The sequence below is a fragment of the Duganella sp. GW821-FHT07G03 genome, assembly GCF_059418605.1.
Map to the genome: position 1 here is coordinate 54,967 of NZ_JBWKQE010000002.1, position 225,637 is coordinate 280,603.

The following is a 225,637-nucleotide window of genomic DNA, read 5'->3' on the forward strand; positions in this document are numbered from 1 at the left end:
GTAACCCTGCCGTGTTCGCTGCCCAGCAGGGCGCGGCCGCGTCCTACATCGGCGCCGGCTGGACCAGCGGCAAGGACGTGTCGGCCATCAGCAATTGGCTGATCATGCCAACCTCGACCTACCATAATGGCGACACCCTGTCGTTCTACACCCGCACCGTCGAACACTCGATCTTCCCCGACCGCCTGGAAGTGCGCTTCAGCAACGTCGGCGGCGCCAATGTCGGCGGCACGGCCGACAGCGTCGGCTCGTTCAGTTCGCTGCTGCTGTCCGTCAATCCCGGCCAGGACGCCAACGTCTATCCGGAAGCCTGGACCAAGTACAGCGTGACGCTGAACGGCCTGTCCGGCGCCACCAGCGGCGCCTTCGCGTTCCACTATTCGCTCGCTGACGGCGGCCCGAACGGCACCAGCTCCAACTATATCGGCCTCGACACTGTGTCGATCACCGCCGTGCCGGAACCGAGCACCTACCTGATGCTGGGCGCCGGCCTGGGCTTGGTCGGCCTGGCACGCAAGCGCAAGGCCAAGACGGCTTAAGCAGCAAGCCCCGGCAGGCTGGCGAGGCAGGCTGCCGCCGCCGCGCCGGCCTGTTCCGCTAGAATGGCGAGATGCCACCCGCCAAACTCCCCAAATTCCCCGGCCCGCTGACCGCGCGCGGCGCCGTGCTGGCCATCCTGATCTCCGACGCCGACCAGACCGGCGCGCCGCCGCTGCAAGGACGCACCTCGCTGGCCGCCATCGTCAAGACGCTCAAGCGCAAATACCACTGGCCGGTGGAGGTCAACAGCTTCCCGTCCAACACCGGCGACGGCCGCGCCAGCTGGGCCACGGTCTACAGCCTGCCGCCCGCCGTCATCGCCAAGGCGCTCGCCAGCGGCGGCCGCGAATGGCTGGAACGCCGCAGCGCCGCCCACGGCGCGCCGTAACATCTGCTTACTCTGGAAACACTTTCTGCGTCACCAGCTTTGCTCTCCAGCTCGTTATAGGTACAAGCGCCACTGTGGCGCAACCCAGGAGAACAAAAATGACGACCACCCCAACCACCCGCATCCACCCAATGATGGCCGTCGCCGCCGTGTCGCTGACGCTGGTCAGCCTGGTCGGCGCCGCGTCGATCGCCGGCCTGCTGCCAAGCTCGCACGCCACCCCCGACACCAGCCCGCCGGCCACCACGCCTGCACTCGCCAACTCGGCGCCGCCAACTGGCGCGCCACTGGCCGCCCAAGCTACGCAGCAATACCGCCAGCCGGTGGCGGAGCACCGCACCGTGCATCACGTGACGCCGCAGGTGCGCCACGTCAACAACGACGGCGACAGCGTCCAGGCGCCAGTGGCCCAGGCGCCGGCCCCGGCACCGGTGGCACAGAACAGCCCGCTCGGCATGGGCATCGGCGCGGTGGTCGGCGGCTTGATCGGCAACCAGGTCGGCGGCGGCAAGGGCAAGACCGCGGCCACCATCGCCGGCGCGGTCGGCGGCGCCTACGTCGGCAACGAGATCGCCAAGAAGAACTAAGCCCGCCCCGCGCAGCACCACGGCCCGGCCCCGCACAGGGGACCGGGCCGTGGTGTTTGCGGCGGCGCAAAGCCGGATTTAGTTTCTCATTGGAAAATATGACATAATACCTGCCGCCCTACCGCCACACTCACGATCGTCATGACCACCGCCACCGACCCACACGAAGACTTGCGACATTTCTGGAACCAGCGCGTCAAGGCCAGCCGTTGGCTGATCGTCAAGACCTCGGCGCTGGGCGTGCTGGCGGCGATCTGCGGCGTGCTGGGCCAGGGCTGGCTGGAGGACGCCAGTCCGCTGTTCCCCATCATCAGCCAGAACTACGGCGCCTGGCAGGCCGGCTATCTGCTGTCCTTGCTGGTGATCTTCCTGCTGTGGGCGGCCGCCATGCTGCAAAAGTTCAGCCTGCTGCAAAACAGCAAGCAGGGGCGCGCCATGCAGCAGCGCATCGACGAGCACAACGAGCGCATCGCCCAGCAAAAGCTGGAGGCGAAACAGCGCCGCGAACTGGAACAGAAGGAAAAGGAAACCGCCCCCTCCTTCTTCAAGACCTCCCCGCGCAGTAGCAAGTTCGACTACTAAGCTATTCGTAGCGCAGGCAGTCCACCGGCAGCAGCTTCGACGCCCGGCGCGCCGGGTAGAAGCCGAAGAACACCCCCACCAGGCTGGAGAAGCCGCACGCCACCACCACCGCCTGCAAGGTGATGAACACGTCGAACTTGCCGGTCGAGGTGATCGCGGTCGCCGCCCCGGTGGCCAGCAGGATGCCGAACACGCCGCCCACCAGGCAGATCACCACCGCCTCCGTCAGGAACTGCAACAGCACGTCGCGCGGCTTGGCGCCGATCGCCATGCGGATGCCGATCTCGCGGGTGCGCTCGGTCACCGACACCAGCATGATGTTCATGATGCCGATGCCGCCGACGATCAGCGAAATCGCGCCGATCAAACCCAGCAGGGCCGCCAGGCCGGCGCTGATCTTTTGCGCGGTCTCGGCGAACGAGGCCAGGTTGTCGATGCGGAAATCGTCCGGCTGCTCGAACTTGATGTGGTGGCGGTCGCGCAAGGTTTCATTGATGTCCTGGATGGCGTCCTGCAGATTGCCGCCGGACTTGCCCTGCGCCACCACGTAATGCACATTGCCGGGGAAGGGCAAGCGCACCAGGCTGGCCGCCGAGGCCGTGATCGGCACCAGCACGTAGTCGGCCAGGTCGCCGCCGTCGACTTGCTTGCCCTCGCCGTACAGCACGCCCACCACCTGGAACGAGACGTTCTCGATGCGGATGTACTTGCCCAGCGGGTCGACCTTGTAGAAGAACTGGTCGGCGATCTTCTTGCCGATCACCACCATGCGCGAGGCGGCGCGCACGTCGGCGTCGCTGAAGGCGCTGCCCTTGTCGATCTTCCAGCCGCGGATCTTGAACATGGCCGGCGTCACGCCGTGCACCGTCTTCGAGGCGTTCTCGTTGCCGACCGCCAGGTTGAAGCCGCCCTGCAGCACCGGCGCCGCGCCGGCCAGCGACGGCAGCGCGTTCAGCGCCGCCGCGTCGGCCATGGTCAGGGCCGGCGCCGCGCCGCTGCGCAGGCGCTGCTGCTGCGCGCGGTCGCCGCCGGGCGAGATGAACAGCATATTCGTGCCCAGCTGCTCGAGCTCCTTGGCGATGAAGCGCTTCATGCTGTCGCCCACCGCCAGCAGCAGCACCACCGAGGTGATGCCGATGATGATGCCCAGCATGGTCAGCAGCGTGCGCAGGCGGTTCGCCATCATCGAGCGAAACGCCTCGACCACTATCTGTAAAGGATTCATATCGTTTATACGGTTATGGATTCATGGCCCTGCGACATCAGCCGCAGGCCTTCGGCGGCCGGGCCGTCGTACAGCACATGGCCGTCCTTGAGCCGCATCAGCCGCTTGCTGTAGGCCGCGATGTCCGGCTCGTGCGTGACCAGCAGGATGGTGATGCCGCGCTCGTCGTTGAGCTGCTGGAAGGAGCGCATGATCTCCTCGCTGGTCTGGGTGTCGAGGTTGCCGGTCGGCTCGTCGGCCAGGATCAGCGGCGGATCGCCCACCAGCGCGCGGGCGATCGCCACCCGCTGCTGCTGGCCGCCGGACAGCTGGTTCGGCGTGCGCCTGGCGTAGTCCTTCAGGCCGACCCGCTCCAGCTCCACCAGCGCCTTGGCGTGCGCCTTGCCGCGCGAGACGCCGGCGTAGATCAGCGGCAGCGCCACGTTCTCCGCCACGCTCATGCGCTTGATCAGGTTGAAGCTCTGGAACACGAAGCCGATGGTGCGGTTGCGGATGGTCGCCAGCTCGGCGCGCGACAAGGTCAGCGTGTCGACGCCGTTGAGGTGGTAGCTGCCGCCGGTGGCCTGATCCAGGCAGCCGAAGATATTCATCAGGGTCGACTTGCCCGAGCCGGACTGGCCCATCACCGCCAGGAAGTCGCCGCGCGGCACGGCCAGGTCGATGCCGAACAGCACCTGGGTCTCGACGTTGCCGGAAAAGTAGCTCTTGGTGACCTGGCGGATATCGATCAGCGGTTGCGGCGCCGTCACAGCTCGCCCTGCTTCTCGTTGATGGCGCGGGTGATCACCTTGTCGCCCTTCTTCAGCCCGCCGCCGACCACCTCGGTGTAGCGGAAGTTCGACAGGCCGATCTTGATGTCCCTGGCCACCGGGTTGTTCTTGTCGTCCATGGTGTAGATCTTGAACGAGCGCGCCAGTTCGCTCTTGCTGCGGAAGGCGGCGTCGTCTTCCGGCGGCGGCGTGTCGGCCACGGCGCTGGCCGAGGCGCCGGCGCCGCCGGCCTTGGCCGCCTTGTCCTTCTTGGCCTGCTTCTCGATCTCCTCGTCGCTCAGGCGGAAGCGCAGCGCGGCGGTCGGGATGCGCAGCACCTGCTGGCGGTTGCCCACCAGCAGGCGCACCTGCGCCGTCATGCCCGGCTTGAGCAGCTCCTCGGTGTTGTCCACGTCCAGCACCACGTTGTAGGTGACCACGTTCTGCACCACGTTGGCGGCCAGCCGGAACTGGCGCATGCGGGCGTCGAACTCCTTGTCCGGATAGGCGTCGACCACGAAGCGGGCCGCCTGGCCATCCTTGAGCGCGCCGACGTCGGCCTCCGAGACGCTGGTGTCGATCTGCATCTTGGTCAGGTCGCGGGCGATCTGGAACAGGGTCGGCGTGGTGAACGAGGCCGCCACGGTCTGGCCCAGGTCCACCGTGCGCTTGATGATGACGCCGTCGATCGGCGAGCGGATCACGCTGTTGTCGAGGTCGGCCTGGGCGCGCGCCAGCTGCGCCTGCGCCAGCTGGATGTTGGCCGTCGCCACGTCGACCTCGCGCTTGGACTGGTCCAGCGCCAGCGGCGAGATGTAGCTCTGCGTCACCAGCGTCTGGTTGCGCTGGTGGGTGGCCTGCGCCAGCCGCAGGCTGGCCCGCGCCGACGCCAGCTGCGCCTCGACCTGGCGGATCTGGGCGTTGAAGATGGTCGGGTCCAGCTTGAGCAGCACCTGGCCTTTTTTCACATGGTCGTTGAAGTCCGCCTTCAGCTCGCTCACCGTGCCCGACACCTGCGAGCCGATGTTGATCAGCGCCACCGGGTTGATGGTGCCGGTGGCCGTCACCGTCTGCGTGATGTTGCCGGTGTCGGCGGCGGCCACGCGGAAGCGCGGCGCCTCGAGCACCGGGGTCTTGCTTTTGGAATACCAGGCGGCGCTGGCGCCACCGATCACGAGCAGGCCGATGGCCAGCGCTATCTTCTTCTTGGTCAGGAAAGCCATCGTTTCGTGAGTCCCATAGGTGAGATCCGGCGATATGCGGATCAGCCCGCCAAGTATATGGCGTTTTGCAAGGAATGCAACATGGCAAGGATTTTGTCTGCGGCTCCACCGTTGGACGGAGCGCCAGGCCACCCGATCGCGGTATGTGCAAAGTCGCAGTCCGGGATAGCCCGTCTGGGCGTTCCCGGCCCGGCCGTTCCTGCCTACCATGGGCCACATCATCACTCACCAAGGAAGCCCATCATGTCCAGCAACGCCAGCAATCCCTCCCGCCGCAACGCCCTGGTCGGCAGCGCCGTCGCCGCCGTGGCTGCCGCCCTGCCGCTGGCCGCCGTCAGCGGCGACAGCCAGGCCGCCGCGTTCGGCAAGGTTGCCAAGACCGCCAGCACCATCACCACCCGCGACGGCGTCGAGATCTACTACAAGGACTGGGGCCCGCGCGGCGGCCAGCCGGTGATCCTCAGCCACGGCTGGCCGCTCAACGCCGACAGCTGGGAGTCGGCCGCCTTCCACCTGGCCAGCAACGGCTTCCGCGTGGTCAGCCACGACCGCCGCGGCCACGGCCGTTCCAGCCAGCCGTGGGACGGCAACGACATGGACCACTACGCCGACGACCTGGCGCAGCTGATCGAAGCGCTGGATTTGAAGAACATCATCCTGGCCGGCTTCTCCACCGGCGGCGGCGAGGTGGCGCGCTACGTGGGCCGCCACGGCACCAGGCGCGTGGCCAAGCTGGCGCTGGTGTCGGCGGTGACGCCGCTGATGGCCAAGACCGCCACCAACCCCGGCGGCCTGCCGGTCGAGGTGTTCGACGGCATCCGCGCCGCCTCGATCGCCAACCGCGGCCAGTTGTACCTGGACTTCGCCTCGGGCCCGTTCTTCAACTACAACCGCCCGGGCGCCAAGCCGTCGCAGGCGCTGATCAACGCCTTCTACAACCAGGGCATGCAGGGCGGCCACAAGAACACCTACGACTCGATCAAGGCCTTCTCGGAAACCGACTTCCGCGACGACCTGAAAAAATTCGACAAGCCGACCCTGATCATCCATGGCGAGGACGACCAGGTGGTGCCGATCGATGCCGCCGGCCGCGCCGCCGCCAAGCTCGTGCCGCACGCCACACTGCTCACCTACCCCGGCGCGCCGCACGGCCTGACCGACACCCACAAGGACCGCTTCCACGCCGATTTCCTGGCCTTCGCAAAATCCTGATACAACCCGGTGCTTGTTATGTGATAAGGTTTCTGCTGTGCCAGTTCGCCCAGCGGAAACCTTATGAATATTGATACTCTCCTGCGGCTGTTTGCGCCCCCGACCGACCCGTCCCTGATCCAATACGGCACCTACACGCCGACGCTGGTGCTGCTCTCCATCTTGATAGCCATCTTCTCGTCCTGGATGGGCTTGCAGGTGGTGGCGCAGGCCCAGTCCAGCAAGAGCCGCAGCCTGCGCGCCATCATGCTCGGCACCGGCAGCCTGGCGCTGGGCTGCGGCGTCTGGGCCATGCACTTCATCGGCATGCTGGCCTTCAACCTGTGCACCGAGGTCGACTACGACCACGTCACCACCATGCTGTCGGTGCTGCCCAGCCTGGCCGCCTCGGCCATCGCCCTGTCCCTCATCAGCCGCCGCCAGATCGGCGCCGGCTCGCTGCTGCTGGGCGGCCTGCTGGTGGGCGCCGGCATCGGCGCCATGCACTACACCGGCATGGCGGCGATGCGCATGTCCTTCGAGCTGTACTACGATCCGCTGATGTTCGGCCTGTCGATCGTGGTGGCCGTGGTGCTGGCCACCTTGGCGCTGTGGGTGCGCTTCGGCCTGCGGCTGCACACCCGCCTGCCGTCGAGCGTGCTGGGCGCGATCAGCGCCACCGTCATGGGCTGCGCCATCGCCGGCATGCACTACACCGGCATGGCCGCCGCCCGCTTCGCCGGCCGCCCGCTGGCCGGCGCCGCGCCCGAACAGAGCAGCACCTTCCTGGCGCTGGCGATCTCGCTGATCACCATCGCCATCACCATCTTCATCATGTCGGCCAACGGCCTGCTGCGCTACCGCGAACTGTTCCGCCAGAAAAGCGAAAGCGAAGCCTGGATGCGCGCCCTGCTCACCACCACCATCGACGGCGTGGTGACCGTCGACCGCGACGGCCTGGTGCACGAATTCAACGCCTCGGCCGAACGCATCTTCGGCTGGCGCCGCGACGAAATCGTCGGCCAGAACATCCGCATCCTGATGGACGACACCCAGCGCTCCGAGCAGGACGGCCTGCTCAACTACCTGCGCACCGAAAACTCGGCCATCCCCGGCCAGGGCAGCGAAGTGATCGCGCTGCGCAAGGACCGCAGCCGCGTGCCGATCCGGCGCGCGCTGGGCCACGCGCGGCTGGCCGAGCGCGACCTGTTCGTGCTGTTCATCACCGACATCAGCGAGCGGCGCGCCATCATGCAGGCGCTGCGCGACAGCGAGCAGCAGTTCCGCTCGCTGATCGGCAACATCCCCGGCATCTCCTTCCGCAGCAGCATGCGCTTCGACGCGCCGCCGGTGTTCGTCAGCGACGGCATCGAGCGCCTGGCCGGCTACCCGGCCAGCGACTTCGTCGGCGAGCACCGCAGCCGCACGCTGGGCAGCCTGATCGTGCCGGAAGACCGCGCCGGCGTGGAGGCGGAAATCGACCGCGCGGTCGCCGACACCAGCGCCTACCAGGTCGAATACCGGCTGCGCCACGCCGACGGCCACACCAGCTGGATGTGGGAGCACGGCGCAGTGAGCCAGGATGAAAGCGATCCCGGGCAGCGCTGGATCGACGGCGTCATCCTCGACATCAGCGAACGGCGCCAGATGGAGCAGGAGCTGCGCAAGGCCAAGGAGACGGCCGAGCAGGCGGCCGCCGCGCGCGCCAGCTTCGTGGCCAATATGAGCCATGAAATCCGCACCCCGATGAACGCCATCCTCGGCTTCACCGACGTGCTGCTGGACACCGAACTGGACGACAACCAGCGGCGCCACCTGGACACGGTGCGCAAGGAAGGCCGCTCGCTGCTGCGCCTGCTCAACGAAATCCTCGACACCGCCAAGCTCGACAAGGGCGCGGTGGAGCTGGAGCCGGACGACTACAGCCTGCTGGGCCTGATCGACGAGCTGGCCTCCACCTTCGGCAGCAACGCCCGCAGCAAGGGCCTGGCCATCGACATCGCGTACGACCCGTCGCTGCCGGCCTGGCTGCACGGCGACGAGCTGCGCATGCGCCAGATCCTCGGCAACCTGCTCGACAACGCCATCAAGTTCACCGCCGCCGGCAGCGTCAGCCTGCGCGCCAGCGCGGCCCAGGGCCAGCTCGAGATCGCGGTGCAGGACACCGGCATCGGCATCGCGCCGGAGCGGCTGGAGGCGATCTTCGACCCCTTCACCCAGGCCGACCCGTCGATGACGCGGCGCTTCGGCGGCACCGGCCTGGGCACCACCATCAGCCGCCAGCTGGTGGCGCTGATGGGCGGCACGCTGTGGGCCGAGAGCACGCCCGGCCAGGGCACCACCTTCCACCTGCGCCTGCCGCTCGAGCCGGCCCGCCACGACAGCAGCCAGGCCGCCGAGCGCAGCCCCTATCCGTTGCCGCCGCTGCGGGTGCTGGCGGCCGACGACGTGCCGCAAAACCTGGAGCTGCTGACCTTGCTGATGCACAAGCGCGGCCACGCGCTGGAGCGGGCCGGCGACGGCGCCGCCGCGCTGCGGCTGTCGGCCGAGCGCACCTACGACCTGATCCTGATGGACATGCAGATGCCGCTGATGGACGGCCTGGCGGCGACCCGCGCCATCCGCGCGCGCGAGCGCACGGCCGGCGCGGCGGCCATCCCGATCGTCGCCATGACCGCCAGCGTGCTGGCGGCGCACCGCGAGGCCGCCGCCGCCGCCGGCATGAACGGCTTCGCCTCCAAGCCGGTGGACTGGTATGGGCTGTCGCATGAGATCGCCCGCGTGCTGGCGCTGCCGCCGCTGGAGCAGGCGCCGGCCGCGGCCGACGCGCCGGCGCGCGCGCGCGTGCTGAACCAGAAGACCGGCCTGCAGCGCTGGTCCGGCGACGAAGTCAAATACCACCAGGCGCTGCACCGCTTCGCCACCGACTACGGCGACGCCGCCACCGCGCTGGCGCGGCTGTTCGCCAGCGACAGCGAGACCCGGCTGACCGAGGCGCAGGCCTGCTGCCACAAGGTGCGCGGCGTGGCCGCCAACCTCGGGCTGGAGCAGCTGGCCGCCACCCTGGCGCAGGCCGAAAAGCTGTGCGGCTCGCCGCAGCGCGAGGCCGGCACGGCCACCCTGCCGACCGAACTGGCGCAGGTGCAGCGCATGCTGACCTCGCAGCTGGACGCGGCGCTGAGCGCGATCCACGCCATCGAAACCCCGCGCGCCGTGCAGCGCGAACGCGAACAGGCCGCCGCCGTGGCGGCCGCGGCGCCGTCCTTCGACGCGGCGCGCGCGCACGCGGCGGCGCAGGCGCTGCTGCCGCCGCTGCGGCGCGGCGCGCTGGACGACGCCGCGCTGGCCGCGCTGGCCGGCGCCATGAACGGCGCCGGCCTGCCGGCCGCGCTGGCGCAGCAGCTGGCGGCGCTGCACGCCGCGCTCAACGATTTCGACTTCCCACAAGCCCATGCCACGCTGCTGGAACTGGCCGCCGACCTGGCCAAGGAGACCCCATGATCAAAGACCCCACCAACGACCTGCCACTGATCCTGGCGGTCGACGACGAGGCCAGCAACCTGCAGCTGCTGCGCCACATCCTGCAGGACCAGTACCGCCTGCTGTTCGCCAAGGACGGCCCGCGCGCGCTGGAACTGGCGCGCCAGGAGCGGCCGCAGCTGATCCTGCTCGACGTCATGATGCCCGGCATGACCGGCTACGAAGTATGCAAGCAATTGAAGGACGACGAGGCCAGCGCCGCCATCCCGGTGATCTTCGTCACCGCGCTCAACGACGCCAGCGACGAAGTGGTCGGCTTCGAGGCCGGCGCGGTCGACTACATCACCAAGCCGGTCAGCCCGCCCATCGTGCGCGCCCGCGTGCGCACCCACCTGTCGCTGGTGCGCATGGACGAGCTGACCCGCACCCGGCTGGAGATCGTCCAGCGGCTGGGCCTGGCGGCCGAATACAAGGACAATGAAACCGGCCTGCACGTGATCCGCATGAGCCACTACTCGCGCATCCTGGGCCGCGCCGCCGGCATGAGCGAGGCCGAGGCGGACGACCTGCTGCACGCGGCGCCGATGCACGACGTCGGCAAGATCGGCATCCCGGACAAGATCCTGCAAAAGCCCGGCCCGCTGGAGACGGCGGAGTGGAAGGTGATGCAGACCCACGCCGCGATCGGCGGCGACATCATCGGCCAGCACCCGGGCGGCATGCTGGCGATGGCGCACCAGGTGGCGATCACGCATCACGAGAAATGGGACGGCAGCGGCTACCCGAACGGCCTGGCCGGCGAGCAGATCCCGCTGGTGGGGCGCATCGTCGCCATCGCCGACGTGTTCGACGCGCTGACCTCGGCCCGGCCCTACAAGCCGGAATGGCCGATTCCGCAGGCGGTGGAATACCTGGAACAGCAGCGCGGCAAGCACTTCGACGCCGAACTGGTCGACCTGTTCCTGACGCAGATGCCGGCGCTGCTGGAGATCAAGCGGCGCTGGGCGGAGCGCAGCGTCTAAGCCAGCCGCGCGGCGCGGCCGGCCAATTGCGCCATCACCCGCACCACCTGGTCGATCTGGGCGCGGGTGTGGCCGGCGTTCATCATGAAGCGCAGCCGCGCCTGGCCCACCGGCGCCGCCGGGAACTGCACCGCGTCGACCTGGATGCCCTCCTTGCGCAGCGCGATCGCGTAGCGCTGGCAGGTCTCGGCCTCGCCCACCAGCACCGGCAGGATCGGCGTCTGGGTCGACAAGATGGTGTAGCCCAAGGGCGCCATCTGCTCGATGAAATAACGCTGGTTGTCCCACAGGCGCTGGCGCCGCTGCGGCTCCTCTTGCAGCAGGTCGAGCGCCGCCAGCGACGCGGCCGCCTGGTCCGGCGGCGGCGCGCAGCTGTAGCCGTAGGCCGAGCTGGTCAAACGGATCACGTCCGCCACGTCGCGCTCGACGGCGACGAAGCCGCCGATCGAACCCAGCGCCTTGCTCAAGGTCCCCATCTGCATGATGCACGGGCTGTCGCAGCCCAGGTGCTCGGACGTGCCGCCGCCGTTGGTGCCCAGCACGCCGGTGGCGTGGGCGTCGTCGAGGTACAGCAGCGCGCCATAGCGCTCGGCCAGCGCCACCAGCTGCGGCAGCGGCGCGATCGTGCCTTCCATGGCGAACACGCCGTCGCTGGCGATGACCGGCGTGCTGCCCTCCGCCGCGCCCGCCTTGAGCAGCGATTCCAGGTGGTTCATGTCGCCGTGGCGGTAGGTGTAGCGCAGCGCGCCCGACATCTGGATGCCCTCGCGGATGCTGACGTGGTTGTACTCGTCCGAGTAGTAGGCGTACTTGTGGCGCTTGCGGGCGCGGTAGCCGTGCAGGCGCGCTAGCGCGGCGGCCTTGACGATGGACGACAGCACGCCGAGATTGGCCATGTAGCCGGTGACGAACAGCACCGCGTCGCTCTTGTGGTGGAGGGCGCCGAGGCGCGCCTCCAGCGTGCGGTAGAGCTCCAGGTCGCCGCCCAGCAGGCGCGACTCGCAGTTGCCCACGCCGTAGCGGTCCAGGCCGTCCTTGGCCGCCGCCACCAGGCGCGGATGCTTGGCCAGCGCCAGGTAGTTGTTGGTGCTGAACGACACCACCCGCTCGCCGCCGGCCACGAACACCGGGTCCGGCAGCGTGCCGTGGCCCTGGGCGGCGGGATGGACCGGATGGTGCTTGAGCCAGTCGGCGATGTCGCTTAAATCGTGCATGAAGAAGCCAGCCTGAGTAGGTAACCCTCCATGCTAGCGGCGGCCGGCTTACCGCAGGCTTGCGGTCACATTACCGATCGGATAGCAGCCAGTGTCTAGGACGACGGCGCCAGCGGCAGCAGGATGCGCGCCACCAGGCCCGGCGCGCCGTCCTCCAGCAGCAGCTCGCCGCCGTGCGCCAGCGCGGTGGCGCTGACGATGGCCAGCCCCAGGCCGTTGCCCGGCAGGTGGCGGCTGTCGTCGAGGCGGTAGAAACGCTGGGTCACCTTGCCGCGCTCCGTTGCCGGGATGCCGGGGCCGTTGTCGTGCACCGCGATCGTGGCCAGGCCGCCGTGGAACAGGCCGGCGCGCACATGGATCGCATGGCCGGGCCCGGCGTACTTGATGGCGTTGTCGAGCAGGCTGGCGACAGCGCTGGCGAGCAGGTTGCGGTCGCCGTCCACGTACAGGTGCTCGGGCGCGTCCACCGTCAGGCTCACGCCGCAGTCCTCGGCGCTGGCCTCGTACATCTCGCCGATGTCGGTGGCGATGTGGCCCAGGTCGAGCCGCTCGAACAGCCGGCTGCGCATGCCCGATTCGGCCTCGGCGATCTGCAGCAGGCGCTCGAACAGCCGGATCAGGTCGTCGATGTCCTCGATCGCGTCGTGCGCGGCGCCGGACAGGCGCGGCACCGTGGCCTCGTGCCGCAGCGCGTCGTCGAGCTTGCTGCGCACGCGGCCCAGCGGCGTGCGCAGGTCGTGCGCGATGGCGTTCGAGACGTGGCGGATGCCTTCCATCAGCAGCTCGATGCGGTCGAGCATGCGGTTGATGTCGCGCCCCAGCAGCGCGAACTCGTCGCGCCCGCTGACCGGGATGCGCGAACTGAGGTCGCCCGCCTCGATGTGGGCGGCGGTGCGGCGGATCGCGCCCAGGCGCCGCTCGACCACGCGCCGGAACAGCAGCGCGCCGGCCACCGTCAGCAGCAGCGACACGCCGGCGCCGGCCAGCAGCGCGCGCCAGATCACGCCGCGCACCGCTTCCTGCTCGCTGAGGTCGCGCCCGACGATGAGCACGCCGCCGCCCGCCAGCGGGCGCAGGTACAGCCGCGCCGGCGCCCGGTGGCCGTCGCGCTGGACCACGGCGCTGAGCAGGGTGGCGCCGTCGTCGAGGCCCGCGGCGGCCGCCGGCCACGAACCCAGGTTGCCGGCCAGCGGCTTGCCGTCGGCCGCCAGCAGCTGGAAGATTTCGCGGTCGCTGTCGATGCCGTCGGCCAGCTGGCGCCGCACCTCGGCCAGCAGCGCGCCGTCGGCCTGGCCGGCGGCATGGGCCAGCAGACGGTCCGACTGGGCGACGATGCGGCCGTCGATATCCCGGTCCAGCACGCCCACCGTGCCGTGGTAGAACACCGCCGACACCAGCACGATGGAGGCCGTGCCCAGCACGCCGTAGCCCAGCACCAGCCGGGCGGCGATCGAGGCGCGCAGCGTGATCATGTCAAGCCGGGCCGCCCGCGGCCAGCGCGCCGGCCTCGTCGGGCGACGTCGGCCCCATGCGGTAGCCGACGCCGCGCAAGGTGTGGATCAGCATGACGGGGAAATCCTTGTCGACCTTGGCGCGCAGGCGGCTGATCTGGACGTCGATGACATTGGTCTGCGGGTCGAAGTGGTAGTCCCACACCGATTCGAGCAGCATGGTGCGGGTCACCACCTGGTTGACGTTGCGCATCAGGTATTCCAGCAGCCGGTACTCGCGCGGCTGCAGCGTGATGACCTTGGCGCCGCGCGTGACGCGCAAGGTGCGCAGGTCCAGCTTCAGGTCCGCCACCTGCAGCTGCGAGCTGTCGGCGCCCGGCGCGCTGCGCCGCTGCAGCGCCTCGATGCGCGCCAGCAGTTCGGAAAAGGCGAACGGCTTGGACAGGTAGTCGTCGGCGCCGCCGCGCAGGCCGGTCACGCGGGCGTCGATCGAGGTCAGGGCGCTGACGATGATGACCGGGGTCTGCTTGCCCAGCGCGCGCAGCTTGTCGACGATGGACAGGCCGTCGATGCGGCCCGGCAGCATGCGGTCGAGGATGATGATGTCCCAGTCGTTGCCGACCGCGAGGTCGAGGCCGTCGGGGCCGTTGTCGCAGGCGCTGACCAGGTAGCCCGCTTCGCGCAGCCCCTTGCAGATGTAATTCGAGGTTTCGGCTTCGTCTTCAATAACCAGGCAGCGCACGCGGGTCTCCGGGATTCAGGGTGGTGGCGGGTATTCTACCCTGCGCTGCGGAGAGGAAGGTGAACTCCCGCCCGGACGACGTCGTTGCGTCGCACAGGGGGTGGCGCCGTCTTGGCAGCGTCATTGGTGAGGACCATCGGCAGGGCGCGGAGTTCGACCGCCATCATAGCCGCGCCCGCCAACGGCGCAGTTGCGCCAGATCAAGCGGCGCGCGGACGGCCGGCCAGTTCGCGGTACAGCGCATGGTAGTTGCGCGCCATGGTCTCGGCGGTGAACAGTTCCCAGTAGCGCGCCTCGGCGCGGCGGCCCATCTCGGCGGCCCGTTCCGGCTGCTCCCACAGCGTGCGCATGGCGGCGCCGAAGGCCGGCGCGTCGTCGGGCGGCACCACCAGCCCGGTCTCGTTGTCGAGGTTGATGTAGGTGGTGCCGGTGCCGATCTCGCTGGAGATCATCGGCTTGCCGTACATCGCCCCTTCCAGCAGCGAGATGCCGAACGCCTCCGAGCGCAGGTGCGACGGGAACACCATCGCGTAGCACAGCTCCAGCAGCGCCACCTTGTCGAGCTCCTCGACCGCGCCGACGAACAGCACATGCGTCAGGCCGAGGCGCTGCGCGTGCTCCTTGAGCTCCTGTTCGATCGGGCCGGCGCCGACGATCACCACCGGGTAGTCCAGGTTGGCCATGGCGTCGAGCAGGATGTGCAGGCCCTTGTAGTAGCGCAGCACGCCGACGAACAGGAAGAAGCGCTCGCCGCAGCGCGCGCGCCACTGGTCCTTGAGCGCGGCGGGCGGCTGCGGATAGATGGTCTTGTCCAGGCCGTAGGTGATGGTGCGGGTCTTGTGTTCGAAGCGCTTGAGCACCGGCGACGAGGCCAGGTAGTTGGGCGAAGTGGCGACGATGGTGTCGATGCTGCGCAGGAAGCGGCGCTTGAGCGGGCTGTACACGCGCAGCAGGTTTTTCTGGCGCACGATGTCGGAGTGGTAGGTCACCACGCTGGGCTTGTCGATGCGCGCCATGAAGTGGGCCAGGTCCATGAACGGCCACGGGAAGTGGTAGTGGATCACGTCGGCCTCGCGCGCCAGGCGCGCCAGCTGGCGGATCGCCGCGAACGAGAAGCCGGTGGAGGCGATCTCGAAATCGAGCGGCATGCGGTGCACGGTGTGGCCTTCGAACTCGATCCGGGTCGGGCCGCGGTCGCGCGTCAGGGTCAGCACTTCATTGCTGACGCCGAGGCGGCCGGTGCCCACGCACAGCTGGCGTATCACTTGCTCGATGCCGCCCCAGCTATCGGGGTAATAGGTCTTGTAAAAATGGAGGACGCGCATTGGCAGCTTCAGTGATGCTTCAATTGGAGAGGACCTGGCGGTACACGGCGACGGTGCGGCGCGCCGCGGCATCCCAGGTCAGTTCGAGCGCGCGGCGGTGGCCGGCGGCGATGCAGCGCTGGCGCAGCGCGTCGTCGCGCGCCAGCGTGGTCATCGCGGCGGTGATTTCCGGCACCGACAACGGATCGAATTCCAGCGCCGCGCCCTGCGCCACTTCCAGCAGCGAGGTGGCGTTGGAGGTGGCCACCGGCACGCCGCTGGCGAAGGCTTCCACCAGCGGCAGGCCGAAGCCCTCGTGCAGCGACGGGAAGATGAAGGCGCCGGCGCCGGCGTACAGGTGGTGCAGCTGGGCGTCGTCGGTCAGCTGGTTGAGCCAGATGACGTTTTCGCCGCGCTGGCCGGCGGCCTTGATCCGCGCCACCAGCTCGTCGCTGAGCCAGCCGGACGCGCCGACGATCACCAGCTGGCGCGCGGCGCGCAGCACCGGCGGCAGGGCCAGGTAGGCTTGCAGCAAGCGGCCGACGTTCTTGCGCGGCTGCAGCGTGCCGACGAACAGGAAGTAGCCGGCGGTGAGGCCGTAGCGCGCCAGCGTGGCGTCGCGCGCCTCGGGCGCCGGCGCCTCGAACCATTCGGGCCGCACGCCGTGGTGCACCACGCTGATCTTGCGCTCATCGACGCCGAAGCATTCGACCAGTTCGCGGATCGAGTAGTGGGAACCGGTGATCACGTGCTGGGCGCGGCGCGCGGCCTGGATTTGCAGCCAGTTCTTCAGGCCGCGCAGGCGCGGCTTGCACCACTCGGGATGGGCGATCGGCACGGCGTCGTGCAGGGTCGCCACCACCGGGCAATCCATGCGCACGATGCGGTAGTCGGTGGCGTGGAACAGGTCCAGCGGCGGCGCGTCCCGGCCCGCCAGGCGGCTGACGTTCATGTGCACCGACGACGGCAACAGCAGGTTGCCCAGCGTCGCCAGCGGGAACGACAGCGGCAGCGCGCGGCCCACCGTCAGGCGCTCGCTAGCGCCCGGCGACGGGAAGGAGAACGGCAGCACCTCGGCGCCGGCCTGCGGCAGGTGTTCGAGCAGCGCGCGGCTGTACACGCCCATGCCGTCGAGCCGGCCGCCGGTCAGCGCCGGTTCGGCGGTGGTGGTGGACAGGCCCACGCGCAGCATGCGCGCGGCCGTGCTTGGCGCGCCGCTCACGCCGTGTACATCCAGCGCAGCGTGTCGGCCAGCGGCAGCGTCGCCAGCGGGCCGATGACGGCCTGCAGGCGGGCGTTGTCGCCGACCAGCCGCACCACTTCATTGGCGCGCACGAAGGCCGGGTTGACGTGGACCTTGATCGGGTAGCCGGCGATGTCGGCCATCATGGCCAGCGCCTCGCCCAGCGACCAGGCCTGGCCGGAGCAGATGTTGAAGGTCTGGCCGGCGGCGGCGGGGCCGGCGGCCAGCAGGCGGCGGTAGCTCTGCGCCACCGTGCGCACGTCGGAAAAATCGCGCCACACGTGCAGGTTGCCCAGCTCGATGTCGGCGGCGCGGCGGCGGAAGTGGCCGACGATCTTCGGCAGCAGGAAGTTCTCGTGCTGGCCGACGCCGGTGTAGTTGAACGGCCGCACCACGATCAGCGGCAGCCTGTCGCGCCACAGGCGCGCCATGTATTCCATGGCCAGCTTGCTGACCGCGTAATCGTTGGCCGGCGCGGCCGGCACGTCTTCGCCGATCACGCCGACGTCGGTATTGCCGTAGATATTGGCGCTGGAGGCCAGCAGCACGGCCGACGGCTGGTGCTCGGCGGCGGCCAGCGCTTCCAGCAGGTTGCGGGTGCCGGCCAGGTTGACGCGGTAGATCTGTTCGACGTCGCCATGGCCGACGAAGGCGATGGCGGCCAGGTGGGCCACCACGTCCGGCCGCACCTGGGCCACCACGGCGGCCAGGCCGGCGCGGTCGTTCAGGTCGACGGCGAACTGGCGCTCGCCGGGCGCGTGGCCGGGCGTGATGGTGCCGTAGACTTCGTAGCCGGCGGCGCGCAGCTCCTGCTCGACATAGCGGCCGGTGAAACCGGTCAGCCCGGTGATCAGCGCGCGTTTGCCGACACCTTCGACGCCCTCCATGACTACAGCTGCCATCGTCGCTCCCTTAGAAGGAGAAGCCGGCTTTATTGCGGCGCAGGTCGGCCTCGACCATCATCTGGCACAACTGCTCCAGCGTGGTCTGCGGCTTCCAGCCCAGTTCCTTTTCAGCCTTGGTCGGGTCGCCGATCAGCAGCTCCACCTCGGCCGGACGGTAGAACTTCGGATTGACGCGCACCAGCACCTTGCCGGTTTTCTTGCAGGTGCCGATTTCGTGGTCGGCTGCGCCGCTCCATGCCAGCGCCACGTCGACCGCCTTGAACGCCATGCTGACGAAGTCGCGCACGGTTTCGGTGCGGTTGGTGGCCAGCACATAGGTGTCCGGCTCGTCGGCCTGCAGGATGCGCCACATGCCTTCGACGTATTCCTTGGCGTAGCCCCAGTCGCGCTTGGCGTCCAGGTTGCCCAGTTCCAGCACGTCGAGCTGGCCCAGGTGGATCTTGGCCACCGAGTCGGTGATCTTGCGGGTGACGAACTCACGGCCGCGCAGCGGCGATTCGTGGTTGAACAGGATGCCGGAGCAGCCGAAGATGCCATAGGATTCGCGGTAGTTCACGGTCATCCAGTGGGCATACAGCTTAGCCACGCCATACGGGCTGCGCGGGTAGAACGGGGTGTCTTCCTTCTGCGGCACGGCCTGCACCTTGCCGAACATTTCCGAGGTCGACGCCTGGTAGAAGCGGATCTTCGGATTGACGATGCGGATCGCCTCGAGCAGGTTGACCGGGCCGATGCCGGTGATTTCCGCGGTGGTGACCGGCTGCTCGAAGGACACGCCGACGAAGCTTTGCGCCGCCAGGTTGTAGACCTCGTCCGGCTGCGCGCTTTGCAGCAGGCGGATGTTGGAGCCCAGGTCGGTCAGGTCGTACTCGACCAGGTTCAGATTCGGATGGGACTGGATGCCCAGTTCCTCGATACGCCAGAAATTCACCGAGCTGGTGCGGCGATAGGTGCCGGTGACGTGATAGCCTTTTTCCAGCAGCAGCTCCGCCAGATAAGCGCCATCCTGGCCGGTAATGCCCGTAATCAGGGCTCTTTTTGTTTTATTCATGGTGATTGACCATCCAAATCATGGGTGACTTTACAACCCGCTATTGTAACAGAGCGCTAATGTCCCACTTCTCACCAATTATATCGATTACATCCCTTACATCTTGTTACCATCAGCGACAGTGATGACTTGAAATAATTGCCCCCAGGGCAATAAAAGGGCGGGGGGGGTCAAGTCTGACATTCGAACACGACCTCTACCGTAATGCAGGCTACGGCAGAGTTCGTGTCCGAATGTCAGACTTGACCCCCGGGGGTTACACCTTGCGCAGGGCTACCGCGTCGACCACGCACAGCGCGGTCATGTTGACGATGCGGCGCACCGTGGCCGACGGCGTCAGGATGTGCACCGGCTTGGCGCAGCCCAGCAGGATGGGGCCGACCGCGATGCCGTTGCCGGCCGCCGTCTTCACCAGGTTGTAGGCGATGTTGGCGGCGTCGATGTTCGGCATCACCAGCAGGTTGGCGTCGCCGGTCAGCGTGGTGCCCGGCATCATCGAGTTGCGCAGCTTGGCGTCGAGCGCGGTGTCGCCGTGCATTTCGCCGTCCACTTCCAGCGACGGGTCCATCTGCCTGACCAGCTCCAGCGCGGCGCGCATCTTCTGCGCCGATTCGCTGTTGGATGAGCCGAAGTTGGAGTGCGACAGCAGCGCCGCGCGCGGCGACAGGCCGAAACGACGCATCTCTTCGGCCGCCATCACGGTGATCGCCGCCAATTCCTTGGCGTTCGGGTTCTCGTTGACGTGGGTGTCGACCATCACCAGCTGGCGCTCGGGCATGATCAGCACGTTCATCGCGGCGTACACGCAGGCGCCGTCGCGCTTGCCCAGCACCTGGTCGATATAGTGCAGGTGCAGCTGGGTGGTGCCGAAGGTGCCGCAGATCATGCCGTCGGCGTCGCCCTTCTTGATCATCATGGCGCCGATCAGCGAGTGGCGGCGGCGCATTTCCAGCTTGGCGTATTCCTGCGTCACGCCTTTGCGCGCGGTCAGCTCGTAGTACGCCTGCCAGTATTCGCGGTAGCGCTCGTCGTGGTCGGGGTTGATGACGTCGAAGTCCACGCCCTGCTTCAGGCGCAGGCCGAACTTGGTGATGCGGGTTTCCAGCACCGCCGGACGGCCGACCAGAATAGGACGGGCCAGCTTTTCGTCGACGATCACCTGCACCGCGCGCAGCACGCGCTCTTCTTCGCCCTCGGCGTAGACGATGCGCTTGAGCTCGTTGGCGGTCTTCTTGGCCACCTGGAACAGCGGCTTCATGAAGGTGCCGCTGCGGTAGACGAACTGCTGCAGGCTGTCGGCGTAGGCTTGCAGGTCCTTGATCGGACGGGTGGCGACTCCCGACTCCTCGGCCGCCTTGGCCACGGCCGGGGCGATCTTGATCAGCAGGCGCGGGTCGAACGGCATCGGGATCAGGTACTCGGGACCGAACGACAGATTGCTGAAGCCGTAGGTGGTGGCGACGATGTCGGACTGCTCGGCGTGGGCCAGCTCGGCGATCGCGTGCACCACGGCGATTTCCATTTCGCGCGTGATGGTGGTGGCGCCGCAGTCGAGCGCGCCGCGGAAGATGTAGGGGAAGCACAACACGTTGTTGACCTGGTTCGGATAGTCCGAACGGCCGGTGCAGATGATGGCGTCGCCGCGCACCGCCTTGACGTCTTCCGGCAGGATTTCCGGGTTGGGATTGGCCAGCGCCAGGATCAGCGGATTGGGCGCCATGGCCTTGACCATGTCCTGCTTCAACACGCCGCCGGCCGACAGGCCGAGGAAGATGTCGGCGTCGCTGATCACTTCGGCCAGGGTGCGGGCCGAGGTTTCGCGGGCGAAGCGCTCCTTGTCCGGGTCCATCAATTCCTTGCGGCCCTTGTAGACCACGCCGGCCAGGTCGGTGACGTAGATGTTTTCCAGCGGGAAGCCGAGGTCGACGATCAGGTCCAGGCAGGCCAACGCGGCCGCGCCGGCGCCCGACACCACCAGCTTGCAGTGGGCGATGTCCTTGCCGACGTACTGGATGCCGTTCATGATGGCGGCGCCGACGATGATGGCGGTGCCGTGCTGGTCGTCGTGGAAGACCGGGATCTTCATCCGCTCGCGCAGCTGGCGCTCAATGTAGAAGCACTCGGGCGCCTTGATGTCTTCCAGGTTGACGCCGCCGAAGGTCGGCTCCAGCGAGGCGATGATGTCGACCAGCTTGTCCGGGTCCAGCTCGTTGATTTCGATGTCGAACACGTCGATGCCGGCGAATTTCTTGAACAGCACGCCCTTGCCTTCCATCACAGGCTTGGCCGCCAGCGGGCCGATATTGCCCAGGCCCAGCACGGCGGTGCCGTTGGTGATGACCGCCACCAGGTTGCCGCGCGCCGTGTATTTATAGGCGTTGGCCGGGTCGATGACGATTTCTTCGCACGGCGCGGCCACGCCCGGCGAGTAGGCCAGGGCCAGGTCGCGCTGGTTGGTCAGTTGCTTGGTCGGCGTGACGCTGATCTTGCCTGGCGTCGGGCACTCGTGGTATTCGAGCGCCGCGAGGCGCAATTGTTGACGAAGTTCTTCTTTTTTATCAGATGACGAATCCATGCTGTGCGGCCTTCCTGTTTGTACTGTCGGAAAGCTTCCGATTTTATCAGACCAATTCTTTCAATTAAGTAGGTATTTTCACCAACAGCTATGACTGATATCAGCATTATTTATGATTCAAGGCAACAAAAACCGAATTTCTGACGTTTTTAGCGGCATTAACCTATCAATAGCTCCAACATAATCAATTTTCCGCACCTATTACTATTTTGTATCGCGCGATGAAATTTGATTGAAATTGCCAATGAGATCACGACCGGGACGGCGCTAAGCTGAACAGGCACCCACTTTCAGGAGATCCGCCATGCCAGCCGTCATGAGCAAGCACACCGGCCTGCCGGCCGCCCGCGACGCCGCGCCCGCCGCCTCCGGCTGGACCCGCCTGCTGGACTGGCAGCGCGACGGCGCCCAGCTGGCCTTCGTCTACAGCCGCTCGCTGGGCGGGCTGATGCAGACCGGCCATGGCAAGCTCTCCCAGTTGAGCGAGCAGGCGCTGACCCTCGAGACGGCCGGCAGCCGGCTGCTGATCCTGCTGGCCGGCGCCAGCTACGAGGCCGGGCCGCAGCTGTTCTTCACGCCCAACCTGCTGGGCCGCTACCAGGTCGACGGCGTGGCGGTCCGGCTGGCCAACCACGACTGGCTGTTCCTGTCGGACCAGAGCATGCCGCCGCACGCCGCGCTGCCCGCCTGACGGCAGGTACAATATCGCATGCTCTCAGAATTCGACCTCATCCAGGAATACTTCCAGCGCCCGCAGCACGCGGCCCGAGCCACGCTCGGCATCGGCGACGATTGCGCCCTGCTCACCCCCACGCCCGGCATGCAGACGGCGATCTCATCCGACATGCTGGTCGAGGGCCGCCACTTCTTTGCCGGCGAAGACGCCACCCGCCTGGGCCACAAGGCGCTGGCGGTCAACCTGTCGGACCTGGCGGCGATGGGCGCGCGTCCGGTCGGCTTCACCCTCGCGCTGGCGCTGCCCTCAGCCGACCGCGACTGGCTGGCCGGCTTTTCCAAGGGCTTGTTCGCGCTGGCCGACGCCTATAACATCGAACTGATCGGCGGCGACACCACCAAGGGCCCGCTCAACATCTGCATCACCGTGTTCGGCGAAGTGCGGCCGGGCCAGGCGCTGCGGCGCGCCGCGGCCCAGCCGGACGACGACATCTGGATCTCCGGCACCTTGGGCGACGCCCGCCTGGCGCTGGCCGGCTACCGGCTGGAACAAACGCTGGACGCCGCCGGCCTGCTGGCGGCCGCCGCGCGCCTGCACACGCCGACGCCGCGCGTGGCGCTGGGCACGCTGCTGGCCGAACAGGGCATCGCCCGCGCGGCGATCGACATCTCCGACGGCCTGGTGGGCGACCTCGGACACATCCTCCAGCAATCGCGGGTGGGCGCCACGCTGGACGTCGACGCGCTGCCGGCCGGCGCCGTGCTGGCCACGCGCGCGACGGCGCTGCGGCGCGCCTACAGCGCCGCCGGCGGCGACGACTACGAACTGTGCTTCACCGCGCCGGCCTCGGCGCGCGCGGCGGTGCTGGCGGCGGCCGCCAGCGTGGCCACCCCGGTCACCCGCGTCGGCCGCATCGAGGCCGCGCCCGGCCTGCGCCTGGTGGACGCCGCCGGCGCCGCGCTCGAGCTGCAACTGCACAGCTTCGATCACTTCACGTCCTGAAGCGCGGTGACGTCCTCGCCCGGCTGCCCCACGCGCAGGCCGCTGCCGTGCATCAGCCAGTAATGGTGGAAGGCCAGGCGGATGTTGTCGCGCAGCTGGGTGTCGTCCCACGGCTTGGTGTAGAAGCGGTAGATGGCGCCGCGGTTGATCGAATCGAGCACCGCGTCCAGCCCGGTGTAGCCGGACAGGATGATGCGTATCGTCTCCGGATACATCTCCTTGACCTTGCTGAGGAACTCGGTGCCGCTCATGCCCGGCATGCGCTGGTCGCACACGATCACCTGCACCGCGTGCAGCGCCAGCAGCTCGAAGCCCTCGCCGGTCGTGGCCGCCGTCAGGATCTGGTAGCCGTCGCGGCGGAACAGCCGGTGCAGCGAGGACAGCACGTTGACGTCGTCGTCGACGATCAGCAGGGTCTGCGCCGGCTGGCCTTCCTGCGCCGGGTCCGGCGGCAGGCAGTGGCCCGACAGCACCAGCGCGCCCATCTCCAGCGGCGCCACCGGCCGGCTGAAGTAGTAACCCTGGATCTCGTCGCAGCGGCTGCGCCGCAGGTATTCCAGCTGGGCGCGCGTCTCCACCCCCTCGGCGATCACCCGCAGCTTCAGGCTGTGCGCCATGCTGATGATGGCCTGGGCGATGGCGGCGTCGTTGGGATTGGTGGTGATGTCGCGCACGAAGGCGATGTCGATCTTCAGCTTGTCGATCGGGAAGCGCTGCAGGTAGGCCAGCGATGAATAACCGGTGCCGAAATCGTCGATCGCCACCTTCACGCCCAGCGCCTTCAGGGCGCTCAACACGCTGATGGTGCGCTCGGTGTTGGTCATCAGCGCGGTCTCGGTCAGCTCCAGCTCCAGCAGCTCGGGCGGGACGTCGTGGCGCAGCAGCGCGCTGCGCACCATCAGCTCCAGGTCGCCCTCGGCGAACTGGCGGCTGGCGACGTTGACCGCCACCCGCACCGGCCCGACGTCGCTGCGCAGCCAGGCGCCGATCTGGCGGCAGGCGGCGTCGATGATCCAGGCGCCGACCCGCACGATCAGGCCGGTATCTTCCAGCACCGGCACGAACTCGGCCGGATACACCAGGCCGCAGCCGGGCCGCTGCCAGCGCAGCAGCGCCTCGGCGCCGGCGATCTCGCCGGTGTGCAGGTTGACCTTGGGCTGGTAGTGCAGCAGCAGTTCGTTGTGCTCGAGCGCGCGGCGCAGCGCCAGCTCCATGTCCAGCCGCGCCAGCACCTGCACGTTCATGCCGGCGGTGAAGAAGCGGTAGCCGTCGCGCCCGGCCTGCTTGGCGCGCTCCATCGCGGTGTCGGCGTACTTGACCAGGGTGTGCGGATCGGTGGCGTCGTCCGGGTACATGGCGATGCCGATGCTGGCGCTGAGCGCGGCCGGATGGCCGTCCAGGTCGAACGGCAGGCGCAGCGCCTCGCGCACTTCGTTGGCCATATGCACCGCGTCCTGCTGGTCGCGCGTCATGGTCAGGATCAGCGCGAACTCGTCGCCGCCCATGCGGCCGACGGTGTCGCGGATGCGCACGCACTGCACCAGCCGGTTGCTGAACTGGCGCAGCAGCTCGTCGCCCAGCGCCGCGCCCAGCGAATCGTTGATGTTCTTGAAGCGGTCCAGCGCGATGAACAGCACCACGATGCGCCACGCCTTTTCCTGCGCCAGCGCGATGGCGTCGGCCAGCGTCTGGAAGAACAGCGTGCGGTTGGGCAGGCCGGTCAGGCTGTCGTAGTGGGCCATGTGCTGCAACAGCTCCTCGGCCTGGCGGCGCTCGCTGATGTCGCGCGCCACGCCCAGCAGGATGGTCGGCTGGCCGGCACGCTGCAACAGCTGCCAGTACAGTTCCACCGGCACCGCGATCAGGTCACGCCGCATCAGATCCAGCTCCAGCAGCTCGGGCGCGCGCGCCGGGCCGAGGGCGGCGGCGAAAGCGATCAAGCGCTCGGCCTGCTCGCATAGCGCGGCCGGCGCGCCCAGGCCGATGCGGCTGGCGGTCTGGCCCAGCATCTCACTGCGCGGATAGCCCAGCATGCGGCAGGCGCCGTCGTTGACGTCGACCAGCTCGGCGCTGCCCGCGTCCAGCAGGAAGATGGCGTCGGTAGTGGCGTCCATGGCGCTGCGGAAGCGTTGCAGCTCGGCGGTGCGCTCGCGCACGGTCTGTTCCAGCAGCGTGTTGTAGCCGCGCGTTTCGCGGTGCAGCAGGCGCACTTCCAGCATGTTGCGGATGCGCGTCAGCACCTCGACCGGGTCGAAGGGCTTGCTGACGAAATCGCGCGCCCCCAGTTCCAGCGCCTTGATCTTGTGGTCGGGCTGGGCGGTGACCACCAGCACCGGCAGCCAGGCCTCGGTTTCCAGCGGGCGGATCGCCTCCATCACGTCGAAGCCGGTCATGCCCGGCATCTGCAGGTCGAGGATGATCAGGTCGTACTGGTGTTCGGCGTGCCGGCCGGCCACCACATACGGATCGGTGGTGGAGCTGACGGCGGTGTAGCCGGTGGACTTGAGCACGAACTCCAGCAATTCCACGTTCACCGGCTGATCGTCGACGATCAGGATGCTGGCGTTGAAGATGTCGGTCTGGCTGATCATGGGATGCGCCTCCGTGCGGTCCCCGATGAGCCGGCATCATGGCCGGTTCGGACCGCTTCCTGTACCTGAGCAAGCTTAACAGTTTGCCCTATGGGCGGCGCACGACTGCGGTGTCTGGGCAGCGGCGACCGGGCTATCCTCTGAGTGTACGCAAGTTCAAATCGGCGGTCTAATGTTTTCTGGCATGTTGCTGTTCAGGCAAAGCAGCGGCGCGGCACTGGCATCGATTGCGAGCTGCATGGTACAGTGGAAGCCAGCCCGCAGATTGCCGCAACAGAAGGAGAACTCCATGCATTCGAACAGCGACACCATCCTCGACCTGGCCGCGCAAGTCGGCAAGTCCCTGCAAGCGAAGGGCCTGATCCTGGCCACGGCCGAATCGTGCACCGGCGGCGGCGTGGCCCAGGCCATCACCGAGATCGCCGGCTCGACCGCCTGGTTCGATTGCGGCTTCGTCACCTATTCCAACGCCTCCAAGACCGAAATGCTGGACGTGTCGGCCGCGCTGATCGCGCAGATGGGCAGCGTGTCCGAAGAGGTGGCGGCGGCCATGGCGAGCGGCGCGCTCGGTGCCAGCAACGCCCATTTGGCGGTCTCGACCACCGGGATCGCCGGCCCCACCGGCGCCGTGCCGGGCAAGCCGGTCGGCACCGTGTGCTTCGGCTGGGCCAACGGCGACACCGTGCACACCGAGCGGCTGGTGTTTGCCGGCGACCGCAAGGCGGTGCGCGAGCAGACCGTCATCCATGCGTTGCAGGGTCTGCTACGGTTTATAGACTGAATGCGGGCTGGCGGTTGCCATCCCGCCACAAAACAATTACTCTCGACGCATTCGAGCGATTCTGGAGTAATTGATGCAAAATTCGGTACATTTTATTCTCCAAGGTAAAGGCGGCATCGGCAAGACCTTGGTGTCGACCATCCTGGCGCAGTGGATCACGGGCAAGGATGTGACGGAAGGGCAGCAGCCGCTGCGCTGCTACGACACCGACCAGGAGAACGCGACCTTCTCGCGCTACAAGGCGATGGACGTCAAGCATGTGCCAGTGATGACCGACAGCCGCACCATCGACCCCAAGCGCTTCGACGCGCTGATGATCGATATCCTGGAAGAGGACGGCAACTGCGTCATCGACAACGGCGCCAACACCTTCTCCCCTTTGATGGGCTACCTGATCGAGAACGACTGCTTCTCGCTGCTGGAAGAGTCTGGCCGCAAGGTCTACATCCACACCATCGTCGGCGGCGGCGACACGCTGCACGACACCGCCATGGGCTTCGTCTCCACCGCCAAATCGACCAAGGTGCCGCTGGTGCTGTGGGAGAACGAGCACTTCGGCCTGCTGCAATCGGCGTCCGGCAAACAGTTCACCGAATCGCAGACCTATGCCGACAACTCGTCGCGCGTGAAGGGCCGCATCGTACTGTCGGCGCGCAACGCCGACACCTTCGGCGCCGACATCAAGAAGATGAACACGGCCCGCCTGACCGCCCAGGAAGTCAAGGAAAGCGACAAGTTCAACCTGATGGAAAAGCAGCGCATCAAGGTGGTGTTCCGCGACCTGTTCGAGCAACTCGACAAAGTGGAGTGGTAAGCCGCCATGGATCAGCAGAAGCTGCGCAGTCTGGTCTTTGAAAAAACCGGCGTCAGGATCGACATCGACGATCCGGTGTTCGCGCTGGTGGCGCTGAACGAGGCGGTGCTGGCCGAGACGGTCGAACGCCACATCGCGCTGATCGACGCCGCCTCGCAGGAACTGGTGCAACATGCCAGGGCTGCCGGCGGCCTGGGCGCGCAGCACGACGCGCCCCGCAAGCCGCTGGTGCTGGACGCCACCAATGAGCCGGCGGCGGTTGCGGCGGTGGCCGGCGACCCGCCATCGGCCTACGCGCCGGCGCCCGCCGCCGGCCCGGTGCGGCTGATCGCCACCCAGGCGCCGGCCATCACGGCGCGCGAGCTGCGGCTGCTGGGCGCGGCCGCCGGCGTCGCCGTGCTCAGCGCGCTGCTGGTGCTCGGCGGCCAGGCGGCCTTCTCCAAGCCGGGGCTGACGGCCGAACAAAGCGCGGCGCTGGCCAGCGCCGACAAACTGAACAAGGCGATCCAGAAGCTGGACCCGAAAGTGCGGGAGCAGCTACAGGCCGAACTGCAAAAATAAGGAAGATGCATGCACTTTGAAGTCCCCAAAGCCAAGACCCTGAAGGAATTCGGTGGCGAATATTTGATGATCGTGATCAGTATCGCGACCGCGCTGGCGCTGGAGCATGGCGTGCAGACGCTGCACCACCGCCAACTGGCGCATGAAGCCGCCGTCAAGATCGACGCCGAAATCCAGACCAATGTCCATGAGCTGGACGAGGCGCTGAACCACAACAACGATCAGCTGAAAAAGATCATGGCGGCGCAAGAGCAGCTGCTGGCCGGCATCAAGGACAAGGTCGACGGCCAGCTCCTGATCAAGCAGGTGACGCAACAGCACAAGCTGGGACTCAGTATCATGTCGCCGTCATTGCGCCGCGAAGCGTGGGAAGTGGCCGTCGCCAGCCAGGCGGTCAGCTGGATGCCGCAGCAACAGCTGGAGCGCTACTCCGGCATCTACGCCAACATGCGCGACGTGCAATCGATCAGCAGCAGCGGCGGCAACAACTTCCTCAATGGCGCGGGCATGCTGAACACGATCAGCGACATACAGATGGGCGAAGGCGATCCCAAGGCCGTCTACCGCGTGCTGTCGCAGATGATCAGCGCCTACTCCAGCACCGACGGCAACCTGCAGGAACTGCGCAACAACCTGGCCAAGTCCGCCAAGGAAGCGCCGCATACCTGAGTCGCGATCAGCCGCCGGCCAGCACGGCCGTCGAGTACGGCGCCAGCACTTGCCAGCCCAGGCTGGCGTACAGCGCGCGGCCGGCCTCGGTCGCCACCAGCAGGCGTTCGGCGTCGCCGGCCTGTGTGTCCAGCGCGGCCATCACGGCGCTGGCCAATCCCTTGCGGCGGTGCCCTTCCATCGTTTCGATGCGGTCGAACACCGCACATCCAGCGTTGAGCACCACGCCGCCCTGCGCCGCCGTCCGGCCGTTGGCGTCGACGTAGCGCACCACATGCGCGCCATATTCCATCGATGTTTGCAGCGTGTAGCCGGCTGGCGCCGCTGCCCACCCGGCCATCGGGCCGGAGCGCTGCATCAGATAGCGGGCCTGCTCTATCGTCCAGCGGGCCGGCAGCGCGCGTCGCAGGGTATCCGTGTCGACCGCCGCCTTCAGGTAGATGCCGGCTTGTTCGATGCGCGCCGCGCAAGCTTGCAATGCCGACCCCGCATCGAGGAACACGTGGCGGCGCAGCTGCTGCGGCCAGCCGACCTCGACGACCAGCCCGCCGCCGTCGCGCCGCGGCAGCGGCAGGCCGCGCGCCAGGCTCCATCCGGCCAGCCAGCGTTCCAGCAGGTCCAGGTCCGGCGCGGGCTTAGGCACGATGGAGGAAGGGCGATTTGCCCAGCAGGGTCAAGGCGTCCTGCACGCGCCGCGCAAACGCGGACGGCTGCATGCGGTCGCCGGATTCCTGGCCGCCGATCAGGCACAAGTGCGCCAGGCGGCCCACCAGGTCCGCATCGACCGAGGCGTCGGTGCGGGTGCGGCAGGCGTTGATGGCGAACGTCAGCCGGGTTTGGTCGACGCGCTGCTGGTAGGCGGCCACCAGCGGGTCGTGGCGGGCCCACGCGCGGATCGCGGTTTCGCGGCCCGGTTGTTTTTCGGCGGCGATCGCCAGGTAGCGTTCCAGCACCTCTTCCAGGCTGCGGCCGGCGGCGGCGTGGGCCAGCATGCGGTCGGCGTAGTCCGCCTCCCACGCGGCCAGCAAGGCGTGGACGAAATCGTTGCGGCTGCGGAAATGGTGGTAGAACGAACCGCGCGTCACGTTCAGGCGGCGCGCCAGGCGCTCGGCCGAGATGCCGGCATCGCCGTCATGGTCCAGGGCGTCGAAGCCCGCTGCAATCCAATGGTCACGCGTCAACACTGGTCTCACTCCGAAAACATACAGACTGTGTATGGTAGCACCGGCGTGGCTAGACTGCGGCTTCCTACCTTCGCTCATGGAGCCGCAATGAAGACCATCGCCCTCGTCGCCTTCGACAACTTCACCGACATCGACCTGTTTTTGATGTGGGACATCCTCGGCCGCAATCGCCACGACTGGCGCGTGCGCATCGTCGGCAAGCAAGGCCGGCTGCGGTCGGCGCACGGCCTGCTGGTGGACACGCACGGCGCGCTGGCCGAGGCCAACCAGGCCGACGTGGTGCTGTTCGCCAGCGGCAAGGAAGGCGTGCCGGCGGCGCTGGCGGACCCGGACTTCATGGGCGCGTTTCAGCTGGACCCGGCGCGGCAGCTGATCGGCTCCATCTGCGGGGGTTCCTTCATCCTGGCGCAACTGGGCTTGCTGCCGGGCCGACGGGCCGCCACCCATCCCGAGGCGCGCGGCGCGTTGCGCGCGGCCGGCGTGGAGCCGGACGAGCGGCCGTTCATGAGCGTCGACAACGTGGCGACGGCCGGCGGCTGCCTGGCCGCCATGTATCTGGTCGGCTGGGTGGTCGAACGCTTGTTCGGCGCGGAGAAAAGCCTGGAAACGCTGCGGCCGGTGCTGCCGGGCGGCCAGTACCAGCTGTACGAAGAAATCATCGTGTCCAGCATCCGCCAAGGCCGGGACGGGAGCGGCGCCTAGGCCAGGCCGGCCAGCAGATGCTCCCACAGCCGCGTGGCGACCGGGCCGTGGGCGATGTCGCGGCGGCGGGCGATCACCAGCTCCAGCTCGCTTTCGCGGAAATGATGTCCGGCGATCGACAGCAGCCTCCCCTGCGCCAGGTCCTCGTCCACCAGGTAGCCTGGCATGTGGCCCCAGCCCATGCCCTGCAAGATCACTTCGCGCTTCATGAACTGGTCGGCGACGGTGCAGCGGCGCGCGCCGTCCACCACGAAGTAGTCGCGCGGCGGGCCGTCGCGCGCGCTGTCGCGGATCATGCATTGCACGTAGGGGCGCATCATCTCGGGCGTGATGGCGGCGTCCAGCGGGAACGCCAGGAAGCCGGGCGCGACCACCGGCACCAGCCTGACGCGCCGCCACGGCCGCGCCTCGAAGCGCATGTCGGCCTGCTCGAGGTGGTGGAAGATCAGGTCGGCCTCGCCGCTGTGCAGCCGCTCCCACGGCCCGGACAGGGCTTCGAAATGCAGGTCCAGGCGGGTCGCCGGACACTGGGCAAAAAACTGCCGCAGCAGGCGCAAGGTGGCCGGCAAGGGACACAGGTCGCCGATCACCACGGACAGCTTGACCTCCTCGCCCTGCGCGATCTGCCGGGCTTGCGTTTCCATCTGGCGGGCGCTGTCGAGCAGCTGCCGGGCCTGTTCGACGAAGGCCTGCCCGGCGGCGGACACGGCAACGCGATAGCCGCTGCGGTCCAGCAGCGCCAGCCCCAATTGCCGCTCCAGGCTGGCAATCGCGGCAAACACGCTGGGATGGGAACGGTGCAGGCGCACCGCCGCCTTTTGGAAGCTGCCCAGCTCGGCCACGGCCAGGAAACATGCCAACTCGTGCAGGGTAAAACCGACAGAGTTCATAAATCCTACAAAGATGGATGGAATTATTCAATTTTATCCGAATGTGTTCTTGCCTACAGTGGTGCTTCCCACATCAACAGGAGAAGCCTCATGCGCGCCATCCACATCGCCCAGTTCGGCGGTCCAGAACAATTGCAACTGATACAGCTGCCCACACCAGCGCCGGCCGACGGCCAGGTGCTGATCCGCGTCAGGGCGTTTGGCCTCAACCGCGCGGAGAGCTATATGCGGCGCGGCCTGTGGGGCGAGGTCGCCAGGGTGACGGGCATCGAGTGCGTCGGCGAGGTGGCCGGCGCGCCCGGCACCGATTTGCGGCCGGGCCAGAAGGTCGCCGCCATCATGGGCGGCATGGGCCGCAGCATCAATGGCAGCTATGCCGAGTATGTATGCGTCCCCGCCAGCAACGTTGTGCCGCTGCGCTCGTCGTTGCCGTGGGCCGAGCTGGCCGCCATCCCGGAATCGTATGCGACCGCCTGGGCCTGCCTGCACGACAACCTCGAACTGCGGCCCGGACAGACCTTGCTGATACGCGGCGCCAGCTCCGCGCTGGGCCAGGCGGCCAGCAATATCGCGGCTCACCTGGGGGCGCGGGTGATCGCCACCACGCGCCGCCCGGCACTGCTCGAAAGCGTGCTGAAGAAGAACGGCGCGCGCGACATCGTCGAAGAGCGGCCCAGCGTGGCGGACGCCGTGCGCGCGATTGCGCCCGGGGGCGTCGACGCGGTGCTCGACCTGATCGGCAACACCACCCTGCTCGATTCGCTGGCGCTGGCGGCGCGGCAGGGCCGCGTTTGCCAGGCGGGCTTCCTCGGCGGGCTGGAAGCGCTCGGCAATTTCCTGCCGCTGCAGCACCTGCCGCCGCGCGTACAGCTGAGCTTTTTCGGCAGCTTCGCGTTTGGCACGCCAGGGTTCGAGCTGGACCGGGTGCCCTTGCAGGACATCGTCGAGCGGGTGGAACTGGGCCAGTACCACGCCCGTCCCGCCGAGGTGTTTGCCTTTGACGACATCGCGCAAGCCCACCGCTACCTCGACGCCGGCGCCGGCCTGGGCAAGGCGGTGGTGCAACTCGGCCAGTAGCCTGGACCGCAGTTCCATGCTAACATGTGAACACCTATTCACTTGTTAGCATTATGAGTTGCCAACACGACTATTCCGTTTGCGATCCCGCGATTGCCCAGTTGGCCGATCTGTTCCATCTGCTGGGCGATCCGACGCGCCTGCGCATCGTGCTGGCCTGCGTGACGGCGCCGATCGCCGTCAGCGACATCGCCTCCTCGTTGGAGCTGAGCAGTTCGCTGGTCAGCCACCACTTGCGTTTGCTGCGCGCGGCGCGCATCGTCAAGTCTGAGCGCCAGGGCAAACAAGTGTTCTATTCCGCCGCCGACGCCCACATCAGCGGCGTACTCAACGATATGCTCGAACATATCGCCGAACCTTCCAACGGGAACGAAGCATGAGCAAGCACCACGACCATCACGACCACGACCACCATGACCACGACCACGGCCATGACCACGCGCCGGCCAAGGCCAAGGCGTGCAGCCACGACCACGATCACGGCCACGGCCACGGCGGCCACCATCACCACCACGGCGACCCGAACACCATGGGCCGCGCCTTCGCCATCGCCATCGTGCTCAACACGGTGTTCGTGGCGATCGAATTCTTCTACGGCTTCCTGGCCAACTCCACCGCGCTGATGGCCGACGCCGGCCACAACCTGTCCGACGTGCTGGGCCTGATGCTGGCCTGGGGCGCGGCCATCCTGGCCAAGCGCACGCCGAACGGCCGCTACACCTACGGCCTGCGCAGCACCTCGATGCTGGCGGCGTTGTTCAATTCCATGCTGCTGATGGCGGCCTGCGGCGGCATCGCCTGGGAAGCGGTGCAGCAACTGGTGCACCCGGAACCCGTGGCCGGCCTGACCGTCTCGGTGGTGGCTGGCGTGGGCATCCTGGTCAACGGCTTCTCGGCGTGGTTGTTCATGTCCGGCAGCAAGGACGACATCAACATCCGCGGCGCCTATCTGCATATGGCGGCCGATGCCGCCATCTCGCTGGGCGTGCTGGTGGCCGGCGTGATCGTGCGCTACTCCGGCTGGAACTGGCTGGACCCGCTGGTCAGCATGATCATCGTCGCCATCATCGTCTGGAGCACCTGGTCGCTGCTGAAGCAATCAATGCGCATGATGCTGGCCGCCGTGCCGGACAACCTGGACCACGCCGACGTCGAACAATTCCTGCGCGCCCAGCCCGGCGTGACGGACGTGCACGACCTGCACATCTGGTCGATGAGCACCACCGAGAACGCGCTGACGGCGCAGCTGGTGACGCCGGCCGGCCATCCGGGCGACGCCGCGATGGACGCCATCAGCGCGCAGCTGAAGGAGGAATTCTCCATCAACCACAGCACGCTGCAAGTGCGGCTGGGCACCACCGCGCACGAGTGCAGCCTGCAGGAGCAGCCGCACTAAGCGCGTCTAATCCGCCAGATTGGCGTACAGCGCCGTGCTCAGATAGCGCTCGCCAAAGGACGGGATGATCGTCACGATGATCTTGTCCGCATTCTCCGGCCGCCGCGCCACCTGCAACGCCGCCCACAGCGCGGCGCCGGAGGAGATCCCCACCAGCAGCCCCTCCTGGCTGGCCGCCAAGCGCGCGGTCGCGAACGCGTCGTCGTTCTTCACGCCGATGATCTCGTCGTACACCTTGGTATTGAGCACGGCCGGCACGAAGCCCGCGCCTATGCCCTGGATCGGGTGCGGTCCCTTGATGCCCTTGGCCAGCATCGGCGACGCTTCCGGCTCCACCGCGATGCAGCGGAACTCCGGCTTGCGCGCCTTGATCACCTCGCCCACCCCGGTGATCGTGCCGCCGGTGCCGACGCCGGCCACCAGGATGTCGACGCGGCCGTCGGTGTCGGCCCAGATTTCCTCGGCCGTGGTGCGGCGGTGCACATCGGGATTGGCGGGATTGTTGAACTGCTGCGGCATCAGGTAGCGCGGATCGCGCTCGGCCATCTCCTCAGCCGTGCGGATCGCGCCCAGCATGCCCTCGGCGCCGGGCGTGAGCACCAGCTCGGCGCCATAGGCGCGCAGCAGCATGCGGCGCTCGCGGCTCATGGTGTCGGGCATGACCAGCGTGCAGCGGTAGCCGCGCGCGGCGCACACCATCGCCAGCGCGATGCCGGTGTTGCCGCTGGTCGGTTCGAGGATGACGGTGTCGGGACGGATCTGGCCGGCCGCTTCGGCCGCTTCGATCATGGACAGGCCGATGCGGTCTTTCACGCTATGGGCCGGGTTGCAGTATTCGAGCTTGGCCAGTACCTGGGCGGTGCTGCCCTTGGCCAGGCGATTGAGCCGCACCAGCGGGGTGCGGCCTATCAGTTCGGTGACGTCGTTGGCTATCTTCATCTGGAACCTCCGGGGTGGGACGGAGGTTCCAGTCTACGCCTTTATTTCACGTCCATCAGTTCGACATCGAAGATCAGCGCGGAATTCGGCGGAATGCCGCTGCCTGCCGACGGCCGTGAGCCATAGGCCAGTTCCGACGGAATAATCAGCGTGCGCTTGCCGCCCACTTTCATGCCCTGGATGCCCTGGTCCCAGCCCTTGATGACGCGGCCGGCACCCAGCACGAACTCCAGCGGTTCGCCGCGCGGGATCGAGGAATCGAACAGCTTGCCATGCATGGCCTTGGCCAGCGGACGGTACAGCCAGCCCGAGTAGTGCATGTAGACGGTGGAGCCGGTGGTCGCTTCCTTGCCGGTGCCGATCTTGCTGTCGGTGACGATCAGCTGTTCGGCGGCCGGGCCGGGCGTGGCCGAACCCACCACCATCGGTGGCGGCGGCGGCACATCGGCAGGGGTGGCTGGAGCCGCCGGCGCGGTCGGGGTCTGCGCCTGGGCCACGGAGGCCGCCAGCGCGCACAACATGGCTACTAATACGGAACTACGCGTCATGGTTTTATTCTTTCGATGTGGTCTGTGGATAGCACGGTCCCCGTGCCAGCGCGCACCATGATAGCAAACCCGCATCGTCAGCTGGATAAAATCTAAATCGTTTCGGCCGGCGCCACCGCTGGTGGCACGCTGTCGGCCAGGCGGCGCAACACCTGGCTGGCGGCCACCATGCCGAAGGTGGCGGTGACCACCATGGCCGAACCGAAGCCGGCGCAATTGAGGCCGGTGACGCCGCCGGTGCGCTCGTCGCCGTCCACCGCGCACACGTCGGCCGGCTCCGGGAACTTCAGCGGCTCCATCGAGAACACCGCGTCGACCTGGAACTTGGTCTTTTCGCCGCGCGGGTAGCCGTACTGGGTGCGCAGCACCTTGCGCACTTTTTTCAGCAGCGGCTCCTGTTCGGTGCGGGCCAGGTCGCGCACGGCGATCTGGGTCGGGTCGGTCTGGCCGCCGGCGCTGCCGATCAGTATCATCGGCATGGCGTGCTGGCGGCACCAGGCGATCATCGCGGCCTTGGCCTTGACGTCGTCGATGGCGTCGACCACGAAATCGTAGTGGCCGGCGCCCAGCATCTGCTCCAGGTTGTCCGGCGTGACGAAGTCCTCGATCTGGTTGACCTTGCAGAACGGGTTGATGTCGGCGATGCGCTCGGCCAGCGCGCTGATCTTGGCCTGGCCGACGGTGCTGCCCAGGGCTTGGATCTGGCGGTTGATATTGGACTCGGCGACGTTGTCCAGATCAATCAGGGTCAGCTGGCCGATGGCGCTGCGGGCCAGCGCCTCGACGATCCAGGAGCCGACGCCGCCGGTGCCGACCACGCACACGTGGGCGCTGCGGAAGCGCGCCAGCGCGCGCTCGCCATAGAGGCGGGCGATGCCGCCGAAGCGGCGTTCGAAGTCGACATCGTCGAATTGGGTAGGTGCTATGGAGTTCATGCCGACATTTTAACGGACGCTGCGGCAAAAATTATTTTAGAATGACTTTCCCACCCAGCCAGAGCGCCCTCCCATGAGCATTTCCCTGCACGACACCGCCCCCGACTTCAGTCAACCGATAGCAGTCTTGAAACATTGCCACGACCGCATACGCAAGCAGCTGGAGACCCTGCAGAAACTGCTGGACCACCTGCCCGCCCACGGCGCCGACGCCGACGCGCAACAAGCCGCCCAGGCGGTGCAGAAATATTTCAACAAGGCGGCCCCGCTGCACCACGACGACGAGGAACAAAACCTGGTGCCGATGCTGCAGGCCACCGCGCGCGACGCCGACGCCCTGCTGCTGGCCGCACTGGTGCCCGGCATCCTGGCCGACCACCAGCAAATGGACCAAGACTGGCATATAATTAATTCGCAACTTGAACAAATCGCCAACGGACAAAATAACGCGCTGTCGGCCGAGCTGGTGCAGCGTTTCTGCGACAGCTACGCCGCCCACATGGTGACCGAGGAAACCAATATCGCGCCGATGGCCAAGCGTTTGTTCAGCCCGGAGCAGATGGCGCAGTTGGGCAGCGCGATGCAGGTGCGGCGCGGCATCACGCCCGACCTGCCGCAAAGCCAGGTGCCCGAGCAGCAGCAAGTGGCGGTGTCCGACGCGGTGGCCGACGGCGTGGTGCTGGCCGATCTGCGCCTCGATTACGGCCGCGCCAGTTTGACGGAACAGGACGTGCTGGACGATCCGATCGCCCAGTTCGGCAAATGGTTTGAAGAAGCCCTGCACGCCAAGGTCAACGAACCGAACGCGATGAGCGTGGCCACGGTGGACGCGCAAGGCAAGCCCAGTTCGCGCATCATGCTGATCAAGCAGTACGACGCGCGCGGCTTCACCTGGTACACCAACTACGGCAGCCAGAAGGGCCGCCAACTGGGCGACAACCCGCACGCCGCGCTGCTATTCTTTTGGAGCGAGTTGGAACGCCAGGTACGGATAGAAGGCAAGGTCGTCAAGACCTCCGCCGAGGACAGCGACAAGTACTTTTACAGCCGGCCGGTGAAGAGCCAGATCGCGGCGATCGCCTCGCAGCAAAGCGCGCGCATCGCCAGCCGGGAACAGATGGAAACCAATTACGATGCCGCCGCCGCGGTCGGCGGCGAGCATCCGGTGCGGCCGGAAAACTGGGGCGGCTATCGCCTCGATCCGGTGCGCATCGAGTTCTGGCAGGGACGCCGTTCGCGCTTCCATGACCGGATCGTGTATCTGAAACAGGCAGATGGAAGCTGGGTGAAGGAGCGCCTGCAGCCGTAAGCACAGCGCCCCCTCGCGGAACACCAGACCATCGCTTGCGGTGGTCTTTTCGTTTCTGGACTCGGAGGTGTGATCGTGTTCGTACAAAACCGTCTCAGTAGCTGGATCGCCGGCATCCGCCAGCAAATCGCGCTGCCGCTGCGCATCGAATTGTGGAACGGCCAGCACGTCGACTTTTCCACCGAGGCGCCGCGCGTGACGATACGCCTGCCCAATGTGTCGGCGGCGCGCTATCTGCTGACGCCGTCGCTGTCCAACCTGGGCGCGGCCTATGTCGAGGGCGCGATCGAGGTCAAGGGCCGCGCGCACGACATGATCGCCATCGTCAACGCGCTGGCGCGCACCACGCTCAAGGCCGAGGGCAAGTTCGCCCGCATCGTGCGCAGCATGGGCCACAGCAAGCAGCGGGACGCCGAGGCGATCCGCTACCACTACGATGTCTCCAACGAGTTCTACCAGCAATTCCTCGATCCGGCCATGGTGTATTCCTGCGCCTACTTCGAGGACGGCGACGAGGACCTGGCCAGCGCCCAGGCCAAGAAGATAGCCCACATCCTGCGCAAGATCGAGCTCAAGCCGAACCAGACGCTGCTCGACATCGGCTGCGGCTGGGGCGCGCTGGTGATACGGGCGGCGCAGCAGTACCAGGCCCGCTGCGTCGGCATCACGCTGTCGGAAAACCAGTATGAGCTGGCCAAGGAGCGCGTGCGGCGCGCCGGGCTGGAGCACCTGGTCGAGATCCGCCTGCAGGACTACCGCGACGTGCGCGGCCAGTTCGACCGCATCACCAGCGTCGGCATGTTCGAGCATGTGGGCGTCAAGCACCTGAGCGAGTATTTCGCCACCATCCACAAGCTGCTGGCGCCGGACGGCGTGGTGATGAACCACGGCATCACCACCACCGATCCGGACAACGGCGAGACGCCCTACGGCGGCGGCGCCTTCATCGACAAATACGTGTTCCCGCAAGGCGAGCTGGCGCACATCGGCCATGTGCTGAAGGCTATGCAGCAGGGCAAGCTGGAAGTGTCGGACGTGGAAAACCTGCGCCGCCACTACGCCCGCACCTGCGCCATCTGGACCGACAATTTCGAGGCCAACACGGAACGCGTGCAGGCGCTGGCGGGCGACAAGCGCTACCGCATCTGGCACGTCTACCTGGCCGGCTGCAGCTACGCCTTCGAGCAGGATTTGATCAGCCTGTACCAGATCGTCGGCCGCAAGGCGGGCCAACGCAGCGCGGCGCTGCCGTGGTCGCGCCGGCACATGTATCCGCAGCCGGCCGGCGCCGGCGCGCACTATGCGCTGACCGATGACGGCGTGCCGTCGTTCTCGCTGCTTCAGGAGGACGGTGGCGCGGCCATGGCGTCGATGCCGCCGGCTATCAAGTCCTTCAGCGCCACGTAGACTTGCTGCAAGGCCGGCTCCAGCCGCCCCGACGCCAGCTGCCACGACTGGCCGGCGTGCAGCGCGGCCGACAGCTGCTCGGCCAGCGCCACCGCGCGCGCCGCGCCGAAGTTGACCAGCACGCCCTTCAGGCTGTGCGCCGCGCGCATGCTGCGCTGCAGGTCGCCCGAGGCCAGCGCCGTGCACAGGTCCTGCCACAGCTGCGGGCCGTCGTGCAGGAACAGCGCTGCCAGTTCCAGCAGCAGTTCGGCGTCGCCGTCCAGCCTTTGCAGCGCGCCGCGCCAGTCCAGCAGCTGCTGGCCGCTGTCCGGCTGGTAGCGCAGCAGCATCTCGCGCAGCTGCTGGCTGTCGACCGGCTTGGCCAGGTAGTCGTCCATGCCGGCGTCCAGGCAGCGCTCGCGGTCGCCGGTCATGGCGCGTGCGGTCATCGCGATAATCGGCACGTGGCCGCCCTGCGCCGATTCGCGCAGGCGGATCTGGCGGGTGGCGGCCAGGCCGTCCAGGCCGGGCATCTGCACGTCCATCAGGATCAGGTCGTACTCGCCCTGGCCGGCGCGGTCCAGCACGGCCAAGCCGCTGTCGACCAGCGTGACGCGGTGGCCCAGCTTTTCCAGCAGCCGCATCGCCAGCCGCTGGTTGACCGGGTTGTCCTCGGCCAGCAGCACGCGCAGGCCGCCGCGCGCAGACGCCGGCACGGTTGGTGGAAGATCGCCGACGCCCACCAGCAGGCCTTCGTCGTGGGCACTGCGGTTCAGGTTTTGTCCCGGCGCCAGCACGGCCAGCGGCGGCAGGGGCGCGGCCTGCGCCACGCCTGTATGCAGCAGGGGCACGGTGAAGCTGAACACGCTGCCCTGCCCTGGCGCGCTGTGGACTTCGATGCGGCCCTGCATCAGGATCACCAGCCGGCGGCAGATCGCCAGCCCGAGGCCGGTGCCGCCGTACTCGCGCGTGGTCGAGCCGTCGACCTGGGCGAAGGCTTCGAAGATCATGTGCTGTTTTTCCGGCGGCACGCCGATGCCGGTGTCGCGCACGGCGAACACGATCTCGCTGCGGTCGTCGTGCTCGGCGGCGATCGACAGTTGCACCGTCACGCCGCCCTCGCCGGTGAACTTGATGGCGTTGCCCACCAGGTTGAGCAGCACCTGGCGCAGGCGGCCCGGATCGCCCTTCATGATGCGCGGCAGCTCCGGCGGAATCTCGGCCGCCAGCGCCAGCCCTTTCTGGCGGGCCCGCAGGCTCATGGCGCGCAGCGTGTCGCCGACCAGCTGGCGCAGGTCGAACGGCACTTCCTCGATGTCCAGCTTGCCCGCTTCGATCTTGGAGAAATCCAGGATGTCGTCGACGATGTGCAGCAGCGCGTCGGCCGAGGCTTTCACCAGCATCAGGTCGGCGCGCTGGTGGGCGTCGATGTCGGACTCCAGCACCAGCTCGGTCATGCCGAGGATGCCGTTCATCGGCGTGCGGATTTCGTGGCTCATATTGGCCAGGAATTCGCTCTTGGCGCGGCTGGCCGCCTCGGCCGATTCGACCGCGTGCTGCATGGCGGCGCGGGCGGCGCGCTGCTCGCTGATGTCGATGAAGTAGCCCAGCATGTAGGACAGCCCGCCGCTGTTGATGACCTTGCGGCTGACCAGCACGTCGAGCGGCGGATCGAAGGTGGCCATGCGGCGCTCGGTGGTGACCATGCGGCCGCTGGACCAGGCCAGCTCGTCTTCCTCGTGGGTGGCGGCGGCCCAGCGCGGCGTGGCGAATTCGTCGACCGTGCGGCCGAGGATCTCCGCCCGCGAGCGCTGGGTGAATTCCTCGAAGCGGCTGTTGAAGCGCAGGAAGCGGCCGTCGCGGTCCTTGAGGAAGATGGGGATGGGCAGCTGGTCGAGGATCTGCTCGGTCAGTTCCTGCTGGTCGCGGGCGGCCTGGTCTTCGGACGGCGCCCGCAGCTGCACCTGCAGGTCGGCGTGCAGGTCGCGCTGCAGGCCGGCCAGGCGCGCGGTGCGCTTGTCGCGCCAGGTGCCGACGTTGCCGCGCTGCTGGCGGTTCTCCTTGCGCAGCAGCGCGTTGGCCGAGCGCAGCTGGAGCACTTCCGCTTCCATCTCGGCCAGCGCGGCCAGTTGCGGTTCCAGCAGGCGCGCCAGTTCCTGGGCGTCGGAGGTGTGCAGCGCTTGCCGTATCAGGGCGACGTGGCGGTCCTGGTCCATGACCGCGTCAGGCCGTCAGCGCGGCGGCGCCGCCATGCTCGTCGCGGAAGCGGGCGCGGATGGCCTGCACGTCGTCCCAGCGCTGCAGCAGCGCCTCCACGCAGCGCGGATCGAAATGGGTGGCGCAGTTGTCCAGCAGGTGCTGGCGCGCGTCCTCCATGCTCCAGGCCTGTTTGTACGGCCGCACGCTGGTCAGCGCGTCGAACACGTCGGCCACGGCGACGATGCGGCCCACCAGCGGGATGGCCTCGCCGGCCAAGCCGCGCGGATAACCCTGGCCGTCGTAGCGCTCGTGGTGGGTCAGCGCGATCTCGGCCGCCAGCTTGAGCATGCGCGCCTGGCAGTCCTTGAGAATGTTGTAGCCGATCTCGGCGTGCTGGCGCATGACGACCATCTCCTCCGGGTTCAGGCGGCCGGGCTTGAGCAGGATGTGGTCGGGCGTGCCGACCTTGCCGATGTCGTGCATGGGGGCGGCGTTCAGCACGTCCTGCTGCTGTTCCTCGGACTGGCCCAGCTGTTCGGCGATCAGGCGCGAGTAGTGCGCCATGCGCTGGATGTGGGCGCCGGTTTCGGGGTCGCGGTATTCGGAGGCGCGGCACAGCAGCATGATGGTTTCCTGCTCGCGCGCGCGCAGCTCGGCCGTGGCCTTGGCCACTTCCTCGGCCAGCCAGCTGGCGCGGTGCTGCAGGCCCAGCGTGGCGCTGCGCAGCGCCAGCATGTTGCGGGTGCGGGCCAGGAACTCGACCTTGTCGATCGGCTTGATGAGGAAATCGCTGGCGCCGTTTTCCAGCGCGCGGTGGCGCACGTCGACGTCGACGCTGGCGGTGACCATCAGCACCGGCGGGCGCTGGTCGGGCGGCGCTTCCAGCCGGGCGATCAGTTCCAGGCCGTTCAGGTCCGGCATCATGTAGTCGACGATCAGCAGGTCGTAGGGATGGCTGTTGCACCAGGTCAGCGCCTCGCGCGCCGACTGGAAGCTGATGGTGCTCACGTCTTTCAGTTTGTCGACCAGGCGCGACATCAGCACCAGGTTGATATGGGTATCGTCGACCAGCACCACCTTCATGCGTATCCCCTAGTTGTTGTTTTATTTTAAGCGATGCGCGTAGGTGCTCTTGAACTTGGCGACCTTGGGCGCCACCACGAAGGCGCAATAGCTTTGCAGCGGATGCTGGCTGAAGTAGTCCTGATGATAGGCCTCGGCCGGATAGTAGGTCGAGGCCGGCGCCAGTTCGGTGACGATGGGCGCGTCCCAGACCCCGGCCATCTGCGCGATCACCTGGCGCGCCGTGGCTTCCTGCTGCGGCGACTGGTAGAAGATCACCGAGCGGTATTGGGTGCCGACGTCGTTGCCCTGGCGGTTCAAGGTGGTCGGGTCGTGGATGGTGAAGAAGATTTCCAGCAGGTCGCGAAAACCGATGACGGCGGGATCGAATTGCAATTTCACCACTTCGGCGTGGCCGGTGTCGCCGGCGCAGATTTGCTCGTAGGTGGGGTTGGGCTGATGGCCGCCGGTGTAGCCGGACTCGACATGGACGACGCCCTTGACGCGGGCGAACACCGCCTCGGTGCACCAGAAGCAGCCGCCGCCCAGATAGGCCGTTTCGAGCGCCGTGCCCGGCGCGGACTGACTAGTCATGACTCCCCCGCGTAGAAGAATGCCCACGGGTTCACTGTAACGCAAACGAGCAGCGCGTGCACCTGCATTTGGCTTCAGCGCAGAGACCATGACAACCCCGACTCACAATGAGGCGGAATCAAAGACAGGCTAAATCGTTATTTTTTCTCAAATCACAGTACTTGAGCTCGCTGTAATTTTTAGTTCTTTGCGCAACAACGGGAGCTTGAAAAATGGATCAGGAATTGGAACTAAGCGGAAAACAGTGGGCTAGGAAATTTCCCGGAAGTGCAGATACAAAAGACTTGTCCGGGAATTTTCGTCTTGCTGTGGAAGCCTTTATTTATGCAATGAAAGAGGCGGGAATTAAAGTAAAAATCAATGCTACTTTTAGACCGCCGAAGCGATCATATCTCATGCACTATTCCTATAGAATTGCAAAAAATGGATATGATCCGAAAAAAGTTCCTTCAATGCAGGGAGTGAACATAAACTGGGATCACGGTACAAAAGAAGAATCCGTAAAAGCTGCAAGGGACATGACTTCGGCTTTAGACATACAAACACTACAGACAAAACCGGCCCTCCGCTCTCAACACAATGCAGGGCTTGCCATCGATATGAATATCTCCTGGGGAAAAACAATCGAAATCAAGGGCGCGAGCGGCGCCATATTGAAAATCAATACGTTGCCGAGGACCGGCATGAATAAGCAATTGATAGAAGTTGCGCGGACTTATGGCGTGAAAAAATATAACGGGCCTGGGCGAGATTTCCCACATTGGTCAAACAATGGTCGTTAAATCAAGGAGATTAGTATGCGAATTCGATACTTGTTTTTGCCTCTCGCCCTCACTTCTTCGCTAGCTTTCCCTGTCGAAAACTCACCTCACGATGTAAAGAAGTTTATTTACAACGCTGGCGCATGTGAGCATTTAGGCGGCGAATACGACGGTGAGCTTCCCAAGGAAGAGAAAGAGCAGATACGGAAAGACATCGACAAATATTGCGGGGGAGCTAAAAGTCAATTTGGCATTCTAAAAGAGAAATACAAAAACAATCCGATACTACTTAAGCGAATAAAGAACAACTATAACGATAGTGTAGCGAGCTATAAAAAATCGCCTTAAGGAGCCGCCGGCCGGATGCGTGTCTGGCAAGGACTGGGTAGTCACGACGCCCTCTCGTGGATAAATATTCGGCGGCTCGCTGTCGTGCAAACCAAGGCAATACGCTATCGCACGGTAAACTTTGGCATAATGGCTGAAAAGTCACAGGTCCACCATGCACACTCGTTCCCCCCGCGCCGACCAGCGCCCCTTCGATACCAGCCATTTTCGCCAGGCGCTGGGCCAGTTCGCCACCGGCGTCACCGTCATCACCACCCGGCTGGCGGACGGCAGCTTCCGCGGCCTGACGGCCAGTTCCTTCAATTCGGTGTCGCTGGACCCGCCGCTGGTGCTGTGGAGCCTGGCGACCACGGCCAACAGCATGCCCATCTTCACCGGCAATTCGCACTACGTCATCAATGTGTTGTCGGCCGACCAGGCGCACCTGGCCAAGCAGTTCGCCACGCGCGGCATCGATCCGTGGGAAAACACCGAATACGAGCTGTCCCGCACCGGCCAGCCCATCCTCAAGGGCGCGTCGGCCTGGTTCGAATGCCACAACCGCAGCCGCTACCCGGAAGGCGACCACGTGATTTTCGTCGGCGAGGTCGAGCTGTGCGAGTTTTCCCCCTCCCCGCCGCTGATTTTCCACAGCGGCCAGTTCGGCAGCCTGGGCTAAAAACGGAAATTGGTGTCGCCATTTGAAAAGCCGTTCCGGTGGCCGCGGCATAGAATGCGGGCAGCCTTCACCAATTTTCATAATGAGAGACCACTATGAGCCAAGCCCGCGCCCAATTCCACTGGGATGATCCCCTGCTGCTGGACCAGCAACTGACCGACGACGAGCGCATGGTGCGCGACGCCGCCGCCGCCTATTGCAAGGACAAACTGGCCCCGCGCATTCTGGACGCCTTCCGCCACGAGAAGATGGACACCACGATCTTCCGCGAGATGGGCGAACTGGGCCTGCTGGGCCCGACCATCCCGGAACAGTACGGCGGTCCCGGCCTGAACTATGTGGCCTACGGCCTGATCGCGCGCGAAGTCGAGCGCATCGATTCCGGCTACCGTTCGATGATGAGCGTGCAGTCGTCGCTGGTGATGGTGCCGATCTACGAGTTCGGCACCGAAGAGCAGAAACAGAAATACCTGCCGAAACTGGCCACCGGCGAGTGGATCGGCTGCTTCGGCCTGACCGAGCCCAACCACGGTTCCGATCCCGGTTCGATGATCACCCGCGCCAAGAAGGTGCCGGGCGGCTACTCGCTGAGCGGCGCCAAGATGTGGATCACCAACTCGCCGGTGGCCGACGTGTTCGTGGTCTGGGCCAAGGACGATGAAGGCGCGATCCGCGGCTTCGTGCTGGAAAAAGGCATGGCCGGCCTGAGCGCCCCTGCGATCCACGGCAAGTTCGGCCTGCGCGCTTCGGTGACCGGCGAGATCGTGATGGACAATGTGTTCTGCCCGGAAGAGAACGCCTTCCCGGACGTGCGCGGCCTGAAGGGTCCGTTCACCTGCCTGAACTCGGCACGCTACGGCATCGCCTGGGGCGCGCTGGGCGCGGCCGAAGACTGCTGGCACACCGCGCGCCAGTACGTGCTGGACCGTCACCAGTTCGGCCGTCCGCTGGCCGCCAACCAGCTGGTGCAGAAGAAGCTGGCCGACATGCAGACCGAGATCACGCTGGGCCTGCAAGGCTGTTTGCAGCTGGGCCGCATGAAGGACGCCGGCACGGCGGCGGTGGAAATCACCTCGATGATGAAGCGTAATTCCTGCGGCAAGTCGCTGGACATCGCCCGCGTCGCGCGCGATATGCTGGGCGGTAACGGCATCTCGGACGAGTTCGGCATCATCCGCCACATGGTCAACCTGGAAGTGGTCAATACCTACGAAGGTACGCACGACATCCACGCGCTGATCCTGGGCCGCGCCCAGACTGGCATCCAGGCGTTCCAGTAATTACGTCAGACGTAAAAAAACCCCGCCAGCCTGAACGCGCTCAAGATCGCGCTCAGCGCCGGCGGGTTTTTTTTTACTTCCGGTTGAGGCTTAGAAGCCTTTGAAGTTGTAGCCTATGCTGACGCTGACGGCCAGCGGATCCAGGCGCACGTCCTGGGTTTGGCCGGTCGAGAAGTGCACCACGGTCTTGAGCTTGGTCTTGATGACGGTGGCGTCGACAAACCATTTCTCATTGATCTTCACGGTGCCGCCGATCTGGTAGCTCATGGCCCACTTGTCGTCCAGCTTGAAGGTGGTGCCAGGGCCGCCGGTGTTGAGCAGCGCGGTCAGCTGGCCGGAGCCGGTCTCTTTCTGGAACATCGCGTAGGTGATGCCCAGGCCCACATACGGACGGAACATCGAGTTGGCCGGCAGGAAGCGGTACTGGATGAAGGCGGTCGGCGGCAGCACTTCCGAGGTGCCCAGCTTGCCCGAGCCCTGGATGGAGCCGGCGCCGACCAGGTCGTGCTTGTACGGCAGGCCCAGGTCCACCTCGGCTGCGATGTTATCGGTCAGCATGTAGGCGATCGCGAAGCGCGGCTTGGTGTCCGAGCCGACATCGGCCTTGGTGCCCGGCAGCGCCGGCGCCGAGACATCGCCCGAATCGACTTTCGGCGTGATCTTGTTGATGCCCAGCGTGCCCAGCCAAGTGCCCTTGGTTTGTTGCGCCGACGCGGCCGAGGCTACCGTCAGTGCGGCGGCCAGCGCCAGCAGTTTTACCGTGTTCTTCATATCGTCTCCTGATTTATTGTGTTGTGAGTCCGGCAGCCGTCCGCCCACAGGCGGCGGCTGCCTGCGACGACTGAATTACAGCCAGCCCTTGACGACCAGTTTCTCGGCCACGTAGCGGGCCAGCAGCAGGTTGTTGAATGGCGTCGGGTGGACGTCGTCGGCGAAGGACCAGTGGCTGATGTCGCCGGCCTTGACGTTGCCGCCATTGCAGACCAGCGAGCTGGCCAACGGGTTCTTGGCAACGCTCAGATCGCAGGCGGTTTCCGACACATTGGTCAGGCCGTATGGACCAGGATTGGTGGCCTGGTCGTGGCTGACGGCGAACACATCGACGATCAGCACTTTGGATTCCGACGCCAGGCCGGTGCTCAGCGCGCCGTTGAAGGCGCTCACCATGGCGTTGATCAGGGCCTGCGAATCCGGCTTGCTGCGGCCCGACGGCGTGGTGGCCACGTCCGGCAGGTTGTTGACGGTGACGTAGTTGGCGCCGTTGGCGATGATCTTGGTCTTGACCAGGGCGGCCAGTTCGGCGCCGGCGGTGGCCATCGCGGTGATCAGCTCCGGACCGTGGGCGGCGGCATAGTCAGCCCCCGCCTTGGCGCCGGCGGCGTTGCCGGCGGCGGTGCCGGCGGCGGTGGCGTCGGCCGTGGCCTTGGCGACCATCGGCTGCCAGACGGTTTGCGCAGCGACCGCCGAATTGCCCGGCTGGACGGCGGCGGTGCCGATGGCGACCTGGGTGATGCTGGTCTGGGTGCTGCCGCTGCGGGCCGCTTCCGTTTGCGCGGCCAGGCCGATGGCGGCGGCGGCGGCTTGCGGGGTGGTGGCGCCGGCGGCCAGCTGGCCTACCAGGCTGGTGACGTAGGCGGCGGCGCCTGCTTCAGCGCCAGCCTTGGCGCCGGCAGCGGTGCCGGCCGCCGTGGCGTCGGCGCTCAGTTTGGACAGGTTGAACAGCGCATCGTTGCCGCCGGCCATGACGAACACCATTTCATCGCCCTTGAACTTGCCGCCAACGGCTTTCAGGTGGTTGTCGATCTGGGTGGTGACCGGGACGGTCAGCGCGCCCAGCGGGCTGCCGGTCAGCTTGTTGCCCGGGCCGACAGGATTGGTCACGCGGGAGCCGCCCTGGGCGTAGCCGTAGCAATTGGCGTGGGCCACTTGCGGTACCGAGAAGCCCTTGCTGGCGTCGCCGTCCAGGCCGGTGAGGGCCGCGCACGGAGCCGCCACGCCCAGCTGGGCGGCGACCAGTTCGGTCCAGTTCTTGCCGGTCAGCGTGGAGGCGGTGGCGGTGTTGTCGCCGTTGATCGTAAATTTGCCGCCCTTGAGCAGGGCTACCGTGCCGACGGCGTAGGAGCCGACGTCGGACAGGCTGTCGCCGAATGACACCTGGCTGCTGTACTTGTTCTTGATGGTCTGATCACCAGGCTTGGGATCGGTTCCGCCGCAACCCGCAAGGACGGCCAGAGTCATTGCCGCGAGAGCAAATTTAGTATGACGCATGTTGTCTCCTAGAAAAATTTTTTTATAGTGTGATACGAACGGCCGTGCTATTCGCAACCCAACTAATATGCCAGCCTTAACCGCGAATGTATAGGGGAGCACATAAAAACCCCCTGCATTTGTGGCTAAAAAGAACGGTTGCTCGGCTGTATTTTCATAGAGACAACTTACATCAAATCAATTTCACCGGCTTGGTGCGGTATCAAAGAAGTTTCTTGCTTCACGCAGGCAGAATGGCGCCACCAGGCCGGCGTGATAGGCGTCGTTGACGGCCTTGTCGGCCGCCGCCGACGAGCCCGTGCTGGCCAGCACGGAAAGGCGCAGCACCTGCTTGGCGGTGGCGAATTCGGCGCGCGTGGCGCGATACGGGACCAGCAGCGCCGAGTCGTCCACGTCCAGCACCGTCAGCAGGCTGGAGGACATGCCGCGGGCGCTGAAGTAGTCGTTGGTGGAATCGGTATTGGCGAACGGCACCACCGGGTCTTCGTTGCCGCCGCACAGGAACAGCGGCGCGGTCGGAATGTAGGTGCGCAGGTCGTTCCTCAGCAACCACTTGCGCAGCGGCTGGGCCGGCGAGCAGGCCAGCGGCGCGCCCCGGCTGGCGTTGCAGGGGTTGGCCTTGAGGTCGGCCAGGTAGCCGTTGCGGTAGCTGGTCTTCATCAGGTGGTCGGCGCCGAAGAAGGACGCGTAGCCCGACGCCTGCGGCAGCGAATCCTGCGCGAACAGCACGTCGTTCGGCAGCTTGCCGGCCGCGACCAGGTCGCCCAGGCCCTGCGTGCCCGGCAGCAGCGTATCGATGCCGGTGGCGTACCTGGCTTCGTAGATGTCGTCCAGGCTGTTGTAGATGGCGGCGCCGGCGCGCTGGCCGGCGTTGATCAGCATCGGCAGGAAGCCGCTGGAACCCATCGTCGGCGCGCCGCCGTAGATGCCGTCGCCGAACTGCAGCAGCGCATACGGGCCGGACATCGGCGCCGCCGCCGTCACCGTGAATTCGCTGGAATACTTGAGCTGCATCGCGCGCTGGGTGGCCAGCGCCACGAAGCCGCCTTGAGAGTAACCGCTCACCATCAACCGGCTGGAGGGAGTGGCGGCGATGCTGCCGAACACGCTGCGGGCGGCGCGCAAGGCGTCGACCATGTCATTCGATTGCTGGTCGGCGTCCAGGTAGGCGTGGTAGGCCAGCGACGAGCCCGCATAACCGGCGTAGTTCGGCGCCACCACGATGTAGCCCTGGGTGGCGAACATCGCCGCCACCAGCAGCGCCTCGGTGCCGGACAGGTTGGCCATGTCGGTGGTCTTGCGCGGCGACGTGCCGTGCGCGTACAGCATCACCGGACGGGCGCCCTGGCAGGCCGCGTTGCTACCGGACGGCACGATGATGGCGGTGCTGGCGTCGGTGTCGGCCGCCACCGAATCGACGGTGTGGTACTTGAGGGTGTAGGTGGTGATGGCGCAGGTCGGCGTGCCGGTCATGGAACTGCCGAGGGTGACGGAAGCGTCGACCAGTTTCTTCATGACGGCCGGATCGATGGTGTTGGCCATGGCGCCGCCGCCGATGGCGGCCGGCACCAGCGTGGCGCCGCCGATGGGCACGCCGCGCAGCTGGATCGGCGGCTGCGTCACCACGTTGCCGCCGGTGCGGTCGCCGGAGGAACCGCCGCCGCCGCCACAACAGACCAGCAACACGGCCAGGGAAATCAGGGAAAAACGGGCGCCGTTGAACATGATGCATCCTTGGATAAGGTGCAGGGCGCAAGAACGGCCTCTGCTGGTAGGTCAAGGTTGCCGGGCTTTTTTTTCGGCCGGCAACGCTTTAGCTTAGCAGAGATGCAATCCCATCGCACCACCCTGTTGCGATGGCCACACAGCTCAATTGTTCAACAATGACGCGATGATACCGGCCGAGCCGAACACCGAACGGCGCAGGCGGTCGTTCACGCCCAGCCATTGCGCGCCCTGCGGCGGGGTCTCCACCAGGATCAGGTCGGAGCCGCTCTGGTCCATGTCGCGCAGCGCGGCGTACAGGCCGTAGGCGTAGCCGGCCGGATCGGCCGGCAACAGGCATTGCGACTGCAGCTGCGGCAGCGCCGGCAAGGCGTGGCTGATCAGCGCCAGCTTGACGCCGCGCGCCTGCAACTGCGCCAGCGCGGCCGTCAGCTCGGCTTGCGCCAGCATGCTGACCGGGGTGCGCGGCGCGTAGTGCGATTCCAGCGTGCCGGAGGCGCGCGGAGCGGCCTGGTCCGGCGCGGCCGGCAGCGCGCCGATGACGTCGGCGATCTGCTGCGCGCTGATGTGGCCGGGACGCAGCAGCACCGGGCCGTGCGTGGCCAGGCGCGACAGGTCGACGATGGTCGATTCGATGCCGACCTGGCTGGCGCCGCCTTCCAGCACGGTGCTCAGCAGCGCGCCGCTGCAGGCTTCGCCGTCGGTGGCGCCGTCGTCATGCGCGTCCAGGCCGAACTCGTCGCGCACGTGCTGCGCGGTGGTCGGGCTGACGTTGCCGAACTTGTTGGCCGACGGCGCGGCCACGCCGCCCTTGCCGCCCTTGAAGGCGCTCAGCAAGGCGATCGCGACCGGATGCGACGGGCAGCGGATGCCGACCGTGTCCTGGCCGCCGGAGACGGCGTCGGGAATGTGGCTGGCGCGTTTCAAGATCAGGGTCAGCGGTCCCGGCCAGAAGGCGTCGACCAGCTGGCGGGCTTCCGGCGGGATGTCGGTGACCCAGTAGTCGAGCGCGGCGCCGGGGGCGACGTGCACGATCACCGGATGGTCGTTGGGACGGCCCTTGGCCTGGTAGATGCGGGCCACGGCCGCCGGGTTCTCGGCGTCGGCGCCCAGGCCGTAGACGGTCTCGGTGGGGAAGGCCACCAGGCCGCCCTGCTCCAGGATCGCCGCCGCCGCCGCGATGGCGGCGTGATCGGCTACCGTTGCGGCCTGCTGCTTCACGGTGCGATGCCCAGGATCACGCAGGCGGCGAAGAGCTGCTGCTGCGCTTGCGCCAAAGTCGGCGCGATGAAGGTCAGGTGACCCATCTTGCGGGCGCGGCGCGGGTCGTCCTTGCCGTACAGGTGCAGGCAGGCGCCCGGCAGCGCCAGCACCTGGTCCCACGCCGGTTCGCGCGTGGCGTCGCTGTCGTCGGTGAACCAGACGTCGCCCAGGATGTTGAGCATGACGGCTGGTGTATGCTGGCGCACGTCGCCCAGCGGCAAGCGGGCCATCGCGCGCACCTGCTGCGCGAACTGGCTGGTGACGCAGGCGTCCATCGTGTAGTGGCCGCTGTTGTGCGGACGCGGCGCCATCTCGTTGACCACCAGGCTGCCGTCGGTGAGCACGAAGAACTCGATGCACAGCACGCCGACATAACCGAGCTCGGCAACGATGGCTTGCGCCGCCTGCTGCGCGATTTTCGCGCTGGCGTCGGACACGTTCGGACCCGGCACGGTGGTGGTGAACAGGATGCCGTCGCGGTGGACGTTCTCGGCGATCGGATAGACCACCGATTCGCCGTCGGCGCCACGGGCGGTCAGCACCGAGACCTCGTAGGCCAGCGGCAGCATCTTCTCCAGCAGGCAGGTGACGCCGTCCATGCTGTCGAAGGCGGCGCGCACGTCCTCGCGGCTGCGCACGCGCACCTGGCCCTTGCCGTCGTAACCCATGCGCACCGTCTTCAGGATGCCCGGCAGCAGATCGTCGCCGATGGCGGCGATGTCCGCATGCGAGGCGATCACCTTGTGCGGCGCCGGCATCACGCCCGACTTGGGCGCGCAATCGACGAAGAAGCGTTTCTCGGCGATGCGGTCCTGCGCCACCGACACGCCATGCGCGTTCGGCGCGACAAACACTTGCTGCGCCAGGCGCGACAGGCTGTCGGCCGGCACGTTCTCGAATTCGGTGGTCACGGCCAGGCATTGCGCGGCCAGCGCGTCGAGGCCGGCGGCATCGCTGTAGCCGGCTTCAACCAGGCGCTGGGCGACCTGCCCTGCGGGACAATCGGCCGCCGGTTCCAGCACGGCCACCTGATAGCCCATGCTTTGCGCGGCCTGGGCGAACATGCGGCCCAGCTGGCCGCCGCCCATCACACCCAGCCAGGCTGGCGGATTGGCGGCTGGCAAAATTGGTGTAAACAATTTACTCATTTATTCCAGCGGTAAAGTCATGGCCTTGGCGGCTTCGGTTTGCGTGATGCGGAAGGCTTCCAGCTTGTCGGCCAGCGCGTCGTCGTTGGCGGCGATCATGGCGACCGCCGTCAGCGCGGCGTTGGCGGCGCCGGCTTCGCCGATGGCGAAGGTCGACACCGGCACGCCCTTGGGCATCTGCACGATGGACAGCAGCGAATCCTCGCCGCGCAGGTACTTGGACGGCACCGGCACGCCCAGCACCGGCACGATGGTCATCGCGGCCACCATGCCAGGCAGGTGGGCGGCGCCGCCGGCGCCGGCGATGATGGCGCGCAGGCCGCGCGCGCGGGCGCTCTTGGCGTAGGCGTACATCTCGTCCGGCATGCGGTGGGCGGAAATGACTTGCGCTTCAAACGGCACGCCGAACTGCTTGAGGATGGCGACCGCGTTCTGCATCACGTCCCAGTCCGACGACGAACCCATGATGACGCCGACCAATGGCTTGTTCTGATCCATGTTATGCCTTCAGCTTCTGGCCGGTCAGGCGCTCGATGGCTTCGAAGTACTTGGCCTGGGTCTTGTCGATCACGTCGGCAGGCAGGGCCGGCGCCGGTGCGGTTTTGCCCCAGGTCAGGGTTTCCAGGTAGTCGCGCACGAACTGCTTGTCGAACGACGGCGGCGACATGCCTGGCTGGTAGGAATCGGCAGGCCAGAAGCGCGACGAGTCGGCGGTCAGCACTTCGTCCATCAGGTGCATGACGCCGTTGTCGTCCAGGCCGAATTCGAACTTGGTGTCGGCGATGATGATGCCGCGCGTGGCGGCGTAGTCGGCGGCGGCCTTGTACAGGGCGATGCTGACGTCGCGCATCTTGGCGGCCAGTTCGGCGCCGATGCGGCTTTCCATGTCGGCAAAGCTGATGTTCTCGTCGTGCTCGCCCAAGTCGGCCTTGGCGGCCGGGGTGAACAGCGGCTCAGACAGCTTCTCAGCCTGTTGCAGGCCGGCCGGCAGCTTGATGCCGCAGATGCTGCCGGTGTCCTGGTAATCCTTCCAGCCGGAACCGATGATATAGCCGCGCACCACCGCCTCGACCATGATCGGCTTGAGGCGCTTGGCGACCACGGCGCGGCCCTTGACCTGCTCCACTTCGTCGGCGGCGACCACCGATTCCGGCGCCACGCCGGTCAGGTGGTTCGGCACGATGTGGCCGAGTTTCTCGAACCAGAAATCGCTCATCTGGTTCAGGACCATGCCCTTGCCGGGGATAGGCTCGTTCATGACGACGTCGAACGCCGACAGGCGGTCGGTGGTGACGATCAGGATCTTGTCGTCGCCAACCGCGTAGTTGTCGCGGACTTTGCCGTGGCCGAGCAGTGGCAGGGAATGGATGGAGGTCTGGTAAAGGCTGTTCATAGCGGGAGGTGGATAGACTAGCGGTATAGAAAAGCGAAAACCGGCGCAGGGAAAACCTTGCTAGCCGGTCAAGAGAGATGGACCGATTCCCGAGAGAATCAGTCCGTTCCAAAACAGAATTTTACTTCACAATCTGCGACAGCTCGCCGGCCTTGTAGCGCTCGGCCATTTTTTCCAGCGGGATGACCTTGATCTTCGACGCCTGGCCTTCGCAGCCGAAGGCCTGGAAGCGGGCGCGCACGATCAGCTCGGCGGCGGCGCGGGCTGGCTTGAGGAAGTCGCGCGGGTCGAACTTCGACGGGTTCTCGAACAGGAACTTGCGGGTGGCCGCGGTCATCGCCAGACGGATGTCGGTGTCGATGTTGATCTTGCGCACGCCGTGACGGATGCCTTCCTGGATCTCTTCGACCGGCACGCCGTAGGTTTCCTTCATGTCGCCGCCGAATTCGCGGATGATGGCCAGCAGTTCCTGCGGCACCGACGACGAACCGTGCATCACCAGGTGGGTGTTGGGGATGCGGGCGTGGATTTCCTTGATGCGGTCGATGGCCAGGATGTCGCCGGTCGGCTTGCGGGTGAACTTGTAGGCGCCGTGCGAGGTGCCGATGGCGATCGCCAGCGCGTCGCACTGGGTGCGCTGCACGAAGTCGGCGGCCTGGGCCACGTCGGTCAGCAGCTGTTCGCGGGTCATGGTGCCGTCGGCGCCGTGGCCGTCTTCCTTGTCGCCCTTCATGGTTTCCAGCGAACCGAGCACGCCCAGTTCGGCTTCCACGGTGACGCCGATGGCGTGCGAGAACTTGACCACTTCGCGCGACACTTCGACGTTGTAGTCGTAGGAGGCGACCGACTTGCCGTCCGCTTCCAGCGAACCGTCCATCATCACCGAGGTGAAGCCGGAGCGGATCGCGCCCATGCAGACCGCCGGCGACTGGCCGTGGTCCTGGTGCATGACGACCGGGATGTGCGGGTAGGCTTCGACGGCGGCGTCGATCAGGTGGCGCAGGAAGGCTTCGCCTGCATATTTGCGGGCGCCGGCCGAAGCTTGCATGATGACCGGGCTGTTCAGGGCGTCGGCCGCGGCCATGATGGCCTGGACTTGCTCCAGATTGTTGACGTTGAATGCAGGGATGCCATAGCCGTTTTCAGCGGCGTGGTCCAGCAGTTGACGCATGGATACGAGGGACATGGTAATACTCCAAACAATAAAAAAACCTGGTTGCCGGAGCCGGCCAGCCTCGTTGTTCGAGGCTGGCCACCCTCGTTCCGCGAGGGGGCGCTGCCGGACTTACTTGGTAAATTCTCCAACCTTGACGATCTTCAGCGCATTGGTGCCGCCGACCTGGCCCATCGGCTCGCCCCAGGTGACGACGATCATGTCACCCTTCTTGGCGATGCCGTTCTCGACCAGCAGATCCTCGGCCTGTTTCAACACTTCCGCGCTGCCGGCCTTCTGCAGCAGATTGTAGGCCTTCACGTTGCGGTACAGCGCCACCTTGCGCTGGGTCGTCACGCTCGGCGTCAGCGCGAAGATCGGCGTATCGATGTTGTGACGGCTCATCCACAACGCGGTCGAGCCGGACTCGGTCAGCGCCACGATGGCTTTCACCGCCAGATGGTGCGCGGTGAACAGCGCGGCATAGGCGATCGACTGGTCGATCCGGGTGAAGGTCGCATTGAGGAAGTCGGCGTCGAGCTTGTTGTACTCGGACTGCTCGGCTTCCACGCAAATGGCGGCCATCATTTCCACCGTTTCTATCGGATAGCGGCCCGAGGCGGTTTCCGCCGAGGTCATCACCGCATCCGTGCCATCCAGCACCGCGTTGGCCACGTCCGATACTTCGGCGCGGGTCGGCACGGCGTTGAAGATCATCGACTCCATCATCTGGGTCGCGGTGATCGCCAGCTTGTTCGACTCGCGCGCCATGCGGATCATGCGCTTCTGCAGCGCCGGCACCGCCGCGTTGCCCACTTCCACCGCCAAGTCGCCACGCGCCACCATGATGCCGTCGGAGGCGTCGAGGATCTCCTGCAGCACAGGGATCGCTTCGGCGCGCTCGATCTTGGCGATCATCAGCGGCTTGTGGCCGAACGGCTCGCCGGCGATATTGGCCAGCTGGCGCGCCATTTCCATGTCGGTCGCGCTTTTCGGGAACGAGATCGCCAGGTAATCGCACTGGAAACTCATCGCCGTCTTGATGTCTTCCATGTCCTTGGCGGTCAGCGCCGGCGCGGTCAAGCCGCCGCCCTGGCGGTTGATGCCCTTGTTATTGGACAGCTCGCCACCGATTTTCACGGTGGTGTAAATCTCATGGCCGACGATCTTGTCGACCACCAGCACGATCAGGCCGTCGTTCAGCAACAGCTTGTCGTCGGCGCGCAAATCCTGCGGCAGCGCCTTGTAGTCCAGGCCAACGCGATCCTGGTTGCCCAGCTCGCCGTTTTCACCCCATTTTGCGTCCAGGATGAATTTATCGCCGTTCACCAGATCAATCTTACCATTTTCAAACTTGCCGACGCGGATTTTAGGACCCTGCATGTCGGCCATGATCGCCACTTCGCGGCCGCATTCGGCCGCCGCTTCGCGCACCAGGCGCGCGCGGTCGATATGATCCTGGGCCTTGCCATGCGAGAAGTTCAGGCGCACGACATCAACGCCCGCACGTATCATTTTGACCAGGACGTTGAAGTCTGTGGAGGCTGGGCCGATCGTTGCAACAATTTTGGTACCACGGGACATAGTATTCCTTGAGCGTTGGGTCATGCGAACAGTCTCCGCAAAGGCGGCGGAGACCCGGAAAAGCTGCGCTGTTTGTGTTGCTAAGGGCTAAAATTTGTAGCAAAGCTACAAATTTCTCGACCTTAATCAGGCATTAACTGGATTTTACTGTTAATTTGCTACACCGCACGACCGTGCTTTTATACTTACTATTTTTACTGCGCCGCAGCACGCTGCGTCAAAATCTCCACCGCAGGCAGGGTCTTACCTTCCAGGAACTCCAGGAAGGCGCCGCCGCCGGTCGAGATGTAGCCGATCTGCTCGGTGATGTGGTACTTGGCGATGGCCGCCAGCGTGTCGCCGCCGCCGGCGATCGAGAACGCCTTCGAGTTGGCGATGGCCAGCGCCAGCGTCTTGGTGCCTACACCGAACTGGTCGAACTCGAACACGCCGACCGGGCCGTTCCAGACGATGGTGCCGGCGGCGCCGATCTGCGCGGCCAGGATGGCGGCGGTTTTCGGGCCGATGTCCAGGATCATGTCGTCGTCGGCCACGTCAGCCACATCCTTGATGGTGGCGACGGCGCTAGGCGAGAATTCCTTGGCGCAGACGACATCGACCGGGATCGGCACTTGCGCGCCGCGCTGGGCCATGATCTCGATGATGGCCTTGGCTTCTTCGACCAGCTCGTTTTCCACCAGCGACTTGCCGATGTTCAGGCCGACGGCCTTCATGAAGGTGTTGGCGATGCCGCCGCCGACGATCAGGTTGTCGACCTTGTCGGCCAGCGCCTTCAGGATCGACAGCTTGGACGAGACCTTGGAACCGGCGACGATGGCCAGCAGCGGACGGGCCGGGGCGCCCAGCGCCTTGCCCAGCGCGTCCAGCTCGGCGGCCAGCAGCGGGCCGGCGCAGGCGACCGGCGCGAACTTGGCGATGCCGTGCGTCGAGGCTTCCGCGCGGTGCGCGGTGCCGAAAGCGTCGTTGACGTAGATGTCGCACAAAGCGGCCATTTTCTGCGCCAGTTCGTCGCTGTTCTTCTTTTCGCCCTGGTTGACGCGTACGTTTTCCAGCAATACCACTTGGCCGGCTTGCAGGTTTTCCAGGCCGGCGCCGTCGACCCAGTTCTGTTTCAGCTCGACCGGCTGGCCCAGCAGCTCGGCCAGGCGCGCGGCGACCGGCGCCAGGCTGTCTTCCGGCTTGAACTCGCCTTCGGTCGGACGGCCCAGGTGGGACGTGACCATGACCTTGGCGCCGGCGGCCGCGGCAGCCTTGATGGCCGGTACGGACGCGCGGATGCGCGTATCTTCGGTGATATTGCCGCTATCATCCTGCGGCACGTTCAAGTCGGCGCGGATGAAAACGCGCTTGCCTTGCAGCGCGTTCTGGGCGATGAGATCTTGCAGACGGAGGAAGTTCAAAACAGCGGACATGGTTACCCAAAGGTCGAGTTGAAGAAAGAGCGCTATTTTACCGCAAGGATGGCGTGATTTAGCTGTTATTAAAATACATGGATCAGCCGCAAAGCCGTGTAAAAGGCCATGCCGAACACAATTGTCTGCAACATATTGCGTCGCAGCAAATAAAAGATCGTCGCCACGATGCCTGATACCAGTTTGAGATTGCTCAAATCGAGCAGCGGCTGGCTGTTGACCATGATCAGGTCGGGCGCGACGATGGCCGCCAGGGCGCAGGCCGGCGCAAAGCGCAGCATTTCCTGCACCCGCTTGGGGATGGTGATGTGCTGGCCGATCAGCCAGAACGAGCTGCGGGTGGCGGCGGTGGCCAGCGCCAGCACGCCGATGATGATCCAGACTTCCCAATCAGCCATGGGTTTTTCTCCATTTTTCGACACCCTCTTCGATCGCCATCGAGGTCAGCATGCCGACCAGCACGGCCAGCAGCAGGCCCAGCTTGTACGGCAGACCGGCCGCCAGCACCGACACCGCGCCGGCCACCAGCACGCCGCACAGCGCGGGACGGCCGACCATCAGCGGGATCATCACGCAGATGATGGCCAGGGTGCCGGCAAAGCCCAGCCCCCATTCGGCCGGCACGGCGCTGCCGAGGAAGATGCCGGCGATCGAACCGACCTGCCAGGCGCCCCAGTTCGGGTACAGCAGGCCTTTCAGGTAGGACAGCTTGCCCACCTGCGGCGCCTCGCTGGGGTATTTGTGCAGGAACAGCGCCACCGTCATGTCGCCGGCCACGTAGCCGAGCACGAAGCGCTTGCGCCACGGCAGCTGGGCGAAATGCGGCGCCAGCAGGGCCGAGAAGATGACAAAGCGCAGGTTGACCACGACGGCGGTGGCGAAGATGACCCAGATCGGCGAGTGCGAGGCGATCAGCGGCAAGGCCGCCAGCTGGGCCGATCCGGCGAACACCAGCAAGGTCATGCCCAGCGCCTGCGGCACCGTCAGCCCGCTCTTGACCATGGCGATGCCCACCACCAGGCCCCAGGCGCCGATGCCGAACAAGGTGGGAGTGCCGGTCTTGAGACCTTCGCGCCACGAGGGTTCGTGGTGCTCGGCGACGTAGGGCTGGGGAGGGGCGCTGCTCAATTCGGTCATGTGCGTAGTCGTGTGTCATTCCCGCCACATAGCAGGCCGCACCGGGGTTGTAGAGGCGCTATTTTACCGATGATTTTTGCTCAATGCGCGAATCCGTTAAAATCGTGGTTTTCCTCAGCCTTACGGAGCACACGAATATGACCAACGCCCACACGTCCGCCGCCACCAACGCAGTTGAGCTCGAGGGCAAGGACTTGCCGGCCCACTGCCCTAACCCGGCCATGCCGCTGTGGTCGTCCCACCCGCGCGTGTTCCTGGAATTCAACCACGACGGCATCGCCAAGTGCCCGTACTGCGGCACCGCCTATCGCCTGAAGCCGGGCACCGTCGTCGGTCACCACTGATCCCCCAGCCAGCGCGCCCCGGAGCCAGCATGCCCACCAAGCGAGTCAAGCAGTTGAATGGCAGTGCCGCCGAGACCGAATCGGCGTTTTACGACGCGCTCAACCGCGCCGACCTGGACGCGCTGATGGCGCTGTGGGCCGACGACGACGAGATCGTCTGCGTGCATCCGGGCGGGCCGCGCCTGATCGGGCACGCGGCGATCCGCAGCTCGTGGGCCGCGATCCTGGAACACGGCGGCCTGCACATCGTGCCGTCGCAGTTGCACGAAACCCATAATCTGATGAGTTCGGTGCACACGGTGGTCGAGGGCACCGCCGCCGCCGGCGAGGCCGCGCACCTGGTCGCCACCAACGTCTACGTCAAGACGCCGCGCGGCTGGCGCATCGTGCTGCACCATGTGTCGGTGGCGCCGGGACCGGCGCCGGTCGATACCCACAGCCAGATCCTGCATTGATGCCGTGCTGAGTCCGTCATGAAGTACAGCGCCCCATTCTGGCTCCCCTCCGGCCACCTGCAAACCATCTATCCCGCCACCTGCATCGCCAAGCCGGCGGTGCCGTTCCGGCGCGAGCGCTGGGAGACGCCGGACGGCGATTTCGTCGACGTCGATTTCGTCGACGGCCAGCCGGGCCGGCCCTTCGTGGTGCTGTTCCACGGCCTCGAAGGCTCGTCCGACAGCCACTACGCGCGGGCGCTGATGGCCGATGTGGCCGCGCGCGGCTGGTCGGGCGCGGTACCGCACTTCCGCGGCTGCTCCGGCGAGCCCAACCGCGCGCCGCGCTTCTACCACTCGGGCGACGCCGCCGAGATCGACTGGATCGTGCGCCGCCTGCACGGCCGCGGCAGCGGCAAGTTCTACGCCGCCGGCGTCTCGCTGGGCGGCAACGCGCTGCTGCGCTGGCTGGGCGAGTCGCAGCACCAGGCCGATTTTGTCGATGCCGCCTGCGCGGTGTCGGCGCCGCTGGACCTGGCGCAGGGCGGGGTCTCGCTGTCGAGCGGCTTCAACATGATTTACACGCGCATGTTCCTGCAGACGCTCAAGCCCAAGTGCATCGCCAAGCTCAAGCAGTTCCCCGGCCTGTTCGACCTCGACGCGCTGCACGCCGCGCGCGACCTGTACGCCTTCGACAACGTGGTGACGGCGCCGCTGCACGGCTACCGCAACACCGACGATTACTGGGACCGCGCCAGCGCCAAGCACGTGCTGGACGACATCACCGTGCCGACCTTGGTGCTGAACGCGAAGAACGATCCCTTCCTGCCCGGCCGCCACCTGCCGCAACGCGCGGCGCCGAACGTGGTGCTGGACTATCCCGCCGAGGGCGGCCATGTGGGCTTTGCCGTCGGCGGCCTGCCGGGCAAGCTGCACTGGCTGCCGCAGCGCCTGATCCACTTCATGGAAGGCGTGAGCGCCACCCACCCCACGCTGGCGCAACAACATGGATGATATCGTCAAGCAGGCGCTGGCCAAGTGGCCCAACGTGCCCCACTGCTACGGCTGGCTGGGGCTGGACGCGCGCGGCAACTGGCGCATGCGCGACGAGCGCGCCCAGCATCTGAACCTGCCGGGCGACAAACTGCAGCACGCGGCGCTGGTCGCCTTCATCGTGCGCAACTACGCCGCCGACCAGCGCGGCTGCTGGTATTTCCAGAACGGCCCGCAGCGCGTGTACGTGCAGCTGGAGGCCACGCCCTACATCGTCCGCACCGATCCCGCGCAGGGCTGGAGCTTGCACACGGGCGCGGCGCTGGGGGCGGTCGAGGAAGTGGTGCTGACGGAGACCGGGGCGCTGGTCTTGCGCAGCGGCGCCGTGGTGGCGCAGCTGGACGACCGCGATTTCGCCCACGTGCTGCCGCTGCTGAACATGAACGGCGCCGCCGTGGTCGATGAAGACCTGCTGGCGTGGATGGAGGGGACGGTGTCCGGCGCGCTGACGCTGGACGGCGTGGACGTGCGCCGCGTGGCCGCCGCCGAACTGCCGGCGCGCTACGGCTACGTCAGCGTACCTGTCGCCCCTTCGTAAGACTGTCGGCATCCTGACGCATGCGGTCGTAGCGGTTGGCCGGCGTTGCCTCTTCCGCATTGTGGCGCATCTCCGCCTTGAACGCCGGGCGCGCATCGGCCTCGCGTAAATCCTTCTTGCCCTTCTCGCCCAGCTCCTCGCGCCGCCGGGCCTGCAACTCGCGCTCGCGCGCATCGATCACGGCCTGGTCGTAGAAGGACGCATCGGGCGACTTGCGCGCGTAGCTCAGCTGGTCCAGCGCCGACAGCACGCCGCCCTGCAACACATACGATTCCGCCAGCGCGATATGCTGCAAGGCCAGCTTGCCCTGCTTGGAATAGGTCTGCGCCAGCAAGTCGTAGGCATCGGGATCTTCGCGGTACAGCTGCACCTGGTCGCGCAGATAGACGGCCGCTTCCTCCAGCTTGCCCGCCGCGATCAAGGCCTCGCCATATTGATGCGCAATGCCGCGCGACAGCGGGAACTGCACGTGCGCCGCGTCCGCCTCGGCCAGTCCTTTTTCGATCATGGCCTTGTTGTCCGGCTGCGCCAGCTTGATCTCGATCGAGGTGCTGACGAAGATCGAATCCGGCGCCGGCCGCGCGGCCAGGCTGAAGGTGCCGGCGGCGGGCGGCTTGTCGAAGGTCGCGCGCGCCTTGTCGAGCCAGGCCTGGGCTTGCGCGGTGTCGCCTTTTTTCAGCGACAGGAAAGCCATGCCGTACTGGCCGGCGGTGACCTGCTGACGATTTTCCTGCTGCATCTGGCCTTCAAAAAACACCTTGGCCTCGGCCAGGCCGGCCGAGCTCGGGTCCTGCAGCACGCGCGCGCGCGAACGCACCAGGTAGAAGTCCAGGCTGTCCTGGCGCTGCTTGTAGGGCTGCTCGCGGATGCGGGCCTGGATATCGGCGATGCGCTCGGTGGTCAGCGGGTGGCTTTGCAGATAGGCCGGCACCAGGTCGCTGTAGTTGCGGGTCGCGGTCTGCATGCGCTGGAAGAAGGCCACCATGCCCGAGGTGTCGAAGCCGGCCGCGCCCATGATCTGGAAACCGATGCGGTCGGCCTCGCGCTCGGCGTCGCGGCCGAAGTTCAGTTGCCGCTGGATGGCCAGGCCCTGCCCAGCCGAAAACACGCCGATGGCCGCGTCGCCGCCGGCCTTGGAGGCCAGCGCCGCCAGGATCATTGCCGCCAGCGGAATCAAGGCGTCCTGCTTCTGCTGGCCGATCGAGCGGGCGATGTGGCGCTGCGCCACGTGGCCGATCTCGTGGCCCAGCACCGAGGCCAGCTCGGACTCGGACTGCGCCGCCAGCAGCAGCGCCGAGTGCACGGCGATGAAGCCGCCGGGCAGCGCGAAGGCGTTCAGCTGCGGATCGCGCACGGCGAAGAAGTAGTAGTCGAAATTGGCCTCGCCGCGCGCGCCGGGACGGGCGGCGACCAGCGAGTTGCCGAAGGTGTTCAGGTATTCGAGGATGGGGCCGTCGTCGAGGAAATCGCGGTCGCGGCGGATATCGCGCATGATTTCCTCGCCCAGCTTGCGCTCCATCAGCGGCGACAAGTCCTGGCGTTCGGTATCGCCTAGCGCGGGCAGGTTCGGGATTTTGGCGGGCGCCAGAACATCCTGCGCCATGGCCAGGGGCATGGCGACCAGCAGCGCGGCGGCAACTACACGCAGGCGCAGAGAGCGGGGGGAGCGTTTTGTATTCACGATGATATGATACCCGCAACTTGGGCGCACCAGCACGGCGTCCGCCGACGAATTATTTTGTTACGTTTTGAAGCCCACCATGACCATCGAAAACTCCGCCCCCGCAGATCAACTGACCCATTTCGACGGCTCCGGCCAGGCGCACATGGTCGATGTCGGCTCCAAGACCGAGACGCACCGCATTGCGCTGGCCAGCGGCAGCATCCGCATGAAGCCGGAAACGCTGGCCATCATCACCGGCGGCACGGCAAAAAAGGGCGACGTGCTGGGCATCGCGCGCATCGCGGCGATCATGGCGTCCAAGCGCACCAGCGACCTGGTGCCGCTGTGCCACCCGCTGGCGCTGACCCGGGTGACGGTCGATTTCGAGACCGACGAAGCCAATTCCAGCGTGCACTGCAAGGCCCAGGTCGAAACCTACGGCAAGACCGGGGTGGAGATGGAGGCGCTGACGGCGGTGCAGGTCGGCCTGCTGACGGTGTACGACATGTGCAAGGCCGTTGATCGCGGCATGGTCATGACCGATATCCGCGTGATGGAAAAACATGGCGGCAAGTCGGGCGATTGGAGCGCGACGAGCTAAACGGCCGTAGAGATCATCGATAGCATTCACCCAACATTTTGTAGGCCACCATGCTATTCCTGTTTGCCCCCGTCATCGCGCTTCTGCTCTATATCGTTATCCCAATAAAGAAAAAGTACCGCTATTTTTGGGCGCTTGCGGTCACCATTTTCTTCCTTCTCTTTTTACTACCCTCGCTGCGCCAGGACCATCTCCTTGCCAAGCATGGCGTGCAACAAACTGGTGTGCTGACGAACAAAGATTGCAGTATAAACAACAAGCCGCATATCGAATACCGTTTTGTTGTCGATCAAAAGGAAATATCTGGAGCCGGCCGTCCCGGGAAAGGCAATCAAGGTTGCGACAGGCTCAAAATTGGCGACCAGGTTTTCGTCACCTATTTACCGGACGATGTAACGACCAATGTTGCAGAGCGAGACATGGAGGACCATGTTTTCGGCCCGACATTCGGTTTTGTTGGGCTTTATCTTTTCCTGCTGTGGGGTGGAAATGAACAAGAAAAATTCAGGAAAGAGAAAGCAACTCGTCCCAAGAGCTAACTAGCTGGCAGAGAAGCATGGCAGGAATCTCAGCAACTTATGGTTGGAATGCTTTCGCCTGTGCGCAGGTTGAGCCCAATCCAGCACTGGTATCCACGCCCGGGGCCCTTCAAGGTATAGGTGCATAGGATTCCCCTCTTGCGTCGCTCCCTGTCGCCCTTGTCTTGGCTGCATGTATCGCGAGAATCAGGACCAATCGAGTCGAATAGATCCTTGGCCGCTTGGCCTTCAAACGCCACCGTCATGTTCCGCTCGGCAGCGGTTGGCGCCTCCCGCTCCGCCAGTTCACCGGAATAGATCGTGTAGGTCGCGCGAAACGCCTTCCATTCGCCGGACCACTCTGTCGCATAAGCCAGGGAAAGGGTCATGCCGCCGCTGAGGGCCAGCCAGATTAGTTTTCTCATAGTCATGGGGCTACTAGTTGGACGTGAAAATGGTCGTCATGCTTGATGCGCTTCCTCACCACGGGTAAATTCGGGCCGTTGAAATAGATCAGAATGACCGGGGAATAGATGCAGAATAGTTCGATCAGACGCTGCGTGGCGTCGTGATCGTACTCTGCATCCCACCATCTGCAAGGCTCGTGCTTGCCGTCTTTGCGGATAGGCCGTATGTCCACTTCCAAACCGCTTCTATGCGAGGCGTGGTCTTGGTGCTTCGGGCCGCCAGCAAGGCTGATGTCTCCGACGCCAAACTTCCGGTCATCGATTAGCTGCCATTCCCTTTCGACCCACAGGATGGAGGTAAGCATCGTGGCGTTTGCATACTGGTAGGCGCCTCTGCTTGGTTTGCCGTCAAGCCTGCCGTACACGTAGTAGCCGGCGTCTTGGGGCGCTTGAGGAACCATAAAGTAATGCCGAGAGTCCTGCGGTTCTTGTTCTTGTTCTTGGGCCATGGCGGACCTCAGACAACTTTGTTGGCCGCTAAGTCCCAGCCGCCCGACGTATTGCCGCCGGCACCACCGCCGATTTTCTGCTGCGTGTACTTGTGCTTGATCTTGGAGAACTTCAACGCAAAGCTGTCATGCAGGATATCGCCTTCGTGCACCATCTGATTGATGTTGCCAATCAGCACGTTTTCCAGTTCGACTTCGTAGTATCTGACACGCTCCCCCTGTCCATCAGCGCGCATGAACTCCAACTTCGCCTTGGCGATGGTTTTACCAGCGGAGCAGAGTTGCATCAAAATCGGTGAGGAAAGATCGGCTATCTTGGTGAGCGCGATGCTGCGGTGCTCACAGCGTTCGGCCGTGTGGCCGCCAGCGGTAGACGACGTGGCGCTCTTGGGTTGTTCGACGCCAAAGTGGGCGGAGCTAATTTCTATCCAACCTGTATGCGCGGAATCCGCCGACTCGCCCTTTACACCATCAATTTGCAGATACACGTCGATTGCCATGATTGCTCTCCGTTGTATGAACGATGGAGCAAGTATTAGTGACTACCGTATCGAGGACTTTGCGCCTTCTCAGGCGCCGCCAAATAATCAGTCCTGGGTAGATAAGGATCACAGCACGGTGATCTATAATTTATCGTCCAACAGTTCGCTCGGAAGGTTGCCCGGTCCCCCACTCCGAAATGCAACGGTTTTCAGCGTTGGGCCGCCGCTGGCAGGCTAGTCTGCGACCAATCAGCAACCTCTTGTATTGTCTGATTGTTACCTTTGATTGGTGGGTATATAATAAATGTCACTGAAGTAATCTTTTGACGTAGGCCTCACCGTACCCGCCTCGCGCATACGAGAAAGAATTTGAATGAGCAGCAACCCTCCTCCGAGCGAAGCCAAGACTCAGGAATACGAATTCGAGCAAATGAATCTGCAGGTGGGCGGCAGGATTCAGTTCATCACCCACCGCACGATCAAGCCGATCCAGCACTTCTCCACGCTGATCGGCTGGGCCAAGGACGAGTACATGATCGTCAAGGTTCCGTTCGAGAATGGCGCACCGATCGCCCTCAACGACGGCGACAAGCTGACCATCCGCGTCTTTTCCGGCGTCAACGTGTGCTCCTTCTCCTGCGTGGTGCAACGGGTGTTTCCGCGTCCGCTGTTCTATGTCCACCTGTCGTTCCCGCAGTCCATCCAGGGCACCAGCCTGCGCGCGGCGATGCGGGTCAAGGTCGATATCCCGGCCCAGGTGTCTTCACCCGCCGGCACCAATTCCGTGTTCCTGGTGAACCTGAGCGTCTCCGGCGCGCTGATCGAATCGTCCAAGAAGCTGTCGGACGACGAAGCCCAGGTCGGCCTGTCGTTCTACCTGATCGCCCAGCCCGGCAACCGCCAGGTGCGCATCAATCCGAATGCCACCATCCGCAACATCAACGTGGTCAAGCCGGCCGCCGGCGACAAGCCCGAGGTGTTCACCTACGGCGTGCAGTTCATCGACCTGGACCCGGTCCACTACACGATGCTGCAAAACTTGACCTACGAGGCGCTGATCGCCGATCGCCAGAAGATCGTCTGATCCGCTCTGTGCAGGAACGAAAAAAAACCGGCCGAGGCCGGTTTTCTTCGTTCAGCACCTGAACATTAAGGCACTACGTTGTTCTTGGTCAGTGCTGCCGACGCTGCGGTGTTGGTGACGGTGGTGGTCACGTTCCAGCTGACGTTAGCCGCACCGGGGGCGATGGTCGGGGTGAAGGTGGCGGTCAAGCCGTCGATGTTTTTGCCGACGCCGGTGGCGAAGGTTTCAACGATCACGCCGTCGGTGACGGTGGCGCCGGAAACTTCCTTGGTCGGGGTGAAGGTCGGTACGCCTTTGGCGCCGGCGTTGCAACCGGTCAGGTCCCCTCCACCTTCCTGGGCACACAGCGACACCGCAGTCTTGATCGAATCGATCGCGCCCTGGGCATTGGCCATCTTGGCTTTCACGGTGTAGTCGCTGTACGCTGGAATCGCGACTGCGGCCAGAATACCGATGATGGCAACGACGATCATCAGTTCGATCAGGGTGAAGCCGGCCTGGGCTTGTTTCTTCATCATTTTCATGGATTTCATTTTCGACTCCTGGGGTGTGTTGAACATCAAAATTTGGTAGGACACTTAGCTATGAGCAATTGGTGTGCCAGCCTGTTTTTCGGGTCAAAAACCACAAAATATGCCAAAAACTGTCGCTTTGAGTCGCCCGGACTGCCGTTTTTTGTCAGTCGCGGGCCGCAATTTGTCAGCCAGGGTCGCCGTTGACAATTATTGTCAGGCGATGCGGAAGGCCATCTGGGTTCCGCTGAGGTCGATCACGTCGCCGTGATTCAAACGCTGGGCCTGCTTGCCCAGGGCGATGCCGTTCACCAGCGGCGGCTGCGCGCCTTCCTGGTGGGTGATGGTGTAGGCGTCGGGCTGGCGATGGATCACCACCACCTGCACGCCGGCGCGGCCGAGCGTGGTCTGCGGCTTGGTCAGTGCCATCTGCTTGCCGGCATTGTTGCCATTTAATACTTCGATTTGCGCCAGCACCGGCTCCGCCGCCATCATGGGCCGCACGCCGTCGGCGACGAACTCGACCTGGAACTTGGCCATTTTGATCACATCCTGGTGTTGCAGGAAGTGCTTGCCGATGCGGTGGCCATTGACGAAGGTGCCGTTGGTGCTGTGCAGGTCTTCCAGGAAGGAGTCGTCCAGGATGGTGACGATGACGGCGTGGTCGCCGCTAACGGCCGGATGCGCCAGCACGATGTCGTTGCGCGGGTGACGGCCGATGGTCATCCGCTCTTTGCTCAGTTGTACTTGCTGTTCTACCTGTCCATCCCGCGAGATGAGGATCTTCGCCAATCTGTTCTCCGATAAAAAAGGGGAGCCGAAGCTCCCCCATTATTCCACACTAAAGCAAGCTGTTATTACAGCATTGCTTTCAGCAGACGCGCCATTTCGGACGGGTTCTTGGTGACGGTGATGCCGCAAGCTTCCATGATTTCCAGTTTGGCTTGTGCGGTGTCAGCGCCGCCGGAGATCAGCGCGCCGGCGTGGCCCATGCGCTTGCCCGGAGGAGCGGTCACACCGGCGATGAAGCCGACGACCGGTTTTTTCATGTTGTCTTTGATCCAGTAAGCCGCGTTGGCTTCGTCTGGACCACCGATTTCGCCGATCATGATGACCGCGTCGGTATCAGGATCGTCGTTGAACATCTTCATGACGTCGATGTGCTTCAGACCGTTGATCGGGTCGCCGCCGATGCCGACTGCCGACGATTGGCCCAGGCCCAGTGCGGTCAGCTGACCGACTGCTTCATAGGTCAGGGTGCCCGAACGCGAAACCACGCCGATGCGGCCCTTGCGGTGGATGTGACCTGGCATGATGCCGATCTTGATTTCGTCAGGGGTGATCAGGCCTGGGCAGTTAGGGCCCAGCAGCAGGGTCTTCGAACCTGCTTTAGCCATGCGGTCCTTCAGGGCCATCATGTCGCGGACAGGAATGCCTTCGGTGATGCAAATGGCCAGGTCCAGTTCAGCTTCGACAGCTTCCCAGATCGCAGCGGCAGCGCCTGCTGGCGGTACGTAGATCACGGAAACGTTGGCGCCGGTTTCTTTTTTCGCTTCTGCAACGTTAGCGAAAATAGGAATGCCTTCGAAATCTTCGCCGGCTTTCTTCGGGTTCACGCCTGCCACGAAAGCATTTTTGCCGTTCGCGTAGTCGCGGCAACCGCGGGTGTGGAATTGACCGGTTTTGCCGGTAATACCTTGGGTAACGACTTTGGTATCTTTATTGATCAGAATGGACATGTTGATTCCTTAATTAAGCTTGACCGGCAGCGGCGGCGACTACGCTCTTCGCTGCATCTTCCATGGTGTCGGCTGCGATGATAGGCAGACCGGAATCGGCCAGCATCTTCTTGCCCAGGTCTTCGTTGGTGCCCTTCATGCGGACCACCAGCGGCACGTTCAGCGACACGGCCTTGACTGCGGTGATCACGCCTTCGGCGATCACGTCGCAACGCATGATGCCGCCGAAGATGTTGACCAGGATGGCTTTCAGGCCTGGGTTTTTCAACATGATCTTGAAGGCTTCGGTCACTTTCTCAGCCGTGGCGCCACCGCCTACGTCCAGGAAGTTGGCTGGCTCGCCGCCGAACAGCTTGATGGTGTCCATGGTGGCCATGGCCAGGCCGGCGCCGTTCACCAGGCAGCCGATGTTGCCGTCCAGGGAGATGTAGGCCAGGTCGAATTTCGATGCTTCGACTTCAGCTGGATCTTCTTCGTCCAGATCGCGGTAAGCGACGATTTCTGGTTGACGGAACAGCGAGTTGGCGTCGAAGTTGAACTTGGCGTCCAGAGCGATGACCTTGCCCGAACCGGTCAGGATCAGCGGGTTGATTTCGGCCAGCGACGAGTCGGTTTCCCAGTAGGCTTTGTACAGGCCTTGCAGGTTGGTGACGGCGTCGGCGATCGAAGCTTCCGGCACACCGATCTTGGCGGCGATGCCAGCGGCTTCAGCGTCGGTCAGGCCGATCGATGGGTCGATGGCGATCGAGTGCAGCAGTTCTGGGTGGGACTCGGCAACTTCTTCGATGTCCATGCCGCCTTCGGAGGAAGCCATCAGCACAACGCGCTGCGATACGCGGTCGGTGACCAGCGATACGTACAGTTCTTTCTTGATGTCCGCGCCTTCTTCGATCAGCAGGCGGCGTACTTTCTGGCCTTCAGGGCCGGTCTGGTGCGTGACCAGCTGCATGCCCAGGATCTGCTCGGAGAATTCTTTGACTTGTTCCAGCGATTTTGCGACTTTGACGCCGCCGCCTTTACCACGGCCACCGGCGTGGATTTGTGCTTTTACAACCCAGACCGGGCCGCCCAAGGTTTCAGCAGCTTTGACTGCTTCTTCAACGGACATGCACGGAATACCGCGCGGAACCGTCACTCCGTATTTTCGGAGGATTTCTTTGCCTTGATACTCATGGATTTTCATGCTGGCTTCCCTTCTGATGCTGATGTGTAAAAATCGGTTGATACTGCGAAATGTGTGAATCTAGTAAGCAGAGATTGCTACGCGCCACCTGGTGCTGCTTTGGCCACCCAGCGCGGGTAAAACTGCGCCACTGCTCCGCCGTCGGTGCGCAGGGCATGGCATTTGTCGAGTTGAAACGGCTTCTGGCGCGGCACGCCGTCGTTTTCGGTCGCCGCGTCGTTGGTCGACCAGACATCGTTGGCGAACGCCTGCACCGCGGCCGTGGGCAGGATCTGCGCCAGTTCGGTCAAATGGGTGCAGCCGGCGATGCCGGACAGGCGTTGCTTGAGCTCCTGGCGGAAACCCTTCATCAGGTTCAGGCCGACGAGCTGTTTTTTATAATCGGGGGCGATGGTGTCGCAGTGGCCGGGATACGGAACGGCATCGGATGCGGCTTCGGCATCGACAATGTTCAGTTGCAGATCAACGGTCAAACGCAGGTGCAGGTCATGCAGAGGGGTGCCGGCGGCACGTGGGCCGGAGGCCAGCACGGTGTCGATCACTTTGATGTCGGTGATATGGGCGTCGAGATCCCACAGCCCGTCATCGCGTGCGTACGCTTGGACGGCAATTGCGCGCGTGTGCCGGAGCGCACGTCGGTTAACTGGGGTTGACAGGGACATAAGACCGATGCCGCTCTCGCGACAGAAATTTAGTAAGCAGCCATGTGCTGATCGCACGTGTCCGCAGCTTCTACGGACAACTACCGCACCTGCGGCGCTGCAAAAACCCCAAAAGTGTAGCACATCAAGACCTCCAGTTGCGTCAGAACATATCTTTTGGAAGGAAAAATGGCCGTTTTGAGATCGTTTTTACAAGAAATTCACCAGTCTTATTTCAGTCATGGAAACATTGCATGGTGCGGCGCGGCAGCGGCTCAATCGTCTTCCGGCGCGCCTTTCAGGGCGGTTTGCACGGCGCGCTGGGAGAATCCCCGTTGCAGCAGGAAGCGCATCTGTTTGTTGCGCTCCTGCGGATCGGCGGCCACGATGCCGAACTTGCGGTTCCAGACCTCGACGCAGCGTTCGGTCTCGCCTGCGGCCAGGCCGGCCTTCAGTTCCTGCAGTTCCTCGCCCTTGATGCCGTGGCTTTGCAGCTCGGCGACGATGCGGCTGTTGCCGAAGCGGGCCGAACGCCGGTGAATCAGCGCCTCGGAGAAACGCTCCTGCGACAGCCAGTTGTTCTTTTCCAGCAGGTCGAGCAGGGCTTCGACGTCGTCGCCCTCCTCCGCGTAGCGCGCCAGCTTGCGGGCCAGTTCCATGCGGCTGTGTTCGCGCATCGACAGATAGCGCAGGGCGCGGCCCTTCAGGCTAAGTTGCGGTGCTGCCATAGAAAAAACCTCTGCACAATGAGAAAACCACCGGCTGAATGAACAGCGCGGTGGTTCGGGATCAAGCGGACGCTGATTACGCGGCGTCGGCCTTGTCGCCTTTGTCCGCTTTATCGGCCTTGTCGGCCTTGTCGACCGATTTCAGCTTGACCACGGTGTCGCCCTTGTCGGCGGCCAGCGGCGGCAGTACGCGCACGCCCAGCGATTCGCGGACCTTGTTTTCGATTTCCCACGCCAGCTCCGGACGCTCTTGCAGGAAGATGCGGGCGTTGTCCTTGCCCTGGCCGACGCGCTCGCCGTTGTAGCTGTACCAGGAACCGGACTTCTCGACGATCTTCGCTTCCACGCCCAGGTCCAGGATCTCGCCTTCACGCGAGGTGCCGGCGCCGTACAGGATGTCGAAGTGCGCTTCCTTGAACGGCGGCGCGATCTTGTTCTTGACGACCTTGACCTTGGTTTCGTTGCCGATCACCTCGTCGCCCGATTTGATCGAGCCGGTGCGGCGGATGTCCAGGCGCACGGAGGCGTAGAACTTCAGCGCGTTGCCGCCGGTGGTGGTCTCCGGGCTGCCGAACATGACGCCGATCTTCATGCGGATCTGGTTGATGAAGATGACCAGGGTGTTGGTGCGGTTGATCGAACCGGTCAGCTTGCGCAGCGCCTGGGACATCAGGCGGGCTTGCAGGCCCGGCAGCGAATCGCCCATGTCGCCTTCGATCTCGGCGCGTGGCGTCAGCGCGGCGACCGAGTCGATGACCACCAGGTCGACCGAACCGGAGCGCACCAGCGCGTCGCAGATTTCCAGCGCTTGTTCGCCGGTGTCCGGCTGCGAGATCAGCAGCTCGTGCAGGTTGACGCCCAGTTTCTGTGCGTAGCCGACGTCCAGCGCGTGTTCGGCGTCGATGAAGGCGCAGGTGCCGCCCAGCTTTTGCATTTCAGCAATAGTTTGCAGGGTCAGCGTGGTTTTGCCCGACGATTCAGGGCCGTAGATTTCCACCACGCGGCCGCGCGGCAAGCCGCCGACGCCCAGGGCGATATCGAGGCCGAGCGAACCGGTCGACACGACCTGCACGTCCTCGATCGGCGTGTTGGCGTCCATGCGCATTACGGAGCCTTTGCCGAATTGCTTCTCGATTTGGGCCAGCGCGGCGGCCAGCGCCTTGGCTTTTTCTGATGCAGGTACAACAGCTTTTTTATCGTCCATAATGTTCTTTCAACCAGTAGGTGGGTGCAAATTCGTCGGTACAGGCAGCACTGTATAAAAAAACAGTGCTTAATGCAAGCACGATTTTTAAACAATTTTGAGATTGCACAAAAACTCGCCACCTTGCGCAAAATGAAACACAATAGAATCTTCTGCAGCCGGAGTGTTGGAGTGTCTACATAATGCGAATTTTACTTGCCGAGGACGACAGCGTGCTGGCCGACGGCCTGACCCGCTCGCTGCGCCAGTCCGGCTACGCCATCGATTGCGTCAGCAACGGCCAGGAAGCCGACACCGCCCTGTCCACCCAGGAATTCGACCTGCTGATCCTCGACCTGGGCCTGCCCAAGCTGTCCGGGCTGGAGGTGCTGCGCCGCCTGCGCGCGCGCGCCTCGCTGCTGCCGGTGCTGATCTTGACGGCGGCCGACTCGATCGAGCAGCGCGTCAACGGCCTCGACCTCGGCGCCGACGACTACATGGCCAAGCCCTTCGCGCTGTCCGAGCTGGAGGCGCGGGTGCGGGCGCTGACCCGGCGCGGCGCCGGCGGCGGCGCCACCGTGGTCAGGCACGGGCCGCTGAGCTACGACCAGGTCGGCCGCAGCGCCTACATCAACGAGCAGATGCTGGACCTGTCGGCGCGCGAACTGGGCCTGCTGGAAATCCTGCTGGCGCGCAGCGGCCGGCTGGTGTCCAAGGAACAGCTGGTCGACCACCTGTGCGAATGGGGCGAGGAAGTGAGCAACAACGCCATCGAGGTCTATGTGCACCGGCTGCGCAAGAAGATCGAGATCGGCGGCATCCGCATCGCCACCGTGCGCGGCCTCGGCTACTGTCTCGAAAAATATACGGACGCGCCCAAGTGACACCGCCGGCCGCACCGCCAGCGCAGCCGGATCTGGCCAAGGATCTGGAATACCAGCCGCCGGCGCCCGAGGCGGACGAAGGCATCCAGCACTCGCTGTTCGGCGAGATCCTGGACTGGATGCTGGCGCCGTTGCTGCTGCTGTGGCCGATGAGCATCGCGATCACCTACCTGGTGGCCAAGTCCATCGCCAACCAGCCGTTCGACCATGCGCTGGAAGACAGCGTCACCGTGCTGGCGCAGCAGGTGCGCGCGGTGGACGGCAAGGTCATCAAGGGACTGTCCGGCCCGGCCCGCGACATCCTGCGCGCCGACGATGTCGACAACGTCTACTTCCAGATCCAGGGCCCGCGCGGCGAACTCGTCGACGGCGACCGCGACCTGCCGCCGCCGGTCATCGACGAGGACGACAAGCCGCGCGGCAGCGTGCGCTTCCGCAACGACACCATGCACGGCACGCCGGTGCGCGTGGCCTACGCCTACGTGCGGCTGGAGCACAACAGCGGCGACGAGCAGCTGGCGCTGGTGCAGGTGGCCGAGACGCTGGAAAAGCGCGGCCAGCTGGCCAACGCCATCATCAAGGGCGTGATCCTGCCGCAGTTCATCATCCTGCCCATCGTGCTGGCCCTGGTGTGGTTTGCGCTGTCGCGCGGGCTGTCGCCGCTGGCGCAGTTGCAGGAGCGGATACGCGCGCGCAGCTCGGACGACCTGAGCCCGATCGCCTCCAACCAGGTGCCGGAGGAAATCTCGCCGCTGGTCAATTCACTCAACGACATGCTGGCGCGGCTGTCGCTGTCGATCGAGATGCAGAAGCGCTTCATCGCCGACGCCGCGCACCAGATGCGCACGCCGCTGGCGGGCATGCGCATGCAGTCCGAGCTGGCGCTGCGCCAAACCGACAGCGGCGAAATCCACCGCTCGCTGGAGCAGCTGGCCAAGAGCTCGGAGGCGGCCACCCGCCTGGTCAATCAATTGCTGGCCCTGGCCCGCGCCGAGAACCAGCCGCAGGCCGGCACCGCCATGCTGCCGCTGGAACTGTCGGAGCTGGCGCGCGGCGTGGTGCAGGACTGGGTGCCGGCCTCGTTCGCGCAGAGCATCGACCTGGGCTACGAGGCGCCGGTCCAGCCGGTGCACATCGTCGGCAATCCGACCATGCTGCGCGAGCTGCTGTCCAACCTGATCGACAACGCGCTGCGCTACACGCCGGCCGGCGGCAGCGTCACGGTGCGGGTGCGGCGCGACGAGGAACACGGCTACCTGGAAGTCGAGGACACCGGGCCGGGCATCGCCCAGGCCGAACGCGCGCGGGTGTTCGAGCGCTTCTACCGCATCCTCGGCAACAAGGCCGAGGGCAGCGGCCTGGGCCTGGCCATCGTGCGCGAGATCGCCCAGCAGCACGGCGCCGAAGTCGACATCTACAACAACCCGCGCGCGCAGCAGTCCAAGTTGCCGGGCGCGCTGTTCCGGCTGACCTTGCCGCTGCCGCCGCGTCCGCCGCAACAGGAAGGCGAGCCGCCGTACTATGGATAACAATGGATAAACCCGCCGCCCCACTCAGCCGCGAACAACACTGGCACAAGACGCGCCGCCTGACCGCCATCCTGCTGCTGGTCTGGCTGGCGACCGGCTTCTGCGCCGCCTACTTCGCGCGCGAGCTGGCCGGCCTGAGCGTGTTCGGCTGGCCGCTGTCGTTCTATCTGGCGGCGCAGGGCGCGTCGCTGGTCTACCTGGCCATCCTGGCCGTCTACGCCTGGCGCATGCGCAAGCTCGACCGCGCCGCCGCGCCGCAGCCGCTGGATACGCGCGCATGAAAGCCACCCGCAGCTTCTTCCAGCGCCTGCGCAGCTACTACCTGCTGTTCACGGCCGGCTTGGCCTGCTTCCTGGTCGCGCTGTCGGTGCTGGAGCAGGAGGGCATGTCGCGCAACTGGATCGGCTACCTGTTCATGTTCGCCACCATCGTGCTGTACGCGTCGATCGGCGTGCTCAGCCGCACCTCCAACGTGCTCGAATACTATGTGGCCGGGCGGCGCGTGCCGGCCATGTTCAACGGCATGGCCACCGCCGCCGACTGGATCTCCGCCGCCAGCTTCATCAGCCTGGCCGGCGGCCTGTACCTGCACGGCTTCGACGGCCTGGCCTACATCATGGGCTGGACCGGCGGCTACTGCCTGGTGGCGCTGCTGATCGCGCCCTATCTGCGCAAGTTCAGCCAGTACACCATTCCCGATTTCCTGGCGGCCCGCTACGGCGGCGGCGACGGCGACGGCCGCGGCGGGCGCGCGGTGCGCATCCTGGCGGTCTGCGCCACCATCATCGTCTCCTTCACCTACGTGGTGGCGCAGATCTACGCGGTCGGGCTGATCGCCTCGCGCTTCACCGGCGTCGATTTCTCGGTCGGCATCTTCCTCGGCCTGGCCAGCATCCTGGTGTGCTCCTTCCTCGGCGGCATGCGCGCCATCACCTGGACCCAGGTGGCGCAGTACATCATCATCCTGGTGGCCTTCCTGATGCCGGCGGTCTGGCTGTCCGGCAAGCACACCGACAATCCGATCCCGCAGCTGGCCTACGGCAAGCTGCTGCCCAAGCTGAGCGCGCGCGAGAACGTGCTGCAAAACGATCCGAAAGAGGCCGAGGTGCGCGCCATCTTCCGCCAGCGCGCCGCCGATTTCGACGCCCGCATCCGCAGCCTGCCGGCGTCGTGGGAGGCCGGCCGCGCCGAGGTCCAGCGCGCGCTCGACCGCGTCAAGCTGCGCAATGCTTCGCTGCTGGAGATCCGCAGCGCCGAGCGGGCCCTGATCGCCTATCCGAAAAGCGCCGACGAGGCGGCGCATGACTGGGCCGAGGCGCGCGCGCTGAACCTGGCCCGCGCCGAACCGATCACGCCGCACGCCACGCCCTACCCCGGCGATCCGGAAAGCTCGGACATCAAGCGCAACAACTTCCTGGCGCTGGTGTTCTGCCTGATGCTGGGCACGGCCGCGCTGCCGCACATCCTGATGCGTTCCTACACCACGCCGTCGGTGCACGACACCCGGGTGTCGGTGTTCTGGACGCTGTTCTTCATCCTGCTGATCTACCTGACCATTCCGGCGCTGGCGGTGCTGGTCAAGTACGACATCTACAGCGCGCTGGTCGGCAGCGACTACGCGCACCTGCCCAACTGGGTGTCGTACTGGGCCAATGTGGACAAGGCCAATCCGCTGTTCGGCATCAGCGACATCAACCACGACGGCATCGTGCAACTGGCCGAGATCACCATCGACGCCGACGTGCTGGTGCTGGCCACGCCGGAAATCGCCGGCCTGCCCTACGTGGTGTCGGGCCTGGTGGCGGCGGGCGGCCTGGCCGCCGCGCTGTCGACCGCCGACGGCTTGCTGCTGGCGATCTCCAACGCGCTGTCGCACGACATCTACTACAAGCTGGTCGACCGCAGCGCCTCGACCCAGAAGCGGGTCACCATCTCCAAGCTGCTGCTGCTGGGCGTGGCCTTCATCGCCGCGTATGGCGCCTCGCAAAAGCCGGGCGACATCCTGTCGCTGGTGGGCGCGGCCTTCTCGCTGGCGGCCTCGGCGCTGTTTCCGGCGCTGGTGCTGGGCGTGTTCTGGAAGCGCGCCAACTACCAGGGCGCGGTGGCCGGCATGGCGACCGGCTTCGCGGTCTGCCTGTACTACATGTTGCACGCCAATCCCATCCTGGGCGGCAGCGCGGCCGGCCAATGGTTCCACATCGCGCCCATCTCGGCCGGCATCTTCGGCGTGCCGGCCGGGCTGCTGACGATGCTCGCGGTCAGCCTGCTCACGCCCGCGCCCGACCGCGCGACCGGCGCGCTGGTCGACTACATCCGGGCGCCGGAACGTTAAGATACACTGCGCATGTGGCGGATTTGATAACTTGATGCTATTGTGCCGGCACAGCTTATTTCGAGACCGCCCATGAAACTACGCACCATCCTGCTGCTGGCCTGCGCCATCGGACTATCCCTCCATGCCGTCCAGGCCGCCGACGCGCCGCCGGCCCGCCCCTCGGTCGAGGACTTTTTCGGCAATCCCGAGTTCAGCGACGCGCTGCTTTCGCCCAGCGGCAAATACCTGGCCGTCAAGGTCGGCTCCAAGGACAAGCGCGACCGCCTGGCCGTGGTCGAACTGGGCACGAACTCGGTCAAGGTGGTGGGCAACTTCAGCGACGCCGACATCGGCCAGTTCCAGTGGATTAACGACGAGCGCCTGGCCTTCACCGCCGCCGACCATACGCTGGCCCAGGGCGACCAACGCTACGCGCCCGGCCTGTACGCGATCAACCGCGACGGCAGCGCCTTCCGCCAGCTGGTCATGCGCATCGGCCAGCCCTTCATCAGCGGCGGCCCCGGCGCTACACACCTGCGCGAGCTGCTGCCCTGGCACACCTTCATGCTGGACCAGGACGGCCCGCAGGATTCCGAGTATATGTACGTGCTCAACAAGAGCATCAGCGGCCCCGGCCAGCTGGACTACGTCGACCTGCAACGCATCAACACGCTCACCGGCCGCGTGGCCAGCACCATCGCCCGTCCCGGCGACAGCATGACCTGGCTGCTGGACAACAAGGGCGAGCCGCGCCTGACCGTCACCTCGAAAGACCGCACCAGCGAAATCTGGTACCGCGATCCGGCCACCAGCGCCTGGCGCAAGCTGACCGGCTTCGACAGCTACACCGGCGGCAAGGGCGCCTTCAGGCCGCTGGCGTTCGGGCCGGACGGCACGCTGTACGTGGTCGTCAACCATCACAGCGACCACGCGGCGGTGCACAGCTACAACCTCGCCACCAACACCGTCTCCGAGCAGCCCATCGTCAAGCTCGACGGCTACGACTTCGGCGGCCACCTGATCATGGACCAGCACACGATGCTGGGCGTGCGCTACCAGACCGACGCCGCCGGCACCGTCTGGTTCGACGCGGCCATGAAGGCCATGCAGGAAAAGATAGACACCATGCTGCCCAACACCATCAACCTGCTGACGCCGCCGTCGCGGCCACAGGCGCCGTGGGTGCTGGTGCATTCCTTCAGCGACGTGTGGCCGTCGCGCACCTTCCTGTACAACCGCGACAGCCAGCAGCTGACCGCCGTCGGCGCCAGCTACCCGGCCATCAAGCCGACCCAGATGGCGCACAAGACCATGGTGCACTACAAGGCGCGCGACGGCCTCGACATCCCGGCCTGGCTGACCTTACCGCAAGGCAGCGGCAAGAAGCTGCCGCTGGTGGTGCTGGTGCACGGCGGCCCGTATGTGCGCGGCGGCGACCTGGCGTGGGAGCCGGACTCGCAATTCCTGGCCTCGCGCGGCTACGCGGTGCTGGAGCCGGAATACCGCGGCAGCCGCGGCTTCGGCGTGCGCCACTACCGCGCCGGCTGGAAGCAATGGGGCTTGAAGATGCAGGACGATATCGCCGACGGCGCCCGCTGGGCCATCGCCCAGGGCACCGCCGACGCCAAGCGCATCTGCATCGCCGGCGCCAGCTACGGCGGCTACGCCACCTTGATGGGCCTGATCAACGACCCCGACCTCTATCAATGCGGCATCGACTGGGCCGGCGTCACCGACATCAAGCTGATGCATGACGGCCACTGGGCCTACACGTCGGACTTCTCGGACGGCTGGCGCCAGTACGGCATGCTCGACCTGGTCGGCGACCCGGTCAAGGACGCCGAGCAGCTGAAGGCCACCTCGCCGCTGCTGCAGGCGGCCCGCATCAAGCAGCCGCTGCTGCTGGCCTACGGCGGCGCCGACATGCGCGTGCCGCTGCCGCACGGCACCAAGTTCTACCAGGCGGTCAAGCAAACCAACCCCAACGTCGAGTGGGTCGAGTACCCGGACGAAGGCCACGGCTGGGCGCTGCCGAAAACCCGCTTCGACTTCTGGACCCGCGTCGAGAAATTCCTCGACAAGAATATCGGTCCGGGAGCGGCGCAGTGAGCGCCGTCCGCAAACTGCTGGGCCTGTTCGTACTGGCGAGCGCCTGCCAGGCGCAGGCCGCGCCGCCGCCGCCGCCGCCGCCGATCACCAGCTTCTTCAACAACCCCGCCTTCAACGGCGCCGTGCTCTCGCCCAACGGCCGCTACCTGGCCGCCTTCATCGGCGCCAACGACAAGCGCGACGGCCTGGCGGTGGTCGACCTGAGCGACCTGAGCGCGCACATGGTGGCGCAGTTCGCCGACACCGACATCGGCCGCGCGCACTGGATCAACAACGAGCGCCTGCTGTTCAGCACGGTGGACAAGACCGTGGCCCAGCGCGATGTGCGCTACGGCCCCGGCCTGTTCGTGGTCGACCGCGACGGCAAGCACTTCCGCCAGCTGGCCAAGCGCAACAATCCCTTCTTCCAGAACGGCGACGGCGGCCGCGAGCTGCTGCCCTGGCACACCTTCATGCTCGACCAGGCCGGCGCGCAGGACAGCGACGACGTCTACGTCACCGACGCCGACATCCGCGGCGCCGGCATCCGCATGGCGTCGGACCTGCTGCGGCTGAACACGCGCACCGGCATCACCCACGCGGTCGAGCATCCCGGCGTGGCGCGCGGCTGGCTGCTGGACCAGCACGGCCAGCCGCGCCTGGTCGAGACGCTGGACCAGAACATCGAAACCATCCACTACCTGGACCCGGCCACCGAACAATGGCGCGCGCTGGCCAGCTTCAACGCCTACACCGGCGGCGCCGGCGGCTTCGATCCGCTGGCCTTCGGCCCGGACGGCACGCTGTACGTGACCAGCCGCGCCGGCCGCGACCGCAGCGCCTTGTACCGTTACGACCTGGTCCGCGACAAGCTGGCCGAGCGGCCTATGCTGGAGCTGGAAGGATTCGACTTCCACGGCCACCTGGTCATCAGCAACAACCGCCTGCTGGGCGTGCGGGTGCACAGCGACGCCGAAGGCACGGTCTGGTTCGACGCCGGCATGCAGGCGCTGCAGAAGACCGTGGACGCCATCCTGCCCGGCACCATCAACCTGATCACCCCGCCCAGCCGGCCGGAAACCCCGTGGGTGCTGGTGCAGTCGTATTCGGACAAGCAGCCGCAGCGCACGCTGGTGTTCAACACCGAGAGCAAGCGCATGAGCGAAGTCGGCAACCTGGCGCCGCAGATCAAGCCGGCCGACATGGGCAGCCGCGAGCTGGTGCACTACGCCGCGCGCGACGGCCGCGACATCCCGGCCTGGCTGACCTTGCCGCCGGGCGGCAAGGACAAGAACCTGCCGATGGTGGTGCTGGTGCACGGCGGTCCGTTCATGCGCGGCGGCAGCTGGAACTGGAACGCCGACGCCCAGTTCCTGGCCACGCGCGGCTACGCGGTGCTGGAACCGGAGTTTCGCGGCAGCGTCGGCTTCGGCGACGCCCACTTCCGCGCCGGCTGGAAACAGTGGGGCTTGAAGATGCAGGACGACGTCGCCGACGGCACGCGCTGGGCCATTGCCCAGGGCACGGTCGATCCCAAGCGCATCTGCATCGCCGGCGCCAGCTACGGCGGCTACGCCACCTTGATGGGCCTGATCAACGATCCCGAGCTGTACCGCTGCGGCATCGACTGGGTCGGCGTGACCGACATCGACCTGCTGTACGACAGCGGCTGGCGCTACGCCTCCGACCTGCCGCAGGGCTGGAAGCAGTACGGCATGCCGGCGCTGATCGGCGACCGCGTCAAGGATGCGGCGCAGTTGCAGGCCACCTCGCCGCTGCGCCAGGCCGCGCGCGTGACCCAGCCGCTGTTGCTGGCCTATGGCGGCGCCGACGTGCGGGTGCCGATCACGCACGGGCTGAAGTTCTATGATGCGGTCAAGGCCGGCAATCCCAACGTCGAGTGGATCGAATACCCGGAAGAAGGCCACGGCTGGGCGCTGCCGAAGAACCGCATCGATTTCTGGACCCGGGTGGAGAAATTCCTCGACAAGAATCTCGGCGCGCGCTGAAAGTCGCGCTATAGTCTCGTTGCAGCAAACCTGTCACGTTAACGTCACGAATACGGAGGAGCGCGCATGTCGTCGGGAAAAATTTTGGTCGCACAGGGAGGCGGGCCGACCGCCGTCATCAACCAATCGCTGGCGGGGGTGGTGCTGGAGGCGCGCCGCTTCCGCGACGTCACCCGCGTCTACGGCGCGCTGCACGGCGTGCGCGGCATCATCAACGAAGACCTGGTCGACCTGACCCGCGAGACCAGCCACAACCTGGAGCTGGTGGCGGCCACGCCGTCGTCGGCGCTGGGCTCGACCCGCGACAAACCGGACCTGGCCTATTGCGAGGAAATTTTCAAGGTCTTGCGCGCGCACGAGATCGAGCAGTTCTACTACATCGGCGGCAACGATTCGTCCGACACGGTGCGCATCGTCAGCGAGCAGGCGCAGCAGGCCGGCTATCCGCTGCGCAGCATCCACATTCCCAAGACCATCGACAACGATCTGGTCGGCAGCGACCACACGCCGGGCTTCCCGTCGGCGGCGCGCTTTGTCGCGCAGGCGTTTGCCGGCGCCAACCTCGACAACGCCGCGCTGCCGGGCGTGTACGTGGGCGTGGTGATGGGCCGCCACGCCGGCTTTCTGACGGCCGCCTCGGCGCTGGGCAAGAAGTTCGCGGACGACGGCCCGCACCTGATCTACCTGCCGGAACGGGTGTTCTCGCTGGAGCAGTTCCTGGCCGACGTCAAAGCCACTTACGCGCGCTACGGCCGCTGCGTGATCGCCGTGTCCGAGGGCATCCACGATGCGTCCGGCGAGGCGATCGCCAGCCTGCTGGCCAAGGAGGTCGAACGCGATGCGCACGGCAACGTGCAGCTGTCCGGCACCGGCGCGCTGGCCGATCTGCTGTGCGACGAGATCAAGGCCAAGCTGGGCATCAAGCGCGTGCGCGGCGACACCTTCGGCTATCTGCAACGGTCCTTCATCGGCTGCGTGTCGGACGTGGACCAGCGCGAAGCGCGCGAGGTCGGCGAGAAGGCGGTGCAATTTGCCATGTGGGGCGGGCGCGACGGCTCGGTGGCGATCAAGCGCACCGGTTTCTACTCGGTCGACTACGAGCTGATGGCGCTGTCCGACGTGGCCGGCAAGACGCGCGTGATGGAGGACGAGTTCATCAGCGCCAGCGGCACCGACGTGACCGACGCCTTCCGCCTGTACCTGCGCCCGCTGCTGGGTTCCGGCATGCCGGACGCGTTCCGCCTGCGGCCGTCGCCAGTGGAAAAAATTCTGAAGAAATAGGAGACGACGAGGGGACTGTTCAAACGCGGCATGCTGCTGGCCATGCTGGCCGGTGCATCACTGGGCGCCTCGGCGCAGAACGCCAACCAGCCACCACCGCCGCCCGACGGCAAGCGCGGCCCGCCGCAGGAAGCGATCGACGCCTGCAAGGGCAAGGCCGAAGGCGTCAAGGTGACGTTCAAGGGCCGGCGCGGCGAGGACGTCAAGGGCGTCTGCAAGAAGATGCGGGAAGGCGTCGTTGCCGTGCCCGAGGGCGGCATGCCGCCACCGCCGGAGCCGCGCAAGTAATTACAGCTTCAAGCTCCTGGAGGAGGCGCTAAATTCCGAATGAATTCCATTGCGCCTTCCACATGCTGATTTGCCGCATCCTGCACAAGTTGCCAACCCAGCTGAACTTTTTTGTCGAAACCGTGAGAGCCGTAGTAGAGGTTGCGCCCGTGTTCGTATTGCGCCTTGGGGTAACCCAGTTTGGCCGCGCATTCAAAAAAATAGCCTGCCTTGAGCTTATCCATGCGGACCAGATCGCCGGTATCGTAGCAAACACCGAGGGCATATAAAGCCGGCGCATAACCCAGTTCGGCAGACTGTTTCAAACGACGAAGACTCCGCTCTTCAAATTGCTCGTCCGTCTCGCCATCAGCAAAACTAAAGGTTGAGGAGAGAAATAATGCTTCAGGATCAGCACTCGCCGCCAAGGGGCCAAGAAGCTGGGATGCCTCTGAAATGTCACCTTGGTCAAGCGCCAAGCGCGCCTTGGCAATTATTTGCATATTATCCATGAGGGATAATCCTTTCTCCCTTGGGGCCAGTACAACGACACTGCACATGAGGCGTGGATTTCGCAGTTATAGTGTTTGCGCTGCCCCTTGTCAAACGTCTCAACGTCGCTGAGCGGCGCGTATCGGCGCGCAGTCATGATCTCGGTTTTACCGGACTTTACAGGGCCTTGACGTTTTCTAACAAGCTCCCGAAGGACAATGGCGGCCGTACATTGATTTCGGGAGCTTGGCATGAAGACAGTTAGAACCTGGTTGTTGCTGGCGGCGGTGGCCGGCGTCTCGTGGGCGGCGTCGGCCCAGAACAGCCAGCCGCCAGGGCCGCCGCCCGAAGCGGTGGCCGCCTGCAAGGACAAGGCCGAGAGTACGAAGGTCACATTCAAGGGGCGGCGCAGTGAAGACGTTCAAGGCGTCTGCAAGAAGATGCGCGACGTCGTCGCCGCCGTACCCGAAGGCGGCATGCCGCCACCGCCGGAACAGCGCAAGTAGGCGCCGCAGGAATTAACTTGGCTCAGATGCTCACGCCGCGTCTGCTCGGGTAGGAAAAACGAAAGGTCGAACCGTAGCGGTATCGACCTTTTTTCTTGCCTGCATCACGTCATGTGCAGCCTGCATATCCATCCATGACATGGCAGATCGATCGAACACCAGTTCGAGCCGTACCGCCATTTCCGCCGTCAAGGCGATTTCTTGGGCAAGCAAACCTTCCACTACCTGCAATAGCAGCCCCAAGCGGTCAGCCAACTCTTCATGGCTAATTTTGTGCGGTTCGACATAGGACAGAAAAAGATATTCGCCGGGGTGCATAGTGATCATGTTCGCCTCCAGTACCAGTCGGATCCTGATTTTTCATGGTAGAAGCAAAGCCGTACGCCGTCAACCGCGCCGAGGATACTGTCATGAGTTTTCAGGCCAAAGAAATCCGACATAAAGGTTTGCTGCGTTTTTGGAATTCGGCAGGAAAAGATGCGAGTGGCATTTCCGCATCTTGGGCAAAAGTCGCAAGTGCCATTCTGGTCCATCTACACACGGCGCGCAGTCTTGATGATGTTCGTGGCGGCCTTGGCGTATCAAAAAACGTCAAGCAATTGAGCGGCCACGCTTGCCGATACAGCATAGAGGTCAATGCCAATTGGCGCATTACCTTTGATTGCAGCGATCCATACAGCGGTGAGCTGACTAATATCGACTTGGAAGATCTTCACCGGCGCAGTGGCGCGAAACACCATTAATTCCCGATGCGTCATGGCCTACATCATCGGCCATATACGCACCCCTCGCGTTCAATGTCTTCCAGCAGGCCAGCGCGGGCGGTATCCAGTTCAGTCTTTTGACTCAGGATGGCGCACTCGTACAACGATGCCTGAACGTCTTTGTTCCACAGGCGGGATCCAGTGGTGATCACTTGGTATTGCAGGACTGTCGACGCGGCGCGGAGATCGATGAGGTCGACATCGCAACCACACGTATCGGCCAGCGATTGCGCCAGTTCCCATGTCGCCAGTGGTTCAAGCTTGCCCTCGACCAGCACCGCAAGATCAAGGTCGCTGTCCGTGCCTGCATGTCCCGTCGCGCGACTGCCGAACAGGTAGATGGCCAGTAGCGAGGGCAGCCGCTGGCGCAACGCGGACACAATATCCTGCTCGAAAATACTCGCGTTCATAGCCACTCCTACTGTCGGTATCCGGCTACAGCTTACACCACGGCGAGGGTCGGCAGCAGCGGTGTGATGTCGCCATCGACGCCACCGGCCCAAGGCAAGCAGGCACGGCTTAAATTAACTTAGCTCAAGACCAAATTACACTGCCACGCTAGGATTTGAGTTCCCAGTCAGAGGAGCTCATCATGCCCTACATCGCCCGCAATTATGCAGATCAAAAAGAGTTGGTTGGCAATGGCCAATGCGTAACCTTGGTGAAGGCATTTTCCAACGCGCCGGCGGCATCGTTATGGTCTGAAGGCGAAAAGGTGGCTGAGTTAGTGAAGTCCAGCCGAATAGCCTCTGGCACTGTTATCGCCACGTTCGTCAAAGGCAGATACCAAAACCATGCACACGGCAATCACGCAGCTATTTTCGTCAAGGCGATCCCTGGCGGCATCGTGGTCTTTGATCAGTGGCGCACGCATAAGCCGGTGGAACGCATCATCCGCTTTGGCCGGTCAGGCAAGATCGGTGCGGCACAGCGGCCAGAACTCTATTCGGTCGTCGAATGAATACCGCACTCCGTCTTTTTGCGGCAGCAGCGCTTTTCATGATGGCGCCTGCGCTTGCCAAGCCGTTGGCCTGCCCTGCTTTCGCCCCCAGTTCATGGGGCTTGGGAAATGCCAAGCTTGAATCGGTGCGAGTACTGTCCCATCCAGCCGGTGAAAAGCTTGATGACACCGGCCCTTTGCCCATCATGGCGCCAGACGAGGAACACGAGCGCGATGGCAAGCTCCTGCAAACATGGCGCATGAACACCGACGCACCAAAATACGCCTACAAGTTTGATTGCCTGTTCAGCGGCACCGAGCGTTTTTTGAGAATAGAGGCGCCAGCGGTGAAGCGCTGCACGGCAACCTCAAGCCAAGCGGACCGCTTGTTTATTTTTTCTTGTAGATAGCCTGCGGAAAGCCCAACCGGTCCGCCGCAGCGACACTACGGCGCCAAGGCCGGCAGCAGCGGCGTGATGTCGCCGTCGGACGGCAGCGGCGCCAGGTTCAGCAGGCGCATCAGCAGCGGGTAAACGTCGACGTTGTCGAACGCCGGCAGCACCACGCCCGGCTTGAAGGCCGGGCCGGCGGCGATGAAGATGGCGCCCATCTCCGGCGCCGCGTTGTCGTAGCCGTGCGCGCCGCCCTTCATGCTCGCCATGTCGGCGAAGGTCAGCACCCAGCCCATTTCGGCCAGGCAGATAAAGGCCGGCACGCGCGCGTTGCGTCCATACGCCAGCCGCGCCGGCAGCTCACCCTTGCGCCAGCACTGCATGTGCTGCTGCGGCTTGAGCAGCGCGGCGGCCAGCTGCTCCTCGCGGCCGGGCATCGCTTCCATGCCGGCATACGGACCGCTGACCACCTTGCGGTAGCTGCCCTCCGGCAGCAGCCGGTCCATGCGCACCACACGTTCGAGGCTCACCGGCGCCATGCCGTGATCGGAAACGATGACGATGTTGGCCTCCAGGTGGCGCCTGGCCAGCCCGTCCAGCAGCTGGCCGACGGCCTGGTCCACCAGCGCCACGGCGACCGTGGTCTGCTCGGCGGCGGGACCGTAAGTGTGGCCGGCATGGTCGACATCATCAAAGTACAAGGTCGCGAAGCCCAGCGGTTCGACGTCCGCACGCCCCAGCCACGACAACAGCCGCTCGGTGCGCCCGGACGCCGGCAGCTTGCCGTCGAACTGCGGCGCCACCGTCGGCTGCACGCCGTGGATCGCCGCTTCCGAACCGGGCCAGAACATGGTGCCGGAACGGATGCCGTGCAACTCGGCCGTCACCCACACCGGCTCGGCCTGGTCCCACCAGCGGCGGTCGGTGACGGCGGCTGCATTGTCCAGGCTGAAGCGCACGCCGGGGATCGTCGCGTCTTCCATATTGTTGTCGACCACGCCATGATGGTCGGGCCGCAACCCGGTCACCAGCGTGTAGTGATTCGGAAAGGTAATCGAGGGGAACGACGGCCGCATCGCCACCGCGCGCGCGCCGCCGGCGGCCAGCCGGTTCAGGTTGGGCGTGACGCCGCGGTCCAGGTAATCGGGACGCATGCCGTCGATCGACACCAGGATCGTCAACGGCGTGGCGTAGGCCGCCGCGCAGCAGCTCACGGCCAGCAGCAACAGCAATTTTTTCAAGTTCGGTTTCATGGTTCAGGGGTCCAGGCATAAAAAAAGCGGACGACGCCGGGGCGTGGTCCGCTTTTAGAGAAATAACTATCGCTTAAACAACGATGGTCTGGTGTTCGTCGCCAACGCGGGCGCGGATGGCGCCGATGGTGTAGACGGTCTCGCCGGCCGCTTCCAGCTGGGCGATGGCGGCGGCCGCGTTTTCCTTCGACACGATGACGGTCATGCCGATGCCGCAGTTGAACACGCGGTGCATTTCAGCGTCGGCGACGCCGCCGTGCTGTTGCAGCCAGGTGAACAGCGGAGGCATGGTCCACGATTTGCCGTCCAGCTCGGCCACCAGGCCAGGCTGCAGCACGCGCGGGATGTTCTCGACCAGGCCGCCGCCGGTGATGTGCACCATGCCCTTGACTTCCATCGAGGCCATCAGCGCCAGCAGCGGCTTGACGTAGATGCGGGTAGGCTGCATCAGCACGTCGGCCAGCTTGCGGCCGTGGAAGTCGCCTTCCAGGTCCGGCTTGGCCACTTCGATGATCTTGCGCACCAGCGAGTAGCCGTTGGAGTGCACGCCCGACGAGGCCAGGCCCAGGATGACGTCGCCCGGAGCGATCTTGGTGCCGTCGATGATGGCCGACTTTTCCACCGCGCCGACCGCGAAGCCGGCCAGGTCGTATTCACCGGCCGGGTACATGGATGGCATTTCCGCCGTTTCGCCGCCGATCAGCGCGCAACCGGCTTGTTCGCAACCCTGGGCGATGCCCTTGATGACATCGGTGGCGATGGCCACGTCCAGCTTGCCGCAGGCGAAGTAGTCGAGGAAGAACAGCGGCTCGGCGCCCTGCACCAGGATGTCGTTGACGCTCATCGCGACCAGGTCGATGCCGACCGTGTCGTGGCGGTTCAGCTCGAACGCCAGTTTCAGCTTGGTGCCCACGCCGTCGGTACCAGAGACCAGGACCGGCTCCTTGTACTTCTTGCTGATCTCGAACATGGCGCCGAAACCGCCCAAGCCGCCCATCACGCCTTCGCGCATGGTGCGCTTGGCAAAAGGCTTGATCGCTTCGACTAAAGCGTCGCCTGCGTCGATATCGACGCCGGCGTCACGGTAGGACAGGGAAACATTAGAAGTTTGGCTCATGGTGTATTTCGCAGCGGAGGCGGTAAAATAGAAGGCGGAGACCTGTTTCGTAATAAAAAGATACGAAAATGCGCAAAAAGCTGCACAACAACCCGGTCAATCCGCTATTTTATCAAAATGCCCCGTCCAACAGCCGTTTTTAACCATCTAAATCACTTTCCATGCCATTTCCCCTCTCGGTAGAGCAAAAGCAAACGGCATTCTGGGTAGCGGTTTGGGCGGCATTCTTCCTGTTGCTGGTCACTTTGGGGCCGGTGCTGACGCCCTTCCTGGCCGCCGCCATCCTCGCTTATGCGCTCAATCCGGGCGTCGATTTCCTCGACCACCTGCATCCACGGCTGGGCCGCCTGAACCTGCGGGTGCCGCGCGCGCTGGCCGTGCTGGTGGTGGTGGTGCTGTTCTTCGCCGCCATCGCCGCGCTGGTGCTGATCGTGGTGCCGGTGCTGCAAAAGGAAATCCCCCTGCTGCAGGCGCAGATCCCCGCCTTCCTGGCCAAGGCCAACGACCTGCTGGGTCCCAAGCTGCAGGAAATGGGCGTCAAGGTGCGCCTCGACAGCGACGGCATCAAGAAGCTGGTGTCGCAGCAGATGGCCACCAGCGGCGACGAGATCTGGACCGCCGTGCTCAATTCGGCACGCGTGGGCGGCACCGCGGTGCTGGGCTGGATCGCCACGCTGGTGCTGATCCCGGTGGTGCTGTTCTACCTGCTGCTGGACTGGCACCCGATGCTGGCCCGCATCGCCGGCGCCGTGCCGCGCCGCTGGATAGGCGCCACCATGGACATGGCCGAGGAGGTCGACACCCTGCTGGCCCAGTACCTGCGCGGCCAGCTGCTGGTGATGTTCGTGCTGGCGGTGTACTACTCGGTGGCGCTGGCGATCGCCGGCTTCGATGTCGCGCTGCCGGTCGGCATCATCACCGGCCTGCTGGTGTTCATCCCCTACCTGGGCTTCGGCCTGGGCCTGGTGCTGGCGCTGATTTCGGCGGTGCTGCAGTTTTCCGACTGGAGCGGCGTGATCGCGGTGGCCGGCATCTACGGCGCCGGCCAGGTGCTGGAGGGCTTTTTCCTCACGCCGCGCCTGGTGGGCGAGCGCATCGGCCTCAATCCGCTGGCCGTGATTTTCGCTTTATTGGCCTTCGGCCAGCTGTTCGGCTTTGTCGGCGTACTGCTGGCATTACCCGCTTCGGCGGTGCTGATGGTGGCATTTAAGCATCTGCGCCGCCACTACCTGCGCAGCAGCTTCTATAATGCGTGACGTCGAACAGAAAAACGTTATGCAAAAGATCATAAACAGGCGAACGCCATGAAACAGCTGGTGCTCGATTTAGGCGCAGACCAGGCGCACAGCCTCGCATCGTTCGAGGTGGGACAGAATGCCGAAGCGGCAGCGCTGATGGCGCAGTTCGCCGACCGCACGTCGCGCGAGCACTTCGCCTACCTGTGGGGCGCGGGCGGCGTCGGCAAGACCCATCTGCTGAAAGCCCTGGCCAGCGCCGGCGGCGAAGCCGAGCAGCTGCGCGCGCGCTACATCTCGCCGTTTTCCATCGAGTCCGAATTCGTCTACTCGCCGGAGGTGGACCTGTACCTGCTCGACGACTGCGAAAAGCTGTCGCCGCTGGCGCAGATCGACGCCTTCGCCCTGTTCAATGAAATCCGCGCCAACAACGCCTTCATGGTGTGCAGCGGCGCGGTGGCGCCGGCGGTGCTGCCGGTGCGCGAGGACCTGCGCACCCGCATGGGCTGGGGCCTGATCTACCAGATCCACGGCCTGACCGACGACGAGAAAGTGGCCGCGCTGACCGCCGCCGCCACCGCCCGCGGCTTGACGCTGTCGCCCGGCGTGATACCCTACTTGCTGTCCCATTTTCAGCGCGACATGCGGTCGTTGTCGACGATGCTGGACTCGCTGGACCAATATTCCCTCGAAACCCAACGCCCGATCACCCTGCCGCTGTTGCGCGAGTGGTTGCAGGCGGAAGCTAAAGAATGACGAATCCTGCATGAACTTAGCCTTGTTTGACCTCGACCACACGCTGCTGCCGATCGACTCCGACTACGAGTGGGGGCAGTTCCTGGTGCGCATCGGCGCCGTGGACGCCGCCGAATTCGCCCGCCGCAACGATGAATTCTTCGCCCAGTACCAGGCCGGCACGCTGGACCCGGTGGAATACCTGGAGTTCTCGCTCGGCACCCTGGCCTCCTTCCCGCGCGAACGCCTGCAGGCGATGCAGGAGCAGTACATGGCCGAAGTGGTGCTGCCTGCGATCCGCCCGGCGGCGCGCGCGCTGCTGCAAAAGCACATCGACGCCGGCGACCTGGTGGCCATCGTCACCGCCACCAACCACTTCGTCACCGCGCCGATCGCCAAGGCGCTGGGCGTGGAGCACCTGATCGCGGCCATGCCGGAAACAGACGCCGACGGCAAGCTGACCGGCAAGCTGCTCGGCACGCCGACCCAGGGCGCGGGCAAGGTCACGCACACCAAGGCCTGGCTGGCGAAGATGGGCAAGAAGCTGGAAGACTTCGGCACCGTCCACTTCTACAGCGATTCGCACAACGACCTGCCGCTGATGTCCATCGTCAGCCATCCGGTGGCGACCAACCCCAACGCCGCACTGAAAACGCACGCCACAGCCCAAGGCTGGCCATTAATTGACCTATTCAATGATTAAGAAACTGATCCGCAAAATCCTCGGCACCAAGAGCAAGGCACGCGACACCAGCACGCCGGTGATACTGGGCCCCGAAGCCCACGGCATCGATCCGCGCCTGCTGTCGTCGAACGCGGTGCGCGTCACCAGCACCCTGCAGGAAGCGGGCTACGAAGCCTTCGTGGTCGGCGGCGCCGTGCGCGACCTGCTGCTGGGCGTGAAGCCGAAAGACTTCGACATCGCCACCAACGCCACGCCGGAGCAGGTCAAGCGCCTGTTCCGCCGCGCCTTCATCATCGGCAAACGGTTCCAGATCGTGCACGTGATGTTCGGCCAGGATTTGCTGGAGGTGACCACCTTCCGCGGCACCACGCTGGACAACGCGCCCAAGGATGAACATGGCCGCGTCCTGCGCGACAACACCTTCGGCTCGCAGGCGGAGGACGCGGTGCGGCGCGACTTCACCATCAACGCCATGTACTACAACCCGGCCAACCAGCAGGTGCTGGACTACCACGGCGGCGTGGAAGACATCCGCGCCAAGACGCTGCGCATCATCGGCCAGCCGGAAGCGCGCTACCGCGAAGACCCGGTGCGAATGCTGCGCGTGGTGCGCTTCGCCGCCAAGCTCAAATTCACCATCGAGCCGAATACCGGCGCGCCGATCCCGGTCATGGCTTCGCTGATCGACAACGTGCCTGCGGCGCGCGTGTTCGACGAGATGCTCAAGCTGTTGATGAGCGGCCAGGCGCTGGCCTGTCTGCAGCAGCTGCGCAAGGAAGGCCTGCATCACGGCCTGCTGCCGCTGCTGGACGTGGTGCTGGAGCAGCCGCTGGGCTTCAAGTTCGTGACGCTGGCGCTCGATTCGACCGACTCCCGCATCCACGCCGGCAAGACGGTGTCGCCGGGCTTCCTGTTTGCGTCGCTGCTGTGGCACCAGGTGCTGGAGAAGTGGACCGCCTACCGCGCCGCCGGCGAGCAGACCATCCCCGCGCTGCACCTGGCCGCCGACGACGTGCTCGATTCGCAAACCGAGAAGCTGGCCTTGCAGCGCAAGATCGGCTCCGACATGCGCGACATCTGGTCGATGCAGCCGCGCTTCGAGCGCCGCAGCGGCAAGTCGCCGCACAAGCTGCTGGAGCACCTGCGCTTCCGCGCCGGCTACGACTTCCTACTGCTGCGCTGCGCCTCGGGCGAGATCGACGCCGAGTTGGGCGAATGGTGGACCGCGTTCTATGAAGGCGACGAAGCCACCCGCGAAGACCTGATCGCGACGGCCAACCAGCCTGCCGGCGCCGGCGGCGCCAAGCGCAAACGCGCACCGCGTCGCGGTGGCCGCAGCAAGGGCGGCGCTGAAGGCGGCAACGCCGGCGGCGACGGCGGCGCGGAATAAGCTACGCGTTCACGCATCATGAGCATCATCGGCCAACCAGGTGAAGACGGCTTCGCCTTCACCATCGCCTACATCGGCATCGGCGCCAACCTGGGCGACGCGCGCGGCAACGTGGCCGACGCGCTGGAGCGCCTGCAAGGCCTGCCCGGCTGCACGCTGATGGCGGCGTCGGGCCTGTACCGCACCGCGCCGATCGATTCGAGCGGCGACGACTACATCAACGCCGTGGCCCGCATCGCCACCACGCTGGACGCCGAAGCGCTGCTGCAGGCGCTGCACGGCATCGAGCAGGCGCACGGCCGCGAACGGCCCTACCGCAACGCCCCGCGCACGCTGGACCTGGACCTGCTGCTGTACGGCGACCAGCAGATCGCCAGCGCCACGCTGACCGTGCCGCATCCGCGCATGACCGAGCGCGCCTTCGTGCTGGTGCCGCTGCTGGAACTGGCGCCGGCGATCCACATTCCCGGCCGCGGCGCGGCGCAGGATTATGCCGCCGCGGTAGCCGATCAGGGCATCAGCCCCATTATTTGACTCCCCTGCACGCGATAGCATTCAGGACTACACTATCGCCGTGTCATCACATCTTTAAAGGATTTCCCATGTCTGGTTATTTGCAAGGAAACGAAATGGCTGCGAGCCAAAAGCCTGCCGCCACCACCGCACCTGCACCGGCCAAAGCGGTCGCCAACAAGGCAGTCACCATACCCACGCTGGCGAACCTGCGCGCGGCCGGTGAAAAGATCACCATGCTGACCTGCTACGACGCCAGCTTCGCCTCGCTGATGGACCGCTGCGGCGTCGAGATCCTGCTGATCGGTGATTCGCTGGGCATGGTCTGCAACGGCCACCAGTCGACGCTGCCGGTGACGGTGGCCGAAGTGGCCTACCACACGGCCGCCGTCGCGCGCGGCAGCAAGTCGGCGATGATCGTGGCCGACCTGCCGTTCGGCGCCTACGGCACGCCGGAAACCGCGTACGCCAACGCCGTGCAGCTGATGCAGGCGGGCGCGCACATGGTCAAGCTGGAAGGGGGCGCCTGGCTGGCGGACACGGTGCGCTTCCTGACCGACCGCGCGGTGCCGGTCTGCGCCCACCTCGGCCTGACGCCGCAATCGGTGCACCAGCTGGGCGGCTACAAGGTGCAGGGCAAAACCACGGAAAGCGCCGACCTGCTGAAGGCGGACGCATTGAAGATGCAGGCCGCCGGCGCCGCCATGGTACTGCTGGAAGCCATCCCTGCGCAGCTGGGCAAGGAAGTCACCGAGCTGTTGTCGGTGCCGACCATCGGCATCGGCGCGGGTCCGGACTGTTCGGGCCAGGTGCTGGTGATGCACGACCTGCTGGGCGTATTCCCGGGCCGCAAAGCGCGCTTCGTGAAGAACTTCATGGAAGGCCAGACCAGCATCGACGCCGCCGTCACCGCCTACGTCACCGCCGTCAAGGACGGCACCTTCCCGGCGCTGGAGCACTGCTTCTAAGGGCAGAGAGGGGAGCGGCACTCCCCTCTCAAGATCACATTGAAATGCGCAGACCCAGTACAGTAAGGCCACAATTAGCTTGCACGATTATCTAAATGCGATGGGAGCCAGCCGACTACCACCACTTCACCATCGTCGTCCCAAAAGAAATATAAACGGAAACCAAACTGTCGCTGACGTGAGTCATTCCCTTTCAAATGTCGATCCAAAGTGCGTCGGCGCCCTCCGTACTGAACTGAGTACAATCCTTCATCAAATTTCACACCTTCGCCAGTGCTGCTGTCTTCCAAGTGAAAAGCTTCCAATGCCTCATCGTAGGCTGTCCTACGCTCTTGTCCCGGATTGATACGCATTGGAACGTATTGATCTCGTAGCAGAATCAAAGATTTATAGACGAACGCCGGATCATGAAAATCCGATTTTCTTATCCCTTGAAAAGCTCGATTAGTGAGCTCCACTGCACCAACCAAATGCTCCTTGCACCAACTCTCGAACCCGTCAAACGTATCCGGTATAGGAGTAGTTCGGGATGCACTACTTTCCAAAAGTTGGCGTTCGAGAACTCGAATTCTTTGCAGACGTTCGAAAGCCTGTGCTTTAGCCAGATTTGCCTCTAGTACTGCAACTTCCCGTTCTTTGTCGGCAGTCACAAGCAAGCCATCATACTGATCTTTTTGCTCTTTGACTTCCTTCCGAAGTTCCTCATTGTCCTGCTCATATAACGTTATCAACTCAGATTCGGTGGCCCCCGTTTCCTTCAGGCGTGCACGCTCGGCCTGCGTGGCCAAATGCCGAACAGCATTGAACTCAGGGACATACAACTCTCGATCAGGCGCATATATGGAGTCGCTCAAAACTTGATCGATCATCCATCGTTCAAATCCTTTTGCCCCTTCTCCACCCCATGACAAAATCTTCTGTGGTAAAGCCAAGGGGTGATTCGACGGCTGATCCGTCCAACTTCTAAATCCTGCTTTGTAGGTACGTACAGCCTGACGAAATACTGATAGTTCTCGTCCAATCCGATCCGTCAGCATGAAACTTGCCGGTCCCGACAGCACAAATATGTGTGCAGCTCCCTGCACGCTTTTATAGATGTCTCGAACTGATGCAGCGGCGTCCTCAATACTTGTCGAGCGCTCTGGAAGAGCAAAAACAATCACATCAGATTGGCGGGCTGGATTTTCTAAAAGTTGAACTAATTTTTCAACCTCAGCCTCAGAAGTAATCACCCTCGGATCAGAGAAAATTAATTCTCCGTCAAGTTCCGCAGGGCCGCTTTTGAGAATCTTTTTAACGAAGCCGGGAATCGATCTATTGAAAGGCAAGTCTTCACCGCGAGTTGTGCAGACCAGTCGCGTCCCAAAGAGTACATCACCATTTTCACTAACCCCAACGCCTATCTCAGTAACCCAAGTTCGAAGCGGTACGTTTTTATCTGCATCGTCAAGGCGCGCTGCCCAATACCTCGGCTCCAAAAGCCCTACTGCAGCAGTACGCTGAGCACCAATATCGGAAAGTTCAAAAGACTTTCTATCCCAAGCCTCTGCCGGTAACTCCCGTCCCGCGCGTTGTCCCATCCATCGCAAAATGCTATCAACCGTCGCGGAAAATCTGTCCTGCCCAGCTACGGTTTTCAAGCAAAAAGTCACCTGACTAACGGGGCGAATCAGCGCGCGCCGTTCGCGCTGCCTAAGACCCAACTCTGCGAACTGCTCTTTAAGGTTTCTATTCTGCGGGGGCATATTTGGCCTTTAGTTAGCCATCAATCAACGATCAATAGTTACCCTCCCATTAAATCATAGAAATTGTTACCAAATAAAAAATTGGTGCCCGCGAGGCAATAATCGGTGCGAGTTAGATGCGCCCTCATGGCGTTCACAGTCTAAACGACGTCAAATTCCGACACCATTTGCTCGGCCAGATTCCAGGGCAGCCTTCGGCCGCTATCGCGCATGCGCTGATACGCGGCCCGCGCTACCGTCGTCGAAATCTTCTCTGTGCGGACCATCTCCGTCACCAACCAAAGCGTTCCGCACACCTCCACGCCCTCCGCTTCGGCGGCTGCACGTAAATCCTTATCGCCGGTGAGAAGCGGACATGCTTTAGCGGCAGCCAACGCCAGTGCAAAGAGATCGATACGCCCCGGCCGTGGGTAGCGCCGCGTGAGCGTCATTACGTTCGCAACCGCGTCTGCATCCAGCGTCATCGACTCCAGTCCCAGATCGAGTAATCCGATGTGCTGCGGTTCAAGTTCGTCGACATAGAGAACGTCAGGGACGGCAAATCTGTACTCCATGCTGAACATCGGTGCCAACAAGCCGTCGACGTCCATATCAATCAGGATGTTGGCGTCACTGATAAGGAGCAGCATTGCCACTTTCCAGTGATCGCATTTTGCGAAAAGCGCTAATCGGCATGCACATCAACTCCGCCGCCTTGGACTCACCAATGTAATCCTCGGCAAGCGCGTGAAAGATCAACTGCTCGAAGACGTGAGGCTGTTCGACAGGATAAGGCGCACCGGGCTCCGTCAGATGCCAGCCCTTCAACCGGAACTGGCGTGCCTGCTCATCACGCCATGCCGGGCTAACGATACCCAGATCGCGGGCGCGATGCAGCAAACCGCCCATGCTAAGGCCGAATTCCTCCTTCAGCAAAGCCAGTTCCTTCAGTTCGATAAAACTGCGCCGTGCCCCCAACTCCTGCAATGCAGACTGGCGCGGCACCAGGAAAGCACCGGCGAACCGATTGCACGCCAACTCCTCATCCAGGTCGTCGGCCAGACGCCCTGACAGCATCAGGTGTCCCAGCTCATGCGCCAAAGTGAACCGCTGCCGGTCTCCCGGCCAATTTCGGCCAACGACTATCACAGGCATCTTGTGCACGGAAGCCGCCAGGCCATCAAATTTAGGATCTGCATTCGCGTCGATCATGAACACGCGGATACCATGTGTTTCCAACGCATCGATCAACTCAGGAATCGGCGCGTAGCCCAATGCCCATGCATTGCGTACTTGCTCGGCTACGTCTTCGATCCGCGACACGTCAGATATCTTCTTCGGCAATCCTGCGATGGGGGAGAACACTTTCAATGGCGGCTTTGGGAACAGGGCCTCCAACTCGATGCGCCGCTCGATCTGATCGATTACCTCATGTTCGATAGCTTCCAGGCGCTTCTTGGGCAGAGAGCTACGCTTGCGATATTCGATACCCTCCAGCGCGACTGTCTCAGGACGGAAGAAATATTCGGTCCGGACTTGCAACGCCTCGGCGAGTTTGATGAGAGTTGCGGACGTTGGCACGGCCAATTCGTCCTCGTACTTTTTGATCGCAGCATGAGACAGATCGACCTTGGCCGCCAGTTCACGCAGCGATAAGCCGGCCGCCTTGCGCGCCCGGAACAGCCGTTGACCAATCATGATTTACCTCCAGAACCGTGCGATTGCGGTTTACATTTCCACTTATAATATACCACTTTGTAAACCATCACTTATTCTGGCTCAAACGAGTTCGGACAAACAGGCATCAAAGGAGGTCAATAGCTGCTTGATATCGTTCTCGCTGGTACCTGGGCACACCAGCAGCATGTTGTGGAACGGCGTGATCAGCAGGCCGCGGTTGAGCAGGTAGAGGTGGATAATCTGTTCAAGATCGCTGTCCAGTATCGCTTGCGCTTGCGTGCCGTTTTGCGGCGCGATGGGCGTGAACTGGAATTCGGTGCGGGCGCCAATCTGCGTGACGCACCACTGCAGCTTGTGGCGCGCGATCACGTCGCGCAGGCCTTCCGCCAATTGGGCCGCCAGCGCGAACATGTGCTGGTAGGCCTGCTCAGTCATCACTTGCTCAAGATTGGCGCGCATCGCGGTCATCGCGAACATGTTGGCGCTCAGCGTGGTGCCGACGCCGGAGTGGCCGGGTGGCGCATCGCGCTTGGCCTGCTCCACCCGCCGCGCCAACTCCTCCGTAAATCCATAGACCGCGCAAGGAATACCTCCGCCGATCGGCTTGCCGACCACCAGCGCGTCCGGCTGCATGCCGTGCGCCTGCGCGTAGCCTCCGGGGCCGCTGCTGATGGTATGCGTTTCGTCGATCACCAGCAGGCTGCCGTGGCGCTTGATGAGCTGCTGCGCGGCCTCCCAATATCCCGGCTGCGGCAGCACCATGCCGATGTTGGTCATCACCGGCTCGGCCAGCACGCAGGCGATGTCGCCCTGCTTCAGCGCCGCCTCCAGCGCCGGCAAGTCGTTGAACTCCACCACCACCGTGTGATCCGTCAGCTTGTGCACCTGCCCCAACAGGCTGTCGCGCTGCGTCGGCACGCCGTCCACCAGATCGACGAACACGTCGTCCACCGTGCCGTGGTAGCAGCCGTTGAAGACCAGCACCTTGCTGCGGCCAGTCGCGGCGCGCAGCCAGCGCAGTACGAAGCGGTTGGCGTCCGATGCGGACAGGGCGAACTGCCAGTACGGCAGGCCGAAACGCCGCGCCAGGTCCGCCGCCACCGGCGCGGCATCTTCCGACGGTAGCATGGCGGTGTAGCCGCGCGCGGCCTGGCGCGCGATCGCCTGCGCCACCGGCGGCGGCGCATGGCCGAACATGGCGCCGGTGTCGCCCAGGCAGAAGTCGATGTATTCGTGGCCATCGGCGTCGCGGAAGCGGGCGCCCGATGCTTCGCGCACCGTCAGCGCGAACGGCGTGGACCAGTCGTTCATCCAGTGCATCGGCACGCCGAACAGCAGGTGCTGCGCGGCCTGCCCCGCCAAGCGCGCCGATACCGGATTGCGCGCGATGTAGCTGGCGCGTTCGGCGGCGGCCAGCGCTTGCGCGCGGGGCCAGTTCAAGCCGTCGCGGGTGCCGGCCATGCTTACACCAGCAGCATCAAGTGCTCGCGCTCCCAGGAGCTGATCACGCGGCTGTAGGTGGCGAATTCCAGTTCCTTCACTTCGCAGAAGGCCTGCACGAACAACTCGCCCAGGATCTCGCTCAGCGGCTGGCATTCGCGCAGGCGCAGAATGGCGTCCTCCAGGTTGCGCGGCAACTGGTCGTGCACATGTTCGGCGCTGTCGGAGGTCGGTGGCGATGGCGTCAAGCCCTGCGTCATGCCGAGATAGCCGCAGGCCAGCGTGGCGGCCATCGCCAGGTAGGGATTGACGTCCACGCCCGGCACGCGGTTCTCCACGCGCCGGTTGAGCGGCGCGGAGTTCGGAATGCGGATGCCGCAGGTGCGGTTGTCGTACCCCCAATGTACATTGGTCGGAGCCGACATGAAGCGCGACAGCCTGCGATACGAATTCACGTGCGGTGCGAACAGCAGCGTGGCCGCCGCCGCGTACTGCTCCAGCCCCGCGATATAGTTGAAGAACAAATCGCTGGCCTCACCGTCGGCGCGGCTGAAGATGTTGGCGCCGGTCGCGGCATCCAATATGCTCTGATGGATGTGCATCGCGCTACCGGGCTCCGTCTCCATCGGCTTGGCCATGAAGGTGGCAAAGATCCCGTGCCGCAGCGCCGTCTCGCGCACCGCGCGCTTGAACAGGAAAACGCGGTCGGCCAGCTCAAGCGCCTCGCCGTGCGTGAAGTTGATCTCCATCTGCCCGGCGCCCGCTTCGTGGATCAGTGTCTCCACGCCCAGCTCGTGCTGCTTGCAGAAGGTGGACAGCTCCAGGAAGAAGGGATCGAAATCGTTGACGGCGTCGATCGAATAGGACTGACGACCGGATTCCGTCTTGCCACTGCGGCCCAGCGGTGGAGTCAGCGGCTCATGCGGATTGCTGCTGCGCGCGACCAGGTAGAACTCCATCTCCGGCGCCACCACCGGCTGCCAGCCGCGTTCCGCGTATAGCTTAAGCACCTTGCGCAGCACGGCGCGCGGCGACAGGCCGACCGGTGAACCGTCGAAGTTCTGGCAATCGTGGATCACCAGCGCGACGTTCTCCGCGGCCCACGGCACCTGCCGCAGCGTGGCCAGGTCCGGCACGCAGATCATGTCGGGATCGGTGGCGCCGGTATAGGGAAGATTATTAGGCTGCTCGCCGTTGACGGTGTTGAGCAATACGCTCTTGGGCAGGCGCATCTCGCCCTCGCTAAGGAACAGGTCCTTGGGCAGGATCTTGCCACGCGCGATGCCGGTCATGTCGGCGATCACGCACTCCACTTCGTGTATGTTGCGGTCACGCAGAAAATCCCTCATGGCCTGGCTCATTGCTCTGCTCCTAGAAGCGGTCGAGATAACGCGTGGTTTCCCAGGCGCTGACGTGTTGGCTGTATTCGATCCACTCGGCGCTCTTCAGCGCCACAAACTCGTTGACGATGTCTGCGCCCAGCGCTTCGGCCAGCACGGTGTCGGCCTTCAGCGCAGCGGCGGCTACGCCGAGATTTTGCGGCAGCAGCTTCAGTCCCAGTTCCGCGCGCGCAGCGTCGGTCATGTCGTACACATCCTGATTGACCGGTTCTGCGGCTTCCAGCGCCCGGTCGATGCCGTCCAGTCCTGCCGCGATCACGCCCGCCAACGCCAGATAGGGATTGGCCGAACTGTCCGGCAAGCGCCATTCGATGCGCTGATAGACCACGCGCGCAACCGTGGTGCGGTTGTTGTCGCCGTAGCCGATGAAGGCCGGCGCCCAGCTGGTGCCGGACAGCGACTGCCCGCACATTAATCGTTTATACGAATTGACGGTCGGCGCGCACAAGGCGGTCAGCGCCGGCGCGTGATGCAGCAGGCCCGCCATGAAGTGATAGGCCAGCGATGACAGGCCAAGGCCGCGCCCACCCTGCTCTTTCTCTTCGCCCAACGCGAACATGGGTTTGCCGGCGACATTCGCCAGCGACAAGTGGAAATGCAGTCCGCTTCCGGGACGATCGGCGAACGGCTTGGGCATCATCGAGAACAGCAGACCTTCCTCTTCGGCGATGTGCTGCGCCGCCATCTTGAAGAGCATGAAGTCATCGGCCGCCTTGAGCGCATCGGCGTACTTGTAATTGACTTCGAACTGGCCGGTCGCATCTTCATGATCGATCTGGAACACGCCAAGCCCACACTGGTCCAGCGATGCAGTCAGCTTCTCGATGAAGCCGCGCCGGCGCAGCAAGCTCTTGGTATCGTAGGATGGCTTTTCCAGCGTATCGGCGGCTTCGGCGTCGTAGCCATTAGCGCCTTTTTGCAGCAGGAAGAACTCTGGTTCCAGTCCCGCGTTCAGGGTCCAGCCGCGCTGCGCCAGCCGCTCGACCTGCTTGCACAATACCTGGCGCGGGCAGGCGTCGAAAGGCTTGCCTGCCACATGGCCGTCCAGCGCTACGCGCGCGTAACCGGGCAGCCAGGGCATGGCCTTCAGGGTGGAGAGATCGGCGCGGCCATAGTATTCCGAGCGCGGACCGGTGCGCGGCAAGCCCGTGCCCCAGATCGATGGGCCGGAGAATCCCGCACCAGGCGAAACGATATCGTCCAGATTCGCCAGCGGTATCAGCTTGCCCTTGGCCGCGCCGTGAATGTCCGTGAACTGCGCGAACACAAAGCGCACGCCTTTCGCGGCCAGCTCACGCTGCAATTCTTCCGTCGAACGGGCCGCCGTGCTGTCTAGCCGATTTGTATCCATGTAGTTTTCAACTCGGTGTATTTGTCGAAGGCGTGCAGCGACTTGTCGCGGCCATTGCCGGACTGCTTGTAGCCGCCGAACGGCACGGTGATATCGTCGCCGTCGTACTGGTTGACGTGCACGGTGCCGGCGCGCAGCGCACGCGCCGTCTGGATCGCCTTGCTGATATCGGCCGTCCATACAGCCGCCTGCAAGCCGTAGGACGTGGCGTTGGCCTGCCTGACCGCGTCCTTCACGTCGGTAAAACTCAGCACCGACAGCACCGGCCCGAAGATCTCTTCGCGCGCGATGGTCATGCTGCTGTCGACCTGGTCGAACAGCGTCGGTTCGACGTAGTAGCCGCCGGTGTCGGTACGCGCCTGGCGTCCACCGGACAGCAGCTTGGCGCCGCCCGATTGGCCGGCTTCGATGTAGCCCATCACCGTCTTCAATTGCGTCGCATCGACGATGGCGCCCATGACGGTGTTCTCGTCGAGCGGATCGCCGGGCTGGAAGGCCGGCATCATCGCCATCGCCTTTTCGAGGAACTGCTCCTTGATCGACTCTTCCACAAACAGCCGCGAAGGCGCGTTGCAGCTCTCGCCCTGGTTGAAGTAGATGGAGCCGATGGCCGCTTCCACAGCCTTGTCCAGATCAGGGCAATCGGCACAAACAATATTGGCCGACTTGCCGCCCAACTCAGTCCAAGCCCGCTTCAAGTTGGACTGCCCGGCCATCTGCAATATCTGCTTGCCGATACGGGTGGAGCCGGTGAAGCCGATGCAATCCACGTCCATGTGCAGGCCCAGCGCGGCGCCGGCTTCGTGGCCGTAACCCGGCAGCACATTGAACACGCCAGGCGGAATGCCCGCCTCCAGCGCGATCTCCGCCAACCGCAGCGCCGTCAGCGGCGACTTCTCGGACGGCTTGAGCACCACGCTGTTCCCGGCGGCCAGCGCCGGCGCGATCTTCCACGCGGCCATGATCATCGGGTAGTTCCACGGCACGATGGCCGCCACCACGCCGACCGGCTCGCGCGTGATCAGCGCCAGGCTGTTGGCCGCAGTCGGCGCGATCTCGTCGTAGATCTTGTCGATCGCTTCGCCGTACCAGCGCAGGCAGTTGGCGGTCGCGCCCACGTCCACGCTCTGGCTGTATTTGATCGGTTTGCCCATGTCCAGCGTTTCGAGCAGCGCCAGTTCCGGGCCGTATTTTTGCACCAGGTCCGCAAACTTGATCAGCGTGCGCTTGCGCTGCGCCGGCGATTTTCCGGCCCAGCGACGATCTTCGAACGCGGCGCGTGCCGCAGCCACCGCCAGGTCGGCATCGGCGCCGTCGCAGCGCGCCACCATGCCCAGCTTGCGGCCATCGATCGGCGACAGGTTTTCAAACTGCTGCTCGGATTTGGCCCAAACGCGCTCGCCGCCGATGAAGGCGCGGCCGTCGATTTGCAGGCTGCCCGCCCGCTCGTGCCAGGATGTTGTCGTCATATTGTCTCCGTATTCGTTATAGCCAACCGCGCTGCTGGACGTCTGCGTAGGTCAGGTCCAGGCAATGGCGTATCAGCGCAATCATCTCATCGATCTGCGCGCAGCTCATCACCAGCGGTGGCGCGATGATCATGCGGTCGCCGACGGCGCGCATGATCATGCCATTGTTGAACATGTAGCCACGGCAGACCATGCCCACGGCCAGCTCTTCGTCGAACGGCACGTTCTCGTGCACGGTCGCGCCTTTGACGCGCACCAGGTTCAAGCCCGCGACGAAGCCGCAGCTATCAGCATAGCCAACCAGCGGATGATCCGCCAGCTCGGCAAAACGCTTTTTCAGATACGGCCCGGTCTCGTTGCCGACGCGCTCGACCAGCTTCTCGTCTTCGAGGATGCGGATATTCTCCAGCGCTGCCGCGCAAGCGACCGGGTGGCCGGAGTAGGTGAAGCCGTGATTGAACTCGCCGCCCTTCTCGATCAGCACATCGGCTACGCGGTCGCCGACCAGCACACCGCCCAGCGGCACATAGCCGGAGGTGACGCCCTTGGCGAAAGTGATCAGGTCCGGCTTGATGCCGAACAGCTCGGACGCAAACCACTTGCCCAGCCGGCCGAAGCCGCAGATCACCTCATCGGCGATCAGCAGAATGCCGTACTTGTCGCAGATGCGCTGGATCTCCGGCCAGTAGGTGGCCGGCGGAATAATCACGCCGCCAGCGCCCTGTATCGGCTCGCCGATGAAGGCCGCGACCTTGTCCGGGCCGACCTCCAGGATTTTCTTCTCCAGCCACGATGCGGCTTCGATGCCGAATTCGGCCTCCGTCATGCCGCGCCCGGATTCCAGATAGTTCGGTTGGCCGATATGCACGATGCCAGGGATCGGCAAGCCGCCCTGCGCGTGCATGCCGTCCATGCCGCCCAGCGATGCGCCGGCCACGGTGCTGCCGTGATAGGCGTTATGGCGGCTGATGATGGTGTGGCGCTCCTTGTAGCCCAACACATCCCAATAGCGGCGCACCATGCGCAGATTGGTATCGTTGCCTTCCGACCCGGAGCCCGTGAAGTAGACGTGGTTGAACTGCGGCGGCGATATCTTCACCAGCTTGGCCGCCAGTTCCACCGCCGGGATATTGGTGGTGTTGAAGAAGCTGTTATAGAACGGCAGCGTCTCCATCTGCTTGTACACCGCCTCCGAGATGCTGGTGCGGCCGTAGCCGACATTGACGCACCACAGGCCGGACATGCCGTCCAATACCTTCTTGCCCTGCGAGTCCCACAGATAGATGCCCTCGCCGCGCACCATCACGCGCGCGCCCTTTTCGCCGAGCGCCTTGTGGTCGGTGAAGGGATGCATATAGTGGGCCGTGTCCAGCTTCTGGATGGCGGCGGTGTCATACACTTCCGGGCGCGCGGCGGCCTTGACCGACGCGACCAATGCGGCGCTTGGCGCCAATGAATTGTTCGACATGATGGCTCCTATCTCTAAATGATCAGACGTGCAGCAGCAGGTGCTCGCGCTCCCACGGGCTGATGACGGTCATGAATTCCTGGTGTTCCAGATCCTTGATCGCCGAATAGACGTCGATGAAACGGTCGCCCAGCACGCTGCGCAGCTTGTCCTCGCCGCGCAGCAGTTGCAGCGCTTCCGGCAGGCCTTGCGGCAGTTCGACCATCAGGTCGTACGCGCTGCCGACGGTCATCGGCGTAGGTTCCAGCTGCTCGGTCATGCCGAGGTATCCGCAAGCCAGCGTGACCGCCAGCGCCAGGTAGGGGTTAGCGTCCGCACCGATGATGCGGTTCTCCACGCGGCGATCCTGTACGCCCGATTCCGGCACACGGAAACCGACGGTGCGGTTGTCCATGCCCCACTGGATGTTGATCGGCGCCGCCGTGTGGCGCACGATGCGGCGATACGAATTGACGTAGGGCGCGACGATCGCCATCGCCGACGGCATGTAGCGTTGCAGGCCGCCGATGTAGTGCTTGAAGATCGGCGCGGCCGATCCGTCTTCGGCGCTGAAGATGTTCTTGCCGGTCTTGGCGTCGACCACGCTCTGGTGCACGTGCATCGCGGAACCCGGCTCGCCGGCCATCGGCTTGGCCATGAAGGTCGCGTACATATCGTGCTTGAGCGCCGCTTCGCGCAAGGTGCGCTTGAAGAAGAACACCTTGTCGGCCAGGCCGAGCGGATCGCCGTGCAGGAAGTTGATCTCCATCTGGCCGGCGCCGATTTCGTGAATCAGCGTGTCGACGTCGAGGTTCATCAGGTCGCAGTAGTCGTAGATGTCTTCGAACAGCGGATCGAATTCATTCACCGCGTCGATGCTGTAGACCTGGCGGCTGGTTTCCGCGCGGCCGCTGCGGCCGATAGGCGGTTTCAAAGGCAGATCGGGATCGCTGTTCTTGGCGGTCAGGTAGAACTCCAGTTCCGGCGCCACCACTGGCTTCCAGCCTTTGTCGGCGTACAGCTTCAGCACGCGGCGCAGCACGGAGCGCGGCGCGAAATCGACCAGGCGGCCGTCGGAGAAATAGCAGTCGTGGATGACCTGCGCGGTTGGATCGGTGGCCCACGGCACCATCGTGATGGTGGTCGGATCGGCCTTGAGGATCATGTCGCGGTCGGTGGCGGAGATGGCGCGGTCGTAGCCTGCGTCTTCCACCGGGCAGTTGCCGGTCACGGTCATGCCCAGCACCGCTTCGGGGATGCGCATGCCGCGCTCCTGGGTGAACTTACCGCGCGGGAGGATCTTCCCGCGTGCTACGCCGGTCAAGTCGGGGACCAGGCATTCGATTTCGGTGACGTGCTTCTCGTTGAGCCACAGGTCCATGTCGGTATAAGTAAAATTTTCGCGGATTGCCATGGTTTTCTCTCTTTGTTTTCTAGCGTTGATTTTTATAGTTGTGGCAGGCCTCGCCGAAGGCCTTGAATAATTTGACGGAGTCTGGATTCTCCGCCAGGCGCCACTCTGGGTGCCACTGTACCGCGAGCGCGAAACTACTGGCGTTTGCTACGCGGTAGGCTTCCACCAGGCCGTCGTCGGCGCGTGCTTCCGCGACCAGCGATGGCGCCAGTTGGGCGATGCCCTGGCCGTGCAGCGAATTGACCATGATGTCGGACGCGCCGCCCAGGATGCGCGCCAGTTGCCCGCCAGGCTCCAATCGCACGCGGTGCGAGGCAGCGTATTGCTGCTCCAGCGGCTGGTCCTTGCGTTCGCGGTGATCGGCCATGCCGGCCACGTTGTGCACCGCCTGGTGCAGCGTGCCGCCCAGCGCCACGTTCACTTCCTGGAAGCCGCGGCATATCGCCAGCAGAGGTATGCCGCGCTTGAGTGCCGCCCGGATGAAGGGCAGCGTGGTGGCGTCGCGCGCAGCGTCCTGCGGCAGCGAGGGGTCCAGCACTTCCTGCCCATACAGGCTGGCATGCACGTTGGATGGTGATCCGGTCAGCATGACGCCGTCGGCCAGCGCCAGCAGCGTCTCAAAATCGGTGGACGCGCCCAGGGCCGGCATGATGAGCGGCGTGCAGCCCGCCCCATCGGCCACTGCGGCGACATATTTGAATTGGGCCGTGTGATTGGCATGGGCGCCGATCTGGTTCACACAGGCGGGAACGATGACAATTGGGCTATGCATGGCTTCATCATATGCCTATTTTGGTATCATTGTGAGTGCCACTTGTTTAAAATTGATGGAACCACTTTGAACCCCATGCCGCATCCACCTTCTCCCACTTCCGATCTGCTCGCCCAGACGCTGGCGCAATCCGGCTTCCATCCGCGCCTGCCGCAGCAGCGACGTTTGTACGAGGCGGCCAAGAGCGCGATCCACCGCCAGCTGCTGGCTGCGGGCAGCAAACTGCCGTCCAGCCGCGACTTGGCGCGCGACCTGGGCATCTCGCGCAACACGGTGATCGCCGCCTTCGAGCAGCTGGCGGCCGAGGGTTACGTCACCAGCCAGCTGGGGAGCGGCACCTATGTGGCGGACTTGCAGGCGCAGCGCGCCAGCATGCGCGGCTCCGGCCCGGCGCCGCGTGGATCGCCGCAAGGCCGTCCGGCGCGGCTGTCCCGGCGGGGACGCGAATTGACCAGCTTTGCCGCCGGCCCGCGCTTCGAGATCCAGCCCTTCGCGCCGGGCGAGGACGACTTCTCGTCCTTCCCGTTCAAGCTGTGGCAGCGGCTGCAAAACCGCATCTGGCGCGAGGCGCGCACCGAGCTGCTGGACTACGGCCAGTCCGGCGGCCACCTGCCGCTGCGCCAGGCCATCACCGAGTACCTGCGCTTGTCGCGTTCCGTGAAGGTGACGGTGGACCAGGTGATGATCACGGCCGGCACGCAACAATCACTGGACCTATGCGCGCAGCTGCTGGCCGACGCCGGCGACACCGCTTGGGTCGAGGACCCCGGCTACTGGGGCGCGCGCCGCGTGTTCCAGTCGCGTGAACTGAAGCTGCATCCGATCGCGGTCGACGACGACGGCATGGTGCTGACGGAATCGGACCTGGCCACCAAGCCGCGCCTGATCTACGCCACGCCGTCGCACCAGTATCCAACCGGATCCGTCATGAGCCTGGCCCGCCGGCGCGAGCTGCTCAACATCGCCGTGCGCAAGGACGCATGGATACTGGAGGACGACTACGACAGCGAATTCCGCTACACCGGCCGCCCGCTGGCGGCGCTGCAGGGACTGGACATCGACGACCGCGTGCTCTACATGGGCACCTTCTCCAAGGTGCTCTACCCCGGCATCAAGGTCGGCTACCTGGTGGTGCCACCGGCGCTGGTCGACGGCTTCAAGACGGCGCTGTACGATCTTCAGCGCCCCGGCCAGTTGACGGTGCAGGCGGTGCTGGCCGACTTTATCGCGCTGGGCCACTTCACCACCCACATCCGCAAGATACGCCAGACCTACGGCGCCCGCCGCGAGCTGCTGCGTCGCACGCTGGTGCAGCAGCTCGCGCCCCGGCTGCGCGGCAGGGTGACCATCTCCAGCGAGGAATCCGGCCTGCATCTGGTGCTTCAGCTGCCCGACGACGCCGACGACGTGGCGCTGGAGGCGGCGGCTGCGGCGGCGGACATCCGCGTCAAGGCCCTCTCCGCCTACTACCTCGCCCAGCCGACCAGGCGCGGGCTGCTGGTCGGCTACGCCTACTGCACGCCGGAGAAGATCAGCCACTATGGCCGCATCCTGGCGGACCTGATCGAGGCGGGAGTACCAGCATGAAGCACATGCCCTGGCGGGACTTCTGCGCGCTGGTCAGCAGCATCGGCGTGGTCGGACTGGGACTGGGCACCACCATTCCGCTGACTGCGCTGCGGCTGGACCAGCGCGGCGTCGGCACCGACATCATCGGCATCATCACCGCCGCCAGCGCCTTCGGCATCCTGGCGGCGACGCCCTTCGTCTCGCGCTGGGTGGCCCGCCACGGACCACGCGGCTGCATGATAGGCGCCATCGCTATCGGTGCGCTGTCCACCGGATTGATGGAGGCGACCGACAACGTGCTGCTGTGGGGTGTGCTGCGCTTCGTGTTCGGCGCCTGCATGGGCGTGCTGTTCACCATCGGCGAGGCGTGGGTCAACCATCTTGCGCCGGTCAACTCACGCGGCCGCGTGGTGGCCATGTACACCACCGCTTTCACGCTGTTCCAGCTGATAGGCCCTGCGCTGGTGGCCGGATTGGAAGGCAAGGTCGCGTGGCCGTTCGCCGCCTGTGGCGCGCTGTTCCTGCTCGCCCTGCCCGGCATGGCGCTGATCTCCAACGATGGCCAAGTGGAGGAGGACGAACCGCACGTCTCCTGGCGCGCCGTGCTGCCGCGCATGCCGATGATCGCCGTCGGTGCGGCCTTCTTCGCGTTGTTCGACACGCTGGCATTGAGCTTGCTGCCGCTGTACGCGATCCGCCAGGGCATGCTCACCGAACTGGCGCTACTGTCGGCCACCGTGGTGCTGGTTGGCGACACCGCGCTGCAATTCGCCTTCGGCTGGCTGGCCGATCACGTGGGGCGTCGGCGGGTGCACACCGGTTGCGGCATCGCGGTGTGCGTGCTGCTGCCGCTGCTGCCGTTCGCGGCGGGCACACCCTGGCTGTGGTGGATATTGCTGCTGATGCTGGGGGCTGTGGCGGGGGCGATCTACATGCTGTCGCTGGTGGCATGCGGCGCGCGCTTCCAGGGACAATCGCTGGTCGCGGCCAGCGCGGTGGTCAATGCCAGCTGGGGGATCACCAGCAGCGGCGGGCCGTTGGTGACGGGGCTGTTGATGCAGACCGCCGGCATCAATGCGTTACCGGCGGTGCTGTGGTGCGGCGCGGCGATCTTCGTCGCCTGCGCCTGGTGGGAACATAAACAGGGCTACGTGGATTAACCCTTGGCCGCTGCGGCGACCTGCTTCTGCCGCAGGCGTTCGCTGCGCGCCATGTACAGGCTCGATGCGATCACGCCGATCGACACCACGAGGATGGTCAACGCCGCCACCGCGTTCACGCGCGGGTCCAGGCCCAGGCGGGCGCGCGAGAAGATCACGATAGGCATCGTCGACGAGCCGGGACCGGACAGGAAGGCCGACAGCACCACGTCGTCCAGCGACAGCGTGAATGTCAGCAGCCACGCGGAACCCAGCGCCTGCGTGATGTTCGGCAGCGTCACCAGGAAGAACACCTGGTACGGACGGCAACCGAGATCCATCGCCGCTTCCTCCAGCGACTTGTTCATCTCCTGGAGGCGCGACTGCACCACCACCGCAGCATAGGCCATGCCCAGCAAGGTGTGGCCCAGCCAGATCGTCACCAGGCCACGCTCCGGGAAGCCGAACGCCTTCTGCACCGACACCAGCATCAGCAGCAGCGACAGGCCGATGATCACCTCCGGCATCACCAGCGGCGCGCTGACCATGCCCGAGAACAACGTGCGGCCGGCGAAGCGCTGGTAGCGGTTCAGCACAAACGCCGCGAACGTCCCCAGCACCACCGAGCTGCAAGCCGTCAGCAGCGCGATGCGCAGCGACAGGCCGAAACCGCTGATGATCTCCGTATCCTCCATCAGTGCCGCATACCACTGGGTCGAGAAGCCGCTCCACACCATGTCCTGGCGCGAGCTGTTAAACGAGAACACCACCAGCACCACGATCGGCAGGTAGAGGAACAGATAACCCAGCGACAGCCAGCCGCGCCCGAACCAGCGCTGCACGAAATTGGAATGTCCTTTCATGGGCGGTCCTCCTCTGCCTTGTATTTATTGAAGATCGCCATCGGCACCAGGATCAGCAAGATCACCACCACCGTCACCGAGGACGCCAGCGGCCAGTCGTTATTGGTGAAGAATTCGTCCCACAGCTGGCGGCCGATCATCAGCGTTTCCGGGCCGCCCAGCAGTTCCGGTATCACGTACTCGCCCACCGCCGGGATGAACACCAGCATGGTGCCCGCGATGATGCCGGACTTCGACAGCGGCACCGTGATGCGCCAGAAGGCCTGTAGCGGCGTCGCGCCCAGGTCGGCCGCAGCCTCCAGGAAGCGCAGGTCCATCTTCACCAGGTTGGCGTACAGCGGCAGGATCATGAACGGCAGGTAGGCGTAGACCATGCCGATGATGAGCGAGAACTGGGTGTTCATCAGATGCAGCGGCTCGCTGATCGCGCCTATGCTGATCAGGAAGTGGTTCAGGATGCCGTTATTGGCCAGGATGCCCTTCCACGCGTAGATGCGCAGCAGGAAGGAGGTCCAGAACGGCATCATCACCAGCATCAGCAGCACCGGGCGAACGGTCGGCTTGGCGCGCGCCATGAAGTAGGCGAACGGATAGCCGATGATGAGGCACAGCGTGGCCGTGATGGCGGCGAACTTGATCGAGTTCAGGTAGGTCAGCGCATACAGCTCGTCCTGCGCGATGAACAGGTAGTTCGATATCTTGACCTTGAGCGTGATGACGCCGTCGGCCATCGTCATCAACGTGCCAAAGGGATTGCCGCCGGTGTCCGCCTCGGTGAAGCTGATGCGCATCACGATCAGGAACGGCACCAGGAAGGCCACCGTCAGCCACAGGAAAGGCACGGCGATCACCACGTTGCGGCCGGTTAGCCAGCGCCCGGTCAGCAGGTTCTTGAAAAATTTCATGGCTGCTCCGCCTTAGCTGGTCAGCACGACGACGTCGGCGCCGTCCCACCAGGCGTAGACGCGCTGGTCGCGCTTGAGCGCCGAATCGTCATGGCGGGCCGCGTTGGTGCGCGAGACCTTCAGCGTCATGCCGCTGTCGAGACGCACGTGGTACAGCGTCTCGTTGCCGAAGTAGGCCATCGCGGTGATCACGCCCTGCACGCAGTTGTAGCCGTCCTCGCTGGTGTTGGCGCGCTGCGCTGCGGTAGGCGCCTCGGCCTGCACGGCGATCTTTTCGGGACGCACCGCCACCGACACCGCCATGCCCACCGTGCCCGTGATGCCGTGGGTGACGTAGTGGCGGCATTCCGTCGTGTCGACGATGACGTGGTCCGGCTCATCGACCGTCACGCTGCCGTTGAACATATTGACGCTGCCGATGAAGTCCGCAACGAAGCGGCAATTCGGCGTCTCGTAGATTTCGCCCGGCGCGCCCACTTGCAGGATGCGGCCTTCGCTCATCACGGCGATGCGGGTCGCCATGCTCATGGCTTCGTCCTGGTCGTGGGTGACCATCACGCAGGTCACGCCCACTTCCTCGATGATGCCGACCAGTTCCATCTGCGTGCGTTCGCGCAGCTTCTTGTCCAATGCGCCCAATGGCTCGTCCAGCAGCAGCAACTGCGGACGCTTGGCCAGGCTGCGCGCCAGCGCCACGCGCTGCTGCTGGCCGCCGGACAGCTGGTGCGGCTTGCGCTTGCCGTAGGCGCCCAGCTGCACCAGCGCCAGCATCTGCTCCACGCGGGCGGCGATTTCGTCCTTCGGCAGGCCATCGCGGCGCAGGCCGAAGGCGATGTTGTCCCATACCGACAGGTGCGGGAACAGCGCGTAGGACTGGAACATCATGTTGATCGGGCGCTCGTACGGCGGCACGCTGACGATGTCCTTGCCGGCCAGCGTGATCTGGCCCTGGGTCGGCGTCTCGAAACCGGCCAGCATGCGCAGCAGCGTGGACTTGCCGCAGCCGGAACTCCCCAGCAGCGCAAAGATCTCGCCCTTGTTGATCGCCACCGACACATCGTTGACGGCGCGGACGCCGTCGAATTCCTTAACCAGGTTGCGGATCAGCAGGAAGGGTTCTCGCTCTTGGGTCATGTTATTAAAATATAAATGATATTAACAATATACTGAAAAATAGGCCGACCGCAGGCCGCGCGCTTTGTCGAACCCGTGATTATAAATGACGAAATCACACATGCAACAGCAGGTGCTCCCGCTCCCACGGGCTGATGACGGTCATGAACTCCTGGTGCTCCAGTTCCTTGATCGCCGTGTAGACGTCGATGAAGCGCTCGCCCAGCACATCGCGCAGCCGGTCCTCGCGCCGCAGCAGCTCCAGCGCCTGCGGCAGCCCTTGCGGCAGCTCGAACAAACGGTCGTAGGCGCTGGCGGTGGTCATCGGCGTCGGCTCCAACTGGTCCACCAGGCCGAGGTAGCCGCAGGCCAGCGTCACCGCCATCGCCAGGTAGGGATTGGCGTCCGCACCGATGATGCGGTTCTCCACCCGGCGCTCCTCGACACCGGAGATCGGAATACGGAAGCCCACGGTGCGGTTGTCGATGCCCCACTGGATGTTGATCGGCGCGGCCGTGTGGCGCACGATGCGGCGATAGGAGTTCACATACGGCGCCATGATCGCCATCACCGACGGCGTGTAGCGCTGCAAGCCGCCGATGTAGTGGCGGAAGTGGGGCGACGGCGAACCGTCCGCCGCGCTGAAGATATTGCGGCCGGTGGCGGCGTCGCTCACGCTCTGGTGCACATGCATCGCCGATCCGGGCTCGCCCGCCATCGGCTTGGCCATGAAGGTGGCGTACATATCGTGCTTGAGCGCCGCCTCGCGCAAGGTGCGCTTGAAGTAGAAGACGTTGTCGGCCAGCGCCAGCGCGTCGCCGTGCTGGAAGTTGAGGCCCATCTGGCCGGCGCCGGTTTCGTGGATCAGCGTGTCGACGTCGAGATTCATCAGCGCGCAGTAGTCATAGATGTCCTCGAACAGCGGATCGAATTCGTTGACGGCGTCGATGCTGTAGACCTGGCGGCTGGTTTCGGCGCGGCCGCTGCGGCCCACCGGCGCCTTCAGCGGCAGGTCGGGATCGATGTTCTTCTCGGTCAGGTAGAACTCCAGTTCCGGGCCCACCACCGGCGTCCAGCCTTTGTCGGCATACAGTTTGAGCACCCGGCGCAGCACCGAGCGCGGGGCGAAATCGACCAGTGTGCCGTCGGCGAAGTAGCAGTCGTGGATCACCTGCGCGGTGGGGTCGATGGCCCAGGGAACTTTGGTGATGCTGCCGGGGTCCGCGCGCAGGATCATATCGCGGTCGGTGGATGAGATGGCGCGGTCGTAGGCCGCGTTCTCGATCGGATAGTTGCCCGTGACGGTCATGCCCAGCACCGCCTCGGGGATGCGCATGCCGCGCTCCTGGGTGAATTTGGCGCGCGGCAGGATCTTCCCGCGCGCCACGCCCGTCAAGTCGGGCACCAGGCATTCGATTTCAGTGACTCGATTCTCGTTGAGCCACTGGTCCATATCGGCATCGGAGAAATTTTCACGGATAGACATGTTCGCTCTCGGTAGTCATGATCAAGCGATCGATGGTCTAATTTACCATGTTTACAACCTTTCTTCCTCCGCCTCCACCCGAGTTTGCACAAGAATCTTTTTGATCTCAGGCACGCAGGAGCCGCAATTACCGCCCGCTTTCAGGCAGGCCGTCACTTCCGGCACCGTTTTCAGGTCCTTTTCGATGATGGCGCTGCAGATCGTGTTGCGGCCCACACCGAAGCAGGAGCACACGGTAGGACCGGTATCGGCGCCCTTCTCGACCGGCATGCCGACCAGCAGGCCGACGCGGTCAATCTCGCTGAGTTCCTGCTTGACGAACAGGCTGGCCAGCCAGGCGCGCGACGGCATGTCCTGGCGCGGCGACAGGAAGATGCATTGCTCGATGCGGTCGTTCACCACATGCACGGCGCGGTACACGCCGGCGGTGCGGTCTTCGTATTCGAGCCAGTCGGCGTCCAGGTCGGCCACGCCCAGCAGCTCGCGCGCCCAGCCACCGAAGTCCTTGATGGTGTTGCGGCCGGCCAGTTCATAGCGGGCGAATTCGCGCCCCTGGATGCGCGTCCAGTGGGCCACGCTGTCGAGGCTCATTTCGGTGCGGCTCAGGATGAAGCCATGCCAGTTCACGCGGAACTGCTCGATGCGCACCGGCGTGTGCTTGAATTCCGGCTCGCCGGAGACCGGATCGACCACCGGATTAACCACGGCGCCAACGCGCGCATCGGACGAAGTCTGGCCCGACCAGTGGATAGGAATGAACACGCTGCCGCGCGGGATGCCGCCGCCGTGCTGCACGCGCGCCACCATCGCGCCCCATGCGGAGCTGACGCGCGCCAGTTCGCCCTCGCGCACGCCGTGCAGCAGCGCGTCTTGAGGGTGGATATCGACGAAGGATTCGGCGATGTGGTCGGCCAGCGTGGCGGATTTTCCGGTGCGCGTCATGGTGTGCCACTGGTCGCGCACGCGGCCGGTGTTGAGCGTCAGCGGGAAGTCTTCGCAAATGGCGTTGGCCGGAGCGCGCGTGGCGGTGGCGATGAAGCGCGCCTTGCCGTCGGCGTGGGCAAAGACGTTGTCCTTGAACAGGCGCGCCTCGACTTGCAGCTCGCCCGATGCGGTGCGACGTACCGGCCATTGGATCGGTTCCAGTTCGTCGTACTCGCGTTGATCGAGGCCGGACAGGCCGGACATGTCGAAGGCGCGCGGCACGTCGCCGACGGCGTTGCGGAAGCCGCTCAGGCGCGCATGTTCGTCGAACACGCCCTGCGCGCCGCAGAAATCGAAGCCGCTAAAGCCCATGCGCTGTGCGAACAGCGACAGGATCTTCCAGTCCGGCAGCGCCTCGCCCGGCGTCGGCAGGAAGGCGCGCTGGCGCGAAACACGGCGCTCGGAATTGGTGACGGTGCCGTCCTTCTCACCCCAGCCCAGCGCCGGCAGCAGCACGTCGGCATAGGCGTTGGTGTCGGTGTTTTGCATGATGTCGGTGGCGACCACCAGCTCGCACTTCTCCAGCGCGCGCCGCACCTGGTCCGCGTCCGGCATGCTGACCAGCGGATTGGTGGCGATCACCCACACCGCCTTGACCTTGCCCGCTTCGATCGCCTGGAACAAGTCGACCGCTTTCAGGCCAGGCTTGGCGGCGATGGCCGGCGAGTCCCAGAAGGTTTGCACCACGTCGCGGTGATCGGCACGGTCCAGGTCCATGTGCGCGGCCAGCATGTTGGCCAGGCCGCCCACTTCGCGCCCGCCCATCGCATTGGGCTGGCCGGTGATCGAGAACGGGCCCATGCCCGGCTTGCCGATACGGCCGCCGATCAGGTGGCAGTTGATGATGGCGTTGACCTTGTCGGTACCGGCCGACGACTGATTGACACCCATCGAGAACGCGGTGATGGTCTTGCGCGTGGAGGCGAACGATTCGTAGAACTCCATCAGCACCGGCAGTTCGATGCGGCAGACCTTCGCCACGGCGGCGGGATCACTGCAATCGACGTTGGCCGTTTCCAGCGCAGCATCCAGTCCGTTGGTGTGGTGTCCGACAAACGCCGGATCGACCGCGCCGATGCGCGCCAGGTAGCTCAGCAAGCCGTTGAACAGCCACACGTCGGTGCCCGCCTTGACCGGCAAATGCAGGTCGGCCAGCTCGCAGGTGGCGGTGCGGCGCGGGTCAATGACGACGATCTTCATCTCCGGCCGGCTTTCCTTGGCCTTGAGGATGCGCTGGAACAGGATGGGATGGCACCACGCGGTGTTGGAGCCGACCAGCACCACCATGTCGGCCAGTTCCAGGTCGTCGTAGCACAACGGCACCAGGTCTTCGCCGAAGGCGCGCTTGTAGCCGGCCACCGCCGACGACATGCACAGCCGCGAGTTGGTGTCGATATTGGCGCTGCCGATGTAGCCCTTCATCAGCTTGTTGGCGACGTAGTAGTCCTCGGTCAGCAGCTGGCCGGAGACGTACAGCGCCACCGCGTCCGGGCCATGCTCGGCGATGATGGCACGCCAGCCGTCGGCGACTTTATCCAGCGCGGCATCCCAGGTCACGCGGCGCAAGCCGTCCGCGTCGCGCAGCTGCGGATACAGCAGGCGGCCTTCGAGGCCGGTCGTCTCGCCCAGTGCCGAGCCCTTGACGCACAGGCGGCCCTTGTTCGCAGGATGCAGCTTGTCGCCGACGATGGCGATCGTGCCGTCGGCCTTGGGCGTGGCCTGCACGCCGCAACCGACGCCGCAATAGGCGCAGGTGGTGCGTACTGCAAGATGGTCAGTGGACAGGTTCAAGATGCTTCTCGCTCAAATCATGCGGCGCGCGCGGAAAGCGCTTCGCCAAACAACAGGTTTTGCCGGATCGGCGTAATGTCGGTGCGGTTCTGAATCAGGTTGAAGTACCACGGGCCATCCTTGACATCGCCATACAGCACGGCGCCGGTCACGCGCCCGTCCTTCAACACCAGCCGCTTGTACACGCCGCGCCGCGCGTCGCGCAGCACCAGGTCCTCGCTGCCTTCGCCGCCGACGAAATCGCCGACCGAGTACAGGTCCACGCCTGTCACTTTCAGACGGGTCGGCGATGTCTGCTGCACGTAGCGGCGCACGCCGGCGCCGGCCAGGTGCGCGCCGCAGACGCGCGCCTGGTCCCAGATCGGCGCCACCAGGCCGAAGGTCGCGCTGCGGTGCTGCACGCACTCGCCCACCGCGTACACGCGTGGGTCGTAGGTTTGCAGCGTGTCGTCCACCACGATGGCGCGTTCGCAGTGCAGGCCGGCCGACTTGGCCAGGTCGATATTCGGACGCACGCCGGCGGTCATCACCACCAGGTCCGCCGGGATCTCGCTGTCGTCCTTGAAGCGCACCGCGCGTACGCGGTCCGGGCCGACGATTTCGGCGGTCTGCGCGTTCATCAAGAACTTCAGCCCCTTGGCTTCCAGCGCCTTCTGCAGGAGCAGCGCGGCAGGCTTGTCGAGCTGCTGGTTCATCAGCGCGTCGGTCACGTGGACCACGGTGACGGACATGCCCTGGCGTTGCAGGCCGTTGGCCGCTTCAAGCCCCAGCAGGCCGCCGCCGATCACCACCGCGTGGCGGTGATTGCGCGCCATCGCCAGCATGGTCTCCACGTCCTGGATATCGCGGAAGGCCAGCACGCCGGGCAGCTGGTGGCCGGGCACGGGAATGATGAAAGGCTTGGAGCCGGTGGCGATCAACAGGCGGTCGTAATGCACTTCCAGCCCGGAGCGGGCGCGCACGACGCGCTTGCGGCGGTCGATATGCTCGACCGGATCGCCGGCGTGCAGCACGATGCCATGCTGGACGTACCATTCGCGCGTGTTGAGCATGATGTCTTCCATGCTCTTTTCGCCCGCCAGTACAGGCGACAGCAGGATGCGGTTGTAGTTACCGTGCGGCTCGGCGCCGAACACGGTGATGTCGTACATGTCCGGCGCCAGCTTGTACAGCTCCTCGACCGTACGCATGCCGGCCATGCCGTTGCCGATCACGACCAGCGAGGGTTTCACAGGCCTACCCAGACTTTGCCGCCGTCGATACGGGCGGGATAGATGCCGACCGAGTGTTCCGGCGCTTCCAGGCACTCGCCCGTTTGCAGGTCGAAGTGCTGCTTGTAGATCGGCGAGGCGACCACGATGCGTTCGCCCAGGTTGCCCACCAGGCCGCGCGACAGCACGGACGCTTCGGAATTCGGGTCGTAGTTATCGATGGCGAACACGCGCGGGTTGCCGTCGTCCACATGGAACACGGCGACCTGCTGCTGGTTCAACAATGCGCACACGCCGGTGTTGGGCACGATCTCGTCCAGGTTGCAGACGGCGATCCAGTTATCGGTTTGAATATCGCGATGCATAGTGTTCTCCTCAAGCTGCCTTGACTGCGATCGGAATCACGCGCTTGCGTTCTTCCACTGTGGCCGGACGAATCTGTCCGCGTTCTTCCATGAACAACACGTTCTCGTCGCCTTTTTCGCTGTTGACGAAGTGGCGGAAGCGCTTGCGGGTTTCCGGATTCTCGACGGCCTCCTTCCACTCGCATGCATAGGTGTCGACCACGTGTTGCATGTCGGCTTCCAGCTCGGCGCCGATGCCAAGCTTGTCGTTGACGACGACCTGCTTCAGGTAATCCAGGCCGCCCTCCAGGTTCTCGCGCCATACGCTAGTGCGTTGCAGGCGGTCGCCGGTACGGGTGTAGAACATCAGGAAGCGGTCGATGTATTTGATCAGCGTGGCCTTGTCCAGGTCCGTCGCCAGCAGTTCGGCGTGGCGCGGCTTCATGCCGCCGTTGCCGCACACGTACATGTTCCAGCCTTTTTCGGTGGCGATCACGCCGACGTCCTTGCCTTGTGCTTCCGCGCATTCGCGGGTGCAGCCGGATACGCCGAACTTGATCTTGTGCGGGGTGCGCAGGCCCTTGTAGCGGTTTTCCAGTTCAATCGCCAGGCCGATGGAATCGTCGACGCCGTAACGGCACCAGGTCGAACCGACGCAGGATTTCACCGTGCGCAGCGACTTGCCGTAGGCGTGGCCGGATTCGAAACCGGCGGCGATCAGCTCCTCCCAGATCAGCGGTAGCTGCTCGACGCGGGCGCCAAACAGGTCGACGCGGGCGCCGCCGGTGATCTTGGTGTACAGCTGGTACTTCTTGGCGACCATGCCGACCGCGATCAAACCGTCGGCGGTGACTTCGCCGCCCGGCATGCGCGGCACCACCGAGTAGGTGCCGTCCTTCTGGATATTGCCGAGGAAGTAGTCGTTGGTGTCCTGCAGGCTGGCGTGTTCCTTCTTCAGCACGAAGTCGTTCCACACCGACGCCAGGATGCTGGCCGCCAGCGGTTTGCAGACGTCGCAACCGAGGCCCTTGCCATGCTTGGTCAACAGGTCGCCGAAGCTCTTGATCTGGCCGACTTTGATCAGGTGGAACAGCTCCTGGCGCGAATACGCGAAGTGTTCGCACACGTGGTTGTTGACTGCCATGCCGAGTTTTTTCATCTCGGCCTTCATCACCTGCGTCACCAGCGGCACGCAGCCGCCGCAAGAAGTGCCGGCGTTGGTGCAGCTCTTCAATTCGCCAATGGTGGTGGCGCCGCCGGCCACCGCTGCGCACAGCGCGCCTTTCGACACGTCGTTGCAGGAGCAGATCTGCGCGCCTTCCGGCAGCGCGTCCACGCCCAGGCCAGGCTTGGCTGCGCCGTCCGATTGCGGCAGGATCAGGAACTCCGGCGATTCCGGCAGTTCGATTTTGTTTAACATCATTTGCAGCAAGGTGCCGTATTCGCTGGCGTCGCCAACCATCACGCCGCCCAGCAGGTATTTGCCGCAGTCGGAAACGACGATCTTCTTGTAGATCTGTTTGCGCTCATCGGTGAACTGGTAGGAGCGGCTGCCTTCGACCTTGCCGTGCGGGTCGCCGATGCTGGCCACGTCCACGCCCATCAGTTTCAGCTTGGTGCTCATGTCGGCGCCGGCGAATTCCGCCGCTTCGCCCAGCATGTGCTTGGCCGCTACCCGCGCCATCTCGTAACCCGGCGCCACCAGGCCGAAGATCAAGCCGCCCCACAGCGCGCATTCGCCGATGGCGTAGACGTCCGGGTCGGAGGTGACGCAGTTGTTGTTGATCTCGATGCCACCGCGTGGACCGATGGTCAGGCCGCTCTCGCGGGCCAGCATGTCGCGCGGGCGGATACCGGCCGAGAATACGATCATGTCCGCATCCAGGTGGCCGCCGTCGGCGAACTCCATGCGGTGCGTGCCATCGACGCCGTCGACGATGGCGGTGGTGTTTTTCCCCGTGTGGACGGTCACGCCCAGCTCTTCGATTTTCCGGCGCAGCACGCGCGCGCCGCCATCGTCCACCTGCACCGCCATCAGGCGCGGCGAGAATTCGACCACGTGGGTATCGAGCTTCATGTCGCGCAGCGCCTTGGCACATTCGAGGCCCAGCAGGCCGCCACCGATGACGACGCCGGTCTTGGAGCGCTTGCCGCATTCGAGCATCGCTTCCAGGTCTTCGATGGTGCGGTAGACGAAGCAGTCCTTGCGCTCCTTGCCCGGCAGTGGCGGCACGAAGGGGAAGGAACCGGTGGCGATCACCAGCTTGTCGTAGTCGAGCACATTGCCGTCGGCCGTGGTGACGGTCTTGCGGGCGGTGTCGATCTGGGTGGCGCGGGTGTTCAGGCGCAGCACCATGTCGTCGCGGTCGAAGAAGCCTGGCTTCACCAACGACAGGTCTTCCGCCGCTTTACCGGAGAAGAATTCCGACAGGTGCACGCGGTCGTACGCGGGACGCGGCTCTTCGCACAGCACCGTCACTTGCAGATGGGAGGCGCCGCTATTGGCCAGGCTCTCCAGGAATTTGTGGCCAACCATGCCGTGGCCGATAACGATAATCTTCATGATGTCCTCTTAGGCTGCCAGCTCGGCGGCGGTTGCGGTTTCTTCGACGGCGCTGCTGCTGAAGCGTGCCGCCAGTGCGCACAGCGCGGATGCGGCGACGACGATGCCGAGGATGCTCAAGGTTTGCTGCACATTGCCCAGGCCCTTCATCAGGAAGCCCGCAGCCACGGCGCCGACGTTGCCGCCCGCGCCGATGATGCCGGCCACGCCGCCCAGGGCGCGCTTGTCGACGAAAGGCACGATGGCGTAGGTCGCGCCGCAGGCCATGTGGGTGAACAGGCCGAATACCAGCATGGCGCCGATTGCCAGTGCGGCGGTGCCGGCGTTGGCGAACAACAGCAGGCCGGCGCCTTCGCCCAGCATCAGCACGAACAGCAGCGTGACGCGGTTATTCAGGTTGCCGGCGGCGGCGAATTTGTCCGACACCCAGCCGCCCAGCGCACGAGCGAACAACGCCAGCAGGCCGAAGCTGCCCGCCGCCATGCCGGCTTGGGGCAGCGTCAGTTTGAAGTGATCGACGTAGTAGATCGCGGCGATGTTGTGGATGAAGATCTCGATGCCGAAGCAGGCGCCGTAGGTAATGAACAGCATCCATACGCGGTAGTTGGTGGAGGCCAGCTTGAAACTATCCCAGCCGCCTGCTCGGGCAGTGCCCTTGCTACCGCCGTCGATGGTGATGCCCGCTGCGCGCAGTTCACTGAAGTTCCCTTGCGGGCAGTCCTGGGTAAAACGGTAGTAGACACCAGCCATGACGATCATCAGCACGCCCGGCACCAGCAGCGCGGCGCGCCAGCCGTAGGTTTCGCTCACGCCCAGCATGACCATGGCGGTCATCAGCAGCGGCATCACGGCTTGTGCTACACCGCCGCCGGCATTGCCCCAACCTGCGGCCGCGGCGTTGGCGGTGCCCACCACCTTGGGCGCGAACATCACCGAGGTATGGTACTGCGTGATGACGAAGCTGGCGCCGGCCGCGCCGATACCAAGGCGGAACAGCAGGAAGCTCTCGTAGCTCTGCGCGAAAGCGACACCGATCACCGGGATGGAACCCAACAGCAGCAAGCCCGTATAGGTTTTGCGTGGACCGAAATGGTCGCACAGAGGGCCTACCACCAGCCGCACGAGGATGGTGATGGCGACGGCGGCGATGTTGATGTTGGCGATCTGCGCGACGCTCAGGCCGAATTCACCTTTAATCACCGGCATCAGCGGTGCGCAGGCAAACCAGGCGAAGAAGCAGACGAAGAACGCCATCCAGGTCAAGTGGAACGCCCGCATCTGAGGCGTTGAAATCGAAAAGAGCTTGATGCTGGTAGCTTTGGTGGCCATTTATTATCCCGTTCAGAAAACAAAAAGGCGCCCGCGCAACCAAGGTCACCTAAGACCAGGTTGGGCGGACGCCGTTGTCCTGCCGCCCCGTCTTTGGGTCGGCGGTTGTATTCGGGGGGATCGCCGTTGATCCCTTAGCTTCTGTATTGCAAGAGCCGTGCCATACCGCGCAAGGCCTGTTTACAGGGGGAGAAGGCCGCAACGGGCCTGGTTCGCACTGGCGTCGTGCTATGTTGCGGTGCACGATGCACGCTATCGGTGCGCGCTGGCGGTGCGCGCCGGCGGTGCATTACATGCAAGCTTTCAAGGCATCGACATAGCGTTCGCTCACCGGAACCTGCGCATCGCAGCGCAATGTGAGCAGGTAGCGCCCGTCGCCGACTCTTGTTAGTCGCTTGATCTGGTCGCGGCGGACGATCGCCGCCCGATGCACTCGCAGGAAGTCAGCGGGCTTCAACAGCGGTTCGAGGCGGCTGAGTGGTATGCGGTGCAGCACCTTGCGGGACGCCAGGTGCAGCTCGACATAGTTGCCGGCCGATTGAAGCCACAGCACGTCGTCCACCCGGATCTGCTCGATGTAGCCGATCGAACGCACGCTGATCGCTTCGAGATACCGGTCTGGCGCGAAGTCGACATAACCGCGCAAGGCGTTGCCATAGCCTTCGGCCAGGCGGTATCGCAGCATGTGGGTGGCCCGTTCGACGGTTTTGGCCAGTCGCCCATCGTCGATAGGTTTAAGCAGGTAGTCAAGCGCATGGACTTCGAACGCATCCACGGCATGGGTGTTAAAGGCCGTCACGAAGATGATCAGCGGCGGCGCGGACAGGCGGCTCAACTCGCGCGCCATCGCCAGGCCCGTTTCACGCGGCATCTGGATATCCAGGAATATCGCATCGACGCAGCTTGTCGCCAGCACGTTGCGGGCGGCGGCTGCGCTGTCGCATTCGGCCAGCAGTTGCCAGTCCGGATGGGACTCCATTGCCAGCCGCAGATTCGCGCGTCCCGGCGGTTCGTCGTCGACGATGATATAAGTGACGGGCATTTAGTCCGGCACCGCCAGCGGCAAGCGGATCTCCGCAAAGAACCGGTCGCCGCGCCGCTCGGCATGCAGCGAGGCGAGCGGATTTGACATCACCAGCCGCGCCCGCGTGTTTGCCAGTCCAAGTCCGGTGCCTGGATTCGGTGGCATGCAGCAGCTCATCGTCGCAATCGATGCTGATGTGCAGACGGTCGCCGTAGCGCAGGCGCTGCAAATCCGTATAGTCCTGGACGAACTGCAGTTCTTCACCCAGGCTGACGTGGTCGCGCAGACTGGCCGACAAGGCATAGCGCAGCAGGTCGCTGAGGCGATTGATACCGTTCAGCGAGACCGCCTTGTCGCCGCTGCGGACCAAGGCGCTGATCGCGCTGAGCGCGTTAAAGATGAAATGCGGTTCGAGTTGCGCACGCAGGGCCAGCATGCGTTGCTGTTCCAGCGCCAGGGACAACTGCAGGTTCTCGGTGTGCGCCTGCCGCCAGACGCGTTCACGGACCCTGGCCAGGCGCCAGTTGCCGAGGGCGACGATGATGGCGAAGGTGGCGCTGCTCATGAACCAGCCGTAGCGGCGCATCTTCGACAGCACCTGACACGCGTCCTCCAGGCTGCCGCCGCGCACCCAGTCGATGTAGAACCACTGGAGTGGCTGGAACACGAGCACCATCGCGAGGAACAGCCCAACCACATTGCGGCGGCGCTCAAACAATGCGGGCCATCGATCCAGCGCCAGGCACAGGCCGGAGCTCAGCACCGTCATGGGCACGTACTCGCCGCACCATTTTATCCAGAGACCCAGGAAGCCTTGCGTGGCATGGTCGTTGTAGTTACCGAACGCGCCGAAGCCACTGATCGCCGCCCAGGCCAGCACGTTAAGAAAAACGGTTTTCGCGGCAGCCGGCCAGGGCGCATGCGGGACGACTAGGGAGGGCGCGGTATTCATCGGCAGCGAGTATAGCAGGCGGATATGCTGCCAACGGCGATGCCGGCGGAAGCTGTCACGCCGTAGCGGGATTTCGTCACACCGGCGCCGAAGTGCTGGTCCGGCAGGTCCAGAATCGGCATCTCCACACAGAAAAGGAAAGCCATGCTTCTCAGGATGATCGGCAAGGGAATGCTCGCGTATCTCATCATCGCCGGCAGCTGGGCGATGGTGTCGCTCAGTGACGCCATGCCGGACGTGCCGGCCGCCCCGACCGGTTTGTCGGCGCGGCAGATAGATATCCTGCTCAAAGTCGAAGACCCGACGTTCTACCAGCACCCCGGCCTGAGTCTCGCCGACGGCCAGGGCTTCGCCACGATTTCTTCCGCCGTGGCGAGCCAGGTATTTTTGTCGGGGCGCAGTCTGGACGGCATTGAAGGCGCCTTTCAGACGCTGTACCGCGGCGTTTTCAATTGCTGCAAACATGTGGACTTCGGGCGCGACGTCATGGCCCTCGTCCTGAACGCCAGGCTGCCCAAGGACAAGCAGCTGGCCCTGTACGTGTCCGAGGTCTACATGGGCAGCAATCGCGGGGGGCAAGTGAAAGGACTGGCGTCGGCGGCGCAGAGTTATCTCGACAAGCCGCTGGAGCAGGCCACGGAACCAGAGTTCATCGGTTTGGTGGCGATGATCAAGGCGCCGAATCTGTATCACCCCATCAGGAATCCGGCCGCGCACGCGCTGCGCGTGGCGCGCATACAGGCGCTGGTGAACGGCAAGTGCAAGCCGGCCGGGTGGTTCGATACCTCGTACACGCAGTGCGCCCCGTAGCACCGCCGGCTTATTGACGATATTACAAGGCTGACATATGCTGGCGGCCATGACCATACGCCAAACTCTCCACGTCGCCATGCTGGCGGCCACCTCCGCCTTTTTCACCACATCGGCTTTCGCCGCGCGCGTGCTGGATGAGACGACGATCCAGATCGATGGACAGGCGCGCCGTTACTACCATTTGCACGATGCGGCAAACAACGGGGCCGCGACGCCTATCGTGCTGCTAAGTGGATCGGGCTGCAAAGACTTCGGCAGCCGCGTTCCGTTCTTCTTCGAGCGCTATCCGGCGCCAGCGGATGTCTACTTCCTTGAAAAGCTCGGCATCCAGAAAGGGGCGGACGGCAAGGCATGCTCCGAAGCCTACAACGAAGCGGATACATTGGAACGCCGGGTCAGCGATACCCTGGCGTTCATTGAACAGGAACCGACATTGAAGGCCATGGGCGCGCGCAGCCTGGCGCTGCTGGGCTTCTCCGAAGGCGGAGCGGTAGCGCCCATCGTGGCGCTGCGCAGCCCGAAGATAGGCTGGCTCGCCACGGGAGGCAGTGGCGGCCTGCCGCAAAGCCAGAGCTTCCTGATCTTTGCCGACCGCGGCGTGCAGCCCTATGCATCGCCGTTCTCACGCGAGATCTTCCTGAAGACCTTTGAGGCGATCAAGGCGGACCCGCAAAGCCTGAACAAGACATTCTTCGGCCATCCCTATCGCTACTGGAGTTCGCACCTTTTCCATGACCCGCTGACCACCTACGCGCAGTTGGATATCCCGATGGTCGCGGCGATGGGCGAGAAGGACGACAGCGAAGCTATTGAATCCGGACGAGCACTACGGGACTACTTCTCAGCTCACCCGGAAAAGCAATTCACCTTCATCGAATACCCCAATGCCAGCCACGCGCTGCAAGCACCGGACAAGGCCAACCTGCAGGATTTCGTCGCCGGCCTGGCGGCGTGGTTCAAGTCTGGCGTCAAGCGCTAGCGCGCACCGGTTCGATAATCGACTGCCAATCATCCGCGCAGCGCACTACGTCGCCGACGACGATGATGCTTGGGCTGCCAAGGCCGCTGTCGCGCAGTGCTTGTGGCAGCTGGCCCAGTGTGGTCAGCAACTGCCGCTGGTTGTCGCGCGTGGCCGATTGCACCACCGCCACCGGCGTATCGGCCGCCGCGCCGCCGGCCAGCAGGCCGGCCTGGATCGCATCCACGCGCGCCACGCCCATGTAGATCACCAGCGTCAGGCCGCTCTGCGCCAGCGCTTTCCATTCGGGCTCCGACTCCGCATCCTTGCCATGGCCGGTGACGAAGGTCACGCCCTGGCTCCACGAGCGGTGCGTCAGCGGAATGCCGATGCTGGTCGGCGCGGCCAGGCCGCTGCTGATGCCCGGCACCACCTCGACCTCGATGCCGTGCGCGCGCAGCGATGCGCGCTCTTCGCCGCCACGGCCGAACAAATACGGATCACCGCCCTTGAGCCGCACCACGCGATGCCCCGCGCGCGCTTCGGCGATCATCAACCGCTCGATGAATTCCTGCGGCGTGGATGCGCAACCGCCACGCTTGCCGACCTGGATCACCCGCGCGGTGGGCGGCGCGAAGCCGAGTATCTCCGGGTTGACCAGGTCATCGATCAGCACCACGTCGGCACGCTCGATGGCGCGGACGGCCTTTAGTGTCAGCAGTTCCGGATCGCCGGGGCCGGCGCCTACCAGGGTCACGTTGCTCATCATCTTCTCCTTAACCTGCGGCGGCCAGCGCCGCGCTGACCATTTCATCAATCTCGCCGGTGATGTTGGACAGTACGCCCGCCACCACCGAGAATTCCTTGCCTGCGTGTCCCGCCCGCGCCGCGACGATGCGTGCGTTGAAGGCCACCATGCGCGCCTGGCGGTTGATCGTATCGATATCGGTGATCACGTCGCGCAGCTGCTTGCGCACCAGGCGCGCGTTCAGCTTGGCCTGCTCTTCGTAGATGCTGGTGATCGTATTGAGGATCGCCAGCGTCGGCGTGGTGATGCGCACAAGCTCCGCCAGCAGCTCCGCGCTACGCGACGAACCCTGTTCGATCGCCTTCACGGTGCGCTCGCCCAGGTCGGCAAAGGCCACGATCTGGCGATCGCCATCCGCCTTGCCGAAATAGGCCTCGTGCAGCTCGGGACAGAACACGCCCGGCAAGCCATCCTTCTCGGCCAGCAGGGACTTGTGGGCGCCACGGAACAACGCCAGCGCCTCCTGCGCGATGGCCACACCCTCCGCCTGCCCTTGCGACGCCAGCAACGCATACAGAACGATGCGCTGCGACGTGAAGCGACGACGGCCCGACAGGTTGATCAAGGCGCCGAACATTTCACCGGTCAGCGCTTTCTTGGCGGCGCCTTCCAGCGCCATGGGGGGTGTGGTCATGTCCATCAGGCGGCTTCCTTCGTGGGGTGGGCTTGTTTGCGATACAAGAACTCCAGCACTGCGGTGCGGTACTCGCTGTAGCGCGCATCCTGCGCCAGCGCCACGCGATCGCGCGGACGATCCAGCTTCACGTCGACGATTTCTCCGATGGTCGCTGCCGGACCGTTGGTCATCATGACGATGCGGTCAGACAGCAGCACCGCCTCGTCCACATCGTGCGTGACCATCACCACCGTCGACTTGGTGGCGGCGACGATCTTCAGCAGCTCGTCCTGCAGGTGCGCGCGGGTCAGCGCATCGAGCGCGCCGAAGGGCTCGTCCATCAGCAGCACTTTCGGCTCCATCGCCAGCGCGCGGGCGATGCCGACACGCTGCTTCATGCCGCCCGAGATTTCATGCGGACGCTTGGACTCCGCCGCCGTCAGTCCCACCAGCGCCAACGCCTGCATGGTGCGCTCGCGCAGCTGGCTGCGCGGCTCGGTCTTGCCGAACACCCGCTCCACGCCAAGGTGGATGTTTTCGTAGCAGGTCAACCAGGGCAGCAGCGAGTGGTTCTGGAACACCACCGAGCGCTCCGGCGACGGCCCGGCGATCTCGCGGTTGGCGCACAGCAGCACGCCGTCCGTGGGTTTCAGCAGGCCGGCGATCAGGTTCAGCAAGGTCGATTTGCCGCAACCCGAGTGGCCGATCAGCGTGATGAATTCGCCCTTGCGCACCGTCAGGTCGATCTCGCGCAGCGCGTGGAACACGCCCTTCCGGGTATGGAACACCATCTCCACGCCTTCGATATCGATGAATTTTGGCTCGTCCATGATCGTGGTCCTTTAGTTGGATACTTGTTCGTAGGTGAAGGCGCGGGCCAGCGCCATCAGCGCCTGCTCCAGCATCAGGCCGACCACGCCGATGGCGACGATGGCGACGATGATGTGCGGGACATTCAGGTTGTTCCACTCGTCCCACACCCAGAAGCCGATGCCCACGCCGCCGGTCAGCATTTCCGCCGCGACGATCACCAGCCACGCGGTGCCGATCGACAGCCGCACGCCGGTGAGGATGTAGGGCAGCGCGGACGGCAGCAGGATCTTGGTCAGCACCTTCCACTCCGACAGGTTCAGCACCTTGGCCACGTTCATGTAATCCTGCGGCACGCGCTGTACGCCGACGGCGGTGTTGATGATCATCGGCCAGATCGAGCAGATGAAGATCGACCAGATGGCGGCAGGGTTGGCGGACTTGAACACCAACAGCCCGATAGGCAGCCAGGCCAGCGGCGACACCGGCTTGAGCAGGCTGATAATCGGCCCGAACATGCTGCCGACGAATTGCACGCGGCCGATCAGGAAACCCAGCGGAATGCCCACCAGCGCCGCCAGGCCGAAGCCCACCGCCACCCGCTGCAAGGACGCCAGGATATTCCAGCCTATGCCCTGGTCGTTCGGGCTTTTGCTGTAGAACGGATCGGAGAACAGCTTGATCGCTTCCTGCAAGGTCGCCAGCGGCGTCGGGAAGCTGGTATTGTTGATGGTGATGATCTGCCAGACCAGCACCAGCAGCGCGGCGCCCAGCAACGGCGCGACGATCTTCATCGCGGTGGCAGATACCTGCTGCCGCGCGCGAGACGCCGAATTGGCCGCCAGCGGGCGACGTGGACGGCGCACCGCGGCCGCTGCCTCTACTGGCGCGGCGCTTTCCGGTTGGAGCATGGCGTTCATGGCATTCCCCTATCAGGCTTTGATCTTGAAGGAGGCGGCGAACGCTTTCGGGTTCTTGCCGTCCCATACGGAACCATCCATCATCTTCGAGGTGCGCAGCGGGCTTTTCGGCACCGGCGTCTTGGTCATCGCCGCGGCGTCCTTGTACAAGTCGATCTGGTTGACCGAGGTGGCCACGGCCAGGTAGTCCGGGTCTTCCTTCAGCAGGCCCCAGCGGCGGTGCTGCGTCATGAACCACATGCCGTCCGACAGGTAGGGGAAGTTGACCGCGCCGTCGTTGTAGAACTTCATGTAGTTCTGGTCGTCCCAGGTCTTGCCCAGGCCATTCTGGTAGCGGCCCATGATGCGCTGGTCGATCGCGTCCTTGCTGGTGTTGACGTAGGATTTGTCGGCGATGACCTCGGCCATCTTGTTCTTGTTGGCCAGCGAGGCGTCGATCCATTTGCCGGCGTCGAGAATGGCGGCCATCATCGCGCGGCAGGTGTTCGGGTTCTTCTTGGCGAATTCCAGCGTCGAGCCGAGCACCTTTTCCGGATGGTCCTTCCAGATGTCCTGGGTGGTGGTGGCGGTGATGCCGACGCCGTCCATGATGGCGCGGTGGCCCCACGGTTCGCCCACGCAGAAGCCGTCCATGTTCCCGACCCGCATATTGGCCACCATCTGCGGCGGCGGCACGGTGATGACCTTGGCGTCCTTCATCGGATTGATGCCGTTGGCGGCCAGCCAGTAGTAGAGCCACATCGCGTGGGTGCCGGTCGGGAAGGTCTGGGCGAAGGTGTATTCGCGCTTGTCGGTCTGCATCAGCTTGGCCAGCGACGGGCCGTCGACGGCGCCCTTGTCGGCCAGCTTCTTCGACAGCGTGATGGCCTGGCCGTTGTTGTTCAGGCCCATCAGCACCGCCATGTCCTTCTTCTGGCCGCCGATGCCCATCTGCACGCCGTAAAGCAGGCCATACAGCACATGGGCTGCGTCGAGATCGCCGTTGGCCAGCTTGTCGCGCACGCCGGCCCAGGAAGCCTCTTTGCTCAGTACGAATTTGACGCCGTATTTTTTATCGAAGCCCAGCACCGAGGCCATCACCACCGACGCGCAATCGGTCAGCGGAATGAAGCCGATCTTGATTTCTTCCTTCTCCGGCTTGTCCGAACCCGCCGCCCATACTCCACCCGTTGCCAATCCCAACATGCTTCCCCCCGCTACCAGGCCTGCGCCATGAATGATTTGCCGACGCTTGGTGTTCACAGTATCGGATGGCAGGTCGTTGCCCGCTTTTGGTTCTTCATATTCCATCGCAAATCCCTCAAGTAGTCAGCAAGACAAAACGGCAAAAAAAAAGTCTACCCAACATGAACGGATTCATGAGTGTAGACGTCGTTGTCTGGTGGACCTCACCGCCGTTGGCGAGGTACAGCAAGCGCATCGTTGCGCTTGCCTATAGGCTATGCAATGTCTGTGCCAGCAAGTTTGCAGAGGAAGGAAACGAGGATGGTGCGGATGACGGCGCCGTGCGATGGCGCAGAAAACGCACTGCTATTGCGCAGTGCATCATTTTGGACGGGATTTAACCGAGCAGGTCTTCGACGTCGAGGATGCGCTGGGCGACTTCAGACAGCTTGAGGTTCTTGCTCATGGCCATGCTGCGCAGCTTTTGAAAGGCCTGCTCTTCGGTGAAACGTTGGCGTTCCATCAACAGGCCCTTGGCGCGTTCGATGATCTTGCGTTCGGCCAGCTTGCTCTTGGTGTCGGACAGTTCGTCCAGCAGCTTCTGCTCGCGCTTGAAGCGCGCCAGCGCCACTTGCAGCACCGGCTTGATGCGGTCGCTCTGCAGGCCGGCCACGATGTAGGCCGACACGCCGGCCGCCATGGCGGCCTCCATGCTCTCGGTGTCGTCGCTCTCGGTGAACATGACGATGGGGCGCCGCTCGTCGCGGGTGGCGATGACGATGTGCTCCAGCACGTCGCGGGCGTCGGATTCGGCGTCGACGATGATCATGTCCGGTTGCAGCTGGGCTATGCGCTCGGGCAAATACATGTCCGGCGGCAGCGAGGCGACGATGTCGTAGCCCGCCTCGAGCAAGCCGATGCGCAGCGCGCGGGCCCGTTCGGCCTGCGCGCGCAGCGATTCATCATCCTCGTCGCCGGCGTGGATGATGGTGTTGACGACCACTATGCGTAAATGTTTCATGGTCATGCAAGGTATTGGAGTTGGTTCATGACGCTTATGCAAGCAAGAATCAATCCATTCTACGGCACAAAGCCGCTGTCCTGCCAGCGGTAGCGGTCCGCACGCACGGCATAGCAACGGACCGCGTCGGAAATCAGGCGATTTCTTCCTCGTACACGCCCAGGCGCTTGGTCACGCGCGGCGCCAGTTCATGGGCGGCGGAGACGGTCATCTCCAGGTCGTGCAACTTGCCGTCCTTCAGGCCGTAGACCCAGCCGTGCACCGTGACGTTCTGGCCGCGGTCCCAGGCGTCCTGCACGATGGTGGTCTGGCAGACGTTGGCCACCTGCTCGACCACGTTCAGCTCGCACAGGCGCTCCGAACGCTTCTTGCTCGGCAGGATGTCGCCGAGGTAGCGCTCGTGCTTCTGGTGCACGTCCTGCACGTGGCGCAGCCAGTTGTCGGCCAGGCCGATGCGGGTGCCGGTCATCGCCGCGTGCACGCCCTTGCAGCCGTAGTGGCCGACGATGATCACGTGCTTGACCTTCAACACGTCGATCGCGAACTGCAGCACCGACAGGCAGTTCAAGTCCGAGTGCACCACCACGTTGGCGATGTTGCGATGGACGAAGACATCGCCAGGCGCCAGGCCCAGCAGCTCGTTCGCCGGCACCCGGCTGTCGGAGCAGCCTATCCACAGGTATTCCGGCGAAGCTTGCTGCGCCAGGCGGTTGAAGAAATCGGGGTCGCGCTCGACTTCCGATTCGGCCCAGCGACGGTTGTTGTCCAGCAGGTCGCTCAACGGGGAATTGCTGTTGTCCAGATCACTCATGATGCTCCTCTCGTACATAAGAAGACCGCCGGTCCACCCGAAAAGAGTGGCGCGGCGGTCCGATATTACCAAGACTGCATGACGTCGCAGTTACTCGTAACCTTTACTCAAAAAAGTCCTTCACCTTGTCGCGCCAGGTTTTGCTTTGCGGGCTGTGCTTGGAACCGCCTTCGGTGGTCAGCTTCTCGAAATCGCGCAACATGTCCTTCTGCTTCTCGGTCAGCTTGACCGGGGTCTCGACCGCCACGTGGCAGAACAGATCGCCCGCGAAGCCGGAACGCACGCCCTTGATGCCCTTGCCCTTGAGGCGGAAGGTCTTGCCCGACTGGGTGCCTTCAGGGATCGTGAACGACACTTTACCAGACAATGTCGGAACCTCGATGTCGCCGCCCAAAGCCGCCTTGGCGAACGAGATCGGCATTTCGCAATGCAGGTCGTCGCCCTCGCGCTGGAACACCGAGTGCGGCTTGATGTGGATTTCCACATACAGGTCGCCCGACGGTCCGCCATTGGTGCCCGGTTCGCCGTTGCCGGACGAGCGGATGCGCATGCCGTTGTCGATGCCGACCGGGATCTTCACTTCCAGCGTCTTGTTGCGCTTGATGCGGCCCTGGCCGGCGCAGGCTGCGCATGGCTCGGGGATGATCTTGCCGGTGCCGTGGCATTTCGGGCAGGTCTGCTGGATGCTGAAGAAGCCCTGCTGCATGCGCACCTGGCCGTGGCCGGCGCAGGTCGAGCACGTGACCGGCGAGGTGCCGGGCTTGGCGCCCGAACCGTGGCAGGTGTCGCACTTGTCCCACGACGGTACGCGGATGGTGGTGTCGAAGCCGTGCGCGGCCTGCTCCAGCGTGATCTCCAGGTTATAGCGCAAATCAGCGCCGCGATATACCTGCGGGCCCTGGCCGCGGCCACGGCCGCCACCGCCGAAGATGTCGCCGAAGATGTCGCCGAAGGCATCGCCGAAACCGCCGGCGCCGCCGCCGAAACCACCGCCGCCACCCATGTTCGGATCGACGCCGGCGTGACCGTAACGGTCATACGCTTCGCGCTTCTCCGGATTGGTCAGCATCTCGTAGGCTTCTTTGACTTCCTTGAATTTTTCTTCCGACTCTTTGCTGTCCGGATTGCGGTCCGGATGGTATTTCATCGCCAGTTTGCGATACGACTTCTTGATCTCGTCTTCCGACGCGTTTTTGGCGACACCAAGTGTCTCGTAGAAATCTCGCTTTGCCATATTGTCGGCACCTTGCTGTATTGAATACTGATGTACTGTTTATGCTAAAAAGCCGAGCCGGCGCCGTTATACACGGCCACACGACTCGGCGCTCGTCCTCCCCTATGCGGGGACGGCGATATTACTTGCTGTCTTTGACTTCTTTGAAGTCGGCGTCGACCACGTCGTCCTGCGGCTTGGCCTGCTCGGCGCCTGCGCCAGCCTGCGCGCCTTCAGCACCGCCGCCGGCGGCAGCTTGCTGCGCCTGCATGTCAGCGTACATCTTCTCGCCCAGCTTCTGCGAAGCGGTCGACAGCGATGCCACTTTGGCGTCGATCTCGGCCTTGTCGCCGGCCTTGATCGAACCTTCCAGGTCGGTGATCGCGGCTTCGATTTTTTCCTTCTCGCCCGCTTCCAGCTTGTCGCCGTATTCGGTCAGCGATTTGCGGGTCGAGTGCACCAGCGCGTCGGCCTGGTTGCGCGATTCGGCCAGCTCTTTCACTTTCTTGTCTTCTTCGGCGTTGACTTCGGCATCCTTCACCATCTTCTGGATCTCGGCTTCGGTCAGGCCGGAGTTGGCCTTGATCGTGATCTTGTTTTCCTTGCCGGTGGCCTTGTCCTTGGCGCCGACGTGCAGAATGCCGTTGGCGTCGATGTCGAAGGTCACTTCGATCTGTGGCGTGCCGCGCGATGCCGGCGGGATGCCTTCCAGATTGAATTCGCCCAGGCCCTTGTTGCCGGCCGCGATTTCACGCTCGCCCTGGTAGACCTTGATGGTCACCGCAGGCTGGTTGTCGTCGGCGGTCGAGAACACTTGCGAGAACTTGGTAGGAATCGTGGTGTTCTTGTGGATCATCTTGGTCATCACGCCGCCCAGGGTTTCGATACCCAGCGACAGCGGCGTCACGTCCAGCAGCAGCAAGTCCTTGCGCTCGCCCGACAGCACCGAGCCCTGGATCGCGGCGCCAACGGCGACGGCTTCATCCGGGTTGACGTCCTTGCGCGGGTCTTTGCCGAAGAACTCTTTAACTTTTTCCTGCACCTTGGGCATGCGGGTCATACCGCCGACCAGGATGATGTCGTCGATGTCGGTAACCTTGACGCCGGCATCCTTGATGGCGATGCGGCATGGTTCCATGGTCGCGTTGATCAACTCTTCAACCAGCGATTCCAGCTTGGCGCGGGTCATCTTCAGCGTCAGGTGGACCGGCGCGCCGTTCGCCATGGCGATGTACGGCTCGTTGATTTCGGTCTGCTGCGACGACGACAGTTCGATCTTTGCGCGCTCGGCCGAAGCCTTGATGCGTTGCAGGGCGATCGGATCTTTTTTCAGGTCCAGGCCGTTGATCTTCTTGAACTCTTCGATGATGTAATCGATGATGCGCTGGTCGAAGTCTTCGCCGCCCAGGAAGGTGTCGCCGTTGGTCGACAGCACTTCGAATTGTTTTTCGCCATCGACGTCGGCGATCTCGATGATCGACACGTCGAAGGTACCGCCGCCCAAGTCATACACGGCGATCTTGCGGTCGCCCTTTTCGGTCTTGTCCAGGCCGAAAGCCAGTGCGGCCGCGGTTGGCTCGTTGATGATGCGCTTGACGTCCAGGCCCGCGATACGGCCGGCATCCTTGGTGGCCTGGCGCTGCGAGTCGTTGAAGTACGCAGGCACGGTGATGACGGCTTCGGTGACTTCTTCACCGAGGTAGTCTTCTGCCGTTTTCTTCATCTTGCGCAGCACTTCAGCCGAGATCTGCGGCGGCGCCAGTTTCTTGTCGCGCACACCGATCCATGCGTCGCCGTTGTCGGCTTTCATGATCGAGTAAGGCATCAGGCCGATGTCCTTCTGCACTTCTTTTTCGTCGAACTTGCGGCCGATCAGACGTTTGACGGCGAACAGCGTGTTCTTAGGATTGGTCACTGCCTGGCGTTTTGCCGGCGCGCCGACCAGAATTTCACCATCTTCTTGGTAAGCAATGATCGATGGCGTCGTGCGCGCGCCTTCGGCGTTTTCGATTACCTTTGGCTGACCATTTTCCATGATGGAAACGCAGGAATTCGTGGTTCCCAGATCGATACCGATAATTCTACCCATGATTTTTCTTCCTTATTTGCTAAAGTTCAGATGGTACTAATATGTGGAAAAGCTGTATGTTTTCAAGTGCTTACTTCGGCGAATCTGCAAATTACTTTGCTTGCGCCGCGGTCACGATGGCGGGACGCAGCAGGCGGTCCGCGATCATATAGCCTTTTTGCAGTACGGAAACTACCGTATTGGCTTCCTGGTCCGCAGGCACCACGGCAACCGCCTGGTGCTTGTTCGGGTCCAGCTTGTCGCCCTGGGCCGGCAGAATCTCCAGCAGGCGGTTTTTCTCGAAGGCCGACGACAGCTGCTTGAGCGTCATTTCCACGCCTTCCTTCAGCGATTCGATCGATGGCGTTTCGACTTTCAGGGCCATTTCCAGGCTGTCCTTGACCGGCACCATGGCTTCGGCAAAGCTTTCAACGGCGAACTTGTGGGCCTTGGCCACGTCTTCCTGGGCGCGGCGACGGATGTTTTCACCGTCGGCCTTGGCGCGCATGAAAGCGTCGTGCATCTCGGCCAGTTTCGCTTCGGTAGCCGACAGCTGTTCCTCCAGCGTAGGCTGGTCAGGATTCGATGGCGGGGCCGACGCAGCGGCTGCTGCCGCCTCTGGATTAGGTACGGCTTGGTTTTCCTGATCTTGCATCTATAGACTCCTACTATCGTATTTGTTTGACATTACTTTTCTTACTGCACTGGCTGCAAATGGGGCGATAACCTATGTTTTCAAGGGTTATTCTGCCCGTTATTTCATCACCGCCAGCACGCATTGCCCCGCAAGCGAGCTCATGTAACACGCGTTACAAAACTTCGTCTGTGCAGGCTCTACTTTTTTGCACCGCAGCGGCTAAGATGTACTAATGACAACCGTCGCGGCAGTTTTTCCGGGAGCGCCTCACCATGAAGTTGCCACTGATTGCAGCATCCATCCTGGTGTACATCGTCTTGGCGGCGGCATGGATCTGCTATGCCGACTTCCCCTTCAGCCGGCTATTTTAACAGGCTGGCACTCGTCACCCGCAAGTGCTGATTACGCTGCCCGGACGGAGTTGTGGCGAGATTGCCTCTTTTCAGTCGGCGGCGCCCAGTTTGAGGGCGGCGGCGCGGCCGATCTCTGCATCTTTCTTCACTTCATCATGCTGGGCCGCAACCATCTGCGTCGGCCAGCCGATCATGTGCTGTTCGGCAATTTCCGCCAGGGCGGCGATCCAGGCCGGCGTTTCGTTCAGGCAGGGGATGTAGTGGAATTCCCGGCCGCCGGCCTGTTCGAAGTCGTGCCGCACTTCCATCGCGATTTCTTCCAGGGTTTCCAGGCAATCGCTGGTGAAGCCGGGGCACAGCACGTCCACCCGCTGGACGCCGTCGCGCGCCAGCTGGGCGATGGTAGGCGCCGTGTAGGGTTGCAGCCACTCCGCCTTGCCGAAGCGCGACTGGAAGGTGACGACATATTGATCTGGCGACAGTTTCAGCGCGGCGGCCAGCAGGCGCGCGGTCTTCAGGCATTCGCAGTGGTAGGGATCGCCCAGCATCAGCGTGCGCTTGGGCACGCCGTGGAAGCTCAGCACCAGCTGGTCCGGGCGGCCGTGGGCGTCCCAGTGCGCCTGCACCGACTGGCGCAGCGCGCGGATGTAGCCATCGTGGTCATGGTAGTTGCGCACGAAGCGCAGCTCGGGGAGGTTGCGCACCGCGCCGTAATGGCCGAACACGGCGTCGTAGATCGAGCCGGTGGTGGTGCCGGAATACTGCGGATAGGCGGGCAGCACGGCGATGCGTTCGACGCCGTCGGCCTTCAGCTTGGCCAGCACCTCGGGCAGCGACGGCGAGCCGTAGCGCATGGCCATCGCCACGGTCAGGTTCTGGTGGCCGCGCTCGCCCAGCGCGCCGCGCAGCAGCATGGCCTGGGCGGCGGTGTGCACCTTCAGCGGCGAGCCTTCGCGGGTCCAGATCGACGCGTACTTCTTGGCCGACTGGCCGGAGCGGAACGGCAGGATGATCAGGTTGAGGATGAACCACCATACCGCGCGCGGAATCTCGACCACGCGCGGATCGGACAGGAATTCCTTCAGGTAGCGGCGCACCGCCGAGCGGGTCGGCGCGTCGGGCGTGCCCAGGTTGACCAGCACGATGGCGCTACGGCCAACCGTGCCATGCTTGTAGGGAGGTTCTTTGAGGAAGGTCATGTAGGCCAATGGCAGCGTGTATAGGACAGCCTGCCATTATAGTTAGCCTAGCGTAGCGATGGTTGGAAATCGGCGTCGGTGACCATGCCGAAACCGAAGCCGTCGGCCAGCAGGCCGGCGATGACGGCGTCCAGGCTTCTCAGCGTGTTCGGGTGGATTTCATGCATCAGGATGATACCGCCGCGACGCGCGCGGGCGGCGGCCAGCACGTGGCCGACGTAGTCCTTCATGAACTGGTGCGGCACGCCGCAGGAAATCGCTTCGCGCGCGTCGACGGCGCCGGTGCGGTCGTAGGCCCAGTCGCAGGAATCGATGTGCCAGCCGACGATCTTGTAGCCATGCTCGCGCACCAGCTGGTTGGTCTCGCAGGTCGAATTGCCATACGGGTAGCGGAACAGCTTGGGGCCGTCCGCGCCGGCCAGGTTGTCGGTGCGCAGCACTTCGCTGGTCTGGCGGGCGACGTCGATGTCGTGGAAGTTGGGGTGGCTCCACGAGTGATTGGCGACGACATCGTGACCGGCCGCGCGCACCTTGGCCACCAGCTCGGGATACTGCTGCGCCTTCTCGCCGATCATGAAGAAGGTCGCGTGGACCTTGTACTTCTTCAGCACCTCCAGGATATTCTCGGTGCCGGGCGCGGTGGGGCCGTCGTCGAAGGTCAGCGCGACGCGGTTCAGCGGCGGCGGCGTGGCGATGTCGGACTCGTAGCGGCAGCGGCTTTCCAGCACCGCCGGCTCCACGGTCAGGCGCTCGTTGAGGCGCTTGAAATGGTGCTGGCGTATCGCCGCCGATTCATCCTGCGGCGCGGCGGCCGCCGGCTGGACTTGTTCGGTGGCGAGCGCCCAGGAACTGGCCGCGAGCAGGCCAGCTGCCATCAACATACGTATCATTCGATTATTCCGATTCAGGAGGCCAGCAGCTCGCGCGCGTGCTTGCGGGTGGTGGCGGTGATTTCGAGGCCGCCCAGCATGCGCGCCACTTCTTCGACGCGGGCCTTCGAGTCCAACACGTCGATGCGCGAGGCGGTCTTGCCGTTTTCCAGCGTGCCCTTGGCCACCTGGAAGTGCTGGCCGGCCTGGCTGGCCACCTGCGGCAAGTGCGTCACGCACAGCACCTGGCGCTCCTGGCCCAGGCGGCGCAGCAGGCGGCCCACCACTTCGGCCACGCCGCCGCCGATGCCGCTGTCGACTTCATCGAAGATCAGCGTCGGCGTGGTGGTGGCGTTCGAGGTGATCACCGAAATCGCCAGCGAGATGCGCGCCAGTTCGCCGCCCGAGGCCACCTTGGCCAATGAGCGCGGCGCCACGCCGGCATGGCCGGCCACCAGGAACTCCACCTGCTCCAGGCCATGCGCGCCCGGCTCGCCGGCGTTGAGCGCGACTTCGAAGCGGCCGCCCGTCATGTTCAGTTCCTGCATCGCCTGGGTGACCGCGTCGCTCAGCTGGCGGGCCGCCTTGGCGCGCGTGCCGGACAGGCGCTGCGCCTGCTCCATGTATGCCGCCTTGAGTTTTTCTTCCTGCTTGCGCAAGCCTTCGATGTCGCTGGCGTCGGCGATCTGCGACAGGCGCTCGGCCAGTTTGCTGTGCTCCTCCGGCAGCTGCTCTTCGGTGACGCGGAACTTGCGCGCCGCCGAGTGGATCGCGTCCATCCGCGCCTCCACCTTGCGCAGCCGCTCGGGATCGAGGTCGACCCGGTCCAGGTAATCGTTGAGCGCATACACGGCTTCCTGCAACTGGATGCGCGCCGGTTCGATCAGGTCGACGATGGCTTGCAAGCCGGTGTCGATGCCGGCCAGCTTGCCCAGCTTCTGGTTCAGCGCCGACAGCTGCGACAGGATGGGCTGCTCCTCCGCCTCCGAGATCACCGTCAGCGCTTCCTGCGCGCCCTCCAGCAGGCTGGCGGCGTGCGACAGGCGGCTCTGTTCATTGCTGACCTCCGCCCACTCGCCCGGCTTGACGGCCAGCTTTTCCAGCTCGTTGACCTGCCACTCCAGCCGCTCGCGTTCATACAGCACGTTGGCGGCGTTGGTCTCGAACTCCTCCAGCTGCTTGCCCAGCGCGCGCCAGGCGCGGTAGGCCAGCGTCACCGCCTTCACATCGTTGCCGGCGCCGGCCTGGCTGTCGAGCAGCACGCGCTGCGCCTCGGTCTTCATCAGCGACTGGTGCGCGTGCTGGCCGTGGATATCGACCAGCATGTCGCCGATCTCGCGCAACTGCGCCGCCGTCGCCGCGATGCCGTTGATGTAGGCCTTGCTGCGGCCGGCGTTGTCGATCACGCGGCGCAGCAGCGCGCCGCCCTCCTCCACCGCGAACTCGTTGGCGGCCAGCCAGGCGCGCGCCTGTTCGCTGAGCGCGAAGTCCGCCGTGATGTCGGCCTTGGCCGCGCCCTCGCGCACCACGCTGGCGTCGCCGCGCCCGCCCAGCGCCAGCGTCAGCGCGTCGATCAGGATCGATTTGCCGGCGCCGGTCTCGCCGGTGAAGACGGTGAAGCCTGCGGAGAATTCCAGTTCGATGGTGTCGACGATGACGAAATCGCGGATGGACAGAGTACGGAGCATGGAGGCCTGGTGAGGTTAATTGAGTTTGCCTTCAGCGGAAGGATGTTCATTCCAGTGCAGCTTTTCGCGCAGCGTGTTGTAGTAGCTCCAGCCTTCCGGGTGCAGGAAGGTGATCGAGTGCGGCGAACGCTGGATGATGATCCGGTCCTGCGCGGTCAGGCTGGCGAAGGTCTGCATGTCGAAGTTGACCGAGATGTCGCGCCCGCGCACGATCTCGATCACGATCGCACTCGACTCCGGCAGCACGATCGGCCGGTTCGACAATGCGTGCGGCGCGATCGGCACCAGCACGATGCCGCCCAGGCTGGGATGCAGCAGCGGCCCGCCGGCCGACAGCGCATACGCGGTGGAGCCGGTCGGGGTCGAGATGATCAAGCCGTCGGAGCGCTGGTTGTACATGAAGTGGCCGTCGACGTCGACCCGCAGCTCGGCCATGCCGGCGCCGGCGCCGCGCGAGACCACGACATCGTTGACGGCCAGGCCGACGTGGATGGTGTCGCCGTTGCGCACCACGCGCCCTTCGAGCAGCGTGCGGCGCTCGGCCTTGTAGCGGCCGGCCAGGATCTTGGGCAGCACGTCGAGCATGGCGTCGAGCGGGATGTCGGTCATGAAGCCCAGGCGGCCCTGGTTGATGCCGATCAGCGGCACGTCGAACGGCGCCAGCTGGCGCGCGATGCCCAGCATGGTGCCGTCGCCGCCCATGACGATGGCGGCGTCGCAGTGGGCGCCGATTTCGGTGGCGCTCATCACCCGCACGTTGGCCATCTCGAAGCCCAGATGGGCGGCGGTCTGCTCTTCAAACACCGCCGTGTAGCCGTCCTGTTGCAGGAAATCGACCACGCTGCGCACCGATTCGGCGATGCCGTCGGTGTTCTGGCGCACGACCAGTGCGATGGTTTGATAAACGGCGTGCGTGGCGGTCATAAAAATCTCGGCAAAAGGGTGAGGTCGGCGACACGCAGCAGAGTAACCCATAACGCAGGCTTCTGCTATCACCCGCCCTGCTCACAACTGTACATTTAAACAGTATTTTGCGCAGTATAGTGTGCCGGCGGCCAGACTGCAAGGACCTCAGTGGCCGCCGACGCTCATGATCCCGGCCATCATCGACAGGAACACCGCCACGCCGATCGCCATCGAATAAAAGGTCATCAGCGTGCCCCAGCGGAAGAACACGCCCCAGCGGCTGCCGCCGTACACGCGCCGCATGGCCCACGGCAGATAGCCCAACAGCCAGCACCACAGCACGAAACCGACCAGGCCGGACGGCACCAGCAGGATCACGCTGTAGATGAAGAAGGCGAAGGCGTTGGTGTGCAGCGCGAACAGCAGGTGCTCGCCGAAGCGCTTGCCCGAGCCGAGGTACAGCACCTTGAGCATCAGCGCGAACACCGGCATCAGGCAGAAGATCGCATACGGCGCGTAGTGGTAGAAGCCTTCGGTGAAGACCTTGCCCTTTTCGCCGTTGGGCAGGTGTTCGAAGGCCTGCCATTTGTGCTTGAGCGCCGGCCAGCGGTTCAGGAAATCGCCGTCCTTGTCCAACACGGTGAAGTTCAGGTCATTCATGTCCTGGTCCTTCTCCTTCGCCTTCGCCGGCTGTTTCGCCTTGCCAGGTTCGGCTGCGCGTGCGGCGCTCGATTGCTCCAGCTTGAATTCCTTTTGCATGTCGTCGATCGCCGCCTCGGCGGCGCTCTTGCCGCGCAGCTCTTCCGGCGTGAGCGGCTTGAGCTTGCCGGCCACGGTGGCCTGCGCCTCGGCGACCTTGCCGACCGCGGCCGCCGTGCCGTTCGCCACCACCGTCTCGGCCTTGTCGTTGTCGCCCACGCCGGGATCAAAGCCGCCGGAGAACTTCATGATGGCGAAGAACAGCAAGCTCAGCGTCAGATACAGGCGCAGCGGCTGCACGAAGCGCACGCGGCGGCCGCGGATGTATTCCAGGGTCAGCGCGCCGGGACGGAACAGCAGGCGCATCACCGTGCCCCACAGCCTGCCCTCCAGCGCCACGTAGTGGCCGACGAACTCGTGCAGGAACTCGCGCGTGCTGGCGTGATGCAGGATGGCTTCCTGGCCGCAGTTCGAGCAAAAGTGGCCGCTGACCACCGCCTCGCAGTTGGGGCAATTGGCCGACGGCGCGTGGGCGTCGTGTTCCTGGGTTACAGCAGTGCTCATGCAAACATCCTGATCGATAAAGGCGTGGGAAAAAGTGTACAAATGATAAACGACTTCAGGCGATAGTTGTCAGGATTCAATGCGGCGACCGTGGCAAAAACACCTCGCCAAAACGGAATAGCGACAAAACGCATAGAATTCTGATTTACCCTCCCCCACGAAAGACCACGATGCGTATTCTGCACACCATGCTGCGGGTCGGCGACCTCCAGCGCTCGATCGATTTCTATACCAAGGTGCTCGGCATGAAGCTGCTGCGCACCAGCGACAATCCCGAGTACCGGTACACGCTGGCCTTCCTCGGCTACGGTTCCAATCCGGAACACGCCGAGCTGGAGCTGACCTACAACTACGGCCAGACCAGCTACGAGCTGGGCACCGCCTACGGTCACATCGCGATCTCGGCCGACGACATCGTCAGCGCCTGCACCGCCGTCAAGGCCAACGGCGGCGCCGTCACGCGCGAGCCGGGTCCGGTCAAGGGCGGCGCGACCGTGATCGCCTTCGTCACCGACCCGGACGGCTACAAGATCGAATTGATCGAACGCAGCTTCGACGGCCAGGGCGCCGGGCTCTAAAAAAAACGCCGGTTCAAAAACTGAACCGGCGTTTTTTGTATCAAGCTCGACGCAGCTTAGTGCGTCAGCAAGGCGTTGATCGGCGCCAGGTCGTCTTCCTTCAGCGAACCGGCGGCCGACTTCAGGCGCAGGCCGTTCATGATGGTGTCATAACGGGCCTTGGCCAGGTCTTTCTGGGTCGAGTACAGCAGCTTCTGCGCGTTCAGCACGTCGATGTTGATGCGCACGCCGACCTGGTAGCCCAGCTTGTTCGAATCGAGCGACGACTTGCTCGACACTTCGGCCGCTTCCAGCGCCTTGACTTGCGCCAGGCCGCTGTTCATGCCCAGGTAGGCCGAACGGGCGTTCTGCGAGGCGGCGCGCTTGGTCGCTTCCAGGTCGTTGCGGGCCTTGTCTTCCAGCGCGATGGTTTCGCGCACCTTGCTGGTGACGGCGAAGCCGCTGAAGATCGGCACGTTCCAGCTGACGCCGATGGCGTTGTTGTTGGCGCGCTGCTGGCCGGTGGTGGTCTGGTGCGTGGAGCTGGCGATCAGGTTGGCGGTCGGCATGTGGTTGGCGCGGTTGCGCTCGATTTCACGCTTGGCGATTTCCACGTTCAGCTTGGCGGCCACCACGGCGTAGTTCTGGCTCTCGGCCGAGCTGACCCATGGTTCCACCGCGGCCGGCGACGGCGCGTTGATGGCCACGCCGGTGCGCAGCGGCGCCAGTTCGCCCGGCGTCTGGCCGATGATCACTTGCAGCGCGGTGCGCTTGTTGTCCAGGTCGTTGATGGCGGCGAATTCCTGCGCCACCACCAGGTCGTAGGCGGCTTGCGCTTCGTGGGTGTCGGTGATGGTCTGGGTGCCGACTTCGAAGTTGCGCTTGGCCGAGGCCAGCTGTTCGGTGGTCGCCACTTTCTGCGCCTGGGTCGAGGTCAGGTTGTCCTGCGCCGTCAGCACGTCGAAATAGGCTTGCGCCACGCGGGTGATCAGGTCTTGCTGGGCCTGGGCGAAGGTGGCTTCGGCGGTGGCCTGCGCCAGCTTGCTCTGCTGGTAGGTCTGCCAGCTGGCCCAGTTGAACAGCGGCTGGGTCAGTTGCACGGAATAGGAATTGGCGTGGTTGTCGACATCGCTCTTCGGCGTGTAGCCGCCGATGAGGGTGTTATACAAGGCCTGATCGCCGCTATTGCGGGTATTGCTGCCGCTGGCCGAAATGCTCGGCAGCAGGCCGGAGCGCCCCTGGGTGATCCGTTCCTGACCGGCGGTCAGCGACGAGCGGGCGCTGGCGTACGTGGCGTCATTGGCCAGCGCTTGCTGATATACCTGGATCAGGTCGGCCGCCTGTGCGTTGAGCGTCAAGAAGGCGCTGGTGATCAGCACGGCGATAAGGGGTCTCTGCATTGCATTCTCCGTTGGAGTCATCAAAAAAGTTGATCAAATCAAAAACACACTACCCGAGCGCCGCGCTCGTTACTCACGCCGCGGCGCTTAATACTTGGCCATCGTGCTGTCGACTTGCAGCGCCCAGGCGTGGATGCCGCCGGTCAGGTTGACCATCTTGCCGAAGCCGTTACGCTCCAGGAAGGCGGCCACCTGCATGCTGCGCGCGCCGTGATGACAGATGCAGACGATGGCCGCATCCTCATCCAGGTCGTCGATGCGCGCCGGTATGGTATTCATCGGGATCTGCACCGAGCCGTCGATGCGGCAAGTTTCAAATTCCCAGTTTTCGCGCACGTCCAGCAACATCGGGCTGGGCCGTGCATCGTCCGCCAGCCAATCGGCCAGTTCCAGAGCGGTGATCTGCTGCATGCTGGTCCGCCCCGCTTAAAACTTGAACTGCGACGGCTGCGTGGCCGAGGCCAGCGCTTTGACGTCGGTTTCAAACAGCGTGCGGGTGTCGTAGCCGGCTTCGCCGGTACGGGTGATCAGCTGCGCCTTCATCGCCGGCGACTGGCCGATGATGGCCGCCAGTCGGCCGCCCACTTTCAATTGTTGCAACAACGCCGGCGGCAATTCCGGCAGCGAGCCGGTCACCACGATCACGTCGAACGGCGCGCCGTTGCTCCAGCCCTGGGCACCATTGCCCAGTTCCACGGTCACATTGGTGACGCCGTTGTCGGCCAAATTCTGTTCCGCCAGCGCTTTGAGCTCCGGCGACACTTCCACCGCCGTCACGTGGCGGCCCTTGTGCGCCAGCAGCGCGGCCAGGTAGCCGGAGCCGACGCCGATTTCCAGCACGCTCTCATGCTTCTTGACGTTGACGTCCTGCAGCAGACGCGCTTCCACCTTCGGGTTCAGCATGACCTGGCCGCCCGGCAGCGGGATTTCGGTATCCGCAAACGCCAGCGCCTTGTGCGCAACCGGCACGAAATTCTCGCGTTTCACCACCATCAGCAGATCCAGCACACTCGTGTCCAGGACGTCCCAAGGGCGGATTTGCTGTTCGATCATGTTGAAGCGGGCTTGTTCGATATTCATCTTATGACTCTGGTCGGATTAAATAATCCGTCATTTTATCGTTGAACTGGCATCGAGGCACATATTAACGATATGACGGCGGGTTCGCGGGAAATTGCGACAGTCTGCAGTTTAAGGGGGTTGAACCTACCAAAATGGCAAGTTGGGCGCAAATCGCGGCTTGGGCGGCTCACGGCTGGGGTGCTTCCAGGCCGCGCAGGGTGACGTCGATCAACGTGTTCATGAAGGCTTGCGGGTCGATCGCCGGCATTTCGCAGGTGGGCATGAAGGAGTGGGTCCACATCATCAGCATCAGCACCGGCGCCACCAGCACCGGCGTCATCACGGCCGGATCGACCGGGCGGAACTCGCCGCGCGCGATGCCGCGCACCAGCACGCTGGCGATCAGGCCGTTGCCGCGGGCGACCACGTCCTCGTTGTAGAACTGCGCCAGTTCGGGGAAATTATTGCCTTCGGCAAGCATCAGCTTGGTGATGCCGGCCAGGTGGGTGGAACAGATCTGGTTCCACCACTTCATCAGGATGGCGCGCAGCAGCTCGGCGCTGGGGCCGTCGAACACGGCCGCTTCCTGCTCGGCCTCGCCGATGGCGTGCACGATATTCTCGCGCACCACGGCCTTGAACAGTTCTTCCTTGTTGGCGAAATACAGGTACAGCGTGCCCTTGGACACGCCGGCGCGCTTGGCCACGTCTTCCAGGCGCGTGCCGGCATAGCCGCGCTCGACGAACTGGTCCAGCGCCGCCGCCAGCAATTCCTGCGGCCGCGCATCCTTGCGCCGCTCCCAGCGTGGCTTGGTATCTTGAGGGGCTTGCATGGGTGCACCCAATTTAACTTACTTATAAGTCATTAATATAAGCGCAAGCCGGGTCAGCGTCAAGTAAGCCCCGTTTGAAATGGAGACGACATCATGCCAGGGCCCGGATCGACGCGATGACGACAAACAGGAGCGCAGACCTGGCCGACCTTGAAAGTCTCATTTCGGCAAGTGTCTCTCCCACCGGGGTTGGCGAAACAGCGTTGTTGCAATGGTTTGGAATATCCAGGGAACGTATCGCTTTGCTTGCCTGCGCTACACACGGCGTCGTTCCCACTCATGTCGCGCGGGAACTGACTATCGGCGGCTTTCGGGCCGATTTCGGTTGGGCCGCAATCGACCCGGACGTGGACCCAACGGTAGGGCTGATTGAAATCGAAAACTGCGAACCGACAACGCTCTTCGAGACGAAACAACGAAAAGCCCCATACCTTGGCGGCCGGTTTTTGGGAGGATTCGGGCAGCTGGCAGGTATGCCAGAAGGGGAAGGCATACCTCAATATCCTGGATAAGGTCAAGTAGGCCCTTGGAAAGCCGCCCGCTCACCCTGCGCGGCCTGATCGCGCAGTGAACGGGCTCCACGGCACCGCTTATTTCAGCTTGGCCGCCAGTTCCGCCACCCGCTTGCCCAGCAGGCGGGCGGTTTCCAGGTCGCCGCTGCGCGGCGCTTCCTCGGGCGAGGCGTCCGACGGCGAAATCGACAGCGCGCCGGCAAAGCCGCCCGCCCAGTTGACGTCGGCCGGGCCGTGTTCCTTTTTACTCGATGGCAAAAGGCCGGAACCGACCCAGATCTGGCCGTGCTGCATGGCCAGCGTCCAGAAATACTGGATGGTGGAGAACTTATCGCCGTTGGTCGAGGCCGAGTTGGTGAAGCCGGCGGCAACCTTGTTCTTCCAGCCCTGGCCGAACCACGCGGCCGACGACTTGTCGGCAAACTTCTTGAACTGCCAGGCCGGGCCGCCCATGTAGGTCGGGCTGCCGTAGATGATGGCGTCGGCCTTGGCGACGGCGGCCAGCGCATCCTCGGACAGGTCGCCGCTCTGGTCGATCCGGTACAGCGTCGCCTCGGCGCCGGCCACGCCGGCGGCGCCCGCCTGCACGGCCTCGGCTTGTTTGGCGGTGTGGCCGTAGCCGCTGAAGTACACGATCGCGATAGTGGTCATAAATTTCCCAAAAAGTTAGTGAACAGGAGGCCAGGCGCCGATCTGGTTCAGCATGCCGAACCAGTCTTCCAGGTGCCAGGTATGGGTGATGCGGTCTGCCCCCAGATAATGAAACTCATGGATGGCAATTGCAATAGCCTTGTTGGTGGGGGCGATGCCGAAAAACTCGCCGCGATGGGTGCCGGTGATCTGCGCGCGCACGGCGGCGCGGCCGTCGCGGCCGAACATGTCGAGGATGGCGATGTGCACATCCGGGAAGGCGGCGCCGAACATCGCGACCACCGGCTTCATGCCGGCCAGGCCGGGCTGCTGGCCGGGTCCCAGCGGCGTGTCCTGCCAGTCCGGCGTCAGCGCCTGGTCGAGCAGGTCGGGGTTGCGCTCGTTGAAGGCGCGGTACAGCGTTTCGATGGCTTGCTGCTGGGCCGTGGTCAGGCCGTTGTCGTGCATGGTCATGAGGGGCTTTCTGTATCGGTGGATGACACGGCCACTGTAGCAATCCGCACCGGCGCAAGTCCAATCGATAATTGATATGCAGTATCATCCACGGCATGGATTTACATGGAATAGACCTCAACCTGCTGGTGGCCTTCGACGCGCTGATCTGCGAGCGCAACGTCACGCGCGCCGGCGTGCGCATCGGCCGCACCCAGCCCGCGATGAGCGCGGCGCTGGCGCGCCTGCGCCTGCTGCTGAAGGACGAGCTGTTCGTGCGCAGCGCCAGCGGCCTGCAGCCGACGCCGCGCGCGCTGGAACTGGCGGCGCCGCTGGGCGAGGCGCTGGCCAGCATCCAGCGCACGCTGGAGTTCACGCAGGCCTTCGATCCGTCGCGCGCCACCGCGCGCTTCACGCTGGCCCTGTCCGACCATCCGGCCTTCGTCATGCTGCCGGCCCTGCTGGCGCGGCTGGCGCGACACGCGCCCGGCGTCACGCTGCGCATCAAGTCCTTCAGCGCGCGCGAGGATGCGCTGGCGCTGCTCGATGCCGGCGAGGCCGACGCGGCGGTCGGCGTGCCCGGCGGCAGCACGCCGCGCATCCCCACCCTGCCGCTGTTCGAGGAACGCTTTGTCTGCGTGGCGCGCAAGGGCCATGCGCTGGCCGGCAAGCGGCTGACGCTGACGCGTTTCCTGGGCTGCCAGCACCTGCTGGTGTCGCCCGAGGGCGACGGCGTCGGCCACGTCGACGTCCGGTTGGCGCAGCTGCAGCGCCGGCGCCAGATCGCCGTGACGCTGCCGCAGATGTACGCGGCGCCGGCCATCGTCGCCGGCGGCGACCTGCTGGCGACAGTGATGGAGGGCGTGGTGCGCGCCAGCGGCCTGGCGCGCGCGCTGGCGGTGCTGCCGCTGCCACCGGAGCTGGACCTGGCGCCGGTGCCCTTCGTGCTGCACTGGCACCGCCGCAACGACGCCCATCCTGCCCAGCGCTGGCTGCGCGATCAGGTCGCGCTGGTGTGCCGCGAGCTGTATGGCGTCAGCGGCGGCCCTTGAGCTCCTGCACGCGCCAGCCGTCCTCGCGCCCGCGCAGGAAGGCCAGCATCGAATCGACCGTCACCGCGTTGATGCGGTCGGAAAAGCGCAGCGCGTTCGGATGATCGTCGAAGGCGATGTTGGCCTTGAACACGCGCCCGCCCAGCCGCGTCATCGGGCCGATGTGCATCTCGGTCGGCGTGTAGCCGGCCATCTTCAGCCACGACTGCGCCTGCTCGCGCGTGCGGATGCGGAAATCCGTGGCCTCGGCCGAGGCCAGCACCTCCAGCACCCACTGGTTGGAGTTCTGGTACTTGGTCGAGAACGGATAGGCCACCATGCTGTAGCGGCTGCCGTGGAAGGCGTGCAGCGTGGCCGGATCGCGCAGGATCTCGCCCAGCTTGGCGGCCATCTTCGGCGGCGGCACGATCACCAGCGCGTCCAGCGTGAACGGGTTCTCCAGGAAGAAGTTCGCCAGGCCGTCGACCCACAACGCGGAATCGGCGGTGCCGCACTCGTTGAGCAGCTCGTACACGCGCCACGGCTGCCCCGGCGCGCTGCGGAAGGCCAGGCCGGCGTGGCTGTATTTCAGGCCGTACTTGGACAGATCCTGGCCCTGGCGCGCGATCATCGCCACGTCGCTGCCGGTGGCGTCCAGCGCGGCCTGCAGCGATTGGCCGGTGACCAGCGCGTCGGTCAGCGCCGCCTGCGTCACCGGATGCTCTTCGCACGAGCGTCCGGCGTGCGCCGGCGCGGCGGCCAGCATGGCGACCACGCCGGCCGCGCCCAGCAAGGCGCGCGCGCTCATTGCGGCGGCAGGCGCTTTTGCGACAACAGCGCCTCGCCCAGTGCGTTAGGAATGAAGGCCACCACCTTGCCCGACGCCACCAGCAAGGTGCCGGTGGTCTCGGACACCACCTGCACCGTGGCGCCCACCGACAGGCCGATCGCATCGACCGTCTTGCCGGCCAGCTTGACCGACAGCTTGGCCGCCGAGCCGACCGAGGTCAGCACCACTTCGACCCCGCCCGCCACGCTCTGCGCAATGCCGCTGACGACATACGCGCCGCCGGCGACCACCGCGACCGAGCCGGCCGCCGGACCGGAATCGCCATGGCCCGAAGCGGCCACGCTGACCACCGGCGCGGCCAGGATGGACATGGTGCCGACCGAGATTTTCTCGGACGGCGTGAAGTTGGATACGCCGTTCTGCGCCAGCGCGGCGGCGGCGCTCAGCGCCAGCGCGGCGCCGGCGATGGTGTTGCGAAGTACTGCATGTGCTGTCAATTCGGTCTCCCTTGGAGTTCTTGGTGCCCGAAGCATAACATTAATGTATAACCAACATTTATACGAATCGCCAAGTAGCCACGAGTGGGCTACACTGTCGATCACATCTTTCTGCGTCCGCTTCCATGCCCGAGAAGAACCTGCCTGAACTGATCACCCTGAAGCGCCTGATCGACGAAGGTGGACGGCATCTGGAGGTCGGCACCTCCTGCACGGTGGCGATGGATGGCCGCCAGTTCCCGGTCTACACCATCGCCTTGGGCAACCCCAGCCCGGACGTGCCGGCGCTGGGCTTCTTCGGCGGCATCCACGGGCTGGAACGCATCGGCACCCAGGTCATCCTGTCGTTCATGGAAAGCCTGCTGGCGCGGCTGCGCTGGGACAGCACCTTGCACCAGCAACTCGAATCGATGCGGCTGGTGTTCATGCCGCTGGTGAATCCGGGCGGCATGTGGCAGGCCACGCGCTGCAATCCGCAAGGCGTGGACCTGATGCGCAACGCGCCGCTGAGCGCGGTCGACAAGGTGCCCTTCATGCTGGGCGGCCAGCGCTACAGCCATCACCTGCCGTGGTACCGCGGCAAGGCCGGCGCGCCGATGGAGGCGGAAAGCCAGGCCGTGTGCGAGCTGGTCGAACGCGAACTGCTGTCGCGCCAGTTCAGCATGGCGCTCGACTGCCACTCCGGCTTCGGCCTGCGCGACCGCATCTGGTTCCCGCACGCGCACACCACGGCGCCGATTCCGCACCTGGCCGACATCGGCGCGCTGGAGCAGCTGTTCAGCCAGAGCTACCCGAACCACAACTACGTGTTCGAGCCGCAAAGCCGCCAGTACCGCACCCACGGCGACCTGTGGGACTACCTGTACCTGAACGGCACCAGCTACAACGATCGCGTGTTCCTGCCGCTGACGCTGGAGATGGGTTCGTGGCTGTGGGTGAAGAAGAATCCGCGCCAGATCTTCGACCGCATCGCCATCTTCAACCCGACCGCCAAGCACCGCTTGCAACGGGTGCTGCGGCGCCACCTGATCTGGTTCGACTTCCTGATGCGCGCGGCCAACAGCCACGGACGCTGGATGCCGGAAGGGATGGCGCGCAAGGTCCAGCACCGCCGCGCGCTGGCGCAGTGGTACGACGCATGAGCAACTGGGTGCTGCTGCGCGGCCTGATGCGCGAACAGCGCCACTGGGGACGCTTCCCCGGCCAGCTGGCCGCCGCGCTGCCGGACGCCGCCATCGTCACGCCCGACCTGCCCGGCAACGGCGAGCGCCATGCCCTGCGCAGCGTCACGCAGGTGGCGCAGATGGTGGACTACTGCCGCCGCGACCTGCAAGCGCGCGGCATCGAACCGCCCTACTCGCTGCTGGCGCTGTCGCTGGGCGGCATGGCGGCGGTGGAGTGGTCCAGCCGCTATCCCGGCGAAGTGGAATGCTGCGTGCTGATCAACACCAGCATGCGGCCGTACAGCCGCTTCCACCAGCGGCTGCGCTGGCAGAACTATCCGTCCATCGTCGGGCTGATGCTGCGCGGCGGCGTCGAACGGCAGGAGCGCCTGATCCTGCGCCTGACCAGCCGCACCGGCGCGGCCGCCGAACGCGAACAACTGCTGCAACGCTGGCTGGGCTACCAGCGCGAATTCCCCGTCACGCGCGCCAACGCGCTGCGCCAGCTGTGGTCCGCCGCCCGCTTCCGCGCGCCGGCCACGCGGCCGGCCGTGCCACTGCTGATCCTGGCCGGCGCCGGCGACCAGTTGGTCGACCACCGCTGCTCGCTGCGGCTGGCGCAGGCGTGGGATGCGCCGCTGCTGGTACACCCGAGCGCAGGCCACGACCTGCCGCTGGATGACGGCCCGTGGGCGGCGGCGGCCATCGCAAAATGGCTGGACGAAGAAAAAGGGGCGTAAAATACCGCCCCTATGAAGAATTCCTCGCCCACCCTGGACTGTCGTCCCAACTGCGGCGCCTGCTGCACGGCGCCCTCGATCACCAGCCCCATCCCCGGTATGCCCGATGGCAAACCGGCGGGCGTGCGCTGCGTCCAGCTGGCCGACGACAACCGCTGCAAGATCTTCGGCCGTCCCGAACGGCCGGCCTTCTGCGGCGGCCTTCAACCGTCGGCCGAGATGTGCGGCGCCAGCCGCGAATCGGCCATGCTGTGGCTGGCCGATCTGGAGCGCCTGACCGCCCCAATGTAAATCGTCGCGACTTTTTAGTGTGCTAGACTTAGATATAGACGTATCTTCGAAAATCGGTTCTAACTTTCTTCAGCGACATCCGCGTTTGTCAAACTAAATAGGCAAACAATCATGTTAAAAAATACGCGCCAGCCTTTGGCGATGGCAGCCAAGCAAACCAAACACGCGCAAGAAATGGAAACCCTGAGGGCACACCATGAACGCATACTCAAAGAACCGCCTTTGAGGGAAGCTACGCTTGTTGGCGCAGGTCTATTTGTCCGCTCTGCTGACGGAAAGCTTATTGTTGCAAAACCGTATAGCAAGGTCATCGTCCCCAAAAGCATTACCTAATTCATGTACGGCCGTCCTGGCGTCATCTATGGTTTTCATGGCTGCGACCGGCGCGTCGGGGAATCGGTGCTGTCCTCTCACACAAAACATTTAATATCGAGCAAAAACGACTATGACTGGCTTGGGCACGGCATATATTTCTGGGAAGCCAGTCCCGAGCGAGGATTAGAGTTTCACTTTGGGAAAGAAACGATTTATACGATGACGCGGGACTTACTGACAAAAACCATATGCAAATTTGCGTTCGCAATCCTGAATGTATTCGAGGGTATTTCCGCGTCCGGGAGTTGAATGGCGTAGATCTTTCACATTGGGATTGTCATCCTTTCCGATCAAGACCGATCCCATCACGTTAGCGCCGCCGCATCAGGCAACGGCGGCGCTCCAGCCAACATCGACTAAGGCTTAGTGTAACTGTAGCTCAGCGAATACGCGCCGCCGGTGGAGCTGGTGGCCACCGCATAATAGTAACCGGCAACGGCGTTGTAGGAGATCGACGGACTCGCCGACGCCCCCGCGCTGACCGCCACTTGCGCCCATCCGTTCGCACCGTACTGATACAGATAGAGCTGATAGCTGGTGCCCACTTTGCCGGTCAACTGCAAGCTGATGTTGCCGGCCGCCGCCTGTATCCAGCCCGGGTTCACGTTGGGCACGTTGACGCTGCCGCCCGCCTGGATGGTGCCGGTCTGCGTCGCGCCGGCGCCGCCGCTGTATTGCGCGAACACCTTGTGCGCCGCGCCCTCGTTGACCGCGTGCCACGGATAGCCCAGCGTGCGCATGCGCGAGTTTTCAGTCGGACGGTATTTGCCGCTGGCGCAGTACTGCGCCCCCTGGAACACGCCCACGGTGCCGTTCGGATAGGCGCCGGCGCTGGTCGGCACCGGCGTGCTGGCCGAGATCAGGCTGCGCCACTTGACGCTGCGGGTGGCGTTCATCGTCACATCGGGCTCGCCCGGCTCGCCGTCCAGGCTGCAGGTGCCGTAGTCGTATTCGTCCGCCAGCTTGAACGCGGTGTGGCCGATCTCGTGCAGCGCGACCTCGATCGCCTGCGGCGCCATCGACAGCGTGGCGACCTCGCCGCCGGAGCCGCCGTAGCGCGTGGAGTTGGCGACCACGATGATCACGTCGCGCTCGTCCGGCGCCAGCACCGAGCCGACGATATCGTGCACCTTGTCGGCATCCACGCACAGCAGGCGGTCAATGTTGTAGCAGTTGAAGGCGGCGTCCATCGCGGTGTCGCGGTAGATGCCCTTGTCCGGTTCGTCCACGCCGGACTGGTTGCTGGCCACATCCACGCGCCGCACGTTCATGTTGGCGCGGTTGGCGGCGAACAGCGGATCGGCCAGGAAGCCGTCGATGACTTTCTGCGCATCCGTGTGCCACTTGTCCATTTCGGCGGCGGTGTAGCCGTCGCCGATGAACACGTAGTCCATGCGCGCGGCGGCCGGTCCGGTGCTGAGGATGGTGGTCGCGCTGGCGGCCGGCGCCAGCGCGGCGGCGCGCGCAGTGCGCGCAGTGCGCGACGTGGTGGCCAGCTTGGCCAGCGTGGCGCGGTCGAAGCGCGCCAGCGGCGCGATGGCGGCGGCCGCCGCGCTCATGCCCTTGCCGCTGCTGGCCTGCACCGGCAGCACCTCGACGCTGGCGGTGGCGCTGTCGAACGGCAGCGACACTTCAAACGAACCGCTCGCCTGGCGCACGGTTTCGGCAATGTCGATGGCGCCGGTTTTCGGATTGAACGCTTCGACGTGGCGCTGCTGACCGGCGGCCACGGTGACTTCATGCAGGATGACGCCCTGCGCGTCGCGCGCGACCACGCGCCATTGCGCGCCCGGCGTCTGGTTGCGCACGTCCGGCGTCAAGGCGAAGGTGCCGATTTCCGCGTGGCGGGCGCTGAACACCGGGCCGCTGCGGCCGTCGGCGTAGCTCAGGCGCAGCGAGATATTGTCAGCGCTGGCGGCGCCGGCGGCCAGCAGCGCTGCCAGCGCCGCCGTGATGCGTAGGTAAGTCATGGTGTCTCCGTATTTTTTTAGTGGAGCACCGATTGTCACGCCGCCGCCGACGGCGCAGATGTGCAATGCAGCGCAACTTGCACAAACCTGCTGCCATCGTCGCCGGCTGTTGCGCCGTCGCTGCGTTGAATCAACGCAACATCACCAACTGCGCCAGCATGCGCATCAATTCCGCCGAGAACTTCGATGCCGCCGGCGGGCATGGGACGGCCGGCTGGCCTGCGCAAGGCGGGGTAAGGGTCTGGCTCTGGGACATGGCAAGCTCCTGTTGAATGTGACACCGATATCGATAATTCCTTACTCATGGAGTTTTATCAGCGTATGAGGTATATTTTCCTCCCGCATTCGCTCGCGATCAAACGAGTAATTTTCGATTTATGCACAAGAAAAACTTAGCCTAAGCCCGACATGACCAAACCGCTGCGCTCCCTTTCCGGCCTGATCGACTTCGACTGCGCCGCCCGCTGGGGCAGCTTCAAGCTGGCCGCCCAGGAGCTGCACAAGACGCCGGCGGCGATCAGCCTCCAGGTCAAGCAGCTGGAAGCGGCGGTCGGTTTCGAGCTGTTCACGCGCCACCCGCGCCACATCACCTTGACCGACAAAGGGCAGGAACTGGCGGCGGCGGTGGCCCGCATGCTGGGCGAACTGCGCGCCAAGGTGACGGCGCTACAGGACGGCGACGAGGAGAAAATCCTGCGCATCTCCACCAGCCACTCGCTGGCGATCAAATGGCTGGTGCAGCGCGTGCATCGCTTTACCAAGCTGCATCCGGAACTCGACATCCGGATCGATTCCAGCGACCGCCTGATCGACATGGAGGACGGCAGCACCGATGCCGCACTACGCTTCCATGACATCGGGGAGCACGATTCCGGGCTGCTGTTCCGCGAGCGGCTGGTGGCGATCTACAGCCCGTCGTTGCTGGCGCCCGGGCAGAAAGCGCTGACGCTGGCCGACCTGCAACGCTTCCCGCTGCTGTACGAAAACAGCAACGAAGAGTGGTTACAGCTACTGCGCGAGAACCACGCGCTGAAAGGCAAATACGATTTCTCGCTCAGCTACAGCAACTTCGCCGTACTGGCACAGGCAGCGCTGGCGGGACAGGGAATCAGCCTGGTTCCGTATGCGATCGCCTACGAAGACATCCGCGCCGGCGCGCTGAAGATGATCGCCTGCCGTAGCGCCCCCTATCAGCGCGGCTACCAGCTGCTGGTCAACAGCAACAAGGAAGGCATGACCAAGATCGCGCGCCTGCGCGCCTGGCTGAAGGACGAAATCGACGAGATGCAGCGCTCGCTGGATTGACGGCGTGGTCCGATTGATCTACCTTGAATGCACCTCAACCGGCCCGCCTATGAATTCATTCGTCAGATTCCTCGCCCTTTCCCTGCTGGCGACGCCGGCACCGGCCGCGCAAGCGGCCGAGACGGCCCGGCAGGCGCTGCGCTACGTGCAGAAGAGCGAAGACCGCCCCGCTCCCGACAAACGTGAACTGAACCGCTTCCAGGTGGCGTTGGGCAGCGCGCTGGCGCGGCAGATGGGCCGGCCGGTACGCTTCATCTCCCTCCCGCGCAAACGCATGTTGGCCGCGCTGGAAGGCGGCGAAGGCGACATCCTGTGCGGCTACGTGCCGGCCTGGGTCAAGGGCGATGTGTACTGGAGCCGGCCCTTCATCCCCACCTCGGAAGTCCTGGTGTCGTCGAACCGGGTGCCGGCGCCGCGCACGCTGGATGAATTGAAAGGCAAGCGCATAGGCACGGTGCTGGGCTTCCGCTACCCGGAGGTCGAACAGCGCCTGGGCGCGGACTTCATCCGCGACGACGCCCCCTCCTCCGACCTCACGCTGCTCAAATGGCAGGGCGGCCGCTACGACTATTTTCTGGCCGCCCGCAACATGATCGACAGCCAGGCCGCCAAAGGCGCGCTGCCGGCCGGCTATCATCTGCTGGTGATCAACGAGTACCAGTCGATGTGCGCGGTGGCCAAGCAGGGCAACGCTGGCATCGACGAGGTCAACACCGCCATCGACGCCATCGAGAAAAGCGGCGAACTGGCGCGCCTGCTGCGCCTGCGCTAGCGCACCAGGCGCGTTTGTTCATGCATCATGGTCATCTGGGTGGCAGCAGTTTTACCGCCCCCTCAAGACGGATATCGTCGGAGGCACTGCCGACCATCAGTTTGAAGTCGCCGGCCTCGGCGCCCCATACCAGCTGGCTGTTGAAGAACGACAGCAGCTCGCGGTCGATGGTGAAGCTCACGCGGTGCTGTTCGCCCGCTTGCAGATGGATCTTCTGGAATCCCTTCAACTCCTTCACCGGCCGCACCACCGAAGCGACCATGTCGCGCAAGTAGAGCTGCACGATCTCGGTGCCCTCGACCTTGCCGGTGTTGGCCAGGTCGAACGACAGCGTGACCGTCTGCGACGGCGCCATCTCCTGGCTGCTGATGCTCAGGCCGGAGTATTTGAAATCGGTGTAGCTCAGGCCATGGCCGAAGGCATAGCGCGGCGTGTTGACAGAATCGATGTAGGCCGATTTGTAGACCACGTTCTTCTCGTCGGTGACGGGACGACCGGTGTTGTACTGCGCGTAGGACAACGGAATCTGGCCGACGCTGCGCGGGAAGGTGATCGGCAGCTTGGCGGACGGGTTGTAGTCGCCGAACAGCACGTTGGCGACCGCGTTGCCGCCTTCGCTGCCGGGGAACCATGCGTAGACGATGGCGTCCGCCTGGTCGGCGATGGCGTTGAACACCAGTGGGCGGCCGGCCAGCATCACCACCACGATCGGTTTTCCAGTCGCCTTCAGTGCGGCGAACAGCTGCTCCTGATGGCCGGGCAGCGTGATGTCGGTGCGGGACTTGGCTTCGCCGCTCAAGTCCCAGGTCTCGCCGACGGCCAACACGACAACGTCCGCCTTGGCGGCAGTGGCGACGGCTTCGGCAAAGCCCTCGGCGCCGGTGCAGCGGGTATCGCAAGCCGCCGCGTAGCTGACCTGCGCCTTGCCGGCGTGGCTGCGAATGCCTTCGAGAATGCTGACCACGGGCGCGCGCTCGCCTTCCACCACCCAGCCGCCTTCAAGGTCGCGCCGCGCATCGGCCAACGGCCCGATGACGGCGATCTTCCGTGCGGCGCGTGACAACGGTAAAGCCTTGCCTTCGTTCTTCAGCAGCACCAGCGATTTTTGCGCCACGTCCAGCGCGGCGGCGCGGTGCGACGGATCAGCCAGCACGGCCTTCTCGCGCGTGGCGACCGAGTAGCGGTATGGATCGTCGAACAGGCCAAGTTCGAATTTCTTGTACAGGATGCGGCGGACCGCGTCGTCCAGCGTCTTCATTCGCACCTTGCCGGATTTGACGGCGTCCTCAAGGTGCTTGATGTGGGCAAAGCTCTCCATGTCCATGTCGCTGCCGGCGTTGATGGCTTTGACGGAGGCGTCGGCCAGGTCGCCGGCATAACCATGCGGCACCATCTCGCGCACCGAGCCCCAGTCGCTGACGACGAAGCCCTTGAAGTTCCAGCTGCCCTTGAGGATGTCGCGTTGCAGGAAGGCGTTGGCGGTGGCCGGTATGCCGTTGAGCGTATTGAAGGAGTTCATGAACGTCGCCGCGCCGGCATCCAGCGCGGCCTTGAACGGCGGCAGATAGACCTCGAACAGCTGCTGCTTGCTCATGTCGACCGCGTTGTAGTCGCGGCCCGCCACCGCCGCGCCATAGGCCGCGAAATGCTTGGCGGTGGCCATCACGGAATCGGTGGCGCCCAGCTGCTTGCCCTGGAAGCCGTGCACGCGCGCGCGGGCGATGGCCGAACCAAGGAAGGCGTCTTCGCCCGCGCCTTCCATCACGCGGCCCCAGCGCGGATCGCGCGCCACATCCACCATCGGCGCGAAGGTCCAGTGGATGCCGGCGGCAGCGGCTTCACGCGCGGCGATGTGGGCCGACTGTTCGATCGCCTCCATGTCCCACGACGCCGATTCGCCCAGCGGCACGGGGAACACGGTGTGGTAGCCGTGGATCACGTCCTGGCCGAACAGCAGCGGGATGTGCAGCCTCGATTGCAGCGCCAGCGCCTGGATCTCGCGGGTGTCGGCCACGCCTTTCACGTTGAGCATGGAGCCGACTTTGCCGAGGCGGATATCGGCCAGCGTTGCGGCGTAGTCGCTGCTGGCCGGGCCGGTGACCAGGCGGCCGGAGATCTGATGCAGCTGGCCGACCTTCTCCGCCACCGTCATCTGCTTCATCAGCGCGGCGACCTTGCGATCGATCTGCGCGTCCTGCGCGTGGGCCAACAACGGCAGCAAGGCCGCGGCCAGGGCAAGCGTGGTTATTTTCATGGTCATTTGTACTGCTGCTGTTTTTGGTCGTAGTAAGCCTTCATCGTGTAGAAGGCCAGCTTTTTCTTGCCGGTTTCGGAGATCAGGCCCTTGCGGTTCCAGAAGTCCTGGTAGTACGGGTGCGGCCGGCGCGGCGAACGGAAGTCCGTCAGCACCCACGGCGTCATGCCGCGCAGGCCGGGGATCGCGTCGAGCAGTTTGAACTGGTTCTTGTACAGCAGGTCCTGATACTCCTCGCTCCAGCGGGTGTCGTCGTCGGCGTGCAGGCCGCCCAGCGCGTCGGCGCCAAATTCGGTGATCACCACCGGCTTGTTGTAATTGACCTTGAACGAGAACTTCAACATCTCCTTGTTGTCGGACCAGTACCAGCCTGCGTATTCGTTGAAGCTGGCGAGGTCGATCTTGTCGGACAGCGGGTCCTCCACCGTCACCTCGTTGCCCTTGCGGTGCACTTCCAGCGCGGCGGCGACCAGGCGGGTTTGGTCCAGCGAACGCACGGTATCGGCCAGGTTGCCCATGAAGACATTGCGCGCATCGCTGACCGGCGTCTCGTTCCCGATCGACCAGATGATGACGCTGGCGCGGTTGCGGTCGCGCGTGACCAGGTCCGTCAGCTGCTGGCTGGCGTTGGCGTAGACTTCCGGCTTCTCCCACGAGATGGTCCAGTACACCGGCACCTCGGCCCAGACCAGGATGCCCATCTCGTCGGCCAGCCGGATCATCTCCTCGCTGTGCGGGTAGTGCGCCAGGCGGACGTAGTTGCAGTTCATCTCCTTGGCCCATTGCAGCATCATGCGCATGTCGCCTTCGCCGCGCAGGCGGCCCGGTATCAATGGGTTCTCGTCGTGCAGCGAGACGCCGCGCAGGAATACCGACTTCCCGTTTAACAGCAGATCCTGCCCGCGCGTTTCGATGGTGCGGAAGCCGATGCGGTCATTGAGTTTGTCGGTGGCGCCGGCGATGGTGACGGTGTACAGCTTGGGATCGTCCGGCGACCAATAGCGCATCCTGTTTTTCGCCAGCGGGATGCTGACCGCGGCGCGGCCGTCGGCGCCGGTATGCACGGTGGCCTTGACGCCCGCCTCGGGGATGGTGATTGTCACGTCCTGGGAGCGCTGGGCGCCGGTCATCTGCACATAGCCTTCGATGCGGCCCATGTCGCCCTTGGCCAGCTGGATCTGGTAGTCGGCGATGTAGGTGTCCGGCGTTTCGGCCAGCAGCACGTCACGGGTGATGCCGCCGTAGTTCCACCAGTCGGTGTTCAGGGTCGGGATGTCGTCCTGGTGGCGGGTGTTGTCGGCCTTGACGATGACGGTGTTCTGGCCGTTCAGCAGGCGGCCCGTCACTTCGAACTGAAACGGCGTGAAGCCGCCTTTGTGGCTACCGACCTTCTTGCCGTTCAGGTAGACGTGGGCCTCGTAATTGACCGCGCCGAAGTAGAGGAAGTAGTGCTTGCCGTCCTTGGGCGCGGCCTGGAACTGCTGGCGCATCCAGACGGTGCCTTCGTAGTTTTCCAGCTTGGCGCTCTGCGAGTTCCAGTCGCCTGGAATGGCCAGCGTCGGCGAGCCGTCGAAGCTGTACTCGACCGTTTCGGTTTTGTCCTTGGGCTTGCGGTCGTCGTAGAAACCGCCGGAGCCAGTGGCCGACTGGTCGAAGGGCTGGTGGCGGTAGTTGTAGTAGCCCGCTTCGTAGGGATCGACGATGTAATTCCAGCGGCCGTCCAGCAGCAAGTGGGTGCGGCCGTAGATGTTGTGCAACGTGGGCGGCTGCGTCGCCGCCACCGTGGCGATACGGGCGCCGCTGGCCGGCACTACCATCGCCTGTCCCGGTGCCTGGTCGTCCTGCGCCCATGCCGCCGACAGGCAGCCCGTTATCAACAACAGCTTCAATACACTACGCATCCATGTCTCCAAGTTTTTTAACTACTGAATTTGCCTTCGTAAGCAGGCGGTGTCGCATCGATATGCAGGGTGAGGCGCAGCGGCAGTTTGTCCAGCGCCGGGGCGAGGTGCGCGTGTGCCGCTGCCAGCACGGCGTCGCCGACCGCATTGACCAGTTCTTCACTGCGGCCCGGTGTGATGCGCATGTTCATGTAGACGAAGGCGCGTCCCTGCTCGCCGTCCGCCACCGCGTACTGCGCGGCCGGATAGGCCAGCACGCGGGTGCCCAGCAGCGGAAACACCAGCGTTCCGCCGGCATCCTTCAACGTGACCAGGGTGTGCGACAGCGTCTTGCACAAATCGCCAATATCGGCGTGCGCGTCGAGATTGGCGGTGTATTCGATTTTTAAGTGCGGCATGATGTCCTCAATGGTATTTGATGGTCCACTTGATGGTCAGCGGTTCCTTCATCGTCAGCTTGCCGGTGCCGCATGTGACGAGCGTCTTCATCGCTCCGTACGGCGCCATGTAATCCTTGCTGCCGTTGGTCGGCGCGACCTGGCATTGCTGGAGACCGGAGACGCTGTACTCGCCAACATCGCCCGTGGCGAAGGTGATGGTGCCGCCGTCGATGGCCGGCTGTTCAGAGAAGGATGCGAATTCCAGCGTGATCTTCTCCACTTCCTGCGTCCCCACCGGCGTGTAGACGTCGTTGCGGGTCAGCTGTCCGTGTTCCAGTGTGTAGGTGGTTTGCAGCTTGATGCGGTCGTCCTTGACCGGACTTTTCCCGCCCAGCCGGTCCAGCTCATCCTGGCGATAGCTGACGGTGTAGCGCTGGCCGGCCTGGCTGGTCTTGATGTCCTTGATCCACGCCGTGCCGATCAACTGCGCGCCGTCGGCCATGGTGAACTTGGGCAGCAGCTGCGGGTGCGCGCCACCGCTGTCGGCGATGCCGGAGACGATGCCCGGCGCGAATGGCAGCGGGTAGTATGGGCTGTTGTCATGCTGGCCGATGCCGCCGTTGATGATGTTCAGACTGACGACGTGCTTGCCGTCGCGGAAAATGGTCAGCGCGCGGTCGTATTCGCCCTGCGCGAAGGTGGTGGTGCTGAACTGCGGACGGGTCTTGTCCAGCCACGCTTGCAGGTCGGCCTTGGGCGGCGCGTCCTTCATGCCGGCCTTGTTCCAGGTGTCGTTCGTGTAGATCAACTGGTGCAGCAACGAGAAGTTCTCACCCAGGATGCGGTGCTTGCCGCGATAGGCGTCGGTGCGCCGGCCCTTGCCCCACATGTCCACCGAGTGCATCGACGGGTCGTACCAGAAGTCCATGTAGCGGGCGACGACGCGCGACGAGAAGGCATACGCGTACTGCTTCTCTTCCGGCGTCAGCACGTCCAGGTAGGCGGACACGGAAAGGATCTCGACCAGCGCCGTCTCGCCATACGGCCCGAGGCTGCGGCCGAAGCTGAAGCCGTCGCCGGCGGTGTTGCTGACGTTGAGCGCGATGTCGGCCGCCTTGCGCAGCAGGCCTTTCAGCTCCGGCGTGGGTTCCATGCCGGTTTCCAGGAAGCGCTCGCAGATTTCCGCGATCAGCAGGATGCTGTAGCGGTCGAAGCGCCCTTCGCCGTCGGTCTCGTCGGAGAATCCGAACTTGCCCGAGTATTTTTTGTAATGCGCGAGCATTTTGTCGAGCAGGATCTTGCTGCCGCTGTCGTCCTCCCAGCCCATCAACATGCGCAGCCGCGCGATGCTGAACGCCACGCCGTAGTAGTTGGTCGGCAGGTTGATCAAGTCGTACTGCGGCACGGTGACGAAGCTGCGCCAGTCCAGCTGCTTGCGCAGCCGCGCCAGCGTGGCCGGGCTGACCGCCTGCTCCAGCAGGCCGGCTTCCTTCAATTTGACCAACGCGCCGATGTAGTAGTAGATGCCCCAGGTGTGGTTGTCCATGCCGACCGTCATATCGGCGATGTCGCGGTAATCGCGCAGCCGCTGCGGCAGCGCCGGGTCATCCCTGGCGCTATTGAGCAGCACGTGGCCCAGGCCCGCCGCCACTTTACCCGGCAAGAATTTATCGCCGGCCTTGAACGGCGCGTAGCCGTCGATGACGATGGCCGCCTTTTCCGCCATCAGCTTCTTGAAAAAATAATCCAGCTGCTGGTAGGCGTTGTCCTGCACGACGCGGTTCATCGGCGCGGGCGCCTGCGCCGCTGCGCCACCGGCAGAAAGCGTGGCGGCCAGTGCGATCGCAGACAGGCGGAATCGGGACGAAATCATGAGGTGGAAGACTCTTTTTGGAAAACGTTTAACCGATGTTATGTGATTTTTCCAGAAACGTAAAGCGCCATATGCAAAAGCCGCGGCTAAACGCGGTTGGCGATGGAGCCGCGCAGTATCAGCTGCGGCTCGATCATGTTGAACGCGGCGGCGGGCTTGCCTTCGATCCGGCCTATCAGCTGCTCCATCGCGGCGGCGCCCAAACGCTCGCTTTGCAGGTCGACGGTGGTCAGCGGCGGCGAGGTGTAGGCGCCGAACTGGATGTTGTCGAAGCCGGCCACCGAGATGTCGTCCGGAAGACGGAAGCCCAGCGTCTGCGCGGCTTTCATGAAGCCGAGCGCCATCAGGTCGTTGTAGCAGATCAGCGCATCGGGATGCTCGGCGCCGAGCATGATGGCCGAGCACACGCGCTCCCCTTCCCGCGCCGACGGCGCGCCGGCGTCATGCACCACCAGCGGCAGGCCATGCCCGGCCAAACACTCCCGGATGGCGGCCAGGCGTTCCTCGTCGCGGCGCGACTTGGAGAAGCCCAGGTAGGCGATCTTGCGATGTCCCTGCCCGACCAGGTGCCGCGCCAGCATGCAGGCGCCGCGCCGGTCGTCGCCCGCCACCCAGGGGATATCGTGCTGCGCCAGATGGCCGAAGAACACCATCGGCTTCCCCAGCTCCATCATCCAGCCCATTTCCGATTCCGGTATGCGCGAGATGACGAACATACCGTCCACGCGGCGGCTCAGCGCCTCCAGCAAGGGCCGTTCGCGGTCCGGGTTTTCATCGGTATCGACCAGCAGCAGGTTGTAACCGTGCTGCTGCGCCACACGGTTGGCGCCCTTGACCACGCTGGCGAAGTGCGGATTGGCCACGTCCAGCACCGACAGGCCGATGCTCCTGGTGCGGCCGGTGATCATCGACGCCGCCAGTGGGTTGGAACGGTAGCCCAGGTCGGCGATGACCTGCGTAATGGTCGCTTCCACGCCCGCCGAGAAACGCTGCGCGCCGTTGACGAACTTGGACACGGTGGCGGTGGAAACACCGGCGGCGGCGGCCACGTCGCGGATGGTGGGTATCGGTTTTTTCATCAATCCAGTCAATCGATTTTTATTTTAATGGTCGATCCGCTTCGATCTTAGCACGGTAAATCCGCCACACACTATGTCTACGCTGACACGAAAGCGATTGACCCCGAAAATAATTTCGATATACTTGCGATTAAACGTTTAACTACAAAGTACCCAATGACCACTACCTCCAGCGCAAAACCATTCAAACGCATCCTACTGACCGGCGCCGGCGGCGGCCTGGGCACCATCCTGCGCGAGCGCGCCAAGGCCTGGGCCGACGTGGTGCGCCTGAACGACGTCAAGGACCTGGGCCCGGCGCGCGAAGGCGAGGAAATCGTCATCGGCGACCTGGGCGACCGCGACGGCGTGCTGACAATGATGGAAGGCGTGGACGCCGTGCTGCACTTCGGCGGCATCTCGGTGGAGGACAAGTTCGAACCCATCATGAACGCCAACATCCTCGGCCTGCACCATCTGTACGAGGCGGTGCACAAGTGCGGCGTCAAGCGCGTGATCTACGCCAGCTCCAGCCACGTGGTGGGCTACTACGAAACCACGCAGCTGGTCGACGCCAGCATGCCGCTGCGCCCCGACGGCTTCTACGGCGTGTCGAAGGCCTTCGGCGAGGCGCTGTCGCGCTACTACTACGACCGCTTCGGCACCGAGACCGTCTGCCTGCGCATTGGCTCATCCTTCCCGGAACCGAAGAACAGCCGCATGATGGTCACCTACCTGGCCTACGACGACCTGGTGGAACTGATCCGCTGCTCGCTGTTCACGCCGCGCGTGGGCCACACGATCACCTTCGGCACCTCGGACAATCCGACCAAGTGGTGGGACAACAAGCACGCCTCGCACCTGGGCTATGTGCCCAAGCACAGCTCCGGCCAGTTCGCCGACCAGTTCCCCGACAGCGCGGCCTACCCGGCGGCCGGCGATGCGCCGACCATCTACCAGGGAGGCCCGTTCGTCACCGCAGGACCGATGTACAAATAAAACTCAACGAGACCCCCCACATGAAACCAACGTATCTGCACGCCGCCGTGCTGGCCGCCCTTATGGCCGCACTGCCCGCAACACCAGTCTTCGCCAGCGACGCGCCATCGGCCGCCATCAATCCGAAAGCGGTATTGAACGCGATGGAGCGCGTGGCCGACTGGCAGCTGGCCAACCCCAGCACGCACCGCACCGACGACTGGACGCAGGCGGTGGGCGATACCGGTTTCATGGCCCTGGTGGGCATTTCGGGCGACCGCAAATACCGCGACGCGATGCTCGCCATCGGCGACAAGAACCAATGGAAGCTTGGGCCCAACCACTACCACGCGGATGACCATATCATCGGCCAGACCTACGCCGAACTGTATCTGCAACTGCACGATCCGAAGATGATCGCCGCCATGCGCGCCAGCTTCGACGACATCCTGGCCAACCGCCGCAGCGGCACGCTGGACTTCACCGTGCCGGGCAACCAGGAGCGCTGGTCCTGGTGCGACGCGCTGTTCATGGGGCCTCCGACCTGGCTGCGCCTGTGGGCCGTCACCGGCGACCAGCGCTACCTGGACTTCGCCGTCAGCGAATGGTGGGCGACGTCGGACTACCTGTACGACAAGGAGGCGCACCTCTACTTCCGCGACAGTAAATACTTCGACAAGCGCGAAGCCAATGGCCAGAAGGTCTACTGGGGACGCGGCAACGGCTGGGTGATGGGTGGCCTGGTGCGCATGCTGCAATACCTGCCGGCCAAGCACCCTGCCCGTCCGCGCTTCGAGCAGCAGTACAAGGAGATGTCGGCCAAGCTGTTGACGCTGCAGCAGCCGGACGGCCTGTGGCGCGCCAGCCTGCTGGACCCGGCCAGCTATCCGCTGAAGGAATCGAGTGGCTCGGCGTTGTATGCCTATGCCTTCGCCTGGGGCGTCAACCAGGGCCTGCTGGACGCCAAGACCTACCAGCCCGCCGTGCGGAAGGTGTGGGGCGCGGTGATGACCAACGTGCAGGCCGACGGCAAGCTGACCCACGTGCAGCCGATCGGACAGGACCCCAAATCGTTCAACGACGACGCCACCGAAGTCTATGGCGTTGGCGGTTTCCTGCTGGCCGGCAGCGAGGTGTATCGCATGGCGGTGCTGGACAAGGTCAGGCCGCGCACGGTCAGCGTGGCCAACGGCACCGAAGCACTGCGCGGCGACGAGCTGGTGGAGGTCACCCCGGGCGTCAAGGCGCCGGTGGTGATGGATGCGGCGACGTCGGCGATCCTCAATTCCCAGGTGATCGGCAAGCAGCTGCTGTTCTCCGTGAACGTGCCGGCCGGCGACACGCGCCGCTACCTGGTGCTGCCGGCCGAACGCCTGGCCGCCACGCCGCCGGCCGACGTGAAGACGCATGCGCGCTTCGTGCCGGAAAGGCTGGACGACTTCGCGTGGGAAAGCGACCGCACCGTGCACCGTGTCTACGGGCCGGCCATCATCAAGGACCCGAAAGAACACCTGATCAGCAGTGGCGTGGACGTTTGGGTCAAGCGGGTGCGCTACCCTGTGGTGGACAAGTGGTACAAGACCGGCGCCTATCACAAGGATGCCGGCGAAGGCCTGGACTACTACCACGTGGGCCAGAACCGCGGCTGCGGCGGCACCACCATCTACGCCGACAACGCACTGCATAACTCGTCCAACTACCAGAACTGGAAGGTGCTGGCCGACGGCCCGCTGCGCTCCGTGTTCGAGCTCAGTTTCGGCAAGTGGGACGCGGGCAAGGGCCGCATGGTCTCCGAGGTGAAGCGCTTCTCGATCGACGCCGGTTCCAACATGACCCGCGTTGAAAGCCGCTACAGCGCCGGCGGCAAAGGCCCGCTGACGGTGGGCGTGGGCATCGTGCAGCGCGACGGCCAGGGCGACTACGTGACCGACGCCGCCGGCGGCTGGACCAGCTACTGGGAACCGCAACACGGCGACGACGGCATCATCGGCTGCGGCGTGATCCTGCCGGCCGGCGCCAGCGGCTACGCCGTCACCGACGGCCAGCAACTGACGCTGGGCAAGGCGCAAGCGGGCAAGCCCTTCGTCTACTACTTCGGCGCCGGTTGGAACAAGAGCGGCGACTTCGCCGACGGCGCGGCATGGCAGGCCTACGTGCGCAACTACGCGCAAAAACTGAAGGCGCCGCTGTCCGTCACTACGCAATAAATCGTAGCACCGCCGGACGTCCTAACAGCGCCGGCGTTTTCTGACCAAACGTGGAATCGATTCCACGCAGCAATTAATAAAAACGGAGACCTCATGAAACCTGCCATCCCCGCGCTGCGGCCCATCACGGCCGCAGTCGCGCTAGCCCTCCCCCTGCTCGGCCTCGGCGCCGCCTCCGCCCAACAGGCCGCCCCGGCCGACAGCGGCAAGCTTGAATCGGTGGTCGTCACCGCCAACAAGCGCGCCCAGAACCTGCAAGACGTGCCGGCCTCGATCACCGTGCTGGGCGACGCCGTGCTGCAACGCTCCAACGTGCGCGACCTGGAAGACATCCCCTCGCTGTCGCCGGCGCTGACGCTGTCCTACGGCAGCCAGCCGGGCAACTTCAGCATCAATATGCGCGGCATCGGCACCTTCTCGCTGGGCATCGGCGTCGAGGCCGACGTCTCGGTCATCGTCGACGATATCCCGCAGGGCATGCAAGCCGGCGCCTTCAAGGACCTGGCCGACGTCTACCGCATCGAAGTGCTGAAGGGACCGCAGTCCACCTTGTTCGGCAAGAGCTCGATCGCCGGCGCGTTGAACATCACCACCAAGCCGATCGGCGGCCCGATCAAGACCACCGTCAGCACCTACCTGACCGACGACCATGAGTGGCGGGCCGGCTTCAGCGTCGGCGGCGCCGTGTCGGACACGCTGCGCATGCGCCTGGCCGCCAGCAAGACCAGCTACCAGGGCACGCTCAACGACCTCACCACCGGCGGCCACCTGAACGGCAGCAAGGGCGACAACCTCAGCGGCAAGCTGGAGTGGACCCCGACCGACCAGCTGACCGTGACCCTGACGCCGCACTACAACCGCACCGAAAAGTTCTGCTGCTCCAACGCCTACAGCTATATGTCGCCGGGCGGCATCTACCGCAACGCGCCGCAGCTGCCGGCCTCGCTGGTGCTGGCCGGCATCGCCATCGGCCCCGGCAACCGCGACGTGCGCAACGATTATCCGACCGGCGGCAAGTTCCACGACGTCGGCACCGGCGTCAAGCTGGACTGGGCGTTCGACCCCAACGGTCCGCTGGCCGGCCACACGCTGAGTTCGATCTCGTCCTACAGCCGCTACCACATGGACGACTACCAGGACAACGACAACACCGACATCGACATCCTGCCCTTCCTGCTGCTGCCCAACGGCCAGCCGACCGGCATGCACGGCGGCCTGTTCCAGTACGGCTCGTTCGACGTCCACTCGACCACGCAGGAGCTGCGCCTGACCTCGCCGGACAAGGGCGCGGTGCGCTACGTCGCCGGCCTGTGGTACGGCAAGAACTGGCTGAACCGCGAGCTGACCAAGGCGCCGCTGATCCAGGCCTACGGCACCTCCTACGGCGCCGACGCCTGGAACATCAGCAAGGCCATCTACGGCCAGGGCTCGTGGGACTTCGTGCCGAACACCAGCCTGATCCTGGGCGGCCGCTACAACGACGAAGACACCGGCTACAACTTCCGCCGCTACACGGTGCCGCCGCAAGTGCACGCGCTGACCGAGTATTACCACAAGGAAGACAACGACAAGAGCTACACCGGCAAGCTGGGCCTGGAGCACCGCATCAACCCGGACAGCATGGTCTACGCCATGGCCTCGACCGGACACAAGGGCGTGGCCTACGACCTGACGTCCGGCTTCACGGCCGCCACCGCCAAGCTACCGGCCGTCAAGCCGGAAACCGCGAAGAGCTACGAGATCGGCCTCAAGCAAAGCCTGCTCGACAACCGCGCGATGTTGAGCATGGCGCTGTTCCGCACCAACTTCTCGAACTTCCAGCAGTCATCGAGCTTCTTCGACGCCGACGGCACTTACCGCACCGGCTTGAACAGCATCGGCGGCCTGCGCACGCAGGGCGTGGAAGCGGAAGGCAGCATCCGCATCACGCGCGAGCTGCAGCTGAACGGCAGCTTCGCCTACACCGAGGCCACCATCCAGTCCTTCGAAAACGGCCCGTGCTACAACGTGCTCAACGCCACCGGCACCGGCACCGTGATCGGGCCGGGCTGCGTGGTCAGCCCGAAGTACAACAACAGCAATGTGCAAAACCTGGCCGGCAAGACCTTGCCGAACGCGCCCAAGATCAAGGTCAACCTGGGCGGGCAGTACGACCTGGTGCTGCCGTCGCAAAGTTTCAACGGCTTCGTCGCGGCCACCACGCGCTACCAGAGCCGCACGCAGTTCTCGCTGAACCAGGACCCGATGACGGTACAGGGCGCTTTCAGCATCACCAACCTGAGCTTCGGCGTGAAGGACAAACAGGACCGCTACAAGTTCACCTTCCTGGTCAACAACCTGTTCGACAAGCGCTACGCGGCCGGTCTGAACAACGGCTACGCCAGCAGCAACTGGAGCAGCAAGGCGCCCAACGTGCCGCTGGTGGTCAACACCACCGAGTGGCTACCGCCGCGCGACTTCCAGCGCTACTTCGGCGCCCGCCTGGACATGACGTTCTAAAGCTTGCAAAAGGCGGGGTCAGAAAGGCGGGGGCTTTTTTTTGTTCATGGTTTCGCAAAGTCACTTAAGATAACGATATTGCTACGACCTCGCTCCCCCCTCTCTCGCGAACAACATGGACACCACGGCGGCGCAGCAGAACAGCGATGGCCTCACAGCTGCGCAGGTAGCGGAAAAACTGCGCGCCAACGGCCCGAACGAACTTCCCACCTCGCGCCCGCAAAGTGCCTGGCGCCTGTTGCTGGACGTGGTGTCCGAGCCGATGTTCCTGCTGCTCGTCGCCTGCGGCGCCATCTACCTGGTGCTGGGCGATCGCAACGAAGCGCTGATGCTGCTGGCCTTTGTCGGCATCGTCATCGGCATGACGTTTTTCCAGCAGCGGCGCACGGAGCGCTCGCTGAACGCCCTGCGCGACCTGTCCTCCCCGCGCGCGCTGGTGATACGGGGCGGCAAGCAAGAGCGCGTCGCCGGCCGGGAGCTGGTGGTCGGCGACCTGGTGCTGCTGGCCGAAGGCGACCGCGTTCCCGCCGATATCGACCTGCTCACCGCGTCGAACCTGACCGTCGACGAATCCATGCTGACGGGAGAATCCGTGCCGGTGACCAAGCATGGCGCCGACGCGCTCGAGGCCAAGGAACGCCGCCTGTACTCCGGCACCCTGATCACCCAGGGAACGGCGAGCGGCCTGGTGATCGCCATCGGGCCGAACAGCGCGCTGGGGCGCATCGGCGCCTCGCTCGCCGCCACCGGCAGCGAGCTGACGCCGATCCAGCTGGAAACGCGACGCGTGGTCAAGGTCGTCGCCACCGGCGGCTTGTGCCTGGCCGCCGCCCTGGCGTTCGCCTACTGGTGGCTGCGCGGCGACTGGCTGCAGGGCTTGCTGGCCGGACTGACGCTGGCCATGGCCATCCTGCCCGAGGAATTGCCGGTCATCCTGACGCTGTTCCTCGGACTGGGCGCGTGGCGACTGGGGCGCGAAAAAGTGCTAGCGCGCAGCATCCCCGCGATCGAGCTGCTGGGGGCGACCACCATCCTCTGCGTCGACAAGACCGGCACGCTCACCGCCAACCGCATGGCCGTGGTCCAGCTGTGGTCGGAGCAGGCGGACCACGATTGCCGGGCGCCCGGCGCCTCGGCCCTGCAGGAGGAGCTGCACGGCCTGCTGGAATACGCCGTCCTGGCCAGCCATCGGCAAGCGTTCGATCCGATGGAGTCCGCCATCGGCCAGGCCGGCGCGCGCCTGCTGGCCAACACCGAACACCTGCATTCGGACTGGGCGCTGATCGACGACTATCCGCTGTCGCGGCAGATGCTGGCGATGTCGCGCGTCTGGCAATCGCCGGACCGTTCGGAATACCTGATCGCCGCCAAGGGTGCGCCGGAAGCCATCATCGATTTGTGCCATCTGGAACCGGCGCGCGCGGCCGCCATCGCGGCGCAAGTCGCGGCCATGGCCAATGACGGCTTGCGCGTGATCGGCGTCGCCAGCGCCATCTTCCCGGCGGCCAGCCTGCCGGACAACCAGCATGTGTTTGATTTTGTCTTCCTCGGCCTGGTCGCCTTGCAAGATCCGTTGCGGCCGGAAGTGCCGCAGGCGGTGGCGCAATGCCATGCGGCCGGCATGCGGGTGGTGATGATTACCGGCGACCATCCCGCCACCGCGCTGGCGATCGCGCGCCAGGCCGGCATCACCGGCGCCCAGGGCGGCCTGCTGTCGGGCGTCGAGCTGGCGGCCATGGACGACGCCACGCTGCAGCTGCGGCTGAAGGATACCGACGTCTTTTGCCGCATCGCGCCGGAGCAGAAACTGCGCCTGGTGCAGGCGTTCCGCCACGGCGGCGAGGTGGTCGCCATGACCGGCGACGGCGTCAACGACGCGCCGGCGTTGAAGGCGGCCAGCATCGGCGTGGCGATGGGCGCGCGCGGCACCGACATCGCGCGCGAGGCGGCCGCGCTGGTGCTGCTCAAGGACGACTTCTCGTCGCTGCTGCTGGCGGTCCGGCACGGCCGCCGCCTGTTCACCAATCTGCGCAAGGCCATCGTGTTCATCGTCGCGGTGCACGTGCCCATCGTCGGCCTGTCGATCCTGCCGGTGTTGCTGGGCTGGCCGATGCTGCTGATGCCGGTGCACATCCTGTTCCTGCAAATGGTGATCGACCCCGCCTGCTCGATCGTCTTCGAGGCCGAGCCGATCGAAGCGGGCGCCATGACCAGCAAGCCGCGCCGGCCGGACATGCACCTGTTCGACCGCGAAATCCTGGTGCGCGGCCTGCTGCAGGGAGGCGGCCTGCTGGCCATGCTGATCGGCTTTTATCTGGCCGTCAAATGGTCGGGCCAGTCCGACGACATGGCGCGCACCACGACCTTCCTGACCTTGGTCTTGTCCAACCTGGGGCTGATCCATACCAACCGCAGCTGGTCGCAGACGTCCTGGCAATGGCGGCCAGCATCGGGCCGGCCGTTCGCCTGGATCAGCCTGGCGACCACGCTGTTGCTGGCGGCCGTGCTGTGCCTGGACGGCATCCGCGCGCTGTTCGCTTTTTCACGGCCCAGCTTGGGACTGCTGCTGGCGTGCGGCGCGGCGACGGCGTTGAGCGTCGCCTGGTTCGAGCTCATCAAGCACCGGGCCTCGCATGTATAGTTTTACTCTGCCTTGACCGTCAGGCGCTTGATCGCACGGTTCTTGCCGTAAGTGGCCGACACCAGCAGCGCCTTGCCGCAGCGGGTGCGGTACAGATAGCTGCGTTCTTCGCCGTCGACCGTGCGTTGCAGCAGCTCCAGCGGCGGCGCGGCCTGGGCCGGACAGGCGCGCAGCAACGCCGCCCCCTCGGCCGCCGGATCGACCGCCATGTTCGCCACGGCGGCGGCCACCTGCCGCGTCACCTCCGGCTCCACATCCTCGATCGGCTTGGGCGCCTGCGCCATCGCGCAGCCGGACGCCAGCGCGACCGGCAAGAGCAGGGAAAACAGCCTGTGCATAAGCGACCTTTGGTGGGTGGTTTGGGGTCCATCTTAGCGCCGGGCGCGCAGCACCGCTATGTCTCATTTTTAACAGAATCCGGAAAACTGTCTAAAAACACCCGATTTTACAAATGGCAAAAAGGCGTGGATATACTCGTTTTGCACCCACAAGGCTCGCATACCGAATCAACCAATACCTATAGGAGTTCATGCAGCATGCGCCAATTCGCCCGTCCCCTGATTGCATCCCTGATCGTCCTGGCCTACGCGGGTTCCGCGCACGCCGGCAGCTACTCCGTTGATAACCTGACGCTGTTCTCGCCCGCCACCGCCACCACGGCCGACGACGCGCTGCGCCAGAACGCCGCCCAGTTCGGCCTGCCGGCATCGCTGAACAACCTGGGGCTGGTGAAGGTGCAGGAATCGCTCACCGGCAAGCACTACCACTATCAGCAGATGCTGCGCGGCCTGCCGGTGGACCGGGCCGAGATCATCGTCTCCCTCAGCAAGAGCGGCCAGCTGCAAAAGATCTTCAACGAAACCCGCCACATCTCCGACAAGGTCGACGCCAGCGCCGTCAACCAGCTGTACAACCAGGCCCAGATCACCGAAGACCAGGCGCTGGACAAGGCCTGGACCAATATGAAGGTGCAGCACCCGCTGGTGGCCGCCCCGTCCACCGAACTGGTGTGGGTCACCACCAAGGACGGCGTGCAGCTGGCGCGCAAGGTGCGCATCGAGGCGCAGATGCCGACCGGCGGCTTCGTGCAATTCCTCAACGCGCATGACGGCGCCGTCATCGGCTCCTACTCCACCTCGCTGCCGCGCCGCGGCAAGCGCACGCTGGACGCCCGCGCCGAGCTGGCCGGCCCCGTGCTGGACCGCCACGCCGCCACCAAGGCGGTCAGCGACAGCCAGGCCGCGCATGGCCGCCGCGCCTTGCAAGGCGGCGCCGTGGCCGCCGTCACGCCGTCCGGCATCAACGGTTCCGGCTACGCCTTCGATCCCGATCCGCGCACGGTGCTCAACACCGACGCGCTGACCGACACCTCGCCCGCCTCCGCCTTCGACGCCGCCTACTCGACCAAGACCCTGCGCGACCTGACGGTGAGCGCCGGCGTCTACAAGCTGAGCGGCCCGTTCGTCAACATCAAGGACATCGAAGCGCCCAACACCGCGCCCAGCACCACCAGCAACGGCGTGTGGACGGCCAAGCGCGGCAACGACGCCTTCGACGACAGCAACGTCTACTTCCACCTGGACCAGAGCCAGCGCTACATCCAGTCGCTGGGCTTCACCGGCACCAAGTCCATCATCAACCGTCCGCTGGACGTCGACACCAACGGCGTCAACGGCGACGACAACTCGCACTACAGCGGCGGCGCGGCCGGTTCCGACTACCTGGCCTTCGGCCACGGCTGCGTGAACGACAGCGAAGACGCCGACGTGATCCTGCACGAATACGGCCACGGCATCCAGGCCAACATCGACAGCAGCTGGAGCGGCGGCGACACCGGCGCCATGGGCGAAGGCTTCGGCGACTACTGGGCCGCGTCCTACTCCTACAGCACCCCGAACGGCAAGATCTACCACCCGGAGTGGGCCTTCAGCTGGGACGGCCACGGCGCCTGCTGGGACGGCCGCATGCTCAACCGCACCGACGCCAAGTACAACGCCAGCAAGACCTACGCCGCGCACCAGTCGGTGACCGAGGGCGGCGTGAGCTTCCAGTCCGATGAGCTGTGGTCGGCGCCGCTGTACCAATCGATGGTGGCGCTGATCGCCGCCGGCAAGCCGCGCGCCAATATCGACCAGATCATCCTGGAAGCGCACTTCGGCCTGGGCAGCAACGTCAAGATGCCGGCCATGGCCACCGCCATCGTCAACGCGGCCAAGACGCTGTTCCCGGCTGACCTGAGCTACGCCAACACCTTCCAGGCCAAGTTCGAGGCGCAGAACATCCTGTCGTCGGTGGTCGGCGGCCCGACCATCAACGAAGTGGAGAGCAACAACACCACCGCCACCGCGCAGGCCATCAGCACGGCCGGCACCACCGTCAACGGCACCATGAGCGCCTCGTCGGACGTCGACTATTACAAGATCGTGCTGCCGTCGGGCAAAACACTGGCCCTGAGCCTGGCCCCGAACGCCAGCTCGGACTACGACCTGGAGCTGTACAACAGCGCCGGCACCAAGGTGGCCTCCAGCGTCAACGGCACCGGCGCGGTCGACAGCCTGAGCTACGGCACCGCCGGCACGCTGTACGCCAAGGTGATCTACTACGGCGGCGGCACCGGCGCCACCAGCGGCAAATACACGCTCAAGGCCAGCTGGTAAGCGTCTCGCGCTCGAAAGTTCTTCCTTTCAACGCCCCGATCCGGGGCGTTTTTTCGTTTGGCCGCCGAAAACCGCATTACGCTTGAGTGAGATTCAGAATAGCAGGCAGCGAACATGGTAAGCTTCGACCCCGGCGCTGTGACAGGGCCTCCCCTCCCACCAACTTATAACTGACTTCATGGATATCGTTCTCGCACTCAAAGCCCTGATCATGGGCCTGGTTGAAGGTTTCACCGAATTCCTGCCGATCTCGTCGACCGGCCATCTGATTCTGGCGGAACACCTGCTGGGCTTCCAAGGCATGGAAGAAAAAATGAAAGTGTTCGAGATCGTCATCCAGGCCGGCGCCATCTTCGCCGTCTGCTGGGAGTACCGCGCGCGCATCGCCGCCGTGCTGACCGGCCTGGGCGACCCGAAACAGCAGCGCTTCGCGCTCAACGTGCTGATCGCCTTCCTGCCGGCCGCCGTGCTGGGCGTGCTGTTCAACAAGGCCATCAAGGCCAAGCTGTTCGCGCCGGTGCCGGTGGCGCTGGCCTTCATCGTCGGCGGCTTCGTCATCCTGTGGGTGGAAAAGCGCGAGAAGGCCAATCCGGCCATGGCCCGCATCAATTCGGTGGACGACCTCAAGCCGATCGACGCGCTCAAGATCGGCATCGCCCAGGCGTTCGCGCTGATCCCCGGCACCAGCCGCTCCGGCGCCACCATCATGGGCAGCATGATGTTCGGCCTGTCGCGCAAGGTGGCGACCGAGTTCTCGTTCTTCCTGGCGATCCCCACGCTGCTGGGCGCCACCGTGTATTCGCTGTACAAGGAACGCGCGCTGCTGTCGGCCTCCGACCTGCCGCTGTTCTCGATCGGCACCGTGGCGGCCTTCGTCTCGGCCTTCCTGTGCGTGCGCTGGCTGCTGCGTTACATCAGCTCGCACACCTTCACCGCGTTCGCGTGGTACCGCATCGCCTTCGGCCTGATGGTGCTGGTCACCGGTTACACCGGCGTCATCGTCTGGGCCGATTAAACCTTAGTTGTCATTTTGTTGTCGGAATCGAGTAGTAGAAATGGATCATCAGGAAAATAACGAGCGCGCCCTTCATCTGCTGCAAACCGTGTTTGGCTACCCAGTCTTCCGCGGACAGCAGGCGGAGATCGTCGGCCATGTCAGCGGTGGCGGCGACGCGCTGGTCCTGATGCCCACCGGCGGCGGCAAGTCGCTGTGCTATCAGATCCCCGCGCTGGTGCGCGACGGCGTCGGCGTGGTCATCTCGCCGCTGATCGCGCTGATGCAGGACCAGGTGGACGCGCTGGCCGAAGTGGGCGTGCGCGCCGCCTTCCTCAACTCCACCCAGACCTACGAGGAAGCCAACCGCATCGAGCGGCTGGTGCGCACCGGCGAGATCGACCTGGTCTACGTGGCGCCCGAGCGGCTGATGACGGAGCGTTGCCTGAACCTGTTCCAGGCATCGAAGATCGCGCTGTTCGCCATCGACGAGGCGCACTGCGTGTCGCAATGGGGGCACGACTTCCGGCCCGAGTACATCAAGCTGTCGGTGCTGCACGAACAGTTCCCCAACGTGCCGCGCATCGCGCTCACCGCCACCGCCGACCAGCAGACCCGCGCCGAGATCGTCCACCGCCTGCAACTGGGCGACGCGATGCAGTTCGTGTCCTCGTTCGACCGCCCCAACATCCGCTACCAGATCGTCGAGAAAGCCAACGGCCGCAAGCAGCTGCTGGACTTCATCACCACCGAGCATGGCGGCGACTGCGGCATCGTCTACTGCCTGTCGCGCAAGAAGGTCGAGGAGACCGCCGAATTCCTGAACGAGAACGGCGTGCGGGCCATGGCCTACCACGCCGGCATGGACCACGCCAAGCGCTCGGCCAACCAGGCCAAGTTCCTGCGCGAAGAGAACATCGTCATGTGCGCCACCATCGCCTTCGGCATGGGCATCGACAAACCCAACGTGCGCTTCGTCTGCCACCTGGACCTGCCCAAGAGTATCGAGGGCTACTACCAGGAGACCGGCCGCGCCGGCCGCGACGGCGAACCGTCCAGCGCCTGGATGGCCTACGGCCTGCAGGACGTGGTGCTGCAGCGCCGGATGATCGACGAATCCGAGGCCGACGAAACCTTCAAGCGCGTGCTGGGCACCAAGCTCGATGCGATGCTGGGCCTGTGCGAAACACTGAGCTGCCGGCGCGTGCGCCTGCTCGACTATTTCGGCGAAGCCTCCGGCCCTTGCGGCAACTGCGATACCTGCCTGATTCCGCCGGTGTCGTTCGACGGCACGGTGCCGGTGCAGAAGCTGCTGTCGGCGGTGTACCGCGTCGACCAGCGCTTCGCCGCCGGCCATGTGATCGAAGTGCTGCGCGGCGTGGAGACGGACCGCATCAAGACCTGGCATCACGATTCGTTGTCGGTGTTCGGCATCGGCGCCGACCGCAGCGAGCAGGAATGGCGCGCGATCCTGCGCCAGGTGATCGCGCTGGGACTGGTGACGGTCGACCATGAACAATACAGCTCCTTGAAACTGACCGACGCCGCGCGGCCGGTGCTCAAGGGCGGGCAGAAGGTGCAGCTGCGCCAGTACCAGAAGCCGGTCAAGCAGAAGAGCGCGAGCCGCGCCTCCAAGGGTTATGTGGAGAGCGACCTGTCGCCGCGCGAGCAGGCCATCTTCGACAAGCTGCGCTGGTGGCGGGTGGAGACGGCGCGCGCGCACGACGTGGCGGCCTACATCATCTTCAACGACGCCACCTTGCGCGAGATCGCCAAGGCGCGTCCGACCACGCTGTCCGACCTGCGCGGCATCTCCGGCGTCGGCGAGAAGAAGCTCGCGTCCTACGGCGACGAGATCGTCGCCATGATCAGCGAGATGGAGTAGGCCGCAACCGGTCAGATACGGACCAAGTTGTGCGTCGACAGCGGGCCGAAAGGCAGCGACGCCAACGGTCCGCCAACGTCCAGCGTGCCCAGGTCGACCGGGAAGAAGCCGGCGGCCTCCATGATGCCGCGCACTTCCGCCTTGGCGGCCGCGTCGTCACCCGAGTAGAACAACACCCGCTTGCCGCCTGCCGTTTCCGGCTCCTTCAGCACGTTGACGTCGTTGTGGTTGAACGCCTTGACCAAGCGTGCGCCAGGCACCAATTGCCGGATAACTTGGCTCGAGTGCTTTCCGCCCAGATCGACCGCCTTGATCCCATATGCCGCCAGCGGATTGCTGGCGTCGTTCGCATCCGGCGGCGTCGCGGGATCGAAGAACTCCACCGGGTTGGTGCCGTCGATCACGATGCGGCCATTCCATGCCGGCAGGCTGCCCAGCACTTTCGCCGCATCGACCCAGCGCACAGCCACCAGCACCATGTCGGCGCTTGCCGCCTCTTCCACCGTGCCGGCCTTGATGGATGGTCCCAGTTCCTTGACCAGGTCGGCCAGCGAGGCAGGCCCACGGCTGTTGGAGATGGTGGCCGGGATCCCTTGTTTGGCCAGAATGCGAGCGAAGTTGGAGCCGAGGGCGCCCGAGCCAATGATGCCGATAGTCATGATATTTCCTTTAAAGTTAAGTGGATAAACTGTTTGCTGAGTTGAATTCTAGGGCTAGCCCGTTTCCAGCGTTAGTAGCAACCGGCTATAATCAGTTTCAATAATTACTTGAAGGTAAAGTCATGGAGACCCTGGCCAACCTGGAATCCTTCGTGCGCAGCGCCGAGAGCGGGAGCTTTTCCGCGGCCGCCCGTCGGCTGGGTTTGACGCCGGCAGCAGTGAGCCGGAACGTTGCGCTACTGGAGCGCAATCTCGGCGTGCGGCTGTTCATGCGCAGCACGCGTGGCCTGACGCTGAGCGAAGCGGGTGAACGTTTTCAGCAATCGGTACAGGGCGGTCTCGACAGCATTCAGGGAGCGATTGCCGACATCAAGGTCAATGCCGGGCAACCGGCCGGCGTGTTGAAGCTGAGCGCCGCGCCGGGATTTGGCATGGACTATCTGCTGCCGCTCATGCCGGCGTTTCTCGAACGGTATCCGGGCGTGATACCCGACTGGGTGTTCGATAGCCGTCCACTGGACCTGATCGCGGGCGGCTTTGATGCGGCGATCGGCGCCGGCTTTGAGCTGCCGCCAGGTATGGTGGCGCGCGAACTGGCGCGCATCCATTTGATCGCGGTGGCGGCGCCGGCGCTATTGGAGGGCAAGCGTCGTCCCAAAGACCCCTCTGGACTTGCCGAGTTCCCCAGTGTGGTGATACGTTCTCCGGTGACGGGACGTCAACGGACGCAGGTCATGCGCAATCATGCCGGCGCCGAGGTCACGGCAAAGCAGCAAGCCATCATGCTGGTCAACGATCCCGATGCACTCAGCCGCGCCGTGGTGCTGGGCCTTGGGGTTGGCTTGATACCGGTGCCGCACGCCGCGCCGCATCTGGAAAGCGGTGCGCTGGTGCGCTTGCTGCCAAACTGGTATGGCGACGTCGGGGCGATCTCCCTGTATTTCACCAGCCAGAAACTGCTGCCGGCGAAGACGCGCGTGTTTATCGATTTTGTTGTCGAGGCGTTTCGGGTGCAAAATCTACCGCAAATCCTCTCCGCCAAATGAGCTGTCCTTGACTATGCACACACCAATTCGCTAGCCGGCCTGCCTACGAGGTAACGATGCTGCGGTAGCGGCTCGGCGGCGCACCCACGCTGTCGCGGAAGCGGTGGCTGAAGTGGCTCAGGTCCGCGTAGCCGCAGGCGTCGGCGATCTGCTGCAAGGGCTGGTCGGTGGCCTTCAACAGCTGGCGCGCATGCTCCACGCGGCGCGCCGCGATCCACGCCGACGGCGGCATGCCGAACGAGATCCTGAACATCCGCGCCAGGTGGTACTCCGACATGCACGCCAGCTGCGCCAGCATGCCCAGCGAGATATTCTGCGCCAGGTTCGCTTCGATGAAATCGGCCAGACGGCGCCGCACCACCGGCGCCAGCCCGCCACGCACGCGCTGCTGGTGCTGCGGCATCGATTGCGACAGCAGCAGGAGACTTAAAGTCTCGTGCGCCGTCTCGTTGGCGCGCAATTGGCCGTCCGCGCCTTCCCAAGACATGTCCGCCAGCCCGGCGCACAGGCGGCCGATGCGTTCATCCTCAAAGTAGGTGCGGTCGGCCAGCGTGATCTCGCGCGGCTCGCGGTCCAGCTCCACCACCGCCCGCCGCGTGAAGTGCTCGGGCAGGAAGTAGACGTGCAGGAAGCGCAGCGGCCCGCGCACCGTCCAGCTGGACTCGTGCCAGTCCGGCAGCGTGCATAGGCGCTCAGGCGCTCCGTACAGGCCGGGAAGCTCGTCACGCTCGGTGCGGTAGCCGCCGCCCATGTAGTAGGACAGCGTATGGTGGCCCGGCTTGCTGTAGCTGGTTTCGGCCACCTCGGTGTCGCGGCGCCAGATGGCCACCGCCAGATCGTCGCCCAGCCAGGCGAAACGCTCCAGCTCCGCATCCGTTTCGGACATGGTGCGGAACACCGCGTGCGAAATCAGTCCGTCCGGTGCGCGGGCGGGGGTGGCATCGGTGGCGTTGGAAGGGCGGGCTGGCACGGCGCGAACATTCAGTAAGAGTTGGCTTAAAGTCTAGCACGGAGCGCCCATTCCCCGCTGCCGGCCGGCCGATATGCGCAATTTCAGACAAGCGCCGCCCGCGCGCGCCGGGCATGCTGGCAACATGAATATCTTCCTCTACCTGCTCACCGTCCTGATCTGGGGTACCACCTGGATCGCCATCACCTTCCAGCTTGGCGTGGTGCCGGCGCCGGTCTCGATCGCCTACCGCTTCTGGCTGGCCGCCGCCGTGTTGATGGGATTTTTGCTCATCACCCGCAAGCCGTGGTGGCCGCCGCGCCAGGCGTGGCGCTACCTGTTCGCCCAGGGCCTGGCGCTGTTCTGCCTGAACTTCCTGTGCTTCTACTACGCCAGCCAGTGGATCACCAGCGGACTGGAAGCCGTGGTGTTCTCCACCGCGCCAATCTGGAACGCCATCAACGGCCGCATCTTCCTCGGCCGGCCGATACGCCGCCAGGTGATGATGGGCGCCCTGCTCGGCCTGACCGGCATCGTGCTGCTGTTTTCGCCGCAGATGGCCGGCCACTGGAACGACAGCAAGGTGATGATGGGCCTCGCGCTGACCCTGGGCGGCACGCTGTGCTTCTCCTGCGGGAACCTGCTGTCGAGCCGCATGCAGTCGCTGGGCCTGACGCCGTGGCTGACCAACACCTGGGCCATGCTGATCGGCTCCACCACGCTGGGCGTGGCGGCGCTGGCGCTGGGCATGCCGTTCGCGCTGGAGCCGAGCACGCGCTATGTCGGCGCTCTGCTGTATCTGGCGATCCCCGGTTCGGTGATCGGCTTCACCGCCTATCTGTTGCTGGTCGGCCGCATAGGACCGGACCGCGCGGCCTATTCCACGGTATTATTCCCCATCGTGGCACTGACCATTTCAACCATCTACGAAGGCTACCACTGGACGCCGACGGCCCTGGCCGGGCTGGCGCTGGTACTGGCGGGGAATCTGCTGGCGTTCCTGCCGCTGGCCCCGCGCACCAAAGCGATGGGAGCCGCATAAAACAGGGAAACGCATGAACCGATACGTCGCTGCACTGACATTGGCATTGGCGGCATCCGCACAAGGCGCCGAAGCGCCGGCGGACACCATCTACCGCAACGGCTACATCTACACAGTGGATGCCAGGGACAGCGTGCAGCAGGCGCTGGCCGTGCGCGCCGGCCGCATCGTCTACGTCGGCGACAACGCCGGCGCCAAGCCGCTGGCCGGCAAGAAGACCAAAGTCATCGACCTGCACGGCCGCATGCTGATGCCCGGCCTGGTCGACGGCCATATGCACCCGCAATCGGGCGGCAGCCGCCTGCTCAATTGCAGCCTCGATTACGCCGCGCTGACGGTGGCCCAATTCCAGTCGCGCATCCAGGCCTGCCTGGACAAGGACAAGAAGTCCGACGCCAGCCGCTGGCTGGTGGTGGTCAACTGGTTCCAGCAAGGGATGCTGCCCGACGGCGTGGAAACCACCGCCGCCACGCTCGACGCGCTGAAAACCGAACGTCCCGTCATCGTGCGCTCGTCCTTCGGCCACTCGGCGCTGCTCAATTCAAAAGCGGTGCAACTGGCCGGCATCAAACGCGACACGCCCGATCCCGCCGGCGGCAAGATCACCCGCGACGCCAAGGGCGACGCCACCGGCCTGCTGGAAGACGCCGCGCAGGACATGGCGATGAACCTGCTGCCGCCGTTGACGGTGGCCGAGAACCTGGCCGCCTCCAAAGCCGCGCTGGCGGCGATGCGCAAGCAGGGCATCACCAGCTTCCTCGACGCCTACACCGATCCCGAAACCATGACCGCCTTCGCCGACCTGCACAAGCAGGGCAAGCTGACGGCGCGCGCGCACTTCGCGGTGCTGATCGACCTGGATAAAGGCGCCACGCCGCAAAGCGCGGTGGCCGAACTGCTCAAGCAGCAAAAGCAGTTCGACCAGGGGCCGACCACCGTTAAGCCGTCGATGCAGGTACGCCACGCAAAACTGTTCATGGACGGCGTGATCTCAGCACCAGCCTTCACCGGCACCATGCTGGAGCCCTATCTGGTCAACAAGGGCACGGCGGACAAGCCGGACTGGCAGCCCGGCCCCAGCACAGGCCCGGCCAGCTACTTCTCGCCCGAAGCGTTGAAGACCACGCTGACGGAACTGGCCAACGCCCATATCGATCCGCACATCCACGTCGACGGCGACCGCGCCGTGCGCGAATCGCTGGACGCCATCGAATACCTGCGCTCCACGCCCGCCGGCAAGGACATCCGCCCTGCGCTGGCGCACGACGAAATCGTCGCCCCGGCCGACTATCCGCGCTTCGCCAAACTCGATGTGACGCCGGTGCTGTCCTTCCAATGGGGGAAACCGGCGCCCGACACAGTGGGCGCGCTGAAGGACTACATGGGCCCACAACGCTACGCCATCGTCGAGCCGCAAGCGCTGCTGCTGAACGCCGGCGCGCGCATCGCCTATGGCAGCGATTGGCCGGTCGATCCGCTCGACGAATGGTTCGCGCTGAAAGTCGGCGTGACCCGCACCGCCGCGCCGGACGCGGGCAAGGAATACGCCGGCACACTGGGGCCGCAACCCGGCATGCCGCGCGCCGCCGTGCTGCGCGCCATCACGCTCAACGCCGCCTACACGTTGCGCCAGGAAGCGCTGACCGGATCGCTGGAACCGGGCAAGCTGGCCGACATGATCGTTTTGGACCGGAATTTCTTCACCATTCCGGCCGAGGACATCGCCAACATCAAGGTGCTGCAGACTATGGTGGGCGGCAAAATTGTGTATCAGGCCAAGGGCATGCGTTAAGATGTCGGCCTTTAGATAAACGGGCACGCCATGGAACTCGCCATCTCCCTGCTGATCATCGCCGTCACCGGCCTGGTGGTCTACGCGATCATCAAGACCAATCCGGCCAAGCCGATGCCGCTGCCGGCGCGCCCCGCCACGCCGTATGAACCGACGCTGCCCGACGTCGCTCCCGCGCTGCACTGGTCCGACGACGGCCGCTTCCTGGTCGAAGTGGTCAACGAATCGCGCTACCAGGCCACGCTCAAGACACTGGCCGGCGACCATGGCGACCAGGCCGCCGCAACGCCCTACCTGGCCACACTGGTGCCGGACGATGTCAATCCGTACGAGAGCGCGGCCGTCGCGGTCTTCCTCAACGGCCGCATGACGGGCTACCTGTCGCCCAAGGCCTCGCTGACTTTCCGCGCGCTGCTGAAGCACAAGGACATCGAAGGCCAGGTCACCAGCTGCGACGCCCAGGTGCGCGGTGGCGGCGTGTGGCAGAGCGGCCATCTGGCCTATGTCGTGGCACTGGATATCGAGCAGCTGGAAAAGTGATGAAGGTGTTTGCCCTGTCCCTGCTGATGGCGGCGGGGGCCGCCTCGGCCCAGCCGCTGGCACTTCATTACGCGCAAAGCCCGCCGCTGCAATATGCCGACTCGCGCGGCGTGCTGACGGGCCACGCCGCCGCGCCTGCCATCGCCGCGCTCACTGCGGCCGGCATCCCGTTTGTCGTGCGCCAGACGCCGGCCAAGCAGCAGCTGGTGCTGATGCAGGCGGCCGAGCAGGAACCCGCCTGCATGCTGGGCTGGTTGCAAACGCCGGAGCGCGAACGCGTCGGAAAATTCTCGGAAGTGGTGTATGAGGACAAGCGCCCGTTCGCGCTGACCTGGAGCGGCAATCCCGCCATGCATGACGAGCAGCCGTTGAAGGATACGCTGACCGACAAGCAGCTGCGCGTGGTGGTGAACCGGGGAGTGTCCTACGGTGTGGCGTTCGACCGCGGCCTGCTGCGCTACAAGACGCCGACCATCCCAAGCAGTGCGGACACCCAGCAGCTGCTGGACATGCTGCGCCGGCACAGCATCGACTACTTCTTCATCACGGAAGAAGAAGCCGAGGAAGCGATCAAGGCCTCGGGCTATCCGGCCTCGTACTACAAGCGCATCTACTTCTCCGACCTGTACAAAGGCTACGAGCGTCGCCTGTGGTGCAGCAAGTCGGTGCCGGACGAGACGTTCAAGCGCTTGAACGCGGCCATCGTCCGGCTGCGCAAATAATTACTTCTTCGTGAAGACCAGGTCCCACACGCCGTGGCCCAGTTTCAGGCCGCGGTTTTCAAACTTGGTCAGCGGACGATAAGCCGGCTGCGGCGCATAGCCATCGGCGGTGTTCTGCAAGCCCTCTTCCGCGCCCAGCACTTCCAGCATCTGCACCGCGTAGTCTTCCCAGTCGGTGGCGCAATGCAGGTAGCCGCCCACGGCCAGCTTCTGCACCAGCAGCTTGACGAACGGCGACTGGATCAGGCGGCGCTTGTTGTGGCGCGCCTTGTGCCACGGATCCGGGAAGTAGATATGCACGCCGTGCAGCGAACCGTCCGGGATCATCTGGTTCAACACTTCCACCGCGTCGTGCTGGATCGCCTTCAGGTTGGTCAGGCCCTGTTCTTCGATCAGCTTGAGCATGCTGCCCACGCCGGGCGTGTGCACTTCCACGCCGATGAAGTCCTTCTCCGGCATCACGCCGGCGATGTGCGCCGTGGTGCCGCCCATGCCGAAACCGATCTCCAGCACCACCGGCGCCTTGCGGCCAAAGACCTGCTCATAATCGAGCGGCGTCTTGGCGTATTCGATCATGTACTTCGGGCTCAATTCCTCCAGCGCGCGCGCCTGCGCGGTCGACAGGCGGCCTGCACGCGTGACGAAGCTGCGGATGCGGTGTTCGGTCGGGTCGTAGAGCATCGGCCGCGCTGGGCCGTCTTTAGGGGTATCGGAAGACATGGGATGAAGTGAGTCGATGAAGAATGAGGCAGCATTATATCAGCCGCTCAAAACCCATTTCAGCAAAAGATTGACACCCCGTTTGACTTGAGGTCTAATCGAGTCAGGAGGCGTGAAATCGTTTTCAAACGTCAAAATGCCCTGTTTCGCACCCTGTTAATCCTCAAAACGACTATCCATGACCGATTTCACTCAATTTCCTCCCTCGTTTACCTGGGGCGTCGCCACCAGCGCCTTCCAGATTGAAGGCGGCGCGGTCGCCGACGGCAAAGGCCCGTCGATCTGGGACACCTTCAGCCACACGCCCGGCAACGTCATTGACGGCAGCAACGGCGACATCGCCTGCGACCACTACCACCGCTATCAGGAAGACGTGGCCATCATGTCCGGCATGGGCGTGGACGCCTACCGCTTCTCGATAGCCTGGTCGCGCGTGCAGCCAACGGGCAAAGGCGCCTGGAACGAAGCCGGTTTCGCCTTCTACGACCGTCTGCTGTCCGAACTGGAGGCCAAGGGCATCGAAGCCCACGTCACCCTCTACCACTGGGACCTGCCGCAAGGCCTGCAGGACGACGGCGGCTGGCTCAATCGCGACACCGCCTACCGCTTTGCCGACTATGCCGGCGAAGTGGCGCGTCGTTTTGGTTCGCGCTTGAAAACGATTGCAACGCACAACGAGCCGTGGTGCACGGCCAACCTGGGCTACGGGAACGCGCAGTTCGCGCCCGGCGTGGCGGACCTGAAGCAGTCTATCCAGGTATCGCACCACCTGCTGCTGTCGCACGGGCTGGCGATGCAGGCCATGCGCGCGGTCGGCAGCCCGGCCAAGCTGGGCATCGTGCTCAATCAGTGGACCGCCGACGCGGCCACCGACAGCGCGGCCGACAAGGCGCTGGCGGAATTCGAATACGCCCGTTCGGTGCAGTGGTTCATGGACCCCATCTTCAAGGGCAAGTATCCGGAACTGGCGCTGCAAGGCCACGGCGACAACGCGCCGGAGATCCACGAGAACGACTTCAAGGACATCCAGCACAAGATCGACTTCCTCGGCGTGAACTACTACTTCCGCGCCTACTGCTCGGCCGAGACGCCGCCGCGCCAGCCGGAAGCGAAACTGGGTACCACCGACATGGGCTGGGAGATCTTCCCCGACGGCCTGACCGAGCTGCTGCTGAAACTGAAAGCGGAGTACGAGCTGCCGCCGATCTACATCACCGAGAACGGCATGGCCAATCCGGACGTGATCGTCAACGGCGAGATCCCGGACGAGGCGCGCATCGATTTCGTGCTGCGCCACCTGAAGGCGCTGAACGACGCCCGCCTGCAAGGCGTGGACATCCAGGGCTACTTCCTTTGGAGCCTGCTCGATAACTTCGAGTGGAACTCCGGCTACGCGAAACGCTTCGGCATCGTCCACGTCGACTATGCGACGCAGAAGCGAACCTTGAAGCACAGCGCGCACTGGTACCGCGACTATCTTTTGAAACAAAGGCCGCAACGCACCGCGCACGCGGCCTAGAGCAAGCGTAATCACCCCGCCGGCGCAGATGCCGGCTTTTTCCTTTCTACAGGCCACAGAGCCTGATGCTTTACACTCCAACGAGAATAACGAGGACGACATCATGCAAACCGCACCATCCGCCGTGCCACAAGAGCCGCAGGCATCCGCCGCCAGCCAACCGCCATCGCTACTGCGCGCCATGTTCGCGCGCGGCACGCCGATGCTGTGGGTCCCCAGCGGATACTTCGCGATGGCGCTGACCTACATGATGCTCACCAGCGTCACCTCCATCATGTTCAAGAACCTGGGCATGGACAACGGCCAGGCCGCGCAGTATGCCAGTTACCTGATCCTGGCCTACACCATCAAGCCGCTGTTCGCGCCCTTCGTTGAAATGTACCGCACCAAGAAGTTCTTCGTGCTGTGCGCGCAGCTGATCATCGGCCTGGGTTTCGCCGGCGTGGCGCTGGCGATGTCGCTGCCGGACTACATGGTGGTGATGGTGTTCATGTTCGGCGTGCTGTCGCTGGTCGGCGCCACACAGGACATCGCGTCCGACGGCGTGTACGTCACCTCGCTGGACGCCAAGACGCAGTCGCTGTTCTGCGGCATCCAGAGTCTGAGCTGGAACATCGGTCCCATCGTCGCCTCGGGCGGCATGGTGTATCTGAGCGGCTGGCTGCACACGCACTACTTCCATCACCAGGCCGGCGTGTTCGGGCCGGAGTGGATCGAATCGTGGCGCATCATCTTCTTCATCGTCGCGGCCATCACCATCGTGGCGGCGCTGTGGCACATGCGCGTGATGCCGGACGGCGCCAAGGCGGAGAACGCGCCGAAGTCGGTGGCGGAAGCGGCCTTCATCCTCAAGGATTCCTTCGTCACCTTCTTCCAGAAGCGCGACGTGTGGTTGATGGTGTCGTTTGCGTTCCTGTTCCGGCTCAGTATCGGGCTGCTGGAAAAAATCGGGCCCTTCTTCATGGTCGATCCGGTGGCGCAAGGCGGGCTGGGATTGTCGAACGAGATGCTGGGACTGATCTACGGCACCTATGGTCTGATCGCGGTGCTGCTAGGTTCCCTGCTGGGCGGGATCTTCGTCGCGCGGCGCGGGCTGCCGGCGACCTTGTTCGTGCTGTGCTGCGCGGTCAACATCCCCAACGTCACCTTCCTGTTGATGAGCATCTACCAGCCGCACGACCTGCTGATCATCAGCGCCGGCGTGGCGATCGAGAAGTTCTTCTTTGGTTTCGGTTCGGTGGGTTTCATGATCTACCTGATGCAGCAACTGGCGCCGGGCAAATACACCACCACGCACTACGCCTTCGGCACGGGCCTGATGGGCCTGTGCATGATGGTCACCGGCATCGTCAGCGGCCACTTGCAGCAGGCTTTAGGCTATGTGCACTACTTCTGGCTGGTGATGGCCGCCACGATCCCATCGTTCATCGTCACCTGGTACGCACCGTTCCATCATAAAGACTAAGCGCATACACCCAGACGTGTGCTCGCTATGCGAAGCCGGCGATCATGCCGGCTTCGCGCGTTAGCCAGAATCATTCTACGCCCCGGCGGCGGCGAGGAATGTCGGCAAGGTCCGGCTGAGTTCCGCCTTGGGCCGCCAGCCATTCGCCAGCTTTCAGCTGAATCAATGTAGTAACAGCCATCTGAACCAAGGCATCGGCTTCCATTGGCCCAACGTAGGTGCGCGCCTTCTTCAGCAGCTCATTGTCGATCTCGATCTTGATGCTAGACATGATCTATCCTCCCGCCAGCTCTCATATTCATCATAGTCTGTACCAAACTGTTTGCCGATAATTTGATCACTTCGAATCGGCATAAAAAAACCCCTCGACCTTTTCAGGACGAGGGGCTGGAAGACCACTACAACAACACTGGGACTACATGAAAAACTCTTTGCTTAGAACGACTTGCCGACGTTGATGCCGAAGGTGCGCGGCGGCAGGTACTGCGCTTGCCACGGGCCGTTGGCGTTCATCGCGCTGGTCTTGATCTTCGCGTCTTCCGCGTTGCGGATGTAAGCGTCGAAGTACCACTTCGAATCGGCGTCGAAACGCAGGCCAAGGTCGGTGCGGGTGTAAGCCTTCTGCTTGTCCGGCTCACCCAGATTGAACACGCTCAGCCAGCTGGCCGTTTCGTAATGCGCGCTGATGCGCGGGATCAGCGTGCCGTTGGCCAGCGCGAAGCTGTGCTGGTACATCATCTGCGCGCTGAACTTCGGCGAGTGCGGCATGGTGTTGCCGGTGACGTCCAGGCAGGTACTGATGCCCGGCACCGAACACGCCGGCAGCACGTAGTCGTTACTGCCGCCAACCAAGTGCTTCAGCGTGGCGTTGGTGTACGCTGCCGTGAACTGCACGCGGTCTTCACGCGTGATCTTGGCGGCGATCTCCGTCTCCAGGCCCCAGACCTTGGCGCCTTCCGCATTGCTGGTCGCCAGGCCGCGCGTGCCATCTGGATTGGTGATCGGTGCGCTGAACTGGAAGCCCTTGAACTTCTCGTAGTACGCCGAATTATTCATCCGTACCGTGCCGCCCAGGAAGGTGCTCTTCGAGCCGACTTCGTAATTGGTCAGCGTCTCGGAACCATATGGCACGCCGCCATCCTGCAAGCCGCCCGACTTGTAGCCGGTCGATACGCTGGCGTAGACCATGTTGTTCTTGTCGATCTCGTAGCTCACGCGTACCAGGCCAGTCAGCTTATGGTCGTTGAACACGCCGTCGTTATGCTGGTAGGTCGTGAAGCCGGTGCCGCCGCCCAGTGGATTCATCGAAGGGCTCACAGGAATCTGCGGCGCATCCGAATTGCTCCAGCCGTTGTTGGTGCCGCCGATGTTCTTGCGCTCGTCCGAGGTGTAGCGCAGGCCGCCGGTGACATGCAAGGCATCGTTGGCATTCCAGGTGGCCTGGCCGAAGACGGACTTCGATTCCACGGTTTCCTTGGGCTGGATGAAGGAACCCTGCCAGCCCACGGTGCCCTGCTGGGTGCCGTTCATGATCGGGATGTCGAAGCGGATGCCGTTGTCCTCATTGGCGTAGTACAGGCCAAGCAGCCAGTCCACATCGCGCTTGCCGGTCGACTGGATTTCCAGTTCGTGGCTGTAGTTCTTGTACTTGGACCAGACGGTGTTGTTGGCCTGGTAGCTGCCGCCGCTGGTGAAGCTGGTCGGAATATTGGCGCCGCCATCCTGGTCGAAGGTCGACGAGCCATTGAAGCGCGAATAGCCAGCGATGTAGGCCAGGCTGATGTCCTTGTTGATCTCGTAGTCGACGCGGCTGCGCACCGAATGCGAATCGCGGTTCACGCTAGGCGCGACGTCGATCAGCGCCGACCAGAAATCCTGGCCCGCGCGCGGCGTCTGCATCAGGTTCATGCTCGGCGTGCCGCGGTCCATATAGTGCTCATACGCGACGTTCCACTTCAGGCCAGGCATCGGCTGCCACAGGAAGCTCAGGCGCGCCGCGCTCTGGTCCTGCGCGCTGTATTTCTGGTTGTTGTTGACGTACAGGTTGGTGTTGATCGGCTGGAAGGCGATCGGGTTGCCCGGATGCGCCTTGTTCCATGCGGCGATCACCGGATCGGCCGCCGTGTGCTGCGCGGCGAGCGACAGGTTGGGCGCGTCCTGGTAGCTGACGTAGCCGTTGTGCTGCTCGTGCACCACCGCCACGCGCATCGCCATGGTGTCGTTGATCGGGATGTTGACCGCGCCGCGCGCGCCCACACGGGCGTAGCTGCCGTAGCCCGCTTCGAAGTTGCCGGCGCTGCTGCCGATTTCCGGCTTCACGGTCTGCATATTGACTGCGCCGACCGTCGAGTTGCGGCCCCACAGCGTGCCTTGCGGGCCGCGCAGCACTTCGATCGCGTCCAGGTCGAACAGCAGCGCGGTCGCGCCTTCCGGACGCGGCGAGTAGATGCCGTCGACGAAACTGGCCACTTCAGGATCGGCGTATTCGGTCTTGGCGCTGTCGTTGCCGATGCCGCGCAAGGTCATGGTGATCACGCCGTGGTCGCCCTGGCCGGTGGCGGCGAAGCCTGGCACCAGGTTGACCACGTCCTGCAAGGTCTGCACGTGGTTATCGTCCAGCACCGCGGCGTTCAGCGCGGTCACCGCGACCGGGGTCTTTTGCAGCGAAGTGGATCGCTTGGTCGCGGTGACATACACCTCGGTGATGGTCGATGAGGTTTTATCGGCGGCGGTGGCGACGGCGATGGACTGCTCGGCGGCCGATGCTTCGGCCGGGGTGGCCGCATAGACGGTGACGCTGGTGCCGGCCATCAGGGCGAGGATGGCCAACTGGATCGGGGACGGCAAGCGCTTCCCGGACTGCGGTACGTGGACGTTCATAAGTCTCCTTTTGCGTAGCGATCGCCGGGGAAGGGGCGGTGCCACATTTATCATCGTGGAAATCGATTTCATGTTGTTTGAAATCGTTTTCAAATTCACTGAAAACGTTTTCGTTATTTGTGAAATCGATTTCATGGTACATAATTCAAATCACGGATGTCAATTTAAAAATTGTAGCGGCGTTGTTTCCCTGACATGCCAGACGGCGTTTCGAGGGGCTGCACACTCTACCGACGGAGACCAAAATAAAATGAAATCGATGCCAACACCTGTCAAAAACGTCCTGATTGTCGGCGGCGGCACCGCCGGCTGGCTGACGGCGGCCTTCCTGGCCCGCACCCTGGGCGCCGGCGCAGACGAGAATAGCGTGCGCATCACGCTGGTGGAATCGAAGGAAATCGGCATCATCGGCGTCGGCGAAGGCACTTTCCCCTCGATCCGCGGCACGCTGGCCGCCATCGGCATCGACGAAGCGCGCTTCATCCGCGAGTGCCACGCCACCTTCAAGCAGGGCATCAAGTTCACCGACTGGGTGCGCCCGCCCGGCGCGCCGGGCAACGACCACTACTTCCATCCTTTCAGCCTGCCCAGCCAGCGGCCCGGCGGCCCGGAACTGCTGCCCTACTGGCTGCAGGGCGCGGCCGCGCCGGGCGTAGGCTTCGCCGCCGCCGCCACCATGCAGAAGCGGGTGGCCGATGCCGCGCACGGCCCCAAGCGCTACAACGACGCCGACTTCATGGGGCCGCTGAACTACGCCTACCATTTCGACGCCGGCAAATTCGCCGCCCTGCTCAGCACCCACGCGCAATCGCTGGGCGTGCGCCACGTGCAGGCCACGGTGGAGCGGGTGGAGCTGGACCAACAAGGCGCGATCGGCGCGGTGCACACCAAAGAGGCCGGCGTGCTGACGGCCGACCTGTACATTGACTGCACCGGCTTCCGCGCCGCGCTGATCGGCGACGCGCTGGGTACGCCCTTCCGCAACATCAACGACACGCTGTTCGTCGACCGCGCGCTGGCGATGCAAGTGCCCTACGAGTCGGCCGACGCGCCCATCCCCTCCTACACCATCGCCACCGCGCACGAGGCGGGATGGACCTGGGACATCGGCCTGCACCAGCGGCGCGGCATCGGCTACGTCTACTCCAGCCGCCACACCGACGACAGCCGCGCCGAGCAAGTGCTGCGCCAATACATCGGCCCCGCCAGCGACGACCTCAATCCGCGCCAGCTCAAGCTCAATGTGGGCTACCGCGAGCAGCACTGGGTGAAGAACTGCGTGGCGGTCGGCCTATCGGGCGGCTTCCTGGAGCCGCTGGAATCGTCCGGCATCGGCCTGATCGAAACGGCGGCCTACCTGGTCAGCTACCTGTTCCCGCACAACGGCGACCTGGCGCCGGTGGCCAAGGTGTACAACGAGATGATGAAGGCGCGCTACGAGCGCATCGTCGATTTCGTCAAGCTGCACTACTGCCTCACCCAGCGCCGGGACAACGCCTTCTGGACCGACAACACCGACCCGGCCAGCATCCCGGAATCGCTGCGCGACAAGCTGTCCATGTGGCGCACGCGCGCGCCGCACCGCATGGACTTCGTGGTGGACCTGGAGATGTATCCGCCGTCCAGCTGGCAGTATGTGCTGTACGGGATGGAGTTCCCGACCGCGCAATACGCCAATGCGCGCACGCTGCCGCGCGTCGACGAGGCGCGCAAGGAGTTCCAGATGATCGAGCAGATGTCGCTGCGCGCGCTGGCCGACCTGCCCACGCACCGCGCGCTGGTCGAGCACTTCCTCCAGCGCGGCGAGCGCAAGACCGCCTGACGCGCTAGTAAGCGTCGACGTCGATCACGGCCTGGGCGAACGCCTGCGGCGCTTCCTGCGGCAGGTTGTGGCCCACGCCCTTGATGACGCGGTGCGTGCGCCTGCCGGAGAAGCGGGCGGCATAGCCCTGTCCATCGGTGGCCGGCGCCACGCCGTCGCTGTCGCCGTCGAGCGTGATGGTCGGCACGGCGATCACCGGGCCGGCGGCCAGTTGCCGTTCCAGCGCGTCGTATTTCGGATCGCCCTGCTCCACGCTCAGGCGCCAGCGGTAGTTGTGGATCACGATGGCGATGTAGTCCGGGTTGTCGAACGACGCCGCGCTGCGCTCGAAGGTGGCCTGGTCAAAGCGCCACTGCGGCGAGTTGGCCTGCCATATCAGCCTGGCGAACTCGCGGCGGTTGGCCTGGTAGCCCGCCTTGCCACGTTCGGTGGCGAAGTAGAACTGATACCACCAGCCGTGCTCCACCTGCGGCGACAGGGGCAGCCGGTTGCGCTCGCGGTTGTTGATCAGATAGCCGTTCACCGACACCATCGCCTTGCAGCGCTGCGGCCACAAGGCGGCGATGATGTTGGCCGTGCGCGCGCCCCAGTCATAGCCGGCCAGGATCGCCTTCTCAATCTTCAGCGCGTCCATCAGCGCGATGATGTCCAGCGCCACCGCCGCCTGCTGGCCGTTGCGGAAGGTGGCGTCCGACAGGAAGCGCGTGCTGCCGTGGCCGCGTAGATGCGGCACGATCACCCGGTAGCCCTGCGCTGCCAACAGCGGCGCCACCTCGGCGAAACTGTGTATATCGTATGGCCAGCCGTGCAGCAGCAGCACCGGCTTGCCGTCGGCCGGACCGGCTTCGTAGTAACCGACATCGAGCTCGCCGGCGCGGATTTGCCTGATCGGCGCCAGCGGCTGCGGTCCCTCGGCGGCGTGTGCCAGCGCGGCGAACGGCAGTTCGGTGGCGGCCAGACCGACGGCCGCCAGGGCGCCGGTCAATAGAGTGCGGCGCCCGGTATTCATGCCACCAGCGCCAGCTCGACGTGGATCTTGCCCAGCGCCAGCTTGGAGTACGGGCAGATCTTGTCTGCCGCGTCCACCACCGCCTGGGCCACGACGCGCTCCAGGCCCGGCAGGCTGACGTTCAGGCGCGCTTGCAGCAGGTAGTCGTCGCCGGTGGTGCCCAGGTCGACTTCGGCGTCCACCGCCAGGTCCGGCGGCAGCTGCACTTTCATCGCCCGCGCGGCCAGGCCCATCGAGCCGATGAAGCAGGCCGACCAGCCGGCCGCGAACAGCTGCTCGGGATTGCTGCCCTGGCCGTTGCTGCCGGGCGAGGACAGCTTGAGGTCCAGGCGGCCGTCGCTGCTGCGGACGCTGCCATCGCGGCCGCCGGTGGTGTGGGTCTTGCCGGTGTACAGTACTTTGTCGATGTTGATCATGGCGGAGGTTCTCAAATTTGGTGGCGGAGGATTTATATCGCATCCGATGCAATCGGATGGGATGAATAATAACCCAACCAAAAACAAAGTCAAGCAGTTCCGATCAAATCGTATGCGATGTATAATGGACGGCATCCAGCTCAAGAAGGAAACGCCATGACCGCCAACGCCCCCGCCCAACCGACCACCCGCAAGCTGGCCGACTTCCTGTGTTTTTCGATCTACTCCGCCAACCTGGCGTTCGGCCGCGCCTACCGTCCCATCCTGGACGAGTTGGGCCTGACCTACACGCAGTACATCGCCATCATCGCGCTGTGGGAGCAGGACAACCAGACCGTGAGCGGCCTGGGCGAGAAACTGTTCCTGGAATCGAACACGTTGACGCCCATCCTGAAGAAGCTGGAAGCGATGGGCTATCTGCGCCGCGCGCGCGATCCGGGCGACGAGCGCCAGGTGCTGGTCAGCCTGACCGACGCCGGCCGGGCGCTGCGCGAACGGGGACTGGAGATGAACCTGGTGGAGGCCTGCGGCCTGACGCCGGATGAATTCACCGTCGTGCAACAGGCCGTCGCCACCCTGCGCGACAGCCTGATCAAAGCGAGCGCCGGCCGGCCCGCGCGGCCCTGAAACGGTGTAAATTATTTATATAATATCGAGCGGCGGCGCGCGGCCAGGCCGCCAGGCCCAGGCTGGCCAGCATCACTACAGTGTTTTTTTGCGGAAAAAAAATAGCGCCAGAGCCTGGCGCCAAGTCTTTGCTTTGAGTGGAGCGGGTGAAGGGAATCGAACCCTCGTCGTAAGCTTGGGAAGCTTCTGCTCTACCATTGAGCTACACCCGCGTGCCACGCATTCTACGCGGGATTGCCCGTAATTGACAACATTGCGGCACGCGGGCTGATTAAACGCGAATGCCCCGGCGAGCGGGGCATTCGATCCTACCGGACAGGCGCGCAGCCTGCCAGTGGGGTTACTTGGCGGCGCGGCGGCGTGCGGCGAAGCCGACCAGGCCCAGGCCTGCCAGCAGCATGGCGTAGGTTTCTGGTTCCGGCACTGGCGTCGTCAAGAGTTGCGTGAACTTGACCGAGTTGCCATTCGTCAATGCGTTGACATGCAGCTGGAAGCCGCTGAAGTCGCTCAGGGCCGTGTTGTTGAAGGTCCACTTGGCGGTTTCGCCATCGGTAAATCGGCCGGCGTTATTGGCCGGCTGGAACTTCACTGCCGTGGCGGACAGGCCGTGATTCGCCAGCGAGATGTTGCTGCCGGCAGCAGCGCTAAAGTTGACTGGCGCGCTGGTCTTCTTATTGAGAAATTCCAGGTCGAATACGAAGGGGTTAGTCACGTTGAGCGCGTTGTTCCAGTTGGCTGACAGGGTCCACACCGTGTTGCCAGCCAATTCGGTAATCGTCAGGTGAGCCATGTCCTGGTTGGCGAAACCGGCGAGGTTGCTTTTGCCCAGAATGATGGTTTCAGTTGCGGCGAAGGCGGCCGGTGCCGAACCAATTGCAGCGGCAAATGCAAACGCGGCGATTGCAATTTTCGAGAATTTCAAGGTAGTCCTCTTTTAGTAGTGATTGCGCTGCAATGGATAGGCGTGAAATGAAACAGCAGGCCAGTGATGCAAATATACCATGAAACTTGTGAAAATTGGAACTTACTTTCAAATAAATAATTTACGTGTCCCATGAGTAACCTTTGTGTTGTAAAAAAGTGCCACGCTATTTTTCTGGTACCGATGTCCGAGACGCCCCCTGTCCAGCGACAAGTGGTCCTCATCGCGATACACCATCTTGTAGCGAAACAGTGATGGGCCACTCGACTGCCTGCGCCCGCCATTTTATGCGCCCCGGCGCAGCTCGGGCGCTAACCCGGCGAACGCGGCACTGGGCCGCGACCACGCACGCCGTTGCGCCCCTACAAAAATCATAGCATTTGAGAAATAGTTGACACCTGAATCTGTTAGGATGCTAGCCACCTCGACAACCCCATGCACAGGATCGCCCATGCGCAGCACCTCCCCAGCGACCGGCCGCGAAACCGTCCTTGAAGACGGCAAGCCCATCGTCACCACCACCGACCTCCAGGGCCGCCTGACCTACGCCAATTCCACCTTCATCCAGGCCAGCGGTTACGCCGACGACGCACTGGGCGGCCGTCCGCAGACCTCGCTCTACCATGGCGACATGCCGCCCGACGTGGATGCCGACATGTGGCGCACCGTGCTGTCGGGCCAGCCTTGGCGCGGCCTGGTCAAGTATCGCTGCCAGGACGGCGGCCACTTCTGGTGCATCGCCAACGTCACGCCGGTGATAGAAAAGGGCAAGACCACCGGCTTGATGTCGGTCTGCACCAAGCCCAAGCGCGAACAGATCCAGGACGCCGAACAGCTCTACCGCACCGTCAAGGGCAGCAATCCGGACGGCATCCGCATCGTGCGCGGCGGCGCTGCCGCGCGCGGCTGGCGCCGCTGGACCCAGGCGCTGCGCGACATCACGCTGGCGCAACGGCTGTCGCTATGCTTCGGCGGCATGGCCGTGCTGGGACTGGCGATCGCCAGCCACGCCGTCTGGCCCTATGCCGACAGCGCCCTGCACTGGCAGGCGCTGCTGATGGTGGCGCTGGCCCTGTACAGCTGGCGCAACCTGCACCTGGCGGTGGTCGCGCCGATCAAGGCCAGCATCGAGGCGGCCCGCATCCTGGCCGGCGGCGACCTGACCACCCGCATGGCGGTCGACCGCCACGACGAGCTGGGCCAGCTGCAAGCGTTCGTGCGCCAGTTGAACCTGAACCTGGCGTCGATCCTGGTCGACATCCGCAGCAACTTCACCCTGACCCGCAGCACCACCACCCAGGTGCGCGCGGCCAATGCCGACCTGTCGGCGCGCACCGAGGCGCAGGCGGCCAACCTGGAGCAGACCTCGGCGCACATGGGCCAGATCACCGGCACCGTCAGCCAGACCGCCGACAACGTCAACACCGCCAGCGGCGTGGCGAGCGAGGCGACCGCGCTGGCCGAACGCACCGGCGTGGCGGTCACGCAGGTGGTGGCCGCGATGAACGACATCCGCGCCTCGTCGAGCCAGATCGTCGACATCATCAGCCTGATCGACGGCATCGCCTTCCAGACCAACATCCTGTCGCTGAACGCGGCGGTGGAGGCGGCGCGCGCCGGCGAGAGCGGGCGCGGCTTCGCGGTGGTGGCCGGCGAGGTGCGCAACCTGGCCCAGCGCAGCGCCGCCGCCGCCAAGGAGATCAAGACCCTGATCGACGCCTCGGCCGGCAAGATCGCGATCGGCGCCGGCATGGCCAGCGCGGCGGGACAGGACATGGACGCGGTGATCGCCGCCATCGGCCGGGTGGCCGCCATCATGGGCGACATCAGCGGCTCGACGCGCGAACAGAGCAGCGGCGTCAACCAGGTCAAGGACGCCATCATGCAACTGGACGAGGTCACCCGCCAGAACGCCCTGATGGTCGAGGAAGCCTCGGCCGCCACCGGCGTGCTGGACGTGCAGGCGCAGGCCGTGGCCAGGGCGCTGGAAGTGTTCAAGCTGCCGCCGCAGGGCAAGCCGGGCAAGGCGTCCGCCAATCTGGCGCTGATCGCCCCGCAGCGCGCGCGGCCGGAACGCGGCGCGCCCCCAATCGCCCGCCGCGCCTGACGCCCGAGGCGCGACCACCGGGCAGATCGAGCGTACACTTCAGCGCTTGACCCAGCCGATGCTGCCGGCGCCGACGTTGTGGAGGTATAGCCGCCCGGCCGTCTCGGTGGCGCCGGTGGTCACCGGCGAGGCGCCGCTCGGGTCCTGCAGGTCGGCGACGATGCGGCCGTCCTCGGTGAACGCCAGCACATGGCCGTAAGGCTTGGGCTCGGGCCACAGCGCGCGCGGCACGCGCAGCATCAGCTTGCGCAGCCAGGGCTGGTCGGCCATCTGGTCGAGATCGTTGCGCGGGCCGGACAGGCCGAGCCAGATGCGCCCCTCGGCGCCGCGCACCAGGTTGTCCGGGTAACCGGGCAGGTTATCGAGCAGCACCTGCGCCTGCGGCGACGCCACCCGCACATCCAGCCCGGCGGCGTCGACGGCGATCTTCCAGACCCGGTACTTGCCGCTCTCGCTCACGTACAGCCAGCGCTGGTCGCCGCTCAGCAACACGCCGTTGGAAAAGCTCAGGCCGCCGGCCACCACCCGCGCGGCCTTGCCGGCCGGATCGTATTCCAGCACGCGGCCGGTCGACGATTGTTCCAGCACGTCCAGCATGGCCGCCTCCATCGTGTCGCGCCGGACCGGGGCGAAGCGCTGCGAGGCGTCGCTGAAGTAGATCTTGCCGTTGGCCGCCACCGCCACGCCGTCGGCAAAGCGGATCGTCTCGCCGTCGACGTGGTCCGCCAGCACGCTGACGCTGCGGTCCGGCGCCACCGACAGCAAGCCCTTGACGGCGTCGGCCACGATCAGCTGGCCGGCACGGTCGAAGTCCAGGCCCAGCGGCCGGCCGCCGGTGTCGGCATAGGTTTCCAGCGCACTGCCGTCGGCGTTCATGCGCAGGATCTTGCCGCTGGCGACGCCGGTGTAGAGCTTGCCGTCGGGTCCGGCCAACACATGCTCGGGCCCCACTTCGCCGCCCAGCGCAAGCTGCTGCGCGCCAGCCAGGCGCTGGTTGACCGCATGGACGCCCGTATAGCCGGGCGGCGTGGGCGCGCTCCAGCTGACCGGCACGATGGGCACCGGCCACAGGGCGAGATAAGCGGCGACGAGCAATGCGGCAAACATGGACACCTTGGCGATTTTTTTCATGGTGCGCCCAGTCTACGCAATCTTGATCCAGAATGCCAAAGCCTGTTGCAGTCCGCAGAGGTAGGCCGCCGCAGGCAATGCCGGTCGCCAAGGGCCAGCCGTCAAGCTTAGGGCTTCAGGTAGTTTTCCGAACGCGGACCATACAGCATGCCGTTGGGCATGCCGGCCGACAGCAGGCGCGCGCTGGCCACGCCGGCCACCGGATGCGAAGCGTCGGTGGTGCTGGCGATGATCTGCTTGACCGCGGCCGCCACCAGCGCGCCGACCAGGCCGCCGCCACCGCTGTTGCCGCCCTCGTTGTTGGAGGCTGACGCGGTGCCGGCCCACAGCAGGTTGCCGGTCTTCAGGTCGACCAGTTTGGCGTTGGCCGTCACCAGCACCACGCTGTTGAGCACGTTGTAGCTGGCGCCGTAGTTGGTGATGGTCACATACATCGCGGCGTCGGCGCCGAAGATCTCGTTGAGCTTCTTGGCGTCGACCGCGTGGATGTCGGCCGCGCTGGTCAGGCCGTTCTGCTTGAAGGTCTCGCCCACCAGCGCCACCGGCAGCACGTAGTAGCCGGCCTCGGCCAGCGGATACGTCACTTGCGCGTAGAAGCTGTTGCCGGCGTTGACCTCCGGCGAATTGTTCAGCGGCGGCAGCACCACGATGGAACGCGGCTTGGCGGCCTTGAAGGCGGTATAGTCATACGGCGCCTTCGGCGTGGCGCAGCCGACGATCAGCGCGGCCGGCAGTACACAGACGGCCAGTTTCAGGATACGGTTCAGCATATCAGTTCACACCCTTGTTCATTTTTGCCAGCAGGAAGTCCATATACGTCGCCGATTCCGGGAACAGTTTTTTCTCGTCCTCGAACTGCGCCACGACCTGGTCCGGCTTGCCGGCGATCGAGTACAGCATGCCCAGGTGGGCATGGAAGCCCGGCGGCGCGGACTTGCCCTTGGCGCTCATGGTTTGCAGGTCTTTCTCCAGCACGGCGATCTGCTGGTCCGGGCTCTCGCCCTTCAGGTGCTGGTACACCTGCGGCTGATAGCCTTCCCAGCCGTACAGGGTTTTGGGCGCCGAGGCGCAGCCGCTCAGGGTCGCGCCGCCTGCCAGCGCCAGCATCAGGGCCGCGCTCTTGATCATGGTGGTTTTCATGGCTGGCCTTATTGTTTGCGGGTCATGACGCCGGCGTCGACGCCGGCCACCAGACGGTCCACCGCTTCGCGCACGGCCAGGTCCAGCACCTTGCCGTTGAGCGTGGCGTCGTAGCTGGCGGTGCCGCCAAAGCCCAGCACTTCACGGTTGGACAGGCTGTACTCGCCCGCGCCCTGGCTGGAATACACCACTTCCGAGGTGGCGATGTTGACCACGTTGAGCGTGACCTTGGCGTACGCCACCTGGGTCTTGCCGCGGCCCATGATGCCGAACAATTGGTGGTCGCCCACTTCCTTGCGGCCGAACTCGGTCACGTCGCCGGTGATGATGAAATCGGCGCCCTTGATGTTCTGGCTTTGTTTCTTGAATTCGGCTTCCTGCTTGGATTCCGACAGGTTGTCGCGGTCCAGCACGTTGAAGCGGTTGGTCTGCTGCAAATGCGAAATCAGGATGGTCTTCGACTGGCTACCCAGGCGGTCGACGCCGTCCGAGAAGATGCCGCGCATGAAGCTGGAGCGGTTGTCGAACTTGCCGACCGCGACCAGGGTGCGGGCGCCGGTGTACGGACGGGCGGCGCTGGCCACGGTCGGCACGGCCAAGGCCTGCGAACTTTCAGTGGCGCAACCGGACAAGGCCGAGGCGATGGCGGCGGCGGCGGCGGCGGCGGCCAGGATGGCGCCGGTGTGATGCATTTTCATAGAGACCCCGAAGATAGTTTTTTATATTTCGCAACAGTGATACGTTGCAATGATTTCCAATGGGCAATTCTACGCGTTTGTTGCGCCGCCAATCTATCCAATAGTCACGGCGGCGCGCGCCAGCGCCGGCTGCGCGGCGATCGCCTGCAGCACGATGTCGTGCAGGCGCTGGGCCGGCGCGCCCAGCTCGTCCGCGCCGCGATGCAGGCGCAGGCCGATCATCGGCAACGGCGGCAGGCCGGGCTGCTCCAGCGCGCGCAAGGCCGGCGGCAGGCCGACCTGGGTGCGCACGGTCACGCCCAACCCGGCCGCCACCGCCGCCCACACGCCACCCAGGCTGGGGCTGCTGAAGGCGATGCGCCACGCGATGCCGGCCCGGTCCAGCGCATGCAGCGCGGCCGAGCGCATCATGCAGGGCGCGTCCATCATCACCAGCGGCAGCGGTTCGCCGCGCCCGCTCCAGGCCGGCCAGTCGCCGACGCCGGCCGCGCCTATCCAGCGCATCGGCAGGCGCGCCAGTTCCGGCGTGCGCGCCAAGGCCGGCGACGCCAGCGCCGGATCGCTCCAGGCCAGCGCCAGCTCCAGCCGCCCGGCCGCCATCTGCGCCATCAGGTCGGCATTGCGCGCCACGCAAGCCTCGATGCGCAGCCTGGGATGGACGCGGGCGAAGCGGCCCAGCACTTCGGTCAGGATGTGCTCGCCGAAATCCTCCTGCATGCCCAGCCGCACGCTGCCGGCCAGCTCGGCGCCGCGCACGGCGCTGGCCGCCTCGTCGTTGAGCTCCAACAGCCGGCGCGCATAGCCCAGCAGCGATTCGCCGGCCGAGGTGGTCACCATGCCGCGCCCTTCCTTGCGCAGCACCGGCATGCCCAGCTGCTCCTCCAGCTTCTTCAGCTGCGCGCTGACGGCCGAGGTGGACCGCCCCAGCCGGTCGGCCGCCTTGGCGAAGCTGCCCAGGTCGACGCCGGTGACAAAGGTGCGCAGCACATCGAGGTCAAAAGTAATTCTTCGCATAATCATCCCGAATCATCATCCCGTTTTATCGAAGCGTTCATCAAAATATTCCTGATTTTCAGGATTAAAATAGCCCTGTATCGTGGACCTGTCAATCACCCCCACCGGAGGCCATCATGCCCATGAGTCGCATTTCTCTGCTGAAAGGAAAATCGCCCGAATACCTGGCCGCGCTGTCGCACAGCCTGCACCGCGCCATGGTCGAGGCCTTCAACGTGCCGGAAAAAGACCGTTTCCAGGTCATCCAGCAGCACGAGCCGCATGAACTGGTCTTCGACCGCGACTACGAAAGCCCGGCCGGCCCGCGCTCCGACGACTTCGTGCTGATCAACATCACCACGGGCAAGCCGCGCAGCACCGAGATGAAGCAAGCCTTCTACCGCCGCCTGGTCGAACTGCTGGCCGAGGCGCCCGGCCTGCGGCCGCGGGACGTGATGGTGGTGCTGTCGAGCTCGCAGGGCGACGACTGGTCGTTCAGCGGCGGCGCCCCGGCCGCCAGCCTGTGGAGGCCGGCATGATCGCGATGCAATACAGCTTCAGCCTGCCGGCCGACTACGACATGGCCATCGTGCGCGAGCGCATCGGCAGCAAGGGGCCGCTGCTGGACCAGTTGCCCGACCTGGCCTTCAAGGCCTATCTGTACGCTGAACGGGGCGATGCGCCGGACAACCTGTACGCGCCCTTCTACCTGTGGCATAGCGAGCAAGGCATGCACGACTTCCTCAGCGGGCCCGGTTTCGCCGGCGTGGCGCAGGCTTTCGGCTGGCCGTCGGTGCGCACCTGGACGCCGTGGCACGCCAGCGTCGGCGACGCGGTGCGGCAGGCGCGCCACGCCACCCGCAGCGTCGAGGCGATCGCGCCCCACAGCGACCTGACCCAGCTGCGCCAGCGGGAAGAACTGCACGCGCGCCATGCACTGGAGTGCGGCGCGTTGGCGGTGGTGATCGGCTTCGAGCCGGGCAACTGGAGCATCGTGCGCCTGTGCCTGTGGCGCGGCGAGCCGGCCCTGCCGCCGCTGCAGCACGAGCAGCGCTACCGGGTCGGCCACGTGTCGGCGCCGGGGATGGCGCTAGCGCAGCAGTAACAGCGCGCCGCTCGGCTGGGCGTTGGCCTGGGCCAGCATCGAGGCGCCGGCCTGGCGCAGGATGCTGGCGCGGGTCAGTTGCGCCGTCTCGCTGGCGTAGTCGGTGTCGCGGATGCGCGAGCGCGCCGCCGCCAGGTTGTTGGCGCCGCTTTCGGCGTTGCTGGCCGCCGCCGACAGCCGGTTGCTGGCCGCGCCCAGCAGGGCGCGCAGGCCGGTCACCTCGTCGATCTTGCCGTCGTAGTAGGCCAGCGCGTCGGATGCGCCGGTGTAATTGCTCAGGTCCTGCACCGGTTCGCCGCCGCTGTACACCTCCTGCTGCACCGCCACCGGCGGCCCGACCACGACCGAGGCCTGCCGGCCCGCGCTCAGGCCCGCCGCCGCCGGATTGGCGCCGGCGATGGACATCGAGTGCGGGCCCGACCGCACCGCTTCGGTCACGGTGACCGTCCCCTTGTTCGCCCCCAAGCCCAGGCCCAGCGAGGCGACGCTGCCGGGGTTGGTTTCGGAGATGACGATATCGCGGCCGTCGCCGGCGCTGAGCGTCAGCGTGCCGCCGGCGGCGCTGGCCGTCACGCCGCTGGCGCCGGCGGCCGCGCTGATGGCGCCGGCGGCGTTGGCGGCCCGGATCGCGGCGGTGTTGCCGGCGATGGCGCCAATGTTGACGCCGTTGATGGAAAAGCTGGCCGCCGCCAGCGCGCCGTTGGCGCCGACCGCACCGGACACCGTGGTGGCGGCACTGGCCGTCACATTGCGCACATTGGCGGCGTTGATGGCGGCCGCCACCGCAAAGGCGCTGCTGGCGCCCTGCCCCGGCTGCGCCCCGGCCGCCGACGCCCCCACCGCCGCGCCATTGATGACCACATCGCCATAGCCGATCGCCGCCAGCACCGGCGTGCCGGCCGCCGTGGCCTGCTCCGGCGCGACGTTGGCCGTTGCCTGGTTGTAGCCGATCGGCACCAGGGCGGGCGGGATGGACAAGGTCAGCGTCTGGTTCGCCCCGGCGCCGATCTGCAACTGCTGCGAGAACGACCCGTCGAGCAAGCTCTGGTTGTTAAAGCGGGCGCCGGCGACGATGTCCACGTTGGAGGCGACCAGCGCATTCACCTCGTTCTGGATGGCGGCGCGGTCGGTCTTGCTGTTGCTGTCGTTGGCGGCCTGCACCGCCAGCTCGCGCATGCGCTGGAAATTGTCCAGCAACTGGCCGGCCGCGCCATCGGCCACCTGGATCAGGGAAATGCCGTCGTTGATGTTTTGCCGCGCCTGGCGCAAGCCGTTGATGCCGGCGCTCATGCGCTCGCTGATGGCCAGCCCGGCGGCGTCGTCGCGCGCCGAATTGATGCGCTGGCCGCTCGAGAGTTTTTGCAGCCGCACAGCCATCTCCTCGCCCGACAGCGCATAGCTGCGCTGGGCGTTCAGGGAGGAGAGGTTGGTATTGATCTGCATGTCGCCGATACTCGCTGCCATCTCGGAACGATGGTTGATGATTATCTAACGGCAACAAAACGCGGGACTTGAGTGGTCCCCCGTCAAAGAAACGCTTACTTGATGGTGTAGGGCGAGGCCTGGCCGCGCGTATCGCGGTCGTAGTCGGAGCCTTCTGTGGCCGAGACCGCCTGGCCCGTGCCCTTGGAGGGGATGCGGGTACCGGTCAGCGGACGCGCCTGGGACGGCTTGGCGGCCGGTGCCGAAGCGTCGGCCTGGACGATAGGCTGCTCGGTGGTGGCGCAGGCGGTCAGGCCGACGAGGCTGGCGAGCATGGCAGCGGTCAAAAATTTATTCATGAGACACCCTATGTTTTAGTTAATATTTAGATATTATCTATAAAATAACTAAGGTGTCTATCGCTGTTACAGAATAATTTTAACCAGGCAGCAATTCCAGCCGTTCGCGGGCCTGGGCCAGCTGCGTGCTGTCCATGCGGGCGGCGGCATTTTTCAGGTAGCGGCCGGCGGCGGCGTAGCCGCCGCGCTCGGCCATCGCCAGCCACATCCAGGCCTGCCCGATATCGGCGCGCACGCCCTGGCCGACCATGAACATCAGCCCCAGGTTGAACTGCGCGCGCGCATGGCCCTGGCCGGCGGCCTTCAGGTACCAGTGGTGGGCCTGCGCATAATCCTGCGCCAGGCCCTGGCCGTTGTCGAAGCGCAGGCCCAGCGTGAACTGCGCCAGCGCGTGCCCCAGCTCGGCCGCCTTGGCGTACCAGCCATTGGCCTGGGCGCAATCGGGTTGCGGACCGTCGTCCTTGTCGAACAGCAGGCCCAGGCTGTACTGGGCCGCCGCGTAATCCTGCTCGGCGGCGCGGCGATACCAGGCCATCGCCTTGCGGTCGTCGCGCGGCACGCCGCCTCCCGTTTCATAGCGCAGGCCGAGGTCGAACTGGGCCCGCAGATGTCCCTGGTCGGCCGCCTTGCGGTACCAGAAGATCGCCTCCTGGTGATCCTGCACCACGCCGTGGCCGGCGTCGTACAGCATGCCCAGGTGGTACTGCGCGCCGGGGAAGCCCTGCTCGGCCGCCTTGCGGTACCAGAACTGCGCCTGCTCGTAATCCTGCGCCACGCCCTGGCCGTGATCGTAGCGCAAGCCCAGATTGTTCTGCGCCGCAGCGTGGCCCTGCTCGGCCGCCTTGCGATACCAGTCCAGCGCCTTCTGCTCGTCGCGCGGCACGCCCTGGCCGTTGTCGTAGATCAGGCCCAGGTTGAACTGCGAGCTGGCGTGGTCCTGCTCGGCCGCGCGGCGGTACCACAGGATGGCCTTCTGGCTGTCCTGCGCGATGCCGTCGCCCTTGTCGAAGCGCAGCGCCAGGTTGAACTGCGCCGGCGCGTAGCCCTGGTCGGCCGCCTTGCGGTACCAGGACATCGCCTGGCCCACGTCCTGCGGCACGCCCTGGCCGTTGTCGTAGCGCAGGCCGAGGTTGAACTGCGCGCGCGGATAGCCCTGCTCGGCCGCCTTGCGGTACCAGGCGATGGCCTGCTTGAAGTCCTGCGGCACGCCCTTGCCGGTGTCGTACATCATGCCGAGATTGTTTTGCGCGCCGGCGTCGCCCTGGTCGGCCGCCTTGCTGAACCAGTGCATGGCCTTGTGCGTGTCGGCGTCCAGACCCTGGCCCTTGGCGTACAGCCAGCCCAGGTTGTACTGCGCGGCGGCGTAGCCCTGCTCCGCCGCCAGCTGGTACCACGCCGCCGCTTCCTGGTAATTCTGCTCGACGCCCTGGCCCTTCTGGTACATCACGCCCAGATTGTACTGCGCGTGTTCGAGGCCGGAGTGCGCGGCCTGGCGATACCAGACCACCGCCAGCTCGTAGCTCTGCGCCACGCCCTGGCCGTTGAAATACATGAAGCCCAGGCTGTGCTGGGCATTGGCCACGCCACGCTCGGCCAGTCCCTTGACGCGCAAGAACTCGGCGGTATAAGTGCTGCCGCTGTTGGCGTCGGCGTCGTTGGGACCGTATTTCGTCATGCTGTTTTTCTAAGCTGCGTCAGGCCTGGATCGCGACCATTGCCGGTTGGGTGTCTAGGTTGGGAACCACGTGCAGCACATGGGCCGAAGGCATCGCCGTCAGGCGCCCCTGGTCCTGCAGCACGTCCATGAAGCTGGCCAGCGAGATCGGGCGGTGGTACAGATAGCCCTGCATCGTGGTGCAGCCGTTCGCTTGCAGGTAGCGCGCCTGCACTTCGGTCTCCACGCCCTCGGCCACCAGGTGCAGGCCTAGGCCGCGCGCGATCGAGATGATCGCCAGGATCACCGGGTAGTGGCCGTTCTCGTCGTGGATCTCCTTGACGAAGGACTGGTCGATCTTGATCGTGTGGATAGGGAAGCGGTGCAGATACGACAGCGACGAATAGCCGGTGCCGAAATCGTCGATCGCCACCGACACGCCCAGCTGGCACAACTTGTTGAGCTGTTCGATCGCGTACTGCGGATTGCGGATGCAGATGTTCTCGGTGATCTCGACCTCGATCTGCGCCGGCGAAATGCCGTAGCGCGTCAGCGCGCCGCGCATCTTCTCGAAGAAGTCGCCGCGGTCCAGGTATTGCGGCGACAGGTTCAGCGACAGGCGGATCGCCTCGCCGCCGGCCGCGTTCCACTGCAGCAGGTCGCGGCACAGCGCGCCGAGCATCCAGTCGGAGATCGGCAGCATCAGGCCATTCTCTTCGGCGAACGGCAGGAACTCGCCGGCCGACAGCAGGCCGCGCTGCGGATGGTTCCAGCGCATCAGGCCCTCGGCGCCGATGATGCGGCCGCTGGCCACGTCGACCTGCGGCTGGTAGTACATTTCCAGCTCGTTCAGTTCCAGCGCCTTGCGCAGGCTCTGCTCCAGCGCGATCTTCTGGTGCGACACGTCGAGCATCGAGTTGTGATAGAAGCTGTGGCCGTTCTTGCCCAACGCCTTGACCTGGTACATGGCGATGTCGGCGTGGCGCAGCAGTTCGTCGATGGTCTCGCCGTCGCCCGGATAGATCGCGATGCCGATCGAGGCCGAGATATGCACCTCGTGGCCATCGAGGTCGAACGGTTTGTGCAGGCTTTCGAGGAATTTGTCGGCGATGGCCTTGGCGTCCTGGCGGTCGCGCAGCTCCGGCAGCACGATGGTGAATTCGTCGCCGCCCTGGCGCGCCAGGGTGTCGCCGCGGCGCAGGCAGTCCTTGAGGCGCGTGGCCACCTGCTGCAGCAGCTCGTCGCCCTTGACGTGGCCCAGCGTGTCGTTGACCAGCTTGAAGCGATCGAGGTCGACGAACATCACGGCCAGCTCGGTCAACTTGCGCTTGGCCTGGATCACGGCCAGGCCCAGACGGTCCTTGAACAGCATGCGGTTGGGCAGGTCGGTCAGGATGTCGTGGTAGGCCTGGTAGGAGATCACTTCCTCGGCGCGCTTGCGGTCGGTGATGTCGCGCGCCACGCCGTAGGTGCCGAAGAACTCATGCTTCTTCACCTCGTGGTCCGGGATGTGCATGCCGATCGCGTTGAGCGAAATCGTCATCAGCGTGTTGTTGAAGGTGCGCTCGATGCCGCTGCCGGTGTTGCACTTCAAACGCAGCTCGACGTTGCGCGAGGCCCGTTCGTCGACGCGGCGCTCGTTGAAGGCGTAGCGCGCGCGCTCCTGGTCTTCGTCGTGCACCAGCACCGAGTAGTGGCGGCCGATCAGTTCTTCGCGGGTAAAGCCCAGCAGCTGCTGCACGCGGTCGTTCACAAACGTGAACTTGCCTTCGTGGTTCAGGGTGTAGATGATGTCCGGCGAGCTGTCCACCAGGTAGCGGTACATCTTCTCGGAGTTTTCCAGCTTGGAGGCGATGCGCTCGTTGTCGATGGCCAGGCGGCGCTTTTGCAGCGCGTTCTCCACCGTCTTGAGCAGCTCCTCGCGGCTGTAAGGCTTGCGCAGGTAATCGTAGGCGCCGCGTTTCAGCGCGCCGATGGCCGCCTCGATGCCGACATCGCCGCTCATGACGATGACGTCGCCGTCGATCTCCTTGGCGTTGATGAAGTCCATGATCTCGTGGCCGCTCATGTCCGGCAGGCGCAGGTCGAGCAGAATCAGGTCGAATTTGAGCCTGGTCAGCTGGGCCAGCGCTTCGCTGCCGCAGGTCGCCGTCACCAGATGGTAGTCGCGGTCGCGCAGCAGTTCGTACAGGGATGACAGCAAACGCGGCTCGTCGTCTACGAGCAGGATGCGCGGGCAGTTGTCGGTGGAGAGGGCGACGGGGGCGTGGTCGTCCGGGGCGGCAGCGGTTAGGCTGGCTGGGTTCAGGTTCATCATGGCCTTAAACAGAATCCATCGCCCGCGTTTGCACGCCGGCGACTTGACTGGTGCTGCCACGGGCGGGCAGCAGGATTTCGAAGGTGGTACCCGTTTTACCGGAGCGGCAGGTGATCAGGCCCTGCATTTTTTTCACCAGGCTGTGGACGATGGACAGGCCCAGGCCGTGGTGTGCGCCTTCCTTGGTGCTGCGCACCGCGGAGAACAGATTGGCCAGCACCTCGGCCGACAGCCCCGGACCGGTGTCGCTGACCACCAGTTCCAGGTAAAGCTTGCGTTCGCGGTTGACGTGACCGCGGTTCGAGATTTCGATCTTGCCGCCGTCGGCCAGGGCTTCGACGGCGTTCTTGATCAGGTTGACCAGTATCTGCTTGAGCAGGTCGGCGTCGCCGTCGATTTCGGCCGGCTCCTCCTGCATGCGCACCACGATCTGCACCGAGGCCGGCACGAAGTCGGTGGCGCGGAACAGGCGCAGCACGTCGTCCACCACGCGCCCGACATCGGTCACGCGCGAGCTCTCGGTCGGCTGCAGGTCGGCCAGGCCGTTGATCAGTTGTCCGACCCGGTCGATCTCCTCGTTCAGGATCGACATCTCGCCCACCACCGGCTCGCGCTTGGCCAGCTTGCCGTCCAAGACCGACAGGTAGTTCTTGATGATCGACAGCGGGTTGTTCACCTCGTGCACCACGCGGCGCGAGGCTTCGCGGTATTCTTCGGCCACGTGGGCGAGTTGGCGCTTGGTGTGACCGCGCTCGCTGATCGCCGTTTCCAGCGCGGCGGCGGCCTGGGTGCCGAACGATTGCAGGAAGCGCTCGCGCTTCTGGAAGCTGGCCATCTGCCAGGCCGGCGCACCGCCGATCAACACGCCCAGGCAGCGCTGGTTGGCCACCAGCGGCAGGCACACCATGCTCTCGCTGCCGAGGATGCGGAACAGCTGTTCCTCGGCCACGCTCAGGGCTGGTGTATCGCGGCTGACGAAGGTCAGCTTGCGCTCGGTCGCCGCCTCGGCCACCACGCCGCCCTTGTTGAGCGGGATGACCAATTCGGCCAGCCGCTGCTGCTGCTCGCCGGTGGCGGTGCCATGCAGCGCGTGGCCGGTCGGATTCTCCAGCAGCACCACGGCGTTTTCAAAATCGAACAGGATGCGCGCCGAGCGCGTCATCGCGTCGAGCAGGCCGGCTTCGCCCTGCTGGCGCGCGAAGGTCTGGCCCATCTCGGACACCAGCACCATATTGCGCACTTCCTCGGACAGCCGCTGCTGCACCGGATCGACCATCGGCGCCGCATAGGCGGTCGGCGTCGGAATATCGTCGGCGCCGGCCAGGTCGATGCCCAGGTAGGCGGCCGACTTCTCCACCTGGCGGGCGGCGTTGCTGACGATCTGCTCCAACTTTTCCGCCTCCAGGCCGCACAGGTGGCCGGCTTCCTCGATGGCCTGGTCCTGGTCTTCGTGGAAGCACAGCAGGTGCGCCAGGCGCACCACGCGGATCAAGGGATGGGCCGACTCCAGGCGCGAAATCGGCTCGTGGTGATACAGCACGCTGTCGGCCAGGAAGGAATCGAGGTGCCAGCGTTCGATCAGCCAGGCGCCCGCTTCCGAGTGGGTGATTTGCAAGGTGCGCTGTTCGACGGCGCACAGGTCTTCGTCGTCGCGCGCCATGAAGTTGAAGGCGTATTCCTTCGGCGCGGTGGCCAGCAGCGCCAGGCGGCCGACGTTGTGCAGCAGGCCCGCCAGATAGGCTTCCTCGACGTGCGGGTACTCCATCTGCCTGGCGATGTCGCGGGCGATGACGGCGGTGGTCAGGGAACCTTTCCAGAAGCCGCGCAGGTCGGTGCTGCTCGAATGCGGGAAGCTGTTAAAGGTCTGGAACACGGATTCGCTGATGACCAGCGTCTTGATCATGTCGGTGCCCAGCGACACCAGCGACTGCTCCAGGCCGACCACGCGCGCATTGCGGTGATAGGCCGAGCTGTTGGCGACGGTGAGGATCTTGCTGGTCATCGCCGCATCCTTGGCGATCAGGGCGGCCAGCTCCGGCATGCCGGCGTCGTCGGCTTGCAAGTGCTCAATCAACTTAATGAGTATCTGCGGCATTGCCGGCAGACGGGCAATCAGCAGGCGATTGCGAATATCATGGTCAGGTTGATGCATCGTATCAAGCGGGTTCTGGGCCGGGTGCGTTGTGCAAAAATCGTGGGAAAAAATCACTACCAAAAAGTTATACTAACATAAAGTCTTGTAGTAACTTAACAGCAGGTAAGATTTCTTTCTAAACTAACTCAATTTCCTGCCGTAAATAATTATTGGCCCGGATGGCGTAGAAGCATGCTCCGGTAATAGCGCGACGTCAACCACAAAACGAGAGCAGAGGTACTAAATGCCATCTGTCCTGCGGCTAACCACAGCACGGAGTGTGATAAGAAGGGTGCGATCACCCCCGCCACCAGCGCGCCGAGCAGGGTGGTGGCGAAAGATTGGCAGGAAGCCACTGTCCCGCGGATGTGCGGGAACAAGTCCAATGCCAGCAAGGTCGCGCCCGGCGCGACCACCGACATGCCGAAGGTGTAAAAGAACATCGGCGCCACCGACCACGGCAGCGCAGGCGGCAACAACAAGTGGTAGCAAACGTTAAATATCGACGCCGCCAGCAGGAAACAAAAGCCGATACCAATCTGTCGCGAAAATGTCATCTTTCCGGCAATCCGGTTGGCGGCCAGCGCGCCGAGGAAAATCCCGCTCACCGACGGGATGAACAGCCAGCCGAACTGCGAGGCGCCCAGCCCCAGGTGCTGCGGCAGGAACACCGGCGCCGACGAGATGTACAGGAACAGGCCGGCGAAATTGAAGGCCACCACGCCGGACTTCATGTGGAACAGCGGCGAGCGCATGATCTCGCCGTAGTTACGCAGCAGGAAGTGCGGATTGAAGGGATGGCGCTTCTCTTTCGGCAGTGTCTCCGGCAGGCGGCGGTAGCAGTAGATGAACAGCAGCACGCTATAGGCCAGCAGCGCCAGGAAGATCGCCCGCCAGTCGAACAGCGTGACCACCCAGCCGCCCAGGATAGGCGCGATGGCCGGCGCGATCGAGAAGATCATCGTCACCATCGACAGCAACCGCGCGGCGGCGGCGTCGTGGTACAGGTCGCGGATGATGGCGCGCCCCACCACCACGCCGGCGCCGGACGACATGCCCTGCAAAATGCGGAACACCCACAGGTAATGCACGGTGTGCGCGGCGGCGCAGCCCAGCGTGCCGATGGCGAACATCGCCAGCGACACCAGGATCACGTTGCGGCGGCCGAAGGCGTCCGACAGCGCGCCGTGCCACAACACCATGCAGGCGAAGGACAGCATGTAGAAGGTCAGGCTTTGCTGGACCTCGATCGGCGTGGCGTTCAGCGTGGCCTGGATATTCGGGAAGGCCGGCAGGTAGGCGTCGATGGAGAAAGGCCCCAGCATCGACAGCGCGGCCAGCGTGGCGGCCAGCGCGCCGGCGCTGAGCACTTTCATGTGCGACGGCGGCGGTTCCGGCACCTCCGCGACAGGATCTGGGGGAAGATTTGCGGGAGGTGTAGGGAACATGTGGCGTCGTGGTTAGACTTCTTTAGGCTTGGCCGCTTCGCGGCGGTTGAAGCCGGCCACCATGTCGAAGCGGAACAGACGGCATTCCAGCGCGCCGTTGAAGAATGGCGTCTTGCGCGATTCCTTCAAGCGCAGCAGCTTCGGCAGGCCCAGGTCGGCCGTGAACAGGAACACCGTCCAGCCGGCGAAGCGCTGCTTCAGGGTGGTCGACAGCGCCGAGTAGAAGCTGCTCGCCAGTTCGTCCTCCGGCAGCGTGCTGTCGCCGCGCACGCCGATACGCTCGCCGTACGGAGGGTTGGTCAGCAGAATGCCAGGCTGCTCGGTCGGCGCCTTCACTTCCTGCGCCTCGATCTGCTTGAGCGGCACGTCGAACATGATGCCGGCGCACTTCAGGTTGTGGCGGGTCATCTCCACCATGTCGCCCGAAATGTCGGAGCCGAAGATGGTCGGCGATGCCGGCAGCGGATTGGCCTTGATCGAATTCTTCATCTCGTTCCACGGCGCCGGATCGAAGTCGTTGAAGGCTTCGAAGGCAAAGCGGCGGCGCGCGCCCGGCGGAATGCCCTGCACCATCTGCGCCGCTTCGCACAGGATGGTGCCGGAGCCGCACATCGGGTCGAACAGCGGCATGCCCGGCTTCCAGCCCGACACGCGCAGCAGGCCGGCGGCCAGGTTCTCGCGCAATGGCGCGTCGCCGGTTTCCTCACGCCAGCCGCGCTTGAACAGCGCTTCGCCCGAGGTGTCGAGGTAGATGATGAACTGGCGCGCGTCGAGGAAGCCGACGATGCGCATGTCCGGTTCCTTGGTGTTGACCGAAGGACGCTTGTCGAACTGGTCGCGGAAGCGGTCGCAGATCGCGTCCTTGATTTTCAGCGTGGTGAACTCCAGGCTTTTCAGCGGGGACTTCACGGCGGTGACGTCGACACGGATGGTGTGGTCGTAGGTGAACCAGTCTTCCCACTGCTGCGCCAGCACCAGGTCGTAGATGTCGTTTTCGTTCTGGTAGCCGGTGACGGCCATGCGCATCAGCACGCGCGAAGCAATGCGCGAGTGCAGGTTGATGCGGTAGGAATCGAGCAGTTCGCCGGAGCAGTGCACGCCGCCCGGTACCTGGTTGTGCACCTTCAGGGTGGTGCTCAGCAGGGCGATTTCGCCCAGTTCTTCGGCCAACGCCGCTTCCATGCCGCGTGGGCATGGGCAAAAATAGGATGCCATAGGTGTACCTTTTGTCCGTTAAAAAAACTACTTACTTCTGCATTGCTCTTTCCAGGAAATCCAGGCGGTCCTGGCCCCAGAAACTTTCACCATCCAACACATACCACGGCGAGCCGAACACGCTGGCCGCCGTTGCGTCTTCCGTATTGCGGTCGTACTCGGCCTGCACGCTGGCCGTCTCCGACGATTTGATCAGCGCCTTGCCATCGAGGCCGCAGCTGCCGGCGATCTGCGCCAGCGTCTCTTCGTCGCCGATATTCTTGTCTTCCGCCCACAGGCCGCGCATCACCGCGAACGCCAGTTCCAGCGACACGTCCACGCCGTGCGTCAGGCGCGCGGCGATCACCATGCGGCTGGCCATGTCCGGCGACACCGGGAAAAACTTCGGCTGCACGTTCAGCGGAATGCCGAGGAACTCCGACCAGCGCGTCAGCTCGACCAGGCGATAGGCCTGGCGCTGCGGCGCGCGCTTGGCCAGCGGCAGGCCGCCGGACACGCCGAACACCTTGCCCAGATCGACCGGACGCACTTCAACCTGCACGCCGTGTTGGCGCGCCATGGCGACAAAGCGCGCATGGCCCAGGTAGGTCCACGGCGAATGGGCGGCGAAAAAATACTGGCAGACTTTACTCATGATGCTCCGATCAGAAGGGTTTGACGACAACCAGCAGCACTATCGCCAGCATCATCAACACCGGCATTTCATTGAAGACGCGATACCACTTGTGACTGCGGGTGTTGACGCCCTTCTCGAACTTTTTCAGGATGCCGCCGCAGGCGTGGTGATAACCGATCACCAGCACCACGAACAACAGCTTGGCGTGCAGCCAGTGCGGCATCTGCGCGCCGTACTGCATCCACACCAGGATAGCGCCGAACACCACCGCGAACACCGACAGCCACATCGAAAAACGATACAGCTTGCGCGCCATCGTCAGCAGGCGCTGGGTAGAGACCTCGTTGGTCTCCATCGCCAGGTTGACGAAGATGCGAGGCAGGTAGAACACACCCGACATCCAGGCGATCACGAAGAAAATGTGCAGCGCTTTAATCCAGAGCATATGTCTCCTTATTGACGGGTTTCGCCGTGCCCGAACACGACGTACTTCAGCGAGGTCAAACCTTCCAGACCAACCGGGCCGCGCGCGTGCAGCTTGTCGTTGGAGATGCCGATCTCCGCGCCCAGGCCATATTCAAAACCGTCGGCGAAGCGCGTCGACGCGTTGATCATCACCGACGCCGAATCGACTTCGCGCAGGAAGCGCATGGCGTCCGTGTGGTCTTCGGTGACGATGGCTTCGGTGTGCTTGGACGAGTAATGGTTGATGTGCTCCATCGCCTCGTCGATGCCGGCGACGATCTTCACCGACAGGATCGCGGCCAGGTATTCGGTCGACCAGTCTTCCTCGGTCGCCGCCACCAGGTGCGGATAGCCTGCCGCTGCCAGGATCGCCAGCGCTTCCGGATCGGCGCGCAGTTCTACCTGCTTGGTCGCGTACAGCTTGGCCAGTTCCGGCAGCACCGCCGGCGCGATCGCGCGCGCCACCAGCAGCGTTTCCATGGTGTTGCAGGTGCCGTAGCGGTGGCACTTGGCGTTGAACGCAATGTCCAGCGCCTTCTTCATGTCGGCCTTGGCGTCGATGTAGACGTGGCAGATGCCGTCCAGGTGCTTAATCATCGGCACCGTCGCCTCGTCGATCAGGCGCGCGATCAGGCCCTTGCCACCGCGCGGCACGATCACGTCCACGTACTGCGGCATGGTGATCAGCGCGCCGACGGCGGCGCGATCGGTGGTGTCCACCACTTGCACGCCCTCTTCCGGTAGGCCGGCGCCCAGCAGGCCTTCCGTGACCAGTTTGGCCAGGGCGCGGTTGCAGTGGATCGCTTCCGAACCGCCGCGCAGGATGGTGGCGTTGCCGCTCTTGATGCACAGGCCCGCCGCGTCCACCGTCACGTTGGGACGGGATTCGTAGATGATGCCGATCACGCCCAGCGGCACGCGCATCTGGCCGACCTGGATGCCGGTCGGGCGGAACTTCAGGCCCGAGATTTCGCCGATCGGATCGGGCAGCGCGACGATCTGGCGCAGGCCTTCCACCATCGTCGCGATGGCCTTGTCGGACAGCGCCAAGCGGTCCAGCATGGCCGGCGCCAGGCCGTTGGCGGCCGCCGCGTCCATGTCGAGCTGATTGGCGGCGCGCAGTTGTGGCGCGTCGCGTTCGATCGCGTCGGCGATCAGCGTCAGCGCGCGGTTGCGGGTCGCGCTGTCGGCACGGGCCATGGCGCGCGATGCCTTGCGCGCCTGCTGGCCCAGTTGTTCCATGTAGTGCTTGATATCCATCGGTAGCTTTCCTAACCGCGCGCGACCCTGAGTGCCAGCTGCAGCATCGAATCCCACGCGTCGCCGGCGTGCGCTTTGGCGCGCAAGCCCTTGATCATCTTGTCGACCTGCGCCGCGTCCTTCATCGCCGCTTCCAGTACAGGCAGCGAGATGCGGCGCAGCGCCGGCTCCATCATGCGTTCCTTCGGTCCCCAGATACGATACTCCTTGAGCAGCGCACCCAGCGGACGGCCCTGCGCCATGCCCGCCTTCAGCTTGAGCAGCGTGCGGATTTCCTCCGACACGGCCCACAGCACCAGCGGCAGCGCTTCGCCCTCGCCCTTCAAGCCTTCCAGCATGCGCACCAGACGCGCCGGATCACCCGACAGCATCGCTTCACTGAGCTTGAACACGTCGTAACGCGCCACGTTCAGCACCGCATCGTGCACCTGCTCGTAGGTCAGCTTGCCCGGCTCGTGCAGCAAGGCCAACTTCTGTATCTCCTGATGGGCCGCAAGCAGATTGCCTTCAACGCGATCGGCGATGAAATCGATGCTCTGCCGGTCCGCGCTCTGCCCTTGTGCGGCAAGACGCTGGCCTATCCAATTGGGTAACTGCGCCCGTTCAATCTGGGCGATGTCGATATACACCGCCGCCTGTTGCAGACTGGCGACCCAGGCCGCCTTCTGCGTCTGCCAATCGAGCTTCGGCAGCGTGATCAGGGTCAGGTTGTCCGGACTCAGGTCTTTCACATAATTCTGCAGCGCCGCGCCGCCATCCTTGCCGGGTTTGCCGGTCGGGATGCGCAGCTCGATCAGCTTCTTGTCACCGAACAGCGACAGCGCCTGGTTGGACGCCAGCAGCTCGCCCCACTTGAAGCTGCGTTCCACGGTCAGCACGTCGCGCTCGGAATAGCCTTGCGCGCGCGCCGCCTTGCGGATCTTGTCGGCCGCCTCCAGCGCCAGCAAATGCTCGTCGCTGGTGATCACGTACAGCTGGGACAGCGACTTCGTCAAATGGCCGTCCAGCGCTTCTAGCCGCAGTTGCATCGCGCGTCCTTACTGGCCGAGGGCCGGCGGCGGCAGCGACACCTGCAGCGGCTTGATGGCCGCGATGCGGCGCATCATCTGCTGCACCAGGTCGGTCTGCATATCCTTGTACAGCAGCGCTTCTTCCTGCTCCTTCGCCAGCAACTGGGTTTCGTTGAAGTCGATGGGGCGGGTCAGCAGGATCTGGGTGCTGCCCAGCAGCTCCTTGCCCTGCTTGTCCAGCACGCGGAACACGATGTTGTACGACAGCAGATACTGACGCACGCGGCCATTGCTGTTCAGCGACAGAATGGTCTTGGAGCGCGTCTTCTCGGGATTGGACAGCACCTCGATCACGCCGTCCGCATCCTTGGCCGCGTTGACGACGGTGGTGCCGCCGTTGGCGCGGATGTTGCGCTTCAAATCGATGGCCAACGGCGACGCTTCCGGCAGTCCGACGTACATCGACGGGAACGGCAGCGTGTAGTGGCCGCCGTCGCCGCGCAGATGGAAGCCGCAGGCCGACACGGTCAGCGCCACGGCCAGCACGGCGGCGCACAAACGGCCGCGCCGGAACAACTCGGAAGTAGTAAGCATGTGCTATCCAGTTAAACCACGATGTTGATCAATTTGCCCGGCACGACGATGATCTTCTTCGGCGTGCCTTCGATGAACTTCTGCACCGCTTCGTTGGCCAGGGCCGCCGCTTCGATGCTCGCCTTGTCGGCGGTCTTGGCCACGACCACGCTGCCGCGCAGCTTGCCGTTCACCTGGATCATCATTTCGATCTCGGACTGCTCCAGCGCCGCAGGGTCCACTTGCGGCCACTGCACGTTGAGGATGTCGCCGTGCGCCTTGGCGTAGCCCAGTTCTTCCCACAGCACGTGGGTGATGTGCGGAGCGACAGGGTTCAGCAGGCGCAGGAAGATCGCATAGCCTTCCGCCACCGACGCGGCATCCGCGTCCTTGGCCGATTCCAGCGTATTGAGCATCTTCATGCAGGCCGATACCACGGTGTTGTACTGGATGCGCTTGATGTCGTAGTCGGCCTGCTGCAAGACCTTGTGCAGTTCGCGGCGCAGGGCTTTGCCGGCGTCCGTGGTGGCGGATGCGGTCAGCGGCGCGCCGGCGGCGGCGATGGCTTCGCGCTGCGCGTAGCCGAACGCCCACACGCGGCGCAGGAAGCGGTTGGCGCCTTCAACGCCGCTGCCCGACCATTCCAGCGTCTGTTCCGGCGGCGATGCGAACATCGTGAACAGGCGCGCGGTGTCGGCGCCGTACTGGTCGATCTGCGCGGCAGGATCGATGCCATTGTTCTTCGACTTCGACATCTTCTCGGTGCCGCCGATGTTGACCGGATTGCCGTCGGCCTTCGAGGTCGCGCCTTGCGGGCGGCCCTTGTCGTCCAGCGTCAGGTCGACGTCGGCCGGGTTGAACCAGGTCTTCTTGCCGGCTGCGTCTTCGCGGAAGTAGGTCTCGTTCAGGACCATGCCCTGGGTCAGCAGGTTGACGAACGGCTCGTCGAACTTGACCAGGCCGAAGTCGCGCATGATCTTGGTCCAGAAGCGCGCGTACAGCAGGTGCATGACGGCGTGTTCGATGCCGCCGATGTACTGGTCCATCGGCATCCAGTAGTCATTGCGCTCGTCGACCATGGCCTTGTCGGCGCCCGGCGAGGTATAGCGCATGTAGTACCACGACGAATCGACGAAGGTGTCCATCGTATCGGTTTCGCGGCGCGCAGGCTTGCCGCACTGCGGGCAGTCGCACTTGAGGAAGGCTTCGTATTTGTTCAGCGGGTTGCCGGTACCATCGGGTACGCAGTCTTCCGGCAGCACCACCGGCAGGTCTTTTTCCGGCACCGGCACCACGCCGCAATCGGCGCAATGGATCATCGGGATCGGCGTGCCCCAGTAGCGCTGGCGCGAGATGCCCCAGTCGCGCAGGCGGAAGGTGATCTTCTTCTCGCCCAGGCCCTTGGCGGCCATGTCGGCGGCCACGGCTTCGACGGCTTCCGCGTAGCGCAGGCCGTCGTACTTGCCGGAGTTGGTGACGATGGAGATGTCCTTGTCGCCGTACCATTCCTGCCAGGCTTCGGTGGAGAACTCCTTGCCTTCGGCCTTGATGACCTGCTTGATAGTCAGATTGTATTTTTTGGCGAAGGCGAAATCGCGCTCGTCGTGTGCCGGCACGCCCATGACGGCGCCGTCGCCGTAGGTGATCAGCACGTAGTTGCCGACCCAGACCTCGACCTGCTCGCCGGTCAGCGGATGGGTGACGAACAGGCCGGTCGGCATGCCCTTCTTCTCCATCGTCGCCATGTCGGCTTCGATCACGGAGCCCAGCTTGCACTCGGCGTTGAAGGCGGCCAGCGCCGGATTGGTCTGCGCGGCGTGGATCGCCAGCGGGTGCTCGGCGGCCACGGCGCAGAAGGTCACGCCCATCACGGTGTCCGGACGGGTGGTGAAGACGTACATCTTGCCGTCCTGGATCAACTGGCCGTCGGCGCCCTTGATCTGGTGCGGGAAGGCGAAGCGCACGCCGGTCGATTTGCCGATCCAGTTGGTCTGCATGGTGCGCACGCGCTCAGGCCAGCCTGGCAGCTTGTCGTCGACGTAGGCGAGCAGCTCGTCGGCGTAGTCGGTGATGCGGGCGTAGTACATCGGGATTTCACGCTTTTCGATCAGCGCGCCGGAACGCCAGCCGCGGCCGTCGACCACCTGCTCGTTGGCCAGCACGGTCTGGTCGATCGGATCCCAGTTCACGGTGCCGGTCTTCTTGTAGATGATGCCTTTTTCCAGCATCTTCAGGAACATCCACTGGTTCCACTTGTAGTATTCCGGCTTGCACGCGGTCATTTCGCGCGACCAGTCGATCGCCAGGCCCATCGACTCCATCTGCTCGCGCATGTGGGCGATGTTGGAATAGGTCCACTGCGCCGGCGGCACGTTGTTGGCCATCGCCGCGTTTTCCGCCGGCATGCCGAACGCGTCCCAGCCCATCGGCATCAGCACGTTGTAGCCGTTCATGCGCAGATAGCGGTACATCACATCATTGATCGTATAGTTGCGGACGTGGCCCATATGCAGCTTGCCCGATGGGTAAGGCAGCATCGAACAGGCGTAATACTTCCCTTTCGGGAAACGCGGGTCGTGCTCGACGGCCTTGTAGGCGTCGATGGCTTTCCAATGGGATTGAGCGGCTTTTTCTACGTCAGCGGGACTATATTTATCTTGCATGATGGTGTGCGGCCAATAAGTGAATATGAACCGGACATTATACCGGTTCATGCCCGGAATGAGCGGACGGGCTCGGCGGGGAGGTACAGCACTGAAGCGTAGCAACACGGCTGGACGAAGTTAAGGCCCAACAGCAGACAAGGGGTTGCCATAAAAACACTTTCAGAGCCTCCGTCGCCATAGGATAAGATGGCTATCTTACGAAGGTCTGCCAGACTCGGACTAAGCCGACAAGCACGTACGGGAAACCGCCTAATGACTTTTGACCGCAGCGAGCCATACAACGATTTGCCGCTCTTGCCGCCTACCCGCGATCTGGAGACTAAGGCTGTGCTGAAGCGAGCCATTGGCGCCAACCGGGCGCTGGCCAACTTGCGCGGCCTGGCCGGGCAAATTCCGAACCAGCGCATGCTAATCAACAGTATCACCCTGCAGGAAGCGAGACTCTCGTCCGAGGTCGAGAACATCGTTACGACTAACGACGAACTGTACCGCGCTGATGCTAATGCAGATGGCAAAACCGACCCGCACACCAAAGAGGTGCTGCGCTACCGGCAAGCACTGCAGCACGGTTTTGCGACCTTGCGCGAGCGGCCGTTGACGACCAATCTCTTTATCGAGATCGCGCAATTGATCAAGCGGTCGGAGATCGAAATCCGGGCCATACCAGGCACAGCGCTGAAAAATGAGATCGGCGATGTCGTTTACACGCCGCCCGTCGGCGATAACGTCATCCGTAACAAGCTGGCCAATCTTGAACGCTTCATTCATACCGAAGATGGTATTGATCCACTGATAAAAATGGCGGTGATGCATTACCAGTTCGAGGCGATTCATCCCTTCCCAGATGGCAATGGCCGCACAGGCCGCATTCTGAACTTGCTTTACCTGGTGCAAGCGGGGCTGATGGATATTCCTGTACTTTTCCTGTCGCGTTATATTATTGATAATAGACGTGACTATTATTTGTGTTTGCAAAAAGTAACGGAGCAGCAGGACTGGGAAAGCTGGATATTGTTCATGCTGCGCGCTGTGGAAACTACAGCGCAACAGACATTTGATCAGGTTAGACGGATTCTCGCGCTGATGGAGAGCATTCGTGAAAAGGTGCGCCTGGCTGCACCAAACATCTACAGCAAGGACTTGATTGAGGCTGTTTTCCGCCATCCGTACACTAAAATTCAGTTTTTAGTCCATGCGAATATTGCCAAACGACAAACAGCCTCCGCTTATCTGCAAACGTTAGCGGCACTTGGAGTCTTGCGCGAGAAACAAATTGGTCGCGAAAAATACTTTATCAATGATGCGCTGCTAGCGGAGTTGGCATAACAACAACCAACTGCGTCATTCGACATATTGAATGAATGTGTCGATTTTTCTTACTTTTTTAAACATATCGAATGAACATATCGACTTGATCGACATGTCCATCAATTATTCTTAACCGCTGTCATCACCCCACTTTAACTCAAGGCGTCCAAGGCCTTAATCCGACTTGTAACGATCGCTGGAATTGGACCACTCGGGGCGTTTTTCAACTGGAACGTCGCCCTGATCGAAGCTGTCCAGCTGTTTCAACGACTTGGCGTCATACAGGATTTCGTGGCCGGCGAAGTGCTTGCCGCCGCAGTCGATGGCAATGCGGCTGCCTTTTTTCCAGTACCAGAATTCGCGGATGAAGGGGAGGCACTTGATGGTGCGGGTCTTGCCGTTGCGGTAGATGCGCAACTCGCTGGAGCCCCAGGTGCTTTCGCCCTCCTCCGGCGGCTCGCCCCTGTAGAGCCATGCAGCGCTCTCGCCGTCCGGGGACAGCTGCGGCTCGGAAGCCTTGCCGTTGTTAGCGATGCTCAGCACCTTGCCAGCTGCGGTGACCACGCGAATGTTGCCTGCGTTGTCTACCGTGACACCCTTCAGCGCCGCAGCCTGTGCGTGCAAGCTCAGGGCCAGTGCAGAAACGACGATCAACTTGTTCATAGTGACTCCGATTGCAGTATTGGCATTGTTGCCAGCATAGCCGAATCTGGATGAATGGGGTGCATGGCATACTATGCGGATGTATTACCGCGAATATCCTCCCCACCCAGCGCTGGCCGCGCATGTCGAGTGCATGTGGGCCGCCTGCGCGCCGGGCGGCGCCCATACGCACCGGGTGCTGCCGGATAACTGCGTCGATATTCTGTGGCAGGACGGCGGCCGGCCCGGCTTCGCGGTCGGCATGATGAGCAGCGCCATCCTGGTCGCCAGCGGCGAGCCGCTGCGGACGGTGGCGGTGCGCTTCAAGCCCGGCGCGGCGGGCGCCTTCCTGGCCGCGCCGCTGCACGCGCTGACCGACCAGCGGGCCGATATCGACCAGCTGTGGGGCCGCAACGATGCCGAACGGCTGGCCGATGCGCTGTGGACTTGCGAGCTGTCCGACCGCGAGCGCATCGCCCTGATCGAGCATCAGCTATTGCACCGGCTGCGCGCGGCCGGCCAGCCGGGCGACCCGGCCGATGTGCTGATCCGCCGCGCGCTGGCCGCGCTGGACGCCAGCGGCGGCGTGCTGCGCATCGAAGACCTGGCAGCGCAGCTGGGCGTGTCGCGCCAGCACCTGGCGGCGCTGTTCCGCGCGCGGGTCGGGCTGTCGCCCAAGCTGTATGCGCGCATCTGCCGCTTCCGCCGCGCCACGGCCGCGCTCAAGGCCGAGCCGTCGCCGGACTGGGCGCAACTGGCTTTGGCCTGCGGCTATTTCGACCAGTCGCACCTGATCCACGATTTCCAGGAATTCGCCGGCAGCGCGCCGGAACGCTTCCTGCTGGCGGCCTAGCTTCCATTTTTACAATCGCGCCCGCCGCCATTGTGCCAAGATGGTGTTTTCAACATCTCAGTGGAGACAAGCATGATCAAGGGATTACGCACCGTGGCCTACCCGGTCGCCGACCTGGCGGCCGCCAAGGCCTGGTACAGCAAGGTATTCGATACGGCACCCTATTTCGACCAGCCGTTCTACGTCGGCTTCAACGTCGGCGGTTTCGAGCTGGGCCTGATCCCGGACGGCAAGCCGGGCCAGACCGGCAGCATGGTCTACTGGGGCGTCGACGATATCGCCGCCGAAGTCGAGCGCATCGTCGCGCTGGGCGCCACCGTGCACGGCGCGATCCAGGACGTCGGCGAGAACATCAAGACGGTCGAACTGGCCGATCCGTTCGGTAATTTGCTTTGCCTTATTGACAACCCGCACTTCGACTTGAAAGCGGTGCGCTAGCGGTTGTGGCAGAATACGCGGCTTAAAAAATGAAAGAGGTAGTCCCATGTCCCGTCGCAACGCCAACCTGATCAAGTCGCCCGAGCAAATCGTCCTGGCGCGCGTCGCCGCCCAGCTGGCGGCCGACGTGCTGACCATGATCACGCCGCACATCAAGGCGGGCGTCAGCACGGCCTACCTCGACCAGCTGTGCAACGACTACATCGTCAACGTGCAGCAGGCGATCCCGGCCAATGTCGGCTACGGCGGCTTCCCGGCCACCGTGTGCAGCTCGGTCAACCACGTGGTGTGCCACGGCATTCCGGCGGAAGACCACATCCTCAAGGATGGCGACATCATCAACATCGACGTCGCCGTCATCCGCGACGGCTGGCATGGCGACACCAGCCGCATGTACTACGTCGGCGAGCCGTCGAAGGCGGCGCGCAAGCTGGTGGAGACCACCTATTCGGCGATGTGGGCCGGCATCCGCGCCGTCAAGCCGCGCGCCACCCTGGGCGACGTCGGCTTCGCGATCCAGACCATCGCCGAGAAGGCCGGCTACAGCGTGGTGCTCGATTACTGCGGCCACGGCATCGGCATGGTCTATCACGAGGAGCCGCAGGTGGCGCACTACGGCCGTCCGGGCCAGGGCGTGGTGCTCAAGCCGGGCATGCTGTTCACGATCGAACCGATGATCAATGCCGGCAAGGCGGCGACCAAGGAATTGAACGACGGCTGGACCGTCGAGACGCGCGACAAATCCTTGTCGGCGCAATGGGAGCACATGGTGCTGGTGACCGAGACCGGCTACGAGGTGCTGACCCTGGCACCGGGCGAGACCGGCGCCAAGGCGCTGATCCCGAACGCCGTGCCTGCGGGTGTGGCAGCCCCGGTTAGCGCAGCGTAAGCTTCAGGGCCGGCTTCTCGCCGTAGTCTTCGTAGCGCTCGTTGATGCCGGCCACGCAGTAAGTCATCTCTTCCAGGATATCCGGCACGGCGGCCTTCATCGCCTCCGCGCCCGTGATGACGATTTCCAGCACTTCGTTCGGCTTCAGGCGGAACTTGCTCATGCCGTCTTCGTCGCGCAGATAGCTCAGGCAATCGACCCAGGCGTCCATCGTGTTAGCGTAGCCGTCGGGGAAGCCCAGCGCGGCCTTGCAGGCGGCGTGGAAGGCGTCAAAGTCGGTGATCGCCGCGCCGTTCAGTTCTGCGGTTGCCATTATTTTTTCTCTTTCTGGGGGGGCGCCGAGCCGTCGGTGACGAAGCTCAGCTTGGTTAATCCATTCGACTGCGCGGCCGCCATCACCTGGGCCACCACTTCGTAGCGGGTGTCCTTGTCGGCGCGCAGTTGCAGTTCCGGCTGCGGCTCCAGCCTGGCCGCCTCGACCAGGCGCGCTTCCAGCACGCTCTGCTCGACCGGGTCGTTATTCCAGAATATCTTGCCGGCGCCATCAATCGACAGCGTGACCGTCGCGGCCTGCTGCGGGCTCGCTTGCGCCTGCGCTTTCGGCAGGTCCAGCTTGACGGCGTGGGTGAACATCGGCGCGCTGAGGATGAAGATCACCAGCAGCACCAGCATCACGTCCACCATCGGCGTGACGTTGATGTCGGCCATCGGGCCGGGATTGCGGTGGTGGTTGAATGCGCCAAAACTCATAGTTGCTCCCAAAAACGGGGGTCAAGTCTGACATTCGGACACGTGCTCTGCCGTAGCGGCCGCTACGGCAGAGCACGTGTCCGAATGTCAGACTTGACCCCCTCCGTTACTTCGTCAAATACGCGTGCAGGTCGTGCGCGAAGGCGTCCAGCTCGGCCAGGGTCAGCCGGTTGACGCGGTTGAATCCGTTATACGCCAAGACGGCGGGGATCGCCACCGTCAGGCCGATGGCGGTCATGATCAGCGCCTCGCCCACCGGGCCGGCCACTTTGTCGATCTGCACCGTGCCGCTGGCCGACACATTGGCCAGCGCATGGTAGATGCCCCAGACCGTGCCCAGCAGGCCGACGAAGGGCGCGGTGGCGCCTATCGACGCCAGCAGGGTCAGGCCGCTTTCGAGGCGGTTGGTGGAGTTCTGGATCGCCACGCGCAGCACGCGCGTCACTTGCGCCGCATGGCCCATCTCGCCGCCCAGCGAAGCGCGCCCGGCGGCTTTCAATTGCGCGGCGCCTTGCTGCGCCAGCGGCAGGAACACTTGCTCGGGATCGGCCAAGCTCAGCGCGGCGACGCCGTCCTGCATCGACGGCGCCTCCCAGAACGCCTGCACCGCCGGCGCGCTGCG

Annotated in this window: 216 protein-coding genes and 1 tRNA gene (2 of these 217 running past the window's edge); 84 read left to right on the forward strand and 133 right to left on the reverse strand. The window is 64.5% G+C overall.

Features of this window, described 5'->3' with window-relative positions; translation table 11 throughout:
- The 4 genes from AC07OK_RS04070 to AC07OK_RS04085 all read left to right on the forward strand — a co-directional run.
- Positions 1-539, forward strand: the 3' portion of a protein-coding gene (locus AC07OK_RS04070) for a choice-of-anchor J domain-containing protein (protein ID WP_494689077.1). Its footprint begins 172 nt before the window's first position; 539 of the gene's 711 nt are visible here — the last part of the coding sequence; its start codon lies off the left edge, out of view; it ends in the stop codon at positions 537-539.
- Positions 540-610: 71 nt separating this feature from the next.
- Complete coding sequence (locus AC07OK_RS04075) at positions 611-928, forward strand: hypothetical protein (protein WP_494689078.1); 318 nt, start codon at positions 611-613, stop codon at positions 926-928.
- A 98-nt stretch (positions 929-1,026) separates the two neighbouring features.
- Complete coding sequence (locus AC07OK_RS04080) at positions 1,027-1,515, forward strand: glycine zipper 2TM domain-containing protein (RefSeq protein WP_494689079.1); 489 nt, start codon at positions 1,027-1,029, stop codon at positions 1,513-1,515.
- A gap of 141 nt (positions 1,516-1,656) precedes the next feature.
- Positions 1,657-2,097 carry a hypothetical protein gene (locus AC07OK_RS04085; protein WP_494689080.1) on the forward strand — a complete coding sequence of 147 codons (441 nt, stop codon included), beginning with the start codon at positions 1,657-1,659 and terminating at the stop codon, positions 2,095-2,097.
- Position 2,098: 1 nt separating this feature from the next.
- Here AC07OK_RS04085 and AC07OK_RS04090 read toward each other — a convergent pair whose 3' ends face one another.
- Genes AC07OK_RS04090 through AC07OK_RS04100 form a run of 3 tightly spaced genes read right to left on the reverse strand, consistent with a single transcriptional unit; the run spans position 2,099 to position 5,294 of the window.
- Positions 2,099-3,283: an ABC transporter permease gene (locus tag AC07OK_RS04090; protein ID WP_494689081.1), complete on the reverse strand. Its 1,185-nt coding sequence runs from the start codon at positions 3,281-3,283 to the stop codon at positions 2,099-2,101.
- Positions 3,284-3,327: 44 nt separating this feature from the next.
- Entirely contained in the window at positions 3,328-4,071 is a 744-nt protein-coding gene (locus AC07OK_RS04095) for an ABC transporter ATP-binding protein (protein ID WP_494689082.1), read from the reverse strand.
- Positions 4,068-5,294 (reverse strand): efflux RND transporter periplasmic adaptor subunit, encoded by a 1,227-nt coding sequence (locus AC07OK_RS04100; RefSeq protein ID WP_494689083.1) that lies wholly within the window; start codon positions 5,292-5,294, stop codon positions 4,068-4,070. The genes AC07OK_RS04095 and AC07OK_RS04100 overlap by 4 nt, the downstream gene beginning before the upstream one ends.
- Positions 5,295-5,537: 243 nt before the next feature.
- Between AC07OK_RS04100 and AC07OK_RS04105 the strand changes: the two genes are divergently transcribed.
- The 3 genes from AC07OK_RS04105 to AC07OK_RS04115 all read left to right on the forward strand — a co-directional run bounded on the left by AC07OK_RS04105 (position 5,538) and on the right by AC07OK_RS04115 (position 10,987).
- A complete protein-coding gene (locus AC07OK_RS04105) occupies positions 5,538-6,506 on the forward strand; it encodes an alpha/beta fold hydrolase (protein ID WP_494689084.1) in 969 nt (322 codons plus the stop codon).
- Positions 6,507-6,569: 63 nt separating this feature from the next.
- Positions 6,570-9,986 carry an MHYT domain-containing protein gene (locus AC07OK_RS04110; RefSeq protein ID WP_494689085.1) on the forward strand — a complete coding sequence of 1,139 codons (3,417 nt, stop codon included), beginning with the start codon at positions 6,570-6,572 and terminating at the stop codon, positions 9,984-9,986.
- Positions 9,983-10,987 carry an HD domain-containing phosphohydrolase gene (locus tag AC07OK_RS04115; protein WP_494689086.1) on the forward strand — a complete coding sequence of 335 codons (1,005 nt, stop codon included), beginning with the start codon at positions 9,983-9,985 and terminating at the stop codon, positions 10,985-10,987. Before AC07OK_RS04110 ends, AC07OK_RS04115 begins: the two co-directional genes overlap by 4 nt.
- On the opposite strand, the gene AC07OK_RS04120 is transcribed toward AC07OK_RS04115, so the two are convergent.
- From AC07OK_RS04120 to AC07OK_RS04155, 8 genes are all read right to left on the reverse strand, one after another.
- The gene (locus tag AC07OK_RS04120; RefSeq protein WP_494689087.1) at positions 10,984-12,201 is read right to left on the reverse strand and encodes an aminotransferase class I/II-fold pyridoxal phosphate-dependent enzyme; all 1,218 of its coding nucleotides are present in this window, start codon (positions 12,199-12,201) and stop codon (positions 10,984-10,986) included. The two genes, AC07OK_RS04115 and AC07OK_RS04120, sit on opposite strands and share 4 nt — an antisense overlap.
- Positions 12,202-12,296: 95 nt before the next feature.
- Positions 12,297-13,673: a sensor histidine kinase gene (locus AC07OK_RS04125; RefSeq protein ID WP_494689088.1), complete on the reverse strand. Its 1,377-nt coding sequence runs from the start codon at positions 13,671-13,673 to the stop codon at positions 12,297-12,299.
- Between the two features lies 1 nt (position 13,674).
- A complete protein-coding gene (locus AC07OK_RS04130; RefSeq protein ID WP_494689089.1) occupies positions 13,675-14,394 on the reverse strand; it encodes a winged helix-turn-helix domain-containing protein in 720 nt (239 codons plus the stop codon).
- A 200-nt stretch (positions 14,395-14,594) separates the two neighbouring features.
- Positions 14,595-15,719, reverse strand: a complete 1,125-nt coding sequence (locus tag AC07OK_RS04135; protein ID WP_494689090.1) for a glycosyltransferase family 4 protein — start codon at positions 15,717-15,719, stop codon at positions 14,595-14,597.
- Positions 15,720-15,738: 19 nt separating this feature from the next.
- A complete protein-coding gene (locus AC07OK_RS04140; RefSeq protein WP_494689091.1) occupies positions 15,739-16,920 on the reverse strand; it encodes a glycosyltransferase family 4 protein in 1,182 nt (393 codons plus the stop codon).
- On the reverse strand, positions 16,917-17,843 hold the full coding sequence (locus tag AC07OK_RS04145) for a GDP-mannose 4,6-dehydratase (RefSeq protein WP_494689092.1): 927 nt from the start codon (positions 17,841-17,843) through the stop codon (positions 16,917-16,919). Before AC07OK_RS04145 ends, AC07OK_RS04140 begins: the two co-directional genes overlap by 4 nt.
- 10 nt (positions 17,844-17,853) lie before the next feature.
- A complete protein-coding gene (gene gmd / locus AC07OK_RS04150; RefSeq protein ID WP_494689093.1) occupies positions 17,854-18,897 on the reverse strand; it encodes a GDP-mannose 4,6-dehydratase in 1,044 nt (347 codons plus the stop codon).
- A 256-nt stretch (positions 18,898-19,153) separates the two neighbouring features.
- Positions 19,154-21,472 carry an NADP-dependent malic enzyme gene (locus tag AC07OK_RS04155; RefSeq protein WP_494689094.1) on the reverse strand — a complete coding sequence of 773 codons (2,319 nt, stop codon included), beginning with the start codon at positions 21,470-21,472 and terminating at the stop codon, positions 19,154-19,156.
- Positions 21,473-21,776: 304 nt separating this feature from the next.
- Here AC07OK_RS04155 and AC07OK_RS04160 point away from each other — a divergent pair, with 304 nt between their 5' ends.
- Both AC07OK_RS04160 and thiL read left to right on the forward strand, forming a co-directional pair.
- The gene (locus tag AC07OK_RS04160; protein WP_494689095.1) at positions 21,777-22,163 is read left to right on the forward strand and encodes a hypothetical protein; all 387 of its coding nucleotides are present in this window, start codon (positions 21,777-21,779) and stop codon (positions 22,161-22,163) included.
- 18 nt (positions 22,164-22,181) lie between these two features.
- Positions 22,182-23,150: a thiamine-phosphate kinase gene (thiL, locus tag AC07OK_RS04165; RefSeq protein ID WP_494689096.1), complete on the forward strand. Its 969-nt coding sequence runs from the start codon at positions 22,182-22,184 to the stop codon at positions 23,148-23,150.
- Here thiL and AC07OK_RS04170 read toward each other — a convergent pair.
- Positions 23,135-25,741, reverse strand: coding sequence for an EAL domain-containing protein (locus AC07OK_RS04170; protein ID WP_494689097.1), 2,607 nt, complete (start codon positions 25,739-25,741; stop codon positions 23,135-23,137). The genes thiL and AC07OK_RS04170 overlap by 16 nt on opposite strands.
- 289 nt (positions 25,742-26,030) lie before the next feature.
- On the opposite strand from AC07OK_RS04170, the gene AC07OK_RS04175 reads away from it, so the two are divergent.
- The 4 genes from AC07OK_RS04175 (at position 26,031) to AC07OK_RS04190 (ending at position 28,566) form a co-directional block, all read left to right on the forward strand.
- Positions 26,031-26,522: a CinA family protein gene (locus tag AC07OK_RS04175; protein ID WP_494689098.1), complete on the forward strand. Its 492-nt coding sequence runs from the start codon at positions 26,031-26,033 to the stop codon at positions 26,520-26,522.
- A gap of 73 nt (positions 26,523-26,595) precedes the next feature.
- Positions 26,596-27,336 (forward strand): P-loop NTPase family protein, encoded by a 741-nt coding sequence (locus AC07OK_RS04180; RefSeq protein ID WP_494689099.1) that lies wholly within the window; start codon positions 26,596-26,598, stop codon positions 27,334-27,336.
- 6 nt (positions 27,337-27,342) lie between these two features.
- A complete protein-coding gene (locus AC07OK_RS04185; RefSeq protein ID WP_494689100.1) occupies positions 27,343-27,897 on the forward strand; it encodes a hypothetical protein in 555 nt (184 codons plus the stop codon).
- 9 nt (positions 27,898-27,906) lie between these two features.
- Positions 27,907-28,566 carry a hypothetical protein gene (locus AC07OK_RS04190; protein WP_494689101.1) on the forward strand — a complete coding sequence of 220 codons (660 nt, stop codon included), beginning with the start codon at positions 27,907-27,909 and terminating at the stop codon, positions 28,564-28,566.
- Positions 28,567-28,573: 7 nt separating this feature from the next.
- On the opposite strand, the gene AC07OK_RS04195 is transcribed toward AC07OK_RS04190, so the two are convergent.
- The gene (locus AC07OK_RS04195) at positions 28,574-29,209 is read right to left on the reverse strand and encodes a GNAT family N-acetyltransferase (RefSeq protein ID WP_494689102.1); all 636 of its coding nucleotides are present in this window, start codon (positions 29,207-29,209) and stop codon (positions 28,574-28,576) included.
- Complete coding sequence (locus AC07OK_RS04200) at positions 29,202-29,747, reverse strand: TetR/AcrR family transcriptional regulator (protein ID WP_229225210.1); 546 nt, start codon at positions 29,745-29,747, stop codon at positions 29,202-29,204. The genes AC07OK_RS04195 and AC07OK_RS04200 overlap by 8 nt, the downstream gene beginning before the upstream one ends.
- A 90-nt stretch (positions 29,748-29,837) precedes the next feature.
- Here AC07OK_RS04200 and AC07OK_RS04205 point away from each other — a divergent pair, with 90 nt between their 5' ends.
- Entirely contained in the window at positions 29,838-30,452 is a 615-nt protein-coding gene (locus tag AC07OK_RS04205) for a DJ-1/PfpI family protein (RefSeq protein ID WP_494689103.1), read from the forward strand.
- On the opposite strand, the gene AC07OK_RS04210 is transcribed toward AC07OK_RS04205, so the two are convergent.
- Positions 30,449-31,342 (reverse strand): LysR family transcriptional regulator, encoded by an 894-nt coding sequence (locus AC07OK_RS04210; RefSeq protein WP_494689104.1) that lies wholly within the window; start codon positions 31,340-31,342, stop codon positions 30,449-30,451. The genes AC07OK_RS04205 and AC07OK_RS04210 overlap by 4 nt on opposite strands.
- A gap of 90 nt (positions 31,343-31,432) precedes the next feature.
- Here AC07OK_RS04210 and AC07OK_RS04215 point away from each other — a divergent pair, with 90 nt between their 5' ends.
- The 3 genes from AC07OK_RS04215 to AC07OK_RS04225 are packed head-to-tail and all read left to right on the forward strand — an operon-like array spanning position 31,433 to position 33,815.
- Complete coding sequence (locus AC07OK_RS04215) at positions 31,433-32,419, forward strand: zinc-binding dehydrogenase (protein WP_494689105.1); 987 nt, start codon at positions 31,433-31,435, stop codon at positions 32,417-32,419.
- Between the two features lie 53 nt (positions 32,420-32,472).
- Positions 32,473-32,799 carry an ArsR/SmtB family transcription factor gene (locus AC07OK_RS04220; RefSeq protein ID WP_020700974.1) on the forward strand — a complete coding sequence of 109 codons (327 nt, stop codon included), beginning with the start codon at positions 32,473-32,475 and terminating at the stop codon, positions 32,797-32,799.
- On the forward strand, positions 32,796-33,815 hold the full coding sequence (locus AC07OK_RS04225) for a cation diffusion facilitator family transporter (protein WP_494689106.1): 1,020 nt from the start codon (positions 32,796-32,798) through the stop codon (positions 33,813-33,815). Before AC07OK_RS04220 ends, AC07OK_RS04225 begins: the two co-directional genes overlap by 4 nt.
- A gap of 6 nt (positions 33,816-33,821) precedes the next feature.
- On the opposite strand, the gene cysK is transcribed toward AC07OK_RS04225, so the two are convergent.
- The 3 genes from cysK to tcdA all read right to left on the reverse strand — a co-directional run bounded on the left by cysK (position 33,822) and on the right by tcdA (position 36,237).
- Positions 33,822-34,754 (reverse strand): cysteine synthase A, encoded by a 933-nt coding sequence (cysK, locus tag AC07OK_RS04230; RefSeq protein ID WP_494689107.1) that lies wholly within the window; start codon positions 34,752-34,754, stop codon positions 33,822-33,824.
- Between the two features lie 41 nt (positions 34,755-34,795).
- Positions 34,796-35,275: an FKBP-type peptidyl-prolyl cis-trans isomerase gene (locus tag AC07OK_RS04235; RefSeq protein WP_494689377.1), complete on the reverse strand. Its 480-nt coding sequence runs from the start codon at positions 35,273-35,275 to the stop codon at positions 34,796-34,798.
- 119 nt (positions 35,276-35,394) lie between these two features.
- A complete protein-coding gene (gene tcdA, locus AC07OK_RS04240) occupies positions 35,395-36,237 on the reverse strand; it encodes a tRNA cyclic N6-threonylcarbamoyladenosine(37) synthase TcdA (RefSeq protein ID WP_494689108.1) in 843 nt (280 codons plus the stop codon).
- Between the two features lie 73 nt (positions 36,238-36,310).
- On the opposite strand from tcdA, the gene pdxH reads away from it, so the two are divergent.
- Complete coding sequence (gene pdxH, locus AC07OK_RS04245; protein WP_494689109.1) at positions 36,311-37,546, forward strand: pyridoxamine 5'-phosphate oxidase; 1,236 nt, start codon at positions 36,311-36,313, stop codon at positions 37,544-37,546.
- A gap of 75 nt (positions 37,547-37,621) precedes the next feature.
- Complete coding sequence (locus AC07OK_RS04250) at positions 37,622-38,953, forward strand: class I SAM-dependent methyltransferase (RefSeq protein ID WP_494689110.1); 1,332 nt, start codon at positions 37,622-37,624, stop codon at positions 38,951-38,953.
- Here AC07OK_RS04250 and AC07OK_RS04255 read toward each other — a convergent pair.
- From AC07OK_RS04255 to msrA, 3 genes are read right to left on the reverse strand one after another with little or no spacing between them, the layout of a single operon-like run.
- Positions 38,887-41,148 (reverse strand): ATP-binding protein, encoded by a 2,262-nt coding sequence (locus AC07OK_RS04255; RefSeq protein ID WP_494689111.1) that lies wholly within the window; start codon positions 41,146-41,148, stop codon positions 38,887-38,889. The genes AC07OK_RS04250 and AC07OK_RS04255 overlap by 67 nt on opposite strands.
- Positions 41,149-41,155: 7 nt before the next feature.
- On the reverse strand, positions 41,156-42,214 hold the full coding sequence (locus AC07OK_RS04260; protein WP_494689112.1) for an HD domain-containing phosphohydrolase: 1,059 nt from the start codon (positions 42,212-42,214) through the stop codon (positions 41,156-41,158).
- A gap of 21 nt (positions 42,215-42,235) precedes the next feature.
- Positions 42,236-42,787, reverse strand: a complete 552-nt coding sequence (msrA, locus tag AC07OK_RS04265; RefSeq protein WP_494689113.1) for a peptide-methionine (S)-S-oxide reductase MsrA — start codon at positions 42,785-42,787, stop codon at positions 42,236-42,238.
- Between the two features lie 212 nt (positions 42,788-42,999).
- Between msrA and AC07OK_RS04270 the strand changes: the two genes are divergently transcribed.
- From AC07OK_RS04270 to AC07OK_RS04285, 4 genes are all read left to right on the forward strand, one after another.
- A complete protein-coding gene (locus tag AC07OK_RS04270) occupies positions 43,000-43,569 on the forward strand; it encodes a hypothetical protein (RefSeq protein WP_494689114.1) in 570 nt (189 codons plus the stop codon).
- A gap of 15 nt (positions 43,570-43,584) precedes the next feature.
- Positions 43,585-43,896 (forward strand): hypothetical protein, encoded by a 312-nt coding sequence (locus tag AC07OK_RS04275; protein ID WP_494689115.1) that lies wholly within the window; start codon positions 43,585-43,587, stop codon positions 43,894-43,896.
- A gap of 154 nt (positions 43,897-44,050) precedes the next feature.
- Positions 44,051-44,554, forward strand: a complete 504-nt coding sequence (locus AC07OK_RS04280) for a flavin reductase family protein (protein WP_494689116.1) — start codon at positions 44,051-44,053, stop codon at positions 44,552-44,554.
- Positions 44,555-44,649: 95 nt separating this feature from the next.
- The gene (locus tag AC07OK_RS04285; protein WP_217945022.1) at positions 44,650-45,834 is read left to right on the forward strand and encodes an acyl-CoA dehydrogenase; all 1,185 of its coding nucleotides are present in this window, start codon (positions 44,650-44,652) and stop codon (positions 45,832-45,834) included.
- A gap of 90 nt (positions 45,835-45,924) precedes the next feature.
- Here AC07OK_RS04285 and AC07OK_RS04290 read toward each other — a convergent pair whose 3' ends face one another.
- From AC07OK_RS04290 to AC07OK_RS04345, 12 genes are all read right to left on the reverse strand, one after another.
- Positions 45,925-46,605 (reverse strand): OmpW/AlkL family protein, encoded by a 681-nt coding sequence (locus tag AC07OK_RS04290; RefSeq protein WP_494689117.1) that lies wholly within the window; start codon positions 46,603-46,605, stop codon positions 45,925-45,927.
- Positions 46,606-46,680: 75 nt separating this feature from the next.
- Complete coding sequence (locus tag AC07OK_RS04295) at positions 46,681-48,102, reverse strand: SGNH/GDSL hydrolase family protein (RefSeq protein WP_494689118.1); 1,422 nt, start codon at positions 48,100-48,102, stop codon at positions 46,681-46,683.
- A gap of 183 nt (positions 48,103-48,285) precedes the next feature.
- Positions 48,286-49,827 carry an alpha/beta hydrolase family protein gene (locus AC07OK_RS04300; RefSeq protein WP_494689119.1) on the reverse strand — a complete coding sequence of 514 codons (1,542 nt, stop codon included), beginning with the start codon at positions 49,825-49,827 and terminating at the stop codon, positions 48,286-48,288.
- 144 nt (positions 49,828-49,971) lie between these two features.
- The gene (locus AC07OK_RS04305) at positions 49,972-51,048 is read right to left on the reverse strand and encodes an L-threonylcarbamoyladenylate synthase (protein WP_494689120.1); all 1,077 of its coding nucleotides are present in this window, start codon (positions 51,046-51,048) and stop codon (positions 49,972-49,974) included.
- A complete protein-coding gene (locus AC07OK_RS04310) occupies positions 51,045-52,238 on the reverse strand; it encodes a 5-(carboxyamino)imidazole ribonucleotide synthase (protein ID WP_494689121.1) in 1,194 nt (397 codons plus the stop codon). Before AC07OK_RS04310 ends, AC07OK_RS04305 begins: the two co-directional genes overlap by 4 nt.
- The gene (purE, locus tag AC07OK_RS04315) at positions 52,239-52,736 is read right to left on the reverse strand and encodes a 5-(carboxyamino)imidazole ribonucleotide mutase (RefSeq protein WP_445231735.1); all 498 of its coding nucleotides are present in this window, start codon (positions 52,734-52,736) and stop codon (positions 52,239-52,241) included.
- Between the two features lies 1 nt (position 52,737).
- Positions 52,738-53,631 carry a phosphoribosylaminoimidazolesuccinocarboxamide synthase gene (locus tag AC07OK_RS04320; RefSeq protein ID WP_494689122.1) on the reverse strand — a complete coding sequence of 298 codons (894 nt, stop codon included), beginning with the start codon at positions 53,629-53,631 and terminating at the stop codon, positions 52,738-52,740.
- Positions 53,632-53,752: 121 nt separating this feature from the next.
- Positions 53,753-54,817, reverse strand: coding sequence for a class II fructose-bisphosphate aldolase (gene fba, locus AC07OK_RS04325; RefSeq protein ID WP_494689123.1), 1,065 nt, complete (start codon positions 54,815-54,817; stop codon positions 53,753-53,755).
- 99 nt (positions 54,818-54,916) lie between these two features.
- Positions 54,917-56,368, reverse strand: coding sequence for a pyruvate kinase (pyk, locus tag AC07OK_RS04330; protein ID WP_494689124.1), 1,452 nt, complete (start codon positions 56,366-56,368; stop codon positions 54,917-54,919).
- 194 nt (positions 56,369-56,562) lie between these two features.
- Positions 56,563-57,780, reverse strand: coding sequence for a phosphoglycerate kinase (locus AC07OK_RS04335; protein WP_494689125.1), 1,218 nt, complete (start codon positions 57,778-57,780; stop codon positions 56,563-56,565).
- 68 nt (positions 57,781-57,848) lie between these two features.
- A complete protein-coding gene (locus tag AC07OK_RS04340; RefSeq protein WP_494689126.1) occupies positions 57,849-58,178 on the reverse strand; it encodes an AzlD domain-containing protein in 330 nt (109 codons plus the stop codon).
- On the reverse strand, positions 58,171-58,917 hold the full coding sequence (locus tag AC07OK_RS04345; protein ID WP_494689127.1) for an AzlC family ABC transporter permease: 747 nt from the start codon (positions 58,915-58,917) through the stop codon (positions 58,171-58,173). Before AC07OK_RS04345 ends, AC07OK_RS04340 begins: the two co-directional genes overlap by 8 nt.
- A gap of 137 nt (positions 58,918-59,054) precedes the next feature.
- Between AC07OK_RS04345 and AC07OK_RS04350 the strand changes: the two genes are divergently transcribed.
- Genes AC07OK_RS04350 through AC07OK_RS04365 form a run of 4 tightly spaced genes read left to right on the forward strand, consistent with a single transcriptional unit; the run spans position 59,055 to position 61,286 of the window.
- Positions 59,055-59,261: a zinc-finger domain-containing protein gene (locus tag AC07OK_RS04350; RefSeq protein ID WP_117014229.1), complete on the forward strand. Its 207-nt coding sequence runs from the start codon at positions 59,055-59,057 to the stop codon at positions 59,259-59,261.
- A gap of 29 nt (positions 59,262-59,290) precedes the next feature.
- The gene (locus AC07OK_RS04355) at positions 59,291-59,716 is read left to right on the forward strand and encodes a YybH family protein (RefSeq protein ID WP_494689128.1); all 426 of its coding nucleotides are present in this window, start codon (positions 59,291-59,293) and stop codon (positions 59,714-59,716) included.
- A gap of 18 nt (positions 59,717-59,734) precedes the next feature.
- Entirely contained in the window at positions 59,735-60,709 is a 975-nt protein-coding gene (locus tag AC07OK_RS04360; RefSeq protein WP_494689129.1) for a YheT family hydrolase, read from the forward strand.
- Positions 60,702-61,286 carry a DUF2946 family protein gene (locus tag AC07OK_RS04365; RefSeq protein ID WP_494689130.1) on the forward strand — a complete coding sequence of 195 codons (585 nt, stop codon included), beginning with the start codon at positions 60,702-60,704 and terminating at the stop codon, positions 61,284-61,286. Before AC07OK_RS04360 ends, AC07OK_RS04365 begins: the two co-directional genes overlap by 8 nt.
- On the opposite strand, the gene AC07OK_RS04370 is transcribed toward AC07OK_RS04365, so the two are convergent.
- Positions 61,261-62,934 carry a beta-barrel assembly-enhancing protease gene (locus AC07OK_RS04370; RefSeq protein ID WP_494689378.1) on the reverse strand — a complete coding sequence of 558 codons (1,674 nt, stop codon included), beginning with the start codon at positions 62,932-62,934 and terminating at the stop codon, positions 61,261-61,263. The genes AC07OK_RS04365 and AC07OK_RS04370 overlap by 26 nt on opposite strands.
- 112 nt (positions 62,935-63,046) lie before the next feature.
- Here AC07OK_RS04370 and moaC point away from each other — a divergent pair, with 112 nt between their 5' ends.
- Complete coding sequence (gene moaC / locus AC07OK_RS04375) at positions 63,047-63,550, forward strand: cyclic pyranopterin monophosphate synthase MoaC (protein ID WP_494689131.1); 504 nt, start codon at positions 63,047-63,049, stop codon at positions 63,548-63,550.
- 50 nt (positions 63,551-63,600) lie between these two features.
- Positions 63,601-64,089 (forward strand): hypothetical protein, encoded by a 489-nt coding sequence (locus AC07OK_RS04380; RefSeq protein ID WP_494689132.1) that lies wholly within the window; start codon positions 63,601-63,603, stop codon positions 64,087-64,089.
- A gap of 29 nt (positions 64,090-64,118) precedes the next feature.
- On the opposite strand, the gene AC07OK_RS04385 is transcribed toward AC07OK_RS04380, so the two are convergent.
- From AC07OK_RS04385 to AC07OK_RS04395, 3 genes are read right to left on the reverse strand one after another with little or no spacing between them, the layout of a single operon-like run.
- Positions 64,119-64,499 carry a hypothetical protein gene (locus tag AC07OK_RS04385; RefSeq protein WP_494689133.1) on the reverse strand — a complete coding sequence of 127 codons (381 nt, stop codon included), beginning with the start codon at positions 64,497-64,499 and terminating at the stop codon, positions 64,119-64,121.
- Complete coding sequence (locus tag AC07OK_RS04390) at positions 64,496-64,984, reverse strand: penicillin-insensitive murein endopeptidase (protein WP_494689134.1); 489 nt, start codon at positions 64,982-64,984, stop codon at positions 64,496-64,498. The genes AC07OK_RS04385 and AC07OK_RS04390 overlap by 4 nt, the downstream gene beginning before the upstream one ends.
- Before the next feature lie 8 nt (positions 64,985-64,992).
- Positions 64,993-65,484, reverse strand: a complete 492-nt coding sequence (locus AC07OK_RS04395; protein WP_494689135.1) for an Hcp family type VI secretion system effector — start codon at positions 65,482-65,484, stop codon at positions 64,993-64,995.
- Between the two features lie 355 nt (positions 65,485-65,839).
- On the opposite strand from AC07OK_RS04395, the gene AC07OK_RS04400 reads away from it, so the two are divergent.
- Positions 65,840-66,550 carry a flagellar brake protein gene (locus tag AC07OK_RS04400; protein WP_494689136.1) on the forward strand — a complete coding sequence of 237 codons (711 nt, stop codon included), beginning with the start codon at positions 65,840-65,842 and terminating at the stop codon, positions 66,548-66,550.
- Between the two features lie 65 nt (positions 66,551-66,615).
- On the opposite strand, the gene AC07OK_RS04405 is transcribed toward AC07OK_RS04400, so the two are convergent.
- The 7 genes from AC07OK_RS04405 to recA all read right to left on the reverse strand — a co-directional run bounded on the left by AC07OK_RS04405 (position 66,616) and on the right by recA (position 72,557).
- Entirely contained in the window at positions 66,616-67,083 is a 468-nt protein-coding gene (locus tag AC07OK_RS04405) for a pilin (RefSeq protein ID WP_494689137.1), read from the reverse strand.
- 195 nt (positions 67,084-67,278) lie between these two features.
- The gene (locus AC07OK_RS04410; protein WP_494689138.1) at positions 67,279-67,854 is read right to left on the reverse strand and encodes an FHA domain-containing protein; all 576 of its coding nucleotides are present in this window, start codon (positions 67,852-67,854) and stop codon (positions 67,279-67,281) included.
- A gap of 65 nt (positions 67,855-67,919) precedes the next feature.
- A complete protein-coding gene (gene sucD / locus AC07OK_RS04415; RefSeq protein WP_116992124.1) occupies positions 67,920-68,801 on the reverse strand; it encodes a succinate--CoA ligase subunit alpha in 882 nt (293 codons plus the stop codon).
- A 13-nt stretch (positions 68,802-68,814) separates the two neighbouring features.
- Positions 68,815-69,984 carry an ADP-forming succinate--CoA ligase subunit beta gene (gene sucC / locus AC07OK_RS04420; protein ID WP_445231717.1) on the reverse strand — a complete coding sequence of 390 codons (1,170 nt, stop codon included), beginning with the start codon at positions 69,982-69,984 and terminating at the stop codon, positions 68,815-68,817.
- 77 nt (positions 69,985-70,061) lie between these two features.
- Positions 70,062-70,646, reverse strand: a complete 585-nt coding sequence (locus tag AC07OK_RS04425) for a DUF2889 domain-containing protein (protein ID WP_494689139.1) — start codon at positions 70,644-70,646, stop codon at positions 70,062-70,064.
- Between the two features lie 254 nt (positions 70,647-70,900).
- Positions 70,901-71,353: a recombination regulator RecX gene (gene recX, locus AC07OK_RS04430; RefSeq protein ID WP_494689140.1), complete on the reverse strand. Its 453-nt coding sequence runs from the start codon at positions 71,351-71,353 to the stop codon at positions 70,901-70,903.
- A 76-nt stretch (positions 71,354-71,429) separates the two neighbouring features.
- Positions 71,430-72,557, reverse strand: coding sequence for a recombinase RecA (recA, locus tag AC07OK_RS04435; RefSeq protein WP_217944996.1), 1,128 nt, complete (start codon positions 72,555-72,557; stop codon positions 71,430-71,432).
- Between the two features lie 182 nt (positions 72,558-72,739).
- On the opposite strand from recA, the gene AC07OK_RS04440 reads away from it, so the two are divergent.
- From AC07OK_RS04440 to AC07OK_RS04475, 8 genes are all read left to right on the forward strand, one after another.
- Positions 72,740-73,420 (forward strand): response regulator, encoded by a 681-nt coding sequence (locus tag AC07OK_RS04440; RefSeq protein ID WP_217944995.1) that lies wholly within the window; start codon positions 72,740-72,742, stop codon positions 73,418-73,420.
- On the forward strand, positions 73,417-74,949 hold the full coding sequence (locus AC07OK_RS04445; RefSeq protein WP_494689141.1) for a sensor histidine kinase: 1,533 nt from the start codon (positions 73,417-73,419) through the stop codon (positions 74,947-74,949). Before AC07OK_RS04440 ends, AC07OK_RS04445 begins: the two co-directional genes overlap by 4 nt.
- 2 nt (positions 74,950-74,951) lie before the next feature.
- A complete protein-coding gene (locus AC07OK_RS04450) occupies positions 74,952-75,230 on the forward strand; it encodes a DUF4212 domain-containing protein (RefSeq protein ID WP_494689142.1) in 279 nt (92 codons plus the stop codon).
- Entirely contained in the window at positions 75,227-77,281 is a 2,055-nt protein-coding gene (locus AC07OK_RS04455; protein WP_494689143.1) for a sodium:solute symporter family protein, read from the forward strand. The genes AC07OK_RS04450 and AC07OK_RS04455 overlap by 4 nt, the downstream gene beginning before the upstream one ends.
- 72 nt (positions 77,282-77,353) lie before the next feature.
- Entirely contained in the window at positions 77,354-79,372 is a 2,019-nt protein-coding gene (locus AC07OK_RS04460; RefSeq protein WP_494689144.1) for an alpha/beta hydrolase family protein, read from the forward strand.
- Positions 79,369-81,360 carry an alpha/beta hydrolase family protein gene (locus AC07OK_RS04465; protein WP_494689145.1) on the forward strand — a complete coding sequence of 664 codons (1,992 nt, stop codon included), beginning with the start codon at positions 79,369-79,371 and terminating at the stop codon, positions 81,358-81,360. The genes AC07OK_RS04460 and AC07OK_RS04465 overlap by 4 nt, the downstream gene beginning before the upstream one ends.
- 66 nt (positions 81,361-81,426) lie before the next feature.
- Complete coding sequence (locus AC07OK_RS04470; protein WP_494689146.1) at positions 81,427-82,641, forward strand: 6-phosphofructokinase; 1,215 nt, start codon at positions 81,427-81,429, stop codon at positions 82,639-82,641.
- A gap of 30 nt (positions 82,642-82,671) precedes the next feature.
- Complete coding sequence (locus AC07OK_RS04475; RefSeq protein ID WP_494689147.1) at positions 82,672-82,929, forward strand: hypothetical protein; 258 nt, start codon at positions 82,672-82,674, stop codon at positions 82,927-82,929.
- Positions 82,930-82,937: 8 nt separating this feature from the next.
- On the opposite strand, the gene AC07OK_RS04480 is transcribed toward AC07OK_RS04475, so the two are convergent.
- Entirely contained in the window at positions 82,938-83,420 is a 483-nt protein-coding gene (locus AC07OK_RS04480; protein ID WP_494689148.1) for a tetratricopeptide repeat protein, read from the reverse strand.
- A 231-nt stretch (positions 83,421-83,651) separates the two neighbouring features.
- Between AC07OK_RS04480 and AC07OK_RS04485 the strand changes: the two genes are divergently transcribed.
- Complete coding sequence (locus AC07OK_RS04485; protein ID WP_494689149.1) at positions 83,652-83,906, forward strand: hypothetical protein; 255 nt, start codon at positions 83,652-83,654, stop codon at positions 83,904-83,906.
- Between the two features lie 30 nt (positions 83,907-83,936).
- Here the strand turns inward: AC07OK_RS04485 and AC07OK_RS04490 are convergent, their stop codons facing one another.
- The gene (locus tag AC07OK_RS04490; protein WP_494689150.1) at positions 83,937-84,233 is read right to left on the reverse strand and encodes a HigA family addiction module antitoxin; all 297 of its coding nucleotides are present in this window, start codon (positions 84,231-84,233) and stop codon (positions 83,937-83,939) included.
- Positions 84,234-84,316: 83 nt separating this feature from the next.
- On the opposite strand from AC07OK_RS04490, the gene AC07OK_RS04495 reads away from it, so the two are divergent.
- Positions 84,317-84,649, forward strand: coding sequence for a type II toxin-antitoxin system RelE/ParE family toxin (locus tag AC07OK_RS04495; RefSeq protein ID WP_494689151.1), 333 nt, complete (start codon positions 84,317-84,319; stop codon positions 84,647-84,649).
- Between the two features lie 23 nt (positions 84,650-84,672).
- Here AC07OK_RS04495 and mntA read toward each other — a convergent pair whose 3' ends face one another.
- Positions 84,673-85,080 (reverse strand): type VII toxin-antitoxin system MntA family adenylyltransferase antitoxin, encoded by a 408-nt coding sequence (gene mntA / locus AC07OK_RS04500; RefSeq protein WP_494689152.1) that lies wholly within the window; start codon positions 85,078-85,080, stop codon positions 84,673-84,675.
- A gap of 182 nt (positions 85,081-85,262) precedes the next feature.
- Between mntA and AC07OK_RS04505 the strand changes: the two genes are divergently transcribed.
- Positions 85,263-85,631 carry a BPSL0067 family protein gene (locus tag AC07OK_RS04505; protein ID WP_494689153.1) on the forward strand — a complete coding sequence of 123 codons (369 nt, stop codon included), beginning with the start codon at positions 85,263-85,265 and terminating at the stop codon, positions 85,629-85,631.
- The gene (locus AC07OK_RS04510) at positions 85,628-86,020 is read left to right on the forward strand and encodes an STY0301 family protein (RefSeq protein WP_494689154.1); all 393 of its coding nucleotides are present in this window, start codon (positions 85,628-85,630) and stop codon (positions 86,018-86,020) included. The genes AC07OK_RS04505 and AC07OK_RS04510 overlap by 4 nt, the downstream gene beginning before the upstream one ends.
- A 35-nt stretch (positions 86,021-86,055) precedes the next feature.
- Here the strand turns inward: AC07OK_RS04510 and AC07OK_RS04515 are convergent, their stop codons facing one another.
- Both AC07OK_RS04515 and purM read right to left on the reverse strand, forming a co-directional pair.
- Positions 86,056-87,255, reverse strand: coding sequence for an alkaline phosphatase family protein (locus AC07OK_RS04515; RefSeq protein WP_494689155.1), 1,200 nt, complete (start codon positions 87,253-87,255; stop codon positions 86,056-86,058).
- Positions 87,256-87,328: 73 nt separating this feature from the next.
- Positions 87,329-88,372 carry a phosphoribosylformylglycinamidine cyclo-ligase gene (purM, locus tag AC07OK_RS04520; RefSeq protein ID WP_494689156.1) on the reverse strand — a complete coding sequence of 348 codons (1,044 nt, stop codon included), beginning with the start codon at positions 88,370-88,372 and terminating at the stop codon, positions 87,329-87,331.
- A 161-nt stretch (positions 88,373-88,533) separates the two neighbouring features.
- On the opposite strand from purM, the gene AC07OK_RS04525 reads away from it, so the two are divergent.
- The 6 genes from AC07OK_RS04525 (at position 88,534) to panB (ending at position 93,898) form a co-directional block, all read left to right on the forward strand.
- Positions 88,534-89,628 (forward strand): AI-2E family transporter, encoded by a 1,095-nt coding sequence (locus tag AC07OK_RS04525; RefSeq protein ID WP_494689157.1) that lies wholly within the window; start codon positions 88,534-88,536, stop codon positions 89,626-89,628.
- Between the two features lie 48 nt (positions 89,629-89,676).
- On the forward strand, positions 89,677-90,363 hold the full coding sequence (hda, locus tag AC07OK_RS04530) for a DnaA regulatory inactivator Hda (protein ID WP_161088999.1): 687 nt from the start codon (positions 89,677-89,679) through the stop codon (positions 90,361-90,363).
- A gap of 10 nt (positions 90,364-90,373) precedes the next feature.
- Positions 90,374-91,045, forward strand: coding sequence for a histidinol-phosphatase (locus tag AC07OK_RS04535; protein ID WP_494689158.1), 672 nt, complete (start codon positions 90,374-90,376; stop codon positions 91,043-91,045).
- Complete coding sequence (pcnB, locus tag AC07OK_RS04540; RefSeq protein WP_020700908.1) at positions 91,038-92,417, forward strand: polynucleotide adenylyltransferase PcnB; 1,380 nt, start codon at positions 91,038-91,040, stop codon at positions 92,415-92,417. The genes AC07OK_RS04535 and pcnB overlap by 8 nt, the downstream gene beginning before the upstream one ends.
- An 18-nt stretch (positions 92,418-92,435) precedes the next feature.
- A complete protein-coding gene (gene folK, locus AC07OK_RS04545; protein ID WP_494689159.1) occupies positions 92,436-92,951 on the forward strand; it encodes a 2-amino-4-hydroxy-6-hydroxymethyldihydropteridine diphosphokinase in 516 nt (171 codons plus the stop codon).
- A gap of 95 nt (positions 92,952-93,046) precedes the next feature.
- Positions 93,047-93,898 (forward strand): 3-methyl-2-oxobutanoate hydroxymethyltransferase, encoded by an 852-nt coding sequence (gene panB, locus AC07OK_RS04550; protein ID WP_494689160.1) that lies wholly within the window; start codon positions 93,047-93,049, stop codon positions 93,896-93,898.
- Positions 93,899-93,972: 74 nt separating this feature from the next.
- Here panB and AC07OK_RS04555 read toward each other — a convergent pair whose 3' ends face one another.
- The 10 genes from AC07OK_RS04555 to AC07OK_RS04600 form a co-directional block, all read right to left on the reverse strand.
- Positions 93,973-95,538: a hypothetical protein gene (locus AC07OK_RS04555; RefSeq protein WP_494689161.1), complete on the reverse strand. Its 1,566-nt coding sequence runs from the start codon at positions 95,536-95,538 to the stop codon at positions 93,973-93,975.
- A 245-nt stretch (positions 95,539-95,783) separates the two neighbouring features.
- Positions 95,784-96,272 carry a PIN domain-containing protein gene (locus AC07OK_RS04560; protein ID WP_494689162.1) on the reverse strand — a complete coding sequence of 163 codons (489 nt, stop codon included), beginning with the start codon at positions 96,270-96,272 and terminating at the stop codon, positions 95,784-95,786.
- Complete coding sequence (locus AC07OK_RS04565) at positions 96,253-97,320, reverse strand: helix-turn-helix domain-containing protein (protein WP_494689163.1); 1,068 nt, start codon at positions 97,318-97,320, stop codon at positions 96,253-96,255. The genes AC07OK_RS04560 and AC07OK_RS04565 overlap by 20 nt, the downstream gene beginning before the upstream one ends.
- Positions 97,321-97,401: 81 nt before the next feature.
- Positions 97,402-98,763, reverse strand: a complete 1,362-nt coding sequence (locus tag AC07OK_RS04570) for an aspartate aminotransferase family protein (RefSeq protein WP_494689164.1) — start codon at positions 98,761-98,763, stop codon at positions 97,402-97,404.
- 2 nt (positions 98,764-98,765) lie between these two features.
- Positions 98,766-100,103, reverse strand: coding sequence for a glutamine synthetase family protein (locus AC07OK_RS04575; RefSeq protein WP_494689165.1), 1,338 nt, complete (start codon positions 100,101-100,103; stop codon positions 98,766-98,768).
- A gap of 10 nt (positions 100,104-100,113) precedes the next feature.
- Positions 100,114-101,493, reverse strand: a complete 1,380-nt coding sequence (gene glnT, locus AC07OK_RS04580; protein ID WP_494689166.1) for a type III glutamate--ammonia ligase — start codon at positions 101,491-101,493, stop codon at positions 100,114-100,116.
- Positions 101,475-102,962 (reverse strand): aldehyde dehydrogenase, encoded by a 1,488-nt coding sequence (locus tag AC07OK_RS04585; protein WP_494689167.1) that lies wholly within the window; start codon positions 102,960-102,962, stop codon positions 101,475-101,477. The genes glnT and AC07OK_RS04585 overlap by 19 nt, the downstream gene beginning before the upstream one ends.
- Before the next feature lie 16 nt (positions 102,963-102,978).
- Positions 102,979-104,430, reverse strand: coding sequence for an aspartate aminotransferase family protein (locus AC07OK_RS04590; protein ID WP_494689168.1), 1,452 nt, complete (start codon positions 104,428-104,430; stop codon positions 102,979-102,981).
- 22 nt (positions 104,431-104,452) lie between these two features.
- Positions 104,453-105,823 carry a glutamine synthetase family protein gene (locus AC07OK_RS04595; protein ID WP_494689169.1) on the reverse strand — a complete coding sequence of 457 codons (1,371 nt, stop codon included), beginning with the start codon at positions 105,821-105,823 and terminating at the stop codon, positions 104,453-104,455.
- Positions 105,824-105,842: 19 nt separating this feature from the next.
- Positions 105,843-106,595 carry a gamma-glutamyl-gamma-aminobutyrate hydrolase family protein gene (locus AC07OK_RS04600; protein WP_494689170.1) on the reverse strand — a complete coding sequence of 251 codons (753 nt, stop codon included), beginning with the start codon at positions 106,593-106,595 and terminating at the stop codon, positions 105,843-105,845.
- A gap of 75 nt (positions 106,596-106,670) precedes the next feature.
- Here AC07OK_RS04600 and pdxR point away from each other — a divergent pair, with 75 nt between their 5' ends.
- Both pdxR and AC07OK_RS04610 read left to right on the forward strand, forming a co-directional pair.
- A complete protein-coding gene (pdxR, locus tag AC07OK_RS04605) occupies positions 106,671-108,182 on the forward strand; it encodes a MocR-like pyridoxine biosynthesis transcription factor PdxR (RefSeq protein WP_494689171.1) in 1,512 nt (503 codons plus the stop codon).
- On the forward strand, positions 108,179-109,324 hold the full coding sequence (locus AC07OK_RS04610) for an MFS transporter (protein WP_494689172.1): 1,146 nt from the start codon (positions 108,179-108,181) through the stop codon (positions 109,322-109,324). Before pdxR ends, AC07OK_RS04610 begins: the two co-directional genes overlap by 4 nt.
- On the opposite strand, the gene AC07OK_RS04615 is transcribed toward AC07OK_RS04610, so the two are convergent.
- The 12 genes from AC07OK_RS04615 to AC07OK_RS04670 all read right to left on the reverse strand — a co-directional run bounded on the left by AC07OK_RS04615 (position 109,321) and on the right by AC07OK_RS04670 (position 124,035).
- Positions 109,321-110,166, reverse strand: a complete 846-nt coding sequence (locus AC07OK_RS04615; RefSeq protein WP_116992094.1) for an ABC transporter permease — start codon at positions 110,164-110,166, stop codon at positions 109,321-109,323. The two genes, AC07OK_RS04610 and AC07OK_RS04615, sit on opposite strands and share 4 nt — an antisense overlap.
- Complete coding sequence (locus tag AC07OK_RS04620) at positions 110,163-111,071, reverse strand: ABC transporter permease subunit (RefSeq protein WP_494689173.1); 909 nt, start codon at positions 111,069-111,071, stop codon at positions 110,163-110,165. Before AC07OK_RS04620 ends, AC07OK_RS04615 begins: the two co-directional genes overlap by 4 nt.
- A gap of 12 nt (positions 111,072-111,083) precedes the next feature.
- Entirely contained in the window at positions 111,084-112,205 is a 1,122-nt protein-coding gene (locus AC07OK_RS04625) for an ABC transporter ATP-binding protein (protein ID WP_494689174.1), read from the reverse strand.
- 94 nt (positions 112,206-112,299) lie between these two features.
- On the reverse strand, positions 112,300-113,670 hold the full coding sequence (locus AC07OK_RS04630; RefSeq protein ID WP_494689175.1) for a glutamine synthetase family protein: 1,371 nt from the start codon (positions 113,668-113,670) through the stop codon (positions 112,300-112,302).
- Positions 113,671-113,721: 51 nt separating this feature from the next.
- Entirely contained in the window at positions 113,722-116,445 is a 2,724-nt protein-coding gene (locus AC07OK_RS04635; RefSeq protein WP_494689176.1) for a molybdopterin-dependent oxidoreductase, read from the reverse strand.
- 17 nt (positions 116,446-116,462) lie between these two features.
- Positions 116,463-117,677, reverse strand: a complete 1,215-nt coding sequence (locus AC07OK_RS04640) for an NAD(P)/FAD-dependent oxidoreductase (protein ID WP_494689177.1) — start codon at positions 117,675-117,677, stop codon at positions 116,463-116,465.
- Positions 117,674-118,021 carry a nitrite reductase small subunit NirD gene (gene nirD / locus AC07OK_RS04645; RefSeq protein WP_217944964.1) on the reverse strand — a complete coding sequence of 116 codons (348 nt, stop codon included), beginning with the start codon at positions 118,019-118,021 and terminating at the stop codon, positions 117,674-117,676. The genes AC07OK_RS04640 and nirD overlap by 4 nt, the downstream gene beginning before the upstream one ends.
- Positions 118,022-118,031: 10 nt before the next feature.
- A complete protein-coding gene (gene nirB, locus AC07OK_RS04650; RefSeq protein WP_494689178.1) occupies positions 118,032-120,563 on the reverse strand; it encodes a nitrite reductase large subunit NirB in 2,532 nt (843 codons plus the stop codon).
- 9 nt (positions 120,564-120,572) lie between these two features.
- Entirely contained in the window at positions 120,573-121,892 is a 1,320-nt protein-coding gene (locus tag AC07OK_RS04655; RefSeq protein WP_494689179.1) for an MFS transporter, read from the reverse strand.
- Between the two features lie 289 nt (positions 121,893-122,181).
- Positions 122,182-122,871, reverse strand: a complete 690-nt coding sequence (locus AC07OK_RS04660; protein ID WP_494689180.1) for a LytR/AlgR family response regulator transcription factor — start codon at positions 122,869-122,871, stop codon at positions 122,182-122,184.
- On the reverse strand, positions 122,753-123,868 hold the full coding sequence (locus AC07OK_RS04665) for a sensor histidine kinase (RefSeq protein WP_494689181.1): 1,116 nt from the start codon (positions 123,866-123,868) through the stop codon (positions 122,753-122,755). Before AC07OK_RS04665 ends, AC07OK_RS04660 begins: the two co-directional genes overlap by 119 nt.
- Positions 123,865-124,035: a hypothetical protein gene (locus AC07OK_RS04670; protein ID WP_494689182.1), complete on the reverse strand. Its 171-nt coding sequence runs from the start codon at positions 124,033-124,035 to the stop codon at positions 123,865-123,867. Before AC07OK_RS04670 ends, AC07OK_RS04665 begins: the two co-directional genes overlap by 4 nt.
- Positions 124,036-124,039: 4 nt before the next feature.
- Here AC07OK_RS04670 and AC07OK_RS04675 point away from each other — a divergent pair, with 4 nt between their 5' ends.
- Together AC07OK_RS04675 and AC07OK_RS04680 are read left to right on the forward strand one after the other, a co-directional pair.
- Positions 124,040-124,678, forward strand: a complete 639-nt coding sequence (locus tag AC07OK_RS04675; RefSeq protein WP_494689183.1) for a transglycosylase domain-containing protein — start codon at positions 124,040-124,042, stop codon at positions 124,676-124,678.
- 37 nt (positions 124,679-124,715) lie between these two features.
- On the forward strand, positions 124,716-125,660 hold the full coding sequence (locus tag AC07OK_RS04680; RefSeq protein WP_494689184.1) for an alpha/beta fold hydrolase: 945 nt from the start codon (positions 124,716-124,718) through the stop codon (positions 125,658-125,660).
- Here the strand turns inward: AC07OK_RS04680 and cobA are convergent.
- From cobA to AC07OK_RS04755, 15 genes are all read right to left on the reverse strand, one after another.
- Positions 125,650-126,405, reverse strand: a complete 756-nt coding sequence (gene cobA, locus AC07OK_RS04685; protein ID WP_494689185.1) for a uroporphyrinogen-III C-methyltransferase — start codon at positions 126,403-126,405, stop codon at positions 125,650-125,652. The two genes, AC07OK_RS04680 and cobA, sit on opposite strands and share 11 nt — an antisense overlap.
- Before the next feature lie 10 nt (positions 126,406-126,415).
- Complete coding sequence (locus AC07OK_RS04690; protein ID WP_494689186.1) at positions 126,416-127,087, reverse strand: methyl-accepting chemotaxis protein; 672 nt, start codon at positions 127,085-127,087, stop codon at positions 126,416-126,418.
- Complete coding sequence (locus AC07OK_RS04695) at positions 127,087-127,893, reverse strand: ABC transporter ATP-binding protein (RefSeq protein WP_494689187.1); 807 nt, start codon at positions 127,891-127,893, stop codon at positions 127,087-127,089. Before AC07OK_RS04695 ends, AC07OK_RS04690 begins: the two co-directional genes overlap by 1 nt.
- Positions 127,894-127,905: 12 nt before the next feature.
- Positions 127,906-128,793: a nitrate ABC transporter permease gene (gene ntrB / locus AC07OK_RS04700; RefSeq protein WP_494689188.1), complete on the reverse strand. Its 888-nt coding sequence runs from the start codon at positions 128,791-128,793 to the stop codon at positions 127,906-127,908.
- Between the two features lie 12 nt (positions 128,794-128,805).
- The gene (locus tag AC07OK_RS04705; RefSeq protein ID WP_494689189.1) at positions 128,806-129,978 is read right to left on the reverse strand and encodes a CmpA/NrtA family ABC transporter substrate-binding protein; all 1,173 of its coding nucleotides are present in this window, start codon (positions 129,976-129,978) and stop codon (positions 128,806-128,808) included.
- 376 nt (positions 129,979-130,354) lie between these two features.
- A complete protein-coding gene (locus AC07OK_RS04710; RefSeq protein WP_494689190.1) occupies positions 130,355-130,978 on the reverse strand; it encodes an ANTAR domain-containing response regulator in 624 nt (207 codons plus the stop codon).
- Positions 130,979-131,111: 133 nt separating this feature from the next.
- The gene (gene can, locus AC07OK_RS04715; protein WP_494689191.1) at positions 131,112-131,789 is read right to left on the reverse strand and encodes a carbonate dehydratase; all 678 of its coding nucleotides are present in this window, start codon (positions 131,787-131,789) and stop codon (positions 131,112-131,114) included.
- Positions 131,790-131,892: 103 nt separating this feature from the next.
- Positions 131,893-133,023 carry a molecular chaperone DnaJ gene (gene dnaJ, locus AC07OK_RS04720; protein ID WP_494689192.1) on the reverse strand — a complete coding sequence of 377 codons (1,131 nt, stop codon included), beginning with the start codon at positions 133,021-133,023 and terminating at the stop codon, positions 131,893-131,895.
- 121 nt (positions 133,024-133,144) lie between these two features.
- Positions 133,145-135,091: a molecular chaperone DnaK gene (gene dnaK / locus AC07OK_RS04725; protein ID WP_494689193.1), complete on the reverse strand. Its 1,947-nt coding sequence runs from the start codon at positions 135,089-135,091 to the stop codon at positions 133,145-133,147.
- Between the two features lie 91 nt (positions 135,092-135,182).
- Positions 135,183-135,725 (reverse strand): nucleotide exchange factor GrpE, encoded by a 543-nt coding sequence (gene grpE, locus AC07OK_RS04730; RefSeq protein WP_217944955.1) that lies wholly within the window; start codon positions 135,723-135,725, stop codon positions 135,183-135,185.
- A 424-nt stretch (positions 135,726-136,149) separates the two neighbouring features.
- A complete protein-coding gene (hemH, locus tag AC07OK_RS04735; RefSeq protein WP_494689194.1) occupies positions 136,150-137,259 on the reverse strand; it encodes a ferrochelatase in 1,110 nt (369 codons plus the stop codon).
- Positions 137,260-137,306: 47 nt separating this feature from the next.
- The gene (locus AC07OK_RS04740) at positions 137,307-138,149 is read right to left on the reverse strand and encodes a polysaccharide deacetylase family protein (RefSeq protein ID WP_494689195.1); all 843 of its coding nucleotides are present in this window, start codon (positions 138,147-138,149) and stop codon (positions 137,307-137,309) included.
- 14 nt (positions 138,150-138,163) lie between these two features.
- Positions 138,164-139,816 (reverse strand): DNA repair protein RecN, encoded by a 1,653-nt coding sequence (recN, locus tag AC07OK_RS04745; protein WP_494689196.1) that lies wholly within the window; start codon positions 139,814-139,816, stop codon positions 138,164-138,166.
- A 15-nt stretch (positions 139,817-139,831) separates the two neighbouring features.
- Positions 139,832-140,740 carry an NAD kinase gene (locus AC07OK_RS04750; protein WP_494689197.1) on the reverse strand — a complete coding sequence of 303 codons (909 nt, stop codon included), beginning with the start codon at positions 140,738-140,740 and terminating at the stop codon, positions 139,832-139,834.
- Between the two features lie 147 nt (positions 140,741-140,887).
- Positions 140,888-141,985 carry a DUF3667 domain-containing protein gene (locus tag AC07OK_RS04755; RefSeq protein WP_494689198.1) on the reverse strand — a complete coding sequence of 366 codons (1,098 nt, stop codon included), beginning with the start codon at positions 141,983-141,985 and terminating at the stop codon, positions 140,888-140,890.
- Positions 141,986-142,155: 170 nt separating this feature from the next.
- Between AC07OK_RS04755 and gloA the strand changes: the two genes are divergently transcribed.
- Positions 142,156-142,563: a lactoylglutathione lyase gene (gene gloA, locus AC07OK_RS04760; RefSeq protein ID WP_494689199.1), complete on the forward strand. Its 408-nt coding sequence runs from the start codon at positions 142,156-142,158 to the stop codon at positions 142,561-142,563.
- Positions 142,564-142,619: 56 nt separating this feature from the next.
- Here the strand turns inward: gloA and AC07OK_RS04765 are convergent, their stop codons facing one another.
- From AC07OK_RS04765 to AC07OK_RS04780, 4 genes are all read right to left on the reverse strand, one after another.
- Positions 142,620-143,942 carry a TolC family outer membrane protein gene (locus tag AC07OK_RS04765; RefSeq protein WP_494689200.1) on the reverse strand — a complete coding sequence of 441 codons (1,323 nt, stop codon included), beginning with the start codon at positions 143,940-143,942 and terminating at the stop codon, positions 142,620-142,622.
- A gap of 87 nt (positions 143,943-144,029) precedes the next feature.
- Complete coding sequence (locus AC07OK_RS04770) at positions 144,030-144,353, reverse strand: rhodanese-like domain-containing protein (RefSeq protein ID WP_161007007.1); 324 nt, start codon at positions 144,351-144,353, stop codon at positions 144,030-144,032.
- A 15-nt stretch (positions 144,354-144,368) separates the two neighbouring features.
- The gene (locus AC07OK_RS04775; protein ID WP_494689201.1) at positions 144,369-145,022 is read right to left on the reverse strand and encodes a protein-L-isoaspartate O-methyltransferase family protein; all 654 of its coding nucleotides are present in this window, start codon (positions 145,020-145,022) and stop codon (positions 144,369-144,371) included.
- A gap of 169 nt (positions 145,023-145,191) precedes the next feature.
- Entirely contained in the window at positions 145,192-145,836 is a 645-nt protein-coding gene (locus tag AC07OK_RS04780; protein ID WP_026333987.1) for a TetR/AcrR family transcriptional regulator, read from the reverse strand.
- A gap of 116 nt (positions 145,837-145,952) precedes the next feature.
- On the opposite strand from AC07OK_RS04780, the gene AC07OK_RS04785 reads away from it, so the two are divergent.
- Positions 145,953-146,348 carry a hypothetical protein gene (locus AC07OK_RS04785; RefSeq protein ID WP_494689202.1) on the forward strand — a complete coding sequence of 132 codons (396 nt, stop codon included), beginning with the start codon at positions 145,953-145,955 and terminating at the stop codon, positions 146,346-146,348.
- Between the two features lie 78 nt (positions 146,349-146,426).
- Here the strand turns inward: AC07OK_RS04785 and AC07OK_RS04790 are convergent, their stop codons facing one another.
- On the reverse strand, positions 146,427-146,999 hold the full coding sequence (locus AC07OK_RS04790) for a flavodoxin family protein (RefSeq protein ID WP_494689203.1): 573 nt from the start codon (positions 146,997-146,999) through the stop codon (positions 146,427-146,429).
- Positions 147,000-147,014: 15 nt separating this feature from the next.
- The gene (locus AC07OK_RS04795; RefSeq protein WP_494689204.1) at positions 147,015-147,452 is read right to left on the reverse strand and encodes an ester cyclase; all 438 of its coding nucleotides are present in this window, start codon (positions 147,450-147,452) and stop codon (positions 147,015-147,017) included.
- Between the two features lie 95 nt (positions 147,453-147,547).
- Here AC07OK_RS04795 and AC07OK_RS04800 point away from each other — a divergent pair, with 95 nt between their 5' ends.
- Positions 147,548-148,483 carry a LysR family transcriptional regulator gene (locus tag AC07OK_RS04800; protein ID WP_494689205.1) on the forward strand — a complete coding sequence of 312 codons (936 nt, stop codon included), beginning with the start codon at positions 147,548-147,550 and terminating at the stop codon, positions 148,481-148,483.
- On the opposite strand, the gene AC07OK_RS04805 is transcribed toward AC07OK_RS04800, so the two are convergent.
- Positions 148,467-149,270 (reverse strand): DUF2145 domain-containing protein, encoded by an 804-nt coding sequence (locus AC07OK_RS04805; RefSeq protein WP_494689206.1) that lies wholly within the window; start codon positions 149,268-149,270, stop codon positions 148,467-148,469. The genes AC07OK_RS04800 and AC07OK_RS04805 overlap by 17 nt on opposite strands.
- Positions 149,267-149,749, reverse strand: coding sequence for a hypothetical protein (locus AC07OK_RS04810; RefSeq protein ID WP_494689207.1), 483 nt, complete (start codon positions 149,747-149,749; stop codon positions 149,267-149,269). Before AC07OK_RS04810 ends, AC07OK_RS04805 begins: the two co-directional genes overlap by 4 nt.
- A gap of 125 nt (positions 149,750-149,874) precedes the next feature.
- Between AC07OK_RS04810 and AC07OK_RS04815 the strand changes: the two genes are divergently transcribed.
- The 4 genes from AC07OK_RS04815 to AC07OK_RS04830 all read left to right on the forward strand — a co-directional run bounded on the left by AC07OK_RS04815 (position 149,875) and on the right by AC07OK_RS04830 (position 152,276).
- Entirely contained in the window at positions 149,875-150,891 is a 1,017-nt protein-coding gene (locus AC07OK_RS04815; RefSeq protein ID WP_020700854.1) for a M14 family zinc carboxypeptidase, read from the forward strand.
- Entirely contained in the window at positions 150,888-151,652 is a 765-nt protein-coding gene (locus tag AC07OK_RS04820) for an alpha/beta fold hydrolase (RefSeq protein ID WP_494689208.1), read from the forward strand. The genes AC07OK_RS04815 and AC07OK_RS04820 overlap by 4 nt, the downstream gene beginning before the upstream one ends.
- 12 nt (positions 151,653-151,664) lie before the next feature.
- Entirely contained in the window at positions 151,665-151,943 is a 279-nt protein-coding gene (locus AC07OK_RS04825; protein ID WP_494689209.1) for a YkgJ family cysteine cluster protein, read from the forward strand.
- Positions 151,944-152,054: 111 nt separating this feature from the next.
- Positions 152,055-152,276, forward strand: coding sequence for a hypothetical protein (locus tag AC07OK_RS04830; protein WP_494689210.1), 222 nt, complete (start codon positions 152,055-152,057; stop codon positions 152,274-152,276).
- Between the two features lie 398 nt (positions 152,277-152,674).
- On the opposite strand, the gene AC07OK_RS04835 is transcribed toward AC07OK_RS04830, so the two are convergent.
- Positions 152,675-154,288, reverse strand: a complete 1,614-nt coding sequence (locus AC07OK_RS04835; protein ID WP_494689211.1) for a M64 family metallopeptidase — start codon at positions 154,286-154,288, stop codon at positions 152,675-152,677.
- A 130-nt stretch (positions 154,289-154,418) separates the two neighbouring features.
- Positions 154,419-154,544 carry a hypothetical protein gene (locus AC07OK_RS04840; protein WP_494689212.1) on the reverse strand — a complete coding sequence of 42 codons (126 nt, stop codon included), beginning with the start codon at positions 154,542-154,544 and terminating at the stop codon, positions 154,419-154,421.
- 152 nt (positions 154,545-154,696) lie between these two features.
- On the opposite strand from AC07OK_RS04840, the gene AC07OK_RS04845 reads away from it, so the two are divergent.
- Together AC07OK_RS04845 and AC07OK_RS04850 are read left to right on the forward strand one after the other, a co-directional pair.
- Positions 154,697-155,593 carry a LysR substrate-binding domain-containing protein gene (locus AC07OK_RS04845; RefSeq protein WP_494689213.1) on the forward strand — a complete coding sequence of 299 codons (897 nt, stop codon included), beginning with the start codon at positions 154,697-154,699 and terminating at the stop codon, positions 155,591-155,593.
- Between the two features lie 49 nt (positions 155,594-155,642).
- Positions 155,643-156,365: a substrate-binding periplasmic protein gene (locus tag AC07OK_RS04850; protein WP_494689214.1), complete on the forward strand. Its 723-nt coding sequence runs from the start codon at positions 155,643-155,645 to the stop codon at positions 156,363-156,365.
- Between the two features lie 31 nt (positions 156,366-156,396).
- Here the strand turns inward: AC07OK_RS04850 and AC07OK_RS04855 are convergent, their stop codons facing one another.
- The 5 genes from AC07OK_RS04855 to AC07OK_RS04875 form a co-directional block, all read right to left on the reverse strand.
- Positions 156,397-158,625 carry a glycoside hydrolase family 3 N-terminal domain-containing protein gene (locus AC07OK_RS04855; protein WP_494689215.1) on the reverse strand — a complete coding sequence of 743 codons (2,229 nt, stop codon included), beginning with the start codon at positions 158,623-158,625 and terminating at the stop codon, positions 156,397-156,399.
- On the reverse strand, positions 158,622-160,520 hold the full coding sequence (locus AC07OK_RS04860) for a glycoside hydrolase family 2 protein (protein ID WP_494689216.1): 1,899 nt from the start codon (positions 160,518-160,520) through the stop codon (positions 158,622-158,624). The genes AC07OK_RS04855 and AC07OK_RS04860 overlap by 4 nt, the downstream gene beginning before the upstream one ends.
- 17 nt (positions 160,521-160,537) lie before the next feature.
- Positions 160,538-160,918 carry a 5-carboxymethyl-2-hydroxymuconate isomerase gene (locus AC07OK_RS04865; RefSeq protein ID WP_494689217.1) on the reverse strand — a complete coding sequence of 127 codons (381 nt, stop codon included), beginning with the start codon at positions 160,916-160,918 and terminating at the stop codon, positions 160,538-160,540.
- Positions 160,919-160,925: 7 nt separating this feature from the next.
- Entirely contained in the window at positions 160,926-162,773 is a 1,848-nt protein-coding gene (locus AC07OK_RS04870; RefSeq protein WP_494689218.1) for a hypothetical protein, read from the reverse strand.
- Positions 162,774-162,859: 86 nt separating this feature from the next.
- Positions 162,860-163,852 (reverse strand): LacI family DNA-binding transcriptional regulator, encoded by a 993-nt coding sequence (locus AC07OK_RS04875; protein ID WP_494689219.1) that lies wholly within the window; start codon positions 163,850-163,852, stop codon positions 162,860-162,862.
- A gap of 156 nt (positions 163,853-164,008) precedes the next feature.
- Here AC07OK_RS04875 and AC07OK_RS04880 point away from each other — a divergent pair, with 156 nt between their 5' ends.
- The 4 genes from AC07OK_RS04880 (at position 164,009) to AC07OK_RS04895 (ending at position 172,156) form a co-directional block, all read left to right on the forward strand.
- On the forward strand, positions 164,009-164,830 hold the full coding sequence (locus AC07OK_RS04880) for an NAD-dependent epimerase/dehydratase family protein (RefSeq protein WP_494689220.1): 822 nt from the start codon (positions 164,009-164,011) through the stop codon (positions 164,828-164,830).
- A gap of 20 nt (positions 164,831-164,850) precedes the next feature.
- The gene (locus AC07OK_RS04885) at positions 164,851-167,016 is read left to right on the forward strand and encodes a glycoside hydrolase family 88 protein (RefSeq protein WP_494689221.1); all 2,166 of its coding nucleotides are present in this window, start codon (positions 164,851-164,853) and stop codon (positions 167,014-167,016) included.
- A 93-nt stretch (positions 167,017-167,109) separates the two neighbouring features.
- Positions 167,110-169,515, forward strand: coding sequence for a TonB-dependent receptor (locus AC07OK_RS04890; protein WP_494689222.1), 2,406 nt, complete (start codon positions 167,110-167,112; stop codon positions 169,513-169,515).
- A 115-nt stretch (positions 169,516-169,630) separates the two neighbouring features.
- A complete protein-coding gene (locus tag AC07OK_RS04895) occupies positions 169,631-172,156 on the forward strand; it encodes a cation-translocating P-type ATPase (protein WP_494689223.1) in 2,526 nt (841 codons plus the stop codon).
- 2 nt (positions 172,157-172,158) lie between these two features.
- Here the strand turns inward: AC07OK_RS04895 and AC07OK_RS04900 are convergent, their stop codons facing one another.
- Positions 172,159-172,494 (reverse strand): hypothetical protein, encoded by a 336-nt coding sequence (locus AC07OK_RS04900; protein WP_494689224.1) that lies wholly within the window; start codon positions 172,492-172,494, stop codon positions 172,159-172,161.
- A 198-nt stretch (positions 172,495-172,692) separates the two neighbouring features.
- Here AC07OK_RS04900 and AC07OK_RS04905 point away from each other — a divergent pair, with 198 nt between their 5' ends.
- From AC07OK_RS04905 to recQ, 3 genes are all read left to right on the forward strand, one after another.
- Entirely contained in the window at positions 172,693-174,813 is a 2,121-nt protein-coding gene (locus AC07OK_RS04905; protein WP_494689225.1) for a M36 family metallopeptidase, read from the forward strand.
- Positions 174,814-174,991: 178 nt separating this feature from the next.
- A complete protein-coding gene (locus tag AC07OK_RS04910; protein ID WP_494689226.1) occupies positions 174,992-175,828 on the forward strand; it encodes an undecaprenyl-diphosphate phosphatase in 837 nt (278 codons plus the stop codon).
- 40 nt (positions 175,829-175,868) lie between these two features.
- Entirely contained in the window at positions 175,869-177,692 is a 1,824-nt protein-coding gene (gene recQ / locus AC07OK_RS04915) for a DNA helicase RecQ (RefSeq protein WP_494689227.1), read from the forward strand.
- Positions 177,693-177,703: 11 nt separating this feature from the next.
- On the opposite strand, the gene AC07OK_RS04920 is transcribed toward recQ, so the two are convergent.
- The gene (locus AC07OK_RS04920) at positions 177,704-178,351 is read right to left on the reverse strand and encodes an NADPH-dependent F420 reductase (protein WP_494689228.1); all 648 of its coding nucleotides are present in this window, start codon (positions 178,349-178,351) and stop codon (positions 177,704-177,706) included.
- Between the two features lie 122 nt (positions 178,352-178,473).
- On the opposite strand from AC07OK_RS04920, the gene AC07OK_RS04925 reads away from it, so the two are divergent.
- Positions 178,474-179,397 (forward strand): LysR family transcriptional regulator, encoded by a 924-nt coding sequence (locus AC07OK_RS04925; RefSeq protein WP_217944887.1) that lies wholly within the window; start codon positions 178,474-178,476, stop codon positions 179,395-179,397.
- A gap of 43 nt (positions 179,398-179,440) precedes the next feature.
- On the opposite strand, the gene AC07OK_RS04930 is transcribed toward AC07OK_RS04925, so the two are convergent.
- Entirely contained in the window at positions 179,441-180,367 is a 927-nt protein-coding gene (locus AC07OK_RS04930; protein WP_494689229.1) for a helix-turn-helix domain-containing protein, read from the reverse strand.
- 124 nt (positions 180,368-180,491) lie between these two features.
- On the opposite strand from AC07OK_RS04930, the gene AC07OK_RS04935 reads away from it, so the two are divergent.
- Genes AC07OK_RS04935 through AC07OK_RS04950 form a run of 4 tightly spaced genes read left to right on the forward strand, consistent with a single transcriptional unit; the run spans position 180,492 to position 184,442 of the window.
- The gene (locus tag AC07OK_RS04935) at positions 180,492-181,388 is read left to right on the forward strand and encodes a DMT family transporter (RefSeq protein ID WP_494689230.1); all 897 of its coding nucleotides are present in this window, start codon (positions 180,492-180,494) and stop codon (positions 181,386-181,388) included.
- A gap of 13 nt (positions 181,389-181,401) precedes the next feature.
- A complete protein-coding gene (locus AC07OK_RS04940) occupies positions 181,402-183,180 on the forward strand; it encodes an amidohydrolase (RefSeq protein ID WP_494689231.1) in 1,779 nt (592 codons plus the stop codon).
- A gap of 30 nt (positions 183,181-183,210) precedes the next feature.
- On the forward strand, positions 183,211-183,720 hold the full coding sequence (locus AC07OK_RS04945; protein ID WP_494689232.1) for a hypothetical protein: 510 nt from the start codon (positions 183,211-183,213) through the stop codon (positions 183,718-183,720).
- Positions 183,720-184,442: an ABC transporter substrate-binding protein gene (locus tag AC07OK_RS04950; protein WP_494689233.1), complete on the forward strand. Its 723-nt coding sequence runs from the start codon at positions 183,720-183,722 to the stop codon at positions 184,440-184,442. Before AC07OK_RS04945 ends, AC07OK_RS04950 begins: the two co-directional genes overlap by 1 nt.
- Here the strand turns inward: AC07OK_RS04950 and trmB are convergent, their stop codons facing one another.
- The gene (gene trmB, locus AC07OK_RS04955) at positions 184,443-185,123 is read right to left on the reverse strand and encodes a tRNA (guanosine(46)-N7)-methyltransferase TrmB (RefSeq protein ID WP_494689379.1); all 681 of its coding nucleotides are present in this window, start codon (positions 185,121-185,123) and stop codon (positions 184,443-184,445) included.
- Positions 185,124-185,340: 217 nt separating this feature from the next.
- Between trmB and AC07OK_RS04960 the strand changes: the two genes are divergently transcribed.
- Together AC07OK_RS04960 and AC07OK_RS04965 are read left to right on the forward strand one after the other, a co-directional pair.
- The gene (locus AC07OK_RS04960; RefSeq protein ID WP_494689234.1) at positions 185,341-186,681 is read left to right on the forward strand and encodes a GH1 family beta-glucosidase; all 1,341 of its coding nucleotides are present in this window, start codon (positions 185,341-185,343) and stop codon (positions 186,679-186,681) included.
- A gap of 103 nt (positions 186,682-186,784) precedes the next feature.
- On the forward strand, positions 186,785-188,146 hold the full coding sequence (locus tag AC07OK_RS04965) for an MFS transporter (protein WP_494689235.1): 1,362 nt from the start codon (positions 186,785-186,787) through the stop codon (positions 188,144-188,146).
- A gap of 70 nt (positions 188,147-188,216) precedes the next feature.
- Here the strand turns inward: AC07OK_RS04965 and AC07OK_RS04970 are convergent, their stop codons facing one another.
- Together AC07OK_RS04970 and AC07OK_RS04975 are read right to left on the reverse strand one after the other, a co-directional pair.
- On the reverse strand, positions 188,217-188,417 hold the full coding sequence (locus AC07OK_RS04970; protein ID WP_494689236.1) for a type II toxin-antitoxin system VapB family antitoxin: 201 nt from the start codon (positions 188,415-188,417) through the stop codon (positions 188,217-188,219).
- A gap of 164 nt (positions 188,418-188,581) precedes the next feature.
- Positions 188,582-191,026 carry a TonB-dependent receptor gene (locus tag AC07OK_RS04975; RefSeq protein ID WP_494689237.1) on the reverse strand — a complete coding sequence of 815 codons (2,445 nt, stop codon included), beginning with the start codon at positions 191,024-191,026 and terminating at the stop codon, positions 188,582-188,584.
- A 259-nt stretch (positions 191,027-191,285) separates the two neighbouring features.
- Between AC07OK_RS04975 and AC07OK_RS04980 the strand changes: the two genes are divergently transcribed.
- Positions 191,286-192,848, forward strand: coding sequence for a tryptophan halogenase family protein (locus AC07OK_RS04980; protein WP_494689238.1), 1,563 nt, complete (start codon positions 191,286-191,288; stop codon positions 192,846-192,848).
- A gap of 4 nt (positions 192,849-192,852) precedes the next feature.
- Here AC07OK_RS04980 and AC07OK_RS04985 read toward each other — a convergent pair whose 3' ends face one another.
- Positions 192,853-193,857 (reverse strand): alpha/beta fold hydrolase, encoded by a 1,005-nt coding sequence (locus AC07OK_RS04985; RefSeq protein WP_494689239.1) that lies wholly within the window; start codon positions 193,855-193,857, stop codon positions 192,853-192,855.
- Complete coding sequence (locus AC07OK_RS04990; protein WP_494689240.1) at positions 193,854-194,273, reverse strand: Ohr family peroxiredoxin; 420 nt, start codon at positions 194,271-194,273, stop codon at positions 193,854-193,856. The genes AC07OK_RS04985 and AC07OK_RS04990 overlap by 4 nt, the downstream gene beginning before the upstream one ends.
- A 156-nt stretch (positions 194,274-194,429) precedes the next feature.
- Here AC07OK_RS04990 and AC07OK_RS04995 point away from each other — a divergent pair, with 156 nt between their 5' ends.
- Complete coding sequence (locus tag AC07OK_RS04995) at positions 194,430-194,900, forward strand: MarR family winged helix-turn-helix transcriptional regulator (protein ID WP_494689241.1); 471 nt, start codon at positions 194,430-194,432, stop codon at positions 194,898-194,900.
- Between the two features lie 138 nt (positions 194,901-195,038).
- Here AC07OK_RS04995 and AC07OK_RS05000 read toward each other — a convergent pair.
- Together AC07OK_RS05000 and AC07OK_RS05005 are read right to left on the reverse strand one after the other, a co-directional pair.
- Positions 195,039-195,112 (reverse strand) — tRNA-Gly (locus tag AC07OK_RS05000).
- Positions 195,113-195,240: 128 nt separating this feature from the next.
- Entirely contained in the window at positions 195,241-195,822 is a 582-nt protein-coding gene (locus AC07OK_RS05005) for an FxDxF family PEP-CTERM protein (RefSeq protein WP_494689242.1), read from the reverse strand.
- 451 nt (positions 195,823-196,273) lie between these two features.
- Here AC07OK_RS05005 and AC07OK_RS05010 point away from each other — a divergent pair, with 451 nt between their 5' ends.
- Complete coding sequence (locus AC07OK_RS05010) at positions 196,274-197,929, forward strand: methyl-accepting chemotaxis protein (protein WP_494689243.1); 1,656 nt, start codon at positions 196,274-196,276, stop codon at positions 197,927-197,929.
- Between the two features lie 39 nt (positions 197,930-197,968).
- Here the strand turns inward: AC07OK_RS05010 and AC07OK_RS05015 are convergent, their stop codons facing one another.
- The 5 genes from AC07OK_RS05015 to AC07OK_RS05035 all read right to left on the reverse strand — a co-directional run bounded on the left by AC07OK_RS05015 (position 197,969) and on the right by AC07OK_RS05035 (position 201,912).
- Positions 197,969-199,060 carry an SMP-30/gluconolactonase/LRE family protein gene (locus AC07OK_RS05015; RefSeq protein WP_494689244.1) on the reverse strand — a complete coding sequence of 364 codons (1,092 nt, stop codon included), beginning with the start codon at positions 199,058-199,060 and terminating at the stop codon, positions 197,969-197,971.
- 107 nt (positions 199,061-199,167) lie between these two features.
- A complete protein-coding gene (locus AC07OK_RS05020) occupies positions 199,168-199,830 on the reverse strand; it encodes a DUF799 domain-containing protein (RefSeq protein ID WP_494689245.1) in 663 nt (220 codons plus the stop codon).
- A gap of 1 nt (position 199,831) precedes the next feature.
- Entirely contained in the window at positions 199,832-200,200 is a 369-nt protein-coding gene (locus AC07OK_RS05025) for a DUF4810 domain-containing protein (RefSeq protein WP_494689246.1), read from the reverse strand.
- Positions 200,201-200,208: 8 nt separating this feature from the next.
- Positions 200,209-200,892, reverse strand: coding sequence for a CsgG/HfaB family protein (locus AC07OK_RS05030; RefSeq protein WP_494689380.1), 684 nt, complete (start codon positions 200,890-200,892; stop codon positions 200,209-200,211).
- A gap of 99 nt (positions 200,893-200,991) precedes the next feature.
- Positions 200,992-201,912, reverse strand: coding sequence for a LysR substrate-binding domain-containing protein (locus AC07OK_RS05035; protein ID WP_494689247.1), 921 nt, complete (start codon positions 201,910-201,912; stop codon positions 200,992-200,994).
- Positions 201,913-202,034: 122 nt separating this feature from the next.
- On the opposite strand from AC07OK_RS05035, the gene AC07OK_RS05040 reads away from it, so the two are divergent.
- Complete coding sequence (locus AC07OK_RS05040) at positions 202,035-202,430, forward strand: tautomerase family protein (RefSeq protein ID WP_494689248.1); 396 nt, start codon at positions 202,035-202,037, stop codon at positions 202,428-202,430.
- Positions 202,427-202,996 (forward strand): DUF4865 family protein, encoded by a 570-nt coding sequence (locus tag AC07OK_RS05045; protein WP_494689249.1) that lies wholly within the window; start codon positions 202,427-202,429, stop codon positions 202,994-202,996. The genes AC07OK_RS05040 and AC07OK_RS05045 overlap by 4 nt, the downstream gene beginning before the upstream one ends.
- Here AC07OK_RS05045 and AC07OK_RS05050 read toward each other — a convergent pair.
- From AC07OK_RS05050 to leuS, 13 genes are all read right to left on the reverse strand, one after another.
- Positions 202,982-204,439: a flagellin N-terminal helical domain-containing protein gene (locus AC07OK_RS05050; protein WP_494689250.1), complete on the reverse strand. Its 1,458-nt coding sequence runs from the start codon at positions 204,437-204,439 to the stop codon at positions 202,982-202,984. The genes AC07OK_RS05045 and AC07OK_RS05050 overlap by 15 nt on opposite strands.
- A gap of 95 nt (positions 204,440-204,534) precedes the next feature.
- On the reverse strand, positions 204,535-204,777 hold the full coding sequence (locus AC07OK_RS05055; RefSeq protein WP_494689251.1) for a hypothetical protein: 243 nt from the start codon (positions 204,775-204,777) through the stop codon (positions 204,535-204,537).
- 79 nt (positions 204,778-204,856) lie between these two features.
- Positions 204,857-206,452: an SEL1-like repeat protein gene (locus AC07OK_RS05060; protein WP_494689252.1), complete on the reverse strand. Its 1,596-nt coding sequence runs from the start codon at positions 206,450-206,452 to the stop codon at positions 204,857-204,859.
- A 19-nt stretch (positions 206,453-206,471) separates the two neighbouring features.
- Positions 206,472-208,745, reverse strand: coding sequence for a putative bifunctional diguanylate cyclase/phosphodiesterase (locus AC07OK_RS05065; protein ID WP_494689381.1), 2,274 nt, complete (start codon positions 208,743-208,745; stop codon positions 206,472-206,474).
- 7 nt (positions 208,746-208,752) lie between these two features.
- The gene (locus AC07OK_RS05070) at positions 208,753-210,843 is read right to left on the reverse strand and encodes an HDOD domain-containing protein (RefSeq protein ID WP_494689253.1); all 2,091 of its coding nucleotides are present in this window, start codon (positions 210,841-210,843) and stop codon (positions 208,753-208,755) included.
- Positions 210,844-211,049: 206 nt separating this feature from the next.
- The gene (locus AC07OK_RS05075) at positions 211,050-212,330 is read right to left on the reverse strand and encodes a multidrug effflux MFS transporter (protein ID WP_494689254.1); all 1,281 of its coding nucleotides are present in this window, start codon (positions 212,328-212,330) and stop codon (positions 211,050-211,052) included.
- 12 nt (positions 212,331-212,342) lie between these two features.
- Positions 212,343-213,545 (reverse strand): THUMP domain-containing class I SAM-dependent RNA methyltransferase, encoded by a 1,203-nt coding sequence (locus tag AC07OK_RS05080; protein ID WP_494689255.1) that lies wholly within the window; start codon positions 213,543-213,545, stop codon positions 212,343-212,345.
- A gap of 31 nt (positions 213,546-213,576) precedes the next feature.
- Positions 213,577-214,179, reverse strand: coding sequence for a 2-hydroxychromene-2-carboxylate isomerase (locus AC07OK_RS05085; protein WP_494689256.1), 603 nt, complete (start codon positions 214,177-214,179; stop codon positions 213,577-213,579).
- A gap of 10 nt (positions 214,180-214,189) precedes the next feature.
- Positions 214,190-214,606 (reverse strand): CopD family protein, encoded by a 417-nt coding sequence (locus tag AC07OK_RS05090; protein ID WP_494689257.1) that lies wholly within the window; start codon positions 214,604-214,606, stop codon positions 214,190-214,192.
- 8 nt (positions 214,607-214,614) lie between these two features.
- Positions 214,615-215,886: a glutamate-5-semialdehyde dehydrogenase gene (locus tag AC07OK_RS05095; protein ID WP_494689258.1), complete on the reverse strand. Its 1,272-nt coding sequence runs from the start codon at positions 215,884-215,886 to the stop codon at positions 214,615-214,617.
- Between the two features lie 11 nt (positions 215,887-215,897).
- A complete protein-coding gene (gene holA, locus AC07OK_RS05100; RefSeq protein ID WP_494689259.1) occupies positions 215,898-216,914 on the reverse strand; it encodes a DNA polymerase III subunit delta in 1,017 nt (338 codons plus the stop codon).
- A gap of 9 nt (positions 216,915-216,923) precedes the next feature.
- Positions 216,924-217,490 (reverse strand): LPS-assembly lipoprotein LptE, encoded by a 567-nt coding sequence (locus tag AC07OK_RS05105; RefSeq protein WP_494689260.1) that lies wholly within the window; start codon positions 217,488-217,490, stop codon positions 216,924-216,926.
- An 11-nt stretch (positions 217,491-217,501) separates the two neighbouring features.
- A complete protein-coding gene (gene leuS / locus AC07OK_RS05110) occupies positions 217,502-220,132 on the reverse strand; it encodes a leucine--tRNA ligase (RefSeq protein ID WP_494689261.1) in 2,631 nt (876 codons plus the stop codon).
- A gap of 255 nt (positions 220,133-220,387) precedes the next feature.
- On the opposite strand from leuS, the gene AC07OK_RS05115 reads away from it, so the two are divergent.
- Entirely contained in the window at positions 220,388-221,461 is a 1,074-nt protein-coding gene (locus AC07OK_RS05115; protein WP_494689262.1) for a Fic family protein, read from the forward strand.
- Between the two features lie 156 nt (positions 221,462-221,617).
- Here AC07OK_RS05115 and AC07OK_RS05120 read toward each other — a convergent pair whose 3' ends face one another.
- Positions 221,618-222,106, reverse strand: a complete 489-nt coding sequence (locus tag AC07OK_RS05120; RefSeq protein ID WP_494689263.1) for a hypothetical protein — start codon at positions 222,104-222,106, stop codon at positions 221,618-221,620.
- 79 nt (positions 222,107-222,185) lie between these two features.
- Here AC07OK_RS05120 and AC07OK_RS05125 point away from each other — a divergent pair, with 79 nt between their 5' ends.
- The 3 genes from AC07OK_RS05125 (at position 222,186) to map (ending at position 224,265) form a co-directional block, all read left to right on the forward strand.
- On the forward strand, positions 222,186-222,938 hold the full coding sequence (locus AC07OK_RS05125) for a DUF6597 domain-containing transcriptional factor (RefSeq protein ID WP_494689264.1): 753 nt from the start codon (positions 222,186-222,188) through the stop codon (positions 222,936-222,938).
- Positions 222,939-223,010: 72 nt separating this feature from the next.
- Positions 223,011-223,376: a VOC family protein gene (locus tag AC07OK_RS05130; RefSeq protein ID WP_217944812.1), complete on the forward strand. Its 366-nt coding sequence runs from the start codon at positions 223,011-223,013 to the stop codon at positions 223,374-223,376.
- 46 nt (positions 223,377-223,422) lie between these two features.
- The gene (map, locus tag AC07OK_RS05135; protein WP_494689265.1) at positions 223,423-224,265 is read left to right on the forward strand and encodes a type I methionyl aminopeptidase; all 843 of its coding nucleotides are present in this window, start codon (positions 223,423-223,425) and stop codon (positions 224,263-224,265) included.
- Here map and AC07OK_RS05140 read toward each other — a convergent pair.
- From AC07OK_RS05140 to AC07OK_RS05150, 3 genes are all read right to left on the reverse strand, one after another.
- Positions 224,252-224,578, reverse strand: a complete 327-nt coding sequence (locus AC07OK_RS05140) for a barstar family protein (RefSeq protein WP_217944808.1) — start codon at positions 224,576-224,578, stop codon at positions 224,252-224,254. The genes map and AC07OK_RS05140 overlap by 14 nt on opposite strands.
- Positions 224,578-225,015 carry an ExbD/TolR family protein gene (locus tag AC07OK_RS05145; RefSeq protein WP_494689266.1) on the reverse strand — a complete coding sequence of 146 codons (438 nt, stop codon included), beginning with the start codon at positions 225,013-225,015 and terminating at the stop codon, positions 224,578-224,580. The genes AC07OK_RS05140 and AC07OK_RS05145 overlap by 1 nt, the downstream gene beginning before the upstream one ends.
- 106 nt (positions 225,016-225,121) lie before the next feature.
- Positions 225,122-225,637: the 3' portion of a MotA/TolQ/ExbB proton channel family protein gene (locus AC07OK_RS05150; RefSeq protein ID WP_494689267.1), read on the reverse strand. 144 nt of this gene lie beyond the right edge of the window; only the last 516 of its 660 coding nucleotides appear in the window; its start codon lies beyond the right edge, outside the window; the stop codon is at positions 225,122-225,124.

Coding starts and splice junctions, on each gene's coding strand:
- AC07OK_RS04960 (WP_494689234.1), top strand. CDS start 185,341: ATGACCGATTTCACTCAATTTCCTCCCTCGTTTACCTGGGGCGTCGCC.
- AC07OK_RS05065 (WP_494689381.1), bottom strand. CDS start 208,745: ATGAACCTGAACCCAGCCAGCCTAACCGCTGCCGCCCCGGACGACCAC.
- AC07OK_RS04935 (WP_494689230.1), top strand. CDS start 180,492: ATGAATATCTTCCTCTACCTGCTCACCGTCCTGATCTGGGGTACCACC.
- fba (WP_494689123.1), bottom strand. CDS start 54,817: ATGTCCCTCGTATCCATGCGTCAACTGCTGGACCACGCCGCTGAAAAC.
- AC07OK_RS04120 (WP_494689087.1), bottom strand. CDS start 12,201: ATGCACGATTTAAGCGACATCGCCGACTGGCTCAAGCACCATCCGGTC.
- AC07OK_RS04665 (WP_494689181.1), bottom strand. CDS start 123,868: ATGAATACCGCGCCCTCCCTAGTCGTCCCGCATGCGCCCTGGCCGGCT.
- AC07OK_RS05055 (WP_494689251.1), bottom strand. CDS start 204,777: ATGAATAAATTTTTGACCGCTGCCATGCTCGCCAGCCTCGTCGGCCTG.
- AC07OK_RS04980 (WP_494689238.1), top strand. CDS start 191,286: ATGCCAACACCTGTCAAAAACGTCCTGATTGTCGGCGGCGGCACCGCC.
- recA (WP_217944996.1), bottom strand. CDS start 72,557: ATGGACGATAAAAAAGCTGTTGTACCTGCATCAGAAAAAGCCAAGGCG.
- AC07OK_RS04865 (WP_494689217.1), bottom strand. CDS start 160,918: ATGCCGCACTTAAAAATCGAATACACCGCCAATCTCGACGCGCACGCC.
- AC07OK_RS05050 (WP_494689250.1), bottom strand. CDS start 204,439: ATGCAGATCAATACCAACCTCTCCTCCCTGAACGCCCAGCGCAGCTAT.
- AC07OK_RS05040 (WP_494689248.1), top strand. CDS start 202,035: ATGAGTCGCATTTCTCTGCTGAAAGGAAAATCGCCCGAATACCTGGCC.
- panB (WP_494689160.1), top strand. CDS start 93,047: ATGGCTGCGAGCCAAAAGCCTGCCGCCACCACCGCACCTGCACCGGCC.
- nirB (WP_494689178.1), bottom strand. CDS start 120,563: ATGAAGATTATCGTTATCGGCCACGGCATGGTTGGCCACAAATTCCTG.
- AC07OK_RS05120 (WP_494689263.1), bottom strand. CDS start 222,106: ATGAACAAGTTGATCGTCGTTTCTGCACTGGCCCTGAGCTTGCACGCA.
- gloA (WP_494689199.1), top strand. CDS start 142,156: ATGCGTATTCTGCACACCATGCTGCGGGTCGGCGACCTCCAGCGCTCG.
- AC07OK_RS04455 (WP_494689143.1), top strand. CDS start 75,227: ATGAAAGCCACCCGCAGCTTCTTCCAGCGCCTGCGCAGCTACTACCTG.
- sucC (WP_445231717.1), bottom strand. CDS start 69,984: ATGAAAATCCATGAGTATCAAGGCAAAGAAATCCTCCGAAAATACGGA.
- AC07OK_RS04985 (WP_494689239.1), bottom strand. CDS start 193,857: ATGAATACCGGGCGCCGCACTCTATTGACCGGCGCCCTGGCGGCCGTC.
- AC07OK_RS04280 (WP_494689116.1), top strand. CDS start 44,051: ATGCACACTCGTTCCCCCCGCGCCGACCAGCGCCCCTTCGATACCAGC.
- AC07OK_RS04275 (WP_494689115.1), top strand. CDS start 43,585: ATGCGAATTCGATACTTGTTTTTGCCTCTCGCCCTCACTTCTTCGCTA.
- AC07OK_RS04770 (WP_161007007.1), bottom strand. CDS start 144,353: ATGCAGCAGATCACCGCTCTGGAACTGGCCGATTGGCTGGCGGACGAT.
- AC07OK_RS04965 (WP_494689235.1), top strand. CDS start 186,785: ATGCAAACCGCACCATCCGCCGTGCCACAAGAGCCGCAGGCATCCGCC.
- AC07OK_RS04300 (WP_494689119.1), bottom strand. CDS start 49,827: ATGTTCAACGGCGCCCGTTTTTCCCTGATTTCCCTGGCCGTGTTGCTG.
- AC07OK_RS04400 (WP_494689136.1), top strand. CDS start 65,840: ATGAGCAGCAACCCTCCTCCGAGCGAAGCCAAGACTCAGGAATACGAA.
- AC07OK_RS05060 (WP_494689252.1), bottom strand. CDS start 206,452: ATGACGAAATACGGTCCCAACGACGCCGACGCCAACAGCGGCAGCACT.
- AC07OK_RS04820 (WP_494689208.1), top strand. CDS start 150,888: ATGAGCAACTGGGTGCTGCTGCGCGGCCTGATGCGCGAACAGCGCCAC.
- AC07OK_RS04335 (WP_494689125.1), bottom strand. CDS start 57,780: ATGTCCGCTGTTTTGAACTTCCTCCGTCTGCAAGATCTCATCGCCCAG.
- holA (WP_494689259.1), bottom strand. CDS start 216,914: ATGCAACTGCGGCTAGAAGCGCTGGACGGCCATTTGACGAAGTCGCTG.
- AC07OK_RS04115 (WP_494689086.1), top strand. CDS start 9,983: ATGATCAAAGACCCCACCAACGACCTGCCACTGATCCTGGCGGTCGAC.
- AC07OK_RS04220 (WP_020700974.1), top strand. CDS start 32,473: ATGAGTTGCCAACACGACTATTCCGTTTGCGATCCCGCGATTGCCCAG.
- pyk (WP_494689124.1), bottom strand. CDS start 56,368: ATGTCCCGTGGTACCAAAATTGTTGCAACGATCGGCCCAGCCTCCACA.
- AC07OK_RS05010 (WP_494689243.1), top strand. CDS start 196,274: ATGCGCAGCACCTCCCCAGCGACCGGCCGCGAAACCGTCCTTGAAGAC.
- AC07OK_RS04235 (WP_494689377.1), bottom strand. CDS start 35,275: ATGTTGTGCGCGCTGGCGGCCTCCGTGGCCCAGGCGCAGACCCCGACC.
- AC07OK_RS04775 (WP_494689201.1), bottom strand. CDS start 145,022: ATGAATATCGAACAAGCCCGCTTCAACATGATCGAACAGCAAATCCGC.
- AC07OK_RS04155 (WP_494689094.1), bottom strand. CDS start 21,472: ATGGATTCGTCATCTGATAAAAAAGAAGAACTTCGTCAACAATTGCGC.
- AC07OK_RS05105 (WP_494689260.1), bottom strand. CDS start 217,490: ATGCTTACTACTTCCGAGTTGTTCCGGCGCGGCCGTTTGTGCGCCGCC.
- cobA (WP_494689185.1), bottom strand. CDS start 126,405: ATGAGCAACGTGACCCTGGTAGGCGCCGGCCCCGGCGATCCGGAACTG.
- AC07OK_RS05020 (WP_494689245.1), bottom strand. CDS start 199,830: ATGCTGAACCGTATCCTGAAACTGGCCGTCTGTGTACTGCCGGCCGCG.
- nirD (WP_217944964.1), bottom strand. CDS start 118,021: ATGCATCGCGATATTCAAACCGATAACTGGATCGCCGTCTGCAACCTG.
- AC07OK_RS04485 (WP_494689149.1), top strand. CDS start 83,652: ATGAAGACAGTTAGAACCTGGTTGTTGCTGGCGGCGGTGGCCGGCGTC.
- map (WP_494689265.1), top strand. CDS start 223,423: ATGTCCCGTCGCAACGCCAACCTGATCAAGTCGCCCGAGCAAATCGTC.
- AC07OK_RS04355 (WP_494689128.1), top strand. CDS start 59,291: ATGCCCACCAAGCGAGTCAAGCAGTTGAATGGCAGTGCCGCCGAGACC.
- cysK (WP_494689107.1), bottom strand. CDS start 34,754: ATGAAGATAGCCAACGACGTCACCGAACTGATAGGCCGCACCCCGCTG.
- folK (WP_494689159.1), top strand. CDS start 92,436: ATGAGCATCATCGGCCAACCAGGTGAAGACGGCTTCGCCTTCACCATC.
- AC07OK_RS05025 (WP_494689246.1), bottom strand. CDS start 200,200: ATGAAAACCACCATGATCAAGAGCGCGGCCCTGATGCTGGCGCTGGCA.
- AC07OK_RS04740 (WP_494689195.1), bottom strand. CDS start 138,149: ATGATACGTATGTTGATGGCAGCTGGCCTGCTCGCGGCCAGTTCCTGG.
- AC07OK_RS04225 (WP_494689106.1), top strand. CDS start 32,796: ATGAGCAAGCACCACGACCATCACGACCACGACCACCATGACCACGAC.
- AC07OK_RS04285 (WP_217945022.1), top strand. CDS start 44,650: ATGAGCCAAGCCCGCGCCCAATTCCACTGGGATGATCCCCTGCTGCTG.
- AC07OK_RS04260 (WP_494689112.1), bottom strand. CDS start 42,214: ATGAAGGTGGTGCTGGTCGACGATACCCATATCAACCTGGTGCTGATG.
- AC07OK_RS05030 (WP_494689380.1), bottom strand. CDS start 200,892: ATGCATCACACCGGCGCCATCCTGGCCGCCGCCGCCGCCGCCGCCGCC.
- AC07OK_RS04870 (WP_494689218.1), bottom strand. CDS start 162,773: ATGATTTCGTCCCGATTCCGCCTGTCTGCGATCGCACTGGCCGCCACG.
- AC07OK_RS04320 (WP_494689122.1), bottom strand. CDS start 53,631: ATGAACAGCCTTTACCAGACCTCCATCCATTCCCTGCCACTGCTCGGC.
- AC07OK_RS04270 (WP_494689114.1), top strand. CDS start 43,000: ATGGATCAGGAATTGGAACTAAGCGGAAAACAGTGGGCTAGGAAATTT.
- AC07OK_RS04380 (WP_494689132.1), top strand. CDS start 63,601: ATGCTATTCCTGTTTGCCCCCGTCATCGCGCTTCTGCTCTATATCGTT.
- AC07OK_RS05125 (WP_494689264.1), top strand. CDS start 222,186: ATGTATTACCGCGAATATCCTCCCCACCCAGCGCTGGCCGCGCATGTC.
- recX (WP_494689140.1), bottom strand. CDS start 71,353: ATGGCAGCACCGCAACTTAGCCTGAAGGGCCGCGCCCTGCGCTATCTG.
- AC07OK_RS04185 (WP_494689100.1), top strand. CDS start 27,343: ATGGATCAGCAGAAGCTGCGCAGTCTGGTCTTTGAAAAAACCGGCGTC.
- AC07OK_RS04085 (WP_494689080.1), top strand. CDS start 1,657: ATGACCACCGCCACCGACCCACACGAAGACTTGCGACATTTCTGGAAC.
- AC07OK_RS04205 (WP_494689103.1), top strand. CDS start 29,838: ATGAAGACCATCGCCCTCGTCGCCTTCGACAACTTCACCGACATCGAC.
- AC07OK_RS04920 (WP_494689228.1), bottom strand. CDS start 178,351: ATGACTATCGGCATCATTGGCTCGGGCGCCCTCGGCTCCAACTTCGCT.
- AC07OK_RS05140 (WP_217944808.1), bottom strand. CDS start 224,578: ATGGCAACCGCAGAACTGAACGGCGCGGCGATCACCGACTTTGACGCC.
- AC07OK_RS04310 (WP_494689121.1), bottom strand. CDS start 52,238: ATGAGTAAATTGTTTACACCAATTTTGCCAGCCGCCAATCCGCCAGCC.
- AC07OK_RS04535 (WP_494689158.1), top strand. CDS start 90,374: ATGAACTTAGCCTTGTTTGACCTCGACCACACGCTGCTGCCGATCGAC.
- hda (WP_161088999.1), top strand. CDS start 89,677: ATGAAACAGCTGGTGCTCGATTTAGGCGCAGACCAGGCGCACAGCCTC.
- AC07OK_RS04990 (WP_494689240.1), bottom strand. CDS start 194,273: ATGATCAACATCGACAAAGTACTGTACACCGGCAAGACCCACACCACC.
- AC07OK_RS04750 (WP_494689197.1), bottom strand. CDS start 140,740: ATGACCGCCACGCACGCCGTTTATCAAACCATCGCACTGGTCGTGCGC.
- AC07OK_RS04815 (WP_020700854.1), top strand. CDS start 149,875: ATGCCCGAGAAGAACCTGCCTGAACTGATCACCCTGAAGCGCCTGATC.
- AC07OK_RS04505 (WP_494689153.1), top strand. CDS start 85,263: ATGCCCTACATCGCCCGCAATTATGCAGATCAAAAAGAGTTGGTTGGC.
- gmd (WP_494689093.1), bottom strand. CDS start 18,897: ATGAATAAAACAAAAAGAGCCCTGATTACGGGCATTACCGGCCAGGAT.
- AC07OK_RS04945 (WP_494689232.1), top strand. CDS start 183,211: ATGGAACTCGCCATCTCCCTGCTGATCATCGCCGTCACCGGCCTGGTG.
- recQ (WP_494689227.1), top strand. CDS start 175,869: ATGGATCATCAGGAAAATAACGAGCGCGCCCTTCATCTGCTGCAAACC.
- AC07OK_RS04090 (WP_494689081.1), bottom strand. CDS start 3,283: ATGATGGCGAACCGCCTGCGCACGCTGCTGACCATGCTGGGCATCATC.
- AC07OK_RS04390 (WP_494689134.1), bottom strand. CDS start 64,984: ATGGCCCAAGAACAAGAACAAGAACCGCAGGACTCTCGGCATTACTTT.
- AC07OK_RS04690 (WP_494689186.1), bottom strand. CDS start 127,087: ATGGACATGACCACACCCCCCATGGCGCTGGAAGGCGCCGCCAAGAAA.
- hemH (WP_494689194.1), bottom strand. CDS start 137,259: ATGACCTTCCTCAAAGAACCTCCCTACAAGCATGGCACGGTTGGCCGT.
- AC07OK_RS04495 (WP_494689151.1), top strand. CDS start 84,317: ATGAGTTTTCAGGCCAAAGAAATCCGACATAAAGGTTTGCTGCGTTTT.
- grpE (WP_217944955.1), bottom strand. CDS start 135,725: ATGCAAGATCAGGAAAACCAAGCCGTACCTAATCCAGAGGCGGCAGCA.
- msrA (WP_494689113.1), bottom strand. CDS start 42,787: ATGACTAGTCAGTCCGCGCCGGGCACGGCGCTCGAAACGGCCTATCTG.
- AC07OK_RS04450 (WP_494689142.1), top strand. CDS start 74,952: ATGGATAAACCCGCCGCCCCACTCAGCCGCGAACAACACTGGCACAAG.
- AC07OK_RS04755 (WP_494689198.1), bottom strand. CDS start 141,985: ATGAGCACTGCTGTAACCCAGGAACACGACGCCCACGCGCCGTCGGCC.
- mntA (WP_494689152.1), bottom strand. CDS start 85,080: ATGAACGCGAGTATTTTCGAGCAGGATATTGTGTCCGCGTTGCGCCAG.
- ntrB (WP_494689188.1), bottom strand. CDS start 128,793: ATGAACGCCATGCTCCAACCGGAAAGCGCCGCGCCAGTAGAGGCAGCG.
- AC07OK_RS04975 (WP_494689237.1), bottom strand. CDS start 191,026: ATGAACGTCCACGTACCGCAGTCCGGGAAGCGCTTGCCGTCCCCGATC.
- AC07OK_RS04880 (WP_494689220.1), top strand. CDS start 164,009: ATGACCACTACCTCCAGCGCAAAACCATTCAAACGCATCCTACTGACC.
- AC07OK_RS04295 (WP_494689118.1), bottom strand. CDS start 48,102: ATGCGTCATACTAAATTTGCTCTCGCGGCAATGACTCTGGCCGTCCTT.
- AC07OK_RS04215 (WP_494689105.1), top strand. CDS start 31,433: ATGCGCGCCATCCACATCGCCCAGTTCGGCGGTCCAGAACAATTGCAA.
- moaC (WP_494689131.1), top strand. CDS start 63,047: ATGACCATCGAAAACTCCGCCCCCGCAGATCAACTGACCCATTTCGAC.
- AC07OK_RS04100 (WP_494689083.1), bottom strand. CDS start 5,294: ATGGCTTTCCTGACCAAGAAGAAGATAGCGCTGGCCATCGGCCTGCTC.
- tcdA (WP_494689108.1), bottom strand. CDS start 36,237: ATGAACTCCATAGCACCTACCCAATTCGACGATGTCGACTTCGAACGC.
- AC07OK_RS04910 (WP_494689226.1), top strand. CDS start 174,992: ATGGATATCGTTCTCGCACTCAAAGCCCTGATCATGGGCCTGGTTGAA.
- AC07OK_RS04190 (WP_494689101.1), top strand. CDS start 27,907: ATGCACTTTGAAGTCCCCAAAGCCAAGACCCTGAAGGAATTCGGTGGC.
- AC07OK_RS04615 (WP_116992094.1), bottom strand. CDS start 110,166: ATGAAAGGACATTCCAATTTCGTGCAGCGCTGGTTCGGGCGCGGCTGG.
- AC07OK_RS04900 (WP_494689224.1), bottom strand. CDS start 172,494: ATGCACAGGCTGTTTTCCCTGCTCTTGCCGGTCGCGCTGGCGTCCGGC.
- purM (WP_494689156.1), bottom strand. CDS start 88,372: ATGAGCCAAACTTCTAATGTTTCCCTGTCCTACCGTGACGCCGGCGTC.
- AC07OK_RS04830 (WP_494689210.1), top strand. CDS start 152,055: ATGTTAAAAAATACGCGCCAGCCTTTGGCGATGGCAGCCAAGCAAACC.
- AC07OK_RS04395 (WP_494689135.1), bottom strand. CDS start 65,484: ATGGCAATCGACGTGTATCTGCAAATTGATGGTGTAAAGGGCGAGTCG.
- AC07OK_RS05090 (WP_494689257.1), bottom strand. CDS start 214,606: ATGCTCTGGATTAAAGCGCTGCACATTTTCTTCGTGATCGCCTGGATG.
- AC07OK_RS04105 (WP_494689084.1), top strand. CDS start 5,538: ATGTCCAGCAACGCCAGCAATCCCTCCCGCCGCAACGCCCTGGTCGGC.
- AC07OK_RS04080 (WP_494689079.1), top strand. CDS start 1,027: ATGACGACCACCCCAACCACCCGCATCCACCCAATGATGGCCGTCGCC.
- AC07OK_RS04855 (WP_494689215.1), bottom strand. CDS start 158,625: ATGACCATGAAAATAACCACGCTTGCCCTGGCCGCGGCCTTGCTGCCG.
- AC07OK_RS04490 (WP_494689150.1), bottom strand. CDS start 84,233: ATGATCACTATGCACCCCGGCGAATATCTTTTTCTGTCCTATGTCGAA.
- leuS (WP_494689261.1), bottom strand. CDS start 220,132: ATGCAAGATAAATATAGTCCCGCTGACGTAGAAAAAGCCGCTCAATCC.
- AC07OK_RS05095 (WP_494689258.1), bottom strand. CDS start 215,886: ATGGATATCAAGCACTACATGGAACAACTGGGCCAGCAGGCGCGCAAG.
- AC07OK_RS04135 (WP_494689090.1), bottom strand. CDS start 15,719: ATGCGCGTCCTCCATTTTTACAAGACCTATTACCCCGATAGCTGGGGC.
- AC07OK_RS04590 (WP_494689168.1), bottom strand. CDS start 104,430: ATGTCGAACAATTCATTGGCGCCAAGCGCCGCATTGGTCGCGTCGGTC.
- AC07OK_RS04585 (WP_494689167.1), bottom strand. CDS start 102,962: ATGACGACAACATCCTGGCACGAGCGGGCGGGCAGCCTGCAAATCGAC.
- AC07OK_RS04600 (WP_494689170.1), bottom strand. CDS start 106,595: ATGCATAGCCCAATTGTCATCGTTCCCGCCTGTGTGAACCAGATCGGC.
- AC07OK_RS04175 (WP_494689098.1), top strand. CDS start 26,031: ATGCATTCGAACAGCGACACCATCCTCGACCTGGCCGCGCAAGTCGGC.
- sucD (WP_116992124.1), bottom strand. CDS start 68,801: ATGTCCATTCTGATCAATAAAGATACCAAAGTCGTTACCCAAGGTATT.
- pcnB (WP_020700908.1), top strand. CDS start 91,038: ATGATTAAGAAACTGATCCGCAAAATCCTCGGCACCAAGAGCAAGGCA.
- AC07OK_RS04660 (WP_494689180.1), bottom strand. CDS start 122,871: ATGGAGTCCCATCCGGACTGGCAACTGCTGGCCGAATGCGACAGCGCA.
- AC07OK_RS04875 (WP_494689219.1), bottom strand. CDS start 163,852: ATGAAAAAACCGATACCCACCATCCGCGACGTGGCCGCCGCCGCCGGT.
- can (WP_494689191.1), bottom strand. CDS start 131,789: ATGAGTGATCTGGACAACAGCAATTCCCCGTTGAGCGACCTGCTGGAC.
- AC07OK_RS04180 (WP_494689099.1), top strand. CDS start 26,596: ATGCAAAATTCGGTACATTTTATTCTCCAAGGTAAAGGCGGCATCGGC.
- AC07OK_RS04255 (WP_494689111.1), bottom strand. CDS start 41,148: ATGGACCAGGACCGCCACGTCGCCCTGATACGGCAAGCGCTGCACACC.
- AC07OK_RS04440 (WP_217944995.1), top strand. CDS start 72,740: ATGCGAATTTTACTTGCCGAGGACGACAGCGTGCTGGCCGACGGCCTG.
- AC07OK_RS04620 (WP_494689173.1), bottom strand. CDS start 111,071: ATGAAATTTTTCAAGAACCTGCTGACCGGGCGCTGGCTAACCGGCCGC.
- AC07OK_RS05045 (WP_494689249.1), top strand. CDS start 202,427: ATGATCGCGATGCAATACAGCTTCAGCCTGCCGGCCGACTACGACATG.
- AC07OK_RS04610 (WP_494689172.1), top strand. CDS start 108,179: ATGAAGCACATGCCCTGGCGGGACTTCTGCGCGCTGGTCAGCAGCATC.
- AC07OK_RS04895 (WP_494689223.1), top strand. CDS start 169,631: ATGGACACCACGGCGGCGCAGCAGAACAGCGATGGCCTCACAGCTGCG.
- AC07OK_RS04365 (WP_494689130.1), top strand. CDS start 60,702: ATGGATGATATCGTCAAGCAGGCGCTGGCCAAGTGGCCCAACGTGCCC.
- AC07OK_RS04565 (WP_494689163.1), bottom strand. CDS start 97,320: ATGATTGGTCAACGGCTGTTCCGGGCGCGCAAGGCGGCCGGCTTATCG.
- AC07OK_RS04940 (WP_494689231.1), top strand. CDS start 181,402: ATGAACCGATACGTCGCTGCACTGACATTGGCATTGGCGGCATCCGCA.
- purE (WP_445231735.1), bottom strand. CDS start 52,736: ATGGATCAGAACAAGCCATTGGTCGGCGTCATCATGGGTTCGTCGTCG.
- AC07OK_RS04825 (WP_494689209.1), top strand. CDS start 151,665: ATGAAGAATTCCTCGCCCACCCTGGACTGTCGTCCCAACTGCGGCGCC.
- AC07OK_RS04995 (WP_494689241.1), top strand. CDS start 194,430: ATGACCGCCAACGCCCCCGCCCAACCGACCACCCGCAAGCTGGCCGAC.
- dnaJ (WP_494689192.1), bottom strand. CDS start 133,023: ATGGCAAAGCGAGATTTCTACGAGACACTTGGTGTCGCCAAAAACGCG.
- AC07OK_RS05070 (WP_494689253.1), bottom strand. CDS start 210,843: ATGCCGCAGATACTCATTAAGTTGATTGAGCACTTGCAAGCCGACGAC.
- AC07OK_RS04125 (WP_494689088.1), bottom strand. CDS start 13,673: ATGATCACGCTGCGCGCCTCGATCGCCGCCCGGCTGGTGCTGGGCTAC.
- AC07OK_RS04340 (WP_494689126.1), bottom strand. CDS start 58,178: ATGGCTGATTGGGAAGTCTGGATCATCATCGGCGTGCTGGCGCTGGCC.
- AC07OK_RS04705 (WP_494689189.1), bottom strand. CDS start 129,978: ATGTTGGGATTGGCAACGGGTGGAGTATGGGCGGCGGGTTCGGACAAG.
- AC07OK_RS04890 (WP_494689222.1), top strand. CDS start 167,110: ATGAAACCTGCCATCCCCGCGCTGCGGCCCATCACGGCCGCAGTCGCG.
- pdxR (WP_494689171.1), top strand. CDS start 106,671: ATGCCGCATCCACCTTCTCCCACTTCCGATCTGCTCGCCCAGACGCTG.
- AC07OK_RS04360 (WP_494689129.1), top strand. CDS start 59,735: ATGAAGTACAGCGCCCCATTCTGGCTCCCCTCCGGCCACCTGCAAACC.
- AC07OK_RS04425 (WP_494689139.1), bottom strand. CDS start 70,646: ATGTCCCTGTCAACCCCAGTTAACCGACGTGCGCTCCGGCACACGCGC.
- thiL (WP_494689096.1), top strand. CDS start 22,182: ATGCTCTCAGAATTCGACCTCATCCAGGAATACTTCCAGCGCCCGCAG.
- AC07OK_RS04560 (WP_494689162.1), bottom strand. CDS start 96,272: ATGCTGCTCCTTATCAGTGACGCCAACATCCTGATTGATATGGACGTC.
- AC07OK_RS04460 (WP_494689144.1), top strand. CDS start 77,354: ATGAAACTACGCACCATCCTGCTGCTGGCCTGCGCCATCGGACTATCC.
- AC07OK_RS04290 (WP_494689117.1), bottom strand. CDS start 46,605: ATGAAGAACACGGTAAAACTGCTGGCGCTGGCCGCCGCACTGACGGTA.
- AC07OK_RS04475 (WP_494689147.1), top strand. CDS start 82,672: ATGCTGCTGGCCATGCTGGCCGGTGCATCACTGGGCGCCTCGGCGCAG.
- AC07OK_RS04470 (WP_494689146.1), top strand. CDS start 81,427: ATGTCGTCGGGAAAAATTTTGGTCGCACAGGGAGGCGGGCCGACCGCC.
- AC07OK_RS04160 (WP_494689095.1), top strand. CDS start 21,777: ATGCCAGCCGTCATGAGCAAGCACACCGGCCTGCCGGCCGCCCGCGAC.
- AC07OK_RS04575 (WP_494689165.1), bottom strand. CDS start 100,103: ATGAGCCAGGCCATGAGGGATTTTCTGCGTGACCGCAACATACACGAA.
- AC07OK_RS04570 (WP_494689164.1), bottom strand. CDS start 98,763: ATGGCCGGCACCCGCGACGGCTTGAACTGGCCCCGCGCGCAAGCGCTG.
- AC07OK_RS04625 (WP_494689174.1), bottom strand. CDS start 112,205: ATGACCCAAGAGCGAGAACCCTTCCTGCTGATCCGCAACCTGGTTAAG.
- AC07OK_RS04925 (WP_217944887.1), top strand. CDS start 178,474: ATGGAGACCCTGGCCAACCTGGAATCCTTCGTGCGCAGCGCCGAGAGC.
- AC07OK_RS04710 (WP_494689190.1), bottom strand. CDS start 130,978: ATGAAACATTTACGCATAGTGGTCGTCAACACCATCATCCACGCCGGC.
- AC07OK_RS05075 (WP_494689254.1), bottom strand. CDS start 212,330: ATGTTCCCTACACCTCCCGCAAATCTTCCCCCAGATCCTGTCGCGGAG.
- AC07OK_RS04405 (WP_494689137.1), bottom strand. CDS start 67,083: ATGAAATCCATGAAAATGATGAAGAAACAAGCCCAGGCCGGCTTCACC.
- AC07OK_RS04595 (WP_494689169.1), bottom strand. CDS start 105,823: ATGGCAATCCGCGAAAATTTTACTTATACCGACATGGACCTGTGGCTC.
- AC07OK_RS05080 (WP_494689255.1), bottom strand. CDS start 213,545: ATGGCATCCTATTTTTGCCCATGCCCACGCGGCATGGAAGCGGCGTTG.
- AC07OK_RS04950 (WP_494689233.1), top strand. CDS start 183,720: ATGAAGGTGTTTGCCCTGTCCCTGCTGATGGCGGCGGGGGCCGCCTCG.
- pdxH (WP_494689109.1), top strand. CDS start 36,311: ATGAGCATTTCCCTGCACGACACCGCCCCCGACTTCAGTCAACCGATA.
- AC07OK_RS04345 (WP_494689127.1), bottom strand. CDS start 58,917: ATGACCGAATTGAGCAGCGCCCCTCCCCAGCCCTACGTCGCCGAGCAC.
- AC07OK_RS04905 (WP_494689225.1), top strand. CDS start 172,693: ATGCGCCAATTCGCCCGTCCCCTGATTGCATCCCTGATCGTCCTGGCC.
- AC07OK_RS04795 (WP_494689204.1), bottom strand. CDS start 147,452: ATGACCATGCACGACAACGGCCTGACCACGGCCCAGCAGCAAGCCATC.
- AC07OK_RS04510 (WP_494689154.1), top strand. CDS start 85,628: ATGAATACCGCACTCCGTCTTTTTGCGGCAGCAGCGCTTTTCATGATG.
- AC07OK_RS04785 (WP_494689202.1), top strand. CDS start 145,953: ATGACGACAAACAGGAGCGCAGACCTGGCCGACCTTGAAAGTCTCATT.
- AC07OK_RS04145 (WP_494689092.1), bottom strand. CDS start 17,843: ATGGCAGCTGTAGTCATGGAGGGCGTCGAAGGTGTCGGCAAACGCGCG.
- glnT (WP_494689166.1), bottom strand. CDS start 101,493: ATGGATACAAATCGGCTAGACAGCACGGCGGCCCGTTCGACGGAAGAA.
- AC07OK_RS05145 (WP_494689266.1), bottom strand. CDS start 225,015: ATGAGTTTTGGCGCATTCAACCACCACCGCAATCCCGGCCCGATGGCC.
- AC07OK_RS04800 (WP_494689205.1), top strand. CDS start 147,548: ATGGATTTACATGGAATAGACCTCAACCTGCTGGTGGCCTTCGACGCG.
- AC07OK_RS04850 (WP_494689214.1), top strand. CDS start 155,643: ATGAATTCATTCGTCAGATTCCTCGCCCTTTCCCTGCTGGCGACGCCG.
- AC07OK_RS04840 (WP_494689212.1), bottom strand. CDS start 154,544: ATGTCCCAGAGCCAGACCCTTACCCCGCCTTGCGCAGGCCAGCCGGCC.
- AC07OK_RS04835 (WP_494689211.1), bottom strand. CDS start 154,288: ATGACTTACCTACGCATCACGGCGGCGCTGGCAGCGCTGCTGGCCGCC.
- AC07OK_RS05085 (WP_494689256.1), bottom strand. CDS start 214,179: ATGAGTAAAGTCTGCCAGTATTTTTTCGCCGCCCATTCGCCGTGGACC.
- AC07OK_RS04525 (WP_494689157.1), top strand. CDS start 88,534: ATGCCATTTCCCCTCTCGGTAGAGCAAAAGCAAACGGCATTCTGGGTA.
- AC07OK_RS04680 (WP_494689184.1), top strand. CDS start 124,716: ATGCTGGCGGCCATGACCATACGCCAAACTCTCCACGTCGCCATGCTG.
- AC07OK_RS04385 (WP_494689133.1), bottom strand. CDS start 64,499: ATGACTATGAGAAAACTAATCTGGCTGGCCCTCAGCGGCGGCATGACC.
- AC07OK_RS04860 (WP_494689216.1), bottom strand. CDS start 160,520: ATGCGTAGTGTATTGAAGCTGTTGTTGATAACGGGCTGCCTGTCGGCG.
- AC07OK_RS04350 (WP_117014229.1), top strand. CDS start 59,055: ATGACCAACGCCCACACGTCCGCCGCCACCAACGCAGTTGAGCTCGAG.
- AC07OK_RS05130 (WP_217944812.1), top strand. CDS start 223,011: ATGATCAAGGGATTACGCACCGTGGCCTACCCGGTCGCCGACCTGGCG.
- AC07OK_RS04170 (WP_494689097.1), bottom strand. CDS start 25,741: ATGATCAGCCAGACCGACATCTTCAACGCCAGCATCCTGATCGTCGAC.
- AC07OK_RS04210 (WP_494689104.1), bottom strand. CDS start 31,342: ATGAACTCTGTCGGTTTTACCCTGCACGAGTTGGCATGTTTCCTGGCC.
- dnaK (WP_494689193.1), bottom strand. CDS start 135,091: ATGGGTAGAATTATCGGTATCGATCTGGGAACCACGAATTCCTGCGTT.
- AC07OK_RS04480 (WP_494689148.1), bottom strand. CDS start 83,420: ATGGATAATATGCAAATAATTGCCAAGGCGCGCTTGGCGCTTGACCAA.
- trmB (WP_494689379.1), bottom strand. CDS start 185,123: ATGCTCTACGACCCGACCGAACACCGCATCCGCAGCTTCGTCACGCGT.
- AC07OK_RS04970 (WP_494689236.1), bottom strand. CDS start 188,417: ATGTCTAGCATCAAGATCGAGATCGACAATGAGCTGCTGAAGAAGGCG.
- AC07OK_RS05115 (WP_494689262.1), top strand. CDS start 220,388: ATGACTTTTGACCGCAGCGAGCCATACAACGATTTGCCGCTCTTGCCG.
- AC07OK_RS04655 (WP_494689179.1), bottom strand. CDS start 121,892: ATGGCCACCAAAGCTACCAGCATCAAGCTCTTTTCGATTTCAACGCCT.
- AC07OK_RS04790 (WP_494689203.1), bottom strand. CDS start 146,999: ATGACCACTATCGCGATCGTGTACTTCAGCGGCTACGGCCACACCGCC.
- AC07OK_RS04765 (WP_494689200.1), bottom strand. CDS start 143,942: ATGCAGAGACCCCTTATCGCCGTGCTGATCACCAGCGCCTTCTTGACG.
- AC07OK_RS04845 (WP_494689213.1), top strand. CDS start 154,697: ATGACCAAACCGCTGCGCTCCCTTTCCGGCCTGATCGACTTCGACTGC.
- AC07OK_RS05015 (WP_494689244.1), bottom strand. CDS start 199,060: ATGAAAAAAATCGCCAAGGTGTCCATGTTTGCCGCATTGCTCGTCGCC.
- AC07OK_RS04805 (WP_494689206.1), bottom strand. CDS start 149,270: ATGAGCGCGCGCGCCTTGCTGGGCGCGGCCGGCGTGGTCGCCATGCTG.
- AC07OK_RS04885 (WP_494689221.1), top strand. CDS start 164,851: ATGAAACCAACGTATCTGCACGCCGCCGTGCTGGCCGCCCTTATGGCC.
- AC07OK_RS04780 (WP_026333987.1), bottom strand. CDS start 145,836: ATGCAAGCCCCTCAAGATACCAAGCCACGCTGGGAGCGGCGCAAGGAT.
- AC07OK_RS04515 (WP_494689155.1), bottom strand. CDS start 87,255: ATGAAACCGAACTTGAAAAAATTGCTGTTGCTGCTGGCCGTGAGCTGC.
- AC07OK_RS04695 (WP_494689187.1), bottom strand. CDS start 127,893: ATGGACGAGCCAAAATTCATCGATATCGAAGGCGTGGAGATGGTGTTC.
- AC07OK_RS04675 (WP_494689183.1), top strand. CDS start 124,040: ATGCTCGCGTATCTCATCATCGCCGGCAGCTGGGCGATGGTGTCGCTC.
- recN (WP_494689196.1), bottom strand. CDS start 139,816: ATGCTCCGTACTCTGTCCATCCGCGATTTCGTCATCGTCGACACCATC.
- AC07OK_RS04630 (WP_494689175.1), bottom strand. CDS start 113,670: ATGTCTATCCGTGAAAATTTCTCCGATGCCGATATGGACCAGTGGCTC.
- AC07OK_RS05035 (WP_494689247.1), bottom strand. CDS start 201,912: ATGCGAAGAATTACTTTTGACCTCGATGTGCTGCGCACCTTTGTCACC.
- AC07OK_RS04110 (WP_494689085.1), top strand. CDS start 6,570: ATGAATATTGATACTCTCCTGCGGCTGTTTGCGCCCCCGACCGACCCG.
- AC07OK_RS04075 (WP_494689078.1), top strand. CDS start 611: ATGCCACCCGCCAAACTCCCCAAATTCCCCGGCCCGCTGACCGCGCGC.